This is a genomic window from Sphingomonas carotinifaciens (assembly GCF_009789535.1).
In the GTDB taxonomy this organism is placed as follows: Bacteria; Pseudomonadota; Alphaproteobacteria; order Sphingomonadales; family Sphingomonadaceae; genus Sphingomonas; species Sphingomonas carotinifaciens.
Genome location: NZ_WSUT01000005.1, coordinates 787098 through 952500, shown reverse-complemented (window position 1 = coordinate 952500; position 165403 = coordinate 787098). Strand labels below are relative to the sequence as shown.

Genomic DNA, 165403 nt, shown 5'->3' with positions numbered 1-165403 from the left:
GCAACCTGTTGTTCATGCCCTTGGGCTAGGGCGGGTCCATGTACGCGTCGCCCCCTTCCATGTTCGCCACCCCGGCCGTCTCGGTGGTGCTAAGCGTCCATAACGACGCCCCCTTTCTGGCGGCGGCGATCGAGAGCATTCTCGCGCAGAGCGTCCGGGACTTCGAATTCCTGATCGTCGATGACGGCGCGACCGACGGATCGGGTGCGATCATCGACCGCTACGCCGCCGCCGATTCCCGCATCCGTGCCTTCCACCAACCCAATCGTGGACTGATCTTCAGCCTGAACCGGATGATCGCCGAGGCGCGTGCCCCGCTGATCGCGCGCATGGATGGCGACGATGTCGCATTGCCCGAGCGCTTTGCCGCGCAGATGCGGTTCCTGTCGGCGCACACCGATCACGGTGTCCTCGGAACCGGCGTCGTCGGCATCGACGTGCACGGAGCGGTACGCCGCGACTGGTCTGTCGCTTATCCGACCGACGACGCCGCGTTTCGCGCGGCCCTTCCCGGCGGCGCGCTGATCTGTCACCCCTCGGTGATGATGCGACGCGACCTCGTCCTTGCGGTGGGCGGCTACCGTGCGGCCTATCGCCACAGCGAGGATTACGACCTGTGGCTGCGCCTGTCGGAGCGGACACGGATCACCAGCCTGCCAGAGCGCTTGCTGCACTATCGCGGATCGCCCGATCAGGTATCCCGCCGTCACGGGCTGGAGCAGCGTTACGGCGCCGCGGTCGCGCTGGCGGCGCATCGGCACCGCGCGGACGGACGGCCCGATCCCACCCAAGGTCTGGAACGCTTGCCCCCGCTCGGCGATCTCGACGCCCTGTTCGGCACACCGGGCACGGCGCGCGGCGTGCGCGCCACGCTGATCGAAGGTTCTCTCTACGATGGCGACGGCCTGGCTGGCCCCGCACACCGGGCGCTGCTGGACTATCTGCGCGAAACGCCGCGGCATCGCCGCACACCCGGCCTTTGGCGCGCCGCCGGACGCATGATCCGGTCCGGGCACCCGCTTGCCGCCGGACGGCTTGCGCTGGCCTTGGCGCGGCGATGAGCCACGCGGCGACCGTACGCGGCGCGGCCCTGTGGTCGATGGGCGCGCAATATATCGCGTTTGCGATCCAGTTCGTGGTCAGCGTCGTGATCTCCCGCTTCTTCCTCTCCCCGCCCGAAATGGGGCTGTATTCGATCGCTTTGTCGGCGGCGATGATGGTGTCGATCCTGCAGGATTTCGGGATCAGCCGGTTCATTTCCGGTGAAAAGGACCTGAGCGACGCGCAGATCCGCACCTGTTTTTCGGTGTCGCTGATCTTTGCGCTCAGCATCGGCTTCGTCATTCTCGCGCTCGCCTGGCCGGTGGCGCGCTTCTATGACGATGCGCGCCTCACGCCGCTGCTGGCGATCGTGGCGGGGTCGTACCTGCTTGTCCCCTTCGGCATCGTGCCCAGCGCCTTGCTTCAGCGCGACATGGATTTCCGCTCGATCTTTCTCGTCAATGTCGGCGCCGCGGTGGTCAACGCCGCCGTCGCGCTGGGGCTGGCGGCGGGTGGCCATTCCGCCTTTTCGCTCGCCTGGGCCGCGGTCGCGCAGCAGGGCGCGCGCGCCGCGATCGGCCTGTGGCGCAGCGGTGCCCGCCCGCCCTTTCCGCCGCGGCTGAAGGGCGCGGGGCCGATCCTGCGCTTCGGATCGAATGCGTCGCTTCTTTATATCAGCTCGGCGGTCGGCACCCGCAGTCCCGAGCTCGTCATCGGCCGCGTGCTGACGCTGACCGCGGTCGGGCTGTACGGCCGCGCGGTCAGCCTTGCCGCGCAGTTGCAGATGCTGGTCAGCGGTGCGGTGGACGGCGTCTTCTACCCCGCCTTTGCGCGCCTGCGCGATGAGGGCGCCCCGCTGGGTGCACCCTATCAGCGCGTCGTCGCGGCCTATAGCGCGGCGACCTGGCCGGCGATGGCGTTCCTTGGTGCCGCCGCGACGCCGATCGTGCTGATGCTGTACGGGCCACGCTGGGTCGGTGTCGCGCCGCTGCTGCTCTGGGTGTCGCTGGCGCAGGTCTTCTTTACCGCGCTGCCGCTGCACATCGAGCTGCCGATCCTGCTCGGCCGTATCCGCCGGCTGGTGCTGCTCAACGTCGCCGATACCGTGGCCTCGGTCGGGCTGCTGCTGCTTGGCGCGCTTTGGGGGCTTCAGTGGGCGGCGGTGTCGCGGCTGGGCTATGGCATTGCCTGGTTCGCGATCTATGTCGGTCTGATGCAGACGCTGACCGGATTCCGCTGGCGGGCGATGCTCGTCATCTATGCGCAGAGCCTGATCGCCACGATCGCGACGATCGCGCCGCTGCTCGCCGCCTATCGCTGGTTCGTCGCGCCGGCCGCGATGCATTTCGGGCAGCTTGCCCTGTGCGCGCTGCTCGGCTGTGCAGGCTGGGGGGTAGCGATCTTTGCGGTGCGTCACCCCGTTCGGCACGAGGTGCTGGCGGTGGCGCAAGGGGTCCTGTCGCGCCTGCCCGCCGGACGAGTGCCGCGGCGTGGCTGATCCGCAGGGGCTCGGCGACCCGGATCAGGCGGCCTTTGCCTGGGCCCGGTTTCGCGAGATCATGGCGTGGATGACGCTCGCCTCGGCCATCGCAGTGGCGGTGGCGATCGCGGCGCTGGCACACAGTTTCGGGCCGTTGCACCTGGTGACGATGCTGGGCGTCATCGCCGGCGTCGGCGGATCGGTGATGCTGGCCGGTGCACTGATGGGGCTGGCGTTTCTCAGCTCCGGCACCGGCCATGACGAGGATGTGGATCGGCTCGATTAGGGCGGTGCCGGCCCGCTCCCCCTCAGCGATCCTCCAGCATCAGCCGCGCCGTTGCCTTGGCCGAGCCGACCACGCCCGGAATTCCCGCCCCCGGATGCGTGCCGGCACCCACGAAATACAGGTTCGGGATCGCATCGTCGCGGTTGTGCACCCGGAAATAGGCGCTCTGCGTCAGGATCGGCTCCAGCGAGAAGGCCGAGCCCATATGCGCGTTCAGGTCGGTTGCGAAGTCGCTGGGCGCATAGGAGAATTTGGTCACGATCCGCTCATGGATATCGGGGATCAGCCGCCGGCCGACCTCGTCCAGGATGCGCTTTTCCAGGATCGGCCCGACCTCGGCCCAGTCCATCGGGAACTTGCCCATGTGTGGCACCGGCGCCAGCGCGTAGAAGGTCGAATGCCCCTCGGGCGCAAGGCTGGGATCGGTCACGGTCGGGTGGTGCAGATAGAGCGAGAAATCCTCCGCCAGCACCCCGTGATCGTAGATGTCGGTCAGCAGCCCCTTATAGCGCGGTCCGAACAGGATCATGTGATGCGGGATGCCCGGCCACGTCCCCTTGATCCCGAAATGCACCACGAACAGCGACGGCGAATATTTCTTGCGCTCCAGCCGGTTGGTCACGCGCTTGGCCGAGCGATTGTCGCCCAGCAGGTCGCGGTAGCTGTGCATGATGTCCGCGTTGGACGCGATCGCATCCGCCTGCCCGGTCCAGCCGCTCTTCGTCACCACGCCCGTCGCACGGTCGCCCAGCGTCTCGATCCGCGTGACGGGATCGCCCAGCCGCACCACGCCGCCGATCCGCTCGAACTGCGTCACCATCGCGGCGACCAGCCGGTTGGTGCCGCCGCGCGCGAACCACACGCCGCCGTCGCGCTCCAGCTTGTGGATCAGCGCATAGATCGCGCTCGTCGTCATCGGATTGCCGCCGACCAGCAGCGTGTGGAAGGACAAGGCCTCGCGCAGCTTCTCCGACTTCACGAACTTGGACACCATCGCGTAGACCGAATTCCAAGCCTGGTACTTCGCCAGGGCCGGCGCCGCCTTCACCATCGACGCGAAGTCGAGGAACGCGACATGGCCCAGCTTTTCATAGCCTTCCCGGTACACGCCCGCCGCATAGTCGAGGAAGCGCTGATAGCCGGCAACATCGTCCGGCTCCAGCTTGGCGATCTCGGAGCGCAGCAGCGTGTCGTCGTTGGTATAGTCGAAATTGGTCCCGTCGACCCAGTTCAGCCGGTAGAAGGGGTTGACCGGATCGAGCACCACATCGTCCGCCATCTCGCGGCCGGTAAGCTGCCACAGCTCGCGCAGGCAGTTGGGATCGGTGATCACGGTCGGCCCGGCATCGAAGGTGAAGCCGTCGCGTTCCCAGTAATAGGCCCGCCCGCCCGGCTTGTCGCGCGACTCCACGATCGTGGTCTGCACGCCCGCCGATTGCAGGCGGATGGCGAGCGCCAGCCCGCCGAAACCCGACCCGATGACGATCGCGGTCTTCATGCGCGGGCCCCCCTCAGCGCGGAGATCGCGCGGCCGATCGGCACCGGCGGCCGGCCGGTCAGGATACGCGCCTTGTCGGCCATGGTCGATTGTCCTGCATAGAAGCGCCCGATAAGGCCGGGCGCCAGTCGATAGAAGCGCTCAAGCACGCGGTAGCGTTCCTCGGGCTCGGCGGCCCGAAACAGCATGGTGTCGAGCATACGATAGAATTTGCGCGCGTCCCAGGCGTCCCGCGCCAGACCATAGGTCAGGTCGTGCAGGTCCGCGCCCGCAAAGTCGCGCCGCGCCGCGATCGCGCTGGCCGTACGGATCGCATCGGGCAGCGAATAGCCGGTGGTCGGGTGGAACAGCCCGGCGCGCATCCCGGCCTTGGGCGTCTTGGCCCCGCCCGATCGCCAATAAGCCTCGAAATTGCCGCCCATCGCCACCGGCAACACGCCGGCTTCCTCGCGGACGACCTCGGTGACGTCCCAGTCCATCGCCGCGGCATATCGCTCCAGCCGCGGCACGATCGCCCCGCGGTTGAGGTCGGCGGAGGTCGAATAATAGGTGTCCTCGACGAAGATGCGGTCGGCCCCGAAGGGCAGGACGTAGACGAAGCGGTAACCGTCCACCTGCTTCACCGTCGCATCCATCACCACCGGCCGCTCGCGCCCGTGCGGCGCCGCCAGCGCCAGTTCGCGCCCGACGAATTTCTGCCATCCGCAATCCAGCGTGGACAGGTCGCCCGTCCCGCGCGTGTCGATCACGCCCTTCGCCTCGATCCGGTCGCCATCGGCCAGCACCACCGCGGTCGCCGACACGCCCAGCGCCTTGCGCCCCAGCAACAGCGCCTGTTCGGGCAGGGTGGCGCGCACCACCCGGTCCAGCCGGCTGCTCTCGATCGAGTAATAGGGCTGCGCGATCGTCCGGCCATGCGCCGGAAACGCCACGTCATAGCTGGCCCAGGCATGGGCGACGGCGCGCTCCACGATCCAGCGGTCGGCGCGCGCAACATCGCTGCCGAAGAACGACCACAGGTGGTTGCCGCCGATGCTGTCGCCCGCATCGACTAGCCGGACGTCGAGGTCCGGGTGCCGTCCTTTCAGCGCCAGTGCGACCAGGCTACCCGCCAGACCCGCACCGACGATCGCGACATCGCATGCGATCGTGGAAGCCATATCCGCTCGCTACCCCAAACCGCGCACGACGCAAACCACTTAACCGAGATAGGAGGAAGGCCCCCTACGCCCTCTCCCCTCTGGGGAGCATCAGGTGAACGGCGCCCCGCGCTGTTCAGCCCATGCCGGGGGCAGGGGCGACCTGATGCTGGAGGGGACCCGCGGCTTTAGCCGTGGGGAGGGTGAGGGGCCGCCAAACAGCGCATCGCCCGCGGCATCCCCTCACCCTTCCCACTGCCTGGCGGCAGCGGGCCCCTTCCCTCTCCCCGTGGGCGAGAGGGGTGGAAGATACTTGCCCCCCGCCCCCACACACCCTACCCCCGTCGCCGATCGCGCCGGTGCCCCCACAAGGGGCTTAAAAGGGAACACGGTGAAAGGCGGCCGCCGAGCCGCCCCAATCCGCGGCTGTCCCTGCAACTGTAAGCGGCGAGCGCGGTGCCGGACGTGCCCCATCAAGGGCACAGCCACTGGACCGAACGGGTCGACCGTTCGATCTGGGAAGGTACGGCACCGTGGCTGTGACCCGCGAGCCAGGAGACCTGCCGGCGTCAGGTCGCTCTTGTCCGCCGGTCCAGGGGATGGCCGCGGCACGGCTGGTCCGTTGAGCGACGCGCACCCAGGCGGCGGGGGCCGCCACGGCGACGCGTGCCCGGCCGCTCATGGCGTCCGGTCGGTCCTGCGGCGCCGGCCACCGGTTCGCGCCGGTGGTAGGCCCCCGTCATGTCGGACGCCCGCCGGATTGCCGCATGACCCTGTCCGATTCCCCCCTGAAACGCCGCATCGCCGCGCTGTTCGCGCTGCTGATCCTCGCCAATCTCGCCTGCTGGGCCTGGGCGCTTGCGCTCGCCCGCCACGATGCGCTGCTGCTCGGCACCGCCGCGCTCGCCTGGGGGCTGGGCCTGCGCCACGCGGTCGATGCCGACCATATCGCCGCGATCGACAACGTCACCCGCAAGCTGATGCAGGACGGCCAGCGCCCGGTCGCCGTCGGCTTCTGGTTCGCGCTCGGCCATTCCGCCATCGTGCTGGTCGCCGCCGTCGCGGTCGCGCTGACCGCCAACGCGCTCGCCCGATTCGAGGCGTTCGGACAGGTCGGCGGCGTCGTCGCCACCGGCATCTCCGCGACCTTCCTGTTCGCCATCGCCGCGATGAACCTCCTGATCCTGCGCTCGGTCTGGGCCAGCTTCCGCCACGTCCGCGCCGGCGGCATCTATGAAGAGGCCGATCTCGACATGCTCACCGCCGCGCGCGGACCGTTGTCGCGGCTGTTCCGGCCAATGTTCCGGCTGGTCACCAAAAGCTGGCACATGGCGCCGCTCGGCCTGTTGTTCGGGCTCGGCTTCGACACCGCGACCGAGGTCGCGATCCTGGGGCTTTCCGCCGCACAGGCCGCCGATGGCATGAGCATCGCCACCATCCTCGTCCTGCCCGCCCTGTTCGCCGCCGGCATGGCGCTGGTCGACACCGCGGACGGGGTGGTGATGCTCGGCGCCTATCGCTGGGCGTTCGTGAAGCCGATCAGAAAACTCTACTACAACATCACCATCACCCTCGTCTCCGCGATCGTCGCCATCGCGATCGGCGGGATCGAGACGCTGGCCCTGATCGCCGACAAGCTGGAGCTTCGCGGCGGCGTGTGGACGCTGGCCACCGATCTCGGCGGCAGCTTCAACGGCTTGGGCTTCGCGATCGTCGGCCTGTTCGTTGCCTGCTGGCTGGTCAGCTTCGCCATCTACCGGTGGAAGCGCTTCGACGACACGCCTGTTGTCGGCCCCGCACCCGCCCGCTAAAGCCGTGGCCGGGGCGGATCATCCGCCCCGACGCGCGCCGGTGCCCCTCAAGGGCTTTGAATGGGAATGTGGTGCAAATCCACGGCTGTCCCTGCAACTGTAAGCGGAGAGCGCGCGGCACACGCCCCTTTGTCGGGGCAGCCACTGGGTTTCGATCCGGGAAGGCCGTGCCGCGATCGCGACGACCCGTGAGCCAGGAGACCTGCCGGCGCGGTGTCGCTCTTGCCTGGGTCCAGGGGATGGCCAAGGCACGGTTCTCCGTCTGAGCGACGACACTGGATGCGGCCGGGGTCGCAAACGGTGCGTGGCTTCGGACGCCTGCCCCGCGTCCGCCCGGAGTCCGCGTGCCCGCCGTCAGGCAAGCCCCGTCCGTTTTGTCGTTGATGCAAGGCGCGGGCGGAGAATGCACATGCCGGATCTTTCCCCGGATCTATCCAAAGTCCCCGTCACCATCGTCACCGGCTTTCTGGGGGCGGGCAAGACGACGCTGATCAGCCACCTGATCCGCGCCGCGAACGGCCGCCGCCTCGCGGTCGTGGTCAATGAATTCGGCACGCTCGGCGTCGACGGCGACATCTTGAAGGGGTGCGCCATTCCCGATTGCCCGGCGGAAAACATCGTCGAGCTGGCAAACGGCTGCATCTGCTGCACCGTCGCCGACGATTTCGTGCCAACCGTCGAAGCCTTGCTCGCGCTCGACCCACGCCCCGATCACATCCTGATCGAAACCTCCGGCCTCGCGCTGCCCAAGCCGCTCCTGAAAGCATTCGACTGGCCCGCGATCCGCTCGCGCATCACCGTCGACGGCGTCATCGCGCTGGCGGATGCGGAGGCGGTCGCCGCCGGCCGTTTCGCATCCGATCTCGCCGCGGTCGATGCGCAGCGCGCCGCCGACCCCAGCCTCGACCATGAAACCCCGCTGGCCGAGGTGTTCGAGGACCAGCTCGCCTGCGCCGATCTCGTGCTGCTCACCAAGGCCGATCTGGCGGGGCCGGACGGCCTCGCCGCCGCCCGCGCCGTCATCGCCGCGCAGGCGCCGCGCCCGCTGCCCGTGGTCGAGCTGACCGACGGCATCATCGATCCGCGGGTCGTGCTGGGCCTCGGCGCCGCCGCCGAGGACGACATCGCCGCCCGCCCCTCGCATCATGACGGTGCCGACGATCACGAGCATGAGGATTTCGACAGCATCGTCGTCGATCTGCCCGAAATCGCCACGCCCGACGCGCTCGCCGCCCGGATCGAGGCGCTGGCCGCCTCGCACGACATCCTGCGCGTGAAGGGCTATGCCGCGGTGTCGGGCAAGCCGATGCGCCTGCTCGTCCAGGCGGTCGGCGGCCGCGTCCGCACGCAATATGACCGGCCGTGGCGCGCGGACGAGGCGCGCGCCACCCGCCTCGTCGTCATCGCCGAGCATGACCGCATCGACCCGCCCGCGATACGGACCGCGCTGGCGGGCTGATCCGGCCATGCATCTCGTCTTTCGCGAGAGCCACGGACTGGAGGAGGGCGCCGTGCCCCGGGATCTGGGGCAAAGCCCCGGCGACCTGCTGGTGCTCTCCTTCTCCGACAGCGACCTGCGTGCCTTTGCCGCCGGCTGGCAGGGGGCGGGGCGCGCCTCGCTGCGCCTCGCCAATCTGGAGCAGCTCGCCCATCCGCTGTCGGTCGACACCTATGTCGAGCGCACCGCGGTACATGCAAAGGCGATCCTGATCCGCCTGATCGGCGGCCCCTCCTATTGGAGCTACGGCCTGTCGCAGATGGAGCGCATCGCGCGCGACCACGGCATCGCGCTCGCCGTCCTCCCCGCCGATGGCCGCGAGGATGTGCGCCTCGACAAGGCCTCCACGCTCCCCGTCCCCCTGCTCCGCACGCTGGCCGGGCTTTGCGAACAAGGCGGCCCCACCGCCGCCGGCCAGGCGCTCGACCTGTTGGCAAAAGCCGCCAACCTCCCCGACCCGTTCGGCCCAAGCGAAGTCGAAGCACAAGCCCCACCTCCCATCCCCCCGGTCGGCGCCTGGAACCCAACCTGCCCCGCCGCCTTCGCGCTCACCGCGAAGGCCCCCACCGTCCTCATCCTCTTCTACCGCGCCTACCGCGTCGCCGACGACACGGCCCCGATCGCCGCGCTGCGGACCGCGCTGGAGGATCGCGGCTTCGCCGTCCTCCCCCTCTATCTCCCCTCCCTGAAAGCCGAGGAAGCACAAGGCTGGCTCCACCGCTGGATCGCGCACCTCGCCCCCGCGGCCATCCTCAACGCCACCGCCTTTTCCGCCCCCCTCGACACAGGGGGCGCGCCGATCTTTCAGGTCGCGCTCGCCACCTCCACCCACGCCGCATGGACCGGGGCCCCCCGCGGCCTTTCCCCCGCCGACCTCGCCATGCACGTCGTCCTGCCCGAGGTCGACGGCCGCCTCTTCGCCGGCGTCGCCAGCTTCAAGGAAGACGCCCCCCACGACCCCGCGCTCGACTTCGCCCCCCGCCGCCACCGCCCCGACCCCGAACGCATCGCCGCCATCGCCGCGCGCGTCGCCGCGCGCATCCGCCTCGGGCAAACCCCCGCCACACGGCGCCGCACCGCGATCATCCTCTCCACCTATCCCGGCAAGGCGCACCAGATGGCGCACGCCGTCGGCCTCGACGCCATCGCCTCCACCCACGCCATCCTCGAAGACATCGGCGTGCCCCCCGCCCCCGATCTGGCGCAGGCCCTCGCCACGCGCACGATTCGCTGGCCGCTTGCCGACTACCGCGCCGCGCTCGCCACGCTCCCCCCCGCGCTGCGCACCGATCTCCGGCAAAGCTGGGGCGAACCGCAAGGCGACGCCTTCCACTTCCCCGCCATCGCCCACGGCAACACCCTGATCGCGCTGCAGCCCGAGCGCGGCCGTCCCGACACCCGCGCCGACGACTATCACGACCTGTCGCGCTGCCCGTCCCATGCCTATGTCGCCTTCCATCTCTGGCTCCACGCCCGCGGCACCGACGCCATCATCCATGTCGGCGCCCACGGCACCCTGGAATGGCTCCCCGGCAAGGCGGTCGCGCTGTCGGGCGCGTGCTGGCCCGACGCGCTGGTCCGCGACCTGCCCGTCCTCTACCCCTTCATCGTCAACGATCCGGGCGAGGCCGCGCAGGCCAAGCGCCGCATCGGCGCCGTCACCCTGGGCCACGCGCCCCCGCCGCTGGTCCGCAGCGGCACCGGCGCCGGCCTCGCCCGGCTGGAGGCGCTGCTCGACGAATTCGCCAGCGCCGACGGCCTCGACCCCGCCCGCCGGGACCGGCTGCGCACCGACATCACCGACGAAGCCGCCGCCGCCGGCCTCGCCATGGGCCCCGACATCGCGCGCATCGACGCGTTCGTCTGCGACGTGAAGGACAGCCAATATGGCGACGGCCTGCACATCTATGGCCGCGGTCCGCAAGGACAGGCCGAGCGCGCCGGCCTGCTCGCCGGGCTGGCCGGCGCCCATGTTTCCCCCGGCCCCGCCGGCTCGCCCCATCGCGGGCGCAGCGACGTGCTGCCCACCGGCCGCAACCTTTACACCATCGACCCGCGCGCCACCCCCTCGCGCGCCGCGCACCAGCAGGGCATCCGCCTCGCCGACGAACTCGTCCGCCGCCATCTCCAGGACGAGGGCGACTGGCTGCGCACCCTGGTGGTCGATCTCTGGGGCTCCGCCACGATGCGCACCGCGGGCGAGGAGTTCGCCATGGCGCTCCACCTGCTCGGCGTCGAGCCGGTATGGGACCACCGCTCCACCCGCGTCACCGGCTTCGAGATCCTGCCCCTCGCCCGGCTCGACCGCCCCCGCGTCGACGTCACGCTGCGCGTCTCCGGCCTGTTCCGCGACGCCTTTCCCACCCTGATCCAGCTCTTCGGCCAAGCCGTCCGCGCGCTCGCCCTTCGCGACGAACCCGTCGACCGCAACCCCTTCGTCGCCGGCGACGCAACCCCCCGCGTCTACGGCCCCGCCCCCGGACGCTACGGCGTCGGCCTCGGCGACCTTGGCGAGACCTACACGCCGCAGGCCCGGCAAGCCGCCGGCCGCGCCTGGCTCGCCGCCTCCGCCCATGCCCTCGACGCCGGCGATGCCCACGATCCCGCCGGCATCGCCGCGCGGGTCGGTGCCGCGCAAGGCTTCGTCCACGTCCAGGACCTGCCCGAAACCGACCTGCTGCTCGCCGCCGACTATGCCGCGCACGAAGCCGGCTTCGCCGCCGCCCGGGCGCTCACCGGCGGATCGGCCGCGCTCTACCATCTCGACGCGCGCGACCCCGAGCGCATCTGCACCCGCACGCTGCCGCAGGAGATCGCCCGCGTCGTCCATGCCCGCGCCGCGCATCCCGGCTGGATCGCGGGCATGATGCGCCACGGCTTTCGCGGTGCCGCCGAGATCGCCGCCACGCTCGACCATCTCGGCGCCTTTTCGCACCTGGCGGACGCCGTCGCCCCCGAACTGTTCGACCGTTATTACGAAGCGACGCTCGCCGACCCGCAGGTCCGCGCCTTTCTCGCCGCCGCCAATCCGCAGGCCCTCGCCGCGATGGAGGCGCGTTTCGCCGCCCTCCACGCCGCCGGTCTGTGGCGCACCCGCCGCAACTCGATCGCCGCCGCCCTGGACACGGGGCTATGATCCGCGGCTGGTGCCCCGATGCATGGCGACCGATGATGGCCGGCGACGGCCTGCTCGTCCGCATCCGCCCGCGCCTGTCGCGCCTGACCGGTACGCAAGCGCGCGCGCTGGCACAGGCCGCGCAAACCCACGGCAACGGCATGATCGACCTCACCAACCGTGCCAACCTGCAACTGCGCGGCGTGACCGAGGCGGGCTGGCCCGCCCTCCTGTCCGATCTCCAGCACCACCATCTGGTCGACGCCGACCCTGCGATGGAGGCACGCCGCACCATCCTCACCGCTCCCGACTGGCAGGCGGGCGACGACACCCATGCCATCGCCACCGCACTGCTGGGTCGCCTGCCAGACCTGCCCGACCTGCCGCCCAAGATGGGCTTCGCGATCGACGCCGGCCCCGCCCCGATCCTGACTCGGACGCCCGCCGACTTCCGCATCGAACGCGCGAGTGACGGCGCCCTGCTCCTGCGCGCAGAGGGCCGCGCCACCGGCTGCACGATCACCGCGAACGAAGCCCCCGACGCGCTGATCGCGCTCGCCCGCTGGTTCCTCGCCACCGGCGGTGTGCAGGCCCGCCGCATGGCCCGCCACGCCGTGCCCCTGCCCGGCTGGGCCACCGGGCCGCACGCTCCCGCCCCCACCCGCGCCATTCCGCAACCCGCGCCCGCGGTGCGCGGCATCCCCTTCGGCCGCACCGACGCCGCCACGCTTGCCGCCTTTCTCCACGCCAGCGGTGCGGAGGCACTGCGCCTCACTCCCTGGCGCCGGATGCTGGTCGAGGGTGGCACGGACGCCCCCGGCTTCCTCACCGCCCCCTCGCCGCTGATGGATGTCGATGCCTGCCCCGGCGCGCCTGCCTGTCCGCAGGCCAGCGTGGAAACGCGGGCGCTCGCCACCCGCCTTGCCCCTCTCGTCCCCGGCACGCTCCACGTCTCCGCCTGCGCCAAGCACTGCGCCCGCGCCCACCCGGCCGACATCGTTCTCACCGGCCGCGACGGCCGCTTCGACCTTGCCCACCCACCCCGGTCCGGCCTGTCGCCGGATCAGGTGCTCGCCCTTTTCGGACCCCAGTGATGCCCCACTCTTACGAAACCGATGGCGCCGCCATCTATCGCCAGTCCTTCGCCACCATCCGGCGCGAGGCCGATCTGGCGCGCTTCCCGGCGGAGGAAGAGCCCGTCGCCGTCCGCATGATCCACGCCGCCGGCATGGTCGAACTGGCCGACCATATCCGCTTCACCCCCGGCTTCGCCGCCGCCGCACGAGCCGCGCTGGCGGCGGGCGCGCCGATCCTGTGCGACGCGCACATGGTCAGCGAGGGGGTGACCCGCGCCCGCCTGCCCGCCGACAACGCCGTTCTCTGCACGCTGCGCGATCCTGCCGTTCCCGATCTGGCGCGGACGATGGGCACCACCCGCTCCGCCGCCGCGCTGGAATTGTGGCGCCCGCATCTCGCCGGGGCGCTGGTCGCGATCGGCAACGCCCCCACCGCGCTTTTCCACCTGCTCAACATGCTGGAGGACCCCGCCTGCCCCCGCCCCGCCGCCATCATCGGCTGCCCGGTCGGCTTTGTCGGCGCGGTGGAATCGAAGGAGGCGCTGCTCGCCGCGCCGCCGGTGCCGTCCGTCACGGTCGCCGGCCGACTGGGCGGCAGCGCGATCACCGTCGCGGCGATCAACGCATTGGCGAGCCGCGCGGAATGAGCGGCACCATCCGGGGGGTCGGCCTCGGCCCCGGCGCGCCCGACCTGATGAGCGTGCGCGCCGACCGGCTGATCCGCAGCAGCCGTCACATCGCCTTTTTCCGCAAGGCCGGTCGCACCGGCCATGCCCGCACCATCGTGCAGGGCATGCTGCGTGACGATGCGGTAGAACACGCGATGGAATATCCCGTCACCACCGAGATCGCGGTGGCCGATCCGCGCTACAATGCCTGCCTCGCCGCCTTCTACGCGCAGTGGACGGAAAAGCTGGCGGACCTCGCCGCCACCGGCGAGGATGTCGTGGTGCTGTGCGAGGGCGATCCCTTCTTCTACGGCTCGTTCATGCATCTCTACACCCGGCTGTCCGGTCGCGTGGGGGTGGAGGTCGTGCCCGGCATCACCGGCATGTCCGGCGCCTGGACCGCCAGCGGCGCGCCGATCACCTGGGGCGACGATGTGCTGACGATCGCAATGGCGACCCTGCCGGAGGAGGAGCTCACCCGCCGCATCCGCGATACCGACGCACTGGTCGTGATGAAGATCGGTCGACACCTCGCCAAGCTGCGCCGCGCGCTGGCCGCCGCCGGTCGCGCGGATCAGGCATGGCTGGTCGAACATGCCGCGATGGCGGGCGAACGCGTCACCCGCCTGTGCGACGCGCCCGCCACCGCACCCTATTTCTCGATCGCGCTGATCCACGGTCAGGGGCGCCGCCCATGATCGCCAAGGACAATCCGGGCTGGCTCGCCATCGCCGGCCTCGGCCCCGGCGACGAAGCGCTGGTCACGCCCGAGGTTACCACCGCGCTTGCGCAGGCGACCGACGTGATCGGCTATATTCCCTATGTCGCGCGCATCGCGCCGCGCGACGGCCTGACGCTCCACCCCTCGGACAACCGGGTCGAGCTGGACCGCGCCGCCCATGCCCTGGCGCTGGCCGCATCGGGCCGCCGCGTGGTCGTCGTCTCGTCGGGCGATCCCGGCGTCTTCGCCATGGCGGCGGCGGTGTTCGAGGTGGTGGAGGCGAACCCCGTCCACGCCGCGCTCGATATCCGCGTGCTGCCGGGCATCACCGCGATGCTGGCCGCCGCCGCGCGTGCCGGCGCGCCGCTCGGCCACGATTTCTGTGCGATCAACCTGTCCGACAATCTGAAGCCGCATGCGCTGATCGAACGCCGCGTGGCCCTTGCGGCCGAGGCCGATTTTGCCATGGCCTTCTACAATCCCCGCTCGCGCGCCCGGCCCGATACGCTGGACCGCGTGCTGGCGGTCCTGCGCGACACCTGCGCCGACGACCGCCCCGTGCTGTTCGCCCGCGCCGTCTCCACGCCGCAGGAGCAGCTTTCGGTCGTCCCGCTTCCCCAGGCTCGCGGCGACATGGCCGACATGCGCACCATCGTCATTGTCGGGTCCGGCACGACGCGCGTCATCGCCCGGCCGGGCACGCCCATCCTCTACACGCCGCGATCCGCGTCATGATCGATCCAGTCCAGCACCGCCGCCACGTCATGCATCTCGCGCCGGGCGGGCACCGCCGGCCGGTCGATCAGCATCACCGGCAGGCCCAGCGCGCGCGCCGCGTCCAGCTTGGCGCTCGCGCCTGTGCCCCCCGCATCCTTGGCCAGCACCAGGTCGATGCCATGCGCCACCATCAACCGCCGATCGCCCTCGGCATCGAACGGGCCCCGGTCGATCACCAGATGATGGTGTGGCAGCGGCGGCGCCTCGCCGCCCGCCTCCACGAAGCGGAGCAGGTAGAAATGCTGCGGCCGCATCGCGAACGCGCCGACATGCATCCGCCCCAGCGCCAGCATGATCCGGCGCGGCGGTCCTGCCAGCGCGGCGACCGCGGCGGCGATGTCGGGCACACGCTGCCACCGGTCGCCGGCTTTCGCGCGCCAGCCGGGCCGGGTCAGCGCGACCAGCGGCACGCCCGCCCGTTCGGCGGCCGCCACGGCGTTGGCGCTCATCTGCCCGGCAAAGGGGTGCGTCGCATCCACCAGATGCGTCACCCCCTCGTCGCGCAGGTATCGCACCAGCCCGTCCACGCCGCCAAAGCCGCCGACCCGCGTGGCGATCGGCTGCGCGCGTGGCCGTGCGACGCGCCCGGCATAGCTCAGCACCGCCTCGTCCCCCCGCGCGGCCAGCGCCTCGGCCAGCGCACTCGCCTCGGTCGTGCCCCCCAGCACCAGGATATGACGGGAAGGCTGCTGCATGACGGACGCTAAACCCTGGCTGACGATCATCGGGATCGGCGAGGATGGACCGGCCGGCCTGTCCGCGGCAAGCCGCGCCGCGATCGCCGCCGCCGATCTCGTCGCCGGGGCGGACCGCCACCTGGCGCTTCTCGGCGAAACCACCGCCGAAACGCTCGCTTGGCCCGTCCCCTTTGCCGACGGCATCCCCCTGCTTCTCGCCCATCGCGGCCGGCGGGTGGTGATGCTCGCCTCGGGCGATCCCTTCTGGTTCGGCGCCGGCACGGTCGTCACCCGCGACCTTGCCCCCGCCGAATGGGTCGCGCACCCCGCCCCCTCCACCTTCGCGCTCGCCGCCGCCCGGCTCGGCTGGCCGCTGGAGGACACCACCTGTCTCGGCCTCCACGCCGCCCCGCTCGAACGGCTCCGCCCTCACCTCGCCCCCGCCCGGCGCCTGCTGGTCCTCCTCCGCGACGGCGAAGCGGTTGCAGACATTGGTGATTATCTGCGCAGGGCCGGCTTCGGTGCCAGCCAACTGACCGTGATGGAGGCGCTTGGCGGTCTGCGGGAGCGCATTCGCACGCTGCGGGCGACGGATGCCGTGCCCGCCGACATCGCCCATCCCGTCGCCGTCGCAGTCGCGGTGGCCGGCAATGGTGCCGTGCTTCCGCTCGCGTCCGGCCGTCCCGATGACTGGTTCCTGCATGACGGACAGATCACGAAACGTGCAATTCGTGCGCTCACCCTGTCCGCGCTCGCACCGCGCCCCGGCGAGATGTTGTGGGACATCGGCACCGGCTCCGGCTCGATCGCGATCGAATGGCTGCTCGCCCATCCCTCCACCGCCGCGATCGGTATCGAAGCGGACGAAACCCGCGCCACCCGCGCCCGCGCCAACGCGGTGGCGCTCGGCGCGGACCGGCTGCGCATCATTGAGGGCCGCGCGCCGGACGCATTGGCCGATCTTCCTGATCCACAGGCGGTTTTTATCGGCGGCGGCCTGTCGGACGCCCTGCTCGACGACCTCTGGCAACGCCTCTCCCCTGGCACCCGCCTCGTCACCAACGCCGTCACCCTCGAATCCGAATCCCTCCTCGCCCGCCGCCACGCCGCGCACGGCGGCACGCTCCTGCGCCTCGACCTCTCCCTCGCCACCCCGATCGGCCGCCGCCGCGGCTGGCGCGCCAGCCACCCCATCGTCCAATGGAGCATCACCCGGTGATCGTAGCCGGCTTCGGCGCCCGCGCGTCGGCAACGACGGCCGCGTTCCACGCCGCCCTGCGGCTCACCGCCCATGGCCACCCGCCCGTCACGGTAATCGCCGCACCGCAGGATCGCGCCGCGATGCTTGACGAACTTGCCGCGCTGCTCGACCTGCCACTCGTCGCTCTGCCCCCGCACGCCCTTGTCGGCATCGCAACGCCCACCCGTTCGGTCGCAAGCCTCGGGCATCGCGGCATCGGCAGCGTGGCCGAGGCGTGCGCCCTTGCCGCCGCCGGTCCGGCGGCACGCCTTCTCGCGACGCGCCGCATCTCACCCGACCGTACCGTCACCTGCGCCATTGCCCGAGGAATCTTATCATGACCGTTCATTTCATCGGCGCCGGCCCCGGTGCGCCGGATCTGCTCACCTTGCGCGGGCGCGATCGGATCGCGGGTTCGCCCGTCTGCCTGTATGCCGGCTCGCTGGTGCCGTCCGCACTGCTCGATCATTGTCCACCCGGTGCGCGCATCGTGAATACCGCGCCGATGACGCTCGATACGATCATCGACGAGATTGCCGCAGCCCATGCCGCCGGCCACGACGTCGCGCGCCTCCATTCCGGCGACCTGTCGATCTGGTCCGCGATGGGCGAACAGCTTCGCCGCCTGCGCGCCCTCGGCATCCCCTTCACCATCACCCCCGGCGTCCCCGCCTTCGCCGCCGCCGCCGCCGCTCTGGAGGCCGAACTGACGCTCCCCGGCCTCGCCCAGTCCCTCGTCCTCACCCGCACCCCCGGCCGCGCCACCACCATGCCCCCCACCGAAACCCTCACCAATTTCGCCGCCACAGGGGCGACATTGGCAATTCACCTTTCGATTCAGAATCTTGCGTCCATCGTAGCGGACCTGAAGGCGGGGTTTGGGGGGGAGTGTCCGGTGGCGGTTGTTTGGTGGGCGAGTTGGCCGGAGGAGCGGATCGTGCGGGGGACGCTGGACACGATCGAGGATATGGCGGCGGAAGGGCCGGAGCGGACGGCGCTGATTCTGGTCGGGCCGGTGCTGGGTGATCCATCCTTTAAGGAAAGCCGTTTATATGCAGATGGTTATGATCGGCGTTTTCGGCCGGTGAGCGCATGACCACGCCCGGTCTTTTGATCGCGGCCCCCGCATCCGGCACCGGCAAGACGACCGTCATGCTGGGCCTGCTGCGGGCATTCAGCGATGCGGGCCTGAGCGTGCAGCCGTTCAAAAGTGGTCCCGATTACATCGATCCCGCTTTTCACCACGCCGCGTGCGGCCGCGCCTCCTTCAACCTGGATGGCTGGACGATGCCGGGTGCCCTGCTCGATGCATTGGGCGGCAAGGCCGGGGATGCGGACCTTGCCATCGTGGAAGGGTCGATGGGCCTTTTCGACGGGGTGGCCACGCCCGGTGCGAGCGGCACCGGCGCCAGCGCGGAGATCGCGCACCGGATGGGCTATCCGGTGATCCTCGTCCTCGACGTATCGGGCCAGGCGCAATCGGCCGCGGCGACCGCGCTGGGGTTTGCACGCTTCGATCCCGATCTGCCGTTCGCCGGCGTCATCCTGAACCGCGTCGCCAGTCCGCGCCACGAGCGCCTGATCCGCGCCGGCATGGCGGCACAGGGCATCCGCGTGCTGGGCGCGCTGCCCAGGCGCGGCGACCTCGTCCTGCCCGAACGGCATCTGGGGCTGGTCCAGGCCGCCGAGCATCCCGCACTGGATGCACTGATCGCCGAATATGCCGCGTTCCTGACCGCGCATGTCGACCTGTCCGCGATCCGCGACGCCGCGCGTGCCACGCCGCGTCCCGCCGCCCCCTCCATCGCTGCCTGGGCACCGCCGGCGCAGCGCATCGCGCTGGCACAGGATGCCGCCTTCTCCTTCACCTACCCGCATCTGCTGGACGCGTGGAGAACGGCAGGCGCGCAGATCCTGCCCTTCTCCCCGCTCGCGGACGAAGCACCCGATGCATCGGCCGATCTCGTCTGGTTGCCGGGCGGCTATCCCGAACTGCATGCCGGCCGCCTTGCCGCCGCGGATCACTTCCGCAGCGCACTGGCCGAACATGCCCGTACCCGGCCGATCCACGGCGAATGCGGCGGCTACATGGCCCTGGGCGAGGGGTTGATCGATGCCGGCGGCTCCCGGCACCGCATGGCAGGGCTGCTCGGCCTCGTCACCAGCTACGAGAAGCGCCGCATGCATCTCGGCTACCGCGAAGCGGTGTTGAACGTCCCCATGGCCGGATTGCCCGCAGGCCGCCGTCTCGCCGGCCATGAGTTCCATTATTCGACCGTCATCACCCAGCCCGATGCGCCCTTGGCGCAGGTCCACGACGCGACCGGCGCGGCGGTGATCGAAACCGGGTCGCATCGCGGCACCGTGACCGGCACCTTCTTCCACATGGTCGCCGCGCGATGAGCGCGCCGATGGCGATAGAGCTGGCGCTGATCGGCATCGGCACCGGCAATCCCGACCACCTGACCCGCGCCGCAGAGACCGCGATGCGCGCCGCCAACCTGATCCTGCTGCCCCGCAAAGGCGCCGCCAAGTCCGACCTGATCGACCTGCGCCGCGCGATCTGCGCCGATGTGCTGACCGACACCACGCGTGTCGTGGAGTTCGACCTGCCGTCGCGGGAAGCGCAGCCCGACTATCTGGACGCAGTCGATCGCTGGCACGACGCGATCGCCGCGATCTGGGCGCGCGAGATCGCCACCCATCTGCCCGACGGCGGCCGCCTCGCCCTGCTCGTCTGGGGCGACCCTTCGCTTTATGACAGCACGATCCGTATCGCACGGCGGCTGGACGCCCGTATCCGCCTGTCCTTCATTCCCGGCATCACCAGCCTGCAGGCACTGACGGCCGCACATGGCGTGCCGCTGAACGCGCTGGCCGCGCCCGTGCTGGTCACCACCGGTCGCCGCCTGCGCGATGGTGGCTGGCCTTCGGGTGTCGATACGCTGGCGGTCATGCTGGACGGCCACTGCGCCTTTGCCGACCTGCCGCCGCTGGGCGTGCATATCTGGTGGGGCGCCTATCTCGGCATGCCGCATCAGGCGATCGATGCCGGGCCGCTGGCGGATGTCGCGGCGCGCATCGTCGCCACCCGCGCCGCGCTGCGGGCCGAACACGGCTGGATCATGGACACCTATCTGCTGCGCCGGGGAGAGGATGCCCGGTGACGCCGCCGCAGTTCGATGCCGCCTTTTGCGCCCAGTTCGAGCAACTGCTCGCCTGGCGCCGCGATGTCCGCCATTTCCGCACCGACCCGATACCGGCGCCGCTGTGGCGGGCGCTGCTCGCCACCGTCACGCTTGCCCCCTCGGTCGGCAACGCACAGCCCTGGCGCCTCGTCCGCATCCGCAGCCCCGCCTTGCGTGCCCGGCTGGCGGCCCATGCCGACACGTGCAATGCCGACGCTGCGCGCCAACAGGCCGACCCGGCGCATTACCGCGCGTTGAAGCTCCACGGTTTGCGGGAAGCGCCTGAGATCCTGGCCGTGTTCAACGACGAGAGTCCCGCCGCCGGCCACGGCCTTGGCATCGCGACCATGCCCGAAATGCTGCGCTATTCGAGCGTGATGGCGATCCACACGCTATGGCTTGCCGCGCGGGCCCGCGGACTGGGGCTCGGCTGGGTATCGATCCTCGATCCGCTGCCCGTTGCCGCGATGCTGGACGTGCCGGCCGGCTGGACGCTGATCGGCGTGCTGTGCCTGGGCTATCCGCAGGACCCGTCCGACATCCCCGAACTGGAACGCCGCGGCTGGCAGGCGCGCGAACCGCTTGCCGACCGCCTGTTCGAACGCTGATCTTCTAAAGGACCCTCCATGCAGTTGAAGCCCGCCGCTCCCGGTCCCTCGCTCGTCGTCTGCGATACCTGCCGCTTTTCCGCCGACGCGCGCGAGGACGAACATGGCCAGCGCGGCGGCGCGCGCCTGGCCGAGGCGCTGCGCGTGGTGCAGGCGCTCGACCCGCGTTATGCCGCGGTGACGGTGGAGACGATGCCCTGCCTGTTCGCCTGCACCGAACATTGCACCGTGCATCTGCGCGCGGCGGCCAAGGTCGGCTATGTCCTTGGCCGCTTCGCGCCCGACGCGGATGCGGCACGCGCGCTGCTCGATTACGCGACCGCCTATGCCGATAGCGAGCATGGCCGCGTCCCCTTCAAGCAGTGGCCGGAAGGGGTGAAGGGACATTTCATCGTCCGCACCCCGCCGGAGGGGATGCTGGTCGAATAGCTATCGCCCCTCGACCTCGCGCCCGACCGGATACAGCAGGTAGCGATCATCGGCATAGGGCGAGCGCGCCACGAACCAGGCCAGCCGCGCCGCGCCATCGGCGGCAAAGGCCGGGTCATGGCGCAGCCGATCCTCGAACGCCGCCTTCAACGCCGGATCGCGTGCCAGCATCGCTTCCGCCATCGGTACGCTGGCATAGCGCTCCATCGCGCCATTCGCCTGCAGCATTTCCGGGAAGAAGCCCCAGGCGAGCAGCGAGTCGACCGCCTCCGGCTCCAGCAACGCGGCCGCGAGCAGCCCGCGCGGCTGATCATAGGGCACACGTACCGATCCGACGCGCCACAGCGCGGTCTCCGGCGCATGATGAAAGCCGCCGGCGAACAGCATCACCCGGCCATCGGCGACCGGCCCCAGCCTGGGTTCGCTCAGGCGCACGCGGTCCAGCGTCATCTCGCGCGGCGCGGCGATCCGTTCGTACCGGATGCCGTGCAGGTCCAGCCGGGCGATCACTGCGGTGGCGCTCGCCGGCACCCACCATGCGCGCGGCGGCATTACCTGTGCCACTGCATCCTGTCCGATCACCGGCACGCGGGTTTCCTCCGTGCGCGCGAGGTAGCGGAGTTCCTCTTCCCCCGAGGCGGGCGAGCGATAGCGTTGCGCCGCCATGGCGGTGAAGGGCACCTGCGCGATCGGGGTCGTGCGCCGTTCCCATTTCACGGTCAGCGTATCGGGTCGTGCAGCACGGTCCGCGGCGATCGCGGCCCGTAGCGCAGGCAGGTCGCGGGCGGTCTGGCGGATCGCCCCTTCCATCATCGCATAGGCGCCCCGCACGCGTTGCCGATAGGGTTTCAGGCAGTGCATTTCGACCAGCACCGTGGGGATGCGGGCATAGTCGCCATAGCCGGTCGAATAGCGTGGCCCCTCCGAGGCGAAGCGCAATCCCTTGGACAGATCGCGCTCGTCGATCGCGCTGGGATAGAAATGCGGGTGGTGCCCCATCCGGCGCACAAAGGGATCGACGCCGGCCTGGAACGACCCGTTCAGCCACGCCGTGATCGCGGGCGACTGGGTATAGGTGCCCCAGGCGGCAAAGGTATAGGTCACGTCGTACCCGTGATCGAACCCGTCCGACACGTGCATGTCGAGATACAGTACCGGGTCCAGCCGCCGCAGCAGCGCCAGCATCCCTTGCGTCTCGGGTGCGTCGGCCTTGGCGTAATCGCGGTTCAGGTTGATCCCCTGCGGCGTCGATCGTTCGCCCGGATTGTTCGGCCCGCGCTGGTTGGGCCGGTTATACGGGCTCGCCCGTTCATGCCCGTCGGCGTTGTAGATCGGCACGAACACGATATCGACCTGCGCCAGCAGGTCCGCCTTGTCGCGCAGGGCAATGTCGCGCAACAGCATCAATCCGGCATCCTTGCCGTCGATCTCGCCGGAATGGATGCCCGCCTGGATCAGCACGACGGGCTTGCCCGCGGCACCACGATGCGCCCGCACCGCATAGAGCGCGCGCCCCTCCGATGTCCGGCCGAACACCTCGCGCGACAGCAGCGGCGATGCAGCGACCAGCCGGTCGATCCATGCATGCGTTTCGTCATAGGAAGGCGTGGCGGTGAAGCCGTTCGCCTCGGCCGGGGTGATCCAGGGATCGCCCGGTTTGGCGATCAGGGCCTCGCTCCGCCCCGACCAGGGCATGGCCGGCGGCAGGGTGACGCGGGGCCGCGCCGGATCCTGCGCGGGCGGATTCACATTCGGTGTCGGGTCGGGGGTCGGCTGGATCACGGCCAACGACAGCAGCAGCGGGTATAATGGCGACACGTACACTCCATAAGAGGTCAAAGCCCGAGCGGAACCGGTCGATCCCGGCATGCCCGCCGTTTTCACCTTGCACCGCAACACAGTCCCACTATGAGACGGTGTATCATAACGCAAGCTGCAATGACGGCGTACGGGGACAAGCATGACGATGACGACGACGACGCGGGTGCCGGTGGGCGGGCGCGCGCGCTGGCTGGCGATGGCCGCGATCCTGTTTGCCGCACCTGCGCTGCCGGCAGCGGCGCAACAGGCGGAGGCCGCCGACGACGACCATGCGCATGCGCACGATCATAACAATGTCGACGATATCGTCGTGCTCGGCCGCCGCCGGGTCGACCGGGTCAATGGCTCCGACATCGTCACCGAGCGTATGTCGCAGGCGAGCATCGCGCTCGATCGCAGCATTCTGGACGATTACGGCGTGCGCCGCCTGGCCGACGCGCTGGAACTGGTCAGCGGTATTTCGCAGCAGAACAATCTGGGTGGCCTGCGCGATAATTATGCGATCCGCGGCTTTCTAGGCACGCCGGATACCGGCGCGGAATATTTCGTCGACGGCTTTCTGGCCAATCGCGGCTTCGGCCCGCCGCGCGATCCCGCCAATGTCGAGCGTATCGAGGTGCTGAAAGGTCCGGTCGGCGCGGTGTTCGGCGCGGTCGATCCTGCCGGCATCGTCAATGTCGTGACCAAGAAGCCGCAGTTCCGCACCGGTGCCGGGGCCACGGTCAGCGGCGGTTCCTTCGGCACGTGGCGGGTGGAGGCCGATGTCGAATCGCTTCTCGACCCCCGCTTCTCGATCCGGCTGGTCGGCGCGATCGAGAACAGCGACGGCTTTCGCGATTATGTCGACCTGCGCCGCCGCCTGTTCGCGCCCTCGGCAAGCTGGCGCCCCCTCGACGGCACGACCCTCACCTATCAGGGCGAATATATCGAGTTCCGCTCGCCCTTCGACCGCGGCATCCCGGCGATCGGCAACGATGCGGAGGCCGTGTCGCGCCGCCGCTTCCTGGGCGAGCCGGCGGACGGCCGCGTATCCTCCACCAACTGGCGGCATGAGGTGACGCTGGAACAGGATCTGGGCGGAAGCTGGACGATGGTGGGCGGTGCGGCTTACCGCGACGCCACGATCCGCGGCTTCTCCACCGAGACATCGTCGCTACCAGTGAACGGCGTCGTGCGGCGCCAGCGTCGCTATCGCGACTGGAACCTGACCGACTGGTCGGGGCGGGCGGAGGTGCGCGGCACCGTCGATCTGCTCGGCCTGCATCGGCCAAGCTTCGGCGTGACGCTCTACGACCTGGATTTCGACACCTATCAGGAACGCTTCCGCCCGACCGCTGCCAACCCCTACCCAATCGATGTGTTCAATCCCGTCTATGGCGGCACAGCGGGCCCGCTCGTCCCCTTCACCGTCACGGCGGAGCGCCGCAAATCGGTCGCCGCCTATGCGCAGGACATGTGGGAGGTCACCGACAGCTTCAGCGTCGTGGGCGGCATGCGCTATGAAAATCTGGACCAGACGATCGACAACAAGATCGCCGGCCGCGTCAGCCGGCTGACGCGCAACCCGATCGAATTTCGCGGCGGCGTGCGCTTCCGCCCCGATCCCCGCTTCGCCTTCCACGCCAATTGGGGCGAGGGGTTCCGCGCCAATTCCAGTGTCGACCGCAACGGCCTGCCCTTCGCCCCCGAAACCGGTCGTGGGTGGGAGGTCGGCGCCAAGGTCGTGCTGCCGTCCTTCCGTGCCGCGGCAAGCTGGTTCCACGTTTCCAAGCAGAACGTGCTGGTCACCGATCTGGCGGAACCGAACTTCCTCACCACCGGGCGCATCCGCTCGCAGGGCGTGGAATTCGACGGCGAGGTCGACCTGGCGCGCGGGGTGCGGCTGATCGGCAACTACGCCTTTACCGACGCAAAGGCGCGCGATCCGAACATCCCCAGCTCCGACGTGCTGAACGTGCCTCGCCATGCCGGTACGCTGCAACTGTTCGCAACGGTGCCCGTGGGGGCGCAGCATGTCGATCTCGCGGCCGGCGCCAGCTATGTCGGCCCCCGCGCCGCCGCGCTGGACGGCAGCGACCTGCGCCTGGACGGCTATGTAAAGGCAAAGGCAAGCATCGGATACGCGCTGACCGACCGGATCACCGCGCGTATCGAGGTCGATAACATCCTGAACCAGACCTATGCGCAAAGCAGCTACAGCGCACAATGGATCTATCCCGGCGCCCCGCGCTCGGTCTTGGCATCGCTATCGGTACGCTATTGAGGGGCGAGGCCGCTGGCGGAGACGGAGGGATTCGAACCCTCGGTACGGTTTCCCGTACGACGCTTTAGCAAAGCGTTGGTTTCAGCCACTCACCCACGTCTCCGGATGCGGCGAGCCGCGGCTATAGCGGGGCCGGGGGAGGCGATCAACCAGGACTTGCACCCATTGCGACGAGAAATTGCGGTATCAGCGCAAACGTCGTTCATTGCGTCGCAAGGCCCGGGCTGGTTAAGCTTGTGCCCATGCCGTCTAGCGGGGGAAGTGTGAAGTGAAGCGGAGCATCTGGATCGCAGCGGCCACCGCGCTGATGGCCGCCGGCGGGCCCGGCACGGCGCAGGTGCGCACCATCGATCCCAATCAGGCGATCGACAGCGACCTGCAGACGCAGCCGTCGCCGCCGCCGCGCGCCACCACGCCCTCGCGCCCTGCTCAGCCCGCCCCGGTGCCGCCGCAGGATACGCCATCAACGCCGCCGCCCGCCACCACCGGCCAGAGCGGATCGGAGGCCCGCGCCACCGCCACCACCCAAGCCTCCGAAACCTTCGAGCGGGACGACCTGCTGGCAGCGGGCGAGGGCGTGTTCGGCAAGGGCGCGGAAGGCTTGGGCGGGATGCTGGAGCGCATCCTGAAGGAACAGGGCCGCCCCAACGCCTATATCGCCGGCCGCGAAGCCTCCGGCGCGTTCGTCGTCGGCGTCCGCTACGGATCGGGCATCATGACGCACAAGGTGGAGGGGCAGATGCCGGTCTACTGGACCGGTCCGTCGCTCGGCTTCGATATCGGTGGCGATGCCAACAAGGTCTTCGTCCTCGTCTACAACCTCTACGATACCGAGGAGCTGTTCCACCGCTTCCCGGCCGCGGAGGGCCGGCTGTATTTCGTCGGCGGGTTCGCCGCCACCTATTTGCGCCGCGGCAACGTCGTGCTGATCCCGGTGCGCTTGGGCGTCGGCTGGCGCGCGGGTGTGAATGTCGGCTATATGAACTTCACCCACAATTCGCGCTGGCTGCCCTTCTGATCCGGCCGGGGGAGCCGTCCGCTCCCCCGCCCCGCACGATCAGCCGAACGCCACCGATTCGAAGTTGATCGGCGCGCCGGTCGGTGCGTCGGCCAGCGTATCTTCCCACATCGCCACCTGACCGCGGACGATCGTGCCGACCGGCTTGCCGGTCAGCTCCACGCCGGTGAAGGGCGACCAGCCGCAGCGCGATTGCAGCCACGGCTCCTCGACGGTCCACCGCTTCTTCAGGTCGACGATCGTGAAGTCGGCGTCATAGCCCGCCGCGATCCGCCCCTTGCCGACGATGCCGAACACGCGCTGCGCACCCGCGCTGGTCAGCTCGATCACGCGTTGCAGCGTCAGCCGGCCGTGGGCGGCATGGTCGAGCAACAGCGGCAGCAGCGTCTGCACTCCCGGCATGCCGCTGGGCGACTGCGGATAGGGCTTGGCCTTTTCCTCCACCGTGTGCGGCGCATGGTCGGAACCGATGACGTCGGGCACGCCCTGGTTCAGCCAGTGCCACAGGCCGTCGCGGTGCGCGCCCGAGCGGATCGGCGGGTTCATCTGCGCCCAGGTGCCAAGGCGCGGATACGCCTCTTCACCCGCCAGCGTCAGGTGTTGCGGCGTCACCTCGCAGGTCGCGATGTCCTTGTGCCCGGCGATATATTCCAGTTCGGCGGGCGTGGTGACGTGCAGGATATGGATGCGCCGCCCCGCCTCGCGCGCCAGCCGCAGGATGCGACGCGTGGCCAGCAAGGCGCTCTCGTCGTCGCGCCATACGGGGTGCGAGGCGGGATCGCCATCGATCCGTTCGGACAGGCGCGCGTTCATCCGGTCCTCGTCCTCGGCATGGATCGCGACGCGGCGCGCCCCGTGACGCAGCACCTCGCTGAGCGTTTCATCGTCGCTGACCAGCAGGTCGCCGGTGGAGGCGCCCATGAAGATCTTCACCCCCGCAGTGCCCGGCATCCGTTCCAGCTCGGCCAGCGCCTGCGGATTGTGGTGCGTCGCGCCGACATAAAAGGCGTGGTCGCAATACATGCCTTTGGCGCGGGACAGCTTGTCGGCGATCGCTTCGGCCGAATCGGTGTTCGGCTTGGTGTTGGGCATTTCGAACACCGCGGTTACGCCGCCCATCACTGCTGCGCGGCTGCCGCTCGCCAGATCCTCCTTGTGGACCAGGCCGGGCTCGCGGAAATGCACTTGCGTGTCGATCACGCCGGGCAGGATGTCGAGCCCGGTGCAATCGACGCGGCGCCCCGCATCGCCCACCGGCCCGATATGAACGATCCGCCCGTCCCGCACCCCGACATCGGCGCGGATGGGGCCACCGGGGGTGTGCACGGTGCCGCCGGTGAGGGTGAGGTCGAACGTCGTCATGGCCGGGCCTTTCACGGTTGCGTGCGCCCTCCTACCTTGAGGGCATGAACGAGACCACCCCGGGAACGACCCTTGAAACCCGCGCCGTGCTGCGCCTGTCCGGCGACGATGTTCGCGGCTTCCTGCAGGCGCTGGTGACGCAGGACGTCGCGCTGCTCACCCCGCAGACGCCGCAATGGACCGCACTGCTCAGCCCCCAGGGCAAGGTCCTGTTCGATTTCCTGCTCTGGGCGGACGAGGACGCGGTGCTGATCGATGCGGAGGCGGATCAGGCGGAGGCGCTGTTGCGCCGGCTCGCACTGTATCGCCTGCGCCGCGCGATCGCCATCGAGCGCACCGATCTGGCGGTGCACTGGAACATGCAGGGCGACCGCGGTGTGCCCGATCCACGCCTCGCCGCGCTCGGCCATCGCTGGCTCGCCCCCGCGGGCGTGGCGGCGCAAGGCTGGGACGCGCATCGCCTTCGCCTCGGCGTCACCGAAGGGGTGGGCGAACTCGGTGCGGGCGAAACCCTGTGGCTGGAATGCAATGCCCGCGAGTTGAACGGCGTCAGCTTCACCAAGGGCTGCTACGTCGGGCAGGAGAATACCGCGCGGATGCATCACCGGTCCAAGGTCAACCGCCGCCTGATCGTCGCGCCGCTCGGCGAGGCGGGCGACCGCACACGCGCCACCTATCCCGAACTCGGCCTGATGGTGGAACATCGCCGGGTGGAGGCATTGGGTGACGCGCTGATACCGGCCTGGCTGGCTCCCGCGCTGGCATAGGGCATCAGCGCCGCGCGGCGACGTGGTGCGCGATGGTGGCGAACACCGCATCGCGCGCCGTGGCACTTGCCTGCGTATCCGTCAGAAAGATGGCAAGTATCGCTGGGTCGCGGCCGGGCGGGTGGAACCAGGCGACGTCGTTGGCCGTGCCGTTGGCGCCGCTGCCCGTCTTGTCGCCGACGCTCCAGCTGTGGGGAAGGCCCGCGCGGATGCGGGTCAGGCCGGTACGCGTCTGCGTCATCCATCGCCGCAGCAACGCACAGGATGGGGGACGCAGACTGTCGCCCTCCAGGATCCGACCCGCCAGCCGTGCCATCGCTGCGGGGGTGGTCGTATCGCGCGGATCGCCGGGCAGCGCACTGTTCAGATCGGGTTCCCACCGGTCGAGCCGTGTCGCCCGGTCGCCCAGGCTCTGCGCATAGGCGGTGATCCCCGCGGGCCCGCCCAGTCGCCGCAGCAACAGGTTCGCAGCGACATTGTCGCTCTCCTGCATTGCCGCCGCACAAAGATCGGCCAGGGTCATCGTGCCCCCGATATGCGGCCCGGTCACTGGCGCATGTGCCACCCGGTCCGCCTCGCGCACCGCCACGGGCGCATCCAGATGATCGCGGCGTCCGTCGACCCGTGCCAGGATCGCCGCGACGGCAAGCAGCTTGAACGTGCTGCACATGGGGAAGCGCTGCTCTAGCCGATGGCCGCGCAACATTTCCGTCCGTGGCACGAAATGGGCCACGCCCAGACGGCCGCCGATCCGCCGCTCCAGATCAGCGGCAAGGTCCGCAAGATTGTGCGGCGCTGCCATGGCCTGGCGCGCGCCAACCACCGGTGCCGCGATCATGCCCGCCAGCAGCGCGCGTCGGCAAAGGTGAGGGGATGGATCGAACATGAAAGGCTCCATCCGCTATGGCCGAAGTCCGGTGACATAGGGTCGATCCAAACCCCGTCCGCCGCGGTTCAACGTCGGGAAGCGGCAACGCCGCGCAGCGAGACGGTGTATCGGAGGTGTCGCGGCATGCAGCAATATCGACACGCGCTGCGGATACGCGCGAACCCCATCTCGCTTCGACAGGAAGGGACCGAGGTGGGATGTCATCCTGTTCCAAGCCGACCGGGCATCCGAAGCGCTCTCACAACGCCCTTTCCGGGCCATCGACATGCCGCTCCCTGAGGCCCGCAAAACAAAAGGGAGGCCGACTTGCGTCGACCTCCCTCTCGCGTGTCAGCCAAAGGCTGGCTGGGCTTACTGGCCCGAGCCGGGCCCGTAGGTGACTTCCACGCGACGGTTCTGCACTTCGCGCACGCCGTCGGCGGTCTGGACGCGCAGGCGGGTTTCGCCGAACGCTTCCGTCGAGATCACGCCGTCCGGGATCGAACGCGAGGTCATGTACGCCTTCACCGCGTCTGCACGACGCTGCGAGAGGCCCACATTGTACTGCGCGGCGCCCGAGGTGTCGGTGTAACCGGCCAGCATGACCTGTGCGTTGCCGCACGACTGGTACTGCGTGACGGCGTTGTCGAGGATCGACGCGGCCTCCGGGGTGATGTCCGACTTGTCCCACTCGAAGAACACGATGAACGGACCCGGCGAGCACACCACTTCCGGAGCCGGCGGCGGCGGCGGAGGCGGAGGAGGCGGCGGGGGCGGCGGCGGCGGCGGCGGCGGCGGCGGAGGCGTCGGCTCACCGAAGTTGTAGGTCAGGCCACCCAGGATCGAGTGCGACCGGAAACGACCGTCATGCGTGTTGTTCGCGATGTCGACCAGACGGACGTTCTCGGCGTTGAAGAAGCGATACTTCAGCGTCGCGTCCAGGTTCTCGCTCAGCGGCGCGCGGATACCCGCGAGAGCCTGCCATGCGAAGACCGTGTCGGAGTCGTCCAGGAAGTCTGCACGCTGGTTGAGCGCATAGTTCGCCTTGACGCGTGCAACGCCGACGCCGCCGCCGACAAAGCCCTGGATCGAATCGTCTTCACCGAAGTCGAGCAGGCCGTTCAGCATGAAGCTGAGCGCCGAGCTGGAGCCGCCGGCATAATCATAGTTGCCCGCTGCAACGGTGCCCGCACCGATGCCGGTGTTGGTCAGCGTGGTCGACGAGAAGCCGTCCACGGTTGCCTTGCGATAGCCGACCTCGGTTTCGAGGCGGAAACCGCCGAAATCATAACCCATCACGGCGTCGACGTCGTAGCCGTAATCATGGTCGACGCTAGCCACGCCGGTGCGCGAGCCGGTGATATCATAATCGATATCTTCGACGATCATCGCACCGCCTTCGACGCCTACGTACCACGACTTGTCGCGGGCGAGGGCGGGCGAAGCCAGAGCGGTGGAGGCGAGTGCCAGAACAATGGCAATCTTCCGCATCATAGTCCCCTTTCTTGGTTGTCACTACGGACAGCGCAAACTCACTATCGGAGGGTTGGTTTCCGTGCAAGCCGACAAAAACCGCAAGGTGTTGCTCGAAAGGCACAACTTTCTTCAGCAGTCGGACCGTTCTGGACTGGCGACGAAACGATCCTCCGACCGGATTACCTCTACGTAAGATGCTATAAATCAGCCGGTGATCCAGCCCTGCGCGCGCATCAGGGCCAGCATGGAACCGATCGCCACGCGCGCCTCGGCATCGATCGCATCGCCACCCGCCGGGGCACCGATCACCGGCACCGGCCCCGCTCGCCGCCAGGCCTCGCCATCGAACCGTGCCGGGCTGCGATCCGCCCGGTTCCATACCGCGAACCCGGCCCAGGGAACCACGAAGCGCCACCCGCCCCCGGTCCACCCCGCCAGCGCATCGGCATGCCCGGCCCAGGCACCTTCCGGCGTCCGCCCGACCACCCATGCCTCCCCCGGCACGGGTGCGGCCGGCGGCGCATCGCGCCCCACCTCCACCACCGCCGGCTGTACCATCAGGTCGATCAGCGCCAGCGCCTCGTTGTGCGTGACCTCCTTTTGCGCCTGCCCCGCCGCCAGCAACGGCAACCGCATCCGCGCACTCACCTCCGTCATGCCCCGTTCCTCCACTTTTCCCCGTTCCCATCACGTGATCGTCAGCATCAGCGGCGGCGATTCCGCCAGCGTGCCGCGCTGGCGTATCGTCACCACCGTGCCTGGCGATGCGTCGACGTCCAGCCGCGGTTCCGCCGTGTCCACCTCCGTTCCGTTCACGCTCACCCGATAGGCTTCGCGCTCTTCGCCCAGCGGCACGTCGACACCGTCCAGCCAGCGCCACCCCGCCCGGCTGCGGCGTGTCCAGGCGATCGCCACCCGCCCATCCGCCAGCCTGTGCTGACGCGCACCGACCGGCATTGGCGGCCGGACGGAGGCGCCCGTGATCAGCACGCTGGCGGTCACCCCTTCGATGCCGTCGCCCACCCCGTGCGCCATCACGTCCACCCGGCGACCGAGCGCCGCGACCGGCAGGTCGATCGTCCGCGCCGCGCCCGCCTCCAGCAGGATGAAGCGGTCGCCGGGCCGCTGCAGGCCGATCGCCGCCTCCGTACCCCGCAGGCCACGGCGCAGCCCCTCCAGCCGCCAGCGCCCGCCACCGGCGGCGGTGCCCCGCGCGAACTGGATCAGTTCGTCCCCCAGCAGCGCCAGGTTCGCGCCCCCGTCCAGCGCCGCATCATCGGCATCGTGCAACCGCCCCTCGACATGGACGACAAGGGCCGCCCGGTCGTCGACCAGCGCCGCCGATCCCCCCGGCGCAAGCGCCACGATCGTCCCCATCACCGCGGGCGCTGCGGTCACCCCCGCCGCCACCCAGCTTGCCCCTTCGTCCAGGCTGTAGTGCAGGCTGGCGGACCGCCATCCCGCGCCCCCCGCCGCCGCCACCGTCAGCCGCGGCGCGGCCAACACCGCATCGTCCAGCGCCGGCGTCTCGAACACCGCCAGCCGCGTCGCCCCCGCGACCCGGTCCGCGGCGCCGACATGCCGGCCGGATGCGGCGGACAACGCCACGCCGGCCGGGACCAGCGGCACCAGTTCCAGCCGCACCACCATCGCCTCCACCGCCGCCTCGGTGACGCGCCACACGCCGTCCTCGCCCGCGATCCGCACCGTGTCGCCCGGCCCGATGCCCATATGGTCCGCGTCCAGCGTCACCGTGCGCCGCATCCGCGCGCCCTCCGCCCGCGCCAGCAGTGCGTTTGCCAGCGTCTTGGCCTCCCCCGCCGGGATTGCCGCGGGCAGGTCCAGCCGCACCTCGCGCACGCCGCTGCCCGGCCGGCGCGCATGCTGCACGCCCAGTTGATAGTCGCGCGCCGGATCGTGATGCGCCACCACCGCGCGCACCGGCACGCTGTCGTCCGCCGCCAGCCGCCGCCCGCCCGCCGCCCGGTTCCCGGCGCGCACACTTGCGTCCGTCACCGTAACCGGCGCCCCCGCACCGTCGCGCAGGTCGAGCCCCGCCCACCAGCCGCCACCCGCCTGCGTCAGCACCTCCAGCACCGCGCGCACGCTGCCCCCGCTGCCCGCAAACCCGCCCAGCGGCAGCGCGGCGGCCCCCGTCACCTCGGGCGCCAGCGCGCGGGCGATGGCACCGACCGAAACCGGCCCGTCATCCGCCTCCACCTCGAAGGTCAGTTGCGGGATGCGGTTGCCATAGTCGCCCAGCGCCATGTCCTCGAACACCGCATAGGCAATCCCGCGATGCGCCGGCGCGGCGGCCCCTTCGGCCGCGGCGATCGCCGGATCGACCGGTTGATCCTCGCCCCCCAGGTACAGCCGGAACCCCGTCGCCGTCTTGAAGTCACCCCCCGCGCCCCTCAGCAGCCGTCCATCCGCCCAGATCCGCCGCACACCGCGGATCGGCCGCGCCGACAGCGCCACCGCAAAGCTCGCGGCATAGCTGTACGTCTCGGTCGCCGGCCGCCCCTTGCCGCCCCGGCTACCCTCGCGCGTCTCGATCAGGTCGGTCGACCAGATCACCGTGCCGCCGACCCGCATCGTCCCGAACAGCCTGGGCAGTTGCGTGCCATAGGACGATGTCTGCACCTGCAACTCGGTCAGCCGGGGCCCCTGCCGCCGTGCCGGGCCCAGCACCGCGCGGTCCACCGCATTGCCCAGCATCGCCCCCAGCGCGCCGCCGATCGGTCCCCCGATCGCCGATCCCACCGCCCCCAGCACCAACGTCGCCATTCCCGTCCCCCCGAACGCGCCATCCACCCAGTATCGGCCACGGCACCGGCCCCGGCCGCTCCACCACCCGCCGCAGCCCCGCATCGCCGTGGACGATGCCGTCCGGCACCCGCACCGCCAGATGCAACTGCCCGGGCCCGGCGCGCAGCAGCAGCACCTCGCCCGGCCCGTCATCGTCGCTGCGCACCAGATGCGCATCCAGCCAGCGGGTCGCCCGCGCCGCGACGCCGCCGCGCAACGCGTAGCCCGTCGGCACCGCCAGCCCGGTCGCGCACGCCACCACGCCTACACAGTCCAGCCCATCCGCCGGATCGCGCCCGTGCAGCCGGAACCGCACGCCCACCAGCGCCCGCGCCGCCGCCGCCACCCCGCTCATGCGCCGGGATACCGGGTCAGCAGGTCGATCCCCGGCAGGAACGGCTCACCGCGAAAGTTCACGGCATTGCCGAACCGCCCGGCACAGGTGGCCAGCGACTTGTCACACCCCTCCACCAGTTCCACCAGCGCACCCGGCACCACCGCGAACGCCGGGGCGCCACGCAGCCACAGCGTATCGCCCGCGGACCGCGCCACCGCCGCCTCCAGCCCGGCATTGTCTCCGCCGAACCAGCGCAGCCGCCCGCCGCCCCAGCCGTCCGCCACCGGCTCGACCGCATCCACCGTCACCCGCGCGCCCTCCGCCGCCGTCACCGTTGCGAAGCGCCGCCGCCCCGCCATCGCCACCCGGCACCGCGCATCGCCCAGCTCCGCCCGGCATTCGGGCGAGGTTTCCTCGACCACCGCCCGCTCCAGCACCACGCTCGCCGCGCGCAGTTCCGCACCGAACCCGCCATCCTCCAGCGACACCGCGCCGATCCGCCCCTCGCCCAGCGGCACGGCTGCGCCCTCGCCCGTCCAGTCCGCCGCGAACGCCACCACCCGCGCCCCCTCCCAGCGGCCGGCCAGCAAATCGCGCTCGGTGATCGCATCGCTGGTCAGCGCGCCCCTCGCCTCCATGCTCTCCGGCTCCAGCGTATCGCCGCGTACGATCGCGGAGGGCACCAGTCCCGGCGCGGCGCGATAGATCAGGTCGTCCAGCACCAGGTCGCGGTCATGCGCGGTCAGCCCGATCGTCACCCCGTCGCGTCGCTCCAGCCGCCAGCACAGCACGCGCGTCACCACCCGGTCGCCGCTCATGCCTCGCGCACCTCGACCAGCGGCACCGCCGCCGCCGCCCCCGCCAGAAAGGTCGCCCGCGTCACGCTCAGCCTGTCCTCGGCAAAGCGCACGGGCACGTCGAAGGTGAAGCTGGCGCGCACCCGCACGCCCGCCACCGGCGCGGTGTCCAGCACCACCCAGCCGCCCGGCTCCAGCGCGAACCCCGCCACCGCGCGGCCGTCGACGCTGACCGACACGGTGCCCGCCACCGGCCGGGTGATGCGCCGCTGCTGCCCGCCGTAAGCCTTGACCAGCGCGAAGCGCCGGGTACGCCCGTCGCCGGTGCCGATCGTCACTCCCACCGCGTCATGGTCGAAGGGATCGCGCAAGCGGAACCCGCGCGCCGGGCCCAGCCTTGCGCGAAAGAACGCCAGCAACGCGGCGATGTCCGCTTCCGATCGCACCCCCGGCCCGACATCATACTGCGTCCGCGCCTCCGCCCAGGCGGCATTGCGCGTCTCGTGCCCGCCCGCACTGGTCACGACCGATGTCGAGAAGCCGGGCGACACCTCCGCATCGCGCCCCAGCGCCAGCGGGAACATCACGTCGTCGAACGCCTCCACCCCGTCCTCCCCTTTCCAGTGTACGAAGCCGTCGCGCATCACCTGCGGCAGCGCCCACAGCACCACGTCCGCCACGCCGCGCGCCCGCGCGGCCTGCGCCGCGGCATCGATCAATCCCCATTGCGCGCGCTGGTCCGGCCGCAGCACGAAGCCCGACAGGTAATGCTGCCGCTCTGCCGGATAGCCGAGGCGCGCCTCCGCCAGCGCGATCCCGGCACGGGTGGAGGCGCTGTCCCCCTCCGTCACCCAGTCATAATCCTCCAGTTGCAGCACATCGAATGCCGGGCTCGCCCAGCCCACCGGCATGTTCGCGCGCTTGGCCTCGGGCGCGGCGGCATCCAGCACGGTGGGCAGATAGGTGAGGAGCAGCGTCTCGCACCCCGGCGCCGCGCCCCGGGCCGCCGCGCACAGCGCTGCGGTGGAGGCGGCAAGGCACGCCCCCGCCCGGTCCAGCGTCGCCTTCTGCGCCTCGGTCTTGGCGCCCCGGATGCTGTCCATCGCCACCGGCGCGAACGCCGCCATGGCGGCCGCGTCATACAGGCACGGCCGCGCGCCGTCGGGCTGCACCCACCACCACGGCTCCCCCACCTGGAACCGTGGGGCCAGCCCGGCGGCCGTGCCGATCGCCAGAAACGCCGCCGCCACCGCCCGCAGATACCCCATCGCCCCGTCATGCGCCGGGCTCAGCAGCGTCGATGGCGGCACCCATCCGGTCAGCGCCGGGCTGCCGTCGCTCGCGCGCTGTTTCCAGTCGTTCCAGCAATGCGCATCGAACAGTTCGTAGGACAGCGACCAGATGATGCCGTATCCCAGCGCCCGCGCCTGGGTGGCGAACGCCCGGTGCCATGCAACGCAGGGCGCGTTCAGCACGCCACCCGCCAGACTGGCGTAAAATCCCCCGCCCAGCGCCTCCAGCCGGAAATAATGGCTCATGCCAACATAATGGGTGATCGCCCCGCGATACCCCAGGTGCAGCGCATTGCGCAGCAGCCGTGCCGGCGTCAGATTGTAGCTGTCGTCATAGCCGCTGGCGATGCGGCGATCATGTTCGGGCAGCACCGCATCGCCGATCGCGATCACCGCACCCGGCCCCTCACAGGCGATGCCGGTCAGCTCCACCCATCCCTCGGCCGGCACGGTCAGCGGCGCATCCGCCCCCGTATAGCCCGGCGCGACCAGCGACACGAACATCCGGTCGACATCGCCCGCCCACACCGGGTCCGCCTCGCCCGGCAACAGGAACCCACCATCGACGCGGGCGAAGTCGATCGACACGACCGCGTCCTCGCGCGTCCCCACCGCATAGTTCCACAACCGCACATACCAGGCCCGCGCCCGGCCCGCCGCATCGCGCCCCTCGATGGTCAGTACCGGACCGTTCACCGCATCCAGCGCCCGCACGCCCCCCGACCGCCACCGGAACGACAACCGGCACCCGCGAAAATCCCGCGCCGTCTCATAGGCGAGCAGCGGATGATCGAAGCGGTCCTGCGCTTCCCAGATCAACCCGGCCAGATCGTCCGCCTTGTAGAACACCGCATCCACCCGCAGTGCATCGGGTGCGGTCGTCACCACCGACGCCATCATCGGCCGCGGGAAATTCACCGTCCAGAACCGCGGATCGAACCGCGAGATCACGTCGCTTCGCTGCCCGACACGGGCGCTGCACAGATTCCAGCCCATGATATCCCCCTAACGAAAGCGCAGCTCTGCTTGGCGACCCCTCACCCAACCCTCTCCCCGGAGGGGAGAGGGCACCACCAAACCCCTCTCCCCTCCGGGGAGCATCGGGTCGTCCATGCCCCCGGCATGGACTGAACAGCGCGGGGCGCTGTTCACCCGATGCTGGAGGGGCCCATCGCGCCAGCGATGGGAGGGTGAGGGGCCGCCCCAAACGCAACGCCATTCAATCCTCAGCAAGCGCCGCCCGAACCGCCCGCGCCACCTGCCGCCCGGACCGCGCCAGCGCCGCCGGCGCTTCCCCCGCCGCCGCCTGCACGCTGATCGCCACCCGCACCTCGCGCACCCCGCCCGCGGCCAAAGGCTCCACCCGCCCCTGCCCCGTCGGCACGAACAGTTCCGGCCCGCGCTCGCCCACCAGATAGCCGCGCCCCGCCGTCACCGGCCCACCGGTCGCCCGCCCCGGCAGGCCGCGTACCAGCGCCCCCAACCCGGCCAGCAACCCGCCGCCGCCCGCACCGGCCCCGATCGCATCGACCCCCGCCTTCACCGCCGCCGCCGCGATCGCATCCAGCGCGGACAGCGCGGTCGCCTTCAGCTCCTCGAACCCGAAGCTGCCGGTCCGCACCGCGCGCAGCAGCGCCGCCTCCACCACCCGCGCACCCCGCTCCGCGCCATCACCCAGCCCATCCGCCAGTTCGCGCCGCATCACCGCGACCTCCTCGGCAAAGGCGCGGCGGTCCAGCCGCACCCGCGCCGTCATCTCGTCGAACTCATCCATCCGGACATGCCTCCCGCATCCGTCCCAGCGTCGCGGCATCGACCGGCGCCTCCGCCTCGCCGGTCACCGCGCGCACCACCGCCGCCAGTTCTGCCGGCGTCGCCGCCCAGAAGCGGTCGGGCGGCCAGCCCAGCACCGCCCCCGCCATTCCCGCCAGCCGCCCCGCCCGCTCGGCGAAACTCACCGCCCGCCCAGAATCTGCGTCAGCAGCCGCTTCAGGATCGGCGCCACCGCCGCCAGCCCCAGTTCGACCAGTGCCTCGCCCAGCCGCTCGCGCGTCACGCCCTCGGGCACCTCGCGCAGGCAGTGCCAGAACAGCCCGGCGATCTCGCCCAGCGACAGCCCGCCCTCCGCCGCCTTCTCGACCAGCGCGAACAGCGATCCCAACTCGCCCTCCGCTGCGACCAGCGCCTGGAAGGATGGCCGCAACACCAGCTCGGCCCCGCCGACCCGCAAAGCGGCTTCGCCCCGTATCGGATTTGCCCCGCTCATGCCGACACCACCGTGCCGGAGCTTTCCAGCGCCACCGTGTAGGACCGCTCGCCGTTGAAATCGCCGGCATAGTCCAGCCGCGTCACCAGGAACCGCCCGGTCATCGTCTCGCCCCCCTCGAAACTCAGCCGATAGGTGTCGATCGTGCCGGCCAGCGCATGGCCGCGCAGCCGCGCCTCCGCCGCCGATCCGGTGAACACGCCCGCGCCCGCCACACTGACATGCCGTACGCCCGCGCCCGACAGCAGTTCGCGCCAGCCGCCCGAATCCTTGCTGGTGACCACCACCGCCTCGCCATTGACGCTCAGCTGCGTCGTGCGCAGCCCCGCCACCGTCGCAAAGGCCGGCGGCGTCGCCCCGTCGCCCACCTTCAACAGGAACGCGCTGCCCTTCTCGATTCCCATGCCCCTCTCCTCCTAGCCTTCGGCGCGGAACACCCGCGCCACCCATTCCAGCGTCGCCGTCCAGCGCCCGGCGCTTCCCCGCACCATGCGGCTGCGCACCAGCCGCCATCCCGCGACCCGCCACCCCTCGATCACGCTCGGCAGCGCCACTCCCTCCGCCGCCGCCGCCAGGGTGCGCAGCCGCACCGGCCGCTCGCCCTCGTCGCTCAGCACCAGCGTCACGCGCGCTTCCCACCCCTCCACGCCGCTCGCCGGCCAGGGCAGCAGCACCGGCTCGCTCACCACCCCAAACGGGACGCGCGCGCGTGCCGGTGCCGCATCGAATACGGGGCATCCCGCCATCCCCTGCAACGCCGCCAGCACGCCGCGCCCCACCGCTTCCCGCGCGCTCATGCGCGGTGCGCTCCGATCCGCACCCGCCGCCACGGCCGCCACAGGGCCGTCACGCCGGCGGGCAGCGGCGCATCGGCCCCGTCGGTCGCCAGAACCGCGCCGAACAGCGCGATCCCCTGCACGATGCCGGGCGGCAGCGCGGCCCAGTCCTCCGCCAGCCCCGCCTGGTACCGCACGGTGGTGCGCGCCCCCACACGCACCCAGCCGGTGCCGCCGGCATCGATGTCGACGGGATGCGTGCCCGCGATGCCACGCACCGGTCCGTGGACCAGCGCCTGCCAGCCGCCGCCCGCCTCCACCACCTGCACCGCATCGCGCGCGATCAGCACGCGGCCGCAGAAATCCTCCGCGGCCGTCACCGCCGCCGCCGCGATCGCCGGCTCCACGGCGTCGCGGTGGACGCGCTCCGCCACCGCGCCGGCCGCCGCGGCCACCGCCGCCGCCGGCAACGCCGCCAGTCCCTGGATCATTATTTTTCATCCTTCCGGAAACATGGCGGCAACACAGCGACACATGGGCGTCACAGTTTACCGCCAAAGGGTGAGTCGGCCGCTGCCCGACCCCCTCGGACATCGGCCCAGCCGTTCCACCTCCCCCCTGTGTGGTTCGGCTTCCTCCCTGAACTACGGGGCAGCCCCTTGTCGGCTGCCCCGCCTTTTCCCGGCTCAGTTCGCCGAGAAGCGCATCAGCTTGATCGCCTGGGAATCGCTCACGCATCCGCCGACCCGCTTGGTCGCGTAAAAGGTCACGAACGGCTTGTTCGTGTACGGATCGCGCAGGATCGCGGTTTCGGATCGTTCCGCCACCAGATAGCCCGCCCGGAAATTGCCGAACGCGATCGCCGGGGCATCGGCGGCGATGTCGGGCATGTCCTCGGCTTCCACCACCGGATAGCCCAGCAGCGTCGCCGGCTGACCCGCGACCAGCCCGGGCGCCCACAGAAAGCGGCCGTCCAGCGTCTTCAGCTTGCGGATGCGCGCCACCGTCGCCGCGTTCATCACGAAGCACGCCCCCTGCCGGTACGGCGCACGCAGCATCTGCACCAGATCGATCAGGCGCTCGCCCGCATCCGCCCCGAAATTGCCCGCCGTGCCGCTGGCCAGATATTGCAGCGTCCCGAACGGCCGCGCCGCATCGCCCGTCGCCGCGATCGGCGCGCGCAGGAAGCCGCGCGGCCGGTTTACCCCGTCGCCGTCCACGAACGCCGCCCCCTCGGCGCGCGCGAACTCCGCGGCGATCTCGCTCGCCAGCCAGTCCTCCACGTCGAAGGCGGCATCGTCCAGCATCGCCTGGCTGGCCGACGGATTGGCGAACAGTTCGCCCATCGGCGGTGCGATCTCGGCAAAGACGGGCGTGCCCGTCTCCGGCCGCGCTTGCGTCTCGCCCGCCCAGCCGGACGGCGTGCCGCCCGTCGTCACCAGCTTGCGATACCCGGCCGACCCCACCTTCACCACATTGGCGATGCCCCGGATCGGCGAGGCGCTTTTCAGCACCGCATCGATCGTCGCATCGATCTCGCGCGGCACGGCATAGCCGCCCGCATCGCCGGTCGTGCCGGTGAACGCCTTCAGTTCCACCGTCGCCCCCGTCCGCACGAAGCCGGCAAAGGCGCCGTCCCGCTTGGCGCTCGCCCCGTCCAGCACCGGCCGTTCGATCACGTCCATCATTCCACTCCCCCACAAGAAACTTCGCAAATCCGCGCCAGCGGCTGCATCGGCACCGCGACCACGCTCACCTCGACCAGGGTCGCCGCCAGGATCGCGCGCCGCGCGCCCTGCATCACCTGCCCGGGCCGGTATCCCACCGACAGTCCCGCCACCGTCCCGCTGCGCACCAGCGGCGCCAGCGCCGGATCGTCGATCCGCCCCCAGGCCCACAGCCCGGTCGCATCCTCGCGCAGCCCGTCGATCCGCCCGACCGCGTGGCCCCGGTGCTGCCACAGCAAGGGCACCGGCCCCGCCCCGGCAAAGGCGCCGCGCCGCATCACGTCGCCCGCGCGGTCCACCCGGTCCCACACCGCCGCATAGCCCGCGAACGCCAGCGTCATGCCAGCCCCACCAGATGCCGCTTCTCCTCCGCGCTCAGGAAATCGGCCGCCGACACGCTCGCCCACAGCGCCTGCCGCTCCTCGGCCAGCGCGGTCACACGGTTCAGGTCGACCGCCAGCGCGGCATCCGCGAACCATCCCGCCAACCCTTGCGACAGGCCGGACAGGATCGCCGTCGCCAGCGGCAGCACCGCCAGGCGGAACAGCGCGCGATTGGCCTCCCGGTAATTGGCATAGGCATTGTCGCCGGGCAGCCCGAGCAGCATCGGCGGCACGCCAAAGGCCAGCGCGATCTCGCGCGCCGCCGCCGCCTTGCAGCCGACGAAATCCATGTCGGCGGGCGACAGGCTCATCGCCTGCCATTTCAGCCCGCCCTCCAGCAGCATCGGCCGCCCGGCATTGCCCGCCCCGGCAAAGCCGTCCATCTCGGCGCGCAACCGCTCGAACTGCTCCGCGCTCAGCACCGATCCGTCACCCGGATCATAGACCAGCGCACCCGACGGCCGCGCCGCATTGTCCAGCAGCGCCCGGTTCCAGGCGGCGGCCGCATTGTGGATGCCGATCGCGCCCGCCGCCGCGCCCAGACAGCCCAGCCCGTAATGATCGTCCAGCGGATGGAACGCCTTCAGGTGGATGACATGCGGCCGCACCGGGTCCGCCCCCAGCCGGTGGCTGCGCGTCCCCACGCGGTAGGTGTACGCCGCCGGCCATCCGCCCGCATCCGCCTCCACGCTCACCCGCTCGGGCCGGAGCGCATAGAGTTCCGCCGCATTGCCCTCGCCGTCGCGCAGGATCTGCACATAGGCATTGCCATGCAGCAGCATCTGCGCCGCCACCGTCTCTAGCAGCGACTGTCCCGCACTGCGCGCCTGGATCAATGTCAGCAGCGCCGGATCGCCCGCGACCAGCGGCACATCCGCCACCCCGCCCGCGACCAGCTTCACCGCCCGCTGCGCCACCGCATTGCGCGCATAGCCCTCGCGCACCTGCGTTTCATAGGACGGCGCCCCGCCCCCCGTGATCGGCACCCCCGACCGCGCCCACCCCTGCCCCAGCAAAGGCCGCGCAGCTCCGTCCGCCTGCCGGCGCCTGAATATCCGCATGTGTATCTCCTTTCTCTCCCTCGCCACTCCGGGGAGCATCAGGTGAACAGCGCCCCGCGCTGTTCAGCCCATGCCGGGGGCATGGGCGACCTGATGCTGGAGGGGCCCCGCGGCGCAAGCCGTGGGGAGGGTGAGGGGCCGCCCCAAACGCCACCCCTGCTTGGCACCCCCTCACCCTCCCATCGCTTCGCGACGGGCCCCTCCCTCTCCCCGCAGGGGAGAGGGCGTTACGCTCAAACCACCCGCACCCCGGGCATGCCCCCACGCCCGCGCAGCATCACCTCGGTCATCGCCCACACCATCGCGTCCGCCCGGTCCGGCGAGCGTCCCGGCCCGGCATAGCCCCCCGCCGCCAGCAGCCCGCAGAGTTCATCCTCCAGCGCATCCAGCGCCCCGACATGAAACGCCCGCCCCGCCTCGAACAGCGCCGCCACCGGCTCCGCCCGTGCCGCCTTGCCGTGGCGGGCATGGACCAGCTTCACCGGCAGCGTCGCCTCGCAGGCGCGCAGCACGCTTTCCACCATCGCGCCGCCCTGGTTCGCCTCCGCCACCACCCGGTCCGCGCCCACCCGCTCCGCGCACGCCGCCACCGCCCGTGCCCAGCCATCGGGCGAGGCACCGACAACGCTCGCATCCGCCAGCACATAGCCGTGTCCGTCCCGCCCCAGCCCGACCGCGACGATCCCGCACGCATCGCCGCCGATTCCGGCCGGCGGATCGACGCCGACCACCACGCGCACCAGCTCCGGCGCCACCGCCACCCGCTGCCGATCGAGCAGCGCCCGGCTCCACAGCGCGCCCTCCACCTCCTCGACCATCTCGCCGTCCAGCTCCTGCCGGCCCAGCCGCGTGCCGGCGTAGGACGCCTCCATCATCGCCCGGTAACTGTCCGGCAGATACGGATTGTCCCGCGTCGTGCCGTGCGTCTCGACCAATTGCGGCAAGGCCATCACCCGGCGCATCAGCACGGTCGGCCGCGGCGTCGTCGTCACCACCAGCCGCGGCCGCTCGCCCAGCCGCATGCCCATCACCAGATTGTCCCACGCCACGTCGCCGCTCCGCCACTTGCCCAGTTCGTCGCACCACGCCGCATGATGCTGCGGCCCGCGCAGCCCCTCGGGCGCTTCCGCCGAATAGCCATAGGCGACCGCCCCGCTGGCAAAGTGCACCGCCTGTTCGCTGCGCTTCCACACCGCGCCATCGGCACTGCGCGCACAGGCCAGCAGGCCGCTTTCGCCGCCGATCATCACCCGCTCCACATCCGCCATGGTGCCGCCGACCAGCGCGATCCGCGCCTCCGGGTCGCCCCGCGCCACCTGCACCACCCATTCCGCACCCGCCCGCGTCTTGCCGAAACCGCGCCCGGCGCGCATCAGCCACACCGCCCAGTCGTCATGCGGCGGCAACTGCCCCGGCTCCGCCCACACCGCGAAGTCGCGCAGCACCGCGGCACGATGTTCGGGCGGCAGCGTCAGGATCTCGCGCCACCGCTCGCCCACGGGCAGCGCCGCCACCGCCCGCACCCAGTCCTGCCCCCGGCTCATGCACGCCCGCCTGCCTGCGCCCGTTCCACGCGCCGGGCGATCGCATCGATCCGCTTGAGCAGCATCACGTCATGCTCATGCTGCGACGGCGGCGCCGCCCCTTTGCGCCCGGCACCGGCACCGGCACCGACCCCGGCACCGCCCCGCCCGTCGCGCAGCTTCAGCACCTGCATCGCCAGCACCGGGTCGAAATCCGGCAGCGCGCTCCCCTCGCTGCCGCCCTCGCCGATCTCTTCCGGATTGTGGTCGCTCGTCATCTGGCCCAGCGCGCGCGCCACCAGCTCCTGTTCCAACTGGTCATAGCCAAAGGCGAGTGCTTCACCGCACAGGCGCGCAAACTCCCCGTCGCGCCGCTTCAGCGCGTACAGCGTCGACTTGGCCACCCCCGCCGCCTTCAACGCGCTGGTCTGGTTGCACGTCGCCGACAGCACATCCAGGAAGCGTTTGCGCTTCGCCTTCGTCCAGCCCGTCCTGCCCCCCTTGGGGCCTGCGCGTCGCAACAGCGTGCCGTCCCTCCGCGCGATCAGCTCGTCCATCTCCCGCCCCCCTCATCGCCCCGCCTCGATGTTCCCCTTATGTACTCAACATCCATGGGGAAGTATCCAACAAACGAACCGCAACGGTGAAAAACAGAGCCAGCGAAACTTACCTATGATATTTCCCCGCCCGGTCGGGCGGCTAGGCAGCGGATCATCGCCAACGGGCAGAACAGGGGCACATGCACAACCAGGGGGAGGTCGTCGCATCCAGCGTTCTCGACCGGTTCGAACGGTTCACGAATGTCGACGACCATTATGTCGCGCTGATGGGCTGGCCGCGCTCGGCGCTGATCGGCCGGTCGATGCTCGACCTGACGCATCCCGACGACCGCACCGGCAACCGCACGCTGCTGGACCGGCTCTACGACCGCAACGAGGCGTTTCGCATCACCAAGCGCTATCGCCGGCCCGACAACAGCTATGTTCGCGTCCAGGTGCATGTCGCGATGGCGCCGGACGGGCTTGGCGGGCGCCAGTTGATCGGCACCGCCCACCGCGTCGCGCCGTCACCACCCGTGTTCGCGGACAGCCGGGCGATCGCCGGGCGCGCGATCGGCATGTTGCTGGCGGGGCGGATGGCGCTCGGCGCGCCCTATTTCTCCGGCGCCCCGGCGGAGATCCTGCTGCTGCTCTTTCATCGGGGCCACCGGCCGCTCACCCCTGCCCGGATCGCCGAGCGGCTGGATTACACGCCCGTCGTCACGCTGCGCTGGCTGCGGGCGCTGGCCGATGCCGGGCTGGTCCATCCCGCCGCCGGCAACGACGATCCGGTCCGCCTGACCCTATGGGCGGAGGCGACGTTGACCACCATCCTCGCCGCGCCCACCGAGCCGCTGACGCCGGCCTGAGCGTTCTTCACCGCCGGGCGTTCGACAGCGCCAGCGTCAGCGAAACCCCCGTCGAAAACGCCGCCGCCCCCGACGACAGGCCGCCACTGGCATAGGCGGTCAACCGGAACCGGTTGCCGATCGGTGCGGAGGCGCCGCCGACGATCTCGTGCGCCGGCCGGATGAACCGGCTGGTCCGCTCGGCATAGTCATAGGACAGCAGGAAGATGCCCTGCCCCGGCAGCGCCACCGACGCACCGACCGAGGTCGCGATGCCGTCGCGGATCGTCCAGCCGGTGGGGTCGCCGAACACGCGGTAGTTGATCCGTGCGACCGGCGTCACTGCGCCCATCGTTCGCGCCACCTCCACGCCAAAGGCATAATCGGTCTTGCCCGTCGACAACTGGGTCGAATCCGCGGCCGTGGGCAGCTTCACCCTTGCCGACAGGTCGATGTCCAGCCCCGCCGCGTCCTGCGCCGCCGCCAGCCAGGATGCACCCAGCGTCAGGTCGCCCAGGCCCTGCCGCCGCGGCCGCGTCATCGGGATCGACGGTCCCACCACCAGCGGCGTCCCGTTGATCCCGGTAAAGATCGTCGACTGGCTGCGGATGCGCATCCAGGGCAGCGTGGCATCGATGCGCAGCGGCCCCAGCCGCTGGCGGACATTGAGCAGCACGGCGGAGATGGTGTTGCCCGTCGTGCCCCCGAACCGCCCGTCCCAGGTCGCCGCGCCCAGCGTGATCTCGGTCCCCGCCGCCGGGCGCAGGGTCTCCGGCATCGGCCGCACCTGCGGCTCCATCCCCCCGCCATCGTCCGCCTCCGGCACCGCGGGATAGGGCAGGACCTCTTGTGCCGCCGCCGGCGCTGCGTACAGCGACGCGGCGGCCAGCAGCACGCCGATCCGCATTTCAGCGCAGCCTGAGCGTGCGGATCGCATCCAGCGCTTCCTTTTCACGGCCATCCGGCCCGGTTGCCGCGCGGTTCGCGTCATGGCTGCTATCCTCCCCTGATGGCCGGTCGCTCTCCTGCACGGGCAGGGTCGATCGCACCGCCGCGACCGTCATCGGCCGCCTGTTGTCCACCACCGCCGGCGTCGCGGCGGCCACCGCCACCGCCACCGGCGCCACCGCCTCGATTGCCGGCGCCGCGGCCTGCGCGGCCAGCGCACGCCGCGCGCGGGCACGCGCCCGCCACGCCTTCACCCGCGCCCGCCACCGCCGCACCGCCGCCGGATCGGCTCGCGCAACCCGCACCGGCGCCTCCGCCACCGGCGCAGGCGACACCACCGCCGGGATCGGCACGGGCACCACCGGTGCCGCCACCACCGCCACCGGCGCGCGCGCCACCGGTGCCGGCGAAGGCCGCCCGGTGGAAATCACCGTCACCGCCAGCGCCCCGGCGCAGATCGCGATCCGCACGCCCCAGTGGATACGCCGCCGCTGCACGGCGCTGCGCAGTCTTTCCCATTCGCGGCGCGACGGGACCGCCCCGTCCGCATCGTACATCGATCGAATCAGTGCATAGATGACCCGGTCGTCATCCTGCTGAAGACTGGCGCTCATGCCCCATCATCGCACCGCCGCCCGCGCGACGCGGCACCACCTTCGGGATAGCAACGAAATCGCCGGATTCAGGCCTTCAACGCCCAGCGCAGCACCGCGCCCATCCCCATCGTGCCCGCACGCACCATCGGCCGACCGGGCCCCACCGGCATCCGCCCGTGCAACCGCGCCGCCCAGGGCGGCAGCAGGTCGGCGCCCGCCCCCATCATCATCGCGTTCATCGGTGCCAGCGACGGATGGGGAGAAGGCTGGTTGAGCAGGAACTTCGCCACCGTCCGCGTCCGCGCATCGACGCGCAGCTCAGGCCGGATCGCCGCCAGGAACGCGGCGACGCCCGCCCGGTCCTCCGGCACGTCCTCGGCGCCCAGCGCGCGCGCCAGCATCGCCATCTCGCACAGATACTGGTCCTGCCGCGCCGCCGGAAAGGCCGGATCGCGATAGGTCAGGTATCCGCGCAGAAACGAATCGACCTCCGCGACATGCACGAAGGTCAGCAGCCGGGGATCGCTCGCCCGGTACGCCGTCCCGTCGGGCAGCGTGCCCGCGACATGCTCGTGCACCCGCCGCACCCGCGCGATCGCGCTCTCGGCCGCCGCGGTCGATCCGAAGGTGGTGACCGAGATGAACTGCGCGGTGCGCTTCAGCCGCCCGCCCATGTTGCCGCGAAAGTCGGAATGATCCCACACGCCTGCCAGCGCCGCGGGGTGCAGCATCTGCACCAGCAGCGAGCAGATGCCCCCCACCATCATCGCGGTAAAGTCGCCGTGCACCGTCCAGGTCGCCGATCCCGGCCCGAACAGCCCCGGATCCCCCGGCGGCCGCGACAGGTCCACCGAGCCCGAACCCACAAGACCGCGCACCTGGTCGCGAATGGCAAGGCGTATCGACACGCCCCCGATATAGGAAGCGCGTGGGCGCTTCAGTAGGCTCGGGCCTTCGCCGCCTCCCAGGCATCGCATTCTTTGTCAAAGCGTTGCGCAATCACCAGGTCGAAGGCACGCTCGCGTGCCAGATCGACCTCCACCGATCCCGCCCATTCATAGGTCGCGTTGCCCGACAGCGTCACCATGCCGTCCGCCGCCGCCTCCGCGCGCACCAGCCCGCCCTTGTTGAACACCACCGTTTCCCGGTCCCAGCCGATCCGCCCCGTCAGGCACGCCGCATAGGTCGACGCCGCCATCGCGCTGCCGCAACTGTCGGTCAGGCCGACGCCGCGCTCGAACGTCCGCACGAACAGCGCGTCGCCCCGCACCTCCACGAACGAGACGTTCGCCCGGTTGGGCAGCCAGTCCGGCGCCGCCTCGCACGCGTGCCCCACCGCGACCAGCTCCGCCTCGTCCACCGCCTCCACGAACGTCACCAGATGCGGATTGGGCATGCTCACCGCGGTGAACGCCCGCGTGCTCGGCAGCATCGGCACGGGCGCGTCCACCACCCGCTCCATCCCGACCGCCATCGGCCACGCCGCCACGTCCAGCCCCGCCGGCCCCGCCCGCTCGCGCACCGTATACACCCCCGGCGCCAGCGCGCTCACCCGCTCGGCCTCCGCACGCGAGGTCTTCAGCCGCACCGTCGCCGCCGCGATCCCCAGCGCCTCGAACCCCGCCCGCGCGACGCAGCGCACCCCGTTCAGGCACGTCTCCGCCTCGCTGCCGTCCGAATTGCGCATCACCATGCCGAACGCCGCGTGCGCATCCCCCGCCACCAGCAGCAGCAGCCCGTCGCCCCCCACCGGCCCCGCCCGGTCCGCCAGCGCCCGCGCCACGCCCGCCCATTCACCGTCGGACAGCATGATGTCGCGCGCATCGATCATCGGGAAATCATTGCCCGATCCGTGGCATTTGGTGATCGCGAAACGCATGGGGCATGATCCTCGGGGCAGCGGCAGTCCGCCGCCGTTACGCCACGCCCGCCCGCGGCGCCAGAGCGTGCGTCCGGTCGCGGGACTTGCCAGAACGTCGCCTCTGTAGGACAGCTTGGCCCCCAAGGTTCCGGGGAGAGGGCATGATTACCGCAATCCGCGAGGTTCGCCGCGCGAAGGGTCTGACGCTGGACGAGGTCGCGCGCGCCTGCCTGCCGCCGACCACCGCGCAGACGATCGGCCGGCTGGAGATGGGCACCCGCACCGTCTCGGTCGACTGGCTGAACCGCATCGCCGCCGCGCTCGGCGTCACCGCCGCCGATCTGGTGTCGCTGCCGGTGCGCGAAACGCTGCCGGTCGCCGCCCTGCTGGGCCCGCGCGGCGCGGTCGCCCCCCGCCGCCCGCTCGCCGTCTCGCCGCCCTGCCCGACGGGCGGCATGGTCGCGGTCACCGTCTCGGCCAGCATCGGCGACTACCGCGCCGGCGACGAGCTGTGGTGCGAACCGCTGGGGCCGGACCGCTTCGCCGAGGCGCTGAACCGCGACATCCTGCTGCCCCAGCCCGCCGGCCGCTTTCTCTTCGCCCGCCTCCTCGGCACCGGCCCCGACACGCTCGCCGTCCTGCCCCCCGACCGCATCGGCGGCCCCCGCATCCTCCCCCACCCCGTCTGGATCGCCCGCGTCTGCCGCCTGGTCCGCACGCTATGATCGCCCGCCTCACCCTCCTCACCGCCGCCGCTGCGCTCCTCCAGACCGCCCCGCAGCCCCAACCCGCGCCCGCGCAACTCCCCGTCGTTCGGCCCGAAATCGTCCGCAGCTACCCGCACGACACCGGCGCCTTCACCGAAGGGCTGCTGTTCGACGGCGGTCGCCTCTATGAAAGCACCGGCCGCGAGGGGCAGAGCGTCATCCGCCAGGTCGATCTCGCCACCGGCCGCACCCTGCGCGAGGCGAAGGTGCCGGCCGGCCTGTTCGGTGAAGGCATCGTCGCGTGGAAGCGCCAGTTGTTCAGCGTCACCTGGCATGGCGGCCGTGGCTTTCGCTGGTCGCTGCCCGACCTGAAGGCCGCGGGCGAGTGGCGCTATACCGGCGAAGGCTGGGCGATGACCGATGACGGCCGCCACATCATCCTGTCGGACGGCACGCCTGCGTTGCGCTTCCTCGATCCCGCCACCATGCGCGTCGCCCGCACGCTCAATGTCACCGCCAATGGCCGCCCGCTCAAGAACCTGAACGAGCTGGAATATATCGACGGGGAAATCTGGGCCAATGTCTGGATGACCCGCTTCATCGTCCGCATCGATCCCACCACCGGCAAGGTGAAGGGCGCGCTCGACCTGGCCGAACTGGTCGCAAAAGCGGGCACGACCGATCCGGACGCGGTGGCGAACGGCATCGCCTATGACCGTCAGGCCAGGCGCATCTACGTCACCGGCAAGAACTGGCCCCAGTTGTTTGAGATAAAGCTGCCCGCGAAATAGGGCGGATGGTGGGCGCTGACGGGTTCGAACCGCCGACCTACTCGGTGTAAACGAGCCGCTCTACCAGCTGAGCTAAGCGCCCCCGTCGGGGATGGTGCGTCATACCGCCATTTATGCCCGTGGCAAGACGGGATCGATCACGCCCTCAATGCGCCAGTCCACCTATCCCGCTCGCCTCCACCGCCGCTTCCAGGGCCGACACCTCGGCATCGGTCAGTTCTGCAAAGAAAATGTCCCGTTTCTGCCGCGACAGCCTGCCTTCATTCTGGTTGCAGAACTGTATGAACAGGGAAACCAGCCGATCCGGCATATCGGCGACTTGGGCGATCAGCCGCTTGGCCTCGTCGAAGCGGTGCAGATACGCCAGTTCGGCAGGCAGGGAAAACCGCACGGTCTGTTCGATGCGATCCAGCAGATACTCCGCCTGGCGTGTCGCATCGAAATATCGGTAGAGATAAGCGGTATCGTTGGTCACCCTGACATTGCCGTCCTGATCCGGCTCCCATTCGATGCCCTGCAACGTGGGCACCGAATAATCTTCCAGCGCGGCGCGATATCCCAGCAGATCCTGCAGGATCGCCGCCGAAACGGGAAGAACGACCCCGTCGGGATTGAACTTCATGTCGACCAGCGCCTTCTGGATCAGGAAACGGTGCAACCGGCCATTTCCATCTGTAAATGGATGGATGAAGACGAATCCGAACCCGATGATCGCCGCGGTCAGTACCGGATCGTATCGCCTGCTCTTCAACAAGGCATAGGCCTGGAACAGCCCGTCCAACAGCGACGGCACATCGTCCGGTCTGGCCGATATGTGATCGGGTATCGGTTGGGTGAAATCGTCGTGACGACCGACGAATCCATGTTCCGTGCGCAGGCCATAGGTCACGAACCGCTGCTTCGGATCGAGAAGCGAGCGATGTAGGCCGTTCAGCGTATCGAGATTCAGGTCTATACCCCCGGCCTCCGCGATCAGGCGTCCCCATCGCTCCAACCGGTTCCGCGGCGGCGTTTCGCCTTCGATGCCGAAGGAGCCTTTGCTTTCGTTGAGCAGCATGAACCCGACGGCCCGGCGCAGGACGGCCGGATCCGCGCCTGCGACGATCGCCTTGGCCTCCGCCACCAGTTGCTCGACCCTGCCGATCGCCAGCCGTTCGGTCCGGCGGATCAGCGGGCAAAAGCCGCGTTCACCTGTCAGATTATTATCCACCTTGTGTCGGCTCGACCGTGTCGGGCGCCGTCCGATGTACATATTGGGATCGAGCAGCGGCACATATTGCGCGCCATAGGGCTCTTCGATCAACAATCGGTGTCCGGTCATCCATTCGTAGAGAAACCAGGCGCGACGCGTGTAGAGTCCTGCCCGATTGGCATCGATATACGCGCCCAGTTCCGCGCGAACATCCCGCCTGAACAAGCGATCGATGACCCGCAGGTCGACGCCCTCATGCTTCAGTGCCACACCCAGATGCTCGATCGGCGCATCGGGAACGCGCAGCCGCGCGCTACGCGGCAGCAGCACCCATTCGACGCCTTCGCGCATGATCGTCGTCTTTTGGCCGACCGCTGCGATCGCGGTCAGCTGCCGGGGCGGCGGGCACTCCAGTTGATAGGCATCGATCAGTGCGGAATAGCCGAGAAGCTGTGCGCCCAATGGACGTCCGGGTAGATCGGCCCCCAATATTCCCTCCAAACGACCCGGCGGAACGCAAAAACGATCAAATCACGCCCGGAAAAGTCAGAACCCATGAAATCCTACAGGATTCACTGGAAAGAGGAACGGAAAAGTCCGATCAGGCCGATCACACCGGTAAAACTCGAAACGCCCCCGGAAATCTCTGCTGGAAACCGTTCAGCCCGGAAAACCCGAAACGTTCCGATACCTGCGGCAGAGAACACCGCTTCAACCAGACGGTTTTCGCGTGTGGATCGTCCGCCTGCCCGACCCCGTCGCCACCAGCACCACCACCGCCAGCCCGGTCAGCGCCAGCAGCATCCGGCGCCACCATCCGGTGCCGCGCACGCCGTGCAGCGACGCCGCGACGCCTTCCCCGGTGCCGCCCCCGTCCGAGCGCGCCACCGCCGCCAGCGCGCCGCCGGTATCGTCGGCCACCTTCACCTGCCGTGCGGTCCCCGCCGCGATCGTCACCAGCCAGTCGGGCGAGCGGCGGGTCGGCCATGCCACGCGCGCCACCGTGCCGCTGGTCAGCGCCAGCGCATGGGCCTCGACGATGCGCAATGGCTGTGCCGGGTGTGCCAGCGGCGCCGCGCCGCCATCCGCCGCGGCCCCGCGCCACAGCAGCGGCAGGCCGCTCGCCGCCATCGCCAAAACCGGTAGCGCCGCCGCCAGCCCCAGCCAGCGATGCCAGGCCCAACCGTCGCTGCCGCGAAAGACCGCCACGCCCCACAGCGCCAGCCCCGACAGGGCCAGCCCGATCAATGCCAGCCCGGCCGCCGCGACCAGCCCGCGCCCGACCCACGGCACCGCCAGCGCGGCATGCACCCGCCGCACCCACGCCTCGGCACCGTGCGTCGCGTCGGCCACCGACACACCCGCCCCGCGCGCGGTACAGGCAAAGAGGCGATCCGCCCCGTCCGCGCCGCGCGTCGTGAAGCGCAGCACGCCCGCACCGTGCTCCATCGCGACGATCCGCCGATCCGGCGCGGCGCCGGCATGCAGCGCCGTCACACAGGCATCCGGGTCGATCGCCCCCGTCGCGGCGAAGCGCGTCGGATAGGCCACCCGCTCCACGGCCGGCCACACCGCCAGCAGCGTACCGCTCAGCGCCACCGGCACGATCAGCACCGCCAGCAGCCAGCCGATCCACCCCGCGCCCCCGCCCCGGTGCAACCGCCGCGCGACGCCGGGCCGCGGCACCGCAGGCGCGGCGCGTGCCGGCGCACGCGGCCTGCCGGTTCGGTCTCCCCCAATCCGATCCCCCGTTCGGCCCTTTCCGGCCGCGCGCCCCGGTGCCGTCAATCGTCCCACTCCCGCTGCATCGCCTCGGGCGGGGGGAACACCGCCCCCTCCCGCCGGCCATGCTCCGTCTCCAGATCATAGGCACGACCTTCGGCGCGAAGCTGCTCCAGCACCGCAGCCCCCGCCGTATCCGCCTTCGCACAGGGTGCCACCGCGATCGCCGCCGCCAATCGGGGCAGCGCGCGCCTGATCCGCTCCAGATGCTCCCTCTCATGCGCCTCCAGGCTGGCGGCATAGCGCTGCCACGCCTGCGCCAGTGCAGGCGGGGGATCGGGCTCGTCCAGATAGGGCAGGCGCATCGTTGCCGAAAAGCGGATCGTGATCGCCTGCGGCCGGCACGTCGCGTCGCGGGCCGGCCCCGCCGCCTTCCATGTCCAATGAACGCGGCCATGCGTATACGCCTCGACCAGTGTGCCGTCATTCTCGTCGCGTACCCGTGCCGCGTCCAGCGCGGCGCGCACCGCCGCCACGTCGCGCCCGCGCACGGGATAGCGGTCCATCCGCACTCCGTCGAAGACGATCCGCGCATCCGGCGGCCCGGTCGCCGGCCCCAGCAGCAGCGCGCTCAGCCACAGCGCATGCATGTCAGGCCACGGCGCCCGTCAGCATCAGCCAGCTGCGCAGCGCACTCGCCAGGTTCGGCGGGTCCGCCTCGGTGATCCGCCGCGCATCGATCGCCGCGACCAGCGCCGACAGCGGCAATCCGCGGGCCGCCGCCGCCGCGTCCAGCCTGTCCCAGAAGATTGGTTCCAGGCTGATCGACGTCTGGTGCCCGGCGATGGTGATCGACCGTTTCACCGGCCCGCGAAAGCCGCCGGGCGGCGCGTCGATCATCGCGTCACGGCGTGTCGAACAGCGCGGCGAGCTGCTCGATGATCGTGCCGCCAAGCTGCTCGGCATCCATGATCGTCACCGCGCGCGCATAATAGCGCGTCACGTCGTGCCCGATGCCGATCGCGATCAGCTCGACCGGGCTCTTGGTCTCGATCCAGCCGATCACCTGGCGCAGATGCCGCTCCAGATAACTGCCGGAATTGACCGACAGCGTCGAATCGTCGACCGGCGCCCCGTCGGAGATCACCATCAGGATGCGCCGCTCCTCGGGCCGCGCGATCAGCCGGCTATGCGCCCAGACCAGCGCCTCGCCGTCGATATTCTCCTTCAACAACCCTTCGCGCATCATCAGGCCGAGGTTGGTGCGTGCGCGCCGCCACGGGTCATCCGCCTTTTTGTAGACGATGTGGCGCACGTCGTTCAGCCGGCCGGGCTGCGGCGGGCGCCCGGCGGCCAGCCACGCCTCGCGGCTCTGCCCGCCCTTCCAGGCGCGGGTGGTAAAGCCCAGTATCTCGGTCTTCACCCCGCACCGCTCCAGCGTGCGCGCCAAGATGTCCGCGCTGATCGCGGCGATGCCGATCGGCCGCCCGCGCATCGAACCCGAATTGTCGATCAGCAGCGTCACCACCGTGTCGCGGAAATCGGTGTCGCGCTCGATCTTGTACGACAGCGACTGGGTGGGATTGACCACGACGCGCGCCAGCCGCGCCGCGTCCAGCATCCCCTCGTCCTGGTCGAAATCCCAGGACCGGGACTGCTGCGCCATCAACCGGCGCTGCAAGCGATTGGCCAGCTTCGATACCGCCGATTGCAGATGCGCCAGTTGCTGGTCCAGATAGCCGCGCAGCCGCGCCAGCTCGTCCGCGTCGCACAGGTCGGTGGCGGCGACCACCTCGTCGAACTGCGTCGTCCATGGCTTGTAGTCGAATTGCGGGGTCAGGTCGGGCTGCGGCCGGTTCGGGCGCACGGGCTGCATGCCCTCCTCGCCGTCATCCTGGCCTTCGCCTTCCATGTCGTCGGGCGAGTCCTGCCGCTGCTGCTCGCCTTCGCCGTCGTCGCTGTCGGACTCCCGCTGCTCGCCGCGCGCGTCCACCTGCCCTTCGCCCTGGCCGTCCTGCTCGTCCTCGCTGTCGTCGCCCTCCTCGTCGGCGGGCTCGTTCTCGCCCTCCTCGTCGTCGCCGCCATCGTCCGCATCCTCCGGCTCCACCGGCGCCTCGGTCAGCTCCAGATCGGCCAGCATCCGCGCGGCCAGCGTCTGGAACGCGCGCTGATCGTCGATCGCCAGCGCCAGCGCGTCCAGGTCGGTGCGCGCATCCACCCATTCGCGCACCAGCGCCAGCGCGGGCGCCGCCGCCGCCGGGCTCTCCAGCCCCGTCAGCCGCTCGCGCACCATCAGCGCCAGTGCGGTGGACAGCGGCACCTCCGCCTCGCTGCGCGCCCGCGTGATCGGGTCGGAACGCAGCCGCATCTCCAGCGCGGTGGTCAGGTTCTCGGTGATCCCGGCATAGCCGCGGCTGCCCAGCGCCTCGACCCGTGCCCCCTCCACCGCATCATACACCGCCCGCGCCACCGCCTCCCCCGGCGCCCCACGCAAATGCAACGCGGTATCATGATACCTGATTTTCAGCGCGAACTGGTCCGCAAACCCCCGCGCCTCCGCCACCTGCTCGGGCGGCAGGGCCCGCGCCGGCATCGGCACCTTCAGATGCTTGCCCGACTGCGCCGGCGCATCCGCGGTAAAGGCCAGTTCCACCTCCGGCTGCTCCGCGATCGCACGCGCGGTCCCGGCCAGCACGGCCTTGAACCGGTCGAGGGGGGTTTCGTTGGCCATCAGCTTTCCAGGGCAAGTTCGGCTGCGGCACGAACCAGCGGTACTTCGATCCGTGCCAGATCGAAGATTACGTTGCGCGCGACATCGCGATATTCATGACGCAAGCGGTTGCCGAACGCACGCATCTTCGCCACCGGCACGTCCGGCCCCAGATACCCCGCTTCGTCCGAAGGTATTTGAATGGCAGCTTCGGTGATGCGCTGAAGCAGACGCTCGACCGCGAAGATCGTACGCTCGTCCGCAACGAGGTTCATGCCGTCGATGAACGTCGCGATGCGATCGGCATCCTCGATCATGTCGTGCAGCCGCGACCTGGTTCGCTCAAAAAGCATTGACGCGGTCGCGATCGATTTGCGCTTGGAGGCGCGGCCTGTCGGTCGGCTCCGTCACGATGTCAACAGCCACGCCCAACAACGCCGCTACGCGCTCATCCAGCGTGAAGTAATCCCAGCCCAGGCGGATATCGGAGCGCAGACGCACCGCTAGGTCGAGGTCGGAGTGCGCCCCTGCTTCCCCCCGCGCGGTGGAACCGAAGATCGCCACATGTTCGATACCCATTGCATGTAGGTCCGTACGATGCGCGCGCAACCGTTCCAAAGCTTCCGCCCTTGTCATCTCAAGCCCGCCCGACCACGCTTTCGGGCAGGTCCTTGCCGAACACGCGCTGGTAATATTCCGCCACCAGCGACCGCTCCGCCTCGTCGCACTTGTTCAGGAACGACAGGCGGAAGGCGAAGCCGACATCGCCGAAGATCAGCGCGTTCTGCGCCCAGGTGATCACCGTACGCGGGCTCATCACCGTGGAGATATCGCCGTTGACGAAGCCCTTGCGCGTCATGTCCGCGACGCGGACCATGTTCTCCACGGTCTTCTTGCCTTCCGGCTTGTCATATTCGCCCGACTTGGCGAGCACGATCTGCGCCTCGGTGGCGGCGGGCAGGTAGTTCAGCGTGACCACGATGTTCCAGCGATCCATCTGGCCCTGGTTGATCTGCTGCGTGCCGTGATACAGGCCGCTGGTGTCGCCCAGCCCCACCGTGTTGGCGGTCGCGAACAGGCGGAACCAGCGGCTCGGCCGGATCACGCGGTTCTGGTCGAGCAGCGTCAGCTTGCCCTCGGTCTCCAGCACGCGCTGGATCACGAACATCACGTCGGGGCGCCCGGCGTCATATTCGTCGAACACGAGCGCGGTCGGCGTCTGCAGCGCCCAGGGGAGCAGGCCCTCGCGGAACTCGGTCACCTGCTGCCCGTCCTTCAGCACGATCGCGTCGCGACCGATCAGGTCGATGCGGCTGATATGGGCGTCCAGGTTGATGCGGATGCACGGCCAGTTCAGCCGCGCCGCCACCTGCTCGATATGGCTCGACTTGCCGGTGCCGTGATAGCCCTGCACCATCACCCGCCGATTGTGGGCAAAGCCCGCCAGCACCGCCATGGTCGTGTCGGGATCGAACACATAGGCGGGGTCGAGGTCGGGCACCCGCTCGTCCGCCTCGGAAAAGGCCGGCACTTCCATGTCGCTGTCCACGCCGAACACGTCGCGCACGCGAACCATCTTGTCCGGCGCGTCCATGATCGTCGTCTCGCGACTGTCAGGCTGGGTGTTGGGAATGTCCGTCATCAAAACCTCACGAAGTGCACCAAACGCTCTAGGACAGGCGCGTGTCCCGACTCAACCGTCAGCATCGGCGGCGGCACGAAGAAGGTGAACAAACGCGCCGCCGCGCCGCTGTTTCCGCCCGCCTTACACCCTTGTGGGCATCCCCATGCCCCACGTTGCTTTTTCGCGGCGCCGGGCGCAGCATCGTGCCGCCTTTGAGTCGAAGCCGAAGGAGCGCGACGATGACGAGCGTCAACGGACAGTATCTGCAAGGATTCGTGGTCCCCGTCGGCACCGCGAACAAGGAAGCGTATCGCGACATGGCGGCCAGCGCATGGCCGATGTTCCGGGACTATGGCGCGCTGTCGATCATGGAGGCATGGGGCGAGGACGTGACCGATGGCGAGGTCACCGATTTCCGCCGCGCCGTGCTGGCCGAGGAGGACGAGACGGTGGTGTTCTCCTGGATCGTCTGGCCCGACCGCGCCACCTGCGATGCGGCGAGCGAGCGGATGCGGACGGATGATCGCATGAAACCGGATGGCCCCATGCCCTTTGACGGCAGGCGCATGATCTATGCCGGCTTCGCGCCGATCTTCCAGGCGGATCGCTGACACCATGGGCGCCTTTATCTGGTACGAGCTGATCGCCGACGACGTCGATGCCGCGGCGGCCTTTTACGGCGACGTCATGGGCTGGCGCGTCGCGGATGGCGGCGTGCCCGGCATGGACTATCGCATCTTCCACGCTCCCGACGGCGATGCGGTGGGTGGCCTGCTCGCCCGCCCGCCGGTCATGGAAGCGGGCGGGCGATGGTTCGGCTATGTCCAGGTGGACGATGCCGATGCCGCGGTCGCCCGCGCGGTCGACGGCGGCGGCGCCTGCCTGATGCCGGCCACCACGATCCCGCAGGCCGGGCGCATCGCGCTGCTCACCGATCCGCACGGCACGCCCTTCTATGTCATGGATCCGGAGGCCGACGACTCCACCGCGTTCCAGAACAGCACCGATGCCCGGCCCGGCCACATGGTCTGGAACGAGCTGACCGCCCCCGATGACGACGCCGCCATCACCTTTTATGCGCAGCAATTCGGCTGGCGGCAGGAGGGGGCGATGCCGATGGGCGAACTGGGCGACTATCGCTTCATCCATGACGGCCCGACCTGCATCGGGGCGGTCATGGGCCCCGTCCCCGGCACCGTGCCCGGATGGCAATTCTATACGCTGGTCCCCGACATCGATGCCGCCCTGGCGCGCATCGTCGCGACGGGCGGGCAACCGCTTCAGGGGCCGGACGAGATTCCCGGCGGCAGCTTCTCGCTGGTCGCGCAGGACCCCTGGGGCGTGCGCTTCGGCCTGGTCGGCGATCGACGGCCATGACCGACGAAAGCTTCGACCTGTCGATCACCCGCCTGATCGATGCGCCCCTGGAGGCGGTGTGGCGCGCCTGGGTCGATCATACCGCCGAATGGTACTGCCCCGAACCCTGGCGCGCCGAGATCGTCGAGCGCGACCTGCGCCCCGGCGGGCATTCCTCGATGATCTTCCACGGTCCCGATGGGGAGGCGATGCCGGTCGAGGGCGTCTTTCTGGAGGTGCTGCCGCAACGGCGCATCGTCGCCACCGATGCGTTCGCCGCCGGCTGGGCGCCGCGCCAGCCCTTTCTGGTGCGCATCGACGCCTTCGCGCCGGAGGGCGGCGGCACGCGCTACACCGCCACCGCCCGTCACTGGACCGCGATTGCCCGCGACCAGCATATCGCAATGGGCTTCGACACCGGCTGGAACACCGCCACCGACCAGTTGGCAGCCGTCGCCCGGCGCCTCACCGTCCGGCACTGATCCTCACGCAAAGGCGGGCGCCTGTCGCAGTTGCTGATACGCCGCGATCACCTTTTGCAACTCGCGCTCCTGGCTGCGATCGCCGCCGTTGCGATCGGGGTGATAGCGGCGCACCAGCTCGCTGTACCGCTTGCGCAGCGCATGCCGGTCCGCATCCGCCGCCAGCCCCAGCGTCTTCAGGCTTTCGCGATCCTGGCCCGACAACGGCTTGCCGTCCTGCCGCTCGGCGGCGGGCGTGCGGCGATAGCGCGCGGCGATCGCGTCCAGCGGATCGGAAAAGTCCGACCAGCGCGGCCCCGGATCACCCCCTGCGCTGGCAAAGGCGCGCGTTTCGCGCTCCCACCCGGCATAGGGTCGCTGTGCCTGATGGATCTCGTCCGCGGTCATCCCGTTAAAGTAATTGTAGCGCTGGTTGAACGCGCGCACATGCTCCAGGCAGAACCAGCGGAACTGCCCCGGCCCGTCGCGTCCGCCCGGCCCTTCCAGCGGCGGCGCGCGAAACTCGCCCGCTTCCGCGCATCCCGGCTCGTCGCAAACACGGCCGCTGTTCTCGACCCGGCCATGGAACCGCGCTCCCGGCCGTGCCGCACTCTCCTTCGCCGTCCGTCTCACCGGCTCCCCGCTGCAACAAAAGCGGCTATATAGGAACGATGACCGACCCCGCCACCGCCTCCGCCCTGCCCGTCGCAGACCAGATCGCCGCCCGCCTGACCGCGGCGCTTGCCCCCACCCGTCTGGAGGTGGCCAATGAAAGCGCGATGCACCACGGCCATCTCGGCGACGACGGCACTGGCGAGAGCCACTTCCGCGTCACCATCGAAGCACCTGCTTTTTCAGGCGTTTCCCGCGTCGGGCGGCAGCGTCTGGTGAACCAAGCGCTGGCCGATCTGTTGAGAGACAGGATCCACGCGCTCGCGATCAGCGCCCGCGCACCCGGAGAATGATGCATGCCTTATAAGCTCTGGTACTGGCCCTCCATTCAGGGCCGCGGCGAATTCGTGCGTCTGGCGCTCGAAGCTGCGGAGATTCCCTATGTGGATGCGGCCCGGACCGAGGGCATCGACGCGATGATGCAGGTCATGGCGGCAAAGGACGGCCGCGCCCCCTTCGCCCCGCCCTTTCTGCAAAGCGAGACCACGGTGATCGGCCAGGTCGCGGCCATTCTGATGTTCCTGGGCGAACGCCACGATCTCGCCCCCAGCGGCATGGCCGATCGCATGTGGCTCAACCAGGTGCAGCTCACCATCGCCGACATGGTCGCCGAGGTGCACGACGTGCACCACCCGGTCGGCATAATGGACTATTATGAGGACCAGAAGGCGGAGGCGGCGCGCACCGCGACCCAGTTCCGCGAGCAGCGCATGCCCAAGTTCCTGTCCTATTTCGAGGACGCGACGAAGGCCACCCGCGGTGAATGGCTGGTCGGTGACCGCTGGACCTATGCGGACACCTCGCTGTTCCAGCTGGTCGAGGGTCTGCGCTACATGTTCCCCAGGCGGATGGCGACGCTGGAGCCCGATCTGCCCGGCCTCGTCACCTTGCGCGACCGGGTGGCGAACCTGCCCGGCATCCGCCGCTATCTCGCCAGCGACCGCCGCCTGCCCTTCTCGACCGAGGGCATTTTCCGCCACTATCCCGAACTCGACGCGGCATGAGTGCAGCCTCGCTCGCCACGCGTCCCGCCGCGCGCATCCTGCTGGTCGATGGCTGCAACCGCGTGCTGCTGTTCCGCTTCACCCCGCCCGATCGCCCGCCCTTCTGGGTGACGCCGGGCGGCGCGGTCGATCCGGGCGAAAGCTATGAACAGGCGGCGGCGCGCGAGCTGGCCGAGGAGGTGGGACTGGCCATCGATTGCGGCCCCCAGGTCGCCCGGCGAGAGGTGGAGTTCCTGACCCTGCAGGGTGTGCAGGTGCTTGCCGACGAACGATATTTCCGCATCGACATCGATACGTGCGTGGTCGATCCGGCCGGCCACACCGATCTGGAACGCCAGGTGATGCGCGAATGGCGGTGGTTCGAACGCGCCGAGATTGATCGCTGGGCAGAGCCGATCTACCCCGCCGATCTGGTCGCCATGCTGGATGCGACCGACAGTTCGGGACCGCACGATGCTTGATGACGTCATCCTTCAGACCATTCTGCCCGTCACGCACGATCTCGGCGGGTTCAAGGTGCATCGCACCCTGCCGGCGAAGGAACGCACCATGGTCGGGCCGTTCCTGTTCTTCGACCAGATGGGGCCGGCGCAGCTCGCCGTCGGCGGCGGCATCGACGTGCGCCCGCATCCGCACATCAACCTGTCCACCGTCACCTATCTGTTCGACGGCGCGCTTGACCACCGCGATTCGCTCGGCACGCTGGCGACGATCGAGCCCGGCGCGGTCAATTTGATGACCGCGGGGCACGGCATCGTCCATTCCGAACGCTCCCCCTTTGCCGACCGCGCCGGCGGCGCGCTGCTGTCCGGCATCCAGACCTGGCTCGCCATGCCGGAGGACCGGGAGGAGATGGACCCCGCCTTCGAACACGTCACCGCCGCCGCCCTGCCGACGATCGAGGCGCACGGCGCCCGCGCCCGGATCATCATGGGGGAATTGTGGGGCCAGCGTGCGCCCACCACCACCTATGCGGGCACCATCTATGCCGACATATCGCTCGATCCCGGCGCCTCCGTGCCGATCGACGCCGCGGCGGACGAACGCGCGCTCTACCTGGCGGAGGGTAGCGCGGAGCTGGAGGGCATGGCGCTGGAGCCGCAACGCCTCTACGTGCTGCGCCCCGGCCTTGCCGCCACCCTCACCTCGCGCAGCGGCGGTCGTGCGATGCTGTGCGGCGGCGATGCCTTTGCCACGCCGCGCCATGTCTGGTGGAATTTCGTGTCCTCGCGCCGCGACCGCATCGCGGAGGCGCGCCGCGCCTGGACCGCGGGCGAATTTCCCCTGATTCCCGACGACGATGCCGAACGGATCGAAATCCCCGGCACGCCCAAGACGGTCAGCTATCCATGAACGATCCGGTGCCACCCTTCCCGCTGACCGGGGTGGCACTGGCCACCGGTGTCGAGCTGGACACGGTCATGCTGGGCGATCCCGCCGCCCCGCCGATCATCCTGCTCCATGGCTTTCCCGAATCGCACCGCACCTGGCGGCACCTGCTCCCCGATCTCGCGCGCGACCATCATGTCATCGCGCCCGACCAGCGCGGCTATGCCGGCTCGTCCAAGCCCGACGGGGTGGAGGCCTATGCCGCCGACCGTATCGTCGCCGACCTGCTGGCGCTCGCCGATGCACTCGGTATCCATCGCTTCACGCTCGTCGGGCATGACTGGGGCGGCGCCGTCGCCTGGATGGCGGCACTGCGCGCCCCCGATCGGGTCGAACGGCTCGTCATCCTCAACGCGCCGCACCCTTATGTCTTCCAGCGCGCGCTCCTCGACGATCCCGAACAGCGCGCCGCCAGCCAGTACATCACCCGCTTCCGCGAAACCGCGCTGGATGGGGGATGGACCGGCAACGCGCTCGAACGCTTCTTCGCCACCGGCCTGGCCCGGCACGCCGCCGCCCACCTGCTCGGCCCCGAAAAAGCGATCTATCTCGAACAATGGAGCCGCCCCGGCGCGATGACCGCGATGCTCAACTGGTACCGCGCCAGCCGCTTCCTCGTTCCCGCGCCCGGCGAAGACCCGCCCCGCCCCGCCTGGATCGATGCGCCCTTCCCCCCGATCCGCCAGCCGACGCTCGTCATCTGGGGCATGAAGGACAAGGCCCTGCTCCCCGGCCAGGTCGACGGCCTGCCCGAAGTCGTACCCGACCTCACCGTCGTAAAACTGGACGCCGGCCACTTCGTCCCCTGGGAAGCGCCCGACGCGGTCCTGAACGCCCTGCGCAACTGGCTGCCGGCCCCCTCTTTCCCGCAGGACACATCCGAAAAATAGCGCCCCGCGCCGTCCGAGTGTTCTGCACGCAAAGACCATACCCGCCGCAAAGCGGCAGCATCACACCAAACCCAAGCCCATAATCTGTGGTCGGCCACCCCCCGCCCCCACACAAACTCTCCGCGTCTCCGCGTCTCCGCGAGAACCAATCTTCTTTTTCTCTTCGCGTCTTCGCGTCTTCGCGTGAATCACAGCCAAGCCTGGCCGCATCCGGGTCGATAGTTGGTTCACGCGAAGCCGCGAAGCCGCGAAGAAGAATTGGTTCACGCGGAGACGCGGAGGATGTTGTGGCGCAGGAAGGGTTACGTCCCTTCCATCGCTTTCGATGCCGCTGCGCGGCCAGAGGGGCATCCCGACAGATGCAGCGCCCATTATCCTACCGCGGCATCGCCCCCAGCAGCGCCTCCAGATACGCGCTCACCTCCCCCACCAGCGACCCACCGAATCGCGGGTTCAGCTCCAGGATGCGGACCCGCCCATCCTCCAGCTTGTAGTTGAAGCAGCACGTCCCCTCGAACCCCAGCGCCTCCAATATCGCCACGCACACCGGATAGGCCGCGCCCGGATCGGCCGGCACCGTGCTCAGCGCTCGCTGCTCCGCACCGCGCACCCCCAGCGTCACCCCCATGTCATAGGCGTAGCACAGCGAATACCGGATACGCCCATCCACGCGCAGCAGGTGCAGCACATATTCCACCGCGCCTGCCACCGCATGCTGGCAGAAGCTGTCGGCGATCGGCACATCCTCGCCGGGCGCGCACACCATCCGGCACCCGACCCCGAAGTCACCCCGTCGGCTTTTGCGGATATAGGGATAGGTGGTGGGCGGATCGGGCAGCAAGGCCGGGATCGCATCGCCGAAGCCGAGCGCGATCACCCGCTCGTTGAACGCCAGCTTGTCGTCGCACACCGCCACCAGTTCGGCACTGGGCAGCACCGCCCGCGCCCCCGCCGCCCGCGCGGCTGCGATCTGGTCGACGCGCAGCGGCACCACGCAATCGAACGCGGCGAAATCGACCGAATCGAAGGCCGCGAACGTCACGTCGAATCGCGCATGATCGACGAATCGCTCGATCGCCGGTGCTTGCGTCGAATGGTCGCCGAACAGGATGCGGGGTCGCATCATCATCTCTGATAAGGGTGATCGCGCACATTAAGAGAAGTCCGCTTCCCCTCGTGCTATCACCCAAACACGCTAACGCACGCACGCTCAAAACACAACAAGGAGCGCAATCGTTCGGTCGAAACACAGGAACGGCTGATTAACAGGGTAATGTTGCCCTAGCCGCTTGCTGAGCTCGTTCGAAGAGGCGCCGCAAGGGGTCTGGCAAGTAATTCCGATATGCCGCACCAGAGCCGATGAATTGCCTGATAACAGGTTTGGCCGCAATCATATCGGTATGGAAAGCGTTTCCATCCATTCCTTGTCGGTGGTGTATGGCTCGTGTGCCTTCGTAAGGCCGGGTGCCATGGAGAATGGCATACGGGGATCAAAGATGAGCAAGCCGTCGACAGTGGTTTTCTGGGGAGCGGGTGCGACTGCTCGATTGGACATGCGGACGACCGCCGACCAGAGTTGGTTCATCGTCGCATTGTCCGGTGCAGGAGAGGACCCGCCAGTCGACCTTGCTACCCGCGTCGAAGTTGCTTTTGGCAGGAAGGCGGACGCGAGACAGCGTCAGCTCGTGGTTGATCTGCTCACGATCCTGGGCGACGGCGTCGCCCTTGCGCAAATGCACACTGCCGGGCCGGAGCAACTTGCCGCCATGCGCCGGAACTGGCGAGGCGAGGCTGACGACGATGCCCTTAGGGCTCGGATTTTCGCGCTGAGGCTCGCCTACGACTGGCCAGCCCTACAGGACGTCCTGCGGATCTGTCCCGGCATCGCGACCGGGAAGATCAAGATCAACGACCTTTTCAACATCCTCGACATGCATGCTCCCCTCGGCCACGGGTTCCGCGCCAAGCAGGGAGCGTTCCTCGACGCGCGACGGCTCATGGGTGCCAAGGCGGCGCTCAGGATGATCCTGCACACGATGTTCTACGTCGATTACGAGACCTGCATCGACGACGGCGCCTCGCTACTCGAAACCTATGGAGGGTTCGCGGAATGGCTGGGAAGGCGGATGCACCGACCTGACCCGTCATTCTCCGGCCGGCTCGACCGCCCCGAGTTCATCCGCGGCGACATCGCCTTCGTGAGCCTCAACTACGATCCGATCGGGCTGTGGACCCAGTTCGTTGCCAACCGGACGCTGAACCGCGACCGTTTCGTCCCGACGATCGGCAACCCTGCGTGTCCGATTCACCTCTACCACGACATGGGGCATTTCATCCCTTCTCGCCGGATCGAGCCGCGAGGGCGACCGGACCTATGGTATCCCATGAACGAGGCGTCGGCGCAGCGAATCAACGAAGACGAAACCAAAGCCTGCCAAAAGGTTCGACTGAGCAAATTCCTGTTTCCTCACGGATGTCTGTGCTGGCGGGAGTGCCCGGACTGCGGCAAGTTGTCCGCCTATCACGGCGACGATTGGTCGCTCCGTTCGAGGTCGCTCCTGCCGCCGCCACCTCTTGCCGGCTTCGACCGACGCTCCGCCTATCCCGACCTGTCGAACCTCGACGTTGCGGATCAGCGTTCACGTGCGATCGAGAAGGACTGCTGGGAAGAAGGGATCGTGGATGCGCGGGCCTGCCTACACTGCGGGACGATCACGACGACGCAGCATGCCCAGACAGTGATGCAAAGTTCCTTCAAACAAACGCCGCCGTCCTTCATCGATGAGATTCAGCGCGATCTGCGAGCGCTCGTCATGGGAGCGGACCACATCATCCTGATGGGTTATTCGCTTCCGCCCGACGACGTCACCTACCGCGCCTTCTTCGCAGCGCGCCGGCAGAGGGAGAGCTCGGGCGGTCCGGTCAGATGCACGGTCGTCGGCCTTGATGACTCTCGATCACCGCTCATCGGACCGGCGGGTATCGATCCTGACAAATTTGCGGAAGGTGATGCGGTCAATAGCGCGCGGGAGATCTTCGGAGAAGAGAACGTGCGCTTTTGCGGGGAGGGCGTGCCCGACGCATTCTGCGATTCAACCGGCGCCCTTTCCGCCGCGAAGTTGGAGGCGCTCTTCAACTGGCGAGCCATCTGAAGTGACAGGATATGCGAAGAAGAGGAGGTGGTCGCGGCGGACCGCGACCACCCGGCTACCGCGACCTGTTTCAGTCGAGCAGCCACTTACGGAAGTAGAGATGCGCGCGCGCGAGTTCCGCTTTCGCATTCAGCTTCGGCATGCCATCGAGCTGTCGCTCAAGTTCCCCCGAAAACGTCGACCAGCCGATGTGCCGCTGGCGTAGCTGCGACAGTAGCTGAAAGGCAGCCTCCTCGTCGCTCGGGTGTTCGGCAAAGGCCCGCTCGCCATAGCAGAAGCAATCCGCGATCAGGTCGTTCCAGTCCGGTTTCATGATAGTCCCTTTCATCGTGCCAATGCGGCGGCACAAATTGCGCAGGCGCACCGTGCCCTGCGTGCCGACGCGACAAGCCTTTACAATCTGCGGTCGCAACGACGGGCGTGCATGCGTGTCAGCCCGGTGACTGGCCGCCCTTCGGTGTCATGTGCTCATGAGCGAGAAGGTGCTCGATCGAAGCGCGATCCCATCCGGATGTGCCGAGACGGAGCACCCTTTCCACCCGCATGGCTTTCGGGAGTCGACGCGAGAAGTCCGTATATCTCGCGGAGATCTCGCCGGGAGAGATACGCGACGTCGCGAGCGCCAGGACGGCCCGCTTGTCCAGCCTTCCCGAGGGAAGCACCGCTTCAGACAGCTCGTGGGACAGGACGAACGCCGAATGACCCGGGTTGATGTTCAGCGTGTCCTCCATATCGCGGCGGGAGACGCTCGTTGCGAAGCGGAAGTCCGCGTGGACTGCGACGTCGAATGCGACCTCCGCAAGCAGCGGAAGGTCCGCTTTCGAGACGTGAAGGTTGTCGACGAGGGCGCGCAGACGGCCGCCGTCCCGACGCCCGCGCGTCTCCGGCCGCCACAATCGCGCGGGGATCAGACCATCGGCGATCAGACGAAGGATCTGCCCCCAGGGCTTCTCCCGCCCACCGATGACCCGCACCGCCGAGCGCAGCGGAATGCCCTCGTTGATGTCGGCACGCGCGATGGAGACGATCCGCCCGACGAGCCGATCGAAATCGCTACGCGAAACCTGTCGCCGGCGGTGCATGATTGCGACGGCCGGCTCGTCATGTTCGAGCATCAGACCGAGGCAGACGAGCTGCTCCACGCCGTGCAGCGTGACTCCGAGGCGTTCGGAAACGCTCTCCATCGAGATGCAGTCGTCCCTCAGCGTCCCAAGCCTGCGGAGCGAGGCGCCGTCGTAGCCGGCCGACAGGTGGATTCCGCGGCGCGCGGCGACAGCCTCGATTGCTCCGGCTGCGACCAGCCGTGGCAGCAGGTCGGCGCTGATGCCCAACATGCTGGTGGCGGTGGCCGCGTCGACGGCATCTCCGTGCACGGCGTGCGCCGCGTTGCGCGTTCGAGCCAGCAGATGCGGATGGGTCCGAGCCAGCAGTTCGTGTTGTTCCGGCCAGCGAATCCTCGGCTCGAACAGCCCACGCAGACGGGCAAGAACCCGACGCCCGCCCGTCGCGTCCTTCGCGACGATCCGCCGAAGCGCCGCGTCGAGGGATTCGGGCCAGCCCGCCATGATCTCAGCGGCGACGCGGAGGATCGCGACCTTGGTCGCGGCCGGAAGGCCGACGTCCATGCGTCGCAGTCCGACCGGCCCGTCTACCATGAACCGTGCGATCGACCATGCCAGATCAAATACCGCGCCGGATGGGACGTTGCGAAGGTCGTCATGCAGGGTCGCCCGAGCCGAATCCTCATCCTCGTCCCAAGGGCGTAGCAAAGCGGTAAACCGTGCCGTCTCGTCGAGGACGTTGACCCCAACGTTCGCGGGCGTGCCGGTGGAGACTGGACGGCGGCATGTGGAGCAGTGCGTCAGCCGCTTCGCCGCGGCCCATTCGAGGTGATTCGAGCAGTTCTCGCATCGGTCGACCAGCAGCTCGCCAGTCTCGGTGCAGAAGGGCAGAAGACCCACCTGCCACGTCGCCCGGTGGTGTGGTGCGGACGCGAGCGCAGCGGGCGCGAAGGATCGTCGATCGACCACCAGATCGTGGGATCTAAGCTCCACGCCGAAGAACGAGCGCAGGAGGAGGTGGGGAGCCGCCCGCCGCTCGCGGTGCATTCGTCCCGCGACCTCCTCGGCCGGCAGGCGCATCGCCACCGCGAGCCGGTCGGCGTCGACGTCGCTTCTCAGCGCGAGGTTGCTCCAGGCGTGCGTGGCGTCAGCCGCCTCGCGCAGCAACGCGCCGACCGACGGTAGGCCGTTCAGCCACGCGCAGGAGCGGACGAGGCCGATCAGGCTCTCGCCCGGGGCAACTGGCGGAGCCTCAAGGACGCGACGGGGAACGGCGGCGATCATGTCAGCGGATCGCGAACGGATTGTGCCGCTGCCGGCCCTGGCCACCGCTCCAGGTTCGCGCGGCGGTCGCCAGATCGAAAGGCTCCAAGCGCGTGGCACCCCTGAGATGCGCATGATCGGAGGCTTCGCGGACGACGTTGACCATGACGCCGAGCAGGCCCGCCCCGGCGTCCATCAGTCCCGCGACGATCCTCGGATCCTCTAGCCCCGCCCTCTCGGGGTGGAGGGTCGCGGCCACCATCCTGTCGTCGTATCGCTTGAGGAACCCCGCTACGAGCGCGAGATCGGACGGGCTCGCAGCATCCAGCACGCGGACGTCCGCCGGTGACACCATCCGGTTGACGAGCTGTGGGTTACTCTCCAGCAGCCGCCTGCCCTCAAGGTCGCCGATCAGCGCCACCGAGCAGACGCCCGCGTCAAGCAGTCGCTTGAACGCATCGGTCGCGCCGAGCCCGTCCTTGGATCTGTGGAAGAGGTGCTGGACCTCGTCGATGACGAGAAGCTCGGTCCGCCTGCGCTGGATGACGCCGATGGCGCGCGCCCGCAGGTCCTCCAGCGTGCCCACGTCGTGGAACTCGTCGCCGTAGCCGCGCAGGATCGCCGACCACATGCGCTTCACCGTGCAGGCCTGTTCGAGTTCGACGTAGACGACAGGGAGATCGTCCGGCTCGTGCAGGCCGCGGCGGATGACGACATCCCGGAAGCTCTTCGCCAGCGTCGACTTGCCCGAGCCGGATGCGCCGGTCACGCGGATGGCATACTGCCGAACGCCACGACGGCCTGCCGTGGCAGCCCGCAGTCGGTCCATCGCGTCGAAGGATGCGCGGTGGACCGGGTTGGCCACGTTGATCGCGAGGAACGCGCCCGCGCGTCGCGCGATCTCGGCCCCGTCCGCGCACCGCTGGGCGTGCGGCGCCGGAAAACCGGTCGTGGGTTGAAGTTCGTCGGTGGTAAACGGCACGTTGGTCTCCTCAGGCGTAGTCGTCGAACCGCTCGTCGTCGTCCGGGGGTGTGGCGAAGATCGGAGGCGCACCGGTCATCGATGACGTGCCGCCGCCCGATAGGTCGGAGCGTTCGCCGGGAGTGCGCTGCGGCGCGACGTCGGGACGATCATCTTCGGCATCGACGTCCGCGAGCGTGGGGTCGTCACGACCGGACGGGCGCGTCTGCCGGCGATCACGATCATGCCGCACGGCATGTGCCGTTCGGACGGGTATCGCGGGCGCCATGCCGTCGTGCCGCGGCTCTGCCACAGCGTGCTCGACGTCGGTGACGGCGCTCGGCGCCTCGCCGACCATGAACCGGGAAGCCGCCCGGCGCTCGTGCGCGGAGAGGTCCGGAAGCAGCCGCTGTATCTCGGCGTTGAGTTCGTGACGCGCGAGCAGACGCTCCTCCTCCGTTTCGAACTTCAGTCGCTCGCGACGAGAGAATTCACGGATGCGCTCGTGCTGCCATTTGGACAGCCCGTTGGCGTAGGCGCTGTCCGTGCAGTAGAGCGGGATCCAGTCGGCACCCACCTCCACCCAGATCCGACCGAGATCGGCAGGGTCGTAGCGAACCTTGACTGTGCAGGCGGTGGTTCCCTCCAGCCTCCTGCGATGAGGTTCACGCCCGCAGAGCGGATCGATGATGCGCTGCCGCATGTCCGCCGACTTGTAGACGAGTCCACCGAACATCCTGATGCCGCCGTTCGCGGTGATGCGGCGACCATGCGCGACCACGCCGAAGAGGACGTCGAGCCTGGCCTCGTCGTCGAGCACGTGGCGGTGCCCCTGCTCCATCGACCGCTTCCACTTGTCGACGGGACGGGCGCCCGCGCCGGAGTGGAATCGCGTGTGGTAGTAGAGGACGAACTCGTCGATCAGACGCTGCAGCGCCTCCAACGTGACGACCGCTTCCGTCGCCGGATCGATGCCGAGCTTGCGCAGCGTCGAGGGATCGAGCGTTGCTCCCTTCAGCTTCTGGATGAGATACAGGTTCAGCGTGTGGAAGAACCGCTCGATCATCGGCTTCGCACGAGGCATGCCGACGGGAGCCACCTCCACGGTGATCCCTAGGTCGGCGCAGGTCTCGATGAAGGCGGGTGAACAGAAGTCGCGACCGTTGTCGACGATGATCCGGACGGGCCTGCCGCCGATCTGCGCAAGCGCCGGATCCTTGACGAGCCTGTGAGCCGGGATCGTCTTGGATCTGTTCGTCCGGCGCAGGCACAGCGCGGCCGTGTGATGGCTCGGCGGCGTCATGCTGACGACGATGCCGGGATTGGTCCTGGAGTGAACGTCGAGGGAGGCCGTGAGGTAGGCGCGGCCGATCACGCCACGGTCATAGACCATCACACAGTCCACGACCGTGTTGTCCATGAGGACCTTCTCGAGAATCCGCGCTGCGGTGAGGCCCTGGCCCCCGCCATCGAACTTGCGCTTGGCGGCGTTCTCACCCCATTTGGCGGCATATGCGTCGCGACACAGAAGGGCGTTGACCCGACGCCGCATCGTCTCACGGTTGACCTCCGGCAGGGGCGTCTCGCCTATGAGAAGACGGCGGGCGTTCGTCTCCTTCCGCTCCGCAGCGGCGGCTGCGGTCGCGTCGAGGACGGACCATCCGCGCCCCTTGGTGTAGTCATACCAGTAGGCCTGAGCATGCGTCGCGTAGATGCGGTTCAGCGCGGGATCGATAGAGCTTCGTCTGGCGACGCGGCCGGACATGCTCATCACGTCAAGGACGCCCACGCGCTCGACATCGACGCGTTTGAACCAGTCCCGCACCCGACGAACCCGCGGAATTTCTTCGAAGCCGTCCGGGGCAACGGCCCAGACCTTCGCGAGATGCCGTGCCAGATCGGGATGATCACCGGTCACGCCGATGTTCCGGAGCGCCCTGAGCGTCCAGACCTTCATCTCCGCGGTCGGATCGAGGCGCCGGGCGTCATCGGGCGTGTAGGTGCGCATCCGCCTGACCTCGACGGGCGCCGTCGCACCTGGACGGCGGATGATGCGCAGATCGCCTAGCGCAGAAAGATCCTCGAGGAACTGTCCGTCCGGCAGGTGCAACTCGCCGGTAATCGGATCCTCGACACGGAACAGTCTGCCGCTCGGGAGCTCGATGATCTCGAGAAGCCCATCCCCGATCTCCGACCTGATGAGCACGCGTCGACGATCGGGCAGTTCGATCTCGGCCCCGATCAGGCCTGCGATCGCGACGGGAGCTGCCGATGCGACTTCGTCGTTCATGCCGCCGCCAGGGTCGGCATGAACGACGAAGTCGCAGGGGTAGAGCGGCACTCGGACGATGGTCCGAGCGGCGATTCCAGATCGATCTCGATCACGCGCCGCGCCATAAGCGCGAAGGCGCGGGCGCGACCGACGTGATAGTCGTCGGAAAGGACGCCCGCCACGGTGAGCAGCGAGGCCGATCCCCCGGCGAGCAGCGTCGACGTGGCCGCAACCAACGAATCCGGAACGTCCACGAAGCGGCAAGCCTGAACTTCGTCCACGTTCGTGCATCGCGTCTCGGAGCCGGCGTGCACCAGCACGTAGCGGTCGTAGCGCATGCCGAGACACTTCGCCCCGAGCTTGGCGAGTACTGTCTGGGTCACTCCGCTCCGGGTCTTGAAGAGTGACCAGTCCCGTTTGCACTCGATCAGGGCGGCGTCGCCATTGGCGTAGACGGCCGCCGCGTCGATCACCGTGCTAAGCCAGCGGCCATCGACGAGCGCCTCGATGCGCATCGGCTGCGCTAACGCCTCCACGGTGCGAGGGCAGAGCTCTTCTGCTGGCAGGCGCAGGCATTCGGTGGTCGCTTCGCCGTATCTGATGCACTGGTAGCGACTGGAGGGATAGGCGATGGTCCGGACTGGCTTCGATCCGGTGATGACGGTTCTCAACTGTCCACCGTCTCGGGCCCGCACGATCCTGACCCGCTCGATGCGCGCAGCGTCGATCGGGGAGCCGAAGGCGGTCTCCCGCAACACGTCGGGCGACGGATCGATCGCCGTCACGGTTTCGCCGGCATCCTCCTCGCCCGTCCACTGGTTCTCCGGCTCGATCATCAGTTTCTCCTGGAATGGCTGGTTGACGTCTACGGCCCGCCGCTGACTGGACCCGATGAAACGAGAGGCGATCGACTGCCGCTGGCGGCGATGGCATTCACACGGGCGGGAGTCCGGCGATCGGCAGCCGTCAGTGGTTCGCTACCTCGCCAGCCCGTCGTCGAGGCGACCGTTGGACCCTTGCTGGACGTCGGTCGAATTTCTTGCTTGGGAGGACATCAATCCGGTGGCGCAGGTCAGCTAGGATGCGGCTTGGCGGTTTCATCCACAGGCGGGCTGACGTTTGAAGGATAAAGGAACGGCCGGTGCGCGCTCGGCACCGGCCGCAGATCGGCGTCAGCTATGGCGCTTCCTACGCCGGCTGGTCGCCTCGTGACCGGCATCGATGAGATCGTCGCCGGAGATCAGGATCCCGGCCGCGCGCAGCTCGACCATCGCCCGACGTGCGGATGCCTCGTCATGGACGCCGGACGGCCCGGCGAGATGGCGGGCCCAGCGCAGAGCGGCGTCGACCCGGCGCAGGTGGCGCTCCACAGCCGCCTTCCCGCGCAGCTCCTCGCGCATCGTCGCATCCTTCCCAGCGGTCGGCAGGAACACGCTGTTCGAGCGTTTCGACGCGCGCGAACGTGCGTTCGAGCCGCGGGTACGGCGAGGTGCCGGCGGCGTCGGACGCGAGACGACGTGAACCTCACCGCTGGCGATTGCGCGGTCGAGTGCCTCGTCGTTTGTTTGGATGGTCTTCGGGACGCTTCCGGGGGCGTTCGACAGGTCGATTTTCTCGATCGAGACAGAGGTCGTGCCGTCCGGGGCGACGTTGCGCCGCACATGCCCGAACCCGCCCTCGGCGAGAAGGATCGTGCCGGTGGTGACGGGGCGCTGGTGGGTGAACTGGCTGGTCTTGGTCTGGGACATGATCGATCCTTGTCTGCTGCGATTTTTCTCACTGGCGTCCGAGATCGTACGCGGCGGCCTGTCGCTGCGACGGACGGCCGATTTGGCGGGGTAGTGCCGGGCGGTCATCGTGTGGCCTCCCGGCGGCGCTCGCGCCGCCAGAATCGGGGGGTGTGTACGGAGTCGTGGGGACCCCAGCGTGCGATGAGGTCTGAGGTCCAGTGCCGGTGAAGCCAGATGTCCATCGCTTTGGCACCGAGAGGTACGCCCGCGGCATCGAGCATGTCGCACTGGAGGGAAACCTTCGCCGCGGACGATTCCGCCGGCTCCTCCACCGGCGCGTCCGATCGCACCACTTCGGCCCGCCCCGCTTCGACGAGGTCGATCCAAACCTTGCGTGTCGGCAGACGGAGATCCCCCCGCGCGCCCTCCTGCACGAGGAAGATCGTGTTGGTAGCCACGTTGGCGAGCAGGAGCCGTCGTCCGATGTGCGCGACGACTCTGTGCATCTCCCGGTCCAGACTCGCCAGCGAACCGGCGGGCGGCACCGGGGTAGGATCGACCGGAGCGGCAGTTCCTACGCCTTGCCGGTCGCCGGAGTGGACCTGGCGCATGGACCGCCGCTGCCGGACGGTGCTAGCATGTGTGGGGCGATGCTTCATGCCCCTGAATGTATGCAAACTCATGAATGACACAATGCTTTTTTACCGGTATTTATGAATGTCCATGATTGACAGAGACTTGCCTGGCGATGGGGGCGACGTTCCGGAGCTGTTTCGGCGGGTCTGGCCCGACGGACTGCCGAATTCGGAAGCGGCGTTCTGGGCATCGCTGAGCCCGACCGAACGCGACGATCTTACGAAGCGCTTCGCGGCGGTGGTGGCGGCCGACGCGCCCGGCACCGATCTCGCGGAACTGGCGCGCGATCTCGGGTTGGGCAGGACCGGATTCTACTCCCTTCGGACCCGTTGGGCCCATCAGCGCACGCTCCGGGCGGTCGCGCGCTTCGCGACGCGGTCCGCCCGGCGTATCCCGACGACGATCGGACCCGCAGAGTCGGCGGCTGCGGATGACGAGGCGGCAGGGGGAGCGGCCGCGCCCTCGAGGCCGACAGCCCGCCGCCTCGCACGTGAGCGCGCCCGCGACGCGGCGCGTGATCCGGAGGCGCTGCGCCGGGGCTTCGGTCGCGCGTTCGTGCTGGACGTGACGCCGGTCGATCTCGTCGCGCCGGGAAGCGGCGATCCGGAGTGGCTGGTATGCGCCTTCCTGATCGAGAGGTGCAGCGGTCTGATCCTGGCGGCGGCGCCGGGCTCGGCGGGCGTCTCGCCCAAGCTGACCGACGTCGCGCGCGAGGGAGCCGAGCGCGCCCTGGAGCTCCGCCTGTCGGTCCGGAAGCCTTCGCTGACCGTCATCGTTCCGGACCCGCGGGAGGGTGAGTTCCTGGACATGACGAGAATGCGTGCGCATCTCGCCGAGGTGCTGGGTGAGGCGTCGGTTAGATGGTCGGAACCACGGCGCTTCGGGTCGTCGCTCGTCGAGGCCGTCGGCGAGCGCGTCGGCGGTCTGGACCTGAGGAGACGGGCGGACTGGCGGAAACCGATCGCGGGCGACGTGCTCGCGAAGGCCGCCGTCCCCTCGGCCTCCGAGGTCGACGTGCTCCTGCGGACCGAGGTCCGCCGCAGCAACGAGCTTCTGGAACGGCGGCTGCGGCGGCTGGGCCTGATAGGAGGAGGCGGGGATCCGACGCCGCTCGTCGGACTGCTGGACGCGGCCTTCCCCGAGGAGGAGCCCTAGTCCAGCGTCAGCCGCTTCAGATCGAGCGCCAAGGCGGTCCTGACGGGTCCGGTCAGCCCGGCGAGCGGGCCGCCGATTTCGGAGCGGATCAGCCGCGAGCGCAGGAACTTCAGCGCGTCGTCGACATCGGAGGCGCAGCCTTCACCGATCCGGCCCTCCGGTTTCCTGTGCGTAGTGCGCGCCTTGAAGCGGACGCCGTTCACGTCCTTGCCGAGCAGGCGGATCGTCCGGAGACCGCCGGGCAGACGCGCCGCCTCGCCGCCGCTGCGCGTCAGGCCGTGGGCTTCCACGACGTCGAGGAGCTCGTCCCACTCCGGCCGCCCGTCCCGTTCGATCTCGATCGGGACGGCGTCGGCACGGGCGGCGGAGCCCGCCTCGATCCGCGACACCGCGTCGAGCAGGGCGGCCGCTGTGGTGCGGGGGCCGGCCCGGACCGGATCGAGCGCGACCCCGAGCACGCCACGCCTCTCTAGGTCGAGCGCGAGCGTGGCGATCGGCAGGACCGCCTTTCCCTCCCACGAGACGAGGACGTCGACGGCGCAGTGGTCGATCGCGATGCCGACTCCCGCAGGCACCCCGGCGAGCCGTTCGCGCCGGAAGGACGACGCATAGGCGCGGACCGTGGGTCTGCTCGGCATCGGGGCGCCGAAGCTCTCCGCGTTCGCGTAAACCTGCGCGACCACCTTCTCGAGAAGCACGTCGTTGGGCATGGAGGCCTCCGTTCCGCGGATGAGGGAAAGTTGCGCAATCGTCGGCGCGTCGGGCCTCCTCGACACGGATCGACGATGCGTGGCGCCGGACAGCTCCTCGGCCCTATGGCTTCTGGTCCAGACACGAACGAGCATTCGAAAAGAGGAGAGCCCGAGCCCGAGGCGTGCTGCGGCCCTTTCGGCGGCGGCGGCCCCCGGCGCCCTCAGATACTCCTCGACCTCCGCGATCCGTCTCGCGATCTCCGCGCGCCGCGCCGGTTCGACGAAGCTGAGATCCGGATCCTGCATTTTCACCTCCTGATTGTTCGCGACGGCGCCGCGAACCCAAACCTTTCCCCTCGGCACGAGGGCTTCGCGCACGGTCGGTGAAGTCGTGGCGTCGGGTGGGTGGAGACCTTCCGCGCTGCGGACCGTGCACGATCCGACCGGACGTCAGATGAGGGAGCGCGGACCCCCTCGTCAGGACCAGTCGAGGATCGATCCACCTCGCTAGAGGAGCGGGAAACGCACGCTTCGCGGTGCTCAGCCGGCTGGCCGGCAGCGGCGTGCAGCATGAACTGGTCTACGGGTAGATCCGAGATCGCACGGCGCAGCCGCGGGTCTCTTTTTCATAACCTCCAGCGACCAAGCTCGATCGGTTTTCGATCGACCATATTCCTCCCACCAGCGGTAGTCGGTACGCCCGTCATCTGGATCGGCTAACATACATTTGCGGCCGGATAGACTTGGCCAGCACGGTTTCTAGGTCACGAGCTGAACTGAACGTAGCGACGCCGTGCGTCAGGGGCGCAGCAGAGCGACCTTCTGGAAAGCCAGCGCGATCTGCGAAAGCCGGTCACCATCGATCGAGTAGACGACATCGCGACCGTGCTTCTGGCTGCGTACTAGGCCCGCCGCCACGAGGGGCTGCAGATGATAGCTGACCAGGGTGCGCTGCATGCCTTCGTCTTCGGCGAGCGCCGTCGGACCACGCCCTGATGCTCCCGCCCGGACCAGCTGCCGGAACAGAGCGAGCCTCGTCGGATGACCAAGGGCGGCAAGGCCGAAGCAAAGAGATTTATCATCCATGCGCCAGATATATTTGGCGTTTTATAAAATGCAAAGGAAAGTATAAGGAAAAGTGCGACAAGAAATCTTGACGCATTTTTGATCAGGCCTATCTTTCGGCGGCGGGTCCATACCACCCGCGGTAGGTGGAGATCGTCACGATGGTGATGCAGCAGATCGATCTGGTAGGGTCCAAAACGGCGACCACGAAGCCGTGGCAGGACGTGATCAAGGCCCCCTTGAGCCGGTGGGACATCGATCCGCTGGAGGCGGACGCCGCTGACGACGAGGTGGTCGTGACGACCTGCCGCCGTCTCCTGCGCCTCTCCATCGCGGCGACCGAAGTGGGCGCGCGCTTCGCTCTGGACGGCATGGAGCATGATCCAGCGGCGTGGATGATGACTCCCCGCACGGTCTTCGATGACCGTTGCCCGATCGACGCGTGCCAGGATCTGGACGCCTTCAACCGCAACGTCGTCCTGCACGGTCTCGGTCTTGGCCTGGATGCCGATCCAAGCTACGTCGACGATCTTCTTTCGGACGACGACGCGGGCGACATCAATGACCCGCGGATGGATGATGTAGTCATCCCGTTTCCGTCGTCCCGAAAATTCAAGCTGTTGACCTGTTGGGTCGACGCCCAAGTGGGCGGCCGGCGGCTCCTCGCCTTCTGCGCGCTCGTGACCGACCGCGAAGACGATCTGGTGGAGCGAGTGGCCGATCGCTTCGGCACTTCGGCTGCTACGACTGCCAATTATCAAGTCGGCTTCGACCAGACCACGGCGCTGGCCACCGCCATGATCAGCCCCGCGATGGCGGACATGCTCCTGCTGGTAGCGCAGGATCCGTCCTCTTCCTTGGCTGCGGGGCTCGACGTGTGCCTGGAACAGCGTTTCGCCGCGTGAGGGCTCTCCGTTCCGACTTGATCGGCGTGCCGATCGAACCCGAAGTCATCGCGCGGGCGCTGGATCGGCACGATGACTATCGGGTCCTTCGCCGCATCAGGCGAATGGACCGGCGCCCGACCCGGATCGACAGGAGCAATTCGCTGGTCGGGGTGGCCATCGACGTCGAGACCACGGGGCTCGATCATTCACGACACGAGGTCATCGAACTCGCCATCCAAAGATTCCGTCTCGACGCCCAGTATCGGATCGTCGAGACTGGACGCCCGCGGACGTGGCTGGAGCAGCCGTCCGAGCCGATCCCGCCGGGCATCACCAGGGTCACGGGTCTTACGGACGCCGATGTGGCCGGACGGGCGATAGCCGACGGAGAGGCCGGCTGCATGATCCTGACGGCCGATTTCGTCGTCAGCCACAATGCGGCGTTCGATCGACCCTTCCTCGAGAAACGGCTTCCGATGGCGGCCGGGCGCCCTTGGGCCTGTACCCTGGCCGACGTCGAATGGAGGGAACTGGGCTACGAGGGACGGACGCTGTCAGCGCTGCTCTCCAGGATGGGATGGTTCTACGACGCCCACCGCGCCGAGGTCGACGTAACCGCTCTGCTGCATCTCCTATCCCACCCGCTCGACGAGTTCGGCGGCACGGTCGCGGGACGTATGATCGGCAATGCGAACAAGCCAACGTGGATCGTCGACGCGCAGGACGCGCCCTTCTCCGCTCGAGAAGTGCTGAAGGAACGCGGCTACCGCTGGGATGCTGCACGGCGTGTCTGGTCGGCGCAGGTCGCCGACGACCTCGCAAGGGACGAGGCGGATTGGGCGTCGTTGATGCTGTATGGCGGTCGGCGGAAACCAGAGATGCGCAGGGTCACGTGGATCGAACGCTACGCAGCCGGTTCTTGATGGCCTCAAGCGGGCTGCTCCGAATGCAACAGGGCCTTCAGACGGGCTTTCCGCTGTTCGTCGCCATCTTGATCGGCCGTTCCGCGAGCGATGCTGAAACACGAGGCGTTGCTAGGCCAGGGTAGGCTCGATCAGATCCCATCGATTGCCATAGAGATCCTCGAATACCGCCACGATGCCGTACGGTTCATGCCGTGGCCCTTCAACAAAGCGGACGCCCCGTTGCATGTAGGCGAGGTGATCACGCGCAAAATCATCCGTCTCCAGAAACAGGAACACTCGACCGCCGCTCTGATCGCCGATGGCATCACGCTGCCGTTTGCCAACGGCTCGTGCCAGTAGCAGTCCGTTGACCGCACCTTGCGGCGCGACCACGACCCATCTCTTTCCGTTTCCGAGGTAGGTGTCTTCACGCACCTCGAAGCCCAGTTTGTCGACGAAGAACCGAAGTGCGGAGTCATATTCGTCGACAAGAAGTGCAGTGAGGTTCAGGCGTTGAGGCATTCTATGACGCTGCCGCAATTCGGCGATTGCGACAACGCCCGCTCTCCTTTCGGACAGTGAGATAGGCGCGGTCGCACCGCCCTGGGCTTCGGAAGTGCGAGAGGTCTGCACGACGCCCAGTGATTCTGGAACAATCCGAATGGGTCTTGATATTAAATCGATCTAGGTAGAATTATGGCGCATGCCTCGTTCACGCGCTCTCTCTCCCCATGCCCGAACGGTCCTGTCCGTTCTCCTCGATGCCGGCGGCCAGTGGTCGCATGGCTATGAACTGGTTCGACTCGCCGGTGTGAAATCCGGCACGCTCTATCCGCTTTTGATCCGCCTCGAAGCACAGGGCTATCTCGAAGCGGAATGGCAGCAGCCGACCGAAGGGGGAAGGCCGCCACGGCACGCCTATCGCCTGACGGCGAGCGGCGTGCAGCTCGCCCGCGCCAATCCCCCCGAACCGTCGGTGGCTCCGGCGTCGCACGGCGGGCGGGCGACGATATGAGCATCGGTCTGCGCCGCGGTCTCACGACCCTTTCCTGCCGTATTCTTCAGGCCGTCCTGCCCCCCGCATTGCAGCCGTGGGGGTGGGCGGTTCGGTATGAAGCAGCCAGCATTCAGGACGACACCGAGGCACTCCTGTTCACCCTCGATAGCCTGAGCGGCCTCCTGCCGCGCGCGATCGCAGCACATCTGCTCCGTCCCTTTGCCGAAGGATTGACCATAATGAACCTTCTCGACGGCACGATGCGTCGCCCCCGCGCACTCGGCATTCTGTGCGCAATCGGTGCTGCCTTGCTGGGGATCGTCTATATGGTGATCGCCGGCGCACCGCTGCGCTATTTCGGGATCAACATCGGTGCATTGGGGATCGGCCTTTCGATGCTGGGGATGCTCGGTCACGCCGCGTCGGCAGACCGGCGCTGGGCCGACGCCGCCATCGTCACGATGGCAGGCGCGTTGCTGGCGACGGCGCTGCTCGGTGCCGAGGTCGATGGCGCGGCGCGCTGGGTGAACCTTGCGGGTCTGGCGATCCAACCGAGCCTGATCCTGCTGCCGGTGGTGCTAGTCGCCTTCGCACGCACCCGCAGCGCGACCGCGACGACAGGCATCGTCATCGCCGCTGTCGCGATGGCGCTTCAGCCGGACAGGGCGATGGCCGGAATGCTCGCGCTGTGTGTCGCCATCCTCACCGTTATCCGCCGGGATCGGCACACCGTCATCGCATTTGCAGCCGGCGTAGCCGGGTTCGCCGCAACGCTGATGCGTGCCGACACGCTTCCGGCCGCGTCCTATGTCGACCAGATCCTCTATTCCTCCTTCGACGTCCACGCGGGCGCTGGCCTCGCGGTATGGAGCGGGGCGGCCCTGATGCTTGTCCCGGGGTTCGTCGGTTTCAGCCGCGATCCTCACAATCGAGTGGTGTACGCCGCGTTCGGCGCGGCTTGGCTTGCCGCGATCGTCGCTGCGGCGCTCGGCAATTATCCGACCCCGGTCGTCGGCTACGGCGGCAGCGCGATCATCGGCTACGTGGTGAGCCTCTTCGCGCTGCCGAAGCTGACAGCCGTGCCTGCTCGGATGGGCGGGCGTACAGAAGATCTGGCGGATCGATCACCGTCTGACCCCGACCTCTTCGTCGCGCTGGCGTGATCTTCATGTCGAACCGCAGCAACAGGCTCCGCCGCGTGATCGCTTTTGCAGTGCGACGCCCCAACCGATACTGGCTGATCGCCGCACTGGTTGCGGCCCTGCTCTACTATGGGTGGGGTCAGCTCACGCAGCGCCGCGGTAATCAGGTGGTGGCGTTCCGTCCCGCCGCCCAGAGCTGCGGCAGCGATGGGCCGCTTCGCTACTGCATCTACCGCGACCAGCGCGGGACGAACGGCGATGTCCTCTACCATCTGCATGGCCGCAACCTCGACGAGCGCATCTGGAACGACGACACCTATCTCACCGCGATGGTGCAGGCCGAATGGCAGCGCGGCACCGCGTTACCGCCCACTGTCGTTGAACTGTCCTATGGCCCGACCTGGCTGCTGACCCCCAAAGGTGAGAAGGCCGACAGCGGCTTGCTGGACGACATGATGCACCGCCTGCCCTCGATCGAGGCGAAGGCGGGCCGTCCGCGCCGTCGCCTTTTGATGGGGGAGTCGATGGGCGGCCTCAATGTCCTGATCGCAGGTCTGTCGCATCCGTCGCGCTTCGCCAAGGTCGCGGCGCTTTGCCCCGGCGTCTACACGGTATCACCCTTCGCATCGTTCGCGGAAATACGCGCGACGACGAAGCGGACCGGTGCCGATCCCAGGATGATTCTCGGGGTATGGATGCTGGCGCGGAAATACGCGGCGAACGATGCGGAATGGCAACGCATCTCACCGCTGACCCTGATCGAGCGGGCGGGTCCGAACTACCCGGCGCTCTATCTCTCCAACGGTCTGTACGATGCCTATGGCAATTTCGAGGGTTCGCAGCGACTGGTCGACAGGGCACGTGCGCGAGGGATCAAGACGGAGTGGCACCCGCTCTATGGTGGACACTGTGCTACCGACGCCGCGTCGCTTAGCACCTTCCTTCTCTCGTAGGTCGCCGGCAGCCTCAAATGGCGAGAAGTGGGACTTTGCTGTCATTTCTGACGACTACGGCGAACGACTGCTTGCGGCAGGAGGAGACCTTCAGGCATTTACGGCACTGTAGCTTCACCCGGCGACCAGAATCCAGACCGGAGAACCATTTTCGCAGTGGAAGTGATTTCATGGGATTTGACGAAGACGCTGTTCACGAACTACTTTTCAAAGTTGGCCTTGAAACGGTCGTCGTTGACCCTGACCCGGCGCTCTTTGACGTTTCTCAGAGCAATGCACCCGAAGACGATTGGGGCGTGCCATTCGAGTTCTGGCGAGTGTTAAAGGCCAAGGCGCTCCGCCGAATACAGCGAATGCACAAACTTATACGGTACGGAACGTTCGCCGGCAGCAAGGTCAAGCTCCCAACTGACAAGACCAAGCCAATGGAGCTGGACCTTATCGGCACGCACGACGATGGGCTGTTCATCCTGGAGCTAAAGGTGAAGGCACCGGCGGAGCGTAATGCTTTTTCGGAACTTCTAGCGTACAGCAACTATGTAGCCGGCGCATTTGAGCTGTCAGGTCGCAAGGATATCATCAACGTACTGGCCGCCCCGCTGGCCGCGAAGATCACCACGCAAGCTTATCTATATGACCTGCTAGTCAACGAGCGCGATATCGTCGTCTATCAGCCGAAGTTTGACGGCGACGACATCGCGACTCTGTCACTAGAGTTGTTTGTGCCGAGCGATGAGACATTTCAAAGCGTCGCAAATCACCTGCTTTCGCATCAAGCAATGGGCTGCGCAGCCATTTCATTTCACAATGTCCCCGGCTGGATCGAGAGCGCGTCGTCGGGTGAGAACCCATCCACCTCCACCGTGGAATACCTCTCCGCCGTTAGCAGCTACGCCGCGCAACTTATGGAGGCCGAGGGTCTTCACGGCTTTTGCTTCATGCGCAAGCGCTGGGCAGAAATGGAAGCCTACTATGCCAACACGCTGTTCGTCTGCGCGCTCAACCCGTTTCTTTCTGCCGAGCCCGACCGCGCCGCGGCCTTGATCGGGCAGCTTGCGGAAGATCAGCGTTCGACATTCATTGAGACGCCGCGGATAGGTTTTGATGGGCGACTTAGCGACGTCGGCCAGCGCGCGTTGCGCCAAGCCATTACGAACCCGATCGAGACCGAGTTGTCCTTCCCCTTCTGGCACTCGATTGTGAACACGCCGGGGGAGGTCGTCTACACGCATAACATCGGATTTAGGCCGACCGGCCTGTTTCGGGAAGCCTATGTCGGGTATCTCGATGAGCTCTACCGGCAGATTTCCAACGGGGCCGATCTAGATGCTCCAACTCTCCGCATCGAAGCCATATCGAGCTGGTTCAGAGCATGGGAATTTATGGAATCATGCGGCTATGTCGGCGATGAGGACGATGACGATCGCGTCACGGACTGGACGGGGGAGCATGAAGAAGAATTCGAAGCGGACGTAGATTCTGATGATAATGTAGGGTATTTGGGGGAAGTCGAATGCGGTCCCTGTAATGGTACGGGTAACGGCATCGGCGTTGATCTCTATTCAGGCGAGCGTAATCGGTGTCGCGCTTGTGACGGTAAAGGTAGAATGTCGCGCTGGATTGAGAATTAGCGGCTGCGCGTGCCGCTACCGGCAAACCAACGGACGGCTCACGTTGGTCTGAGGAGGCTTATGCTCCAGCTTGTCCAAGGCATGTATTTCCGCGACGTGCCGCTCACAGACACGGTTCATCGCGGTATCCTCTATACCAACTTGCGCGCGTTTGGAGATCGCGAGCCGATCGATCTGCCATTCGGCCGGCTTCTGCCTTCGACCGCTATGCATGGTGTCGGGAGCATGACGATCGAGGCCCGCGAGCGATTGGAGGCCGAGACCGAATCCGGCAGCCCGGAAGTTCTCGTCGCGACCAGCGGCGAACAGCTCATCGACGAAATCGCCGCCGTGGTCTCGTTCTGCCTCAACGTAGTGTGTGTGCGCGATTTCGAGATGGCGCGCCGCCTGATCTCAACCTCCGATCGCCCGACGCATCAAAGATTCGGTTCCGTCAGCATCCTGCGCCAGACGTTCGACGCCACGATCGTGCTCAGCGACGAGAGCATCGCGGACCTCACCCAATTCTTCGAAAGCCTGACCGGCCTCCAGCGCAAGAGCTATGAAGCGGCGATCCGTGCAATCCGGCAAATCGTCGATGCCATGCTAATGGTCGACGAAGACGCGACGCTCGCCTACACGCTGATGGTCGCAGCGATGGAATCGCTTGGGCAGGCCACCAAGCCCAAGGCGGGCTCTTGGTCGGACTATGATCAGCAGAAGCGGGCACGTGTCGACGAGGCGACGAAGGGCCTTAGCGAAAAGCGCCGTGAGAAAATTCAGGGCGCGATCCTCGCGAACGAGCATAGCGCGCTCACGCGAAGGTTCGTGGCGTTCGTGCTCGAACATGTCGAGCCGAGCTTCTTCCGGGCCGAGGCGGTCAAAGCCCTGCGACCCATCACGGCGAACGAGCTGCCGACCGCGTTGCAGGAAGCCTACGGCATACGCTCCCGAAACGTGCATACGCTCCAGAACCTCGCGCCCGAAGTCTGGATGCAGTCGGATCGCGCCGATACCAGCCACGTCGAGGACACGGCGCTCCTGAGCCTCGAAGGACTGGCGCGCCTCTCACGCCACGTCGTGCGCCGCTTCGTCGAGCGCGCGCCGAAGGGGGTCGATAAGACGTTCAACTATCGGTCGGCGTTGCCGGGCATCATGCGCGCCCGATTGGCACCGCAGCTCTGGATACATGATGCCAATTTCTTCAGCTCCAAATCCGCGCCCGGATTTTTCGAGGGCACGATCTCCTATCTAATCGAGGGCATGTCCGGCCGCAGCGAAACCGGCCTCGTTCCAATGACCGCGGTTCTCGACAAGATCGAGAAGACGGCGCCCGGCCTCGCAAAATCAGAAGACCGGCTGCCCATGGCCGGGGTCATGGCGCTCTGGAATGCCTGTGCGCCCAAGGAACATCGCCGGAAGCTTAAACTACGATTGAAAAAGCAGTTCGACGAAGACTTGACGGCGCCGAGCATGGTCAGCTTTGCGCTGGCGATGGTGCTCGGCGCGGCCCTGCCTTGGTCTCTTGAGGACTATAAGGCTCTCGCAGCCAGCAGGCGTGAGGAGCTGCGCCGCAAGACACATCAGCCCCTGCCGAAACGGATCGACGCCGCGCTCTACATCCTCATTGCCGACCAGCTCCTCGCCATCGGCGACAAGGCCAGCGCGATGGTCGCGCTCGGCCAAGCCGTCGAGACGGTGCCGGGGCTAGCCGACCTCATAGACTTCGAGGCGGCACTCGAACGCGGCGACGATCCGACGCTGAACCTTCGGCCTTTCATTCTGGGCGAGGAGACCTTCGTCACGTGGGACAAGAAGGAGACGCCGGACGAGGTGCCCGCGAACGCGGGGGAAGCGACCGGATAGGGCGCCCGATCAGGCCAGTCTCGCTTCGCCTTCACCGCCGGTCTCGACGAGAAAGACGGAAATGCCATCATCGAAATCGGGCTCTGCCATTTCCTCCGGCGGGATGCCTCTGCCCTCGAAACCTGTCTCGGCGAAACCGGCGCCGGTGTCTGGGAGGAGACCGAGCGCACCATAGGCGTTCTGAAAACAGGCCAGCGCAGGATGCCCGCGCGGCCCCGTGATGTAGGTCTTCTTCGTGAAGCGCAGGGTTTTCATCGCCGTGAGCGTCAGCAGCTCCTCGACCGTTACATCGAAATGATTGTTCGGCGTGCCCGAGGCCAACGCCAGCGGCGTTGGTGGGATCAGGGCGACCCGACCGCGCAGCCATCCCGTGTCGTAGAGCATGTTGGCGATGAACGCGCCGGCGTCTTCGCCGCCCGCACTCCGCACGGGCTTGCGCGGCTCGGAATAGGTCCAGGGAAAGCCGCAGCAATAAGGGAGCGCAACGGCCTTGTGGCCGGCGTGCGGGGTCTTCTCGATCAATCCGTATCGCCCCGGATCGATGCCGGGTCGAAAATCGCGTTGCCCGGAGAGGAACCGAACCGTTCCCGGTCCTCGGCCCTTCAGCTCGAAGTCAGGCCAGTGCTCGTAGAGATACTCCTGATACTGATCAACCTTGCCGCCACCCGGCACGCCCTCGTCAACCATTTTGGCCTGCACAAGCACTGCACGGCGCGTGATCTCGATTGTCCCGCCGGGGTGGGTATTCTTATGCTCATGGACGATCAGAAGGTCGCCCAGCTCCGGCGCCTTCGGTCCATCGACCGGATGGACATAGTGCGCCTTGGGGGTCTGATGACAGAAAACGCCCGTCAGCCGCAGCGAGAGGCCCTTGCTGCGCAGGATCGGGGACCATTGCGTGCCAAGCTCGCGGATGCCCTCCGTCGTCATGGCATAGATGTGGTCGATCTCGTCCGGGGCGCCGCCCGACATGGCGAATGCGTGGGACCAGGCATGGTGGACCGAAATGCGGGCACCGCAGACGAGGGCATCGAACAGCGTGTCAGGTATCATGCGGCAGATATACCATATCGTCGGTAACGCTAGACCATTCGTTAAATGTCACGAGCCGTTCCCGGCCACCTTGAACGGAATGTCTTATCAGGGAGTTAGGTTTAATGGACAAGATGCTTTGAATAAGGAGCATTGTTGACCGTCAGCTTAATTTTGAGCGATCCGCGGCTTTTATCGGGACCGGACGTTCTCCGGAGCAGATGTGAACGACTGATCTTGGTCGACAACGGACTGGCAGATTTTAGGAGCGACAGTGGCGAAAGCAGCCGCTAGCGCGACGTCGTCGAAACACGTGCCGCGAGCGCGTGGCAGAACTGCGCGCCGCAGCAGAATAGGAGGCTGAACGTGGCCGATATTCCCTTTGGCAATCGTCGCGCCGACATCCTCAACCAAATGCCACAGCGCGACCGGCTCGCGTTCATCGCCGAAGGCCTGCCAATCATAGCCGCCAGCGCCCGCAACTTCTGGGATGCTGGTCGAAAGCTCGAGAATGGTTTGCGCGAGCAGAGCTTGCTCGAAGGCTTCGCGGTCGAAGAGGCGGCGAAGGCCCTGATCCTGATGGACCTTGTCCGCTGCCCGGCAAAGCACATCGCTCGGCGCGTGAAGCGGGTCGTGAACACCTTCTACGATCATCTTGGCCGCATGATCTATGCCGACGCCCAGGGCTGGAAGGTGAGCGATGTTACCGAGCTTCAGGGTTACATCGATCAGGAGCGGCAGGGTCACTACCTCGAGGGCTACGCCGGCGAGTACATCATGCCGAACTGGAAGCTCTACTCGCGCGAATCCACGATGTACGCGGACATCGAGGTTCATGAGGATGGGAAGCCGATTTGGTTGGCGCCGCGTGGCAGCGGCATGTCGCAAGCCATCTTCGGCGGTCCGCCGTTGCCCCTACTGTTGGTCGAAGCGATGAGCGCTCTCGGCATGTTCACGCCCAAGGGCGTGAAGATCGTCCATCAGGTTTGGCAGACGCTCGACTTCATCGACACCCAGCATTTCGACGATCACCGCCGCCTATTCCGGGAGGCGCTGGACAAGCTGGTCGCCGCTAATCTGCCCGGCGAGGATGCAACCGACGATCACGCCAGGCAGCTCAACAGCCACTGGCAGATGCCGATGTACAACTTGGAATTCAGTCGTCTTCGCGTCGAGTTGGAGGATATTAAGGCCGAACGCGACGCTGCGCTTTGGCACGAGATTGGCGGGTACGGCTGATCAAGCCGCGTCAAGTTTGCGCAACGCTTCGAGCGCCCGGCGGGCGTGGCGCGGTGTACCTGCCAGCCGCTTGAGCCGGGCGATGTCGCCCCGGTTGCCGTGCAGTTCGATGATCTGGAACGCCAGGCCGGGAGCACGTTCGCGATCATAGGCGTAGTGATGATGCGCGCCCTCATCTTCTCCGTCCAGGAAGCGCCGGGCCACATTCAACCACCGTGGCACGAACGCCTTTAGGATGCTCGGCTTCGGCGCATCGCGTTGCTCGCTCCAATCCTGCTCAAGCAGTGCATGCTCGACCTCGCTGAAGCAGCCCATGACCGCATTGACGGGCAGTTGATCGAGCCGAGCCCAGATTGCCTGTATCGCCGCGCTCGCAGCGCCGCCCTCCACCGCGTGCAGCAGGGCTCGCAGTTCGACCATCGCGAGCTCGACATCGGTCGCCGCTTGCTGCTCCGGTAGCGAAAGGTGATGGCGGCCGAGGAAGCGCGTCGCCACGGTAAACGCCCCCCATTCTTCCTGCGGGAAGCTGTTCCGGGGATTCGGGAGTTTCGCGAACTCCTGCATGGTGGCCGCATCCGCCGGGTCGCCGAACGACGCCACCTCTTGGATAATCCAGGTCAGGCTCGCACTTTGCCGCGCACCATCCGACCGAGCCGCCCGCCGCATCAGCGTGCGCCGGTCCTTTGGTGTCAGCGCTTCGAAAGCATCGCCGTAGATCCAATCATAGGGATGATCGAACATTGCGATGCTGGTGCTGAGCGCGAGGTTGAGCGTCAGGTCATCTTCGTCGGCGTTGATCGCGCGCACGAACTCCGCCTCGATCCCTTCTCGCGCGCCTTCGGCTGAGTCCTCAAGGGCGTCGAGGAACTTCAGAGCATCGATGATCGCGGTGCTGATCCAGAGGCTTTCCCGGTTCGCGTCGATCGCCTCGATGGCCTCGACAAGCGCCGCGACCTTGTCCTGGCTGGCCCGTCCTACAAATGGCGCGGTCTCGAGAATGGAGAGCTTCACATGGTAGGGCTCGAGGCGAAACCGCTCCGTCACCACCTTGGCCAGGGCCTCGGCGACCGCATCGAGATCGCTGTCGTCGTGGAACATGCGCCGACGATCGAGATAGAAGTTGAGTTGCCCGGAGGTGAGCGACATCATGTCACGCGGCGGGTTCTGAAGGACAGGATCAACGATGCTGAAAACCCCGCTCATCGCGAGCCGGCTGATCTTGGTGAATCCGGTCTCCTGCCCGATTCCGTAATAGGCAAGACTGAAGGCATCGCTCCTGAGCGTTCTGATGCCGGCCGCCGTCGCCGCGTCGAAAAGCCGGTGCCGCTCCTCGTACAGCGCAGCGTCCATCAGCGCGCAGAGCACAAAATAGCGCTTGATGCGGTGGCCCGTCCCGACATCCCGGGCGAGGGCGCTGATCCGCGCGGCCTCTTGGTCCGACCACTCGCGCACCGTGCCCGGTTCCCATCCGATCGAAACCCGCTCGCCCGAAACGATTGCCAGCCGAAGGCCCGCGATCTCCGCTTCCAGATCGTCCTCGGTCTCCGACAGAAGCCGATCCGCAACAGCGGCAGCGATCGGGCCCGCAAGGCCCCGCGCGGCTTCATGGATGAGCCCGGAATCGCTGGTCGACCGCAAGACGATATCGACCACCTGCGAATCTTCGATCACAGACACGACGTCGGTAGCGATCGGCTCCAGCACCGGGAGGGAGAGGAGGATTGCCAATTTTTCCCCGGCCTGCGCCGCGATCTGCGCGAACGCAAAGGCGGCGCACGCGTGAAGGAGAATTTCGTGCGCAAATGAGACCCGTCCGCCGTGCCGGGTAAGGATCTGCGCGGCGAAGAGCGCGTCAACTTCAGCCCCCGCCAAGCCGTGTGCCAGCATGGCCTCGTCAAAGACCGTCTCATTCATCGAGAAGCTAATCGTCTCGATCAGGGTCTTCGCGAACCGGCGGAGCCCGGTCGATCCAGCGCGCTGATCGGCACCCAGACGTTTTCGGATGAGCTGGTCAACGAGCAACTGCCGCGATGCATCGGCGGTCGCATCCGAACCGATCTCGGCAACGATCGCTGCCTCGAAGCCGCTGGCGACCCCCTTCAGAACGGCTCGCATTCCGGCACCGAGTGCCGGCAACCGGGCAGTTGCGATCCTCTCCTTTAGTTCGACACTTGGCGGGGAAATCGCGATCCTCTGCAATCCCGCCAGTTGCTCCGGCTGTGCCGACTGTCCAGTGGCGATGACGCGTGCGTCGAGACGTCGCGCCAGCGCTCGAAGGCCGCGAAAGGCGGCCTCCCGCGAAGGGCCGAGCTCGTTCACACCGTCGAGTACGATCCGCACCGGAGTGCCCGTCACCCTGATCGCGCCGAAGAGCTGCTGGACGCTGGACTCAAGGACGAGTGACAACTCGCGCCTGAGCAGCCTCGCCCACGACCCATCGAAGTCCTTCGCCGCAAGGAAGAGCACGCATTCGCCGGAACGCGAAAGGTGACTTCCCAGCCACCGCGACGCCAGCGTCTTGCCGCAGCCCGACGGCCCTTCGAGATAGCAGCCCGGCGCGCCGTCGAGCCCCGCGAGCAGATCGGCGCGCTGCGCCTTGTCTTCAGCCAGCCATCGCTCGCCGTCGCGCCCGAGCTTCGTTGTCAAATGATCCCGATACTCGCGAATGAGATCAAAGTGTGGCGCCGCCTCTGCACCACCCTGGATTTCCGCGACGGAAGCGGATCGAAGTGACAGGCTGGCCGCAAATTCGCGCCACTCCTTTGCCGACCAGGGATTGCCGCGGTCACCTTGCCCGTCGGCATCAAACGCCACCAGTTCGGTTACCTCCGCCTTCTTGTCGCCCTGCGTCAGCGCCGAACCGTCGGGCAACGGTCTCGCGAAGACCACCGCCGCGTCCGGATAGAAGTCGCCCGTCGCCCGGTGTGCGCCCATGGCATCGCGCAGCCGGTTCTTCTGGCTGACCACTTGTTGGTAGCCGTTGCGGTAATGGCGCCACTCGCCGGACACCTGCCTCCTGCCCCAATCGCCATCGATTGCGCCACGAACTGGCAGGCGCGAGGCCTTCACCTCAACCACCATCACGCGATTCTCGGTGATGAAAACGCAATCGATCTGGCGCCCTCGAATCTGAAAGTTCGCCAGCACGACGAACGGGCTGCCCGCTGCCGTCAGCGCCGCATGAACATGCTCGATGACGCGGCGTTCGGACCACTCCTCGACCGTCGCGCCGATGTAGATTTCCCCAAGCTCGTCTTTCGCGGCCATGACGCCGTACATAGCAGCGCGATAGGCCATTCGAGAATGCCTAGCCCCGCTGGAATGGAGAGCCCGACATCAATATCTCCACTACGGCGTATTCGTGGGCATGGAGGAGCTTGCGAATGCCCCGCGCAACTAGGGCCTGATCGTCGGTCGGCCCGATGCGTACGGACTGAATCGGCAGCTTCGGGATCTTGCCGTGCCGTTCCATGTTACGGAAATGGAGGTTCTTCGACGACAGGTAGGGAACGATGCGTCCCGCACGTTCGCGGAAAAGAGGTTCCGGATGCTCAGGGTGCCAGCCAGGCCAACTCCGGCTGTAGTCATGCGCGGTATATGTGAACCGCACCTCCTGCTCGGACTTGAACGCCGCATTCTTGCTCGAGATGATATACCGCCAGAGTCCGAAGTAGAGACTGCGAGCACAGATTTCGCGCTCTTCGTCGGGTGGAATGGGCTGCCCTTTCTTAACTGGACGGGGATCGTCCACGTCCTGCGCAAACGCCTCCGCATACGCGCCAATGACCTGATCGAAGATCCATGCTTGTTCCTCAAGTTCGTAGCGGACCTGATGGATCATCCCCTCACTGGTATAGCCGAACATGAAGGGGTTGTTCTCGAACTCGATCGCGACCGGAGCTTCGCCCTGCCCATAGCCACGCCACTGCGCCAGATCGTCTCCGACGGTCGAGAAGCAGGCGACATATACATCGGGGTTTGGCTCGACCCCGAAATGCTTCAACGCGTCGTTGAGCATCGCCGCGACCTCGCCGCGCTTCGATGCGGAGATGGCTGCCGTTAGCCGCTTGCATGCAACGTCACGGCCATGGTCGATTTCAAGCCGATCGTTCAGGAAAGTCGCATCGCTGAGCCACAGCTCGTTGTTGCGAACAATCGAGATCAGCGCCGCGGTGGAGGTATAGTGGAAGAGGGAGCTGGGGATCGGGCCTGAGTGGAAACGCTTGATGATTGCATCACCAGCGTCGCGATTGGCGCTGAACCAACGCGACATATTTTCCCCACCGGGTTTATCCCCGAACACCAGTCCTGCCATTGATACCTCTCTTGTTATTCGGCGCGGGGCTGCTCGTCCCGCGCCTCCAGATGCTACAGATCTTCGATGTTGACTTCGAGCGGCTCACCCGTCGAGTTCGGTAACGGGGCATGGACAGTTACGCGCCACGCCGTCGCGGCACCATGAGGCTGTTCAGATGGCTGAGGGGGCGGCGGGAGGCTTCGCCTTCGCTCACCGCCGTGTCGACGGCCGGCACCTCTAGCCAAGCCCCCGGCCGCGTCGGCGCACCGAAGCTCAAGGATAGCGGGTTCGTCCGGATCCGGGAAGCGGAGGCTTTCGCGCCGCTGGTCGACTGACCGTGGTCGGGTCCGGCGCGGCCGAAAGAACCTAGGCTCGGCCGCCGTCGGTGATGAGGCTCGTCCCATCGGAATCGCGCGCATCTCGGTCCCGGGGCTCGTCGACGATCAGCGAGCCTCCGGTGCCTTCGAGGAAATGCATCATGTCGCCAGTTGCGAGGATATGCTGCTCGACACTTAGTCTTTCGAGAGTGTCGAAATATCGCTCGCGAAGATCGTGGGCATCGCCGCCATGGACGGCCGACAGGAAACGGGCGGGGCCGAGATAGACCTCCCGACGCTTGCCATTATAATCGTCGCTTACAACCGGGCGGCTGGCGACGAGGCCGATCACCCGTCCGTCGAGCACCGCGGATCCATACCCCAGATGCTGATCGAATTTTCGACCTGTGGTTTCGGTCGGAACGTAATCGAGCCTGAGTGCGCGAGCGCACGACAGAGCGTCGAGCATGACGAGTGGGCCAATCACTGAAGACATGGACGCAATGCTCATCTCGACAGGCGCCACCCCCTCGTAAGCGGCGATCGCCTGCAGTGCCGCGAGATTGTGCCTGGTCTGGATCCAGGATGCCCTGTCCCGCTCGGATACGTTCGTCTTGATGAAGCCGAGGTCGATCGTTCCCGACGCCTCGATCAGTGCGAGGCTGACCAGATCGTCGGCAGCGGCGGTCCGCAGAAACGCGAAGAGGTCGATGTCGGCGAGCGAGGTGATCCGGTCACGCGGGAGCACCGCGTCGATCGCGATGCGACCCTTCGGATCGCACAGAAGGTCGAAGCATCCCGCTGTGACCCGCACCTTGTAGCGTTTCGAGAGGGGCGATCTTGCGTGATAGATCTTGGCGGGGACGATGAGGCTCTCCCCGTCCTGCGTTCGCAGACGCAACTTCCCGTCGCAGCCTGACGGCGTCATCGAAAGCCGCACGCCCTGATAGGTAAGGCGCGGCTTGCTCGCCTCGATCCCGAACCTTTTGCTCGTGATCGTGATATTCTCGACGTCGATGCCGTCGAGCAAGCCGAGCTGGAGATCCATCAGGCGGTCCTCGGTGACGTGAGGCCCGCTCAGGTGCATGGTGTCGCGCAAGGGACCGTAGCCGATCGTGTTGCGAAGCTGGGTCTTCTGCTCGGTATAATCGCTGCCGACCGCCTCGATCTCACTTCTGATCCAGGCCAGCACATCCGGACGCCGGTTCTCCTCGCCAAACGGGAAGGTGATCGAGCTGTGGTTGAGCCTCGTAATGCCGTCGCGGTCGGCCTCACGCGCGGCGAGGAGCACGCGGCCGATCTCGCGTTTCCACAGATGGATGCCGTAAACGGTCTCCGACCCTTCCTGCTCGAGCACATAGACGACAATGAAGGCGGGGAGGGGGGAGCGGATGAGGTGAAGCGCGTTTTGAAGCGTGATCGACCAGTTCCTGATCGCACCAGCTGTCGTCTTGATCTGCACCAGCGCGCAAGGACCGGCCTCGCGCTCGTCGTGCATCAGGACGGCTGAAGGGCGCTCCGGAAACTGGACAATGAAGTCCCAGCCATAATCGTCTTCGGCGACCTTGCTGCAGGTGATCTTTCGTCTGGAGCACAGAAGATCGAACGCCTTCTCACCGACCCGCCCCGTCCACCGAACATCTTTCAAGCCGTCATCCATGATGAAGGTCTATCGGTGCCGTTCCTGATCGCCAAGGGTTGGTCGGACCCGCTACTTTGGTGGTGCCCGTCGCTACATTTCGCGCTATGGGATGACCTTCCGCTAGGCGGAGCAGCTCGGCGCCCACCCTTATCTGCTGCCCCCCGGTGGCGATGAGGCGCTAGAGGCTGTTATGGACTTGCGGCGAGGGCGGCGGCCTGCTTCATCATGATGCAGGCGAACGCGACGACGTGAAGTCCGGCGAGTGTTTCGGCGTAGCGTTCATAATCTTTGACGAGGCGTCGGAAGCGGGTCGCCCAGGCGAAAGACCGCTCGACGATCCAGCGGCGTGGCAGGAGGACGAACCCGCGTTTGGCCTCGGGCAGCCTGACGACTTCCAGCGTGATGCCATGGGCGGCTGCGGCCTTCGCGGCACGTTCGCCCGTATAGCCCTGATCGACATACGCGATATCGACGGTATCGCCCGTGACGGCCTGCACGGTGCGGGCGAGGCGTTCCACTTCGCCGCGATCCTCGGCACTGGCTGGCGTCACATGCAGCGCGAGCAGGTGCCCCAGCGTATCGACGGCCATATGGATTTTTAACCCTTTCTTGCGCTTGCCTCCGTCATAGCCGGCGCGCTCGCCGCTCTCGGGCGTGGAGCGCAACGTCCGACTGTCGATGATCGCGGCGGTCGGCTCGGCCGTGCGCCCCGCCGCCAAGCGCAGCACCGCGCGCAGGTCATCCACCAGCGCTTCAAAGCACCCCGCCGCCAGCCACCGCTGCGTCTGCTGGTACACCGCCGCCCAGGGTGGCAGGTCATTGGGCATCCACCGCCACGGCGCCCCCGCCTTCACGATGTAGCGCAGGCCGTTGAACACCTCCCGCAGATCGTGCTCACGCTGGCCCGCATCCTCCCGCTGCAACAGCAGATATGGCGCGATCAGCGACCATTCCTCATCGCTGACATCGGATGGATATGGCTTGCGGCAAATGCTCATCCAATAACGGATGAATCAGCCCTGCCGACAAGTCCATAACAGCCTCTAGGGCGACGCAGACGTCACCCATAACAGAACAGATCATCCGAACGTCATGGGAGAAGGTGACGACATCCCGTTCCATGCATGACATGGCATCGCGCTCCATCGGAACGTCGGACGCGGTCGTCTCGGGCTCTACGGACCGGACGGGGGTTCAGGTCGGCTGCGGACCTGCATGCCATCGGCATCCCTGTGGTAATGTGAAGTCGGCGGTGACCGTGTGCGTCCACTTCCCAAGGGCAACACTCCGTCGAAAATACCTCGGGCCGCCGCGCGTCGCTCGAAAACGGCCCGCGATCTCCGAACGCCGATTGATCCTGTTAACATCTTCCGCGTAGAGCGGTGCTGTTCGCCAGCAGGCGGACCGAGGCGTGAGAACCTCGCAGATAGTAGCCGAACGCCCGGACGAAAGAGATTTCGGCCGGGGAGCGGGCGTGCATGTCCAGGGTTCTTCGGGGCCTAAAGACGCTCGCGCCTGTTCTATCTGCAGGTTCTCAATCCCCGGCTCACGGGCCGGCACCGCCTCGTCAACAGGGCGGTGCCGCCGGCTGGAGGAGCCGATCGGCACCGACGCGAACGGGGACTCGCGCGTGGGTGAACTCATCGGATGCCGCAGCAGGCGGCTCGCCATCATCAGGAATTCGACCTCCGTGACCGCGGCCATGCTGCTCGCCGCGTGCGGTGGCGGTGGCGCCGTCAACTCGGCTGGCGGAGCTGCGCCGGCTCCCACCCCATCGGTGACGCCCACTCCGGTGCCCACTCCCACGCCGACCTCGGCTGCGGATACGGCGGAGTACAGGGCGTCGGGTGCCGTGGTCGGCATGAAGGCGGCCTATGCCTATGATCGCGGGATCACCGGCAAGGGCGTCACCATCGCCGTCATCGACACCGGCATCAATGTCGAAGAGCCGGAGTTCAAGGGCCGCATCTTGGCGGACAGCACCTCGTTCGACCAGAAGATCGCCCGCTGCGGCACCTGCGACGCCGAGATCGTCCGCTACGATCTGAAGGACAACAACGGTCACGGCAGCGGGACCGCGTCGGTCGCGCTGGCGGCCCGTGACGCCAAGGGCATGCAGGGCGTGGCGCCGGAGGCGACCCTGCTCGCGCTCAAGATCGCAGGCCCGGACATGTCGAACGTGAGTCCGACGTCCGGCCCGGTGCCAGAGGGCGGCGGTCCGAACTCGGCGCTGATCGCTCCCGCGATTACCTACGCGGTTGAGAAGGGCGCGTTCGTCATCAGCATGAGCCTGAACGGTTTCGCGGGCGGCCAGATCGCCACCGAACAGCGCAAGGCGATGGATCTGGTGCGGACCAGCGACCGTCTTTTCGTCCAATCCGTCTCGAACGACGTCGGCCAGGACAGCTTCGCGGGTCAGGTCACCGAGAACATGGTCGGCACCGACATGACCAACAAGGACTGGTTCCTGTTCGGCATCCGCGTCGACAGGAACCTGCAGGCTCCCAGCGGCAACGGTACCCCCGGCGCGCTGGCGGATCGCACCCTCGCGGTCGTCGCATCGAACATCGACGTCGTGGGCAAGGACGGCTCCATCACGACCGTCACCGGCAACAGTTTCGCGGCACCAGCGATCGCCGGCGCGGCTGCCCTGCTCAAGCAGTACTGGCCGCAGCTCGGCGGCAAGACGATCAGCCGAATACTGCTCGACACGGCCACCGATCTTGGTGCCCCGGGGGTCGACCAACTCTACGGAGTGGGACTGCTCGACGTCGGGAAGGCGATGCAGGCGCAGGCGCCGGCCAGTTCCTTCGTCGCTGCGCAGACGGCGCTGGCGAAGTTCTCCTCGCTGACCATGTCGGCACCGTTCGGCGGCGCGTCCGTGATCGGCCGTACCGTCGGCGGCATGACCGTGTTCGACCGCTACGGCCGTGACTACCGGATGACGGCGGCGACCGGTGTCCGCACGCGTGGCTCGGGACTGCTGGCCGGCGGCATGCTCGCACCGGTCGACCCGCCGTGGCTGACGTCCGCCTCCACGAGCACCGATGCCCGTCTTGGCTTCACCTCCACCGTTCCGGACTATTGGCGGCAGGCCCTCCCGAACCGACCGGCGATGGTCTCGTTCTCACCCGCCCCCGGCCAGTCGGTGACGCTGGGTGCGAACGTCGTCGTCGGCGGTAGCGGCGGCGTCGCCGGATCCCCGCTGCGCGCAGTCGTCGCGACCCCGGTCGGCATGTCCTCGGCATGGTCCGGCAACGGCTGGTCCGCCGGCTTCTCGGCCGGTTCGTCGCGCGACGGACGTGCATCGTTGCGCTCCGCCTCCTTCGCCATGCCGTCCGGCTTCGGCCTCGAACTTTCTGATCTCGCCGAACGCGGTCGCGTGCTTGGCATGAGCCAGGACGTTGGTGTTGGACAGCGTGGGGCGAGGACCACCATGGCCTCGCTTACGGTGCGACGCATGGTCGTCGGCATCCCCGTCTCCGCACGTGTCACCGCAGCCACCACCAGAGTGGAAGGCGGATCGGACACGATGCGCTTCATCGGTCCGGTCATCGGCACCGCCTTCGCAGTCGGAGGCGCACACGGTCTGTTCGGCGGCACGGCGACGTTCGGCCTGTCCTCGCCGCTCCGCGTCGAGCGCGCCCGCGTCATGATGTTGATGCCGGTGTCGTACGATCTCGTCTCCGGCACGCTGACAACCAGGACCGGGGCCGTCGATCTCACCCCTGACGCGCGGGAGCTGGACCTTGAGTTCGGCTGGTCCCGTGCGCTGTCGCCGAACTCCTCGGTCCGGTTCGGCGTCGCCCATGCCTTCGATGCCGGTCACGTGGCCGGTGCCGTCGACACCGCCGGCTTCGCGACCCTGACCATCCGCTGACCGTACCCAATCGCAAAGGAAACACGCATGTCACCGATGAAACACATTTTTTCACCGCTCGTCGGCACGGTGGCGGCCGTGCTCGCGCTGTCCGCCTGCTCGGATACGAAGACGCTGAATGATGCGAACTTCCGCAAGGCGCTGGAACCGGTGGTGAGCGACATCTTCTGCCGCACGATCCCGATTCAACGCATGAGCCTGAACGACGACCTGACGCAGCCCTTTCCGATCATCGTGCCGGTCGCTCCCGTCGAGGGGGCCGACCCGGATGACGCCCGGAGCCGCACGTTGGTCGAGGAGGCCGCACGCGACGGCCTGCTGACGCGCACCGAACTGAACGCGCCGGCGAAGCGTGCCGACTTCACCCTGCCGCTGACCCGGCAGGCGCTGTTCAGCTACACGCCGACCGACCGGGGCAAAGCGTACTTCCGACCGGTCGAGGCGAAGACGTCGAGTGGCAGGCGCGCGTTTCCGGGGGTCTGTGCCGCCAAGGGCGAGATCGTCGACGTGGTCCGCTGGACCGATCCCGCCGACGCCTTGGGCCGCACGGTGTCGCAGGTCACCTTTACCTATAGGGGTGTCGAACCGTTGCCGGGCCTGCCCGAGAACGTGCACTCGAAGATCACTCAGCCCGAGGAACGGACCGTCACGCTCGTACAAACGAACGACGGCTGGGACGCGCTGTGACGGACCGGCAGGAAATGCCGACCGGGGATATCCCACGATGGTTCGGCACCGCTCACGCTTCGGATGCTCGCCACGTCGCCGATGCCGCCGCCATCGTCGGGCCTGTCGCTCCGTCGATGCGCTGAAACGCACCTCCTTCCGACCTTCATCCACCATCTTCCGAAAGAACCACGCCATGATCCCCACCATCACCGTCCTGCTCGCCGCCGCCATGCCGCTGACGCCGGTCGCACCCATCAAGCCGTCAGCCACCGGTATGAGTCCGTTGAGGATGGACGTTGCGGGCGTCCGGCTGGGCATGCCGATCGAACAGGCCCGGACCGCGCTCGCGTCCGCGAAGTACGCCTGCAAGCCGTTCGGCAACGAGGCCGACTTCGCCGCTCGCGTCGCCGCCGAAGTCAAGGACCGGACCCGGGCACGCGGTCCCGTTCCCTACACCACCGGCACGATGCAGTTCGACTGCCGCGGACCGGGCGGCGAAGGGCTGACGATCCACTTCGCTCAGGTGCAGTCGGGCTCCATCGTCGACGACTTCTCGCTCCACATCGACGGCAGGACGGTGGATCTGCCGGCGTTGCGCAGACAGCTTGCGGCCAAATACGGACGTCCCATGGCGGGCTCGGAGCTGCGGGGATCGTGGTGCGACGCGGGCTACCGCTGCGGCGAGAGCATCGTCTTCAGCGAGGGGCCGACCGTCATCATCGACACCTCGGACGCCGTCATGATCAACGCCACCCGCGGCACCCGCGCCGAGAAGGCGGACGATGCCGCCGTCATGGCTGCGGCCGACCGGCTGGTGCCGAAGAAGACCGGCGCGGCGTTCTGAACGGAGGGAATATGCGTTTTAAGGCCCTGCTCATGACGATGGCATGCCTCGCTACGGCGGCAACGTCGATCGCTGCGACAGTGAAGCGGAACGGACCGCTTCAAGCCACCACCATGCGCGACTGGCGTGCGGCGGGCATGGACGGGACCGGCTGCTACTGGTCGGCCCGAAGGAACGGGCCGGTCCTGTTCGCCGCCAACGGGCGTACGGGCATGACGCGAGTTGCCGGGCGCGTCGTCGTCCTCGAACCCGCAGCGGGAGCGCGTGAATTGTTCCCCTTCACACATGACGCATGGCAGGCACCAGGACTGAAAGTAAGGATACTGGACGCCGCCGTCGTGCGGGCGATGGGGTACGAAACGGTGACCACCGACGCGACGTTGGTCGTCAAGTACCGAAGCACCACGGTGCGACTGAGGGGCTCGATGATCTGCGGTTCATGATCTAGAGCGAAGATCGATCAAAAGGGGCCTGCTGTGCTTCCAATTTTGCATGTGCATAGACTTCAGAAGCAACGCTGTTGACGGATCGGTAACGGCTGCACGTCTAACGTTCGGTTATGTCGTTGAAAAAGTTGATGCACGGCCTTTGGCTCCGGGGAGCCGATCCGATCGTAGTTATCGGTCTAATTTTCTGTTCGCTGCTTCTGGTCGCAGTTGGCGGTCTTGCTTGGTACAAGCTCGCACCGGAAGTCGTAGAGCATCGCGTCCAAGCCTACACCGTTTCTCATAATGCCGCACCTCAGACCGAAAATGTGCGAACGCTTCCGTATCAACCGGTCGAAGAGGCTGTAGGACGGGAGCCGGATGGATCGGCGCTTTTACAAGTGCCAGGAACGTCCGTTCATTGGCGCGTTCCATTTATCCTGCCGTCATGGAAAGAAGCCGACGATGGCAATGAGCGCCATGAACCCGCAGGAGACGATACCAAGAGCCACGCGGCGACCTCTGGTGCTGCGGGCGATGCCCAGCGATACAGCCCCGGCGGCTATGAACCATACTGCCGCAATCCCCAGACCTCCTCGGATAGCGATCTGTGCGCCCAGTGGGCAGCCGTTCGCGAGATGGCTATCGGCAACGGTATCGCGAGGTCCTCCCTCCGGTTCGGATTGTGGACGATCATGGCCTCGATCGGTGCCGCGGCACTCTCGCTTCTGGGCTTGGTGGTGGCCGCTCAGGCCGTCAACATCGCCGCAGAAGCGAGCCGTGGTCGTGGTGCGGATGACTACAGGCCGCTTCCTGCCCATGTCCGTGTTGAGCCTAGGCTCGGTTTCCTTGGGCTGCGCACCATCATCGAAGTCGTCAACGACGACCATCGTCCTTTGCGCATCGGTGCGGTCGAACTGATAAAGAATGGTAGGAGAGCCCGGGTAACGTTGGCAAGTGACTCGGGCGGCTGGTTGGTTCCGGGAAATACGAGCAGGTTTGGTATGCGAGTGGACGAGCCGCTCCTTCGCCTCCGGATCTGGATCGAGGATACCTCCGGCCATTGCTCTATCTCGGAGCACGAGTTCCGACGTAATGCCAAGCATTGGGAGAAGGCAAGCGAGTGAAGCCGAGACCGCTCCGGCCAACAAGTCTTGTCTCAATCCCATTTCCTATCCTTCTCGCTCCGCGTCAGCCTCTCATCCTTTCCCGCGTTACCCAGATCGCGACTTCGCTTGGACATAGCTGAGACGTAGGTGGCAGCAGCGCATCGGAAATTCCGCTTGAGAGACGGCGCGGCATCCTTTCTCCACGACGCGCGCACGGCGTACTCGAGGATCGTACCACGGTTGATTGTGCAGGGTTGCGCAAGGCGACAGGCCGCATTGGGCAAAGCGACGATCCGAGGGAATCACTCGTACTTACTTGTAGTATTGATAGGGGTCGGTCCGAAGGCGTTCCGGGTCCTCGACCGAATACGTGGGTGATGAATATGAGGCCGGAGCCGGCTGTTGCTGACGTCAGGCGTTATGCTGGCAACATGGGCGGCATTCCTACCGCAAGCGCTCCTACGGGGAGATCAGAAATGCGCCAGCGGGAAGCCGCACGTAGCCGCGCATCGTCGCCATAGAATCCTCAGGACCGCCGATATCGATGAAAGGCGTCGAGCCTACGGTTACGATGAGCCTGTCAGCCGGGCATTCTCCGTTCCACGCCGACACGTGCGTGTGGTCATCGACGATGCCGTCGATCGCTTCGACCAGTTGCCTGCTCATACCACCGACGCCGGATCGGCGTGTTCCCGATACGAAGTTCATTTCCGTCGATCCGCTCGCGTCGCCAGCGAGCCGAAGTTGAATGCGATGACGGCCGGTACCGCGCGACCGTACGATCGCCTGCGACCAGCGGTTGTCGAACTGCTGAGCCACGGCTCTGACCAGATACGAGAGATCACGCCGTATGTCGGCCGCGTGATCGGTCGAGCGGATGGTCTCCGGATCGGACAGGCGATCACGCCAGTGCTCGAGGCTGGACAGGACGTCGTCGACGCCGCTGACCACTGACGGAGATCGAGGGAGGAGAGGGCCGGTCAGCATCAACGTATCGGGAAGCGATCCCTCGATCGCCCTTGCCGTTATCATGCACCATTCGCCATCGACCGAGACGTGCACCTGTTCCAGTTCACCGCGGGAGCCGACCGCTCGGATGGCGATGGCCTCGAACCCGCACTGGATCCGCCCTACGATGCGGCAATCATCGGCGATGGTCCGCCGTGCTTCCTCGATGACGCGCATCACTCGTTCGCGGGTCGTCTCGTCGATGTGGAGCAGCCATTTGCTCATGTCCGGCTCCCAGGTCGGTGTGGCTCGTCGCGGTTGGGTGGATCTCGGCAGCGAGAGAGGTGCCCACATCCGGGCGACCGCGGCCTTGCGCCCCTGTATGAGGTATGTCGGACCGACCGGCTCGCAGAGGGCGTGAAGATCGCTTTATGCCCTCTGCGAGCCGGTGGTCTGCATGTCGGGCGATGCGGTCATCGCTTCTTTCCCGGATCAGCTCGTCTCGTTGAGCCGGGGCCAGGTGACGAACGGTGCCTGATGGTCACGCTCTGCAATCCATTCCGTCATCACCGCGAGGAGCTTGTGCGTCAGCTTGGTAGAATCGTATTGGCTCGCGAGATCACCCCAGGCCTGCCAGCGGTCGAGGTGCCGACAGAGCCAGTCGTAGAAGCCGTCGCGCTGGTTCCTGGTCGAGAACCCAAGCGTCCATACCGTCTGCAGGACCGGCACCGGACCATCGCTACGTTTGGCGAGCACGATGGTCGGTCTGCCCGCCTCGTCGCAACGGAGGAAGGCGGCATCCCAGCGACGAGCCTCCTGTTCTAGCCGTTCGAGCCGCGCTTCCCGATCCTGCGGTCCGAGACCGAGCTCGCGGAGCATCGCGATCGTCGCAGCGCAGGGCCGGTTGCGTCGGACATCGTAGGGCCGGGTAGCTGCCAGCATGTGCAGCACCGACCAGCCTTCAGGCGTGAGTCCACCCACGCCTTCACCATTCCGCGCGGGAACCGCCAGACCTGTCGATGCGAGCCAGAGATGGAACATGCGCTGGAACAGCCGATTGCCTTCGAAAAGGTCGGCGAGCTGCTGACGGTATCCGGGCTCCCTTCGAGCGGTGGCAGCGAGCACGGCGTGGACCAGTTCGAGCAATTCGGCCGGCGGCTCGCCGTTTTGGGTGGGCATACCGAGGCGACCGCACCACAGCGCGGAACGCAGCGATGGCCACGTCTCGCCCGTCGCGTCGTCGACGTAGACTGAGCCGCTCGACCTGCCTTCGATGCGATGCCAGTTGCCCCACGGCAGTTCGGGATCAATGTCCATGATCCTCACCCCCTCGGCCTGTAGGGATCGTGGCTGGACGTCGACGGGCCGGGATCCGCATCGCGCGGATCGCGTCCCTCCTCGATGGCCTTCAGCTGGGCGGCGAGGCGGACGCATTCGCGGTAGACGTAGGCTTCGGTCCTGTAGATGGGTTCCACGCCACCGATGAGCTGCTCCTGTTTCTTCTGGCGGTCGTAGCTCGCGTCCGGCAGAACGTCGCCGATCTGATTGCAGGAGAAGCCGAACCACCATGCGTCGGCGTGGCCCTGGCCCTTTGCAGCCTCGTTCTCGTACACCGTTTGCCGGGATGATCGCGACACGATGCGTTCTCGCTTCTCGCGGCCGGACGGATGGCAGATCGAAACCTCTTCCGGTTCGGAGGCTCGGCAGGCAGCGGCGTAGTCGATTCCGCCGTGCACGCCGATGAGGAGATCATCGAGGGAACCGGTGCCGCGACCGAACATCGGATGACCGGGCGGGACCGACACGTATCCGGCGAGATACTTGCCGAGCGGCGAACGGCGCATGATGCAGCCGTAGCCGGTGGGCATGTCGGTCCAGCTGATCTTGTCCGCCTCCTCGCTCCACGGTCCCGATCCGTCGGGATGCACCGCCGGCACGTGGAAGACGGCATCGACCTGAACGAGGTCGCCGCCCCCCGCCATCGTCCGGGTCATGGACCGGGGGGCGTCGGTGATGGTGATCTCGTTGCGGCTCTTCTTCGGCATTGGCATGTCCTTCCATCTCGTTGTCATGTTTCGACGAGATGTGGAGACGATGGCTTCTCCTCAAATTTTCCAGCGGATCGATTTGAGAGTCGTGAGGATCGATTTGTCCGTGTCTGATCAACTTCCCCCGTTTTACCTTGCACCGACTGCGGCAGCGGTTGGACGATGTCCCGCGGTTCAGGATGCTGCTTTTTATATGGCGGTCCTCGTCCACGCATGTCGACTTCATCCGGCAGGCCGTTCCAGATCAGTCGTAGTTCGGGGGGACTTCCCCAAACGGGCGACGCCACACATCCGAAACGTGTCAGCCCTCGGAAGTTCGTGCAGACCCGATGATGTTATTCACCTCGTCGCGGGCGGTTGCGCCGAGACGCGTGACAGCGGCGGGCCTCGATGCGAGCCAGTCCAGCGTCGCTTCCACATCCATGCCTCGGGAGGGAGCCTGTCGTGCCAGCTGAGTGGCGACCGGCCGCGATACGCCAAGTGACATAAGACTGATGCTCGTTCGATCCGCAGCTCCCATCTCAAGGAAGAGAGCCATATCCGGGATATCCGCAGCGAGATCGGGGCGGCCCTTGTCGATCAGGAGCTGGCCGAGAACGGCGTGATAACAGCCCAACAGCCGGACACACTGAAAGCGGACCTGCTTTTCCACCAGCTCCAGCGTCTCCCTTACCACGAACCTGCGCTCCTTCCTCGGGTTTCGGTCGAGCTGCTCCTGCATGATGCGCGGCAGCGGCAGTCCGCGCATCCATTTGAGCGCAAGCACGGCGAGGAAGCGGTGGAATCTGCTTTCCCGCCTCAGCCCGAGAATCACCCGGTGGCAGACCTGCAAAGCGTCGGCGTAGAGTTCGTACGCACCGTCGTCCGCGGGATGGGGCGGGATCAGGGACGCGGGCCCGTCACGATCGAGGCGTATGGCCAAGATGTTGTAGAGCCTCTGCTGCTTGTGGGGGGAGATGTCGGGACTGCGTCGAAGAACGCTCATAGGTAGGTTTACGGCGGCCGACGCCTCCCGAAGCGCGTGCGCAAGCGTGCTGATGGCTGAGTCCGTGAGGTTCTGGGAAGCCTTCGCGCGCGTCAGTGTTTCCTTCAGCGTGCCGTCCCTGAGGTCCCCGAGAAGTCGGACGAACACCGCCTCCGGGTCCGGGCGGTCCGCACCGGGCCTTCTGGGGCGTTCGATCACGCTGAGAAGATCCGAGGGTCGGCAGATGCCGTTCTCGACCGCTGGGATGATCTCCGCTTCGTCGGGTTGTTGTAGCGGTTTGGCCTTCCACCGTTCGTAGTCGATGAGGAAGATGTTGCCCTGAAACTCACGCATCATCCGGCCTGCACGACCCGCGAGGTTCCAGAAGTCGACGCCGTGCATCGGCCTTGTCGAACCCTTCTCCGGCCTGAACAGGAATATGTTCTTCGCTGGCAGGTTGACGCCCTGCAGCAGCGTGCTCGTGCACACGAGTTCCTCCACCTCCCCGCGCGAAACCGCGCCTTCCACGGCGAGCCTCAGTTGCGTCGGCATGTGGGAGTAGTGGAAGGCCACGCCCCGCCGGACGCAGGCGATGAGCGCGTAGTCCGGGTGAACGGCTTCAGCGGCCAGGCGCGCAAGCTCCTCCCTTGCAGGGTCCGTAGGTTCATCGTTGCGAAGAGCCGCGAGGGCGAGTGCGACGTCCTCCGCCTCGGCCGCTCCGTTCGCATATATGATGTTAGCGGCGCCCCGTCCGAGTGCGAACGTAGCGTTGGTCAAGCGCTCCACACGCGTCACTGTGCGGCGCTCCACCGTGACGCGCGCCACCGGAGGGTCCTCGGGCGACGCATCCGCCAGTCTCACCAGCAGCTCGCCACGTTCGACATCGACCACGTCGACCATTACGAAATTCTGGGTGACGGTCGGTTCTCGGGAACGAAGCGCATCGACGTCGTCCAGATCGAGCATGCGTCCGAACACGTCCAGGTTCCTTACGGCCGGACTTGCGAACAGCGTCTGCGCGTCTGGTCTGCGCTTCAGCAGGTCCGTCATGGCTGCCTGAAGGCGGACACCCCTTGCGCCGTCCGCGACGCCGTGGGCCTCGTCGACGACGATGACCTCGGGAGCGAAGTCGGCGTGGGCGGCAAGCATGATCTGCCCACGCTCCTGCGTCATCACGTAGACGGCACGGGGAGGCAGGCGAAGCGCCTTCTCGATCGGCACGGTGGCGACGATCGGGGATTTTGCGCCGAGTGCGGCCGCATCGACCTCCGCCCGGATCGATCTGGCGACCTGCGTTATAAGTGCCCTGGTCGGGACGAGGTAGAGGACCGAGCGTGGGCCGTCCGGGACGAAGAGCGAGGCGAGGAAGTTCTGAAGCACGAACGACTTGCCTGCCGATGTCGGGGCGGCGACCGCGACGCGCCGGCGACCGTTCAGTCGCGTCCATAGTTCATGCTGGAAGTCGGTGAGCACGACCTTGCGATCGCCCAGCGCGACCGTGCGTCGGTCGGCGGCCGCGATCTCCTCCGCCAGTATGCCGAACGGCAGCAGCGGTTGCGCATCCCGAACCGAGGCGCGCGTCGCGAACGCGGGGAAGTTGCCGAGCCGCGCCAGTACGACCCTGACGGCTTGGTCCAGTGGCAGCGACGTGGTGCCGTGCAGTTCGAGGGCCGACGTGGCGACGCGGTGCGCCATTCGTCGATGAGGGGTTCGTTCCGAGCATGCGAGGATCGCGGCGGCCTCAACGAGCCTGACCACGTCGTCCGGCGCGGGCGCGTCGGTCTGCGGGGCTCCGATTTCGAAGGCGATCCATGCGCGTTGAAGCCGTCTGGCGAGGGGATGGAGCAAGGGGTTGCTCCAGACCTTATCTGCCAGATCCTGGATCATCAGGTGGCGTTGCCGATCCGCGATTGGAAGCTTGCTCTCAGCTGCTCCACGGAGGGGAGCGGCATCAGGAAGAGTTCGACCGTCCGATTTTCCAAGCCTGCAGTACGCATCGCCTTCGCGAACGCTGAAGCGGAGCGGTCCAACTGTTCGCGCGCCCGGGACTCGAAGACGGACTCGGCATCATCCGGGCTGAGTCCGTCGTAGCCGCCGAAGTCGAAGCCGATGAGACACGTGACGGCGTCTATGCGCTTCAAAGAACTGGGTTCCAGAGGATCCAGGAAGCACAGCATCTCGGCACGGGCACGCTCGTCAAGTCCGGAAAGGCTCAGATCGCGACGAACCAGGTTCAGTTCGTGCTCCAGTTTTTCAGGTTGAAGTGCTGAGGAGATCGAGGAGATCGCCGACCTTATAGCGTCGCCCAGGTCGCTGTGCAGTTTGGCCTCACCGGAATAGACGAGGAGGTGACCATTTTCGGGATCGTATCTTGCGTGGATGCCGTCGGAACCGTGCACCGGCATTGCGACGCTGGTCTTCAGGCTCATCTTCGCGACGATCTGAGGTGCTTGGAGAACCCATTCCGTAAGCAGGTATAGCAGCAGTTCTCCCGCCTCGCCGCTGCGGCCGGTCGCCGCTCCCGCGCGGATGAACAGGTCTCGCGCTCGCCGGTCCAGATCGGTGAGCGCCTCATGCAGGTCTTCAACTGAAAGCTGGTCCTTCCGGGCGTATAGGTTCTGCAATTCGGAATGTGGCAGGCAGAACCGAGCGAGGTATCGAGTGGCGACGGCGACGAGCTCATGCACTGTAGCGGCGGCGTCCCGCAGCGTCGGGTAGTGCAGGCGGACGGACAGGCGTGGGCAGGAAGTGTTTACGGCATGGTCAAGCAGCTTCAGACGCGCCCCGAGCCTGCTCCAATCGCGACCGATCGCGCGAAGCGCCGCTTCGAGTTCATCGTCCTGTTGTGCCGTCGTCTCCAAGATGTCGTTAAGACTATCAGTGGATGGGGCGCTCTGGAAGCTACTAGCTGGCCTGCTCCGACCATCCGACATGGGTGCCGGAAGGCCCTGCGGAATGTGGCTGAGGATTTCTCATGGTGTCAGCGTCAGCGACTGCCTGTCGAGAAAACCGCGATTGGTACGGGCTGCTGTCGTAGGCAACCTCGGATAACGGAGCTACGCTCACCCGCGGATTATAATCGGGCTTAGGCGTGAAGCGGCGCGACAACCGCAGTGTCTTTCGCTGCGACGCTTCTAGTTGTGCCTGAGCTGTCTCTTAACCGAGAGATTTGCGGCTCTTGCGGTGCGCGATCAATGGCACGTTGGAGCGCGCTGCTCTCCTGCACGTCGCGCATGATCCGGTCTGAGGCGGTTTCGCTCAGGGCGAGTCCGATGGTGGCCCTTCTCCTAGAGCTCGCGCAAGGCGGCCGCCTCTCCGGGAGGAAGGTTGTTGGGATCGGATGCGGCGAACACTTTAAGGTCGAAGGCGGTCTCTTCGGTGATCGGCGGATCCGCTTCGTCGCCGACGCTCTCCTCGTCATCCTCGCCGCTCATGACTGCGACTGTGGGCTGGGCATCATCAAGGCGTCCTTCATGCTTGGATGTCGACGCCGGATCACCCTGCAGTTCTGCGTCGATCATGGCGGTCGCGCAAGCGCCCGGGCGAAGCTGCGCGCTCGCACTCCGGCGCTGCGGATCCGCCCCGAAGAGCTTAACGGTCGATCAGGCGTAGGTCGCGCCGTCCGCTCCGTCCTCCCATCGACGCCTCTCCAAAGCGAGGGCGCACTCCGCGGGGAATCCGCCCGCCGCCGCGAGCGCAGACCGCAGAACCTCACCCGTGATTGATGCGGGAGCCAGATCTCCGACCGCCGCCTCCAACGATTTTCCGAGCGCACGACATTCTTGGAATGTCATGATCTCCCTTCGCGCGAGCGCATCGGCGAGACCGTCGATGCCCGACAGCCGCTCCAGTTCCCTCGCGGCGAACACCGGTCTCGCGTGCTCCGCGTGGCGCGAGATGATGCAGGTGCGCACGCCCCAGAAGAACCTGCGTCTCAGGCCGGCGTCCAGACCCCAGTCGTCCTCCGCGAGCAGGCGCGCGACGAGCAGACCGTTGCGGGCGTCCGCGACGTAGGAGGGTCGACGCATGAACGCCGCGCGAAGCTCCAGCAGGAAGGCGTCCGCATCCTGGAGGGCGACGCCTTCGTGCCCGACGTGGTAGGCGAAGAGGTCGCCCGAACCGGCCCGCTCCAGGAGCCAAGTGCGCGGATAGCGGTGCAAGCTTACCCCCATGCATTCGACCGGCGATTGGGGACGTGGCGCTCCCGTGGCCAGCATGAGATCCACGTCGGCGTTCGGCCCCGCGTCGCCCCTCGCCCGACTGCCGTAGAGGATCAGGACCTCGCCGCTCATCGCGTCCGTGACAGCTTCGAGATGACGGTGGCGAAGAAGACGGAGTAGATTACGATGGCGACCAACACGTGCGCGTCCTGCACCATGGTCAGCGCGGGATCCTTCGCCACCACCTGATTGCCGTAACCGACGAGGAGGGTGATGTCGAAGCTCTTCTGCCACGGCGCGGCGACCGGGTTCGCGAACCACGCACGCGAGTAGGCGAGGCCGAACGCGCCCCAGCAGGCCAGCAGAGCCACCAGGGGCCGTCCGGCGGATTCTCCCCAGGCGTTCAGCGAGCCCAGACATCGCATGATGCCGTGATTGAAGGCGTGAAGGAGCATGGCGGGCACCGCGGACGCGCGCTTCCGTCCCGAGCCGAAGACGAGATCGTAGGCGTCCTGCGCCACGCGGGCGGAGGATCGCTGCAGCTCGTGCAGACGCACGGTCTCGTAGTAGGTGTGCTCGTCGCCCGTGGTGGCGTGGGACAGCATCACGGTGCGCAGGAAGTGGGCACGCGTCCCCTTCAGTCTGAACCACTGGTGCATGCGGTGCTCCAGCGTCGGTCTGTCCGGATCGCGTCCGCTGGTGGAGGCGGCGATCAGTTCCCCGGGGTTGCTGATGAAGGTGCGGAGAAGCTCGGTTCGGCTGGACAGACCGATGTTGGTCCAGGAGCAGCCGCGCAGTTCGCAGCCTTCGAACGCCGCGAGCGATATCGAACAGTGCTCGAACGTGCAGTCCTTGAAGTGGCACCTCCGCCACGTTGAGTAGGCTAGGTCGCATCGAACGAACCTGCACCGTTCGAACATGATGATCGGGTCACCCTCGAACACCCCCTGGAAGTCGCATTCGCGAAAGGCCGCGTCGCGTATCTCGAGGGTATCCCCGGGCGTGATGCGCTCCTTCAGCGCCGACGCCGGGACGAAGCGGCGATACGGTCCGGCGTTGCGGTCCAGATCCCAGTCGTAGGGGACGGGATCGAGCACGAAGCCGGGATCGTGGATTGGCTCCCACCAGCATGCGTGACGACGGTTGCCGATGTGTCGCGTCGTCAGCCCGGAGCTTCGCGTGGCTCCAGCATGGCGTGACGTCTCTGAGGAGCGGCGCATTCTGAACATGCGTCCATCGATACATCCCGACCCGCCGGACAGGAAGGGCGCATCGCCGCCGCGACGCCCGGCGCCGCAGCCGATCATCAGCGATGAACTTGGTCCTGGCTGATGCGTGAGGGTTCAGGGCGGGTTGGGCGGGCCCCGTGTCGCCCTAGGATGACGCGGGCGTCACCCGTAACGGAACAGACTATCGCCTCGTTGGATGGCCGCGCGGCGAGGTCGCCGAACGCGCTCGTCCGGCGGCGGCGCGTCCCGTCGCATGGGACCGGTCCGTGCCCACCGTTCGGTCGTTCGTCCTGGCGGAGATACTGTCGGCGGAGCTGGATCCGAAGGGCGGCTTCAAGCTCGGCCGACATCCCGTCTTCCCTTCACCTAGCTGCGGACTTCTACCCCGTCGTGACGTCTGGTCGGTCGCCGCCCGCGGTGGAGCTTGTCGCGCGATCCCGGAAGCCGGTTCCGGGACTGCGCCGAGTTGCAGCGCGAGCGTCCGATGCCGATATCCCGTCCATGCCGGCACATTCCTCCATCTTCGCGAACCATGTCGCCTCGCGGCTACCGACCGCGCGAGCGAGCATGGGGCGCAACGAGCCCTGCTGGTGCCTTTCGGGTGACAAGTGGAAGAAGTGCCACATGGACCGAGAGGCGATGGAGCCCTTCAGCCCCTTCGAGGTCGAGGCCGATTGGCGACGGCGGGGGAAGAGGGGCTATTGCTCGCACTCGCTCGACGGCACCGGCTGTGCCGACGGCATTTCGGGATCGCACACGGTGCAGCGCCGGGGCGGTCTGGCCGCGATCGCGGAGGGTAAGTCGCTTGTGCTGACGGTGAAGCCGCAGAGCATGCGCGCGATGATCGATCACGACGGTCGACCGCCCCCGGTCGCGATCGGCACCGGCAAGGCTTCGGTGTTTCCGGGGTTCTGTGGTCGCCACGATGGCGCGGTGTTCAAGCCGATCGAGGGCAGTGACGTGGCTCTGGATGCGGACGACGCGCTGCTGTTCGGCTTCCGTGCGACGGCCTACGAGCGGTTCACGAAGGCGGTGCAGGTCGAGAACACGAGGCTCCAGCGCCAGATGGATCGTGGTCAGCCTCTCGCCGTGCAGGAGCGGATCCAGCGTCATCTCCACCTCACGCTCGCCGGAGCCAGGCGCTCGTTGGCGGAGACCGACGCCGTCATGGGGGAATACCGCGCGCGTTTGGCGAGCGGGGATCGGGTTGGCCTGCATCACCGCGCCTTTCGGTTCGATGGCCTCCTTCCGCTGGTCGTCGCCGGAGGCTTTATGCCGGAGCTGGCGATCGACGGCACGCGCCTGCAGCACCTCGCCCGCGGCGACGCCGCGTTCGACCAGCTCACGCTCACGATCACCTCCTACGCCGGCCGCAGCGTCGCGGTGTTCGCCTGGATCGGGTCGCACGATGGTGCCTCGGCCGCCTACGTCGAGGCGTTCGATGCCGTATCGGACGCCGACAAGGCGGATGCGGTCGTGCAGTTGGCGTTCGAGCAGCTCGAGAACATCTATCTTCGCCCGAGCTGGTGGAACGGTCTGCCGATGGCGCAGAGAGACGATCTCCAGAGGCGCGTCCGTGCCGGCGCAGCGATGAACCCCAGAACGTCGGGATCCTATGTTCCGAACCGGCCGCCGCTGGCGACCGCCGCCGTCGTGGAGCGAACGCGCGGCTGATGGCGGGTTCCGACGACTTCGAGGAAGCGCTCGCGGAAGCCCTCGACGTGATCGATCGGGTCTTGGCCGAGGAGGACGTGCCGCTCGTTCGTCGTCCGCTAAAGGCGGCGCGGGAGTTCGTCCGCTTCTGCATCCTGCAAGTGAGGACCGAGGCGGGGCCCGAGCCGACCCAGCCCGGCGGATTCCTGGACTACATGGACAGCGAGTGGTTCAAGGTGGTCTACGCCCGCACCGTCGCGTGGTATCGCAGCCGCTACGGCGAGATTATGGTCGGAGGCTCGGGCCGCACGGTCGACGCCTGCACCATGGTGCTCGGCACCGCCTTCCGGATGACGGTCCCGCTGGTGACGTCCCGTCCGGCCACGCCGGGCAAAACGGTCTGGCTGCACTGGCCGGAACGGGTCGCGGACGACGAGGACGCGCTCGCCTGGATCGACCGGCCGCCGAACTTCTCCGCGATGCCGCGCGGTGACGGGCTGAAGGCACGCCGCCTTGCGAACGCGATCGCCGGCAGGCTGCGTTCGATCCACTGCGGAATGACGACCGTGGAGGCGGCCGATCCTCGCGTCGGCGAACTGAGTGATCCGATCATCTCCCATCTCGGTCAGGCGGCGGCGCAGATCGCTGAAGGCGGCCCCATCGAGACGAGGCGCGCGCAGTGGGAGCTGCGGATGGCGTGCGAACTCTCGCTGAAGATGCTCTCCCAGCAGCGTGGCGGATCGTTCACCGAGACGCACGACCTATATGTGCTTCACGACCGGCTGCCTGCCGGCAAGGCGCCCTTCGACCGTACGCTCCTGACACGCATCCCGAAATGGGAGGCGATGGCGGAATGGCGCTACGGTGGCGGCCCCGTCGTCACCGTAGCGGACGCCTTCTCGCGATATCGCGCCACCCTCCAGCTCGTGGATGGCGCGACGGAGGCCGCCGAGCGAAAGTATTGCTTCCATGGCGCGAACCTCGAAATCAGGAAGGCGCCCTACCTTCACGATGACGAGACGACGTTCCAGCCGCGTCATACGGAATGACGCGGCGGTCGGTGCCAGCCGACGACCTCTCCTCGGCTTCGACATCCCCGTCCCCGGTCACTCGTCCTCCGCGGGGCTGTACGCGTCACCCGCGCCGCCGTAGAAACGATGGCGCATGGCCACCCCTCCGAACACAGCCATCCTCCGGCCGTTCCTTGCGCCGCTCCTGCTCAGGCGGCGCGCGACGACTCGTGCCGACCGCTTCCTGTCCACCCTGTGCGCCGAGATCGACGGCATCCTCGGCTCCGACGTCGCGAACGGTCCGCGGGAGACGTCGGCCGCTCACTCCTACGGCGGCCTGCGCGTGCGGACGATCGGGTATGTGGAAGTGAGGGCCCCGGCCTGGGCGCCCGAAAGCCTGCTGATGAACGTCCAGCACCACCTGATCGTTGTCGCGACCAAGGGGGATCTGGCGGGGGTATGCGCGTCCCGGTCCGGACTGCTGGGCGGCATCGCGAGGGTCGGATGCGCCGCACTCGTCGAGAGATCCGTCATCGAGGCCGCCTTCGTCGGATCTCGAGCGTCGGTCATCTGGATGAACGGCATCCACGAGGACACCGACTCGAAGCCGAGCGCCAAGACCCTTATGGGGACCGCCTTGGAATACGCACTGGATCCGCTGGGCGATCAGACCTTCCACTACTCCGCGATGCGCAGCACCGTTCCCCTCAAGCTGGACGGCACCGAGGACGCGTCCATCGGCGCGTTCCCCGGCAACTCGCGCGTTTGGACGAGCCGTCCGAAGGACTGGGGTCAGTTCGCAGCCCGACTGGAGATGCTGATCGACCGCGTCGCCGCTCCGCCCGCGCCCAGCGGTCGCTTTGGGATGCTGGCGCGAAGTCTGGACGACCTGGGGGGCGTTGACGACGCATATGAGGTGGGGTTCGTCCCGTCCGAGCTCTTCGGCGCTTCCCTCGATCGCGACGAGATCCGGAGCATGGAGAGCTGGGCGCTCGCGACCGACCTAGAGATCGTCGCCACCGACAGAGCCGCCCTGACCGCGAGGGTCGTCCATCAGGGGACGGATCTGGGCGACGTTCGCATCGAGCCATCGATGAGCGAGGGGCGGATTGCCATCGAAGCCGAGTGGATTGACGTCCGTTACGGAACGGACGACGACCGCGACGTGTGCCTGGACCATCTGCGCGACGTCGACTGGACCAAGATCAGATACGGCAGCGGACACACGTTGTCGCATGGCGGCTGCTACACCAGCGCCTACCGCGACCAGCGCTTCGACTGGAGGTTCGTGGATCTCACGGGCTACGACGTGGCCTGCGAGAAGCCGGCGGTGGCGGCCGGGCAGACGCTCGCGGGCCGGATCGGCAGCAAAGTCGCGGGAGCGGTCGACAACTCACTCTTCGGCTACGTCTTCGACGAGTTCGGCGGCAGTGGATGGCTCGCGAGCGACGACGGCTCCATGGAGATCGCCGACTTCATCCACATCGCCGACGACGATCTCGTTACCCTGTTCCATGTCAAGGCGGCTGGATCGGACAGGGCCGGGCGGGAGGTGTCCGCCTCTAAGTTCGAGGTCGTCGTTGGTCAGGCGGTCAAGAACCTGCGACATCTGGACCGCACGACGCTGGCGGACGCCCTCGGCCGCAACCACGACAATCTGATTGGCTCGGCCGTGTGGCTTGCGGGCAGCCCCCAGGCGGATCGCACGGGGATGATCCGGCGCGCGCGAGACCTGCCGCCCGGTTACGCGCGTCGCGTCGTGATCCTGCAGCCGCAACTCACCCGGACGGAGTACAACGCCTGCAACGACCGGACGGCGGGCGCCACGCGAATCCTCAAGATGAAGCAGCTGCACACGCTGATGCTGGGAGCCCGGCTATCCGCCGGCGCAGTGGGCGCGAGCCTGGAGGGATGGGGCGCGGCGTGATCCGATGGACGGTGATCACATCCGAAAGGATGCTGGATGGATGGCAGTTCTGAATTGATCGGGCGATCCCGAAGGAGAGAGGCGACAAGCAGTAGTCACGTCTCCGATCCCGTCGAAAACTTGGCCCAGCCTTTATCGACGAAATTTACGTGGAGAACGTCAGACATGACGTCGCTTGATGTGTCTGAGGCGCTCGTTAGTCGAGCGATCTGCACTCGTTCCTGTGCGCGATCAAAGGGAATGGTGCCCAAGGGCGGGATCGAACCACCGACACTGCGATTTTCAGTCGCATGCTCTACCAACTGAGCTACTTGGGCCCGGACCGCGTTGCGATCGGAGACGCGCGTTTAGGGGCGGTTTTCGCCCATGTCCAGCCCTTCTTCGTCTGCCGGCGGTCCCGGCACGCGATATCCGTCGCCCAGCCATTGCAACAGGTCGCGGTCGCGGCATCCGCGCGAGCAAAAGGGCTTGTATTCGGGCACGGCCGGCTGGCCGCAGATCGGGCATTTCATCCGCCACGCTCCAATTGATGCTGCACGCCCGTGCGGCGCGCCAGTTCGGCGCACCAGTCCGGGCGCGCGATGATTCGGTCATACACCGCCGGCGCCAGCCGGTGGATGCGCGAGGCGGTGACCGGCGCCCGCTCGATCTGGCGCAGCACGGCGCGCGCCGCCGCCCCCACCGGGTCCGCCGCCAATCGCTCCGGAATCGATGCGCGCGGTCGCGGCCGCACGATCTGGAGGAAACCGAAGCCGTTGACCGCGGTCCGCTCGAACGGGGGCGCCAGCTCGGCGTCGATCGCCTGGGCCACCGCCAGTCGCGCCGCCTTGCCCTCGATCGTCGGAAAATCGATGCCGATCGACCCGCCGATGCCATGCCGCCGGATCGCGCGCGCCACGCTCCGCGCCGCGGCAAGCGCCAGCGCATCGTGCGGCGGTGCGCCGTCCACGTCGAACAGCGTCATCGCCGGCGTCGCGGTCATGCGCAGCGCCCCCGGCCCGAAGCCAATCTCGCCCGTCACCGCCTCGTCCAGCAGTTCGGACCAGCCCGCCGCCTCCAGCGCGTCGGCCTCGTGCGACCGCATCTGCCGCACCGGAACACCACTCGCCATAATTCGCTGCAACAGGTCTGGCCCCGCCACCGGAGCCGCCTCGCTCGCCACCGCCTTGGGCAGCTTGGCGCGACCTCGCTCGGGGATCGCCTCGCGCACCACCTGCACGGTGAGCGCACCGCCTTGCGTCACCCCCGCGGGCACGCGCCCCAGAAACACGTCACCGCCCGCAGCCAGCGTCACGCGTCCCTGCCGTCCGGGCAGGATTTCCACCAGACGCCCGGCCGAGACGGTATCGACGGCCAGCACATCCTCCGGCTCGATCGCCGCCTCGACGATGCAGCCGTCCGCGACCAGCGCGGCCCGTGCCTCGCCGATCCCCGCCTCGTACAGCCATTCAGCCAAGCGGCAGGCCGGACGCCTTCAACAGCGCGCGCGCCTCGAACAGGGGCAGGCCGACGACGCCCGAATGGCTGCCCGACAGGAAGCGGACGAACGCCTCGGCGCGGCCCTGGATGGCATAGCCGCCCGCCTTGCCCAGCCCCTCGCCGCACGCGACATAATCGTCGATCTCGGCCGCTGACAGCGGCTTGAACGCGACCACCGTGTCGGCGATCCGCGTGCGAACGGTGCCCGCCGCATCGATCACGCAGATCGCGGACAAGGCATGGTGGCGCCGGCCGGACAGCAGCGCGAGCAGGCGGCGCTGCACGCCCTCATCGGTTGCGGGCGGCAGGATGCGGCGCCCGACCGCGATGGTGGTGTCGCCCGCGATCACGATCTCGCCCGGCCCCCGCAGCACGGCCTGCGCCTTCTCCACCGCCAGCCGCAGCGCATAGACGCGGGGCAACTCGTTCGGCCGCGGCTCCTCGTCGATGTCGGGGGCGGCCTGGCGCGCAGGCACGGCACCGATCCGCGCGAGCAGGTCGCGACGGCGCGGGCTGGAAGAAGCTAGAACGAGGGCGGGGTTCATGATGACCTCGCCGCCAACATCACCCATCACTTGAAGCGATATGTGATCCGGCCCTTGGTCAGGTCGTACGGGGTCAGCTCGACGAGCACCTCGTCGCCGACCAGCACGCGGATGCGGTTCTTGCGCATCTTGCCTGCGGTGTGTCCCAGAATCTCGTGGTCATTCTCGAGCTGCACGCGGAACATCGCGTTGGGGAGAAGCTCCACCACGCGGCCACGCATCTCGAGCAGTTCTTCCTTGGCCAAAAAGCTACCTCAACTGGTCGTAAAAAGGGTTCGCCGCAACGGCGCGCCGCCTTAGCCGAGAAAGGCCCGAAAAGAAAGGCACGCAAGGTTACGGGGATGCGACCCATATGGGTAGCGCATCTCGGGCCGGCAAGTCACGCGGGCTTCGCCGCCCCGCCGGCCCCGCCCCCGCCGCCGGCGACACCATGCGCCACCACGCTCGCCACCGCCAGGTCGCCGGTCACGTTCAGCATCGACCGGCACATGTCCAGAAACCGGTCGACGCCCAGGATCAGGCCGATCGCGGTCGGCGGCACGCCCACCATCCCCAGGATCAGCGCGATCACGGGCAGCGATCCCGCCGGCACGCCTGCGGTGCCGATCCCGCCCAGGATGCACACCGCCATCACCATCGCCTGCTGCCCCAGCGACAGGTCGTGCCCGAACAATTGCGCCAGAAAGATCACCGTCACGCCTTCGAAGATCGCGGTACCGTTCTGGTTCGCGGTCGCCCCGATGGTCAGCACGAAGCGCGACACCTTGCGCGGCAGCTTCAACTGTTCCTCCGCGACCTTCAGCGAGGTGGGCAGCGTCGCGTTCGACGATGCGGTGGCGAACGCCATCACCATCGCCTCCTGCACGCCGGCAAAGAAGCGCCACGGCCGCATGCCGCCGCCCAGCCACACCGCCAGCCCGTAGACGACGATCAACTGGAACCCCAGCGCCAGCAGCACGGTGCCGACATAGGCGCCCAGCCGCACCAGCAGGTCCAGCCCGAACAGCGCCGCCAGGTTGAACATGAAGCACGCCACCGCGATCGGCGCCAGCCGGATCACCAGCCCGATCAGCCGCAGCGTCACCGCCAGGATCCCCTCGATCGCCTCGCGCAGCGCCCGCGTCTTCTCCTCGCCGACCAGCACCAGCCCGATGCCGAAGGCCAGCGCGAACACCATCAGCGCCAATATGTCGTCCTGCGACGCGGCGCGGATCACGTTGGACGGAATGATCGCCAGCACCTGCTCCACGGCGCCCGGCTGCTCGCGCGTCGACGCCAGGATGCTCCCTGCCCCCTGCTGCGCCTGCGCCAGCAGTGCGCGTGCCGTCTCCGCATCCACCCCGCTCCCGGGCCGCAGCACGTTGACCAGCACCAGTGCCACCACCACCGAAATCGCCGACAACACCAGCGTCGCCGCCAATGTCCGCAACCCGATCCGCTTCAGCGCGGCGACATCGCCCATCTCCGCGACACCCGTCACCAGCGCGGAAAACAGCAGCGGGATGACCAGCATGAACAACAGGCGCAGGAACACCTGACCCAGCGGTCCGGTGACATAGGTCGTCACCGTCTCCACCCAGTCCGCGCCGCCGGCGGTCAGGTTGACGAGCAGCCCGCCGCCAAGCCCCACCGCAAAGCCGATCAGCATCTGATAATGCAGCGCGATGCGCGGGGCCGGGGCGGCTTGTGTCTCGGTCATCCCCGATCAACGCCCGGCGGCGATGGAGTGCCGCGGGTCATGCCGGGTTATGCTTTGCCAGAAACGCCGCCATCGCCTTCAGGAATTCCAGCCGGTCCTCGCCGCGGGTGAAATGATGGTCGGCCAGCGGCTGTTCGATATAATCGTACGGCTTGCCCGCCGCCTTCAGAGCATCGGCCATCATCCGCGACTGTTTCACCGGCACGCGCTTGTCCTCGCGCCCGTGCACCAGCAGGATCGGGATCGAAAAGCCCGCCGCGCCGAACCGGGGCGATACCGCGCGGTAATCGGGCGCCTGCTTCTTCAGCCAGTCGCCGCGCGTCTTGCCGAACAGGAACTGCCCGTCATAGCGCTGCATTGCGGCCAGGTCCGACACCCCGGCATAGGACACCGCGCAGCGATACAGGTCGCCGTTCCGCTGTGCCGCGCGCATCGCGGCATAGCCGCCATAGGATGCGCCGATCATGCACACGCGCTTGGGGTCGGCAATGCCCTGCCTGGCCAGAAAGGGGATGGCATCGTCCAGATCGTCCTGCATCTTCAGGCCCCACTCCCCCTCGCCCTTCTTCGCGAAGTCGGTGCCATAGCCGGACGAGCCACGATAATTGGGCTGGATCACCGCATAGCCCAGCTCGGCCAGATATTGCGTCCACCAGTCCCACCCTTCCGCATCGCGCGCGAACGGCCCGCCATGCGGCAGCACGATCAGCGGCAGGTTCTTGTGGGCGCGCAGTCGCGGCAGGGTCAGCACCGCCTCGATCGGCGTGCCGTCGCGCGCGGTGTAATGCACGGTCGACACCGGCGACAGCACGCGTCCCTTCAGCGTGTCGTTGTTCCACGCATAGCGCTGCATGTTGCCATAGCTCGTGTCCCAGTAATACAGCGCTCCGGCCTGGGACGGGCGCCCCACCTCGACCAGCAATTTGCTGCGGTCGCCGTTCCACGACACGATCCGCGCCCGGCGCTCGCCCACCGCCTTGTCCACGCCGTCCTGAATCTGCTTCAACGTCGGATTGAACCACACGGTATGACCGAACGTGTCGGTGACGTTGACGCCGTCGGCATCGGTCTCGGCCGCATTGTCGATCAGGCCGTCCAGGTCATAGCCCTGCGCGGCATACACCTTCTTGCCCAGCTTCAGGTCGGGCAGCGACACCTCGTACAGCGCGTCATGGCCGTCGCTGTCGTCGAAGGCCAGTGCCGAGCCGTCGGGGCGAAAGGTCAGCGGCACCACCATGCCCTCGTCGCGCTTGCGGTCGGCACGCGCGATGGTGCGGAACGGCTCGCCATTGCGGTCGCGGTACAGCAGCATCGCCTTGCGGCTTTCGTCATTGTAGCGATAGCCGATCCGCACCTGGCCCTGCCCGTCGGCATACCAGTTCCACACGTTGCGCTGCCCGTCCGCCACCAGCTTGGCCCGGCCGGTCGACAGGTCCGCCTCGAACACCGACGGATAGACCTGATCCATCGATTCGATGCCGGTCTGCTTGGCGAACAGGATACGCGGGCTGCCGTCCTTGGCGGTCCACAGCACCTCGTCGGCGCGGATGCCCGAACGGGGCCAGTCGATCTGCTTCGTACTGCTCAGGTCCGCCGGCACGCCCAGCAGGCGGGTGATGTACACCTCCTCGCCATAGATCACGTCCTGCGTACCGATGCCGACCGCCAGCCACTTGTCGCCGACCCAGCGCCACCAGTTGACGTCCATCTTGTCGCCGATGCGCATCGCCTTTGCCGCGCCATTGTCGGCCAGCGGCGTGACGACCAGATACTGCTTGCCCCTGATCGCCATCTTGGCGGCGAGACGCGTCCCGTCCGGCGACAATTTTGGCCCCTCCATCGCCGGCAGCTGGGCGAACACCTCGACCGGCACGGGTGCGTTATCCGCCGCCGGCGTTTCCACGACCGGGCTGGCCCCTGTCAGCAACAGGGCCAGCGCATAGATTCCAGACTTCATGTTTCCCCCCTTCGGCACCCCCCTTCCCCTGGGGCCGCACCGAAGGCACGAAGAATATCAAGGCGGCGTCCCCTTGCAAGAGGCGCCCCGCATCACCCCCCGGCGAGTGCCGCCAGCAGCAGCAGGGCGACGATGTTGGTGATCTTGATCATCGGATTGACCGCCGGCCCCGCCGTGTCCTTGTACGGATCGCCCACCGTGTCGCCGGTCACCGCCGCCTTGTGCGCCTCCGATCCCTTGCCGCCGTGATTGCCGTCCTCGATATATTTCTTGGCATTGTCCCACGCGCCCCCGCCGCTCGTCATCGACAGCGCGACGAACAGGCCCGACACGATTACGCCCAGCAGCATCGCGCCTAGCGCGGCAAAGCCGTTCGCCTGCCCCGCCACCGCCCGCACGATGAAATAGACCGCGATCGGCGACAGCACGGGCAACAGCGAGGGCACGATCATCTCGCGGATCGCGGCGCGGGTGACCAGGTCGACGGTGCGTCCGTAATTGGGCCGGCTGGTGCCCGCCATGATGCCGGGATTGTCGCGGAACTGGCCGCGCACCTCCTCCACCACCGCGCCCGCCGCGCGGCCGACCGCGGTCATCCCGAACGCGCCGAACAGATAGGGCAGCAGCGCGCCCAGCAGCAATCCGACGATGACATACGGGTTGGACAGGCTGAAATCGACCGTCACGTCCGGAAAATAGGTGCGCAGGTCGGTGGTATAGGCTCCGAACAGCACCAGCGCGGCGAGGCCCGCTGAGCCGATCGCATAGCCCTTGGTCACCGCCTTGGTGGTATTGCCCACCGCGTCCAGCGCGTCGGTGCGCTCGCGCACTTCGTCGGGCAGGCCGGCCATCTCGGCAATGCCGCCGGCATTGTCGGTGACCGGGCCGTATGCGTCGAGCGCGACCACCATCCCCGCCTGCGCCAACATCGCGGTCGCGGCAAAGGCGATGCCGATGATCCCCGCCAGCTGATACGCCACCACCACCGCGACGACGATGACCAGCGTCGGCAGCGCGGTCGCCTCCAGGCTGATCGCCAGCCCCTGGATCACGTTGGTGCCGTGCCCCGTCTCCGATGCCTTGGCGATCGACTTGACCGGGCGATAGGCGGTGCCCGTGTAATATTCGGTGATCCACACGATCAGCGCGGTCACCGCCAGCCCGACCAGCATGCACCAGAACAGGTCCATGCCGGTGAAGCTCGCCGCGCTGCCGGGGTCCGGGTCCAGCGTCAGCGCATCCGCGCCTGCATCCAGAAAGCCCGCGCCCCCGATCATCGCCGACAGGTCGCCCAGCACCCAGCGCGTGGCGACGTACAGCGCCGGGATCGACAGCAGAGCCGATGCCCAGAACCCCTTGTATAACGCCCCCATGATGCTGCCCCGCCCCAGCCGCACCGCATAGGTGCCGATGATCGAGGTGACGATGCACACCGCGCCGATCACCAGCGGCAGGCCCATCAACTGCATCAGCTCGGCCGGATCGGCGCGCACCAGCAGCGCGATCGACACCATCGTCACGCCCAGCGTCACCACATAGGTCTCGAACAGGTCGGCGGCCATGCCGGCGCAGTCGCCGACATTGTCGCCCACATTGTCCGCGATCACCGCCGGGTTGCGCGGATCGTCCTCGGGTATCCCCGCCTCCACCTTGCCGACCAGATCCGCGCCGACATCGGCCGCCTTGGTGAAGATGCCCCCGCCCAGCCGCGCGAAAATCGAGATCAGCGACGCGCCGAACGCCAGCGCGGTCAATGCCTCCACGATCCCCCGATCGTTCGGCAGGCGCCCGCCCGGCCCGGTCAGATACCAGAACAGCACCGCGATCGACAGCAGGCCCAGCCCCGCGACCAGCATCCCCGTCACCGCCCCCGACCGGAACGCCGCGGTCAGCCCGCCCTGCAGGCTGGTCCGCGCCGCCTCCGCCGTCCGCACGTTCGCCCGCACCGAGATCGTCATGCCGACGAACCCCGCCACCCCCGACAGGACCGCGCCGATCACGAAAGCGGTGGTGGACAACCATCCCAGCGTCACCGCCATCACCACGGCGACGGCCACGCCGACGATGGCGATGGTGGTATATTGCCGCCCCAGATAGGCCTTGGCCCCTTCCTGGATGGCGGCGGCGATGTCCTGCATCCGCGCATCGCCGGGCGACAACCCCAGCAACTGGCGGCTTGTTATGGCACCATAAAGTACGGCGATCAGTCCGCCGATCATGGCCACGGAGACGGTCGTCATGCTGAAGCATCCTCCCTCGTCCAAACCCGGTCTCTTGCCGGATAAGAAGGGAGGCTAAACACCCGCAGCCAAAACGCAATCATCATGTGATAGTCCGTCGCGACCGCCGATCACGACCCGCGATGCTCGAACCCCAGCGACGACGGCAACGCCACCGCGCGGCCATGCTCGATCAGCGACAGGCCCTCGCCCACCGCGAACCATCCCACCCGCGTCGCGGCCACCGGCGGCACCGCCCCCCCGGCCAGCGCGAACAGCAGTTCGTAATCGTCCCCCGAGGTCGCTGCGGCCCTTGCATCGCCGCCCCAGGCCCGGTACGCGTCCGACAGCGGCACCGCGTCCAGGTCGACCGTCACCGCCACCCCGCTCGCCGCCGCCATCCTGCCTGCATCGATGAGCAGGCCGTCGGACACGTCCATCATCGCCCGCGCGACCGGCGCCAGCGCCCGCCCCTCCGCCAGCCGCGGCACCGGCCGGCGATAGGCCTCCAGCAATTCCGCTGGTCCATCCGACCCTTGCGCGATCGTCAGCCCCGCCCCGGCATCGCCGATCGTGCCCGTCACCCACAGCGCATCGCCGCCCTGCGCCCCCGATCGCACCGGCGCCGCCGCGTCGCTGCCGAGCGCGGTCAGGGTCAGCGTGCGGGCACCGCGCAGCGAAACGGTATCCCCCCCGATCAACCGCGCGCCCATGGCACGCAGCGCGTCGCCGAACCCGGCCAGAAACGCCCGGTCCCACGCATCGTCGCCGATCGGATAGTTGAGCAGCACCCCCTCGACACCGGCGCCCTTGGCGGCCAGGTCGGACAGGTTGGTGGCGACCAGCTTCCACGCCACGTCGCCCGGCGGGTCGCTCGCCAGATAATGCACCCCCTCGACCAGGCTGTCGGTGGTCACGAACAGCGCGCCCGCATCCACCACCGCGCCGTCGTCGGTCAGGCCGCGCGCGCCGGGATGCAGCGGCAGCGTGCGCAGCGCGGCGATGAACTCTCCCTCGGTCATCGCCGCGGGCGCGGCATCAGGCGCGGACCGTCTTGGCGATCCCGTCCAGCACGCCGTTCACGAACCCCGACTCACGCCGTTCGTAGAATGCATGCGCCACATCGACATATTCGCTGATGACGGCCCCCACCGGCACGTCGCGGCGCGCCAGCAGTTCGTAGGTACCGGCCCGCAGGATCGCCTTCATCGGCTTGTCCAGCCGCGCCAGCGACCAGCCCGCGGCCAGCTTGCCCTCGATCAGCAGGTCGATCTCGCCCGCCCGGTCGGTCACACCCTTGACGATGTCGTCGAAGAAGTCGGTATCCGCCTCGGCATATTCGACATCCTCGATCGTCGCGCCGATGCGGTGATTGTGGAATTCATGCAGCAGCACGGGGACGGCGGTGCCCTCCATCTCGTGCTGATACAGCGCCTGAACGGCGGCCAAGCGCGCCGCCGCGCGCTCCTTGGTACGGTTGCTGGTACGATTCATCGTCGCGCCTTTACGCCGATGCGGCGCGGTCGTCACCCCGCCGCTATCTCGCCATCACCGTCGTCGTGGGCGTGCCGATCCTGCCCTTGGGCAGCGTCACGCCTTCGCGCGTCTGCCTGATCGGCTGGATCGTCCCGTCGGGATTGTAATACAGCCGCTCGCCCGCGACCGATCGACGGAACTCGCCACCCTGCTCACCGTCGATGGTCAGCGTGCCGTCATGATAGAAGAAGTACCAGTCGTTCTTGAACGCTGCGATGCCGGCATGGATGGTGAAGCTGTTCGTCGCCTCGCCGGTCAGCTCGCCGCGATAGGTCCACGGCCCCTCGACCGAGGGCGCGGTGGCGTAGGAGATGCGCTCCTTCTTCTGCTCCGGCTCCTTGATCGACGCGTAGGTCAGGTAATAGAGCTTGCCCCGCTTGTGCAGCCACGGGCCTTCCAGATAATTGGTGACCTTCAACTCGCGCGGCTCGCCGTCCAGTTCGGTCATGTTGGGCTTCAGCTTGGCGAGGTAGAGGTTGGAATTGCCCCAGGCCAGCCAGCTCGTCCCGTCATCGTCGGTGAACACGGTGGGGTCGATGTCGCTCCATGCGCGCCATGTCGCCTTGTTGTCCGTCACCAGCGCCGACCCGCGCGCGTCCCTGAACGGCCCCAGCGGCGTATCGCCCACCGCCACCCCGATCGCCTTGCCGGGATGCGTCGCGTCATGCTCGACCGTTACGTAGAAGTAGAATTTGCCATTCTTCTCCACCATCTGCGACGCCCAGGCCTCGCCCTTGGCCCATGCGAAGTCGGTCGGCTTCATGATCGCACCATGCGCCGTCCAGTGCTTCATGTCGGTGGTCGAATAGGCCAGCCATTCGTTCATCGTGAAGCCCTGCTTGCCCTTGGCCTCGTCGCGCCCGGCATAGAGGTACAGCCGGTCGCCCACGACCAGCGGCGCGACGTCGGCGGTGAAGCGGTCGCGGATGATCGGGTTCGACCCCGGCCGATCGACATAGCGACCTGCGCCGCCGCGTGCCGGCGCATCCTGCGCCACCGACACCGCACCCAGGCCGAGTGCCATCGCGACGCCGGCGCTCCACGCCAGCCGACGTGCCATACGTCCCGTTTCCATGCCGATCCTCTCCCGCCAAGCGCTGGTTGCGCCTCAGGATTTCACTCTAGAGGCGGGGAGATCGTGCCGTCAATTGTCGGACTAGAAACTCTGTCCTATCGGTTCAGTCGCAGGCGCAACGCCACCGACCGCGCATGCGCGGGTAGCCCTTCCGCCTCGGCCAGCGCGACCGTGGCGGGCCCCAGCACCTTCAGCGATTCCTCGGTCAGCCCCAGGAAGCTCGTCCGCTTCATGAAATCCAGCACCGACAATCCGCTGGCGAAGCGGGCCCGCCGCCCGGTCGGCAGCACATGGTTCGGCCCCGCGACATAATCGCCGATCGCCTCGGGGGTGTAGCGGCCCAGGAACACGCTGCCGGCATGGCGCACCCGGTCGAACAGCGCCTGCGGATCGTCGGTCGCGATCTGCAGATGCTCGGGCGCCAGCCGATCGACCAGCGGCATCGCCTCGTCCAGAGTCGGCACGACGATGATCGCGCCGTTGGCATCCCATGCCGCGCGCGCCACGGTGGCGGTCGCCAGTTCGGGGATCTGCCGGTCCACCGCCTCCGCCACCTTGTCGGCGAAGCCCGCATCGTCGGTGAACAGGATCGACTGCGTCACCGTGTCATGCTCGGCCTGGCTCAGCAGGTCGGCCGCGATCCATTCGGGGTCGTTCTTCGCGTCGGCCACCACCACGATCTCGCTCGGCCCAGCGACCATGTCGATGCCGACCACGCCGTACACCTGCCGCTTGGCCTCCGCGACCCAGGCATTGCCCGGCCCCGTCACCACATCGACGCGCGCGATGCGCCCCGCGCCATACGCCAGTGCGCCGATCGCCTGCGCGCCGCCGATCCGCCACACCTCGTCCACGCCCGCCAGATGCGCCGCCGCCAGCACCAGCGCGTTGGTCTGCCCCCCGGGCGTCGGCACCGTCATCACCAGACGCCCGACGCCGGCCACCTTGGCGGGGATCGCGTTCATCAGAAGCGACGACGGATAGGCCGCCCGCCCGCCGGGCACGTACAGCCCCGCCGCGTCCACCGGCCGCCAGCGCGCGCCCAGCCGGACGCCCGCCTCGTCCACCCACTCGCTGTCCTCGGGCTTCTGCTTTTCGTGATAGGTGCGGATGCGCGCGGCGGCCAGGTCCAGCGCCGCGCGCAGCTCGGGCTCCAGCCCTTCATAGGCGGCGCGGCAATCCGCCGGCTCGATCCGCCAGCCGGTTTCCGCCAGGTCGTGCCCGTCCAGCTTGCGCGTGAACGCCGCCACCGCCGCCTCGCCCTCGTCGCGCACCGCGCGCAGGATGGTCGCCACGTCGCGCGCCACATCGGCGTCCGCCTCGCGCCGCGCATCGACCAGTGCCTCGAACTGCGCCGCGAACCCCGCCTCGCCCACATCCAGCCGCATCACGCCGCCCTCTCCGCCACCGCGCGCCTGATCCCCTCGACCAGCGGCACCACCCGCCCGCGCGTCTTCATCGCCGCGCGGTTGACCACCAGACGCGAGGTGACATGCGCGATCACCTCCACCTCGACCAGCCCGTTCTCGCTCAGCGTCCGCCCCGACGACACCAGGTCGACGATCCGCGGCGCCAGCCCCAGCGTTGGCGCCAGCTCCATCGCACCGTTCAACTTCACGCACTCCGCCTGCACCCCGCGCTTCGCGAAGTAGGCACTGGTGATGTGGGGATATTTCGTCGCCACGCGAACATGGCTCCACCCGCGCGGATCGTCGCTTGCCGCCATGTCGGCCGGTTCCGCCACCGAGATGCGGCAATGCCCGATGCCGAGGTCGACCGGCGCATACAGCTCGGAATAACCGAACTCGGCCAGCACGTCGGACCCGACGATGCCCAGTTGCGCAGCGCCATGCGCGACAAAGGTCGCCACGTCGAACGCGCGCACCCGGATCAGCTCGATTTCCGGATCGTCGGTGGCGAAGCGCAGCGCACGGCTGTTCTCATCCGAAAAGGCGGCTTCGGGCTGGATGCCCGCGGCGGCGAGCAGCGGCAGCGCTTCGGCCAGGATGCGCCCCTTGGGCACGGCGATGATGAGCGGCTGGGACATGGTTCCCGCGCGCTTACCGGCCGCCCGGCGCGCGTGCAACGGCGCTGGCACCGATCCCGCCTCCACCGCTCATGGACCGCGCGTACGTAACCGAACATTAGCATCGGCTGATCTAGGTCAACGCCGTTGCAACAACCGGTACCGCGCTGATGAGTCCCCTTCCCCTGATCGCCCCCAATCCGCCCCGGCTGAGCGAGCATCTGGACGCGCTGCGCCGTGTCGAGGCATCGGGCGTGTTCAGCAACAACGGGCCGGAGGTGCGCGCCTTTGAGGCGGAGGCGACCGGGCAGCTGTTCGACGGCCGGGGCGCCTGCCTTGCGGTCGCCAATGCGACGCTAGGCCTGATGATCGCGATCCGCGACGCAGCCGGGGCGCGCATCGCCCCCGGCACGCTGGCCCTGATGCCCGCGCTGACCTTTGCCGCCACCGCGCATGCCGCGATGTGGGCCGGGCTGACGCCGCTCGTCTGCGACATCGATCCCGACGACTGGGGCCTCAGCCCCGCGGCGGAGGAACGGCTGCTGGCGCAGCATGGTGCGCGCATCGGCGTGATCGTGCCCTATGCGACCTTTGGCAACGCCATCGATCTCGATCGCTATGCCTGGCTGGCGCAGCGCCACGGGGTGGGTGTGGTGATCGACGCCGCCGCCTCGCTCGGCACGCGCGATGCCGCGGGCCGCGCCTTCGGCGCCGATGCCCGCTTCGCCGTCGTCCACTCGATGCACGCCACCAAGACCTTTGCCGTGGCGGAGGGCGGCCTGATCCACAGCGCGGATACCGCCCTGATCGACCGGCTGCGCATCATGACCAATTTCGGGTTCGGCGCCCCGCGCAGCGCGACGATGCCCGGCCTGAACGCCAAGCTGCCCGAGATCCTGGCGATCATGGCCCGCGCCAAGCTGGCCGAGATTGACGCCGTGACCGATCACCGCGCCATGCTGGAGGCGACCTATCGCACCGCGGTCGGCGATGCGCTGACCCTGCAGCGTGCATCAGGCACGCGCCGCGCCACGCAGTTCATGCCGTTGCTGCTGCCCCGCCCGCTTGCCGCGCACCGCCCCGCCATTGCCGCGGCGATCGAGGCCGACGGGATCGGCTGCGGCCAGTATTTCTCCCCCCATCTCGGCCAGCAACCCTGGTTCCGCGACCATTGCGTGATCGAGCCGACACCGGTGGCGGACGATGTTGCCGGCCGCATGCTGTCGCTGCCGATTACCGATGCGATGGCGGCGGATGACGTCGGCCGCGTGGTCGATGCCGTCGCGCGCGCCTGTTCGCGCATCACGCCGCGCGTCGCGGCGGCACCCGAAGCGCCGATTGCCTCGCTGGTCATCGTCGGCGGTGGCCCGGCGGGCACCGCGATCCTCACCGCCGCCAGCAAGCATGGGCTGCTCGGCACGCTCGCCCGCGACATGATTTTGGTGGAGCGCGACGACCATGTCGGCGGCGGTCGCCTGGGCGGCTATGCGATCACCTCCGATTCCACCGCGCAGACCTTTCTCACCGCGGTGCGCGACAATCCCTACGCCGAAATCGCCGCGCTCGCCGATCACCCGGTCGGCCGCACCGTCGATGCCTATCGCGACGCGCTCGGCGTCCCCCTCGCCGAAGCCGGCCCGCTGCTTCGCGAAACCGGTACGCGGCTGGCCGGCATCGTGCGCGACGGTGGCGGCACCGTACTGACCGGGCACGAGGCCGTCGCCGCCCGCAGGCGCACCGACGGCCTGTGGAGCGTCCGCCTGCGCCGCCTGTCGGATGGGCAGGAGACGCTGCGAACCGCGCGCGCGGTGGTGATCGCGACGGGGGGGCATCAGCCGCCATCGGTCGCCGCCCGCATCGTCGCCGGCGAACCGCTGGGTGATCTTGCGGGCGACCGCCTGGTCCGTTCGGACGAGCTGCTGACGATCGGCGGGCTGGAGGCGGTCACCGACCGGCTGGCCGCGATCCGCGCGCCGCGCATCGCGGTCGTCGGCGGCTCGACCAGTGCGCTGACCAGCGTCGCCCTGCTGCTCAAGGGGCGCATACCGCTGGGCGCTGGCGCGCTCACCCTGCTTCATCGCCGCCCCTTGCGGCCCTTCTATCCCTCGGTGGAGGCGGCGCAGGCGGAAGGTTTCACCGATTTCGGCCCCGACGACATCTGTCCCGTATCCGGCTTCGTCTATCGCCTTGCCGGTTTCCGGCTGGAGGCACGCGAGCTGGTCCTGCGCCTGCTCGGCGTCGACGGCCGCGTCGCCGATCCCCGCGTCGCCAGCCACCGCATCGCCGGGGATACCGACGAGGCGGCCCGCCGCATCATCCGCGAGGCCGATCTCGTCGTCGCCGCGCTCGGCTATCGCCCGCACGCCCTCACGGTGGAGGATGACACGGGCGCCCGCCTGCCGCTTGCCGCCGATCAGGGCGGCGCGATGGTCGATCGCCATTGCCGCGTCTGCGATGCCGATGGCCATCCCATCCCGAATCTGTACGGCATTGGCCTCGCCGCCGGCTTCGTGCCCTGGGGCCGGCTCGGCGGTGAACCCAGCTTCGTCGGCCAGGCCAACGGCCTCTGGCTGTGGCAGAATGATGTCGGGCTGATGATCGTCGATCAGGTGCTCGGCCGCGGCGCGGCGCGCGCGGTCGCATGACCGCGCCCACCGTCAGCGTCATCATGGCGGCCTATAACGGCGCTGCCTGGCTCCCCGAAACGCTACAAAGCCTCGCTGCACAGACCTTTCCCGATTTCGAGGTGCTGGTCGTCGACGATTGCTCGACCGACGATACCCGCGATCTCATCGCGTCCTGGCCGGATGCGCGCGTCCGCCTGATCGCGCTGGACGCCAATGGCGGCCCGGTGCGCGCCCGCAACCGCGCGGTGGCGGAGGCGCGCGGGCGCTACCTCGCCGCGCTCGACCAGGACGATCTGTGCCGCCCGGATCGCTTCGCGCGGCAGGTCGCCTATCTCGACGCGCACCCCGATGTCGCGCTGCTCGGCACCAATGTCGAATTCCTGCGCGGGCGCAGCATCCGTCCATCCGGATACAGCGCGCACACCTCGCCCGCGCTGCTCGACTGGCTGGTGCGTATCGGCAACCCGCTCGCCTGGTCGTCGGTGATGGTCCGCACCACCGCCGCCCGTGCGCTCGACCCCTTCACCCGCCCCGATATCCTCTATGCCGAGGATTTCGACCTGTATCACCGCATCCGCCCACATGGCCGCATCGCCCGGCTCGACACGCCGCTGCTCCTCTATCGCCAGCATGCCGGTGGCGCCTCGCAGCGTTATACCGCGACGATGGAGGCAAGCGCGACGCGCGTACTGGCCGACGCCTATGCCGCCGTGTTCGAGGACGAGGCGCCCGCGCGCGCAGCGCTGATCGTGCGCCATCTCGTCGCTGGTCAGCCGCCCGCGGGCCGGGCCGACCTTGCCGCGGTCGGCGATACGCTGACCCGGCTGCTCGCCGCGCACCGCGCCGAACATGCGCCGACACCTGCGGACTGGCGCCTGATCAAATGGGAAACCGCGCGCCGCTGGGCGCAGGTGGGACGCGCCGGCCTGCGCTCGGGATCGCTGACGCTGGCCGATCTGGTCGCCACGCGTCCGGCGCATCTGGGCCTGGGCTATGCCGGGCCGGAGGCGCTGTTATGGTCTGGGATGATTGGCGGCGCGCGGCGCACCGCCGCCCGCCGCCGCACGCTCGCTCAGGCCTTGGCGGCGAAGATCATCCGGCCCGGCCCCAGTCGGGCGAAGACCTGATCCAGGTCGCGCTCGCCGACCGCGAAGCAGCCCTGGCTGCGTCCCAGCACGCCGCGGCCCTTCAGCACGTCCTTGTTGGCGTACCACGCCGAATGCACCACGATCGCACGGCCCATCGCATTGTTGTTGGTCGGGTCCATGCCCACCAGCCGCTGCGAACGGCCATGCTTGCCGGTATAATAGCTGTCGGTCAGGAAGGCGCCTTCCGACGACGCATTCGATCCGAACGCGTTGGAGAAGCGCTGAAGATAGCCGGTATGCGCCGGATCGGAGCCGCTGCCATGCGCGACCAGCAGCGAGCTGGACTGGCCGCTGACCAGATCGATGAAGTGGAACCGCGGCTGCGACGAGGATGCGGCGAAATCGACCACCGCGATCCGGTCGCGATGCGTGATGCGGCTGCCATGCTGCTGCATCGCCGCCATCGCCCGCCGGAACAGGTCCGGCCGCACGACGCGCGGGCTGGTCGCCACCGCCTGCGCAGGTACGCGTGCCGCCGGCACCGGCGGCTGCTTCACCGGCTTCAGGTCGCGCGCGGTCAGGCGCTGCGTGGCGGAAACCGCGCTGGGGATCGCCAGCGCCCCGGCCAGAACCAGGCCGTTCTTCAGGATGGCACGGCGTCCATGCGCCGCGTCGTCATGATCGTACGTCAATGTCTTTTAGCCCCGTGGATCAAACCCGCTGAGGCCTATTTACAGGAAAGACGGTTAATTTTCGCCCGCTTTTCCGCCATTTTTGCCGTCTGTTCCGGCAATCCGCCGCGCTTCGCACACGCCTTGCCGTTGAACCGCTCTGGCACGTTTTTCGTTTACGCGCGTTAAGACGTTCAGAACTTGCCAAGGATGAGGGACATGAACCGACTCGCTGTCGCAGCGCTGGCGTGTGCCGCCGCGCTCGCCGCCGTATCCCCGGCGCACGCTTCCGAGGACGCTACCATTGCCATCACACAAGCGGCGGCGGGATTGGCGCCCAACAAATATGTCTGGAACGACCCGGGCACGCCCGAGGCGGTCACTGTGGTGGTATCCCTGCCAGAGCAGCGCGCCTATGTCTACCGCGGATCGATGATGGTCGCCGCCGCGACGATTTCTTCGGGCAAGGATGGCAAGGATACGCCGGTCGGCGTGTTCCCCATCCTGCAAAAGCGCGAGGTGCACCGCTCCAACCTGTATAACGACGCGCCGATGCCGTTCATGCAGCGGCTGACCTGGGACGGCGTGGCGCTGCATGCCGGTCGCAATCCGGGCTTTCCCGATTCGCATGGCTGCATCCGCCTGCCCGCCGGCTTCGCCAAGAAGCTGTTTGCGGTGACGCAGGTCGGCTCCACCGTCGTGGTCACCGATCAGGTCGTGGCTGGCGAGCCGCTCGACGCCTCGTTGCTGGTCGAGGCGGACGCCGCGCGCGCCAATCAGGAGCAGCTGGCGATGATCGACGCGCAGTAACGCGGGCGTCAGGCCGCGACCGGCAATCCCAGCGCGGCCAGTTGCGGGCGCAGCGTGCCCACATCGGTGAAGTGCAGCGCGACGATCCCCATCGCGGCGGCCGCTTCGATGTTGGCGGCATTGTCGTCGATGAACACCGCCTCGCCTGGCCGCAGCCCGAACCGGTCGAGCGCGAGGCGGTAGATCGCGGGGTCCGGCTTCACCAGCTTCTCGTCGCCCGATACCACCACGTCGCGGAACCGGTCGAACATCGCCGCCTCGCGCGCACGGAACGGCGGCCAGAATTCGTGGCTGAAATTGGTGATCGCGAACAGGGGCACGCCGCGGGCGTCGAGTTCCTCGACCAGTGCGTGCATGCCCGGCATCGGATCGCCGATGCTGTCCAGGAAGCGTGGACCCCAATGGCCGATCAGTTCGCGATGCTGCGGGAAACGCGCGATCAGCTCCGCCGATGTATCGGCGAAGTCGCGGCCGGCGTCATGCTGGAAATGCCAGTCATGCGTCAGCACATCGGCCAGAAACGCATCGAGCGCCCGATCGTCCTCGATCAGGCGCCGATACAGGAACCGTGGGTCCCAGTCGTACAGGACGCGACCGACGTCGAAGATGACGGCGGTCGGCTGTTCAGCGGACTGCACGGACCAACCCGTCCAGCCGGCCCGAATCAGCCCTGGCGCGCCTTGAAGCGACGGTTGGTCTTGTTGATGACGTAGGTGCGGCCGCGACGACGGATCACGCGGTTGTCCCGGTGACGATCCTTGAGCGACTTCAGGGAATTGCGGATCTTCATGATCGATTCGCTTCTTTTCGAATGAATGAGTGTCTGGAAAGTGCCGCCGCCTAGTGGTCCGCCGCCTGCAAGTCAAGGTTGGCGACGGACCTCTCCGCATATCTCGGGCGTTGCCTATCCGTAACGTCTTGCGCAAGGTGCTTCCATGATCGCACGCCCGCTCCTCCTCACCGCCCTGTCCGGCCTCGCTCTGTCCGGCCTGGCCGCCTGCACCACCACCGGCCGCTCCGCGCCCGCCGAGGTGATCCGCTACCATCTTGGCGAGCCGATCCCGCGCGGCACCGTTGCGGTCGAACCGCTTTCGCCCACCGGCCCCGCCTCCATCGAATTCAAGACCTACGCCGCCGCGGTCGAAACCGAATTGCTGCGCAGCGGCTATGCCACCCCCGCCCCCGGCGCGCAGCCGCAGTTCATCGCCACCGTCGCCTTCACCCGCGCCAACCATGTCGGCCCGCCGCGCCAGTCCCCCGTCTCCATCGGCCTTGGCGGCGGCGGCTTCTCCGGCGGACGCGGCGGTGGCGGTGTTGGCCTCGGCGGGGGCCTCAGCTTCCCGCTCGGCTCTTCCCGCGGACGCGACATCGTCACCACCGAACTCACCGTCACCATCAAACGCCGGGCCGACCAGTCCCCCGTGTGGGAGGGCAGCTCGCGCACCTATGCCGACGCACGCGCGGCCGACGCCACCGCCTCCAGCCAGGCCGCAAAGCTGGCCGGCGCGCTGTTCACGGGGTTCCCCGGCGAGTCCGGTCGCACTATCGAGGTGAAATGAGCATCACCATCAACGCCGGTTTCGACAGCGGCAACATCCGCGTCACCGGGATCGAGGGCGACACGGTCGATCTGGAGATCGTACAGGATCGCCAGTCGGACTTTTATCAATGGTTCTTCTTTCGCGTCGCCGGAGCGCGCGGACGGACGCTGACCTTTCGCATCACCAATGCGGGCGGCTCGGCCTATCCGTTCGGCTGGCCCGGCTATGCGGTGCGCGCCAGCACCGATCGCCGCGACTGGTGGATGACGCCGACCCGCTACGGCGATGGCGTGCTGGAATGGCAGTGGACCGGTGACAGCGAACTGGCCTGGTTCGCCTATTTCGAACCCTATACCACCGACATGCACGATGCGCTCGTCGCGCGCATCGCGGCGCGGCCCGGCGTCACCCATCTCGAACTCGGCCAATCGCTTGATGGGCAGGCGATCGATTATTTCCGCATCGGCACCGGTGCCAGGCAGGTCTGGCTTTATGCCCGTCAGCATCCCGGCGAATCGATGGCCGAATGGTGGATGGACGGTGCACTCGACTGGCTGACCAGTTCGGCGGCCGACGCGCTGCTCGCCAAGGCGACCGTCCATGTCGTCCCCAACATGAACCCCGACGGCACTCGCCGCGGCCATCTGCGCACCAATGCGGCGGGCGTGAACCTCAACCGCGAATGGCACGCCCCCACGCCCGATCGCAGCCCGGAAGTGCTGTGCGTGCGCAACCGGATGGACGAAACCGGCGTCGACTTCGCGATCGACGTGCACGGCGACGAGGCGATCCCCGCGAACTTCATCGCAGGGTTCGAGGGCATTCCGAGCTGGACCGAGGCGCAGGGCGCCAAATTCTACGAATTCGGCCGCCGCCTGGCCGCCCACACGCCCGATTTCCAGACCGAACTCGGCTATGAGAAGGCGGCCGCCGGCAACGCCAACCTGTCGATGTCGACCAACCAGTTGGCCGAGCGGTTCGGCGCGGTGTCGGTCACGCTGGAAATGCCGTTCAAGGATCACGATCCTAATCCGGACGCACGCCATGGCTGGTCCGGCGCACGCTCCGCCAAACTTGGCGTCGCCTGCCTGGAAACGCTGGCCGGGATGATCGACGAGATCTGATCCGGCCGCCCGGCCCGCCGTGGCCACCGAACACCTGGTTAAAAAGGGAAAACACCCATGCCCACGCTTGTCCTGATCCGCCACGGCCAGTCCGCCTGGAATTTGGAAAACCGCTTCACCGGCTGGTGGGACGTGGACGTCACCGCGCAGGGCGCAGCGGAGGCGCGTGCCGCCGGTGCGCTGATGGCGGACAAGGGCCTGGATTTCGACCTGACCTTCACCAGCCTCCAGACCCGCGCGATCAAGACGCTCAACCTTGCGCTGGAGACGATGGGTCGCCTGTGGCTGCCCACCGAGAAGCATTGGCGCCTGAACGAGCGTCACTATGGCGGCCTGACCGGGCTAGACAAGGCGGAGACCGCCGCCAAGCATGGCGAGGAGCAGGTGAAGATCTGGCGCCGCAGCTTCGACGTGCCGCCCCCCGCCTCGGAACCCGGCGGTGAGTTCGACATGACCAACGACCGCCGCTACGCCGATATCGACATTCCCGTCGCGGAAAGCCTGAAGGACACGATCGACCGCGTGCTTCCCTATTGGAACGGCCGCATCGCGCCCGCGCTGAAGGAAGGCAACCGCGTCCTCATCTCGGCGCACGGCAATTCGCTGCGCGCGCTGGTCAAGCACCTGTCGAATATCCCGGACGACGAGATCACCGGCCTGGAAATCCCCACCGGCCAGCCAATCGTCTACGAACTGGCCGACGACCTGACCCCGCGCGAACGCTATTATCTGTCCGAGCGCTGATACGTCGCCCTGGAACCCTCTCCCCTCCGGGGAGAGAGGCCCGTCGCGAAGCGATGGGAGGGTGAGGGGCCGCCAGGCAATACAAGATGTCTGCGAATTCACCTGACACGCACCTGTCTTGCCCCCTTTCCCCCATCCCGCTAGTCACCCCGCTTCGCGACACCGGCAGTTGAACGGAACAGGCAGACGAACATGGCGCTGGTCGGCATCATCATGGGCTCCACCTCCGATTGGGAGACGATGCGCCACGCGAGCGAAACGCTCGACGCGCTCGGCATCGCGCATGAAACCAGGGTGGTGTCCGCGCATCGCACCCCCCAGCGCCTCTATGATTATGCCACCGGCGCCGCCGATCGCGGCCTGCGGGTCATCATCGCCGGCGCCGGCGGCGCGGCGCATCTGCCCGGCATGGCCGCGTCGATGACGCATCTGCCCGTGCTGGGCGTGCCGGTCGAATCCAAGGCGCTGAAGGGCATGGATAGCCTGCTCTCCATCGTGCAGATGCCCGGCGGCATTCCGGTCGGCACGCTGGCGATCGGCAAGGCGGGGGCGATCAACGCCGGCCTGCTCGCCGCCTCCATCCTCGCCCTGTCCGACGACCGCCTGTCGGCCCGCCTCCAGGACTGGCGCGCCCGCCAGACCGACAGCGTCACAACCGACCCGCAATGACCGGCGGCGCCCTCCCCCCCGGCAGCACGATCGGCATCCTCGGCGGCGGTCAGCTCGGCCGCATGCTCGCCGTCGCGGCGGCACAGCTCGGCTACCGCACCCATATCCTGGCCCCCGACCGCGAAAGCGTCGCGGCGCAGACCGCGTCCAGCCTCACCCGCGCCGATTACCACAACCGCATCGTTCTCGCCGACTTCGCCGCCGCATGCGACGTGGTGACCTACGAATTCGAGAATATCGACGTCGCCCCCGTCGAATGGCTGGCCGATCGCGTGCCCGTCCATCCCCATCCGCGCGCCCTGCGCGTCGCGCAGGACCGGATCGCGGAAAAGCGGTTCGTCGACGGCATCGGCGGCCGCCCCGCCCCCTGGGCGCAGGTCGACAGTCGCGAGGACCTGTCCGTCGCGCTCGACCGGATCGGCACCCCGGCCATCCTGAAAACCACGCGCTTCGGCTATGACGGCAAGGGGCAGGCGGTGATCCGCTCTGCGGACGATGCGGATGCGGTGTGGGAGGCGATCGGCGGCCCTGCCGTGCTCGAAGGCTTCGTTACCTTCAGCCATGAATTCTCGATCCTGATCGCGCGCGGCCATGACGGCGCGACGGTGCGCTACGATCCGCCGCACAATGTCCATTTGGACGCGATCCTGCGCACCTCCACGCTGCCCGCCCCGCCCGCGATTCTCGCCCAGGCCGAGGAGGCGACCGCGCTTGCCTGTCGCATCGCCGCCGAGCTCGACTATGTCGGCGTCCTCGCCTGCGAGTTCTTCGCGACCGAGAACGGGCCCGTCTTCAACGAAATGGCGCCCCGCGTCCACAATTCCGGCCATTGGACGATCGAGGGGGCACAGATCTCCCAGTTCGAAAACCACATCCGCGCCATCTGTGGCCTGCCGCTCGGCGACACCGCCCTCACCGGCAGCGGCGTGACGATGACCAACCTGATCGGCGACGACGCCTGGGACGACGCATTGACCCAGCCCGGCGCCCATCTTCATCTCTACGGCAAGGGCACCGCCCGCCCCGGTCGCAAGATGGGACATGTCACCCGCATCCTGCGCTGAAGCGGCTTTCCAACCGCTCCAGTGAGATGACACCGGATTGCCCCCGTTCGTCTCGAATAGTCGCCCAGCAGCGGCAACGCCGCGTATCGAGAGACACGTCATGCCCGCGCGGCACTGTCTCGACCCGAACGGATCAGGATGATGTCTTCCTGATCCGGCTGTCACCCCGCCGGGTCGCGCGGCAGCCCGCGAAAGGCGGGTAGTTCGAAGACCACCGGGATGGTCAGCGGCACATCGACCACGGTGTTCCCGCGCATGACCGGCTTCAGCCGAAACAGGTGTATCATCGCCAGCGCGGCCTTGCCGAAGCCGACCCCCTGCGGATGCTCCTCTGCCACCACACAGCGCCGGGGCGGGCCGGGCCGCGGCACGATGCACGCCAGCACGACGCGCCCGCTCAGCCGCTCCCTTATCGCCCGGCGCGGCCAATAGGGCTCCATCTGCCGCCGTGTCGGCATGACGATCCACCCGGCGCGCTGCATCGCCGCACCCGGCCCCGATCCCGATCCCGACCCATGCGCGCTCCCATCTCCCGCTCCGCTCCCCCCAAGCCCCAACCCGCTCGCAGCCGGGCCCGCCACGCCCGCCGATGCGCGGTCCCCTGTCGATACCGGCAGATCGGCGAAGATCGGGGCGGCGGGCGTCAGTGCGGTGGGCAGCACAGGGGCCTCTGGCGCGCGCGGCGGCGGCGGCGCGGCGGTGCGAGCCTTTGGCAGGGGCACGGGTCGCGGTGCGCCGCCGGCATCGGCCGCCGGATCGATCCTGGGTGGCGGCGGTGGGATGGTCTCGGGCGGGGGCGGTGGCAGGGGCGTGTCGAACACCGCCAGACTGGATCCGCTGGCAGGTCGAGGCCGCGGTGGATGGGGCCATAGCATCAGCAGCAGCAGCGCCGCATGGACCATCACCGTGCCGATCAGGGCGACCGGGCGCCGCCTGTACCCTCTTGCTCGATACGCCCCCATGACGCCGTCTCCCCGCCGGCAGGATCGGCGCAGCGGGTCCTTCGCGTCAACCGAAAAGGCGGCCCGCAGCGTTGCCGCGGACCGCCCTTATAGCGCGCCGGTACCGTCCGGCCTCAGGCCTGACGCGTACCCGATAGCGGGAAGCTGCCAAAGGCGCCTGCGCCCACCGATCCGGTCAGCGTGTCGCCATCGGCCGTTGCCTCGCAATCCAGCGTCATCGGCATGGGCACGGTGATCGACATCTTCCACGTGATCGTGTTGCCGTTCACCTCACCCTGCACATCGGCGCTGCCCATCGCGCCGCTGCTGGTGCCCGTGAAGCTGCCGCCGTCGGTCTGCACGGTCATCGTCATGTTCTGGTCGCCCAGCGGGGATTTGACGGTGCAATCCCAGGTGCCGTCGATCTCGGCCATATGCATACTCTCCTTACTTGGCCGCAGCGGCGGGTGCCGCGGCGGCCGCGCCTGCCACCGATGCGGCAGACACGGTCTCGACCGCAAGGCCAAGCCCGTCAAGCTGCGGACGGACCTGCTTTGCGTCTCCCACCACAACCCAGATCGTGCGCTTGGGGTCCAGCGCGGACCGGATCGCGCCGTTCAACTGGTCACGCGTCATGCCACGATACCGCGCCGCCAGCGTCGTCTGGTAATCGTCCGGCCGCTTCAACAGGTCGTTATACTGCATCGCGCCCAGCACCGCATCGGACGTTTCGTAATCGCCCGGCAAGGAATTGATTCCGCCATTGATTGCGCGGTCGAACTCCTCCTGCGTCATTGGCTCCTTCCCGAGGAACGCCACCACGTCCTCGCGCGCCGACGCCAGCGCCGGCCCCGTCTTGTCCGCCTGCACCGGCGCACTGATAAGATAAGGCGCGGCCTCTGCCGCGGTCTGGAAGCCGCCCCGCGCGCCATAGGACCAGTGCCTGGTTTCCCGCAGATCCATGTTGATCCGGCTCAGGAAGCCGCCGCCCAGTGCGTCGTTCGCCGTGTTGACCGGCAACAGGTCTTCGGTCCCCTTCAGGCCGGTGGGGATCGCACCGACGATCATCGATTGCGGACTGTCGGGGCGATCGACCAAGAGGATCTTGGGCTGTGCCGGGGACATTCCGACCGAGAAATCCTTGATGCCGGCCTGGCCGGTGCCACGCCAGTCACCGAATTCCGTGTCCAGCGCCGCCTTCACCTCGGCCAGCGGACGATCGCTGACCACGAACAGCTTGGCCTTGTCGGGGCGGAGCCAGGCCTGCTGGAACGCCAGCAGATCGGCACGCGTCAACGCCGCTACCGCCTTCGGGTCGCCACCACCCTGCGCCTTGGCATAAGGATAGGCCGGGCCATAGACCAGCGGTGGCACCACACGACCGACCAGGCCGCTCGGATTGGTCAACTCCTGCGCGATTCCCGCCAGCGCCTGCTGCTTGACGCGCGCCAGCTCGGTTTCCGAGAAGGTCGGCTCGCGCGCGATCTTGGCGAACAGGTCGAGTGCGGGGGCCAGGTTGGCGCTGGGCACCTGCAGGTTCATCGTCGTACGATCGGCACTGCTCCCGCTGCCGATCGAGGCACCCAGCCGCTCCTTCGCCTCGGCGATCTGGATCGAGTCGAGCCCCGCCGCGCCCTCGTCCAGCATCGCCAGCGTCAACCCTTGCGTGCCGAGCTTGTCGGCGACGTCCGCGGCGGTGCCCGCATCGAACGACAGGGCAACCTGCGTCACCGGCACGGCGCTGCGCTGCGCATAGACCAGTTCGATGCCGTTCCTCAGCGTCGTGCGCTGAACGGCAGGGAAGCTCAGCCCCTTGACCTTGCCCAGTGCCGGAATGGGACCACGCGTACCCTTAACCGGCGTTTCAGCCGCGGGGGCCACATCGGCGCGCGGCGGCACCTTGGCCTCCTCATATGCACCGCGCGGACCCTGCTCGACCGTCAACGCATAGACCGGCCGGGTCAGCCACCGGTTGGCTGCGGCCTTCACACTGGCGGGCGTCTGCGCGGCAAGCACCGCCAGTTCCTTTTTGTAGAAGCCGGGATCGCCGTAGAACAACGCACCCTGCGCCAGCGCCACGGCCTTGCCGCCGAAGCCGCCGACCGACTCCAGCCCACGGATCGTGGCTGCCGCCTGCGTCGTCACGACGCGGTTCACCTCGTCGGCCGTCGGTCCGTTCTTCAGGAAATCGGCGAGAATTGCATCGATCCGCCGGCCGACCAGTGCAGGGTCCACCCCCGGTCGCACGATGGCGCGGATGCCGAAAGTTCCGACCTGCGCGCCGGTGCTGGCATAAGCGGAGACGTTGACCGCCAGCTTCTCCTTCTTGACCAGCGCATTGTCGAGCCGGCTCGACGCCAGTCCACCAAGCACTGCGCCTGCAACGTCCAGTGCGGCGGCATCCGGATGGTCACCACCGGGAATTGCCCAATACCGGCTGACCATCACAGCAGCGACGCGGTCCTTGATCGTCTCCGCCTTGGGAGCGGGCAGCGTCGGCACAGGCGCAGGCCGGGTCACCGTTTCCGGCCCCGCCTTGATCGCACCGAAATACTTCTCCACCAGCGGCTTGGCCGTGGCAACATCGATATCACCGGCAAGCACCAGCACGGCGTTGTTGGGGCCATAGTGGTTCCGGAACCAGTTCTTCACCGTGTCCAGGCTGGCGGCGTCCAGATCGGCCATCGATCCGATCGTGTCATGGCCATAGGGGTGGTCGGCGGGGAACAGCCCTTCCGTCACCTTGTAACGCGTCAGGCCGTAAGGCTGGTTATCACCCTGCCGCTTCTCGTTCTGGACGACGCCGCGCTGTTCGTCGAGCTTGGCTTGCGTGATCGCGCCTAGAAGATAGCCCATGCGGTCCGATTCCAGGAACAGCGCGCGCTCCAGCCCGGCCGTCGGCACCGTTTCGAAATAATTGGTGCGATCCAGATTGGTCGTACCGTTGAAGTCGGTGGCTCCCACCTGCTTCAACGGTTCGAAGAAGTCGCCCGGTGCGTTCTCGCTGCCGTTGAACATCAGATGCTCGAACAGATGCGCAAAGCCCGTCGATCCTTTGGGCTCATGCTTGGCGCCGACATCGTACCAGACGCTGACCGCGACGATCGGGGCCTTGCGATCGGTGTGAACGATCACGCGCAACCCGTTAGGCAGCGTGAATTGCTGATAAGGAATATTGACCTGGTTGACGAGCGTGGCGGCAGGGACCGGCTTTGCCGTCTGTGCGGCAAGAGGCGCGCCAAGGGCGATGAGAGCGGCGCCGCTAAGCGCAAGAACCTTGACGTGCATGAACTTCCCCCGATCTGGTGTCCTGTGAGACTATATCGGCCTGTTTGGGGGTGCAACGGGATGCGAAGACAAATTTCAACACTCAAAACCGCCCTTGTGTTCCCCATAAGCAACACCATCTGACACCCAATAGATACAGGGACTCCAGATGAACCTCGAAAAATTTACCGACCGGGCCAAGGGCTTTCTGCAAGCCGCCCAAACCGTCGCCATTCGCATGGGCCATCAGCGGATCGGCAGCGAACATCTGCTAAAGGCGTTGATCGAAGACGATCAGGGCATGGCCAGCGGCTTGATCCAGGCCGCCGGTGGCGATGCGCGCCGCGTCGCGGCCGAAACGGATGCCGCCCTCGCAAAAATTCCCGCTGTCAGCGGTTCGGGTGCGCAGGGATCGCCTGGCCTCGACAATGATCTGGTTCGCGTGCTCGATCAGGCTGAACAGGTGGCGCAAAAGGCGGGTGACAGCTTCGTCACGGTGGAGCGGCTTCTGCTCGCCCTCACCCTGGCGGGGACGACCCCGGCCGGCAAGGCGCTGGCGAGCGGTGGCGTTCGCGCGGAGGCGCTGAACGGCGCGATCAACACACTGCGCCAGGGGCGTACGGCCGACACCGCAGGCGCCGAGGACCGCTATGACGCGCTGAAAAAGTTCGCGCGTGATCTGACCGAGGCCGCCCGCGACGGCAAGCTCGACCCGGTGATCGGCCGCGACGAGGAGATTCGCCGCACCATCCAGATCCTGGCTCGCCGTACCAAGAACAACCCGGCCCTGATCGGCGAACCCGGCGTCGGCAAGACGGCGATCGCCGAGGGGCTGGCGCTGCGCATCGCCAATGGCGACGTGCCCGACACGCTGAAGGACCGCCGCCTGATGGCGCTGGACATGGGCGCGTTGATCGCAGGTGCGAAATATCGCGGCGAGTTCGAAGAGCGGCTGAAGGGCGTGCTGGACGAGGTGAAGGCCGCCGAGGGCGACATCATCCTGTTCATCGACGAGATGCACACGCTGATCGGCGCGGGCAAATCCGAAGGCGCGATGGATGCGGGCAACCTGTTGAAGCCCGCGCTTGCTCGCGGCGAATTGCACTGCGTCGGCGCGACCACGCTCGATGAGTACCGCAAATATGTCGAAAAGGACCCGGCGCTCCAGCGGCGGTTCCAGCCGGTCTTCGTCGGTGAGCCGACGGTGGAGGACACGATCAGCATCCTGCGCGGGCTGAAGGAGAAGTACGAGCTTCACCACGGCGTGCGCATCACCGACGGTGCGCTGGTGTCGGCCGCGACGCTTTCGAACCGCTACATCACCGACCGCTTCCTGCCCGACAAGGCGATCGACCTGATGGACGAAGCCGCCAGCCGCATCCGCATGGAGGTGGAATCGAAGCCCGAGGAGATCGAAACGCTCGACCGCCGGATCCTGCGCCTGAAGATCGAGCGCGAAGGGTTGCGCCGCGAAACGGATGCCGCCTCGGTCGACCGGTTGGAAACGCTGGAAGGCGAACTCGCCAATCTGGAACAGCAGTCCGCCGAACTGACCACGCGCTGGCAGGCGGAGAAGGACAAGATTGCGGGTGAGGCCAAGCTGAAGGAACAGCTCGACGCCGCGAGGCTGGAGCTGGAGCAGGCGCAGCGGCAGGGGGACCTCGCACGCGCGGGCGAGCTGTCCTACGGCCGCATTCCGACGCTGGAAAAGCAGCTGGCGGAGGCGGCGGCGACCACCAAGGGCGCGATGCTGCGCGAGGAGGTGACCGCGGACGATATCGCCGGCGTGGTCAGCCGCTGGACGGGCGTGCCGGTCGACCGGATGCTGGAGGGCGAGCGCGAGAAGCTGCTGAAGATGGAGGCGGTGCTCGGCCAGCGCGTCATCGGTCAGGCCGATGCGGTGCGCGCGGTCTCCACCGCGGTGCGGCGTGCGCGGGCCGGGCTACAGGACCCCAACCGGCCGCTCGGCAGCTTCCTGTTCCTGGGGCCGACGGGCGTGGGCAAGACTGAGCTGACCAAGGCGCTCGCCGAGTTCCTGTTCGACGACGCCAGCGCCATGGTGCGCATCGACATGAGCGAGTTCATGGAGAAGCACGCCGTCGCCCGGCTGATCGGCGCCCCTCCCGGCTATGTCGGTTATGAGGAGGGCGGCGTGCTGACCGAGGCCGTGCGGCGCCGGCCGTATCAGGTGGTGCTGTTCGACGAAGTGGAAAAAGCGCATGGCGACGTGTTCAACGTGCTGCTTCAGGTGTTGGACGATGGCCGCCTGACCGACGGTCAGGGCCGCACTGTCGACTTCTCGAACACGCTCATCATACTGACCAGCAACCTGGGCAGCCAATATCTGGCGAACTTGGAAGAAGGCCAGGACGTGGAAACCGTCGAGCCACAGGTGATGGAGATCGTCCGTGCGCATTTCCGCCCGGAATTCCTCAACCGGCTGGACGAGGTGATCCTGTTCCACCGGCTGGGTCAGGCGCATATGGGCCCGATCGTCGACATTCAGATCGGCCGCGTCGGCAAGCTGCTGGCGGATCGCAAGGTGACGCTCGACCTGACCGACGCCGCCCGCGCGTGGCTGGGCCGTGTCGGCTACGACCCCGTCTATGGCGCCCGGCCGCTGAAGCGCGCGGTGCAACGCTATCTGCAGGACCCGCTGGCCGAGGCGATCCTACGTGGCGAGGTGAAGGACGGCACCACGGTGCACGTCGATGAGGGGGATGGCCGGTTGGTGTTGGTGGTACGTTGAACAGCCGTATCACGATATACAAAGGGCCGGCTACGCCGGCCCTTTTTTGAGAAAAATTGAGGTCGCAAAAAGTTATCGTTTAGAGAACGAGCAACCTCTACTCAATTTTCTCATATCTTGCCACGAGCAAACATGATGCTTCTCGTGACAAGATATATGTTGTTTAAAATTCAAATCTTACCGCGGCAAAAAAGTCTCGACCAAGAACATCATATACACCCGGATAGGTATTCGCCTGCTCCTGATTTAAGCCCAGTATTTTTGGCTGCTTATCAAAGATGTTATTAACGCCAACCGAAAAATTCATGCTGCTGTTGACGGCAAAGGAAAAGGTGAGATCGAATACGTCATAAGACGGGATCCGTTCTACAAAATAGGTCGTATCGGGATTATCATCCCGGACACTCGAAAGATGGCGCCATCGGGCGCTGATCGTCGACGGTCCATCGAGTAATGAAACCCGCGAAGTCCACTTCCACTTCGGGGTTGGCGTCCCACAAGCTAGAATACCGAAGTTTCCAGCACAGCGGTTTATCTGATCCGGCAGATCCTGTACCGGGGTAAGATCGTTACGAGCCGTATAGGTACCCTGCAACGTTGCGTTCAGTCGAGTTTCCTCACCACCTAAAAGCGAGAATCCAAGCCGCGTGGATAAATCAGCAGCAAAATCGACACCCTCTACTTGCAATCGACCGACATTTGCATTCAGGATTTGTGGGGCTACAACACCGTCGAACTGACCGAGCGCGTTACGCGTTCCCTGAAACGCTTGGCAATACACACTATTCACGTTCTGTATGACATTGTAGCAGAGATTTAGCGCATTCGATACGCCTCCGCCCAACTGCGAAATGGTGTTTTCGACTTTGATATTAAAATAATCAACGCGAATCGATAGCCCACGGATGAACGTCGGCGTCAATACGACACCTGCGGTGTAGGAGTCAGATTTTTCCTCTTGGAGGTTTGGATTCCCACCAACAGTTGCCTGAATTTGTGAATTCAACGTTAAAGTGTCAGATCCAACCGATCCAGCTGGCACTCCCGTTGCGATACAAATGTTACGCACTGATGCATCGGTTGCCGCCGAAGCCAAGGCACAAGGATCCTGCGCCTGGTAGAATCCTGTGGCTTGGCCACCGAACAGCTCACCCACATTTGGTGCACGAACGGCGCGCTGATATTGGCCACGGAACATGATATCGCGGATGGGAGCCCAGGTGAAATCGCCGGCGTAGGTCCACACGCCACCTACAGCGCCAAGCGAGTAGTCGGAATATCGCCCCGCGCCATGCAATTCCAGCCTGTTGAAAAACGGCTTATCAGCAAGGATCGGAACGCGGATTTCGCCGAATACTTCCTTTACATTGTAGCTGCCAGCCGTGGGATCGCCGGCATTGAAGCCGATCACGTCACCCGAGGACAGTGCGGTATCAGGAATGAATTCGGATGACATCTTTCGATATTCGCCGCCCAGCGCAAATCCGATATCTTCCGCACCCATGCCGAGGTTGAACAGCGAACCCGACATGGACGCATTTGCCACCTGCAACACGGACGTATCGCCATTTTGTGCCAGGATCGTGATCTGGTCGAGCATAGCTGGCGTTAGCGTGCCTGGACCAAAGATGTTGATTGCATCAGCGGTGCCATTCAAACCCGCCTGAAATGCCGAGCGAGATATATTGCCACGCTGAACATTCGAGTTTCGGGTTCGTGCGTAAGAATAATACGCATCATAGTTCAACCACTCTGTGATGTCGCCGCGAACTCCGGCCAGTAGCCGGAATGCACTTCGCTCGTCCAAGGAGTTACGCCGCCCGGCTTCATTGATACGCCGCTGCACGGTAAGTGGCACAATGCCGTCGCCGACGGTATTACCCACTGCAGCAGCGGCATCCAGTACCCGCAGAGCGGCTATGTCATTGGCCGAAAGAAACGGCGCAACGGTGTTGATGTTCACTTGGAACGTCCCCGTTACCGGCGTCGGCGCCAATTCGTTAGCGACACGATTGTTGACAAATGTCGCCTCTAGATAAGCGGTATGACCGTCCTTGACTTCGTAATCCGCATATCCGCCAATCAAATACCGCTCTTGCGGAACCATCAGATAGTTGTCGACCGCGTAGTTATAAAGATCGGTCGCGGTCCGGGTGCGGCTGACACCAGGAGCGGTGAAGTATGCACCTGGAGAGCAAAACACGTTACCAGCGGGGCAATTGGGATTGGTTGAAGTGAAACGACCGAAGGGAGTGGTCGACGAACCGGCCGGGATCAGGCCGGTACTTGTCGCATTCTCGCCGAGTGCGCTTTCAGAAAAGTCGCGGGCGCCCTGAAAGATCGAATCACGGTTGTAATATTCGCCGTAAACCGTAGCATGACCTCGATCGCCTAGGTCACCTCCAACTGCAAGGTAGGTTTCATACCTAGCCCCGTCGCCACGCTGTGTTATGCCATATTGCCCGCCTACCAGAACGCCGTTCAGGTTGTTACGTAGCCGGAAATTAACAACACCAGCTACGGCATCAGAACCATAAACTGCCGATGCGCCGCCGGTTACGACGTCTATGCCTTCAAGAAGAAACGCCGGGATCGTGTTGAGATCGACAACTTGTGAAGTATCATAAGATACCCATCGACGACCATTGACCAAGACGAGCGTTCGTTGAGATCCCAAGCCCCGTAGATTGAGCGTCGATACGCCACCGCCGGGATTGTTTGAGAATGCAGTCGAGCCTGGAATTACCTGGGGCAGGGTATTAATGACTGACTCAACATTGACCGACCCGGAAAGCTGAAACTCCTCCTGACCGACGACCGCAACTGGCGCCGCTGTCTGCAATGCGCGACTAGCGATACGAGAACCAGTGACAACGATGTCCCCGCCCGAGCCGGTCTCCGTCTCAGAGGTCGTTTGCGCATCACCATCTGCTGGGGTTGCTTGCTGGGCAAAGGCCGGGAAAGCCGTTGAAACCACTCCAGCCATAAATACCGTCGCTAAGAGACGGAATTTGCACGTTTTCATTGTGAAACCCCCAACTTGTTAATGCGAGAATTTATCTTTCTCGCCTTTGATTTTCGTCAGAAAAGACAACCTAATCTGATGACAAGTTGAGAGTTAAGTTCTCGGGATCATGTTTTGCAATATTGAACGCGGGCTTTGCCCGGCAATTCGACGCTGGTGTTACATTGGCGACACACCATGGGCGATATATTACCGATCATCATCAATTATAATTTTCACTTAAATATTGTATTTCAGTTCGATACGAGCATAACTTCACAAAATTTCTACATCTCCTAAAAAGCATATCGCTTGCTGCATTGCCGATGTCATTCCGGTGGGACGATCGCTATGGGAACAATCCATGAACAATGACTGTCGGTTTGATGTAACCTGTGGGGATAGCTGGACATGGAACAAGTCTGACCAGCGACAGAACGCGGCGATGACTCACGTGATGCATTTCAGGATGCCGCCTTCAGCTCAGGAGAAGAAGACCCGCTAGGCGATGCCTTCACTCAATCATCCTCATCCTCAAACCCTACCAGCGCCAGCGCCCGGGCCTTGATCTGGCGGGTCATGCACCAGTGAACCAACGCCTCCTCCCGACCATGGGTCACCCAGACTTCCTTTGGCGCGATCTCGGTCAGGGTGTCGGTCAGTTCGTCCCAGTCGGCGTGATCGGACAGGATAAGGGGGAGCTCGATGTTCTTTTGCCGGGCGCGTTGGCGGATGCGCATCCAGCCGCTGGCCATGGCGGTGATGGGGTCGGGGAGGCGTCTGGACCAGCGGTCGTTTAGGGCGCCGGGGGGGCAGACGACGACGTGTCCGGCCATGGCCGCCTTTGGCGTGTCGGCGACCGGCAATAATTCCCCAAGATCAATGCCATGCTCCACATAGAGGTCGCACAGACGCGCCAGCGCGCCGTGAATGTAGATGGGCTGGCGATGGCCGCGGGCGCGCAGTTCGGCGATCACGCGCTGTGCCTTGCCGAGCGCATAGGCGCCGACAACGACGCAGCGATCGGGGTTCGCGTGCAGCCGCGCGATCAGCTTGTCGATCTCGTCGCCGGTATCGGGATGGCGGAAGACGGGCAGCGCGAACGTCGCCTCGGTCACGAAGACGTCGCAGGACACTGGCTCGAACGGGGCGCAGGTGGGATCCAGGCGACGCTTGTAGTCGCCCGACACCACCACCCGTTCGCCACGATAGTCGAGCACGATCTGCGCTGATCCCAGCACATGACCGGCGGGCACATAGCCCACCTCCACCTCGCCCAGCCGGATCGTTTCGCCATAGGCGACGGGCATGCCGTTCTGCGGCCCGTACCGACAGGCCATGATCGCCAGCGTTTCCGGCGTCGCCCACACCGTCTGGTGCCCGCCGCGCGCATGGTCGGCATGGCCATGCGTCACCAGCGCGCGCGGCACCGGTTCGGAGGGGTCCACCCATGCGTCCGCGGGCCGCACATAGATGCCGTGGGGGTGCGGTTCGATCCAGTCGCCTAGCTTTGCCATGCACCGAATTACGCGTGGGCCGCGGTTTCGGTGCCGTCACGGATCGAACATCGCCCCTATATCGTTGACTATGCTTGACGGGGCGGGACAGCGATGAAGGAGAATCCTGATGGAAGGTGGCCTTTGGGGCACGGTGGTGATCCTCGGTCCGATCCTGCTCGCCCTGGCGATCGGCTGGGCGATGCTGAAGAACCGCACGTCGAAAGCGAAGCTGCGCCAGACCGAACAGGCGACGCGCGACCTGTACGACCAGGGCACGACGGACCGAACCCGGCACTGACGCTTCCCGCGCCCTTGGCGCGCTGGTTCGAGAACCGCGGCTGGCAGCCGCGCGCGCATCAGCTCGCCATGCTGGAACAGGCGCAAGCGGGGCGACACGCGCTGCTGGTCGCGACGACGGGCGCGGGCAAGACGCTGGCCGGTTTCCTGCCGACGCTGGTCGACCTGATCGATGCGTCGGTGCAAGGTCTCCACACCCTCTATGTCTCGCCGTTGAAGGCGCTGGCGGTGGATATTCAGCGCAACCTGCTGGGCCCCATCGAGGAGATGGGGGTGGACATCCGGGTGGAGACCCGCACCGGCGACACCCCGTCCGACCGCAAGGCGCGCCAGCGCACCAAGCCGCCACACATCCTGCTGACCACGCCCGAATCACTGTCGCTATTGCTCAGCTATCCGGACAGCGTGACCCTGTTCGCGGGGCTGAAGACCATCGTCGTGGACGAGGTCCACGCCTTTGCCACGGGCAAGCGCGGCGACCTGCTGGCGTTGGCGCTGGCGCGGCTCCAGCGGCTGGCGCCGAATTTGCGGCGGGTCGCACTATCGGCAACGGTGGCGGACCCCGACGGCTACCGCGCCTGGCTGGCGCCCGATGGCGACATCGATGCGGTGTCGCTGGTCCAGGGCGAGGCGGGCGCACCGCCCGACATCTCGATCCTGTTGCCGCAGGACCGGGTGCCCTGGGCGGGGCATTCGGGCCGCTATGCCGCGGCACAGGTGATGCGCGAAATCGAGGCCCACCGTACCGCGATCATCTTCTGCAACACGCGCAGTCTGGCCGAGCTGATCTTCCAGGACCTGTGGAAGGCGAACGACAAGGGCCTGCCGATCGGCGTCCATCATGGCAGCCTGGCGCTGGAGGCACGGCGCAAGGTGGAATCGGCGATGGCGGCGGGCAAGCTGCGCGCGCTGGTCGCCACCTCCAGCCTCGACCTGGGGGTCGACTGGGGCGATGTCGACTGCGTGATCCAGATGGGCGCGCCCAAGGGATCGTCGCGGCTGCTCCAGCGGATCGGGCGCGCCAACCACCGGCTGGACGAGTCGAGCGAGGCGATCCTCGTCCCCGGCAACCGCTTCGAATATCTGGAAGCGCGTGCCGCGCTGGATGCGGTGGAGGCGGGCGAGCTGGACCCGGACCTGTTCCGCCCCGGTGCGCTCGACGTGCTGGCGCAGCATGTGATGGCCTGCGCCTGCGCCGCGCCCTTCGCTCAGGCCGCGTTGCTGGACGAGATCCGCTCCGCCCTGCCCTATTCCGCATTGACCGACGACCTGTTCGAGCGGGTGCTGGGCTTCATCCGCGACGGCGGCTACAGCTTGCGCGCCTATGACCGGTTCAAGCGGCTGACCCAGCAGGCGGACGGGCTGTGGCGGGTCAGCCACCCGCAATTCATCGCGCAGCACCGGCTGAACGCCGGGATCATCGTGGAAGCGACGATGCTGAAGGTGCGGTTCCGCAACGGCCGCAATCTGGGCAAGGTGGAGGAAGGCTTCGCCGCCACGCTGGCGCCGGGCGACACCTTCTTCTTCGCCGGGCTCAGCCTGGAGGTGGAGACGATCGATACCGAGGACCTGATCGTCCGCGCGACCAGCCGCCCGGCGCGCATCCCCAGCTATGGCGGCAGCCGCATGCCGCTGTCGACCAGCCTTGCCGCACGGGTGCGCGACTTTCTGGCATCACCGGACGAATGGCACCGCTTTCCGGAGGATGTGCGCGACTGGCTGGCGATCCAGAGCCGCCGCTCGATGATGCCCGCCCCCGGCCAGCTGCTGGTCGAGACCTTCCCGCGCGAGGGGCGGCATTACATGGTCGCCTACAGCTTCGAGGGGTGGAATGCGCATCAGTCGCTGGGGATGCTCATCACCCGGCGGATGGAGGCACAGGGGCTGAAGCCGCTCGGCTTCGTCGCGAACGACTATGCGCTAGCGTGCTATGGGCTGGAAAAGATCACCGATCCCGCCAGCCTGTTCTCCTCCGATATTCTGGAACATGAGTTCGTCGACTGGGTGCAGCAGTCGCACCTGCTCAAACGCGCCTTTCGCGAGGTGGCGGTGATCGGCGGTCTGGTCGAGCGCCAGCATCCCGGCCGCCGCAAATCGGGGCGGCAGGTGACGTTCTCGACCGACCTGATCTACGACGTACTGCGCAAATACGAGCCCAGCCACCTGCTGCTGCAGGCCGCATGGGACGATGCCCGCGCGCGGATGACCGATGTCGGGCGTCTCGCGCATCTGCTCGACCGCGCGGCGGGGACGATGCTGCACGTCGATCTGGAACGGGTCAGCCCACTCGCGGTGCCGGTATTGGTGCTGATCGGGCGGGAGAAGGTGTCCACCACGATCGGCGACGATGCGTTGCTGATCGAGGCGGAGGCGCTGGCGGCGGAGGCGATGCGGGTGGATTAGGGTGGCGGGGAGTTGGGGTTGGATGACATCGGGGTGATCCACCCGCTCCCCTCCTTGCCGTTCATCTCGAGTAGTCGTCGAGTAGCTGCGCAGCCGCGTCTCGAGAGACAGGTCGCTATGCGTGGCACTGTATCGGTCCGAACAGATCAAGGTGATGTGATCCTGCTTCAAACCTTCCTTTGGAGCGGGAGAAGCTTGGATGTTGCGCTGCTTGGCGGCCCCTCACCCTCCCACCGCTGGCGCGGCGGGCCCCTCCAGCATCAGGTAAACAGCGCGGGGCGCTGTTTACCTGATGCTCCCCAGAAGGGGAGAGGGGATACCGGCACTTGGAAAAAGCTTATGCTGCGCGCATGTTGCGCAGCATGAAGCGTGCGATTGCCGCCTTTTCTCTTACGGTTGCAGCCGCTTCGGCACCTGCCCAGCATGTGCCGCTGGTCATCCCGCCCTCGACGCCGCCGCCGCTCCCCATACCTGACGAGACGTTGCTGCAGCTGGGCGCGGTGGAGCAGCGCATGACCGTGCCGGTGATGATCGGCGCGCGTGGCCCCTGGCATTTCGTCATCGATACGGGGGCGGAGCGCACCGTGATCGCGCGCGAACTGGCGGGGGTGCTGGGGCTGACCGCTGGCCCCGGTGCACGCATCGTCGCGCTGACCGGCATCATGCCGGTGGAAACCGCGATCATCCCCGCGCTTCGGGTCAGCAGCCTGCCGCCACGCGGCGTGGTCGCGCCTGCGCTGGCGGCGCAACATATCGGGGCGCAGGGGCTGCTCGGCATCGATGCGTTGCAGGACCATGCGGTCACCATCGATTTCGATCGCGACCAGATGACGCTGATCCCCGCCCCGCGCCGCGCGCGAAAGGGGGCGGCGGACGAGATCGTCATTACCGCCCGGTCGCGGCTGGGACAGTTGATCGTCACCGATGCCGCGTGGCGCGGCACCCGCATCGCGGTGGTGATCGACACCGGCACCCCCTACAGCATCGGCAACGGCGCGCTGCTGAACGCGATGACCCGGCGGCAACGGACCTTGCCCGCCGTCACGCTCACCTCGGTGACCGGCCAGTCGCTGGTCGCGCCGTCGCTCCTCGCCGACGATCTGGTGGTCGGCGGCATCCACTTCGCGAGCGTGCCGATGGGCTTTGCCGACAGCGCGGCGTTCGACCGGCTGGGGCTGGGCGACAAGCCCGCGCTGCTGCTCGGCATGGATGTGCTGCGCCTGTTCCGGCGGGTGGCGATCGACTTTCCCAACCGCCAGATCCGCTTCCTCAACCACCGCACGGATCGCGGGCGCCCCGTCTGGCCCGGTTGAAGCGCCCCGTCAGGTCGCCCCGATTACCCTGATCGCATCAAATATATTGCAAAGCAGCGCGCGGTGACGCCATCTATGGGGTGTGCTCCGCCAGTATGAACTCGTCGACCGCGTGCTCGACTACGATCCAGAGGCCGACGAGGCGCTGTTGAACCGCGCCTATGTCTTTTCCATGCAGGCGCATGGCAGCCAGAAACGGGCCTCCGGCGACCCGTATTTCAGCCATCCGATCGAGGTGGCGGGCATCCTGACCGACCTGCATCTGGACGATGTGACGATCGCCACCGCGATCCTGCACGACACGATCGAGGACACGGTCGCCACGCCCGAGGAGATCGAGCGGCTGTTCGGGCCCAATGTCGCGCGACTGGTGGACGGCGTGACCAAGCTGTCCAAGATCGAGGCGCAGACCGAGAACGAGCGCGCGGCGGAAAACCTGCGCAAGTTCCTGCTCGCCATGTCGGACGATATCCGCGTGCTGCTGGTGAAGCTGGCCGACCGGCTGCACAATATGCGCACGCTGCACCACATCGCGAAGCCCGAGAAGCGCCGGCGCATCGCGAAGGAGACGATGGACATCTACGCCCCGCTCGCCGAGCGGATCGGCATGTACGAGTTCATGAAGGAGATGCAGACGCTCGCCTTCCAGCAGCTCGAACCCGAGGCGTATGAATCGATCAGTCGCCGGCTGGAACAGATGAAGGAGGGCGGCGACGACCGGATCAACGGCATCGCACTGGACCTGAAGCTGCTGCTCTCGCGCGCCGGCGTGGAGGCGGAGGTGACGGGCCGCGAAAAGCATCCCTATTCGATCTTCCGCAAGATGTCCGAACGGCACATCAGTTTCGAGCAACTGTCGGACGTGATGGCGTTCCGCGCGATCGTGCCGACCGAGGAGGATTGCTACCGCACGCTTGGCATCATCCATCGCAGCTGGCCGATGGTGCCGGGGCGGTTCAAGGACTATATCTCGACGCCCAAGCGCAACGGCTATCGCTCGCTGCACACCAGCGTGATCCATGCCCGCGACGCGCGTGTGGAGATCCAGATCCGCACCCCCGAAATGCATGCCGAGGCCGATTACGGGCTGGCCGCGCACTGGACCTACAAGCAGGCGACCCGCCACGACCAGCAGGTGAGCTGGATTCGCGATCTGGTCGAGATCCTCGACACCGCCGACAGCCCCGAGGAGCTGCTCGAACACACGCGCATGGCGATGTATCAGGATCGCATCTTCGCCTTCACGCCCAAGGGCGAGCTGATCCAGTTGCCCAAGGGGGCGACCCCGGTCGACTTCGCCTATGCCGTGCACACCACGCTGGGCGATCAGGCGGTGGGTGCCAAGATCAACGGCCGCGTCGTCCCCTTGTCGACGGTGATCGATAATGGCGACCAGGTGCAGATCCTGCGCTCCGCCGGGCAGACGCCGCAGATCAACTGGCTGAACGTCGCGATCACCGGCAAGGCGCTGGCCGCGATCCGCCGCCATCTGCGCCAGGCGGAACGCGCCGAGCAGGTGACGCTGGGCACCAAGCTGTACGAGGATATCGTCGAGCGCCTGCCCGCGCAGATCGGCGCGGATGCGCTTCCCGAGGCGCTGAAGCGGCTGAAGATGTCGGACGAAGGCCAGTTGATGGTCGCCATCGCGCGCCGCACCATCTCGGACGCGGCGGTGATGGAGGCGCTGATGCCCGGATCGGCGGGCGCCGACGTCGCCGAACTGGCGCCGCAATCCAGCGCGATCTCGATCAAGGGGCTGACGCCGGGCGTCGCCTATGAACTCGCCGAATGCTGCCACCCGGTGCCCGGCGACCGCATCGTCGGCGTGCGCCGTCCCGATGCCGGGATCGAGGTGCATGCGATACAGTGCCCGGTGCTCAGCGAGCTTGCCGACCGTTCGGACGACGAAACCGCCTGGGTCGACATTTCCTGGGGCGACGAGACCGAGGGCGCCACCGCGCGCATCACGGTGATGGTGAAGAACGAGCCCGGTGCGCTGGGCGTGCTCGCCTCGGTCATCGGCGCGCACAAGGCCAACATCATCAACCTGCGCCTCGACACCCGCGACGCACGCTTCCACACCAACATGATCGATGTCGAGGTGCACGACGTGCACCATCTGATGCGCCTGATGGCGGCGTTGCGGGCGACCGATGTGGTGGGCTCGGTGGAGCGGGTCTGATCTGAGTCACGCGAAGACGCGAAGACGCGAAGATTTTTGTTCACGCGGAGACGCGGAGGCGCGGAGATGTGTCGCCGAGCCGCAGGCTCATTCTCTTGTCACGGGTAGCAGCTTGTCTCCCGGCCGAGAGGGCGTGTGCGTGTGCGTGTGCGCCTGCGCCCGCTGAATCCCCTCCGCGTCTCCGCGTGCCCCCCTTCTTCGCGTCTTCGCGACTTCGCGTGAACCACCCAACAATCGACCGACGAAGCTGGACGATGAAGACCCGAACGGGCTAGCCACCGGATAACAGGTTCAGGGAGACAAGCGCATGAATCGCCGCAATTTCATCGGCGCCACCACGGCCGCGAGCGCGTTTGCGCTGGCGCCGCGTGCCGTGGCGCAGGCCGCACCCGGCGACGCCCGGCTGACGGCGGCGTTCGACACCATCCTGGCGACGACGCTGCAGGAATCGCCCGAGCTTGCCACCTCGCTCGGCTTCGACAAGGGCGCCAATGCGGGGCTGAAGTCGAAGCTGGACGACAATTCGCTTGCCGGCCGCAAGCGCAGCCTGGCGCGCGCGCAGATGGCGGAGCGCGAGTTGCGCGCGATCCAGCCCGATACGTTGTCGCCGCAAGGCCGGATCGACCGCGACGTCGTGCTATATTCGATCGAGCAGCAGCAGGTCGGCCCCGCCCGCTTCGACATCGACGCGCCCACCCAGCCCTATCGCATCACGCAGCAGCGCGGCGTGTATTTCGACCTGCCCGACTTCCTCGATTCGACGCATACGGTCGCCAATGCCGCCGATGCCGACGCCTATATCGCCCGGCTCGACCAGATGGGCACGGCACTCGACAACGACACCGCGGTGCAGGCGGCGGAGGCGGAGCGCGGCCTTGTCGCGCCCGACTTCTCGCTCGATCTGGCGCTGGGCCAGATGATGAAGCTGCGTCAGCCTCAGCCCGCGGCCAACACGCTGGTCGATTCGATCCGCCGCCGCACCGCCGAGGCGAACATCGCCGGCGACCATGCCGCTGAGGCCGCCGAGATCGTCCGGGCCAAGGTCTATCCCGCGCTCGACCGCCAGATCGCGCTCGTCCGCAAGCTGCGGGCGGGTGCCCGCAAGGATGCCGGGCTGTGGGCGGTACCGCAGGGCGAGGCGATCTACGCCGCCGCGCTGGCGGCGGCGACCACCACCACCCTGTCGCCCAGCGAAGTGCACCAGATGGGGTTGGAGCAGGTCGCCGACCTGACGAGCCAACTGGATGCGATCCTGAAGCAGCAGGGATTGACCAAGGGGTCGGTCGGCGCGCGCCTTGCCGCGCTCAATGCGACGCCGGCACAGCTTTATCCCGATACGCCCGCCGGCCGCACCGCGCTGATCGCCGGGCTGAACGACAGCGTGCGCGCGATGCAGGCCAAGCTGCCGCAGGCCTTTACCAATGCGCCCGATGCGCCGCTGGAGATCAAGGCGGTGCCCGCCGCGATCCAGGATGGCGCGTCGAACGGCTATTACTACCGCGCGCCGCTGGATGGTTCGCGCCCGGCCATCTACTGGATCAACCTGAAGTCGGTCGCCGACTGGCCGAAATACACGCTGCCCTCGCTCACCTATCATGAAGGCGTGCCGGGCCATCACCTGCAAATCTCCACCGCGCAACGCGCCGACACGCATGTGCTGCGCAAGATCAGCTTCTTTGGCGCCTATCTGGAGGGCTGGGCGCTCTATGCCGAGCAGCTGGCGGACGAGCTGGGCGGCTATGCCGGGCCGATCGAGCGCGCCGGATACCTGCAATCCTTCCTGTTCCGCGCCGCACGGCTGGTCGCGGATACCGGCATCCACACCAAGCGCTGGACGCGCGAGCAGGGGACGCAATATTTCGTCGACACGGTCGGCTTCGCCCGTCCCCGCTCGCAGCGCGAGATCGAGCGATACTGCACGATGCCGGGCCAGGCGTGCAGCTACAAGATCGGTCACGCAAGCTGGCTACGTGCGCGGGCAAAGGCACAGGAGATCTTGGGGGATCGGTTCGACCTGAAGCAGTTCCACGACATATTGGAGGCCGGTGCGGTGCCGCTGACCATGCTGGAACAACTGACCGAGGCGCGGGCGCAGGCGTTGCGGGGGTGACGCGGTGCTCCCTCTCCCCGGAGGGGAGAGGGAGCAATCACATCCACCTAAAATTAACCCTGATTCTCTAGACCCGCGTCCACGATGGACGCCGATTATTTCCTGACGCTCGCCAACCAGACGATGTGGGTGCTGGCGCTTGCCGCGGCGCCCATCCTGTTGCCCGTGCTCGTCTCGGGCCTGATCATCGGCATGATCCAGGCGGCGACCTCGATCAACGAGGCGACCTTGTCCTTCGTCCCCAAGCTGATCGTCGTTGCCTTCGCCATCCTGATCTTCGGCGGGCTGATCCTGGGGCTGCTCAGCGATTTCACCGTCAGCATGTTCGAGCGTATCCCGGACCTTGTGCGCTGATGCTCGGCTTCGGGCTCGCGATCGAGCCGCAGATCTGGGCGGTGCTGTTCGTGATGATCCGCGTCGGTGCCGCCTTCATCACCGCACCCGTGTTTGGCGCCGTGTCGGTGCCGCTGCCGGTGCGCGTCAGCCTGGCGGGCGCGATCGCCTTCCTGGTGCTGGCCACCCACCGCGTCGTGCCGCCGCCGGTGATCTTTTCGGTCACCACCATCCTGTCGGTCGCCGCCGAGGCCAGCGTCGGGCTGGCGCTGGGCCTGATCCTGCAGGTCGCGTTCGCCGCGCCGCTGGTCGCCAGTGAACTGATCGGCGGATCGATGGGCATCGGCTTTGCCTCCACGATCGACCCGCTCAACGGCCGCTCGTCCCAGGCGCTGGGCCAGTTCTTCACGGTCATGCTGACGCTGCTCTTCCTGTCGGTCGACGGGCATCTGGTGCTGGTCGACACGGTGGTCAAAAGCTATGACGCGCTGCCCCCCGGACGGGCGTGGATGACCGCGGCGCAGTTTCGCGAGATCGCCTTTTTCGGCGGCTATGCCTTTTTCGCCGGGCTGTTGCTGGCGCTGCCGGTCGGCTTCCTGCTGCTCTGCCTGAACCTCGTCGTCGGCATGATGAGCCGCGCCGCGCCCGCGCTGAACCTGTTCGCGGTCGGCCTGCCGGCGGCCCTTGCGGTCGGCGTCATCGCACTCGCCATCGCCTTCCCCGCGATGGGCGATTACATGCTGGTCATCATCCGCGAGGCGCTGGCCGCCGCGGAAAATCTGGTGCTGCGCTGACATGTCCGAGGAGGGTGGCGACAAGACAGAAGCCCCGACACCCAAGCGGCGCAAGAAAGCCGCGGAGGATGGCCAAATCCTGCGCAGCCGCGATCTCGGGGCTGCGCTTGTCGTTCTCGCCGGTGTCGCATGGATGCTGTTCTTCGGGCCGTCGCTGATCGCGGCCTGCCGCGCTGTGATGGCGGCCAGCTTCACCTTCTCCAACGCCGATGTGGAGGATTTCGAGCCGTTCCGCCCGCTGGTCCAGGCCGGCTGGCGCCTCGCGCCTGCGCTTGGCTCGCTGTTCGCGATCACCATGCTGGCTGCGATCCTGTCCCAGGCGGGGCTCGGCTCGCTCACCTTCAACACCAAGATACTGGCGCCCAAGCCGTCCAAGCTGAACCCGGCAACGGGGTTGAAGCGCATCCTGGGGCCGCAGGGCTGGATCGAGCTGGGCAAGTCGCTGTTCAAGGTCGTGCTGCTCGGCGCGATCGGCGGCTATATGCTGTGGACGTCGACACGCGCGACGCTGGGGCTGGCGCAATCCAACCTGCCGACCGCGCTGGAAGAGCTGGGCGACACCTTCATGGGCATCCTGCTGGTCATGGCGCTGGGCCTCGTCCTGATCGCCGGCTTCGACATCCCGATCCAGATCTTCCAGCTGTTCAAGAAGCTGAAGATGTCCAAGCAGGAGGTGAAGGACGAGCACAAGGAGACCGAGGGCTCGCCCGAGGCCAAGGCGCACATGCGCGCCAAGCAGCGCGAAATGTCCCGCCGCAGCGTGCGCAGCGCCGTCGCCGAGGCACATGTCATCCTGACCAACCCGACGCATTTCGCGGTCGCGCTGCGCTATGATCGCGGGCGCGATCAGGTGCCCGTCGTCGTCGCCAAGGGGCGCGGGGTCAGCGCGCTGGCGATCCGCGACGTGGCGGGCGAGCTGAAGATCCCGATCCTGGAATATCCGCAGCTTGCGCGCGCCGTCTATTACACCAGCCGCGAGAACCAGGAGGTGCGCGGCGACCTGTACCAGGCGATCGCGGTCGTCCTCGCCTTCGTCTTCAACCTCAACGCCCGCGCCGGCGGCACCGCGCAACCGCCGATCGACGTGCCGACCAGCGCCCGCTTCGACGAAAACGGCATTCCCCAACCCTGATTTCGCTAAAGCCCGGCCCTTACCGGCCGTTTACCCTTTGGAATGCGCGCCGGAGCCTGAGCCATGTCCACCGTCACCAGCACGACGACGACTGCTGCCACCACGACCACGACCAAGACGGCGACCCAATCCGCGACGGCCGCCGCCGCGCAGTCGCTGTTCACCTCGCTCAACACCGGGTCCGGCGTCGATCTCAGCACGCTGGTGCCGGGCCTGGTCGAGGCGCAGTTCGCCGCGCGCACCGCCGCGCTGAAGGCGAAATCGGAAACGCTGACCACGCAGATCTCGGCGGTCGCCAAGCTGAAGAGCGGCATCACCGACTTCAATTCCGCGCTGAAGTCGCTGACCGAGGGCGGCACGTTGGCGACGCAGCCGAGCAGTTCCAACAGCGCGGTGCTGACCGCCAGCGGCACGCCGGGCGCGAAACTGGCCGGCCTGTCCAAGTCGATCACGGTCAATGCGCTGGCCACCGCACAGACCGCCGCGACCGCCACATCGGTGTCGAAGACGGCATCGATCGGGACGGGCACGCTGACCATCACGCTGGGCACCGCGACCTACAGCGCCGATGGCAAGGCGATGAACGGCTTTACCGCTGGTTCTGCCACACCGATCGATATCACCATCGATGCCGAAAACGCGACGATCGACAAGATCGCGGCCAAGATCAACGCCGCCAATGCCGGCGTCACCGCCTCGGTGGTCACCAATGCCGATGGCAGCGCCTATCTGGCGATGAAGGGCAAGACCGGCGCGGCCCAGGCCTTTACGGTCAGCGGCACCGACGGCCTGTCGGCACTGAATGTCGGCACCGGCGCCACGGGCACGCGGCTGTCCGGCGCTGCCGCCAATGCCAAGCTGACCGTCGACGGTATCGATGTCGAACGCGCGAGCAACACGGTGGACGATCTGGTCGACGGCGTGAAGCTGACGCTGGTATCGGCGTCCTCGACACCGGTCACGCTGGGCGCCGCCCTGCCCACCACCGCGCTGACTTCGGTGGTGTCCGACTTCGTCAGCACGATCAATTCGATGATGACCGACGTGAAGGCGGCGACGGACCCGATCACCGGCGACCTGCGCAGCGACGCCGCGGCCAAGGCGCTGCAACGCTCGCTCCAGTCGATCACCTTGACCAAGGTCGTGCCGGGCAGCTTCACCGACGGCACGCCGACGACGCTGGCGGAGATCGGCGTCACCACCAACGAGAAGACCGGCGCGCTGCAGGTCGATACCAAGCGCCTGTCCGAAGTGCTGACCAAATATCCGGATGCGGTGGAGGCGATGTTCGCCCCCAGCAGCAGCAACCTGATGGGTCTGTCCGCGCAGCTCGGCAAGATCCAGCTCGCCGCCAGCAGCACCACCTATGGCCTGGATGCGAGCACCAAGCGCCTGAACGAAGCGCAAAGCGATACCACCCAGGCGCAGGACAAGCTGACCGACCAGCGTGAAACCACGACCACCCGCATGACCGCGCAGTTCGCCAGCATGAACAGCAAGGTCAGCGCCTACAAGTCGGTCCAGAGCTTCATGGACCAGCAGATCAAGATGTGGACCAAGGATAGCTGATGTACGCATCGGCCCTCGCCGCCGATCCGGCGGCCACCTATCGCCAGATCGACATTGTCGGCCGCTCCACCATGGCGGACGGGCCGGCGCTGGTGCAGTTGCTCTACGAGGAACTGATCGCGGCGCTGCGCACCGCCGCCTGGGCGACCGAGAACCGCCAGCTGGCGCGCAAGAGCGAGCGCGTGACGCGCGCCACCGCGATCCTGTTCGCGCTGGAAAACGGCCTGGACTTCGATCAGGGCGGCGACCTGTCGGTCACGCTGGCGCGGCTTTATGCCGGCGCGCGCAAGCAGATCGTCGATGCCTCGCTGGGGCAGGACCCGCAGCCGTTCCGCGACGTCGCCACCAGCATGGCGGAGATCGCCGAGGCCTGGCGCTCCATCCGCGGGTGATCGGCGCCGCGCCTAGCGCAAGCTGCGTGAAATCCGATCCACCTCGCTCCGTTCGTGCTGAGCGAAGTCGAAGCACAGCCACCAGCGCTTGGCCTTCGACTTCGCTCAGGCCGAACGGATATGATGACACAGGTTTAACGCACGATGATCTAGCGCTCGAACCAGTGGCGCTGGACGAAGTAGATGACGATCCCCGCCGCGATCACCGCGCACCCGCCCAGGATCGCGTCGAACGCCCAGGGCGCCTTTGCATAGGGAAGCCCTTCGACGTTCATGCCGTACAGGCCGGTGATGAAGGTCAGCGGCAGGAAGACCATCGCGACGATCGCGATGATCAGCGAGCGGCTGTCGATCTGTTCGGCGCGCAGGTCGCTCAACCATTCGTGGAGCAGGGCGGCGCGCTCGCGGATCGCGTCCAGTTCCTCGGCCATGCGCGCGGCGCGGTCGGCGGCGCCGGCGAGATGCAGGCGGTCGTCATCGTCCAGCCAGTCGCCGGGTAGCGACGCCAGCTTCTCCAGCGCCGCACGCTGCGGGCTGAGGAACCGCTTATAGCCGATCGCGGTGCTGCGCACCCGGCTGACCGTGCGGCGCAGGGCAAAGATCTGCGTGGCGTCCAGCTGTTCCTCGCACGCGTCCAGTTCGTCGCCGAGATTGGCGACATCGGGGTCCAGATCCTGCGTGATCGCGGTGGCGAAGCTGGTGATGAGGTCGCCGGGGTCGCGGATCGTGCCGGCCTTTACCGCTTCCTCCACCGCCCCCACCGCGATCAGCGGCTTGCGCGTGACGGAGAAGACCTGCCCCTTCACCGCCCAGATCCGCACCGAGGCGAGCAGGTCGGAGGTGTCGAGTTCCTCGCGACTGCGCCCACGCAGGTTGACGAAGGCGCCCTGGCCCACCGCCTCGCAACGCGGGCGCGTCTCGGTCGCGGTCAGTGCATCGACGACATAATCGGACAGCGCGGCGGTCTCGCGCAGCCACCGCTGCGCCTGTCCGTCGGTGGTTTCCAGATGGATCCAGACGAGGCCCCCGTCGTCGCCGCCCAGCGCCCGGTCGACCGGCACCGGCGCCGCACGGTCGCCGGTGACGTGATAGGCGAACCCCGTCACGCCCCCGGCGCCATCGTCAGGTCGACGGTGATACCCGCCCCCGGATCGGCGGGCGCGGTGTCACAGGCGACACGCTGCGCATCGGCACGCGCGCGGTCGAGGATCGCGGGCGGCACGTCCGCGCGGTGATACACGCAGTCGGCGGCGGCCAGCACCCGCGCCTGTGCCAGCGTCAGTGCGTCGGGATCGCGCGAGGCGAGGCAAAAGACGTGATGCCGGCTGACCCCGGCCGCCGGATCGGCCAGCCAGCGCGCGACATCGGGCGCCTCGCCCAGCGGATCGAGCACACCGCCCGCCGCCAGCGCCGCGCCGATCGCCCGCCGCCGCGCGGCCCCATCGGGAAAGCGCGCGCGCAGCGCCGCGCGGCCCGCATGCAACCCCTCGGCCAGCGCCCCGAGCGTCGCGGGCAACAGCATCTCCAGCCGCTGGCGCAATGCCGCAGCAAGGCCCGCGGAGACTCCGCCGGTGCCGATCGCGATGATCACCGCGCCACGCTCGACGATCGCGGGCAGGGTGAAATCGCAGTGATCGGGCCGGTCGACCGCATTGACCAGCACGCCACGCGCCTTCAGCCGGCCGATCGCGGCAAGCGCCGTCGCCTCGTCCTCGATCGCGACGATCCCGAGCGCGGCGACGGCGTCTTCCCCGACCACCACCGCACCGGCGCGTTCCAGCAGCCGGCGCTTGGCCTCCGCCGGCTCGCCCTCGCCCAGCAGGATCACCGGGCGGCCTGCCAGCCGCACGAACAGCGGCAGGCTGTGCAGGCTCATTTTTGCAGCCAGTCCGGCACGCGCTCGGCGGACAGGATCGTCTCGGCGGCGATCCGGTCGGCGACCACGGCATAGCGTTCGCCCTCGACCAGCACCTCGGGCACCAGCGGACGGCTGTTATAGGTGGACGCCATCGTCGCGCCATAGGCACCGGCGGTGCGGAAGATGGCGAGATCGCCCGACACGACCTTGTCGATCTCGCGGTTCATCGCGAAGGTGTCGCCCGTCTCGCACACCGGCCCGGCGATGTTCGCGGTCATCTTCTCGCCGTTCGGCCTGACCGCGACGAAATCATGATAGGCATCGTAGAGCGCCGGGCGGGCAAGGTCGTTCATCGCCGCATCGACGATGACATAAGGGTTCGCCACGCCGGGCTTCACCCACACCACCTCGGTGACCAGCACGCCGGCATTGCCCGCGATCACGCGGCCCGGCTCGAACATCAGCTCGACATCCCAGCCTTGCGTGACGCGCGCGACCATCGCGCCGTACGCGGCGGGCTCCGGCATCACGTCGCCGGGCTTGTAGGGAACGCCCAGGCCACCGCCCAGGTCGACGCGGCTGATGCCGTGCCCTGCGGCGCGCAGCTCCGCGACCAGCTCGCCGATGCGGGCATAGGCGGCCTCCAGCGGCGCCAGATCACCCAGCTGGCTGCCGATGTGGCAGGCGACGCCGCGCAGGTCGAGACCGGGCAGCCCCGCCAGCCGGTCGAACATGCCCGGCGCCTGGTCGATCGGCACGCCGAACTTGTTCTCCTTGCGGCCGGTGGAGATCTTGGCATGGGTGCCGGCATCGACGTCCGGGTTGACGCGGATCACCGCCGGCGCGGTCAGGCCGCGTTCGTGCGCCAGTGCCGCCAGGACGACGCCCTCCTCCTCCAGCTCCAGGTTGAACTGGCCGATCCCGGCCTCCAGCGCGGCGGCAAGCTCGGCGCGGGTCTTGCCGACGCCGGAGAACACGATGTCCTGCGGCTTCATGCCCGCGGCAAGGGCGCGGCGCATCTCGCCGACTGATACCACGTCCGCGCCGTATCCCTCGTCGGCCAGCACGCGCAGCACCGCGACATTGGGATTGGCCTTGATCGCATAGGCGAGGTGGACGCGGGGCAGCGCGCTCAACCCTTCGCGAAACACGCGCGCGTGCCGGCGAAAGGTGGAGGCGGAATAGACGTAAACGGGCGTCCCCACCTCCGCGGCGATCTGCGCGATGGCGACGTCCTCGGCGAACATCTCGCCGTCGCGATAGTGAAAATGGTCCATCAGCGGGGGGGCAAATCAAAATCGTCGGCGCGGCGCGCTTCCGAACTGTGGATAAGGGCGTCCGAGCGTTGCGGACGCTGCTGCGTGGTGGGCGTCAGCAACTGGCGCGGTGTCGGCGTGGCGGTCGCACCGCGCGGTGCGACGGGCAGCGACTCGCCGGGGGCGGGCTGCAACCGGTTGGCCGCGCCGCATCCGGCGAGCGCCAGCGCAGTGGCGAGGACGAGCAGGCGCTTCATCGCGGTTCTACCCGTGCCGCGGCGATCGCCGCGCGCACATTGGCCGGTGCGGTGCCGCCGAAGCTGGTTCGGCTGGCGACCGAGGCATCGACCGACAGCACCTCATACACGCCCGCATCGATCCGCGCATCGATCGCCTGCAGATCCGCCAGCGCCAGCGCGTCCAGCTTCAGCCCCTTGTCCTCGGCCAGCTTCACCGCGCGACCGGTGACGTGATGCGCCTCGCGGAACGGCAGGCCGGCGACCCGGACCAGCCAGTCGGCCAGGTCGGTCGCGGTGGAGAAACCCGCCTCCGCCACGCCGCGCATGCGATCGGTGCGGAAGGT

Annotated in this window: 152 protein-coding genes, 3 tRNA genes, 1 pseudogene and 2 riboswitches (1 of these 158 running past the window's edge); of the genes and pseudogenes, 68 read left to right on the top strand and 88 right to left on the bottom strand. The window is 67.4% G+C overall.

What is annotated here, in order from left to right:
- Nucleotides 1-38: 38 nt before the first annotated feature.
- The 3 genes from GQR91_RS06465 to GQR91_RS06455 are packed head-to-tail and all read left to right on the top strand — an operon-like array spanning nt 39 to nt 2807.
- Nucleotides 39-1061 (top strand): glycosyltransferase family 2 protein, encoded by a 1023-nt coding sequence (locus tag GQR91_RS06465; RefSeq protein ID WP_249042520.1) that lies wholly within the window; start codon nt 39-41, stop codon nt 1059-1061.
- Nucleotides 1058-2539, top strand: coding sequence for an oligosaccharide flippase family protein (locus GQR91_RS06460; RefSeq protein WP_149682817.1), 1482 nt, complete (start codon nt 1058-1060; stop codon nt 2537-2539). Before GQR91_RS06465 ends, GQR91_RS06460 begins: the two co-directional genes overlap by 4 nt.
- The gene (locus GQR91_RS06455; protein ID WP_112384060.1) at nt 2532-2807 is read left to right on the top strand and encodes a hypothetical protein; all 276 of its coding nucleotides are present in this window, start codon (nt 2532-2534) and stop codon (nt 2805-2807) included. Before GQR91_RS06460 ends, GQR91_RS06455 begins: the two co-directional genes overlap by 8 nt.
- A gap of 22 nt (nt 2808-2829) precedes the next feature.
- Here the strand turns inward: GQR91_RS06455 and GQR91_RS06450 are convergent, their stop codons facing one another.
- On the bottom strand, nt 2830-4305 hold the full coding sequence (locus tag GQR91_RS06450; protein WP_112384059.1) for a phytoene desaturase: 1476 nt from the start codon (nt 4303-4305) through the stop codon (nt 2830-2832).
- Nucleotides 4302-5465, bottom strand: coding sequence for a lycopene beta-cyclase CrtY (gene crtY, locus GQR91_RS06445; RefSeq protein WP_112384058.1), 1164 nt, complete (start codon nt 5463-5465; stop codon nt 4302-4304). Before crtY ends, GQR91_RS06450 begins: the two co-directional genes overlap by 4 nt.
- A gap of 319 nt (nt 5466-5784) precedes the next feature.
- Nucleotides 5785-6026: riboswitch (cobalamin riboswitch) on the top strand.
- Between the two features lie 185 nt (nt 6027-6211).
- Between crtY and GQR91_RS06440 the strand changes: the two genes are divergently transcribed.
- The 7 genes from GQR91_RS06440 (at nt 6212) to cobJ (ending at nt 15068) form a co-directional block, all read left to right on the top strand.
- Nucleotides 6212-7255 (top strand): HoxN/HupN/NixA family nickel/cobalt transporter, encoded by a 1044-nt coding sequence (locus tag GQR91_RS06440; protein ID WP_149682816.1) that lies wholly within the window; start codon nt 6212-6214, stop codon nt 7253-7255.
- Nucleotides 7256-7277: 22 nt separating this feature from the next.
- Nucleotides 7278-7479: riboswitch (cobalamin riboswitch) on the top strand.
- Between the two features lie 185 nt (nt 7480-7664).
- Nucleotides 7665-8714, top strand: coding sequence for a cobalamin biosynthesis protein CobW (gene cobW / locus GQR91_RS06435; protein WP_149682815.1), 1050 nt, complete (start codon nt 7665-7667; stop codon nt 8712-8714).
- 7 nt (nt 8715-8721) lie between these two features.
- Nucleotides 8722-11889, top strand: coding sequence for a cobaltochelatase subunit CobN (gene cobN / locus GQR91_RS06430; protein ID WP_149682814.1), 3168 nt, complete (start codon nt 8722-8724; stop codon nt 11887-11889).
- Nucleotides 11886-12962: a cobalamin biosynthesis protein CobG gene (locus tag GQR91_RS06425; protein ID WP_149682813.1), complete on the top strand. Its 1077-nt coding sequence runs from the start codon at nt 11886-11888 to the stop codon at nt 12960-12962. The genes cobN and GQR91_RS06425 overlap by 4 nt, the downstream gene beginning before the upstream one ends.
- Entirely contained in the window at nt 12962-13591 is a 630-nt protein-coding gene (locus tag GQR91_RS06420) for a precorrin-8X methylmutase (RefSeq protein ID WP_149682812.1), read from the top strand. The genes GQR91_RS06425 and GQR91_RS06420 overlap by 1 nt, the downstream gene beginning before the upstream one ends.
- Nucleotides 13588-14310 (top strand): precorrin-2 C(20)-methyltransferase, encoded by a 723-nt coding sequence (cobI, locus tag GQR91_RS06415; protein WP_149682811.1) that lies wholly within the window; start codon nt 13588-13590, stop codon nt 14308-14310. Before GQR91_RS06420 ends, cobI begins: the two co-directional genes overlap by 4 nt.
- A complete protein-coding gene (gene cobJ / locus GQR91_RS06410; protein ID WP_149682810.1) occupies nt 14307-15068 on the top strand; it encodes a precorrin-3B C(17)-methyltransferase in 762 nt (253 codons plus the stop codon). Before cobI ends, cobJ begins: the two co-directional genes overlap by 4 nt.
- Here cobJ and GQR91_RS06405 read toward each other — a convergent pair.
- Nucleotides 15044-15805 (bottom strand): cobalt-precorrin-6A reductase, encoded by a 762-nt coding sequence (locus tag GQR91_RS06405; protein ID WP_149682809.1) that lies wholly within the window; start codon nt 15803-15805, stop codon nt 15044-15046. The genes cobJ and GQR91_RS06405 overlap by 25 nt on opposite strands.
- Between GQR91_RS06405 and cbiE the strand changes: the two genes are divergently transcribed.
- From cbiE to GQR91_RS06370, 7 genes are read left to right on the top strand one after another with little or no spacing between them, the layout of a single operon-like run.
- Nucleotides 15804-17006 carry a precorrin-6y C5,15-methyltransferase (decarboxylating) subunit CbiE gene (gene cbiE, locus GQR91_RS06400; RefSeq protein WP_149682808.1) on the top strand — a complete coding sequence of 401 codons (1203 nt, stop codon included), beginning with the start codon at nt 15804-15806 and terminating at the stop codon, nt 17004-17006. The genes GQR91_RS06405 and cbiE overlap by 2 nt on opposite strands.
- On the top strand, nt 17003-17368 hold the full coding sequence (locus GQR91_RS06395; RefSeq protein ID WP_149682807.1) for a cobalamin biosynthesis protein: 366 nt from the start codon (nt 17003-17005) through the stop codon (nt 17366-17368). The genes cbiE and GQR91_RS06395 overlap by 4 nt, the downstream gene beginning before the upstream one ends.
- Complete coding sequence (cobM, locus tag GQR91_RS06390; protein WP_149682806.1) at nt 17365-18123, top strand: precorrin-4 C(11)-methyltransferase; 759 nt, start codon at nt 17365-17367, stop codon at nt 18121-18123. Before GQR91_RS06395 ends, cobM begins: the two co-directional genes overlap by 4 nt.
- Entirely contained in the window at nt 18120-19430 is a 1311-nt protein-coding gene (locus GQR91_RS06385; protein WP_149682805.1) for a cobyrinic acid a,c-diamide synthase CobB, read from the top strand. Before cobM ends, GQR91_RS06385 begins: the two co-directional genes overlap by 4 nt.
- 8 nt (nt 19431-19438) lie before the next feature.
- Nucleotides 19439-20194, top strand: coding sequence for a precorrin-6A synthase (deacetylating) (cobF, locus tag GQR91_RS06380; RefSeq protein WP_149682804.1), 756 nt, complete (start codon nt 19439-19441; stop codon nt 20192-20194).
- A complete protein-coding gene (bluB, locus tag GQR91_RS06375) occupies nt 20191-20823 on the top strand; it encodes a 5,6-dimethylbenzimidazole synthase (protein WP_149682803.1) in 633 nt (210 codons plus the stop codon). Before cobF ends, bluB begins: the two co-directional genes overlap by 4 nt.
- A gap of 18 nt (nt 20824-20841) precedes the next feature.
- Complete coding sequence (locus GQR91_RS06370) at nt 20842-21252, top strand: DUF1636 domain-containing protein (RefSeq protein ID WP_149682802.1); 411 nt, start codon at nt 20842-20844, stop codon at nt 21250-21252.
- Here GQR91_RS06370 and GQR91_RS06365 read toward each other — a convergent pair whose 3' ends face one another.
- The gene (locus tag GQR91_RS06365) at nt 21253-23070 is read right to left on the bottom strand and encodes a M14 family metallopeptidase (RefSeq protein ID WP_235904077.1); all 1818 of its coding nucleotides are present in this window, start codon (nt 23068-23070) and stop codon (nt 21253-21255) included. It lies immediately after the preceding gene.
- A 142-nt stretch (nt 23071-23212) separates the two neighbouring features.
- On the opposite strand from GQR91_RS06365, the gene GQR91_RS06360 reads away from it, so the two are divergent.
- Nucleotides 23213-25336 (top strand): TonB-dependent receptor, encoded by a 2124-nt coding sequence (locus GQR91_RS06360; protein ID WP_235904076.1) that lies wholly within the window; start codon nt 23213-23215, stop codon nt 25334-25336.
- A 13-nt stretch (nt 25337-25349) separates the two neighbouring features.
- Here the strand turns inward: GQR91_RS06360 and GQR91_RS06355 are convergent.
- Nucleotides 25350-25439: transfer RNA gene (locus tag GQR91_RS06355), tRNA-Ser, on the bottom strand.
- 204 nt (nt 25440-25643) lie between these two features.
- On the opposite strand from GQR91_RS06355, the gene GQR91_RS06350 reads away from it, so the two are divergent.
- On the top strand, nt 25644-26354 hold the full coding sequence (locus GQR91_RS06350) for a DUF1134 domain-containing protein (RefSeq protein WP_149682842.1): 711 nt from the start codon (nt 25644-25646) through the stop codon (nt 26352-26354).
- Nucleotides 26355-26393: 39 nt separating this feature from the next.
- Here GQR91_RS06350 and GQR91_RS06345 read toward each other — a convergent pair whose 3' ends face one another.
- Nucleotides 26394-27716: a dihydroorotase gene (locus tag GQR91_RS06345; RefSeq protein WP_149682800.1), complete on the bottom strand. Its 1323-nt coding sequence runs from the start codon at nt 27714-27716 to the stop codon at nt 26394-26396.
- A gap of 44 nt (nt 27717-27760) precedes the next feature.
- Here GQR91_RS06345 and ygfZ point away from each other — a divergent pair, with 44 nt between their 5' ends.
- A complete protein-coding gene (ygfZ, locus tag GQR91_RS06340; protein WP_149682799.1) occupies nt 27761-28483 on the top strand; it encodes a CAF17-like 4Fe-4S cluster assembly/insertion protein YgfZ in 723 nt (240 codons plus the stop codon).
- A 4-nt stretch (nt 28484-28487) separates the two neighbouring features.
- Here the strand turns inward: ygfZ and bla are convergent, their stop codons facing one another.
- From bla to GQR91_RS06250, 18 genes and pseudogenes are all read right to left on the bottom strand, one after another.
- Entirely contained in the window at nt 28488-29369 is an 882-nt protein-coding gene (gene bla, locus GQR91_RS06335; RefSeq protein ID WP_149682798.1) for a class A beta-lactamase, read from the bottom strand.
- Between the two features lie 354 nt (nt 29370-29723).
- Entirely contained in the window at nt 29724-30842 is a 1119-nt protein-coding gene (locus tag GQR91_RS06330) for an OmpA family protein (protein WP_149682841.1), read from the bottom strand.
- Between the two features lie 189 nt (nt 30843-31031).
- The gene (locus GQR91_RS06325) at nt 31032-31484 is read right to left on the bottom strand and encodes a DUF2793 domain-containing protein (protein ID WP_149682797.1); all 453 of its coding nucleotides are present in this window, start codon (nt 31482-31484) and stop codon (nt 31032-31034) included.
- A gap of 30 nt (nt 31485-31514) precedes the next feature.
- Nucleotides 31515-33614 (bottom strand): phage tail protein, encoded by a 2100-nt coding sequence (locus tag GQR91_RS06320; protein ID WP_149682796.1) that lies wholly within the window; start codon nt 33612-33614, stop codon nt 31515-31517.
- Nucleotides 33615-33630: 16 nt separating this feature from the next.
- A pseudogene (locus tag GQR91_RS06315) lies at nt 33631-33990 on the bottom strand (peptidoglycan endopeptidase); the annotation flags it as partial.
- Nucleotides 33987-34790: a DUF2163 domain-containing protein gene (locus tag GQR91_RS06310; protein WP_149682795.1), complete on the bottom strand. Its 804-nt coding sequence runs from the start codon at nt 34788-34790 to the stop codon at nt 33987-33989. The pseudogene GQR91_RS06315 and the gene GQR91_RS06310, both read right to left, overlap by 4 nt.
- Entirely contained in the window at nt 34787-37057 is a 2271-nt protein-coding gene (locus GQR91_RS06305; protein ID WP_149682794.1) for a DUF2460 domain-containing protein, read from the bottom strand. The genes GQR91_RS06310 and GQR91_RS06305 overlap by 4 nt, the downstream gene beginning before the upstream one ends.
- Nucleotides 37058-37280: 223 nt before the next feature.
- Entirely contained in the window at nt 37281-37835 is a 555-nt protein-coding gene (locus GQR91_RS06300) for a tail tape measure protein (RefSeq protein WP_160146808.1), read from the bottom strand.
- Entirely contained in the window at nt 37828-37983 is a 156-nt protein-coding gene (locus GQR91_RS06295) for a phage tail assembly chaperone (protein ID WP_149682840.1), read from the bottom strand. The genes GQR91_RS06300 and GQR91_RS06295 overlap by 8 nt, the downstream gene beginning before the upstream one ends.
- Before the next feature lie 32 nt (nt 37984-38015).
- Nucleotides 38016-38327: a gene transfer agent family protein gene (locus GQR91_RS06290; protein WP_149682793.1), complete on the bottom strand. Its 312-nt coding sequence runs from the start codon at nt 38325-38327 to the stop codon at nt 38016-38018.
- Entirely contained in the window at nt 38324-38731 is a 408-nt protein-coding gene (locus GQR91_RS06285; RefSeq protein ID WP_149682792.1) for a phage major tail protein, TP901-1 family, read from the bottom strand. The genes GQR91_RS06290 and GQR91_RS06285 overlap by 4 nt, the downstream gene beginning before the upstream one ends.
- 12 nt (nt 38732-38743) lie before the next feature.
- Entirely contained in the window at nt 38744-39124 is a 381-nt protein-coding gene (locus tag GQR91_RS06280) for a gp17 family tail completion protein (RefSeq protein WP_149682791.1), read from the bottom strand.
- Entirely contained in the window at nt 39121-39594 is a 474-nt protein-coding gene (locus tag GQR91_RS06275; RefSeq protein WP_235904075.1) for a hypothetical protein, read from the bottom strand. Before GQR91_RS06275 ends, GQR91_RS06280 begins: the two co-directional genes overlap by 4 nt.
- A gap of 195 nt (nt 39595-39789) precedes the next feature.
- Nucleotides 39790-40788, bottom strand: coding sequence for a phage major capsid protein (locus GQR91_RS06270; protein WP_149682837.1), 999 nt, complete (start codon nt 40786-40788; stop codon nt 39790-39792).
- On the bottom strand, nt 40788-41171 hold the full coding sequence (locus GQR91_RS06265; RefSeq protein ID WP_174236647.1) for an HK97 family phage prohead protease: 384 nt from the start codon (nt 41169-41171) through the stop codon (nt 40788-40790). Before GQR91_RS06265 ends, GQR91_RS06270 begins: the two co-directional genes overlap by 1 nt.
- Complete coding sequence (locus tag GQR91_RS06260) at nt 41168-42274, bottom strand: phage portal protein (protein ID WP_149682790.1); 1107 nt, start codon at nt 42272-42274, stop codon at nt 41168-41170. Before GQR91_RS06260 ends, GQR91_RS06265 begins: the two co-directional genes overlap by 4 nt.
- Before the next feature lie 233 nt (nt 42275-42507).
- On the bottom strand, nt 42508-43818 hold the full coding sequence (locus tag GQR91_RS06255) for a DNA-packaging protein (protein ID WP_149682789.1): 1311 nt from the start codon (nt 43816-43818) through the stop codon (nt 42508-42510).
- Nucleotides 43815-44354 (bottom strand): hypothetical protein, encoded by a 540-nt coding sequence (locus GQR91_RS06250; protein WP_149682788.1) that lies wholly within the window; start codon nt 44352-44354, stop codon nt 43815-43817. Before GQR91_RS06250 ends, GQR91_RS06255 begins: the two co-directional genes overlap by 4 nt.
- A gap of 182 nt (nt 44355-44536) precedes the next feature.
- On the opposite strand from GQR91_RS06250, the gene GQR91_RS06245 reads away from it, so the two are divergent.
- Nucleotides 44537-45205 (top strand): PAS domain-containing protein, encoded by a 669-nt coding sequence (locus GQR91_RS06245; protein ID WP_149682787.1) that lies wholly within the window; start codon nt 44537-44539, stop codon nt 45203-45205.
- A 7-nt stretch (nt 45206-45212) separates the two neighbouring features.
- On the opposite strand, the gene GQR91_RS06240 is transcribed toward GQR91_RS06245, so the two are convergent.
- The 4 genes from GQR91_RS06240 to dapF all read right to left on the bottom strand — a co-directional run bounded on the left by GQR91_RS06240 (nt 45213) and on the right by dapF (nt 48607).
- Nucleotides 45213-46121 carry a transporter gene (locus tag GQR91_RS06240; RefSeq protein WP_160146807.1) on the bottom strand — a complete coding sequence of 303 codons (909 nt, stop codon included), beginning with the start codon at nt 46119-46121 and terminating at the stop codon, nt 45213-45215.
- Nucleotides 46093-46746 (bottom strand): hypothetical protein, encoded by a 654-nt coding sequence (locus GQR91_RS19100; RefSeq protein ID WP_162527078.1) that lies wholly within the window; start codon nt 46744-46746, stop codon nt 46093-46095. Before GQR91_RS19100 ends, GQR91_RS06240 begins: the two co-directional genes overlap by 29 nt.
- 68 nt (nt 46747-46814) lie before the next feature.
- Entirely contained in the window at nt 46815-47636 is an 822-nt protein-coding gene (locus tag GQR91_RS06235) for an oxygenase MpaB family protein (RefSeq protein WP_235904074.1), read from the bottom strand.
- Between the two features lie 29 nt (nt 47637-47665).
- Nucleotides 47666-48607 (bottom strand): diaminopimelate epimerase, encoded by a 942-nt coding sequence (gene dapF / locus GQR91_RS06230; RefSeq protein ID WP_149682783.1) that lies wholly within the window; start codon nt 48605-48607, stop codon nt 47666-47668.
- A gap of 143 nt (nt 48608-48750) precedes the next feature.
- Between dapF and GQR91_RS06225 the strand changes: the two genes are divergently transcribed.
- Nucleotides 48751-49314 carry a helix-turn-helix domain-containing protein gene (locus tag GQR91_RS06225; RefSeq protein ID WP_149682782.1) on the top strand — a complete coding sequence of 188 codons (564 nt, stop codon included), beginning with the start codon at nt 48751-48753 and terminating at the stop codon, nt 49312-49314.
- Nucleotides 49311-50087: a glutaminyl-peptide cyclotransferase gene (locus tag GQR91_RS06220; protein ID WP_112383814.1), complete on the top strand. Its 777-nt coding sequence runs from the start codon at nt 49311-49313 to the stop codon at nt 50085-50087. The genes GQR91_RS06225 and GQR91_RS06220 overlap by 4 nt, the downstream gene beginning before the upstream one ends.
- Nucleotides 50088-50093: 6 nt before the next feature.
- On the opposite strand, the gene GQR91_RS06215 is transcribed toward GQR91_RS06220, so the two are convergent.
- The 9 genes from GQR91_RS06215 to cobS all read right to left on the bottom strand — a co-directional run bounded on the left by GQR91_RS06215 (nt 50094) and on the right by cobS (nt 57353).
- Nucleotides 50094-50169: transfer RNA gene (locus GQR91_RS06215), tRNA-Val, on the bottom strand.
- Between the two features lie 63 nt (nt 50170-50232).
- Nucleotides 50233-51768: a Fic family protein gene (locus GQR91_RS06210; protein WP_149682781.1), complete on the bottom strand. Its 1536-nt coding sequence runs from the start codon at nt 51766-51768 to the stop codon at nt 50233-50235.
- Nucleotides 51769-51990: 222 nt separating this feature from the next.
- Nucleotides 51991-52965, bottom strand: coding sequence for a PepSY-associated TM helix domain-containing protein (locus tag GQR91_RS06205; RefSeq protein WP_160146806.1), 975 nt, complete (start codon nt 52963-52965; stop codon nt 51991-51993).
- Between the two features lie 98 nt (nt 52966-53063).
- Nucleotides 53064-53651 carry a DUF922 domain-containing protein gene (locus GQR91_RS06200; protein ID WP_149682779.1) on the bottom strand — a complete coding sequence of 196 codons (588 nt, stop codon included), beginning with the start codon at nt 53649-53651 and terminating at the stop codon, nt 53064-53066.
- A 1-nt stretch (nt 53652) separates the two neighbouring features.
- A complete protein-coding gene (locus GQR91_RS06195; RefSeq protein WP_149682778.1) occupies nt 53653-53901 on the bottom strand; it encodes a ribbon-helix-helix domain-containing protein in 249 nt (82 codons plus the stop codon).
- Between the two features lie 4 nt (nt 53902-53905).
- Nucleotides 53906-55732, bottom strand: coding sequence for a cobaltochelatase subunit CobT (gene cobT, locus GQR91_RS06190; RefSeq protein WP_149682777.1), 1827 nt, complete (start codon nt 55730-55732; stop codon nt 53906-53908).
- Nucleotides 55732-56028 carry a HepT-like ribonuclease domain-containing protein gene (locus GQR91_RS06185; RefSeq protein ID WP_160146805.1) on the bottom strand — a complete coding sequence of 99 codons (297 nt, stop codon included), beginning with the start codon at nt 56026-56028 and terminating at the stop codon, nt 55732-55734. The genes cobT and GQR91_RS06185 overlap by 1 nt, the downstream gene beginning before the upstream one ends.
- A gap of 25 nt (nt 56029-56053) precedes the next feature.
- Nucleotides 56054-56290 carry a nucleotidyltransferase family protein gene (locus GQR91_RS06180; protein WP_235904073.1) on the bottom strand — a complete coding sequence of 79 codons (237 nt, stop codon included), beginning with the start codon at nt 56288-56290 and terminating at the stop codon, nt 56054-56056.
- A gap of 58 nt (nt 56291-56348) precedes the next feature.
- Nucleotides 56349-57353 carry a cobaltochelatase subunit CobS gene (gene cobS / locus GQR91_RS06175; RefSeq protein WP_112383819.1) on the bottom strand — a complete coding sequence of 335 codons (1005 nt, stop codon included), beginning with the start codon at nt 57351-57353 and terminating at the stop codon, nt 56349-56351.
- A gap of 221 nt (nt 57354-57574) precedes the next feature.
- On the opposite strand from cobS, the gene GQR91_RS06170 reads away from it, so the two are divergent.
- From GQR91_RS06170 to GQR91_RS06160, 3 genes are read left to right on the top strand one after another with little or no spacing between them, the layout of a single operon-like run.
- A complete protein-coding gene (locus tag GQR91_RS06170) occupies nt 57575-57946 on the top strand; it encodes a DUF1428 domain-containing protein (protein WP_149682774.1) in 372 nt (123 codons plus the stop codon).
- A 4-nt stretch (nt 57947-57950) separates the two neighbouring features.
- Nucleotides 57951-58712 carry a VOC family protein gene (locus GQR91_RS06165; protein ID WP_235904072.1) on the top strand — a complete coding sequence of 254 codons (762 nt, stop codon included), beginning with the start codon at nt 57951-57953 and terminating at the stop codon, nt 58710-58712.
- Nucleotides 58709-59173, top strand: coding sequence for an SRPBCC family protein (locus GQR91_RS06160; protein ID WP_149682773.1), 465 nt, complete (start codon nt 58709-58711; stop codon nt 59171-59173). Before GQR91_RS06165 ends, GQR91_RS06160 begins: the two co-directional genes overlap by 4 nt.
- 3 nt (nt 59174-59176) lie before the next feature.
- On the opposite strand, the gene GQR91_RS06155 is transcribed toward GQR91_RS06160, so the two are convergent.
- The gene (locus tag GQR91_RS06155; RefSeq protein ID WP_112383823.1) at nt 59177-59785 is read right to left on the bottom strand and encodes a J domain-containing protein; all 609 of its coding nucleotides are present in this window, start codon (nt 59783-59785) and stop codon (nt 59177-59179) included.
- A gap of 38 nt (nt 59786-59823) precedes the next feature.
- Between GQR91_RS06155 and GQR91_RS06150 the strand changes: the two genes are divergently transcribed.
- The 5 genes from GQR91_RS06150 to GQR91_RS06130 are packed head-to-tail and all read left to right on the top strand — an operon-like array spanning nt 59824 to nt 63107.
- Entirely contained in the window at nt 59824-60117 is a 294-nt protein-coding gene (locus GQR91_RS06150) for a BolA family protein (protein ID WP_112383824.1), read from the top strand.
- A 3-nt stretch (nt 60118-60120) separates the two neighbouring features.
- Nucleotides 60121-60828 (top strand): glutathione S-transferase, encoded by a 708-nt coding sequence (locus GQR91_RS06145; RefSeq protein WP_149682772.1) that lies wholly within the window; start codon nt 60121-60123, stop codon nt 60826-60828.
- Nucleotides 60825-61289 carry an NUDIX hydrolase gene (locus tag GQR91_RS06140; protein WP_149682771.1) on the top strand — a complete coding sequence of 155 codons (465 nt, stop codon included), beginning with the start codon at nt 60825-60827 and terminating at the stop codon, nt 61287-61289. Before GQR91_RS06145 ends, GQR91_RS06140 begins: the two co-directional genes overlap by 4 nt.
- On the top strand, nt 61282-62181 hold the full coding sequence (locus tag GQR91_RS06135; RefSeq protein WP_112383827.1) for a pirin family protein: 900 nt from the start codon (nt 61282-61284) through the stop codon (nt 62179-62181). The genes GQR91_RS06140 and GQR91_RS06135 overlap by 8 nt, the downstream gene beginning before the upstream one ends.
- Entirely contained in the window at nt 62178-63107 is a 930-nt protein-coding gene (locus GQR91_RS06130; protein WP_174236646.1) for an alpha/beta fold hydrolase, read from the top strand. Before GQR91_RS06135 ends, GQR91_RS06130 begins: the two co-directional genes overlap by 4 nt.
- 376 nt (nt 63108-63483) lie before the next feature.
- Here GQR91_RS06130 and GQR91_RS06125 read toward each other — a convergent pair whose 3' ends face one another.
- On the bottom strand, nt 63484-64236 hold the full coding sequence (locus GQR91_RS06125; protein WP_149682770.1) for an ATP-grasp domain-containing protein: 753 nt from the start codon (nt 64234-64236) through the stop codon (nt 63484-63486).
- A gap of 367 nt (nt 64237-64603) precedes the next feature.
- Here GQR91_RS06125 and GQR91_RS06120 point away from each other — a divergent pair, with 367 nt between their 5' ends.
- On the top strand, nt 64604-66259 hold the full coding sequence (locus GQR91_RS06120; protein WP_149682769.1) for a hypothetical protein: 1656 nt from the start codon (nt 64604-64606) through the stop codon (nt 66257-66259).
- A 70-nt stretch (nt 66260-66329) separates the two neighbouring features.
- Here the strand turns inward: GQR91_RS06120 and GQR91_RS06115 are convergent, their stop codons facing one another.
- The 7 genes from GQR91_RS06115 to GQR91_RS06085 all read right to left on the bottom strand — a co-directional run bounded on the left by GQR91_RS06115 (nt 66330) and on the right by GQR91_RS06085 (nt 74157).
- Nucleotides 66330-66572 carry a hypothetical protein gene (locus tag GQR91_RS06115; protein WP_149682768.1) on the bottom strand — a complete coding sequence of 81 codons (243 nt, stop codon included), beginning with the start codon at nt 66570-66572 and terminating at the stop codon, nt 66330-66332.
- Between the two features lie 118 nt (nt 66573-66690).
- Nucleotides 66691-68604 (bottom strand): hypothetical protein, encoded by a 1914-nt coding sequence (locus GQR91_RS06110; protein WP_149682767.1) that lies wholly within the window; start codon nt 68602-68604, stop codon nt 66691-66693.
- Nucleotide 68605: 1 nt separating this feature from the next.
- Nucleotides 68606-69565, bottom strand: coding sequence for a TniB family NTP-binding protein (locus tag GQR91_RS06105; RefSeq protein ID WP_149682766.1), 960 nt, complete (start codon nt 69563-69565; stop codon nt 68606-68608).
- 10 nt (nt 69566-69575) lie between these two features.
- On the bottom strand, nt 69576-71834 hold the full coding sequence (locus GQR91_RS06100; RefSeq protein WP_160146802.1) for a Mu transposase C-terminal domain-containing protein: 2259 nt from the start codon (nt 71832-71834) through the stop codon (nt 69576-69578).
- Complete coding sequence (locus GQR91_RS06095) at nt 71831-72652, bottom strand: hypothetical protein (protein ID WP_160146801.1); 822 nt, start codon at nt 72650-72652, stop codon at nt 71831-71833. The genes GQR91_RS06100 and GQR91_RS06095 overlap by 4 nt, the downstream gene beginning before the upstream one ends.
- 336 nt (nt 72653-72988) lie before the next feature.
- Nucleotides 72989-73564, bottom strand: a complete 576-nt coding sequence (locus tag GQR91_RS06090) for a hypothetical protein (RefSeq protein ID WP_149682764.1) — start codon at nt 73562-73564, stop codon at nt 72989-72991.
- A gap of 104 nt (nt 73565-73668) precedes the next feature.
- A complete protein-coding gene (locus GQR91_RS06085; RefSeq protein ID WP_149682763.1) occupies nt 73669-74157 on the bottom strand; it encodes a hypothetical protein in 489 nt (162 codons plus the stop codon).
- 106 nt (nt 74158-74263) lie between these two features.
- On the opposite strand from GQR91_RS06085, the gene GQR91_RS06080 reads away from it, so the two are divergent.
- On the top strand, nt 74264-75337 hold the full coding sequence (locus GQR91_RS06080) for a hypothetical protein (protein WP_149682762.1): 1074 nt from the start codon (nt 74264-74266) through the stop codon (nt 75335-75337).
- Here the strand turns inward: GQR91_RS06080 and GQR91_RS06075 are convergent.
- A complete protein-coding gene (locus tag GQR91_RS06075; protein ID WP_149682761.1) occupies nt 75334-76407 on the bottom strand; it encodes a hypothetical protein in 1074 nt (357 codons plus the stop codon). The two genes, GQR91_RS06080 and GQR91_RS06075, sit on opposite strands and share 4 nt — an antisense overlap.
- A gap of 420 nt (nt 76408-76827) precedes the next feature.
- Nucleotides 76828-77115: an ArsR/SmtB family transcription factor gene (locus GQR91_RS06070; protein ID WP_149682760.1), complete on the bottom strand. Its 288-nt coding sequence runs from the start codon at nt 77113-77115 to the stop codon at nt 76828-76830.
- A gap of 140 nt (nt 77116-77255) precedes the next feature.
- On the opposite strand from GQR91_RS06070, the gene GQR91_RS19295 reads away from it, so the two are divergent.
- Nucleotides 77256-77999, top strand: a complete 744-nt coding sequence (locus GQR91_RS19295) for a hypothetical protein (protein WP_183961234.1) — start codon at nt 77256-77258, stop codon at nt 77997-77999.
- A 26-nt stretch (nt 78000-78025) separates the two neighbouring features.
- Complete coding sequence (locus GQR91_RS06060; protein ID WP_235904084.1) at nt 78026-78904, top strand: 3'-5' exonuclease; 879 nt, start codon at nt 78026-78028, stop codon at nt 78902-78904.
- A 111-nt stretch (nt 78905-79015) separates the two neighbouring features.
- Here GQR91_RS06060 and GQR91_RS06055 read toward each other — a convergent pair whose 3' ends face one another.
- Nucleotides 79016-79408: a VOC family protein gene (locus GQR91_RS06055; protein ID WP_149682758.1), complete on the bottom strand. Its 393-nt coding sequence runs from the start codon at nt 79406-79408 to the stop codon at nt 79016-79018.
- 181 nt (nt 79409-79589) lie between these two features.
- Here GQR91_RS06055 and GQR91_RS06050 point away from each other — a divergent pair, with 181 nt between their 5' ends.
- The 5 genes from GQR91_RS06050 to GQR91_RS06030 all read left to right on the top strand — a co-directional run bounded on the left by GQR91_RS06050 (nt 79590) and on the right by GQR91_RS06030 (nt 85454).
- A complete protein-coding gene (locus tag GQR91_RS06050) occupies nt 79590-79901 on the top strand; it encodes a PadR family transcriptional regulator (RefSeq protein WP_149682757.1) in 312 nt (103 codons plus the stop codon).
- Entirely contained in the window at nt 79898-81046 is a 1149-nt protein-coding gene (locus tag GQR91_RS06045; RefSeq protein ID WP_149682756.1) for a hypothetical protein, read from the top strand. Before GQR91_RS06050 ends, GQR91_RS06045 begins: the two co-directional genes overlap by 4 nt.
- 5 nt (nt 81047-81051) lie before the next feature.
- Nucleotides 81052-81978, top strand: coding sequence for an alpha/beta hydrolase-fold protein (locus GQR91_RS06040; protein ID WP_149682755.1), 927 nt, complete (start codon nt 81052-81054; stop codon nt 81976-81978).
- A gap of 170 nt (nt 81979-82148) precedes the next feature.
- Entirely contained in the window at nt 82149-83609 is a 1461-nt protein-coding gene (locus tag GQR91_RS06035; protein ID WP_149682754.1) for a hypothetical protein, read from the top strand.
- A 60-nt stretch (nt 83610-83669) separates the two neighbouring features.
- Nucleotides 83670-85454 carry a hypothetical protein gene (locus tag GQR91_RS06030; RefSeq protein WP_149682753.1) on the top strand — a complete coding sequence of 595 codons (1785 nt, stop codon included), beginning with the start codon at nt 83670-83672 and terminating at the stop codon, nt 85452-85454.
- A gap of 9 nt (nt 85455-85463) precedes the next feature.
- Here the strand turns inward: GQR91_RS06030 and GQR91_RS06025 are convergent, their stop codons facing one another.
- Entirely contained in the window at nt 85464-86507 is a 1044-nt protein-coding gene (locus GQR91_RS06025) for a hypothetical protein (RefSeq protein WP_149682752.1), read from the bottom strand.
- Between the two features lie 345 nt (nt 86508-86852).
- On the opposite strand from GQR91_RS06025, the gene GQR91_RS06020 reads away from it, so the two are divergent.
- Entirely contained in the window at nt 86853-87725 is an 873-nt protein-coding gene (locus GQR91_RS06020; RefSeq protein WP_149682751.1) for a hypothetical protein, read from the top strand.
- Here GQR91_RS06020 and GQR91_RS06015 read toward each other — a convergent pair whose 3' ends face one another.
- From GQR91_RS06015 to GQR91_RS06000, 4 genes are all read right to left on the bottom strand, one after another.
- On the bottom strand, nt 87726-91022 hold the full coding sequence (locus GQR91_RS06015) for an NERD domain-containing protein (protein ID WP_149682750.1): 3297 nt from the start codon (nt 91020-91022) through the stop codon (nt 87726-87728).
- Nucleotides 91023-91032: 10 nt separating this feature from the next.
- The gene (locus GQR91_RS06010) at nt 91033-92040 is read right to left on the bottom strand and encodes a DUF2971 domain-containing protein (RefSeq protein ID WP_149682749.1); all 1008 of its coding nucleotides are present in this window, start codon (nt 92038-92040) and stop codon (nt 91033-91035) included.
- 348 nt (nt 92041-92388) lie between these two features.
- Complete coding sequence (locus GQR91_RS06005; protein ID WP_149682748.1) at nt 92389-93999, bottom strand: hypothetical protein; 1611 nt, start codon at nt 93997-93999, stop codon at nt 92389-92391.
- 170 nt (nt 94000-94169) lie between these two features.
- On the bottom strand, nt 94170-94979 hold the full coding sequence (locus GQR91_RS06000; protein ID WP_149682747.1) for an IS5 family transposase: 810 nt from the start codon (nt 94977-94979) through the stop codon (nt 94170-94172).
- A gap of 632 nt (nt 94980-95611) precedes the next feature.
- Here GQR91_RS06000 and GQR91_RS05995 point away from each other — a divergent pair.
- From GQR91_RS05995 to GQR91_RS05975, 5 genes are all read left to right on the top strand, one after another.
- Nucleotides 95612-97861 carry a S8 family serine peptidase gene (locus GQR91_RS05995; RefSeq protein ID WP_235904071.1) on the top strand — a complete coding sequence of 750 codons (2250 nt, stop codon included), beginning with the start codon at nt 95612-95614 and terminating at the stop codon, nt 97859-97861.
- A 27-nt stretch (nt 97862-97888) separates the two neighbouring features.
- Nucleotides 97889-98548 (top strand): hypothetical protein, encoded by a 660-nt coding sequence (locus tag GQR91_RS05990; RefSeq protein WP_149682745.1) that lies wholly within the window; start codon nt 97889-97891, stop codon nt 98546-98548.
- 175 nt (nt 98549-98723) lie between these two features.
- Nucleotides 98724-99374 carry a hypothetical protein gene (locus tag GQR91_RS05985; RefSeq protein ID WP_149682744.1) on the top strand — a complete coding sequence of 217 codons (651 nt, stop codon included), beginning with the start codon at nt 98724-98726 and terminating at the stop codon, nt 99372-99374.
- An 11-nt stretch (nt 99375-99385) separates the two neighbouring features.
- Entirely contained in the window at nt 99386-99817 is a 432-nt protein-coding gene (locus GQR91_RS05980) for a hypothetical protein (protein ID WP_149682743.1), read from the top strand.
- Between the two features lie 122 nt (nt 99818-99939).
- Nucleotides 99940-100926, top strand: a complete 987-nt coding sequence (locus GQR91_RS05975) for a hypothetical protein (protein ID WP_149682742.1) — start codon at nt 99940-99942, stop codon at nt 100924-100926.
- 441 nt (nt 100927-101367) lie between these two features.
- Here GQR91_RS05975 and GQR91_RS05970 read toward each other — a convergent pair whose 3' ends face one another.
- The 8 genes from GQR91_RS05970 to halA all read right to left on the bottom strand — a co-directional run bounded on the left by GQR91_RS05970 (nt 101368) and on the right by halA (nt 110335).
- Complete coding sequence (locus GQR91_RS05970) at nt 101368-102141, bottom strand: hypothetical protein (RefSeq protein ID WP_149682741.1); 774 nt, start codon at nt 102139-102141, stop codon at nt 101368-101370.
- Nucleotides 102142-102348: 207 nt separating this feature from the next.
- Nucleotides 102349-103173, bottom strand: a complete 825-nt coding sequence (locus tag GQR91_RS05965; protein ID WP_164727737.1) for a hypothetical protein — start codon at nt 103171-103173, stop codon at nt 102349-102351.
- A gap of 5 nt (nt 103174-103178) precedes the next feature.
- Complete coding sequence (locus GQR91_RS05960) at nt 103179-103901, bottom strand: hypothetical protein (protein ID WP_149682739.1); 723 nt, start codon at nt 103899-103901, stop codon at nt 103179-103181.
- 304 nt (nt 103902-104205) lie between these two features.
- The gene (locus tag GQR91_RS05955; protein WP_160146794.1) at nt 104206-106755 is read right to left on the bottom strand and encodes a DEAD/DEAH box helicase; all 2550 of its coding nucleotides are present in this window, start codon (nt 106753-106755) and stop codon (nt 104206-104208) included.
- Nucleotides 106755-107729, bottom strand: a complete 975-nt coding sequence (locus tag GQR91_RS05950) for a HamA C-terminal domain-containing protein (protein ID WP_211368575.1) — start codon at nt 107727-107729, stop codon at nt 106755-106757. The genes GQR91_RS05955 and GQR91_RS05950 overlap by 1 nt, the downstream gene beginning before the upstream one ends.
- Before the next feature lie 426 nt (nt 107730-108155).
- Nucleotides 108156-108389, bottom strand: coding sequence for a hypothetical protein (locus GQR91_RS05945; RefSeq protein ID WP_149682736.1), 234 nt, complete (start codon nt 108387-108389; stop codon nt 108156-108158).
- 81 nt (nt 108390-108470) lie between these two features.
- A complete protein-coding gene (locus GQR91_RS05940) occupies nt 108471-109160 on the bottom strand; it encodes a nucleotidyltransferase domain-containing protein (protein WP_149682735.1) in 690 nt (229 codons plus the stop codon).
- Complete coding sequence (gene halA, locus GQR91_RS05935; RefSeq protein WP_149682734.1) at nt 109157-110335, bottom strand: anti-phage Hailong system effector protein HalA; 1179 nt, start codon at nt 110333-110335, stop codon at nt 109157-109159. Before halA ends, GQR91_RS05940 begins: the two co-directional genes overlap by 4 nt.
- A gap of 24 nt (nt 110336-110359) precedes the next feature.
- Here halA and GQR91_RS05930 point away from each other — a divergent pair, with 24 nt between their 5' ends.
- From GQR91_RS05930 to GQR91_RS05920, 3 genes are all read left to right on the top strand, one after another.
- Nucleotides 110360-111931 (top strand): SEC-C metal-binding domain-containing protein, encoded by a 1572-nt coding sequence (locus GQR91_RS05930; protein ID WP_149682733.1) that lies wholly within the window; start codon nt 110360-110362, stop codon nt 111929-111931.
- The gene (locus GQR91_RS05925) at nt 111931-112959 is read left to right on the top strand and encodes a hypothetical protein (protein ID WP_149682732.1); all 1029 of its coding nucleotides are present in this window, start codon (nt 111931-111933) and stop codon (nt 112957-112959) included. The genes GQR91_RS05930 and GQR91_RS05925 overlap by 1 nt, the downstream gene beginning before the upstream one ends.
- A gap of 115 nt (nt 112960-113074) precedes the next feature.
- On the top strand, nt 113075-114847 hold the full coding sequence (locus tag GQR91_RS05920) for a hypothetical protein (RefSeq protein ID WP_149682731.1): 1773 nt from the start codon (nt 113075-113077) through the stop codon (nt 114845-114847).
- A 241-nt stretch (nt 114848-115088) separates the two neighbouring features.
- Here the strand turns inward: GQR91_RS05920 and GQR91_RS05915 are convergent.
- The 13 genes from GQR91_RS05915 to hisG form a co-directional block, all read right to left on the bottom strand.
- Nucleotides 115089-115164 (bottom strand) — tRNA-Phe (locus GQR91_RS05915).
- 30 nt (nt 115165-115194) lie between these two features.
- Nucleotides 115195-115359, bottom strand: coding sequence for a DNA gyrase inhibitor YacG (locus tag GQR91_RS05910; protein ID WP_112383829.1), 165 nt, complete (start codon nt 115357-115359; stop codon nt 115195-115197).
- Nucleotides 115356-116303: an Rne/Rng family ribonuclease gene (locus GQR91_RS05905; protein ID WP_149682730.1), complete on the bottom strand. Its 948-nt coding sequence runs from the start codon at nt 116301-116303 to the stop codon at nt 115356-115358. The genes GQR91_RS05910 and GQR91_RS05905 overlap by 4 nt, the downstream gene beginning before the upstream one ends.
- The gene (locus GQR91_RS05900) at nt 116296-116871 is read right to left on the bottom strand and encodes a Maf family protein (protein WP_149682833.1); all 576 of its coding nucleotides are present in this window, start codon (nt 116869-116871) and stop codon (nt 116296-116298) included. The genes GQR91_RS05905 and GQR91_RS05900 overlap by 8 nt, the downstream gene beginning before the upstream one ends.
- Nucleotides 116872-116897: 26 nt before the next feature.
- Nucleotides 116898-117116 (bottom strand): translation initiation factor IF-1, encoded by a 219-nt coding sequence (gene infA / locus GQR91_RS05895; protein WP_007403889.1) that lies wholly within the window; start codon nt 117114-117116, stop codon nt 116898-116900.
- Nucleotides 117117-117250: 134 nt separating this feature from the next.
- Nucleotides 117251-118570, bottom strand: coding sequence for a dicarboxylate/amino acid:cation symporter (locus GQR91_RS05890; RefSeq protein ID WP_149682729.1), 1320 nt, complete (start codon nt 118568-118570; stop codon nt 117251-117253).
- A 37-nt stretch (nt 118571-118607) separates the two neighbouring features.
- Nucleotides 118608-120527, bottom strand: a complete 1920-nt coding sequence (locus GQR91_RS05885; protein ID WP_149682728.1) for an alpha/beta hydrolase family protein — start codon at nt 120525-120527, stop codon at nt 118608-118610.
- Between the two features lie 92 nt (nt 120528-120619).
- Nucleotides 120620-122767 carry a sodium-translocating pyrophosphatase gene (locus GQR91_RS05880; protein ID WP_149682727.1) on the bottom strand — a complete coding sequence of 716 codons (2148 nt, stop codon included), beginning with the start codon at nt 122765-122767 and terminating at the stop codon, nt 120620-120622.
- A gap of 110 nt (nt 122768-122877) precedes the next feature.
- Nucleotides 122878-123768 (bottom strand): thiamine-phosphate kinase, encoded by an 891-nt coding sequence (thiL, locus tag GQR91_RS05875; RefSeq protein WP_149682726.1) that lies wholly within the window; start codon nt 123766-123768, stop codon nt 122878-122880.
- 16 nt (nt 123769-123784) lie between these two features.
- Nucleotides 123785-124240 carry a transcription antitermination factor NusB gene (nusB, locus tag GQR91_RS05870; protein ID WP_149682725.1) on the bottom strand — a complete coding sequence of 152 codons (456 nt, stop codon included), beginning with the start codon at nt 124238-124240 and terminating at the stop codon, nt 123785-123787.
- Between the two features lie 43 nt (nt 124241-124283).
- On the bottom strand, nt 124284-125342 hold the full coding sequence (locus GQR91_RS05865) for a glycoside hydrolase family 43 protein (protein ID WP_249042518.1): 1059 nt from the start codon (nt 125340-125342) through the stop codon (nt 124284-124286).
- A 110-nt stretch (nt 125343-125452) separates the two neighbouring features.
- Entirely contained in the window at nt 125453-126745 is a 1293-nt protein-coding gene (gene hisD / locus GQR91_RS05860) for a histidinol dehydrogenase (protein ID WP_162844020.1), read from the bottom strand.
- On the bottom strand, nt 126745-127404 hold the full coding sequence (hisG, locus tag GQR91_RS05855; protein WP_149682724.1) for an ATP phosphoribosyltransferase: 660 nt from the start codon (nt 127402-127404) through the stop codon (nt 126745-126747). Before hisG ends, hisD begins: the two co-directional genes overlap by 1 nt.
- A 149-nt stretch (nt 127405-127553) precedes the next feature.
- On the opposite strand from hisG, the gene GQR91_RS05850 reads away from it, so the two are divergent.
- Nucleotides 127554-130028 carry an aminotransferase class I/II-fold pyridoxal phosphate-dependent enzyme gene (locus GQR91_RS05850; protein WP_149682723.1) on the top strand — a complete coding sequence of 825 codons (2475 nt, stop codon included), beginning with the start codon at nt 127554-127556 and terminating at the stop codon, nt 130026-130028.
- Nucleotides 130025-131137, top strand: coding sequence for a glycosyltransferase family 2 protein (locus GQR91_RS05845; RefSeq protein ID WP_149682722.1), 1113 nt, complete (start codon nt 130025-130027; stop codon nt 131135-131137). Before GQR91_RS05850 ends, GQR91_RS05845 begins: the two co-directional genes overlap by 4 nt.
- Here GQR91_RS05845 and GQR91_RS05840 read toward each other — a convergent pair.
- Nucleotides 131083-131790 (bottom strand): murein L,D-transpeptidase catalytic domain family protein, encoded by a 708-nt coding sequence (locus GQR91_RS05840; protein WP_235904069.1) that lies wholly within the window; start codon nt 131788-131790, stop codon nt 131083-131085. The genes GQR91_RS05845 and GQR91_RS05840 overlap by 55 nt on opposite strands.
- A gap of 198 nt (nt 131791-131988) precedes the next feature.
- On the opposite strand from GQR91_RS05840, the gene GQR91_RS05835 reads away from it, so the two are divergent.
- Complete coding sequence (locus GQR91_RS05835; RefSeq protein ID WP_149682721.1) at nt 131989-132579, top strand: L,D-transpeptidase family protein; 591 nt, start codon at nt 131989-131991, stop codon at nt 132577-132579.
- Nucleotides 132580-132587: 8 nt separating this feature from the next.
- On the opposite strand, the gene GQR91_RS05830 is transcribed toward GQR91_RS05835, so the two are convergent.
- Entirely contained in the window at nt 132588-133217 is a 630-nt protein-coding gene (locus GQR91_RS05830) for an HAD family hydrolase (protein WP_149682720.1), read from the bottom strand.
- 26 nt (nt 133218-133243) lie between these two features.
- Nucleotides 133244-133369 carry a type B 50S ribosomal protein L36 gene (gene ykgO, locus GQR91_RS05825; RefSeq protein ID WP_003046794.1) on the bottom strand — a complete coding sequence of 42 codons (126 nt, stop codon included), beginning with the start codon at nt 133367-133369 and terminating at the stop codon, nt 133244-133246.
- Between the two features lie 145 nt (nt 133370-133514).
- Here ykgO and GQR91_RS05820 point away from each other — a divergent pair, with 145 nt between their 5' ends.
- The 5 genes from GQR91_RS05820 to GQR91_RS05800 all read left to right on the top strand — a co-directional run bounded on the left by GQR91_RS05820 (nt 133515) and on the right by GQR91_RS05800 (nt 137721).
- Nucleotides 133515-134138 carry a DUF4136 domain-containing protein gene (locus tag GQR91_RS05820; RefSeq protein ID WP_149682719.1) on the top strand — a complete coding sequence of 208 codons (624 nt, stop codon included), beginning with the start codon at nt 133515-133517 and terminating at the stop codon, nt 134136-134138.
- Nucleotides 134135-135244, top strand: coding sequence for a M14 family metallopeptidase (locus tag GQR91_RS05815; RefSeq protein ID WP_149682718.1), 1110 nt, complete (start codon nt 134135-134137; stop codon nt 135242-135244). Before GQR91_RS05820 ends, GQR91_RS05815 begins: the two co-directional genes overlap by 4 nt.
- Nucleotides 135245-135301: 57 nt before the next feature.
- Nucleotides 135302-135988, top strand: coding sequence for a 2,3-diphosphoglycerate-dependent phosphoglycerate mutase (gene gpmA / locus GQR91_RS05810; RefSeq protein ID WP_149682717.1), 687 nt, complete (start codon nt 135302-135304; stop codon nt 135986-135988).
- Nucleotides 135989-136180: 192 nt separating this feature from the next.
- Nucleotides 136181-136657 carry a 5-(carboxyamino)imidazole ribonucleotide mutase gene (gene purE / locus GQR91_RS05805; protein ID WP_149682716.1) on the top strand — a complete coding sequence of 159 codons (477 nt, stop codon included), beginning with the start codon at nt 136181-136183 and terminating at the stop codon, nt 136655-136657.
- The gene (locus tag GQR91_RS05800) at nt 136654-137721 is read left to right on the top strand and encodes a 5-(carboxyamino)imidazole ribonucleotide synthase (RefSeq protein WP_149682715.1); all 1068 of its coding nucleotides are present in this window, start codon (nt 136654-136656) and stop codon (nt 137719-137721) included. The genes purE and GQR91_RS05800 overlap by 4 nt, the downstream gene beginning before the upstream one ends.
- A gap of 161 nt (nt 137722-137882) precedes the next feature.
- Here GQR91_RS05800 and GQR91_RS05795 read toward each other — a convergent pair whose 3' ends face one another.
- From GQR91_RS05795 to GQR91_RS05785, 3 genes are all read right to left on the bottom strand, one after another.
- A complete protein-coding gene (locus tag GQR91_RS05795) occupies nt 137883-138683 on the bottom strand; it encodes an energy transducer TonB (RefSeq protein ID WP_149682714.1) in 801 nt (266 codons plus the stop codon).
- A gap of 113 nt (nt 138684-138796) precedes the next feature.
- Nucleotides 138797-139096 (bottom strand): hypothetical protein, encoded by a 300-nt coding sequence (locus GQR91_RS05790; RefSeq protein ID WP_149682713.1) that lies wholly within the window; start codon nt 139094-139096, stop codon nt 138797-138799.
- Nucleotides 139097-139109: 13 nt separating this feature from the next.
- Nucleotides 139110-141950 (bottom strand): M16 family metallopeptidase, encoded by a 2841-nt coding sequence (locus GQR91_RS05785; RefSeq protein WP_149682712.1) that lies wholly within the window; start codon nt 141948-141950, stop codon nt 139110-139112.
- 148 nt (nt 141951-142098) lie between these two features.
- On the opposite strand from GQR91_RS05785, the gene clpB reads away from it, so the two are divergent.
- On the top strand, nt 142099-144678 hold the full coding sequence (clpB, locus tag GQR91_RS05780; RefSeq protein ID WP_149682711.1) for an ATP-dependent chaperone ClpB: 2580 nt from the start codon (nt 142099-142101) through the stop codon (nt 144676-144678).
- 163 nt (nt 144679-144841) lie between these two features.
- Here the strand turns inward: clpB and GQR91_RS05775 are convergent, their stop codons facing one another.
- Both GQR91_RS05775 and GQR91_RS05770 read right to left on the bottom strand, forming a co-directional pair.
- Entirely contained in the window at nt 144842-147664 is a 2823-nt protein-coding gene (locus tag GQR91_RS05775) for a TonB-dependent receptor domain-containing protein (RefSeq protein ID WP_235904068.1), read from the bottom strand.
- A 536-nt stretch (nt 147665-148200) separates the two neighbouring features.
- On the bottom strand, nt 148201-149199 hold the full coding sequence (locus tag GQR91_RS05770; RefSeq protein WP_149682709.1) for a ligase-associated DNA damage response exonuclease: 999 nt from the start codon (nt 149197-149199) through the stop codon (nt 148201-148203).
- A 109-nt stretch (nt 149200-149308) separates the two neighbouring features.
- Between GQR91_RS05770 and GQR91_RS19095 the strand changes: the two genes are divergently transcribed.
- From GQR91_RS19095 to fliS, 10 genes are all read left to right on the top strand, one after another.
- Complete coding sequence (locus GQR91_RS19095; protein WP_162527077.1) at nt 149309-149479, top strand: hypothetical protein; 171 nt, start codon at nt 149309-149311, stop codon at nt 149477-149479.
- A gap of 14 nt (nt 149480-149493) precedes the next feature.
- Nucleotides 149494-151881 (top strand): ligase-associated DNA damage response DEXH box helicase, encoded by a 2388-nt coding sequence (locus GQR91_RS05765; RefSeq protein WP_260173199.1) that lies wholly within the window; start codon nt 149494-149496, stop codon nt 151879-151881.
- Nucleotides 151882-152243: 362 nt separating this feature from the next.
- A complete protein-coding gene (locus tag GQR91_RS05760) occupies nt 152244-153194 on the top strand; it encodes a retropepsin-like aspartic protease (protein WP_149682708.1) in 951 nt (316 codons plus the stop codon).
- A gap of 82 nt (nt 153195-153276) precedes the next feature.
- Entirely contained in the window at nt 153277-155376 is a 2100-nt protein-coding gene (locus GQR91_RS05755) for a RelA/SpoT family protein (protein ID WP_149682707.1), read from the top strand.
- Between the two features lie 307 nt (nt 155377-155683).
- On the top strand, nt 155684-157486 hold the full coding sequence (locus GQR91_RS05750; RefSeq protein ID WP_149682706.1) for a DUF885 domain-containing protein: 1803 nt from the start codon (nt 155684-155686) through the stop codon (nt 157484-157486).
- 84 nt (nt 157487-157570) lie between these two features.
- A complete protein-coding gene (gene fliQ / locus GQR91_RS05745) occupies nt 157571-157840 on the top strand; it encodes a flagellar biosynthesis protein FliQ (protein ID WP_112383855.1) in 270 nt (89 codons plus the stop codon).
- Nucleotides 157840-158613, top strand: a complete 774-nt coding sequence (gene fliR, locus GQR91_RS05740; protein ID WP_112383856.1) for a flagellar biosynthetic protein FliR — start codon at nt 157840-157842, stop codon at nt 158611-158613. Before fliQ ends, fliR begins: the two co-directional genes overlap by 1 nt.
- 1 nt (nt 158614) lies before the next feature.
- Nucleotides 158615-159745: a flagellar type III secretion system protein FlhB gene (gene flhB / locus GQR91_RS05735; protein ID WP_149682705.1), complete on the top strand. Its 1131-nt coding sequence runs from the start codon at nt 158615-158617 to the stop codon at nt 159743-159745.
- A gap of 63 nt (nt 159746-159808) precedes the next feature.
- Nucleotides 159809-161314 carry a flagellar filament capping protein FliD gene (gene fliD / locus GQR91_RS05730; RefSeq protein ID WP_149682704.1) on the top strand — a complete coding sequence of 502 codons (1506 nt, stop codon included), beginning with the start codon at nt 159809-159811 and terminating at the stop codon, nt 161312-161314.
- Nucleotides 161314-161706 (top strand): flagellar export chaperone FliS, encoded by a 393-nt coding sequence (gene fliS / locus GQR91_RS05725; RefSeq protein ID WP_311732274.1) that lies wholly within the window; start codon nt 161314-161316, stop codon nt 161704-161706. Before fliD ends, fliS begins: the two co-directional genes overlap by 1 nt.
- A gap of 149 nt (nt 161707-161855) precedes the next feature.
- Here the strand turns inward: fliS and GQR91_RS05720 are convergent, their stop codons facing one another.
- The 5 genes in view from GQR91_RS05720 to argH are tightly spaced (each overlapping or abutting the next) and all read right to left on the bottom strand, a layout consistent with a single transcriptional unit that may run on beyond the window.
- Nucleotides 161856-162812: a zinc transporter ZntB gene (locus tag GQR91_RS05720; protein ID WP_149682703.1), complete on the bottom strand. Its 957-nt coding sequence runs from the start codon at nt 162810-162812 to the stop codon at nt 161856-161858.
- Entirely contained in the window at nt 162809-163582 is a 774-nt protein-coding gene (locus tag GQR91_RS05715) for a precorrin-2 dehydrogenase/sirohydrochlorin ferrochelatase family protein (RefSeq protein ID WP_149682702.1), read from the bottom strand. The genes GQR91_RS05720 and GQR91_RS05715 overlap by 4 nt, the downstream gene beginning before the upstream one ends.
- A complete protein-coding gene (lysA, locus tag GQR91_RS05710) occupies nt 163579-164841 on the bottom strand; it encodes a diaminopimelate decarboxylase (protein WP_149682701.1) in 1263 nt (420 codons plus the stop codon). The genes GQR91_RS05715 and lysA overlap by 4 nt, the downstream gene beginning before the upstream one ends.
- Nucleotides 164841-165077: a hypothetical protein gene (locus GQR91_RS05705; RefSeq protein ID WP_112383863.1), complete on the bottom strand. Its 237-nt coding sequence runs from the start codon at nt 165075-165077 to the stop codon at nt 164841-164843. The genes lysA and GQR91_RS05705 overlap by 1 nt, the downstream gene beginning before the upstream one ends.
- Nucleotides 165074-165403: the end of an argininosuccinate lyase gene (gene argH / locus GQR91_RS05700; RefSeq protein WP_149682830.1), read on the bottom strand. It continues 1038 nt past the right edge of the window; 330 of the gene's 1368 nt are visible here — the last part of the coding sequence; its start codon lies beyond the right edge, outside the window — the gene reads right to left on this strand; its stop codon occupies nt 165074-165076. Before argH ends, GQR91_RS05705 begins: the two co-directional genes overlap by 4 nt.

Bases quoted from the DNA above. Each gene is read 5' to 3' on its own strand.
- GQR91_RS06465 (WP_249042520.1), top strand. From the start codon at position 39: ATGTACGCGTCGCCCCCTTCCATGTTCGCCACCCCGGCCGTCTCGGTG.
- GQR91_RS06460 (WP_149682817.1), top strand. From the start codon at position 1,058: ATGAGCCACGCGGCGACCGTACGCGGCGCGGCCCTGTGGTCGATGGGC.
- GQR91_RS06450 (WP_112384059.1), bottom strand. From the start codon at position 4,305: ATGAAGACCGCGATCGTCATCGGGTCGGGTTTCGGCGGGCTGGCGCTC.
- crtY (WP_112384058.1), bottom strand. From the start codon at position 5,465: ATGGCTTCCACGATCGCATGCGATGTCGCGATCGTCGGTGCGGGTCTG.
- GQR91_RS06440 (WP_149682816.1), top strand. From the start codon at position 6,212: ATGACCCTGTCCGATTCCCCCCTGAAACGCCGCATCGCCGCGCTGTTC.
- cobW (WP_149682815.1), top strand. From the start codon at position 7,665: ATGCCGGATCTTTCCCCGGATCTATCCAAAGTCCCCGTCACCATCGTC.
- cobN (WP_149682814.1), top strand. From the start codon at position 8,722: ATGCATCTCGTCTTTCGCGAGAGCCACGGACTGGAGGAGGGCGCCGTG.
- GQR91_RS06425 (WP_149682813.1), top strand. From the start codon at position 11,886: ATGATCCGCGGCTGGTGCCCCGATGCATGGCGACCGATGATGGCCGGC.
- GQR91_RS06420 (WP_149682812.1), top strand. From the start codon at position 12,962: ATGCCCCACTCTTACGAAACCGATGGCGCCGCCATCTATCGCCAGTCC.
- cobI (WP_149682811.1), top strand. From the start codon at position 13,588: ATGAGCGGCACCATCCGGGGGGTCGGCCTCGGCCCCGGCGCGCCCGAC.
- cobJ (WP_149682810.1), top strand. From the start codon at position 14,307: ATGATCGCCAAGGACAATCCGGGCTGGCTCGCCATCGCCGGCCTCGGC.
- cbiE (WP_149682808.1), top strand. From the start codon at position 15,804: ATGACGGACGCTAAACCCTGGCTGACGATCATCGGGATCGGCGAGGAT.
- GQR91_RS06405 (WP_149682809.1), bottom strand. From the start codon at position 15,805: ATGCAGCAGCCTTCCCGTCATATCCTGGTGCTGGGGGGCACGACCGAG.
- cobM (WP_149682806.1), top strand. From the start codon at position 17,365: ATGACCGTTCATTTCATCGGCGCCGGCCCCGGTGCGCCGGATCTGCTC.
- GQR91_RS06385 (WP_149682805.1), top strand. From the start codon at position 18,120: ATGACCACGCCCGGTCTTTTGATCGCGGCCCCCGCATCCGGCACCGGC.
- cobF (WP_149682804.1), top strand. From the start codon at position 19,439: ATGGCGATAGAGCTGGCGCTGATCGGCATCGGCACCGGCAATCCCGAC.
- GQR91_RS06370 (WP_149682802.1), top strand. From the start codon at position 20,842: ATGCAGTTGAAGCCCGCCGCTCCCGGTCCCTCGCTCGTCGTCTGCGAT.
- GQR91_RS06360 (WP_235904076.1), top strand. From the start codon at position 23,213: ATGACGATGACGACGACGACGCGGGTGCCGGTGGGCGGGCGCGCGCGC.
- GQR91_RS06350 (WP_149682842.1), top strand. From the start codon at position 25,644: ATGGCCGCCGGCGGGCCCGGCACGGCGCAGGTGCGCACCATCGATCCC.
- GQR91_RS06345 (WP_149682800.1), bottom strand. From the start codon at position 27,716: ATGACGACGTTCGACCTCACCCTCACCGGCGGCACCGTGCACACCCCC.
- ygfZ (WP_149682799.1), top strand. From the start codon at position 27,761: ATGAACGAGACCACCCCGGGAACGACCCTTGAAACCCGCGCCGTGCTG.
- bla (WP_149682798.1), bottom strand. From the start codon at position 29,369: ATGTTCGATCCATCCCCTCACCTTTGCCGACGCGCGCTGCTGGCGGGC.
- GQR91_RS06330 (WP_149682841.1), bottom strand. From the start codon at position 30,842: ATGCGGAAGATTGCCATTGTTCTGGCACTCGCCTCCACCGCTCTGGCT.
- GQR91_RS06325 (WP_149682797.1), bottom strand. From the start codon at position 31,484: ATGACGGAGGTGAGTGCGCGGATGCGGTTGCCGTTGCTGGCGGCGGGG.
- GQR91_RS06320 (WP_149682796.1), bottom strand. From the start codon at position 33,614: ATGGCGACGTTGGTGCTGGGGGCGGTGGGATCGGCGATCGGGGGACCG.
- GQR91_RS06310 (WP_149682795.1), bottom strand. From the start codon at position 34,790: ATGAGCGGCGACCGGGTGGTGACGCGCGTGCTGTGCTGGCGGCTGGAG.
- GQR91_RS06305 (WP_149682794.1), bottom strand. From the start codon at position 37,057: ATGGGCTGGAATCTGTGCAGCGCCCGTGTCGGGCAGCGAAGCGACGTG.
- GQR91_RS06300 (WP_160146808.1), bottom strand. From the start codon at position 37,835: ATGGATGAGTTCGACGAGATGACGGCGCGGGTGCGGCTGGACCGCCGC.
- GQR91_RS06295 (WP_149682840.1), bottom strand. From the start codon at position 37,983: ATGGCGGGGGCGGTGCTGGGCTGGCCGCCCGACCGCTTCTGGGCGGCG.
- GQR91_RS06290 (WP_149682793.1), bottom strand. From the start codon at position 38,327: ATGAGCGGGGCAAATCCGATACGGGGCGAAGCCGCTTTGCGGGTCGGC.
- GQR91_RS06285 (WP_149682792.1), bottom strand. From the start codon at position 38,731: ATGGGAATCGAGAAGGGCAGCGCGTTCCTGTTGAAGGTGGGCGACGGG.
- GQR91_RS06280 (WP_149682791.1), bottom strand. From the start codon at position 39,124: ATGAGCGCGCGGGAAGCGGTGGGGCGCGGCGTGCTGGCGGCGTTGCAG.
- GQR91_RS06275 (WP_235904075.1), bottom strand. From the start codon at position 39,594: ATGATCCAGGGACTGGCGGCGTTGCCGGCGGCGGCGGTGGCCGCGGCG.
- GQR91_RS06270 (WP_149682837.1), bottom strand. From the start codon at position 40,788: ATGGACGTGATCGAACGGCCGGTGCTGGACGGGGCGAGCGCCAAGCGG.
- GQR91_RS06265 (WP_174236647.1), bottom strand. From the start codon at position 41,171: ATGACGCTGGCGTTCGCGGGCTATGCGGCGGTGTGGGACCGGGTGGAC.
- GQR91_RS06260 (WP_149682790.1), bottom strand. From the start codon at position 42,274: ATGCGGATATTCAGGCGCCGGCAGGCGGACGGAGCTGCGCGGCCTTTG.
- GQR91_RS06255 (WP_149682789.1), bottom strand. From the start codon at position 43,818: ATGAGCCGGGGGCAGGACTGGGTGCGGGCGGTGGCGGCGCTGCCCGTG.
- GQR91_RS06250 (WP_149682788.1), bottom strand. From the start codon at position 44,354: ATGGACGAGCTGATCGCGCGGAGGGACGGCACGCTGTTGCGACGCGCA.
- GQR91_RS06245 (WP_149682787.1), top strand. From the start codon at position 44,537: ATGCACAACCAGGGGGAGGTCGTCGCATCCAGCGTTCTCGACCGGTTC.
- GQR91_RS06240 (WP_160146807.1), bottom strand. From the start codon at position 46,121: ATGCGATCCGCACGCTCAGGCTGCGCTGAAATGCGGATCGGCGTGCTG.
- GQR91_RS19100 (WP_162527078.1), bottom strand. From the start codon at position 46,746: ATGAGCGCCAGTCTTCAGCAGGATGACGACCGGGTCATCTATGCACTG.
- dapF (WP_149682783.1), bottom strand. From the start codon at position 48,607: ATGCGTTTCGCGATCACCAAATGCCACGGATCGGGCAATGATTTCCCG.
- GQR91_RS06225 (WP_149682782.1), top strand. From the start codon at position 48,751: ATGATTACCGCAATCCGCGAGGTTCGCCGCGCGAAGGGTCTGACGCTG.
- GQR91_RS06220 (WP_112383814.1), top strand. From the start codon at position 49,311: ATGATCGCCCGCCTCACCCTCCTCACCGCCGCCGCTGCGCTCCTCCAG.
- GQR91_RS06200 (WP_149682779.1), bottom strand. From the start codon at position 53,651: ATGCATGCGCTGTGGCTGAGCGCGCTGCTGCTGGGGCCGGCGACCGGG.
- GQR91_RS06195 (WP_149682778.1), bottom strand. From the start codon at position 53,901: ATGATCGACGCGCCGCCCGGCGGCTTTCGCGGGCCGGTGAAACGGTCG.
- cobT (WP_149682777.1), bottom strand. From the start codon at position 55,732: ATGGCCAACGAAACCCCCCTCGACCGGTTCAAGGCCGTGCTGGCCGGG.
- GQR91_RS06185 (WP_160146805.1), bottom strand. From the start codon at position 56,028: ATGATCGAGGATGCCGATCGCATCGCGACGTTCATCGACGGCATGAAC.
- GQR91_RS06180 (WP_235904073.1), bottom strand. From the start codon at position 56,290: ATGGGTATCGAACATGTGGCGATCTTCGGTTCCACCGCGCGGGGGGAA.
- cobS (WP_112383819.1), bottom strand. From the start codon at position 57,353: ATGACGGACATTCCCAACACCCAGCCTGACAGTCGCGAGACGACGATC.
- GQR91_RS06170 (WP_149682774.1), top strand. From the start codon at position 57,575: ATGACGAGCGTCAACGGACAGTATCTGCAAGGATTCGTGGTCCCCGTC.
- GQR91_RS06165 (WP_235904072.1), top strand. From the start codon at position 57,951: ATGGGCGCCTTTATCTGGTACGAGCTGATCGCCGACGACGTCGATGCC.
- GQR91_RS06160 (WP_149682773.1), top strand. From the start codon at position 58,709: ATGACCGACGAAAGCTTCGACCTGTCGATCACCCGCCTGATCGATGCG.
- GQR91_RS06150 (WP_112383824.1), top strand. From the start codon at position 59,824: ATGACCGACCCCGCCACCGCCTCCGCCCTGCCCGTCGCAGACCAGATC.
- GQR91_RS06145 (WP_149682772.1), top strand. From the start codon at position 60,121: ATGCCTTATAAGCTCTGGTACTGGCCCTCCATTCAGGGCCGCGGCGAA.
- GQR91_RS06140 (WP_149682771.1), top strand. From the start codon at position 60,825: ATGAGTGCAGCCTCGCTCGCCACGCGTCCCGCCGCGCGCATCCTGCTG.
- GQR91_RS06135 (WP_112383827.1), top strand. From the start codon at position 61,282: ATGCTTGATGACGTCATCCTTCAGACCATTCTGCCCGTCACGCACGAT.
- GQR91_RS06130 (WP_174236646.1), top strand. From the start codon at position 62,178: ATGAACGATCCGGTGCCACCCTTCCCGCTGACCGGGGTGGCACTGGCC.
- GQR91_RS06125 (WP_149682770.1), bottom strand. From the start codon at position 64,236: ATGATGATGCGACCCCGCATCCTGTTCGGCGACCATTCGACGCAAGCA.
- GQR91_RS06120 (WP_149682769.1), top strand. From the start codon at position 64,604: ATGAGCAAGCCGTCGACAGTGGTTTTCTGGGGAGCGGGTGCGACTGCT.
- GQR91_RS06115 (WP_149682768.1), bottom strand. From the start codon at position 66,572: ATGAAACCGGACTGGAACGACCTGATCGCGGATTGCTTCTGCTATGGC.
- GQR91_RS06110 (WP_149682767.1), bottom strand. From the start codon at position 68,604: ATGATCGCCGCCGTTCCCCGTCGCGTCCTTGAGGCTCCGCCAGTTGCC.
- GQR91_RS06100 (WP_160146802.1), bottom strand. From the start codon at position 71,834: ATGAACGACGAAGTCGCATCGGCAGCTCCCGTCGCGATCGCAGGCCTG.
- GQR91_RS06095 (WP_160146801.1), bottom strand. From the start codon at position 72,652: ATGATCGAGCCGGAGAACCAGTGGACGGGCGAGGAGGATGCCGGCGAA.
- GQR91_RS06090 (WP_149682764.1), bottom strand. From the start codon at position 73,564: ATGTCCCAGACCAAGACCAGCCAGTTCACCCACCAGCGCCCCGTCACC.
- GQR91_RS06085 (WP_149682763.1), bottom strand. From the start codon at position 74,157: ATGCGCCAGGTCCACTCCGGCGACCGGCAAGGCGTAGGAACTGCCGCT.
- GQR91_RS06080 (WP_149682762.1), top strand. From the start codon at position 74,264: ATGTCCATGATTGACAGAGACTTGCCTGGCGATGGGGGCGACGTTCCG.
- GQR91_RS06070 (WP_149682760.1), bottom strand. From the start codon at position 77,115: ATGGATGATAAATCTCTTTGCTTCGGCCTTGCCGCCCTTGGTCATCCG.
- GQR91_RS19295 (WP_183961234.1), top strand. From the start codon at position 77,256: ATGGTGATGCAGCAGATCGATCTGGTAGGGTCCAAAACGGCGACCACG.
- GQR91_RS06055 (WP_149682758.1), bottom strand. From the start codon at position 79,408: ATGCCTCAACGCCTGAACCTCACTGCACTTCTTGTCGACGAATATGAC.
- GQR91_RS06050 (WP_149682757.1), top strand. From the start codon at position 79,590: ATGCCTCGTTCACGCGCTCTCTCTCCCCATGCCCGAACGGTCCTGTCC.
- GQR91_RS06045 (WP_149682756.1), top strand. From the start codon at position 79,898: ATGAGCATCGGTCTGCGCCGCGGTCTCACGACCCTTTCCTGCCGTATT.
- GQR91_RS06040 (WP_149682755.1), top strand. From the start codon at position 81,052: ATGTCGAACCGCAGCAACAGGCTCCGCCGCGTGATCGCTTTTGCAGTG.
- GQR91_RS06035 (WP_149682754.1), top strand. From the start codon at position 82,149: ATGGGATTTGACGAAGACGCTGTTCACGAACTACTTTTCAAAGTTGGC.
- GQR91_RS06030 (WP_149682753.1), top strand. From the start codon at position 83,670: ATGCTCCAGCTTGTCCAAGGCATGTATTTCCGCGACGTGCCGCTCACA.
- GQR91_RS06025 (WP_149682752.1), bottom strand. From the start codon at position 86,507: ATGATACCTGACACGCTGTTCGATGCCCTCGTCTGCGGTGCCCGCATT.
- GQR91_RS06015 (WP_149682750.1), bottom strand. From the start codon at position 91,022: ATGGCCTATCGCGCTGCTATGTACGGCGTCATGGCCGCGAAAGACGAG.
- GQR91_RS06010 (WP_149682749.1), bottom strand. From the start codon at position 92,040: ATGGCAGGACTGGTGTTCGGGGATAAACCCGGTGGGGAAAATATGTCG.
- GQR91_RS06005 (WP_149682748.1), bottom strand. From the start codon at position 93,999: ATGGATGACGGCTTGAAAGATGTTCGGTGGACGGGGCGGGTCGGTGAG.
- GQR91_RS06000 (WP_149682747.1), bottom strand. From the start codon at position 94,979: ATGAGCATTTGCCGCAAGCCATATCCATCCGATGTCAGCGATGAGGAA.
- GQR91_RS05990 (WP_149682745.1), top strand. From the start codon at position 97,889: ATGTCACCGATGAAACACATTTTTTCACCGCTCGTCGGCACGGTGGCG.
- GQR91_RS05985 (WP_149682744.1), top strand. From the start codon at position 98,724: ATGATCCCCACCATCACCGTCCTGCTCGCCGCCGCCATGCCGCTGACG.
- GQR91_RS05980 (WP_149682743.1), top strand. From the start codon at position 99,386: ATGCGTTTTAAGGCCCTGCTCATGACGATGGCATGCCTCGCTACGGCG.
- GQR91_RS05970 (WP_149682741.1), bottom strand. From the start codon at position 102,141: ATGAGCAAATGGCTGCTCCACATCGACGAGACGACCCGCGAACGAGTG.
- GQR91_RS05965 (WP_164727737.1), bottom strand. From the start codon at position 103,173: ATGGACATTGATCCCGAACTGCCGTGGGGCAACTGGCATCGCATCGAA.
- GQR91_RS05960 (WP_149682739.1), bottom strand. From the start codon at position 103,901: ATGCCGAAGAAGAGCCGCAACGAGATCACCATCACCGACGCCCCCCGG.
- GQR91_RS05955 (WP_160146794.1), bottom strand. From the start codon at position 106,755: ATGATCCAGGATCTGGCAGATAAGGTCTGGAGCAACCCCTTGCTCCAT.
- GQR91_RS05945 (WP_149682736.1), bottom strand. From the start codon at position 108,389: ATGATCGACGCAGAACTGCAGGGTGATCCGGCGTCGACATCCAAGCAT.
- GQR91_RS05940 (WP_149682735.1), bottom strand. From the start codon at position 109,160: ATGAGCGGCGAGGTCCTGATCCTCTACGGCAGTCGGGCGAGGGGCGAC.
- halA (WP_149682734.1), bottom strand. From the start codon at position 110,335: ATGATCGGCTGCGGCGCCGGGCGTCGCGGCGGCGATGCGCCCTTCCTG.
- GQR91_RS05930 (WP_149682733.1), top strand. From the start codon at position 110,360: ATGCGTGAGGGTTCAGGGCGGGTTGGGCGGGCCCCGTGTCGCCCTAGG.
- GQR91_RS05925 (WP_149682732.1), top strand. From the start codon at position 111,931: ATGGCGGGTTCCGACGACTTCGAGGAAGCGCTCGCGGAAGCCCTCGAC.
- GQR91_RS05920 (WP_149682731.1), top strand. From the start codon at position 113,075: ATGGCCACCCCTCCGAACACAGCCATCCTCCGGCCGTTCCTTGCGCCG.
- GQR91_RS05910 (WP_112383829.1), bottom strand. From the start codon at position 115,359: ATGAAATGCCCGATCTGCGGCCAGCCGGCCGTGCCCGAATACAAGCCC.
- GQR91_RS05900 (WP_149682833.1), bottom strand. From the start codon at position 116,871: ATGAACCCCGCCCTCGTTCTAGCTTCTTCCAGCCCGCGCCGTCGCGAC.
- GQR91_RS05890 (WP_149682729.1), bottom strand. From the start codon at position 118,570: ATGACCGAGACACAAGCCGCCCCGGCCCCGCGCATCGCGCTGCATTAT.
- GQR91_RS05885 (WP_149682728.1), bottom strand. From the start codon at position 120,527: ATGAAGTCTGGAATCTATGCGCTGGCCCTGTTGCTGACAGGGGCCAGC.
- GQR91_RS05880 (WP_149682727.1), bottom strand. From the start codon at position 122,767: ATGACGACCGTCTCCGTGGCCATGATCGGCGGACTGATCGCCGTACTT.
- thiL (WP_149682726.1), bottom strand. From the start codon at position 123,768: ATGACCGAGGGAGAGTTCATCGCCGCGCTGCGCACGCTGCCGCTGCAT.
- nusB (WP_149682725.1), bottom strand. From the start codon at position 124,240: ATGAATCGTACCAGCAACCGTACCAAGGAGCGCGCGGCGGCGCGCTTG.
- GQR91_RS05865 (WP_249042518.1), bottom strand. From the start codon at position 125,342: ATGGCACGTCGGCTGGCGTGGAGCGCCGGCGTCGCGATGGCACTCGGC.
- hisD (WP_162844020.1), bottom strand. From the start codon at position 126,745: ATGCGGCTGGATGTGGGCGAGGCGGGGTTCGCGGCGCAGTTCGAGGCA.
- hisG (WP_149682724.1), bottom strand. From the start codon at position 127,404: ATGTCCCAGCCGCTCATCATCGCCGTGCCCAAGGGGCGCATCCTGGCC.
- GQR91_RS05850 (WP_149682723.1), top strand. From the start codon at position 127,554: ATGAGTCCCCTTCCCCTGATCGCCCCCAATCCGCCCCGGCTGAGCGAG.
- GQR91_RS05845 (WP_149682722.1), top strand. From the start codon at position 130,025: ATGACCGCGCCCACCGTCAGCGTCATCATGGCGGCCTATAACGGCGCT.
- GQR91_RS05835 (WP_149682721.1), top strand. From the start codon at position 131,989: ATGAACCGACTCGCTGTCGCAGCGCTGGCGTGTGCCGCCGCGCTCGCC.
- ykgO (WP_003046794.1), bottom strand. From the start codon at position 133,369: ATGAAGATCCGCAATTCCCTGAAGTCGCTCAAGGATCGTCACCGGGAC.
- GQR91_RS05820 (WP_149682719.1), top strand. From the start codon at position 133,515: ATGATCGCACGCCCGCTCCTCCTCACCGCCCTGTCCGGCCTCGCTCTG.
- GQR91_RS05815 (WP_149682718.1), top strand. From the start codon at position 134,135: ATGAGCATCACCATCAACGCCGGTTTCGACAGCGGCAACATCCGCGTC.
- gpmA (WP_149682717.1), top strand. From the start codon at position 135,302: ATGCCCACGCTTGTCCTGATCCGCCACGGCCAGTCCGCCTGGAATTTG.
- purE (WP_149682716.1), top strand. From the start codon at position 136,181: ATGGCGCTGGTCGGCATCATCATGGGCTCCACCTCCGATTGGGAGACG.
- GQR91_RS05800 (WP_149682715.1), top strand. From the start codon at position 136,654: ATGACCGGCGGCGCCCTCCCCCCCGGCAGCACGATCGGCATCCTCGGC.
- GQR91_RS05795 (WP_149682714.1), bottom strand. From the start codon at position 138,683: ATGGGGGCGTATCGAGCAAGAGGGTACAGGCGGCGCCCGGTCGCCCTG.
- GQR91_RS05790 (WP_149682713.1), bottom strand. From the start codon at position 139,096: ATGGCCGAGATCGACGGCACCTGGGATTGCACCGTCAAATCCCCGCTG.
- GQR91_RS05785 (WP_149682712.1), bottom strand. From the start codon at position 141,950: ATGCACGTCAAGGTTCTTGCGCTTAGCGGCGCCGCTCTCATCGCCCTT.
- clpB (WP_149682711.1), top strand. From the start codon at position 142,099: ATGAACCTCGAAAAATTTACCGACCGGGCCAAGGGCTTTCTGCAAGCC.
- GQR91_RS05775 (WP_235904068.1), bottom strand. From the start codon at position 147,664: ATGGCTGGAGTGGTTTCAACGGCTTTCCCGGCCTTTGCCCAGCAAGCA.
- GQR91_RS05770 (WP_149682709.1), bottom strand. From the start codon at position 149,199: ATGGCAAAGCTAGGCGACTGGATCGAACCGCACCCCCACGGCATCTAT.
- GQR91_RS19095 (WP_162527077.1), top strand. From the start codon at position 149,309: ATGGAAGGTGGCCTTTGGGGCACGGTGGTGATCCTCGGTCCGATCCTG.
- GQR91_RS05760 (WP_149682708.1), top strand. From the start codon at position 152,244: ATGAAGCGTGCGATTGCCGCCTTTTCTCTTACGGTTGCAGCCGCTTCG.
- GQR91_RS05750 (WP_149682706.1), top strand. From the start codon at position 155,684: ATGAATCGCCGCAATTTCATCGGCGCCACCACGGCCGCGAGCGCGTTT.
- fliQ (WP_112383855.1), top strand. From the start codon at position 157,571: ATGGACGCCGATTATTTCCTGACGCTCGCCAACCAGACGATGTGGGTG.
- fliR (WP_112383856.1), top strand. From the start codon at position 157,840: ATGCTCGGCTTCGGGCTCGCGATCGAGCCGCAGATCTGGGCGGTGCTG.
- flhB (WP_149682705.1), top strand. From the start codon at position 158,615: ATGTCCGAGGAGGGTGGCGACAAGACAGAAGCCCCGACACCCAAGCGG.
- fliD (WP_149682704.1), top strand. From the start codon at position 159,809: ATGTCCACCGTCACCAGCACGACGACGACTGCTGCCACCACGACCACG.
- fliS (WP_311732274.1), top strand. From the start codon at position 161,314: ATGTACGCATCGGCCCTCGCCGCCGATCCGGCGGCCACCTATCGCCAG.
- GQR91_RS05715 (WP_149682702.1), bottom strand. From the start codon at position 163,582: ATGAGCCTGCACAGCCTGCCGCTGTTCGTGCGGCTGGCAGGCCGCCCG.
- lysA (WP_149682701.1), bottom strand. From the start codon at position 164,841: ATGGACCATTTTCACTATCGCGACGGCGAGATGTTCGCCGAGGACGTC.
- GQR91_RS05705 (WP_112383863.1), bottom strand. From the start codon at position 165,077: ATGAAGCGCCTGCTCGTCCTCGCCACTGCGCTGGCGCTCGCCGGATGC.